Annotated in this window: 219 protein-coding genes, 10 pseudogenes, 1 riboswitch and 1 other annotated feature (2 of these 231 cut by a window edge); of the genes and pseudogenes, 213 read left to right on the forward strand and 16 right to left on the reverse strand. The window is 46.8% G+C overall.

Annotated elements, in window-relative coordinates; genetic code table 11:
* On the forward strand, positions 1-41 hold the 3' end of the coding sequence (gene ftsZ, locus M1D67_RS08815; RefSeq protein ID WP_103749021.1) for a cell division protein FtsZ. 1,093 nt of this gene lie to the left of the window's left edge; 41 of the gene's 1,134 nt are visible here — the last part of the coding sequence; the start codon falls outside the window, past its left edge; it ends in the stop codon at positions 39-41.
* 342 nt (positions 42-383) lie between these two features.
* Positions 384-1,898 (forward strand): S8 family serine peptidase, encoded by a 1,515-nt coding sequence (locus tag M1D67_RS08820; RefSeq protein ID WP_051967065.1) that lies wholly within the window; start codon positions 384-386, stop codon positions 1,896-1,898.
* 880 nt (positions 1,899-2,778) lie between these two features.
* Here the strand turns inward: M1D67_RS08820 and M1D67_RS08825 are convergent.
* Entirely contained in the window at positions 2,779-3,231 is a 453-nt protein-coding gene (locus tag M1D67_RS08825) for a hypothetical protein (RefSeq protein ID WP_035338823.1), read from the reverse strand.
* Positions 3,232-4,389: 1,158 nt separating this feature from the next.
* Between M1D67_RS08825 and M1D67_RS08830 the strand changes: the two genes are divergently transcribed.
* The 35 genes from M1D67_RS08830 to M1D67_RS09000 all read left to right on the forward strand — a co-directional run bounded on the left by M1D67_RS08830 (position 4,390) and on the right by M1D67_RS09000 (position 41,275).
* A complete protein-coding gene (locus M1D67_RS08830; protein ID WP_479831779.1) occupies positions 4,390-8,697 on the forward strand; it encodes a S8 family serine peptidase in 4,308 nt (1,435 codons plus the stop codon).
* A 184-nt stretch (positions 8,698-8,881) separates the two neighbouring features.
* Complete coding sequence (gene spoIIGA / locus M1D67_RS08835; protein ID WP_026579754.1) at positions 8,882-9,811, forward strand: sigma-E processing peptidase SpoIIGA; 930 nt, start codon at positions 8,882-8,884, stop codon at positions 9,809-9,811.
* A 59-nt stretch (positions 9,812-9,870) separates the two neighbouring features.
* Positions 9,871-10,590, forward strand: coding sequence for an RNA polymerase sporulation sigma factor SigE (gene sigE / locus M1D67_RS08840; RefSeq protein ID WP_003181573.1), 720 nt, complete (start codon positions 9,871-9,873; stop codon positions 10,588-10,590).
* Between the two features lie 139 nt (positions 10,591-10,729).
* On the forward strand, positions 10,730-11,509 hold the full coding sequence (sigG, locus tag M1D67_RS08845) for an RNA polymerase sporulation sigma factor SigG (protein ID WP_003181576.1): 780 nt from the start codon (positions 10,730-10,732) through the stop codon (positions 11,507-11,509).
* A gap of 133 nt (positions 11,510-11,642) precedes the next feature.
* The gene (locus M1D67_RS08850; protein ID WP_020451313.1) at positions 11,643-12,440 is read left to right on the forward strand and encodes an ABC transporter ATP-binding protein; all 798 of its coding nucleotides are present in this window, start codon (positions 11,643-11,645) and stop codon (positions 12,438-12,440) included.
* A 264-nt stretch (positions 12,441-12,704) separates the two neighbouring features.
* Positions 12,705-13,592 carry a putative RNA methyltransferase gene (locus tag M1D67_RS08855; RefSeq protein WP_106070708.1) on the forward strand — a complete coding sequence of 296 codons (888 nt, stop codon included), beginning with the start codon at positions 12,705-12,707 and terminating at the stop codon, positions 13,590-13,592.
* Between the two features lie 84 nt (positions 13,593-13,676).
* Positions 13,677-13,910 (forward strand): YlmC/YmxH family sporulation protein, encoded by a 234-nt coding sequence (locus M1D67_RS08860; protein WP_011197962.1) that lies wholly within the window; start codon positions 13,677-13,679, stop codon positions 13,908-13,910.
* A gap of 222 nt (positions 13,911-14,132) precedes the next feature.
* Entirely contained in the window at positions 14,133-14,972 is an 840-nt protein-coding gene (gene pgeF / locus M1D67_RS08865) for a peptidoglycan editing factor PgeF (RefSeq protein ID WP_020451315.1), read from the forward strand.
* A gap of 7 nt (positions 14,973-14,979) precedes the next feature.
* Positions 14,980-15,675, forward strand: coding sequence for a YggS family pyridoxal phosphate-dependent enzyme (locus M1D67_RS08870; protein WP_020451316.1), 696 nt, complete (start codon positions 14,980-14,982; stop codon positions 15,673-15,675).
* Positions 15,672-16,124: a cell division protein SepF gene (gene sepF, locus M1D67_RS08875; RefSeq protein ID WP_003181594.1), complete on the forward strand. Its 453-nt coding sequence runs from the start codon at positions 15,672-15,674 to the stop codon at positions 16,122-16,124. The genes M1D67_RS08870 and sepF overlap by 4 nt, the downstream gene beginning before the upstream one ends.
* A gap of 10 nt (positions 16,125-16,134) precedes the next feature.
* Entirely contained in the window at positions 16,135-16,401 is a 267-nt protein-coding gene (locus M1D67_RS08880) for a YggT family protein (RefSeq protein ID WP_025811370.1), read from the forward strand.
* Positions 16,402-16,535: 134 nt separating this feature from the next.
* Positions 16,536-17,312, forward strand: coding sequence for a YlmH family RNA-binding protein (locus M1D67_RS08885; RefSeq protein WP_106070709.1), 777 nt, complete (start codon positions 16,536-16,538; stop codon positions 17,310-17,312).
* A gap of 96 nt (positions 17,313-17,408) precedes the next feature.
* Positions 17,409-17,903 (forward strand): DivIVA domain-containing protein, encoded by a 495-nt coding sequence (locus M1D67_RS08890; protein WP_020451319.1) that lies wholly within the window; start codon positions 17,409-17,411, stop codon positions 17,901-17,903.
* Between the two features lie 62 nt (positions 17,904-17,965).
* Positions 17,966-18,195, forward strand: a binding site (T-box leader).
* Between the two features lie 51 nt (positions 18,196-18,246).
* Complete coding sequence (gene ileS, locus M1D67_RS08895) at positions 18,247-21,015, forward strand: isoleucine--tRNA ligase (RefSeq protein ID WP_105978927.1); 2,769 nt, start codon at positions 18,247-18,249, stop codon at positions 21,013-21,015.
* Between the two features lie 223 nt (positions 21,016-21,238).
* Complete coding sequence (locus M1D67_RS08900) at positions 21,239-21,604, forward strand: TraR/DksA family transcriptional regulator (protein ID WP_023857244.1); 366 nt, start codon at positions 21,239-21,241, stop codon at positions 21,602-21,604.
* 122 nt (positions 21,605-21,726) lie between these two features.
* Positions 21,727-22,188: a signal peptidase II gene (lspA, locus tag M1D67_RS08905; RefSeq protein ID WP_479831780.1), complete on the forward strand. Its 462-nt coding sequence runs from the start codon at positions 21,727-21,729 to the stop codon at positions 22,186-22,188.
* A 1-nt stretch (position 22,189) separates the two neighbouring features.
* The gene (locus M1D67_RS08910) at positions 22,190-23,104 is read left to right on the forward strand and encodes an RluA family pseudouridine synthase (RefSeq protein ID WP_479831781.1); all 915 of its coding nucleotides are present in this window, start codon (positions 22,190-22,192) and stop codon (positions 23,102-23,104) included.
* Between the two features lie 176 nt (positions 23,105-23,280).
* Positions 23,281-23,829: a bifunctional pyr operon transcriptional regulator/uracil phosphoribosyltransferase PyrR gene (gene pyrR / locus M1D67_RS08915; RefSeq protein WP_020451324.1), complete on the forward strand. Its 549-nt coding sequence runs from the start codon at positions 23,281-23,283 to the stop codon at positions 23,827-23,829.
* Between the two features lie 194 nt (positions 23,830-24,023).
* A complete protein-coding gene (gene pyrP, locus M1D67_RS08920) occupies positions 24,024-25,328 on the forward strand; it encodes a uracil permease PyrP (RefSeq protein WP_035338811.1) in 1,305 nt (434 codons plus the stop codon).
* A gap of 144 nt (positions 25,329-25,472) precedes the next feature.
* On the forward strand, positions 25,473-26,393 hold the full coding sequence (locus M1D67_RS08925) for an aspartate carbamoyltransferase catalytic subunit (protein WP_023857239.1): 921 nt from the start codon (positions 25,473-25,475) through the stop codon (positions 26,391-26,393).
* Positions 26,377-27,663 (forward strand): dihydroorotase, encoded by a 1,287-nt coding sequence (locus M1D67_RS08930; RefSeq protein ID WP_020451327.1) that lies wholly within the window; start codon positions 26,377-26,379, stop codon positions 27,661-27,663. The genes M1D67_RS08925 and M1D67_RS08930 overlap by 17 nt, the downstream gene beginning before the upstream one ends.
* Positions 27,660-28,754 (forward strand): carbamoyl phosphate synthase small subunit, encoded by a 1,095-nt coding sequence (locus tag M1D67_RS08935; protein ID WP_023857237.1) that lies wholly within the window; start codon positions 27,660-27,662, stop codon positions 28,752-28,754. The genes M1D67_RS08930 and M1D67_RS08935 overlap by 4 nt, the downstream gene beginning before the upstream one ends.
* The gene (gene carB / locus M1D67_RS08940; RefSeq protein WP_020451329.1) at positions 28,739-31,951 is read left to right on the forward strand and encodes a carbamoyl-phosphate synthase large subunit; all 3,213 of its coding nucleotides are present in this window, start codon (positions 28,739-28,741) and stop codon (positions 31,949-31,951) included. The genes M1D67_RS08935 and carB overlap by 16 nt, the downstream gene beginning before the upstream one ends.
* Positions 31,948-32,718 (forward strand): dihydroorotate dehydrogenase electron transfer subunit, encoded by a 771-nt coding sequence (locus M1D67_RS08945; RefSeq protein WP_023857236.1) that lies wholly within the window; start codon positions 31,948-31,950, stop codon positions 32,716-32,718. Before carB ends, M1D67_RS08945 begins: the two co-directional genes overlap by 4 nt.
* On the forward strand, positions 32,718-33,653 hold the full coding sequence (locus M1D67_RS08950; RefSeq protein WP_023857235.1) for a dihydroorotate dehydrogenase: 936 nt from the start codon (positions 32,718-32,720) through the stop codon (positions 33,651-33,653). The genes M1D67_RS08945 and M1D67_RS08950 overlap by 1 nt, the downstream gene beginning before the upstream one ends.
* Positions 33,622-34,341 (forward strand): orotidine-5'-phosphate decarboxylase, encoded by a 720-nt coding sequence (gene pyrF, locus M1D67_RS08955; RefSeq protein WP_229129072.1) that lies wholly within the window; start codon positions 33,622-33,624, stop codon positions 34,339-34,341. Before M1D67_RS08950 ends, pyrF begins: the two co-directional genes overlap by 32 nt.
* The gene (gene pyrE / locus M1D67_RS08960) at positions 34,338-34,967 is read left to right on the forward strand and encodes an orotate phosphoribosyltransferase (protein ID WP_020451333.1); all 630 of its coding nucleotides are present in this window, start codon (positions 34,338-34,340) and stop codon (positions 34,965-34,967) included. Before pyrF ends, pyrE begins: the two co-directional genes overlap by 4 nt.
* Before the next feature lie 163 nt (positions 34,968-35,130).
* A riboswitch (SAM riboswitch) is annotated at positions 35,131-35,237 on the forward strand.
* A 102-nt stretch (positions 35,238-35,339) separates the two neighbouring features.
* Positions 35,340-35,456 (forward strand): YezD family protein, encoded by a 117-nt coding sequence (locus tag M1D67_RS08965; protein ID WP_369878884.1) that lies wholly within the window; start codon positions 35,340-35,342, stop codon positions 35,454-35,456.
* Between the two features lie 85 nt (positions 35,457-35,541).
* Positions 35,542-36,243 (forward strand): phosphoadenylyl-sulfate reductase, encoded by a 702-nt coding sequence (locus M1D67_RS08970; protein WP_023857233.1) that lies wholly within the window; start codon positions 35,542-35,544, stop codon positions 36,241-36,243.
* An 11-nt stretch (positions 36,244-36,254) separates the two neighbouring features.
* The gene (locus tag M1D67_RS08975; RefSeq protein WP_020451335.1) at positions 36,255-37,319 is read left to right on the forward strand and encodes an inorganic phosphate transporter; all 1,065 of its coding nucleotides are present in this window, start codon (positions 36,255-36,257) and stop codon (positions 37,317-37,319) included.
* A 25-nt stretch (positions 37,320-37,344) separates the two neighbouring features.
* Positions 37,345-38,481, forward strand: a complete 1,137-nt coding sequence (gene sat, locus M1D67_RS08980; protein WP_479831782.1) for a sulfate adenylyltransferase — start codon at positions 37,345-37,347, stop codon at positions 38,479-38,481.
* Between the two features lie 13 nt (positions 38,482-38,494).
* On the forward strand, positions 38,495-39,088 hold the full coding sequence (gene cysC, locus M1D67_RS08985) for an adenylyl-sulfate kinase (protein ID WP_020451337.1): 594 nt from the start codon (positions 38,495-38,497) through the stop codon (positions 39,086-39,088).
* Between the two features lie 151 nt (positions 39,089-39,239).
* Positions 39,240-40,013 (forward strand): uroporphyrinogen-III C-methyltransferase, encoded by a 774-nt coding sequence (gene cobA / locus M1D67_RS08990; RefSeq protein ID WP_095290449.1) that lies wholly within the window; start codon positions 39,240-39,242, stop codon positions 40,011-40,013.
* Between the two features lies 1 nt (position 40,014).
* Positions 40,015-40,800 (forward strand): sirohydrochlorin chelatase, encoded by a 786-nt coding sequence (locus M1D67_RS08995; protein ID WP_145654234.1) that lies wholly within the window; start codon positions 40,015-40,017, stop codon positions 40,798-40,800.
* The gene (locus M1D67_RS09000; protein WP_479831783.1) at positions 40,781-41,275 is read left to right on the forward strand and encodes a precorrin-2 dehydrogenase/sirohydrochlorin ferrochelatase family protein; all 495 of its coding nucleotides are present in this window, start codon (positions 40,781-40,783) and stop codon (positions 41,273-41,275) included. Before M1D67_RS08995 ends, M1D67_RS09000 begins: the two co-directional genes overlap by 20 nt.
* Before the next feature lie 18 nt (positions 41,276-41,293).
* On the opposite strand, the gene M1D67_RS09005 is transcribed toward M1D67_RS09000, so the two are convergent.
* Entirely contained in the window at positions 41,294-43,006 is a 1,713-nt protein-coding gene (locus tag M1D67_RS09005) for an Rqc2 family fibronectin-binding protein (protein ID WP_020451341.1), read from the reverse strand.
* Between the two features lie 146 nt (positions 43,007-43,152).
* On the opposite strand from M1D67_RS09005, the gene M1D67_RS09010 reads away from it, so the two are divergent.
* The 17 genes from M1D67_RS09010 (at position 43,153) to spoVM (ending at position 60,764) form a co-directional block, all read left to right on the forward strand.
* Positions 43,153-45,825 (forward strand): calcium-translocating P-type ATPase, SERCA-type, encoded by a 2,673-nt coding sequence (locus M1D67_RS09010; protein ID WP_020451342.1) that lies wholly within the window; start codon positions 43,153-43,155, stop codon positions 45,823-45,825.
* A 109-nt stretch (positions 45,826-45,934) separates the two neighbouring features.
* On the forward strand, positions 45,935-46,810 hold the full coding sequence (locus M1D67_RS09015) for a YicC/YloC family endoribonuclease (RefSeq protein ID WP_020451343.1): 876 nt from the start codon (positions 45,935-45,937) through the stop codon (positions 46,808-46,810).
* Between the two features lie 75 nt (positions 46,811-46,885).
* Positions 46,886-47,155, forward strand: a complete 270-nt coding sequence (gene remA / locus M1D67_RS09020) for an extracellular matrix/biofilm regulator RemA (protein WP_003181657.1) — start codon at positions 46,886-46,888, stop codon at positions 47,153-47,155.
* A gap of 7 nt (positions 47,156-47,162) precedes the next feature.
* Positions 47,163-47,777 (forward strand): guanylate kinase, encoded by a 615-nt coding sequence (gmk, locus tag M1D67_RS09025; protein WP_003181659.1) that lies wholly within the window; start codon positions 47,163-47,165, stop codon positions 47,775-47,777.
* A gap of 2 nt (positions 47,778-47,779) precedes the next feature.
* Complete coding sequence (gene rpoZ, locus M1D67_RS09030; protein WP_020451344.1) at positions 47,780-47,980, forward strand: DNA-directed RNA polymerase subunit omega; 201 nt, start codon at positions 47,780-47,782, stop codon at positions 47,978-47,980.
* A gap of 82 nt (positions 47,981-48,062) precedes the next feature.
* The gene (gene coaBC / locus M1D67_RS09035) at positions 48,063-49,280 is read left to right on the forward strand and encodes a bifunctional phosphopantothenoylcysteine decarboxylase/phosphopantothenate--cysteine ligase CoaBC (RefSeq protein ID WP_101560829.1); all 1,218 of its coding nucleotides are present in this window, start codon (positions 48,063-48,065) and stop codon (positions 49,278-49,280) included.
* Positions 49,277-51,694: a primosomal protein N' gene (gene priA, locus M1D67_RS09040; RefSeq protein WP_479831784.1), complete on the forward strand. Its 2,418-nt coding sequence runs from the start codon at positions 49,277-49,279 to the stop codon at positions 51,692-51,694. The genes coaBC and priA overlap by 4 nt, the downstream gene beginning before the upstream one ends.
* Positions 51,695-51,723: 29 nt before the next feature.
* Entirely contained in the window at positions 51,724-52,206 is a 483-nt protein-coding gene (def, locus tag M1D67_RS09045; protein ID WP_020451347.1) for a peptide deformylase, read from the forward strand.
* A 4-nt stretch (positions 52,207-52,210) separates the two neighbouring features.
* Positions 52,211-53,161, forward strand: a complete 951-nt coding sequence (fmt, locus tag M1D67_RS09050; protein WP_020451348.1) for a methionyl-tRNA formyltransferase — start codon at positions 52,211-52,213, stop codon at positions 53,159-53,161.
* Positions 53,151-54,497, forward strand: coding sequence for a 16S rRNA (cytosine(967)-C(5))-methyltransferase RsmB (gene rsmB, locus M1D67_RS09055; protein WP_020451349.1), 1,347 nt, complete (start codon positions 53,151-53,153; stop codon positions 54,495-54,497). The genes fmt and rsmB overlap by 11 nt, the downstream gene beginning before the upstream one ends.
* Positions 54,497-55,582, forward strand: a complete 1,086-nt coding sequence (rlmN, locus tag M1D67_RS09060) for a dual-specificity RNA methyltransferase RlmN (protein ID WP_020451350.1) — start codon at positions 54,497-54,499, stop codon at positions 55,580-55,582. The genes rsmB and rlmN overlap by 1 nt, the downstream gene beginning before the upstream one ends.
* A gap of 7 nt (positions 55,583-55,589) precedes the next feature.
* Complete coding sequence (locus M1D67_RS09065; RefSeq protein ID WP_026579742.1) at positions 55,590-56,354, forward strand: Stp1/IreP family PP2C-type Ser/Thr phosphatase; 765 nt, start codon at positions 55,590-55,592, stop codon at positions 56,352-56,354.
* On the forward strand, positions 56,348-58,321 hold the full coding sequence (gene pknB, locus M1D67_RS09070) for a Stk1 family PASTA domain-containing Ser/Thr kinase (RefSeq protein ID WP_096748088.1): 1,974 nt from the start codon (positions 56,348-56,350) through the stop codon (positions 58,319-58,321). The genes M1D67_RS09065 and pknB overlap by 7 nt, the downstream gene beginning before the upstream one ends.
* 12 nt (positions 58,322-58,333) lie before the next feature.
* Positions 58,334-59,218: a ribosome small subunit-dependent GTPase A gene (rsgA, locus tag M1D67_RS09075; RefSeq protein WP_023857223.1), complete on the forward strand. Its 885-nt coding sequence runs from the start codon at positions 58,334-58,336 to the stop codon at positions 59,216-59,218.
* 3 nt (positions 59,219-59,221) lie between these two features.
* Positions 59,222-59,878 carry a ribulose-phosphate 3-epimerase gene (gene rpe / locus M1D67_RS09080; RefSeq protein WP_039072720.1) on the forward strand — a complete coding sequence of 219 codons (657 nt, stop codon included), beginning with the start codon at positions 59,222-59,224 and terminating at the stop codon, positions 59,876-59,878.
* Between the two features lie 75 nt (positions 59,879-59,953).
* A complete protein-coding gene (locus tag M1D67_RS09085; protein ID WP_025811376.1) occupies positions 59,954-60,598 on the forward strand; it encodes a thiamine diphosphokinase in 645 nt (214 codons plus the stop codon).
* Between the two features lie 85 nt (positions 60,599-60,683).
* Positions 60,684-60,764 (forward strand): stage V sporulation protein SpoVM, encoded by an 81-nt coding sequence (gene spoVM / locus M1D67_RS09090; RefSeq protein WP_003221545.1) that lies wholly within the window; start codon positions 60,684-60,686, stop codon positions 60,762-60,764.
* Between the two features lie 123 nt (positions 60,765-60,887).
* Here the strand turns inward: spoVM and rpmB are convergent, their stop codons facing one another.
* A complete protein-coding gene (gene rpmB / locus M1D67_RS09095) occupies positions 60,888-61,076 on the reverse strand; it encodes a 50S ribosomal protein L28 (protein ID WP_003181685.1) in 189 nt (62 codons plus the stop codon).
* 286 nt (positions 61,077-61,362) lie between these two features.
* On the opposite strand from rpmB, the gene M1D67_RS09100 reads away from it, so the two are divergent.
* The 127 genes and pseudogenes from M1D67_RS09100 to M1D67_RS09730 all read left to right on the forward strand — a co-directional run bounded on the left by M1D67_RS09100 (position 61,363) and on the right by M1D67_RS09730 (position 193,824).
* Positions 61,363-61,725, forward strand: a complete 363-nt coding sequence (locus M1D67_RS09100; RefSeq protein ID WP_003181687.1) for an Asp23/Gls24 family envelope stress response protein — start codon at positions 61,363-61,365, stop codon at positions 61,723-61,725.
* Between the two features lie 17 nt (positions 61,726-61,742).
* The gene (locus M1D67_RS09105) at positions 61,743-63,416 is read left to right on the forward strand and encodes a DAK2 domain-containing protein (RefSeq protein WP_080131363.1); all 1,674 of its coding nucleotides are present in this window, start codon (positions 61,743-61,745) and stop codon (positions 63,414-63,416) included.
* Between the two features lie 179 nt (positions 63,417-63,595).
* Positions 63,596-64,258, forward strand: coding sequence for an L-serine ammonia-lyase, iron-sulfur-dependent subunit beta (sdaAB, locus tag M1D67_RS09110; RefSeq protein ID WP_020451357.1), 663 nt, complete (start codon positions 63,596-63,598; stop codon positions 64,256-64,258).
* A gap of 17 nt (positions 64,259-64,275) precedes the next feature.
* Positions 64,276-65,178: an L-serine ammonia-lyase, iron-sulfur-dependent, subunit alpha gene (gene sdaAA, locus M1D67_RS09115; RefSeq protein WP_020451358.1), complete on the forward strand. Its 903-nt coding sequence runs from the start codon at positions 64,276-64,278 to the stop codon at positions 65,176-65,178.
* A complete protein-coding gene (recG, locus tag M1D67_RS09120) occupies positions 65,156-67,204 on the forward strand; it encodes an ATP-dependent DNA helicase RecG (RefSeq protein ID WP_020451359.1) in 2,049 nt (682 codons plus the stop codon). Before sdaAA ends, recG begins: the two co-directional genes overlap by 23 nt.
* A gap of 117 nt (positions 67,205-67,321) precedes the next feature.
* Positions 67,322-67,888 carry a transcription factor FapR gene (gene fapR, locus M1D67_RS09125; RefSeq protein WP_020451360.1) on the forward strand — a complete coding sequence of 189 codons (567 nt, stop codon included), beginning with the start codon at positions 67,322-67,324 and terminating at the stop codon, positions 67,886-67,888.
* A gap of 17 nt (positions 67,889-67,905) precedes the next feature.
* The gene (gene plsX / locus M1D67_RS09130) at positions 67,906-68,898 is read left to right on the forward strand and encodes a phosphate acyltransferase PlsX (protein ID WP_020451361.1); all 993 of its coding nucleotides are present in this window, start codon (positions 67,906-67,908) and stop codon (positions 68,896-68,898) included.
* A gap of 17 nt (positions 68,899-68,915) precedes the next feature.
* On the forward strand, positions 68,916-69,872 hold the full coding sequence (gene fabD, locus M1D67_RS09135) for an ACP S-malonyltransferase (protein ID WP_020451362.1): 957 nt from the start codon (positions 68,916-68,918) through the stop codon (positions 69,870-69,872).
* Positions 69,862-70,605 carry a 3-oxoacyl-[acyl-carrier-protein] reductase gene (fabG, locus tag M1D67_RS09140; protein WP_020451363.1) on the forward strand — a complete coding sequence of 248 codons (744 nt, stop codon included), beginning with the start codon at positions 69,862-69,864 and terminating at the stop codon, positions 70,603-70,605. Before fabD ends, fabG begins: the two co-directional genes overlap by 11 nt.
* Positions 70,606-70,681: 76 nt before the next feature.
* Complete coding sequence (gene acpP, locus M1D67_RS09145) at positions 70,682-70,915, forward strand: acyl carrier protein (RefSeq protein ID WP_003181706.1); 234 nt, start codon at positions 70,682-70,684, stop codon at positions 70,913-70,915.
* Between the two features lie 144 nt (positions 70,916-71,059).
* A complete protein-coding gene (gene rnc, locus M1D67_RS09150) occupies positions 71,060-71,809 on the forward strand; it encodes a ribonuclease III (protein ID WP_023857216.1) in 750 nt (249 codons plus the stop codon).
* A 99-nt stretch (positions 71,810-71,908) separates the two neighbouring features.
* The gene (gene smc, locus M1D67_RS09155; RefSeq protein WP_023857215.1) at positions 71,909-75,469 is read left to right on the forward strand and encodes a chromosome segregation protein SMC; all 3,561 of its coding nucleotides are present in this window, start codon (positions 71,909-71,911) and stop codon (positions 75,467-75,469) included.
* Positions 75,470-75,485: 16 nt separating this feature from the next.
* Complete coding sequence (ftsY, locus tag M1D67_RS09160; protein WP_020451366.1) at positions 75,486-76,472, forward strand: signal recognition particle-docking protein FtsY; 987 nt, start codon at positions 75,486-75,488, stop codon at positions 76,470-76,472.
* Between the two features lie 133 nt (positions 76,473-76,605).
* Positions 76,606-76,929, forward strand: coding sequence for a putative DNA-binding protein (locus M1D67_RS09165; RefSeq protein ID WP_020451367.1), 324 nt, complete (start codon positions 76,606-76,608; stop codon positions 76,927-76,929).
* 15 nt (positions 76,930-76,944) lie between these two features.
* The gene (ffh, locus tag M1D67_RS09170) at positions 76,945-78,285 is read left to right on the forward strand and encodes a signal recognition particle protein (protein ID WP_144497627.1); all 1,341 of its coding nucleotides are present in this window, start codon (positions 76,945-76,947) and stop codon (positions 78,283-78,285) included.
* Positions 78,286-78,392: 107 nt separating this feature from the next.
* Positions 78,393-78,665 (forward strand): 30S ribosomal protein S16, encoded by a 273-nt coding sequence (rpsP, locus tag M1D67_RS09175; protein ID WP_006638197.1) that lies wholly within the window; start codon positions 78,393-78,395, stop codon positions 78,663-78,665.
* Positions 78,665-78,910 (forward strand): KH domain-containing protein, encoded by a 246-nt coding sequence (locus tag M1D67_RS09180; protein WP_023857213.1) that lies wholly within the window; start codon positions 78,665-78,667, stop codon positions 78,908-78,910. Before rpsP ends, M1D67_RS09180 begins: the two co-directional genes overlap by 1 nt.
* A gap of 137 nt (positions 78,911-79,047) precedes the next feature.
* On the forward strand, positions 79,048-79,434 hold the full coding sequence (locus M1D67_RS09185) for a YlqD family protein (protein ID WP_020451370.1): 387 nt from the start codon (positions 79,048-79,050) through the stop codon (positions 79,432-79,434).
* A 4-nt stretch (positions 79,435-79,438) separates the two neighbouring features.
* Entirely contained in the window at positions 79,439-79,963 is a 525-nt protein-coding gene (gene rimM, locus M1D67_RS09190; RefSeq protein ID WP_020451371.1) for a ribosome maturation factor RimM, read from the forward strand.
* A complete protein-coding gene (gene trmD, locus M1D67_RS09195) occupies positions 79,960-80,691 on the forward strand; it encodes a tRNA (guanosine(37)-N1)-methyltransferase TrmD (protein WP_020451372.1) in 732 nt (243 codons plus the stop codon). Before rimM ends, trmD begins: the two co-directional genes overlap by 4 nt.
* A 138-nt stretch (positions 80,692-80,829) precedes the next feature.
* Positions 80,830-81,177 carry a 50S ribosomal protein L19 gene (gene rplS / locus M1D67_RS09200; protein ID WP_020451373.1) on the forward strand — a complete coding sequence of 116 codons (348 nt, stop codon included), beginning with the start codon at positions 80,830-80,832 and terminating at the stop codon, positions 81,175-81,177.
* Between the two features lie 114 nt (positions 81,178-81,291).
* Positions 81,292-82,144 (forward strand): annotated as a pseudogene (gene ylqF, locus M1D67_RS09205) (ribosome biogenesis GTPase YlqF).
* Between the two features lie 77 nt (positions 82,145-82,221).
* Positions 82,222-82,989, forward strand: a complete 768-nt coding sequence (locus tag M1D67_RS09210) for a ribonuclease HII (RefSeq protein WP_048350339.1) — start codon at positions 82,222-82,224, stop codon at positions 82,987-82,989.
* A 24-nt stretch (positions 82,990-83,013) separates the two neighbouring features.
* Positions 83,014-84,711 carry a hypothetical protein gene (locus M1D67_RS09215; RefSeq protein ID WP_048350338.1) on the forward strand — a complete coding sequence of 566 codons (1,698 nt, stop codon included), beginning with the start codon at positions 83,014-83,016 and terminating at the stop codon, positions 84,709-84,711.
* Positions 84,708-84,992 carry a FlhB-like flagellar biosynthesis protein gene (locus M1D67_RS09220; protein WP_025811381.1) on the forward strand — a complete coding sequence of 95 codons (285 nt, stop codon included), beginning with the start codon at positions 84,708-84,710 and terminating at the stop codon, positions 84,990-84,992. Before M1D67_RS09215 ends, M1D67_RS09220 begins: the two co-directional genes overlap by 4 nt.
* A 175-nt stretch (positions 84,993-85,167) precedes the next feature.
* A complete protein-coding gene (gene sucC, locus M1D67_RS09225) occupies positions 85,168-86,328 on the forward strand; it encodes an ADP-forming succinate--CoA ligase subunit beta (RefSeq protein WP_026579739.1) in 1,161 nt (386 codons plus the stop codon).
* Positions 86,329-86,346: 18 nt separating this feature from the next.
* Positions 86,347-87,249, forward strand: coding sequence for a succinate--CoA ligase subunit alpha (gene sucD / locus M1D67_RS09230; RefSeq protein WP_020451379.1), 903 nt, complete (start codon positions 86,347-86,349; stop codon positions 87,247-87,249).
* Positions 87,250-87,361: 112 nt separating this feature from the next.
* Positions 87,362-88,264, forward strand: a complete 903-nt coding sequence (gene dprA / locus M1D67_RS09235) for a DNA-processing protein DprA (RefSeq protein ID WP_057957852.1) — start codon at positions 87,362-87,364, stop codon at positions 88,262-88,264.
* 204 nt (positions 88,265-88,468) lie between these two features.
* Positions 88,469-90,544, forward strand: a complete 2,076-nt coding sequence (gene topA / locus M1D67_RS09240; protein ID WP_020451381.1) for a type I DNA topoisomerase — start codon at positions 88,469-88,471, stop codon at positions 90,542-90,544.
* Between the two features lie 75 nt (positions 90,545-90,619).
* Positions 90,620-91,924 (forward strand): FADH(2)-oxidizing methylenetetrahydrofolate--tRNA-(uracil(54)-C(5))-methyltransferase TrmFO, encoded by a 1,305-nt coding sequence (trmFO, locus tag M1D67_RS09245; RefSeq protein ID WP_020451382.1) that lies wholly within the window; start codon positions 90,620-90,622, stop codon positions 91,922-91,924.
* 66 nt (positions 91,925-91,990) lie between these two features.
* Complete coding sequence (xerC, locus tag M1D67_RS09250; RefSeq protein ID WP_020451383.1) at positions 91,991-92,905, forward strand: tyrosine recombinase XerC; 915 nt, start codon at positions 91,991-91,993, stop codon at positions 92,903-92,905.
* Between the two features lie 13 nt (positions 92,906-92,918).
* On the forward strand, positions 92,919-93,464 hold the full coding sequence (gene hslV / locus M1D67_RS09255) for an ATP-dependent protease subunit HslV (protein WP_020451384.1): 546 nt from the start codon (positions 92,919-92,921) through the stop codon (positions 93,462-93,464).
* A 16-nt stretch (positions 93,465-93,480) separates the two neighbouring features.
* Positions 93,481-94,885: pseudogene (gene hslU / locus M1D67_RS09260) on the forward strand (HslU--HslV peptidase ATPase subunit).
* A gap of 38 nt (positions 94,886-94,923) precedes the next feature.
* Complete coding sequence (codY, locus tag M1D67_RS09265) at positions 94,924-95,703, forward strand: GTP-sensing pleiotropic transcriptional regulator CodY (RefSeq protein WP_003181756.1); 780 nt, start codon at positions 94,924-94,926, stop codon at positions 95,701-95,703.
* A gap of 351 nt (positions 95,704-96,054) precedes the next feature.
* Entirely contained in the window at positions 96,055-96,444 is a 390-nt protein-coding gene (flgB, locus tag M1D67_RS09270; protein WP_145652788.1) for a flagellar basal body rod protein FlgB, read from the forward strand.
* Entirely contained in the window at positions 96,444-96,896 is a 453-nt protein-coding gene (gene flgC / locus M1D67_RS09275) for a flagellar basal body rod protein FlgC (protein WP_020451388.1), read from the forward strand. Before flgB ends, flgC begins: the two co-directional genes overlap by 1 nt.
* Before the next feature lie 13 nt (positions 96,897-96,909).
* Entirely contained in the window at positions 96,910-97,227 is a 318-nt protein-coding gene (gene fliE / locus M1D67_RS09280; RefSeq protein ID WP_020451389.1) for a flagellar hook-basal body complex protein FliE, read from the forward strand.
* 50 nt (positions 97,228-97,277) lie between these two features.
* Positions 97,278-98,879, forward strand: coding sequence for a flagellar basal-body MS-ring/collar protein FliF (gene fliF, locus M1D67_RS09285; protein WP_020451390.1), 1,602 nt, complete (start codon positions 97,278-97,280; stop codon positions 98,877-98,879).
* Positions 98,880-98,892: 13 nt separating this feature from the next.
* Positions 98,893-99,909: a flagellar motor switch protein FliG gene (gene fliG / locus M1D67_RS09290; protein ID WP_020451391.1), complete on the forward strand. Its 1,017-nt coding sequence runs from the start codon at positions 98,893-98,895 to the stop codon at positions 99,907-99,909.
* Positions 99,893-100,660: a flagellar assembly protein FliH gene (fliH, locus tag M1D67_RS09295; RefSeq protein WP_020451392.1), complete on the forward strand. Its 768-nt coding sequence runs from the start codon at positions 99,893-99,895 to the stop codon at positions 100,658-100,660. Before fliG ends, fliH begins: the two co-directional genes overlap by 17 nt.
* A complete protein-coding gene (gene fliI / locus M1D67_RS09300) occupies positions 100,660-101,973 on the forward strand; it encodes a flagellar protein export ATPase FliI (protein WP_391509279.1) in 1,314 nt (437 codons plus the stop codon). The genes fliH and fliI overlap by 1 nt, the downstream gene beginning before the upstream one ends.
* Before the next feature lie 2 nt (positions 101,974-101,975).
* Positions 101,976-102,419: a flagellar export protein FliJ gene (gene fliJ, locus M1D67_RS09305; protein WP_020451394.1), complete on the forward strand. Its 444-nt coding sequence runs from the start codon at positions 101,976-101,978 to the stop codon at positions 102,417-102,419.
* Between the two features lie 13 nt (positions 102,420-102,432).
* Positions 102,433-103,047 (forward strand): MotE family protein, encoded by a 615-nt coding sequence (locus M1D67_RS09310; RefSeq protein ID WP_105978906.1) that lies wholly within the window; start codon positions 102,433-102,435, stop codon positions 103,045-103,047.
* Between the two features lies 1 nt (position 103,048).
* Positions 103,049-104,431, forward strand: coding sequence for a flagellar hook-length control protein FliK (locus M1D67_RS09315; protein WP_145654241.1), 1,383 nt, complete (start codon positions 103,049-103,051; stop codon positions 104,429-104,431).
* A complete protein-coding gene (gene flgD, locus M1D67_RS09320; RefSeq protein ID WP_146873486.1) occupies positions 104,431-104,898 on the forward strand; it encodes a flagellar hook assembly protein FlgD in 468 nt (155 codons plus the stop codon). Before M1D67_RS09315 ends, flgD begins: the two co-directional genes overlap by 1 nt.
* 27 nt (positions 104,899-104,925) lie before the next feature.
* Entirely contained in the window at positions 104,926-105,717 is a 792-nt protein-coding gene (flgG, locus tag M1D67_RS09325) for a flagellar basal body rod protein FlgG (RefSeq protein WP_035338767.1), read from the forward strand.
* A gap of 42 nt (positions 105,718-105,759) precedes the next feature.
* Positions 105,760-105,975 (forward strand): swarming motility protein SwrD, encoded by a 216-nt coding sequence (gene swrD, locus M1D67_RS09330; protein WP_003181786.1) that lies wholly within the window; start codon positions 105,760-105,762, stop codon positions 105,973-105,975.
* Entirely contained in the window at positions 105,972-106,403 is a 432-nt protein-coding gene (gene fliL / locus M1D67_RS09335; protein ID WP_020451399.1) for a flagellar basal body-associated protein FliL, read from the forward strand. Before swrD ends, fliL begins: the two co-directional genes overlap by 4 nt.
* Positions 106,404-106,438: 35 nt before the next feature.
* Positions 106,439-107,437, forward strand: coding sequence for a flagellar motor switch protein FliM (gene fliM, locus M1D67_RS09340; protein ID WP_020451400.1), 999 nt, complete (start codon positions 106,439-106,441; stop codon positions 107,435-107,437).
* Complete coding sequence (gene fliY / locus M1D67_RS09345) at positions 107,427-108,563, forward strand: flagellar motor switch phosphatase FliY (protein ID WP_020451401.1); 1,137 nt, start codon at positions 107,427-107,429, stop codon at positions 108,561-108,563. Before fliM ends, fliY begins: the two co-directional genes overlap by 11 nt.
* 26 nt (positions 108,564-108,589) lie before the next feature.
* The gene (locus tag M1D67_RS09350; RefSeq protein ID WP_003181796.1) at positions 108,590-108,952 is read left to right on the forward strand and encodes a response regulator; all 363 of its coding nucleotides are present in this window, start codon (positions 108,590-108,592) and stop codon (positions 108,950-108,952) included.
* 12 nt (positions 108,953-108,964) lie between these two features.
* Entirely contained in the window at positions 108,965-109,639 is a 675-nt protein-coding gene (fliZ, locus tag M1D67_RS09355) for a flagella biosynthesis regulatory protein FliZ (RefSeq protein WP_079289134.1), read from the forward strand.
* Positions 109,632-110,297 (forward strand): flagellar type III secretion system pore protein FliP, encoded by a 666-nt coding sequence (fliP, locus tag M1D67_RS09360; protein WP_020451403.1) that lies wholly within the window; start codon positions 109,632-109,634, stop codon positions 110,295-110,297. The genes fliZ and fliP overlap by 8 nt, the downstream gene beginning before the upstream one ends.
* 15 nt (positions 110,298-110,312) lie before the next feature.
* The gene (fliQ, locus tag M1D67_RS09365) at positions 110,313-110,582 is read left to right on the forward strand and encodes a flagellar biosynthesis protein FliQ (protein ID WP_020451404.1); all 270 of its coding nucleotides are present in this window, start codon (positions 110,313-110,315) and stop codon (positions 110,580-110,582) included.
* 7 nt (positions 110,583-110,589) lie between these two features.
* Complete coding sequence (gene fliR, locus M1D67_RS09370) at positions 110,590-111,366, forward strand: flagellar biosynthetic protein FliR (RefSeq protein ID WP_020451405.1); 777 nt, start codon at positions 110,590-110,592, stop codon at positions 111,364-111,366.
* Positions 111,366-112,445: a flagellar biosynthesis protein FlhB gene (gene flhB / locus M1D67_RS09375; RefSeq protein ID WP_161517518.1), complete on the forward strand. Its 1,080-nt coding sequence runs from the start codon at positions 111,366-111,368 to the stop codon at positions 112,443-112,445. Before fliR ends, flhB begins: the two co-directional genes overlap by 1 nt.
* A 33-nt stretch (positions 112,446-112,478) precedes the next feature.
* Positions 112,479-114,515, forward strand: coding sequence for a flagellar biosynthesis protein FlhA (gene flhA, locus M1D67_RS09380; protein WP_020451407.1), 2,037 nt, complete (start codon positions 112,479-112,481; stop codon positions 114,513-114,515).
* The gene (gene flhF, locus M1D67_RS09385) at positions 114,512-115,624 is read left to right on the forward strand and encodes a flagellar biosynthesis GTPase FlhF (protein ID WP_020451408.1); all 1,113 of its coding nucleotides are present in this window, start codon (positions 114,512-114,514) and stop codon (positions 115,622-115,624) included. The genes flhA and flhF overlap by 4 nt, the downstream gene beginning before the upstream one ends.
* Before the next feature lie 2 nt (positions 115,625-115,626).
* The gene (locus tag M1D67_RS09390; protein WP_026579734.1) at positions 115,627-116,514 is read left to right on the forward strand and encodes a MinD/ParA family protein; all 888 of its coding nucleotides are present in this window, start codon (positions 115,627-115,629) and stop codon (positions 116,512-116,514) included.
* Positions 116,511-117,584 carry a protein-glutamate methylesterase/protein-glutamine glutaminase gene (locus M1D67_RS09395; protein ID WP_020451410.1) on the forward strand — a complete coding sequence of 358 codons (1,074 nt, stop codon included), beginning with the start codon at positions 116,511-116,513 and terminating at the stop codon, positions 117,582-117,584. Before M1D67_RS09390 ends, M1D67_RS09395 begins: the two co-directional genes overlap by 4 nt.
* A gap of 5 nt (positions 117,585-117,589) precedes the next feature.
* Positions 117,590-119,611: a chemotaxis protein CheA gene (locus M1D67_RS09400; RefSeq protein ID WP_103749009.1), complete on the forward strand. Its 2,022-nt coding sequence runs from the start codon at positions 117,590-117,592 to the stop codon at positions 119,609-119,611.
* A 23-nt stretch (positions 119,612-119,634) separates the two neighbouring features.
* Positions 119,635-120,111, forward strand: coding sequence for a chemotaxis protein CheW (locus M1D67_RS09405; protein ID WP_003181816.1), 477 nt, complete (start codon positions 119,635-119,637; stop codon positions 120,109-120,111).
* A 10-nt stretch (positions 120,112-120,121) separates the two neighbouring features.
* Complete coding sequence (locus M1D67_RS09410; RefSeq protein WP_003181818.1) at positions 120,122-120,751, forward strand: chemotaxis protein CheC; 630 nt, start codon at positions 120,122-120,124, stop codon at positions 120,749-120,751.
* On the forward strand, positions 120,748-121,254 hold the full coding sequence (locus tag M1D67_RS09415) for a chemotaxis protein CheD (protein ID WP_026579732.1): 507 nt from the start codon (positions 120,748-120,750) through the stop codon (positions 121,252-121,254). The genes M1D67_RS09410 and M1D67_RS09415 overlap by 4 nt, the downstream gene beginning before the upstream one ends.
* Before the next feature lie 22 nt (positions 121,255-121,276).
* The gene (locus M1D67_RS09420; protein ID WP_003181822.1) at positions 121,277-122,041 is read left to right on the forward strand and encodes a FliA/WhiG family RNA polymerase sigma factor; all 765 of its coding nucleotides are present in this window, start codon (positions 121,277-121,279) and stop codon (positions 122,039-122,041) included.
* A gap of 95 nt (positions 122,042-122,136) precedes the next feature.
* The gene (locus M1D67_RS09425; protein WP_023857198.1) at positions 122,137-122,646 is read left to right on the forward strand and encodes a DUF6115 domain-containing protein; all 510 of its coding nucleotides are present in this window, start codon (positions 122,137-122,139) and stop codon (positions 122,644-122,646) included.
* A gap of 153 nt (positions 122,647-122,799) precedes the next feature.
* The gene (gene rpsB, locus M1D67_RS09430; protein WP_025811393.1) at positions 122,800-123,540 is read left to right on the forward strand and encodes a 30S ribosomal protein S2; all 741 of its coding nucleotides are present in this window, start codon (positions 122,800-122,802) and stop codon (positions 123,538-123,540) included.
* Positions 123,541-123,640: 100 nt separating this feature from the next.
* Complete coding sequence (gene tsf / locus M1D67_RS09435) at positions 123,641-124,522, forward strand: translation elongation factor Ts (protein ID WP_020451415.1); 882 nt, start codon at positions 123,641-123,643, stop codon at positions 124,520-124,522.
* Positions 124,523-124,671: 149 nt separating this feature from the next.
* Complete coding sequence (pyrH, locus tag M1D67_RS09440; protein ID WP_020451416.1) at positions 124,672-125,394, forward strand: UMP kinase; 723 nt, start codon at positions 124,672-124,674, stop codon at positions 125,392-125,394.
* A gap of 16 nt (positions 125,395-125,410) precedes the next feature.
* Complete coding sequence (frr, locus tag M1D67_RS09445; protein ID WP_154495759.1) at positions 125,411-125,953, forward strand: ribosome recycling factor; 543 nt, start codon at positions 125,411-125,413, stop codon at positions 125,951-125,953.
* A gap of 129 nt (positions 125,954-126,082) precedes the next feature.
* The gene (locus tag M1D67_RS09450) at positions 126,083-126,865 is read left to right on the forward strand and encodes an isoprenyl transferase (RefSeq protein WP_020451418.1); all 783 of its coding nucleotides are present in this window, start codon (positions 126,083-126,085) and stop codon (positions 126,863-126,865) included.
* A 12-nt stretch (positions 126,866-126,877) separates the two neighbouring features.
* Positions 126,878-127,681 carry a phosphatidate cytidylyltransferase gene (locus M1D67_RS09455; RefSeq protein ID WP_020451419.1) on the forward strand — a complete coding sequence of 268 codons (804 nt, stop codon included), beginning with the start codon at positions 126,878-126,880 and terminating at the stop codon, positions 127,679-127,681.
* 46 nt (positions 127,682-127,727) lie between these two features.
* Complete coding sequence (dxr, locus tag M1D67_RS09460; RefSeq protein WP_026579731.1) at positions 127,728-128,879, forward strand: 1-deoxy-D-xylulose-5-phosphate reductoisomerase; 1,152 nt, start codon at positions 127,728-127,730, stop codon at positions 128,877-128,879.
* 6 nt (positions 128,880-128,885) lie between these two features.
* Positions 128,886-130,151 carry an RIP metalloprotease RseP gene (gene rseP / locus M1D67_RS09465; RefSeq protein ID WP_095323561.1) on the forward strand — a complete coding sequence of 422 codons (1,266 nt, stop codon included), beginning with the start codon at positions 128,886-128,888 and terminating at the stop codon, positions 130,149-130,151.
* Between the two features lie 108 nt (positions 130,152-130,259).
* Positions 130,260-131,978 (forward strand): proline--tRNA ligase, encoded by a 1,719-nt coding sequence (locus tag M1D67_RS09470; protein ID WP_479831785.1) that lies wholly within the window; start codon positions 130,260-130,262, stop codon positions 131,976-131,978.
* An 87-nt stretch (positions 131,979-132,065) separates the two neighbouring features.
* Positions 132,066-136,382 (forward strand): PolC-type DNA polymerase III, encoded by a 4,317-nt coding sequence (locus tag M1D67_RS09475; RefSeq protein ID WP_020451423.1) that lies wholly within the window; start codon positions 132,066-132,068, stop codon positions 136,380-136,382.
* Positions 136,383-136,773: 391 nt separating this feature from the next.
* Positions 136,774-138,735 carry a glycoside hydrolase family 9 protein gene (locus M1D67_RS09480; protein ID WP_479831786.1) on the forward strand — a complete coding sequence of 654 codons (1,962 nt, stop codon included), beginning with the start codon at positions 136,774-136,776 and terminating at the stop codon, positions 138,733-138,735.
* Between the two features lie 75 nt (positions 138,736-138,810).
* A complete protein-coding gene (locus tag M1D67_RS09485) occupies positions 138,811-140,925 on the forward strand; it encodes a glycoside hydrolase family 48 protein (protein ID WP_231006070.1) in 2,115 nt (704 codons plus the stop codon).
* A gap of 134 nt (positions 140,926-141,059) precedes the next feature.
* Positions 141,060-142,742, forward strand: a complete 1,683-nt coding sequence (locus tag M1D67_RS09490; protein WP_479831787.1) for a cellulase family glycosylhydrolase — start codon at positions 141,060-141,062, stop codon at positions 142,740-142,742.
* 63 nt (positions 142,743-142,805) lie between these two features.
* Complete coding sequence (locus tag M1D67_RS09495) at positions 142,806-143,993, forward strand: glycoside hydrolase 5 family protein (RefSeq protein ID WP_026579726.1); 1,188 nt, start codon at positions 142,806-142,808, stop codon at positions 143,991-143,993.
* A 193-nt stretch (positions 143,994-144,186) separates the two neighbouring features.
* Positions 144,187-144,660: a ribosome maturation factor RimP gene (gene rimP, locus M1D67_RS09500; RefSeq protein WP_023857195.1), complete on the forward strand. Its 474-nt coding sequence runs from the start codon at positions 144,187-144,189 to the stop codon at positions 144,658-144,660.
* A 31-nt stretch (positions 144,661-144,691) separates the two neighbouring features.
* The gene (nusA, locus tag M1D67_RS09505; protein ID WP_020451429.1) at positions 144,692-145,810 is read left to right on the forward strand and encodes a transcription termination factor NusA; all 1,119 of its coding nucleotides are present in this window, start codon (positions 144,692-144,694) and stop codon (positions 145,808-145,810) included.
* Between the two features lie 13 nt (positions 145,811-145,823).
* Positions 145,824-146,096 (forward strand): RNase P modulator RnpM, encoded by a 273-nt coding sequence (rnpM, locus tag M1D67_RS09510; RefSeq protein ID WP_020451430.1) that lies wholly within the window; start codon positions 145,824-145,826, stop codon positions 146,094-146,096.
* 4 nt (positions 146,097-146,100) lie between these two features.
* Positions 146,101-146,403, forward strand: a complete 303-nt coding sequence (locus M1D67_RS09515; RefSeq protein ID WP_020451431.1) for a YlxQ family RNA-binding protein — start codon at positions 146,101-146,103, stop codon at positions 146,401-146,403.
* Between the two features lie 19 nt (positions 146,404-146,422).
* Positions 146,423-148,579 (forward strand): translation initiation factor IF-2, encoded by a 2,157-nt coding sequence (gene infB / locus M1D67_RS09520; protein WP_020451432.1) that lies wholly within the window; start codon positions 146,423-146,425, stop codon positions 148,577-148,579.
* Positions 148,576-148,854, forward strand: a complete 279-nt coding sequence (locus M1D67_RS09525; RefSeq protein WP_020451433.1) for a DUF503 domain-containing protein — start codon at positions 148,576-148,578, stop codon at positions 148,852-148,854. The genes infB and M1D67_RS09525 overlap by 4 nt, the downstream gene beginning before the upstream one ends.
* 18 nt (positions 148,855-148,872) lie before the next feature.
* The gene (gene rbfA / locus M1D67_RS09530; protein WP_003181873.1) at positions 148,873-149,226 is read left to right on the forward strand and encodes a 30S ribosome-binding factor RbfA; all 354 of its coding nucleotides are present in this window, start codon (positions 148,873-148,875) and stop codon (positions 149,224-149,226) included.
* Between the two features lie 71 nt (positions 149,227-149,297).
* Complete coding sequence (gene truB / locus M1D67_RS09535) at positions 149,298-150,227, forward strand: tRNA pseudouridine(55) synthase TruB (RefSeq protein WP_020451434.1); 930 nt, start codon at positions 149,298-149,300, stop codon at positions 150,225-150,227.
* A gap of 15 nt (positions 150,228-150,242) precedes the next feature.
* The gene (ribF, locus tag M1D67_RS09540; protein ID WP_020451435.1) at positions 150,243-151,202 is read left to right on the forward strand and encodes a bifunctional riboflavin kinase/FAD synthetase; all 960 of its coding nucleotides are present in this window, start codon (positions 150,243-150,245) and stop codon (positions 151,200-151,202) included.
* A gap of 184 nt (positions 151,203-151,386) precedes the next feature.
* Positions 151,387-151,656: a 30S ribosomal protein S15 gene (gene rpsO, locus M1D67_RS09545; RefSeq protein WP_003181879.1), complete on the forward strand. Its 270-nt coding sequence runs from the start codon at positions 151,387-151,389 to the stop codon at positions 151,654-151,656.
* A gap of 201 nt (positions 151,657-151,857) precedes the next feature.
* Positions 151,858-153,975, forward strand: a complete 2,118-nt coding sequence (pnp, locus tag M1D67_RS09550) for a polyribonucleotide nucleotidyltransferase (RefSeq protein WP_020451436.1) — start codon at positions 151,858-151,860, stop codon at positions 153,973-153,975.
* A gap of 146 nt (positions 153,976-154,121) precedes the next feature.
* Positions 154,122-155,084, forward strand: a complete 963-nt coding sequence (locus M1D67_RS09555; RefSeq protein ID WP_075213248.1) for a polysaccharide deacetylase family protein — start codon at positions 154,122-154,124, stop codon at positions 155,082-155,084.
* 36 nt (positions 155,085-155,120) lie between these two features.
* Positions 155,121-156,350 (forward strand): M16 family metallopeptidase, encoded by a 1,230-nt coding sequence (locus M1D67_RS09560; protein WP_020451438.1) that lies wholly within the window; start codon positions 155,121-155,123, stop codon positions 156,348-156,350.
* Between the two features lie 84 nt (positions 156,351-156,434).
* The gene (locus M1D67_RS09565) at positions 156,435-156,695 is read left to right on the forward strand and encodes a YlmC/YmxH family sporulation protein (protein WP_003181887.1); all 261 of its coding nucleotides are present in this window, start codon (positions 156,435-156,437) and stop codon (positions 156,693-156,695) included.
* 143 nt (positions 156,696-156,838) lie between these two features.
* Entirely contained in the window at positions 156,839-157,738 is a 900-nt protein-coding gene (gene dpaA, locus M1D67_RS09570; RefSeq protein WP_020451439.1) for a dipicolinic acid synthetase subunit A, read from the forward strand.
* A complete protein-coding gene (gene dpaB / locus M1D67_RS09575) occupies positions 157,735-158,328 on the forward strand; it encodes a dipicolinate synthase subunit B (RefSeq protein ID WP_025811418.1) in 594 nt (197 codons plus the stop codon). The genes dpaA and dpaB overlap by 4 nt, the downstream gene beginning before the upstream one ends.
* A gap of 126 nt (positions 158,329-158,454) precedes the next feature.
* A complete protein-coding gene (gene asd, locus M1D67_RS09580) occupies positions 158,455-159,495 on the forward strand; it encodes an aspartate-semialdehyde dehydrogenase (protein WP_020451441.1) in 1,041 nt (346 codons plus the stop codon).
* Between the two features lie 90 nt (positions 159,496-159,585).
* Positions 159,586-160,800, forward strand: coding sequence for an aspartate kinase (dapG, locus tag M1D67_RS09585; protein ID WP_020451442.1), 1,215 nt, complete (start codon positions 159,586-159,588; stop codon positions 160,798-160,800).
* 30 nt (positions 160,801-160,830) lie between these two features.
* Positions 160,831-161,700, forward strand: a complete 870-nt coding sequence (gene dapA, locus M1D67_RS09590) for a 4-hydroxy-tetrahydrodipicolinate synthase (protein ID WP_020451443.1) — start codon at positions 160,831-160,833, stop codon at positions 161,698-161,700.
* Between the two features lie 147 nt (positions 161,701-161,847).
* The gene (gene rnjB, locus M1D67_RS09595; protein ID WP_020451444.1) at positions 161,848-163,512 is read left to right on the forward strand and encodes a ribonuclease J2; all 1,665 of its coding nucleotides are present in this window, start codon (positions 161,848-161,850) and stop codon (positions 163,510-163,512) included.
* A 102-nt stretch (positions 163,513-163,614) separates the two neighbouring features.
* Complete coding sequence (locus tag M1D67_RS09600) at positions 163,615-164,361, forward strand: ClpP family protease (protein ID WP_020451445.1); 747 nt, start codon at positions 163,615-163,617, stop codon at positions 164,359-164,361.
* Entirely contained in the window at positions 164,358-164,573 is a 216-nt protein-coding gene (locus tag M1D67_RS09605) for a YlzJ-like family protein (protein ID WP_003181904.1), read from the forward strand. Before M1D67_RS09600 ends, M1D67_RS09605 begins: the two co-directional genes overlap by 4 nt.
* Before the next feature lie 119 nt (positions 164,574-164,692).
* A complete protein-coding gene (locus tag M1D67_RS09610) occupies positions 164,693-167,041 on the forward strand; it encodes a DNA translocase FtsK (RefSeq protein WP_023857194.1) in 2,349 nt (782 codons plus the stop codon).
* A gap of 132 nt (positions 167,042-167,173) precedes the next feature.
* A complete protein-coding gene (locus M1D67_RS09615) occupies positions 167,174-167,899 on the forward strand; it encodes a GntR family transcriptional regulator (protein WP_020451447.1) in 726 nt (241 codons plus the stop codon).
* A gap of 137 nt (positions 167,900-168,036) precedes the next feature.
* Positions 168,037-169,242 (forward strand): bacillibactin exporter BcbE, encoded by a 1,206-nt coding sequence (bcbE, locus tag M1D67_RS09620; protein ID WP_031305147.1) that lies wholly within the window; start codon positions 168,037-168,039, stop codon positions 169,240-169,242.
* A 139-nt stretch (positions 169,243-169,381) separates the two neighbouring features.
* Positions 169,382-170,662, forward strand: a complete 1,281-nt coding sequence (yfmF, locus tag M1D67_RS09625) for an EF-P 5-aminopentanol modification-associated protein YfmF (protein ID WP_020451449.1) — start codon at positions 169,382-169,384, stop codon at positions 170,660-170,662.
* On the forward strand, positions 170,659-171,945 hold the full coding sequence (gene yfmH / locus M1D67_RS09630) for an EF-P 5-aminopentanol modification-associated protein YfmH (protein WP_101560847.1): 1,287 nt from the start codon (positions 170,659-170,661) through the stop codon (positions 171,943-171,945). The genes yfmF and yfmH overlap by 4 nt, the downstream gene beginning before the upstream one ends.
* Before the next feature lie 87 nt (positions 171,946-172,032).
* Complete coding sequence (ymfI, locus tag M1D67_RS09635) at positions 172,033-172,764, forward strand: elongation factor P 5-aminopentanone reductase (RefSeq protein WP_020451451.1); 732 nt, start codon at positions 172,033-172,035, stop codon at positions 172,762-172,764.
* 70 nt (positions 172,765-172,834) lie between these two features.
* Positions 172,835-173,092, forward strand: coding sequence for a DUF3243 domain-containing protein (locus M1D67_RS09640; protein ID WP_020451452.1), 258 nt, complete (start codon positions 172,835-172,837; stop codon positions 173,090-173,092).
* A 247-nt stretch (positions 173,093-173,339) separates the two neighbouring features.
* Positions 173,340-174,131, forward strand: coding sequence for a YmfK family protein (locus tag M1D67_RS09645; protein ID WP_003181917.1), 792 nt, complete (start codon positions 173,340-173,342; stop codon positions 174,129-174,131).
* A gap of 17 nt (positions 174,132-174,148) precedes the next feature.
* The gene (locus M1D67_RS09650; protein WP_199792124.1) at positions 174,149-175,051 is read left to right on the forward strand and encodes a helix-turn-helix domain-containing protein; all 903 of its coding nucleotides are present in this window, start codon (positions 174,149-174,151) and stop codon (positions 175,049-175,051) included.
* Between the two features lie 66 nt (positions 175,052-175,117).
* Positions 175,118-175,699 carry a CDP-diacylglycerol--glycerol-3-phosphate 3-phosphatidyltransferase gene (gene pgsA / locus M1D67_RS09655; protein ID WP_003181921.1) on the forward strand — a complete coding sequence of 194 codons (582 nt, stop codon included), beginning with the start codon at positions 175,118-175,120 and terminating at the stop codon, positions 175,697-175,699.
* A 19-nt stretch (positions 175,700-175,718) separates the two neighbouring features.
* On the forward strand, positions 175,719-176,969 hold the full coding sequence (locus M1D67_RS09660; protein ID WP_020451455.1) for a competence/damage-inducible protein A: 1,251 nt from the start codon (positions 175,719-175,721) through the stop codon (positions 176,967-176,969).
* 168 nt (positions 176,970-177,137) lie between these two features.
* Positions 177,138-178,184, forward strand: a complete 1,047-nt coding sequence (gene recA / locus M1D67_RS09665) for a recombinase RecA (RefSeq protein WP_479831788.1) — start codon at positions 177,138-177,140, stop codon at positions 178,182-178,184.
* A 341-nt stretch (positions 178,185-178,525) separates the two neighbouring features.
* The gene (rny, locus tag M1D67_RS09670) at positions 178,526-180,085 is read left to right on the forward strand and encodes a ribonuclease Y (RefSeq protein ID WP_020451457.1); all 1,560 of its coding nucleotides are present in this window, start codon (positions 178,526-178,528) and stop codon (positions 180,083-180,085) included.
* An 86-nt stretch (positions 180,086-180,171) separates the two neighbouring features.
* Positions 180,172-180,969 (forward strand): TIGR00282 family metallophosphoesterase, encoded by a 798-nt coding sequence (locus M1D67_RS09675; RefSeq protein WP_003181930.1) that lies wholly within the window; start codon positions 180,172-180,174, stop codon positions 180,967-180,969.
* A gap of 201 nt (positions 180,970-181,170) precedes the next feature.
* The gene (spoVS, locus tag M1D67_RS09680; RefSeq protein WP_003181955.1) at positions 181,171-181,431 is read left to right on the forward strand and encodes a stage V sporulation protein SpoVS; all 261 of its coding nucleotides are present in this window, start codon (positions 181,171-181,173) and stop codon (positions 181,429-181,431) included.
* Between the two features lie 105 nt (positions 181,432-181,536).
* Positions 181,537-182,457, forward strand: a complete 921-nt coding sequence (locus tag M1D67_RS09685) for a dipeptidase (protein WP_025811438.1) — start codon at positions 181,537-181,539, stop codon at positions 182,455-182,457.
* Between the two features lie 124 nt (positions 182,458-182,581).
* Entirely contained in the window at positions 182,582-183,625 is a 1,044-nt protein-coding gene (gene tdh / locus M1D67_RS09690) for an L-threonine 3-dehydrogenase (RefSeq protein WP_103749103.1), read from the forward strand.
* A gap of 14 nt (positions 183,626-183,639) precedes the next feature.
* A complete protein-coding gene (locus tag M1D67_RS09695) occupies positions 183,640-184,815 on the forward strand; it encodes a glycine C-acetyltransferase (RefSeq protein ID WP_025811442.1) in 1,176 nt (391 codons plus the stop codon).
* A gap of 143 nt (positions 184,816-184,958) precedes the next feature.
* Positions 184,959-186,488: a tRNA (N6-isopentenyl adenosine(37)-C2)-methylthiotransferase MiaB gene (gene miaB / locus M1D67_RS09700; RefSeq protein WP_020451462.1), complete on the forward strand. Its 1,530-nt coding sequence runs from the start codon at positions 184,959-184,961 to the stop codon at positions 186,486-186,488.
* 1 nt (position 186,489) lies between these two features.
* Positions 186,490-186,921 carry a regulatory iron-sulfur-containing complex subunit RicA gene (gene ricA, locus M1D67_RS09705; RefSeq protein ID WP_020451463.1) on the forward strand — a complete coding sequence of 144 codons (432 nt, stop codon included), beginning with the start codon at positions 186,490-186,492 and terminating at the stop codon, positions 186,919-186,921.
* Positions 186,922-187,164: 243 nt separating this feature from the next.
* Complete coding sequence (gene cotE, locus M1D67_RS09710) at positions 187,165-187,713, forward strand: outer spore coat protein CotE (RefSeq protein ID WP_020451464.1); 549 nt, start codon at positions 187,165-187,167, stop codon at positions 187,711-187,713.
* Between the two features lie 110 nt (positions 187,714-187,823).
* Positions 187,824-190,433 (forward strand): DNA mismatch repair protein MutS, encoded by a 2,610-nt coding sequence (mutS, locus tag M1D67_RS09715; protein ID WP_025811445.1) that lies wholly within the window; start codon positions 187,824-187,826, stop codon positions 190,431-190,433.
* 17 nt (positions 190,434-190,450) lie between these two features.
* Positions 190,451-192,361, forward strand: coding sequence for a DNA mismatch repair endonuclease MutL (gene mutL, locus M1D67_RS09720; protein WP_479831789.1), 1,911 nt, complete (start codon positions 190,451-190,453; stop codon positions 192,359-192,361).
* A gap of 312 nt (positions 192,362-192,673) precedes the next feature.
* Entirely contained in the window at positions 192,674-192,955 is a 282-nt protein-coding gene (locus M1D67_RS09725) for a putative quinol monooxygenase (protein ID WP_020451467.1), read from the forward strand.
* Between the two features lie 407 nt (positions 192,956-193,362).
* Positions 193,363-193,824, forward strand: a complete 462-nt coding sequence (locus tag M1D67_RS09730) for an SMI1/KNR4 family protein (RefSeq protein WP_479831790.1) — start codon at positions 193,363-193,365, stop codon at positions 193,822-193,824.
* A gap of 250 nt (positions 193,825-194,074) precedes the next feature.
* On the opposite strand, the gene M1D67_RS09735 is transcribed toward M1D67_RS09730, so the two are convergent.
* The gene (locus tag M1D67_RS09735) at positions 194,075-194,464 is read right to left on the reverse strand and encodes a hypothetical protein (protein WP_479831791.1); all 390 of its coding nucleotides are present in this window, start codon (positions 194,462-194,464) and stop codon (positions 194,075-194,077) included.
* 192 nt (positions 194,465-194,656) lie between these two features.
* Here M1D67_RS09735 and M1D67_RS09740 point away from each other — a divergent pair.
* From M1D67_RS09740 to M1D67_RS09805, 14 genes and pseudogenes are all read left to right on the forward strand, one after another.
* Positions 194,657-194,770 (forward strand): annotated as a pseudogene (locus M1D67_RS09740) (ArpU family transcriptional regulator); the annotation flags it as partial.
* 204 nt (positions 194,771-194,974) lie between these two features.
* Positions 194,975-196,102 (forward strand): response regulator aspartate phosphatase, encoded by a 1,128-nt coding sequence (locus M1D67_RS09745; protein WP_023857670.1) that lies wholly within the window; start codon positions 194,975-194,977, stop codon positions 196,100-196,102.
* 329 nt (positions 196,103-196,431) lie between these two features.
* Positions 196,432-198,231 carry a T7SS effector LXG polymorphic toxin gene (locus M1D67_RS09750; RefSeq protein ID WP_081303578.1) on the forward strand — a complete coding sequence of 600 codons (1,800 nt, stop codon included), beginning with the start codon at positions 196,432-196,434 and terminating at the stop codon, positions 198,229-198,231.
* Positions 198,232-198,251: 20 nt separating this feature from the next.
* Complete coding sequence (locus tag M1D67_RS09755) at positions 198,252-198,584, forward strand: hypothetical protein (protein ID WP_059230555.1); 333 nt, start codon at positions 198,252-198,254, stop codon at positions 198,582-198,584.
* Between the two features lie 435 nt (positions 198,585-199,019).
* Positions 199,020-199,286: pseudogene (locus M1D67_RS09760) on the forward strand (sigma-70 family RNA polymerase sigma factor); the annotation flags it as partial.
* Positions 199,282-200,397: pseudogene (locus M1D67_RS09765) on the forward strand (phage portal protein); the annotation flags it as partial. The pseudogenes M1D67_RS09760 and M1D67_RS09765, both read left to right, overlap by 5 nt.
* A pseudogene (locus M1D67_RS09770) lies at positions 200,390-201,309 on the forward strand (phage head morphogenesis protein). The pseudogenes M1D67_RS09765 and M1D67_RS09770, both read left to right, overlap by 8 nt.
* A 41-nt stretch (positions 201,310-201,350) precedes the next feature.
* The gene (locus tag M1D67_RS09775; RefSeq protein WP_146873761.1) at positions 201,351-202,244 is read left to right on the forward strand and encodes a hypothetical protein; all 894 of its coding nucleotides are present in this window, start codon (positions 201,351-201,353) and stop codon (positions 202,242-202,244) included.
* Between the two features lie 20 nt (positions 202,245-202,264).
* Positions 202,265-203,191, forward strand: a pseudogene (locus M1D67_RS09780) (XkdF-like putative serine protease domain-containing protein); the annotation flags it as partial.
* A 72-nt stretch (positions 203,192-203,263) separates the two neighbouring features.
* A pseudogene (locus M1D67_RS09785) lies at positions 203,264-203,784 on the forward strand (ParB N-terminal domain-containing protein).
* An 8-nt stretch (positions 203,785-203,792) separates the two neighbouring features.
* Positions 203,793-204,277 (forward strand): annotated as a pseudogene (locus tag M1D67_RS09790) (DNA cytosine methyltransferase); the annotation flags it as partial.
* Positions 204,252-204,482 carry a hypothetical protein gene (locus M1D67_RS09795; protein WP_146873763.1) on the forward strand — a complete coding sequence of 77 codons (231 nt, stop codon included), beginning with the start codon at positions 204,252-204,254 and terminating at the stop codon, positions 204,480-204,482. The pseudogene M1D67_RS09790 and the gene M1D67_RS09795, both read left to right, overlap by 26 nt.
* A gap of 15 nt (positions 204,483-204,497) precedes the next feature.
* Positions 204,498-204,905, forward strand: coding sequence for a CDI toxin immunity protein (locus tag M1D67_RS09800; RefSeq protein WP_145624317.1), 408 nt, complete (start codon positions 204,498-204,500; stop codon positions 204,903-204,905).
* A 381-nt stretch (positions 204,906-205,286) separates the two neighbouring features.
* Complete coding sequence (locus tag M1D67_RS09805; RefSeq protein WP_145624319.1) at positions 205,287-205,916, forward strand: hypothetical protein; 630 nt, start codon at positions 205,287-205,289, stop codon at positions 205,914-205,916.
* Positions 205,917-206,388: 472 nt separating this feature from the next.
* Here M1D67_RS09805 and M1D67_RS09810 read toward each other — a convergent pair whose 3' ends face one another.
* Positions 206,389-207,381, reverse strand: a complete 993-nt coding sequence (locus tag M1D67_RS09810) for a CobW family GTP-binding protein (protein ID WP_479831792.1) — start codon at positions 207,379-207,381, stop codon at positions 206,389-206,391.
* A gap of 10 nt (positions 207,382-207,391) precedes the next feature.
* Complete coding sequence (locus tag M1D67_RS09815; RefSeq protein WP_020451475.1) at positions 207,392-207,784, reverse strand: (2Fe-2S) ferredoxin domain-containing protein; 393 nt, start codon at positions 207,782-207,784, stop codon at positions 207,392-207,394.
* Positions 207,785-208,293: 509 nt separating this feature from the next.
* Between M1D67_RS09815 and M1D67_RS09820 the strand changes: the two are divergent.
* Positions 208,294-208,780 (forward strand): annotated as a pseudogene (locus tag M1D67_RS09820) (YjdF family protein).
* Positions 208,781-208,962: 182 nt separating this feature from the next.
* On the opposite strand, the gene M1D67_RS09825 reads toward M1D67_RS09820, so the two are convergent.
* Positions 208,963-209,073 (reverse strand): YjcZ family sporulation protein, encoded by a 111-nt coding sequence (locus M1D67_RS09825; protein WP_020451477.1) that lies wholly within the window; start codon positions 209,071-209,073, stop codon positions 208,963-208,965.
* 235 nt (positions 209,074-209,308) lie between these two features.
* Here M1D67_RS09825 and M1D67_RS09830 point away from each other — a divergent pair, with 235 nt between their 5' ends.
* The 6 genes from M1D67_RS09830 to M1D67_RS09855 all read left to right on the forward strand — a co-directional run bounded on the left by M1D67_RS09830 (position 209,309) and on the right by M1D67_RS09855 (position 216,579).
* The gene (locus M1D67_RS09830; protein WP_033155136.1) at positions 209,309-210,727 is read left to right on the forward strand and encodes a flavin monoamine oxidase family protein; all 1,419 of its coding nucleotides are present in this window, start codon (positions 209,309-209,311) and stop codon (positions 210,725-210,727) included.
* A 410-nt stretch (positions 210,728-211,137) separates the two neighbouring features.
* On the forward strand, positions 211,138-211,815 hold the full coding sequence (locus tag M1D67_RS09835; protein ID WP_020451479.1) for a YoaK family protein: 678 nt from the start codon (positions 211,138-211,140) through the stop codon (positions 211,813-211,815).
* A 126-nt stretch (positions 211,816-211,941) separates the two neighbouring features.
* Complete coding sequence (locus M1D67_RS09840; protein WP_020451480.1) at positions 211,942-213,411, forward strand: potassium/proton antiporter; 1,470 nt, start codon at positions 211,942-211,944, stop codon at positions 213,409-213,411.
* A gap of 292 nt (positions 213,412-213,703) precedes the next feature.
* Positions 213,704-215,074: an MFS transporter gene (locus M1D67_RS09845; protein WP_025811463.1), complete on the forward strand. Its 1,371-nt coding sequence runs from the start codon at positions 213,704-213,706 to the stop codon at positions 215,072-215,074.
* Positions 215,075-215,475: 401 nt separating this feature from the next.
* Entirely contained in the window at positions 215,476-215,988 is a 513-nt protein-coding gene (locus M1D67_RS09850; protein WP_026579708.1) for a ClbS/DfsB family four-helix bundle protein, read from the forward strand.
* Positions 215,989-216,267: 279 nt separating this feature from the next.
* The gene (locus tag M1D67_RS09855; RefSeq protein WP_003182008.1) at positions 216,268-216,579 is read left to right on the forward strand and encodes a YbjQ family protein; all 312 of its coding nucleotides are present in this window, start codon (positions 216,268-216,270) and stop codon (positions 216,577-216,579) included.
* Positions 216,580-216,628: 49 nt separating this feature from the next.
* On the opposite strand, the gene M1D67_RS09860 is transcribed toward M1D67_RS09855, so the two are convergent.
* Together M1D67_RS09860 and M1D67_RS09865 are read right to left on the reverse strand one after the other, a co-directional pair.
* Positions 216,629-217,279, reverse strand: coding sequence for a TVP38/TMEM64 family protein (locus tag M1D67_RS09860; RefSeq protein ID WP_020451483.1), 651 nt, complete (start codon positions 217,277-217,279; stop codon positions 216,629-216,631).
* Between the two features lie 33 nt (positions 217,280-217,312).
* Positions 217,313-218,329, reverse strand: a complete 1,017-nt coding sequence (locus tag M1D67_RS09865; protein WP_035338705.1) for a serine hydrolase domain-containing protein — start codon at positions 218,327-218,329, stop codon at positions 217,313-217,315.
* A 454-nt stretch (positions 218,330-218,783) separates the two neighbouring features.
* Here M1D67_RS09865 and yjiC point away from each other — a divergent pair, with 454 nt between their 5' ends.
* Entirely contained in the window at positions 218,784-219,974 is a 1,191-nt protein-coding gene (yjiC, locus tag M1D67_RS09870; protein WP_020451485.1) for a UDP-glycosyltransferase YjiC, read from the forward strand.
* A gap of 126 nt (positions 219,975-220,100) precedes the next feature.
* Positions 220,101-221,678 carry an APC family permease gene (locus M1D67_RS09875; RefSeq protein ID WP_075213253.1) on the forward strand — a complete coding sequence of 526 codons (1,578 nt, stop codon included), beginning with the start codon at positions 220,101-220,103 and terminating at the stop codon, positions 221,676-221,678.
* A 46-nt stretch (positions 221,679-221,724) separates the two neighbouring features.
* Here M1D67_RS09875 and M1D67_RS09880 read toward each other — a convergent pair whose 3' ends face one another.
* The 3 genes from M1D67_RS09880 to M1D67_RS09890 all read right to left on the reverse strand — a co-directional run bounded on the left by M1D67_RS09880 (position 221,725) and on the right by M1D67_RS09890 (position 223,592).
* The gene (locus M1D67_RS09880; protein ID WP_020451487.1) at positions 221,725-222,024 is read right to left on the reverse strand and encodes a spore coat protein; all 300 of its coding nucleotides are present in this window, start codon (positions 222,022-222,024) and stop codon (positions 221,725-221,727) included.
* Entirely contained in the window at positions 222,021-222,221 is a 201-nt protein-coding gene (locus M1D67_RS09885; RefSeq protein WP_023857660.1) for a spore coat protein, read from the reverse strand. The genes M1D67_RS09880 and M1D67_RS09885 overlap by 4 nt, the downstream gene beginning before the upstream one ends.
* Positions 222,222-222,332: 111 nt before the next feature.
* Positions 222,333-223,592, reverse strand: coding sequence for a glycosyl hydrolase family 18 protein (locus tag M1D67_RS09890; RefSeq protein WP_026579704.1), 1,260 nt, complete (start codon positions 223,590-223,592; stop codon positions 222,333-222,335).
* Positions 223,593-223,773: 181 nt separating this feature from the next.
* On the opposite strand from M1D67_RS09890, the gene M1D67_RS09895 reads away from it, so the two are divergent.
* From M1D67_RS09895 to M1D67_RS09905, 3 genes are all read left to right on the forward strand, one after another.
* Positions 223,774-224,358, forward strand: coding sequence for a TetR/AcrR family transcriptional regulator (locus M1D67_RS09895; RefSeq protein ID WP_080131388.1), 585 nt, complete (start codon positions 223,774-223,776; stop codon positions 224,356-224,358).
* 89 nt (positions 224,359-224,447) lie between these two features.
* Positions 224,448-224,864, forward strand: a complete 417-nt coding sequence (locus tag M1D67_RS09900) for a nuclear transport factor 2 family protein (RefSeq protein ID WP_080131389.1) — start codon at positions 224,448-224,450, stop codon at positions 224,862-224,864.
* 17 nt (positions 224,865-224,881) lie between these two features.
* Positions 224,882-225,733 carry an NmrA family NAD(P)-binding protein gene (locus M1D67_RS09905; RefSeq protein ID WP_179289494.1) on the forward strand — a complete coding sequence of 284 codons (852 nt, stop codon included), beginning with the start codon at positions 224,882-224,884 and terminating at the stop codon, positions 225,731-225,733.
* 54 nt (positions 225,734-225,787) lie between these two features.
* Here the strand turns inward: M1D67_RS09905 and M1D67_RS09910 are convergent, their stop codons facing one another.
* Entirely contained in the window at positions 225,788-226,093 is a 306-nt protein-coding gene (locus M1D67_RS09910) for a hypothetical protein (protein WP_479831793.1), read from the reverse strand.
* Between the two features lie 165 nt (positions 226,094-226,258).
* Here M1D67_RS09910 and M1D67_RS09915 point away from each other — a divergent pair, with 165 nt between their 5' ends.
* Complete coding sequence (locus M1D67_RS09915) at positions 226,259-226,714, forward strand: OsmC family protein (protein WP_023857657.1); 456 nt, start codon at positions 226,259-226,261, stop codon at positions 226,712-226,714.
* On the opposite strand, the gene erbB is transcribed toward M1D67_RS09915, so the two are convergent.
* The 3 genes from erbB to M1D67_RS09930 form a co-directional block, all read right to left on the reverse strand.
* The gene (gene erbB, locus M1D67_RS09920; RefSeq protein WP_023857656.1) at positions 226,711-227,070 is read right to left on the reverse strand and encodes an SMR family multidrug efflux transporter EbrB; all 360 of its coding nucleotides are present in this window, start codon (positions 227,068-227,070) and stop codon (positions 226,711-226,713) included. The two genes, M1D67_RS09915 and erbB, sit on opposite strands and share 4 nt — an antisense overlap.
* 13 nt (positions 227,071-227,083) lie before the next feature.
* Positions 227,084-227,401, reverse strand: coding sequence for an SMR family multidrug efflux transporter EbrA (gene erbA, locus M1D67_RS09925; RefSeq protein WP_023857655.1), 318 nt, complete (start codon positions 227,399-227,401; stop codon positions 227,084-227,086).
* Between the two features lie 394 nt (positions 227,402-227,795).
* A complete protein-coding gene (locus tag M1D67_RS09930; protein WP_020451497.1) occupies positions 227,796-228,017 on the reverse strand; it encodes a hypothetical protein in 222 nt (73 codons plus the stop codon).
* 124 nt (positions 228,018-228,141) lie between these two features.
* On the opposite strand from M1D67_RS09930, the gene M1D67_RS09935 reads away from it, so the two are divergent.
* From M1D67_RS09935 to nrdI, 5 genes are all read left to right on the forward strand, one after another.
* Positions 228,142-228,540, forward strand: a complete 399-nt coding sequence (locus tag M1D67_RS09935) for a YmaF family protein (protein ID WP_026579702.1) — start codon at positions 228,142-228,144, stop codon at positions 228,538-228,540.
* Between the two features lie 101 nt (positions 228,541-228,641).
* Positions 228,642-229,586, forward strand: a complete 945-nt coding sequence (miaA, locus tag M1D67_RS09940; protein ID WP_145645658.1) for a tRNA (adenosine(37)-N6)-dimethylallyltransferase MiaA — start codon at positions 228,642-228,644, stop codon at positions 229,584-229,586.
* 41 nt (positions 229,587-229,627) lie between these two features.
* A complete protein-coding gene (gene hfq / locus M1D67_RS09945; protein ID WP_020451500.1) occupies positions 229,628-229,849 on the forward strand; it encodes an RNA chaperone Hfq in 222 nt (73 codons plus the stop codon).
* Between the two features lie 313 nt (positions 229,850-230,162).
* Positions 230,163-230,375, forward strand: a complete 213-nt coding sequence (locus M1D67_RS09950; protein WP_020451502.1) for a hypothetical protein — start codon at positions 230,163-230,165, stop codon at positions 230,373-230,375.
* A 250-nt stretch (positions 230,376-230,625) separates the two neighbouring features.
* Positions 230,626-230,686, forward strand: partial view of a class Ib ribonucleoside-diphosphate reductase assembly flavoprotein NrdI gene (gene nrdI, locus M1D67_RS09955; RefSeq protein ID WP_020451503.1) — the 5' end (the start) only. Its footprint extends 335 nt past the window's final position; only the first 61 of its 396 coding nucleotides appear in the window; it begins with the start codon at positions 230,626-230,628; the stop codon falls past the right edge of the window.

Raw genomic sequence — 230,686 nt, forward strand, 5'->3', positions numbered from 1 at the left:
TTGACATCCCGACTTTCTTAAGAAACCGCAATAAACGCTAATGTATAAACAAGAGGCTGCTGATCCATCAGCAGCCTTTTCAAATTGAAACCTCTTGAAACCTCCATTAAATTCCCTTCGAAACAACCAGAACAAAGGGCTCGCTGCTCTACACTACCTTTCTGCCTAAATTGCTTAACACCTGAAAGTACGCCGGACTATACCGTAAACATTCGGATATGTAAAAAGTATGAATTTATCGATTAATTGCAGCGTGGTGACAAAAACCGACAAAATCTACGAGCTTTTTCTTTTACATTATAGATGCCTTCTTTTTTCTAGACATAGAAATGCAAGAAGCGGCAAATCGCGACGAGATTCGCAATGTAAAAGGAGGATGTCAGTTGAAGAAAAAGCCAATATATCGCACATTGACGTGCGCGGCAATCATCGGTGCACTGCTGGTCCCCGGGGCTGTCCAAGCCAACCGTGGCACGACGGGGAAAGACGCGAAGGGACACAATAAAATATCAGACTCTCTTTACAAAGACTTTGAATCACACGAAAAGGTTACATTTTTAATTAAAATGAAGAATCAGGCCAATACGCAGCAAACCGCACAAGTGGCAGAGACAAATGCCAAGGCGAGCATTATGACAAAGAAAAGGGTAAAAGAGCTCAAACGGTCGGCGGTTCTCACCTCTTTAAAGACAAAAGCCGAAAACACGCAAAAAGACTTGAAAACGTATTTGCAGGCACAAACGAAAAAAGGTGCAGTATCGCAAGTGGAATCATTTTATATTGTAAATGGAATGGCTGTGACGGCCACAAAAGAAGTAATGCAGAAAATAGCGGCGTTTCCAGAAGTGGAGAAGGTGCTCCCAAATCAAACGATCAAATTGAGCGAAACAGAAAAAGCCAAAATCGATACAACGTCGAAAGCTTCATCTTCCGAGGCAGACGCAAACATTAAGCAAGTGCACGCGCCTGACGTCTGGAAGAAACGGTATAAAGGTAAAGGAACTGTCGTCGCTTCGATTGATACTGGTGTTGAATGGGATCATCCGGCATTAAAGAAAAAATACCGCGGATATAATCCTACAAAGCCGAACAGCCCGAACAACGAATATAACTGGTTTGATGCAACAAGCAATAAAAAAACGCCGTACGACGATCTCGGGCATGGCACACACGTGACCGGAACGATGGTCGGATCTGAATCAGGCGGGAAAAATCAGATCGGTGTTGCACCGACTGCGAAATGGATTGCAGTCAAAGCTTTTTCAGCAGAGGGCGGAAGTGAAAAAGACCTTTTAGAAGCGGGTGAATGGATTTTGGCGCCGAAAGATGCAAAAGGAAAACCGCACCCCGAAAAAGCTCCGGATGTCGTCAATAACTCCTGGGCCGGCGAACGCGGGCTTAATGAATGGTATCGCGACATGGTGAAGGCTTGGCGTGCGGCGGAGATTTTCCCTGTATTCGCAGCAGGCAATGTGAGCGAAACCGAGCCGGGCGGTCCAGGATCTGTCGAAAATCCTTCCAACTATCCGGAATCTTTTGCAATCGGCGCGGTTGACAGCACGAACGCTTTAGCCGATTTCTCATTGCAGGGGCCATCTCCATACGATGAAGTCAAACCGGATCTTTCCGCTCCCGGCGTGAGCATTCGCTCAGCTTATCCGGGACACAGATACGCAATGATGGACGGCACATCAATGGCGACTCCGCATGTTTCCGGTGTCGTAGCATTAATACGGCAAGCCGATCCGAACATTACCGTTGATGAAATCGAACGAATTTTGCGGAAAACGGCGAAGCCTCTGACGGACAAAACGTTTAAAAGTTCGCCAAACAACGGATATGGTTACGGATTGGTCGATGCCTTGAAGTCATTTAATGAAGCGAAAAAGTCAAGATGATAATATCAAAAGGGGTTGTTTCAAATGGTCGCAAGAAAAAGACCTTTTGGGACAATCTTTTTCTATATTTTAAAAAATACAAAAAATCACTCTCTATTAAATTTAAGTGACCAAACAAGCATGAGCAAGGCGCTGATGGAACACCTTCTGATGGTGTGATATAGAAGAGTATAAGTGAGGAATTTATCTATAATTTTTATGAGGTGTATGAAGATATTAGTTGGGCAAGTTAAAGGAAGAGCCATTAAAACGTACATTTTTTCAATTAACTTTAATAGCAAAAGTATTTTTTTAAATTGCCACTTTAATGGATTTCTCCCATAACTTCAGCAATTAGTGCCTTTGGAAAGAGTGGTTTCACTAAACGAAAAGATTGGCATAGTTGTAGAGTGTCAATCGTGCGAAGATGCCCTTTGAAACTTGTTTACGAAAGCCTGAGAGAACGGCCAAGTGTATTACAACCCGGTGTATGAGGGCCTAAAAGCAAAACAGAAAAACTGACTGTACTAAAAAAGAAAAGCCGACATAGAGAACATATTTGTTATTTCAAAAAAGACTTCGATTTCTGAATATTACTCCTCCGCCGCGAGAAAAAAGTTAACATCGAACGTTACTTTGTTGTCCTTAACAAGGTAACGTTCGACGAATTCCCGTCGCCCGTATGAACAAATCCCGCTAAAGAAACACATAAATCTGGTGAACCATTAAAGACGATTAATCAGATTTTATGTTTTAGGTGCTTGAAACAGCTCCTAGGCTATAGAGAAAATCTCAACAGGTTTTATTTTTCCTCAATATATAAAATAAAAGAAAGATTAGATTTTTTGCTACGTTTGACATGATTTTTAGAACTTCATGTTAGGCATGTTAAATTATAAGATTAACGACCATAAATTTTAATAGTCTTTGACCATGCACTTGGTGTTTCAACATTTTCGTCGCTATTTTTCTTATGAAACAAGTAAACTTGGACTGTTGTCGACTGAGTTTTGTGCACTGATCTGAGACTAAAAGATTTCCAAGGAGATGAATGAGAAAATTCGCCTCTTTTTCCATTCCCTATCGAAAAAGTGTTTGAATTTCTATCAGCAAGATACATAGCATAGTAAAGTTTTCCACAGTTACCATTCTGCTCAATCTTAGCATCAACTGTAGTAGCTCTTTTTGTGTATGTACTTGCATCAGTTATAACTCTGACTTTACAACTCTTTTTAAAACCATAAGGATGTTGCCAGCTTGAATAACTGGCTGCTTGAGCTTTTTCATTAGATCCAAATAGTATAACTGAAGATACTAATAAAAAAGAAAACATAATTAATAATGATTTTTTCATAAAGATTCCCTCCAATAGTAAAATACAGAAAAATATTAATATATAATTTTAATTTTGTCAAATACAATCAAAAATATACTTGAAATTTCATTATTTCCATCAAGATCAATCGATTTAAAATTGTTAATATCGAGCTAAAGTTCGGTTATGGGGAAATAATTGTAATCTAAATGTACAGATCCAGAAATAATAATATAATATATAGTCCAATTTGGATTTTCTCATGCTGAAAAAGCCCCTTTTTTATCTTTAAGTTTCATTTTCTCCCTCAGGTTTTTAGCCCATTCATTAACCGGAACCTTTCAACTAAATTGGCTATTTTCATCCGTATTCAACATCTGCGCCGTTCCTTGCTATTTATTCGAATAGAAGTATAGTGTTAGTCAGCGATTTCAGAATTTGTTTTGATTTATCACCTTTTGTCATCCGGGCTTTTACTTTAAACACTAAAAGGTAATGAGGAAGATAATTTTCTTACAGTTCAATGATGTCTTTTTCTTTTTCGCTCAATGGGAGCCAGCTCTTTTTCTGTAGGTCCGTAAATGCTATCAACCACAATTCCTGCTTTTCTTTGCAGCCTCTACAGTTTCATCTCCCTAAGAGCCATTAGCGCTGTACTTCGGCAACCAGTTCAGCAGTATTCTAAACGGTTTCTCTGTGGATCTTACCTTTGTCGACGCACATTTCACGTCATATTCGCGTTCGGTTTCAGACGCCTAAGCCAGTTTTATTCACTAAACACAGTAAACACAGCTCTTCCCATTTATTTAATAGACATAGGAGAGGAGTACACGGAAAACTTTTTAAAGATAGATTAGGTCATTCAAAATGAATACAAATAATGTGAATTTATTGCATTGGGGGAACCTGCTAAAAATCAGATGCAAACTTCTACAGTTTTTGTGAGGGTAAGACAGTGTGCTGAAATTTTAAATTCACTCCAAAAATGCATTTTAACTCCTGTCTAAAATGAATTTTCCAAACTGAGAAAAAAATCCTCTTTTTTTAACCAATTTTAAACATTTGGATGACAAATAACGACAAAAAAATAAGCCGATATTTACTATATTTAAAGGAGCAACCTGGATAGACAAAACATTACAAACGAGAGGAGGATCGTCTGCTACACCCATTTTGAATTAAAAAGGGGGATTTCATTTGAAAAGAAAGCTGAAAAAGAAGGCCTTCTGCTCCATGTTAAGTGGGCTTCTGGCCTTATCTATGCTGATGCCCGCCGCTTCTGCCGCAAAATCGGCATCACCGCTCACTTCTTACAAAGAACAAGCAAAACAAAATGCTTCCATTGAGAAAAAAATTTCGAAATCTCTTGTCAAACAGTTCAAAAAAGAAGATCAAGTCACATTTTTGATCAAACTGAAAGATCAAGTCGATACTCCAAAGGTGGCCAAGCAGGCGGAGAAGAATGCAAAGAAAAAGTCGCTGAGCGCGGCTAAAACAGAATATCAAAAGCGCTCGGCTGTCGTCTCCGCTTTAAGAGTCAAAGCGGATGAGACGCAAAGCGATTTGAAACGTTATTTGAAAAAGCAGGAAAAACAAGGGAAAGTAAAAAAAATCCGCTCCTATTATATTGTCAACGGGATGGCCGTCCATGCGACGAAAGAGGTCATGGAACAAGTAGCGGCTTTTCCGGAAGTAGAGAAAGTGCTCCCGAACGAAAAAAGGCAGCTGATCAAGCCGGCTAAACAGTCTGTGAAAAAATCGGCAGCTAAGGATGAAAAAGAAATCGAATGGAATATCAATCGAGTCGACGCGCCAAAAGCCTGGAAATTGGGATATGACGGAACGGGCACGGTTGTCGCGTCAATTGATACGGGCGTGCAATGGGATCATCCGGCATTGAAAGAAAAATACCGCGGATATGACCCGCAGCATCCCGATCAGCCTGATCACGAATTCAGCTGGTATGATGCGGTTTCTGGCGCTTCTGAACCTTTTGACGACCTGGAGCACGGCACGCATGTAACCGGGACGATGGTCGGATCAGAGCCTGACGGTCAAAACCAAATCGGTGTGGCGCCGGGTGCAAAGTGGATTGCCGTGAAAGCTTTTTCGGATGACGGCGGAACGGACGAAGACCTCCTTGCAGCGGGTGAATGGATTTTGGCGCCGAAAGATAAAGATGGCAACCCGCACCCTGAAATGGCTCCGGATGTTGTCAATAACTCGTGGTCAGGGGGAGCCGGGATTGATGAGTTTTACAGGGATATCGTAAAAGCGTGGCGAGCTGCCGGCATCTTCCCTGAGTTCTCTGCGGGGAACGCTGATTTCACCAATCCGGGAGGACCTGCTTCGATTGCCAATCCGGCAAACTACCCCGAAGCGTTCGCGACCGGTGCGACAGACATCGATAATCGCTTAGCCGATTTTTCACTTCAAGGTCCTTCCCCGTATGATGAGACCAAGCCTGAAGTAACAGCACCTGGGGTCAACATTCGCTCTTCTGTCCCTGGAAGCGGCTATCAAGACGGCTGGGACGGCACTTCAATGGCAGGACCGCATGTCGCAGCCGCGGCCGCACTTATCAAGCAGGCCGATTCGTCGATCACCGTTGATGGGATCGAAAAGATTTTGATGGAAACCGCAACACCGCTCACAGACAGCAAATTTACCGAATCGCCGAACAACGGATACGGCCACGGGCTCGTGAACGTGTTTGACGCGGTGTCCGCCGTCACAGAAGGGTTGGGCAAAGCGGAAGGGCAAGTCGGAAAAGAAGGCGAAGACAAAAATCCGCCGGTCTTAAACCATCAAGAGATCAAGGAAATTTACTCAGGCTCAGAAACGCCTCTTTCAGTTGATGTGGAAGACGATGTCAGCATCATATCGGTCAAATTAAGCTATAAAACCGATGATTCCGATTGGGTGACGATCGCTGCCAAACAAACTTCCGGCGACTATAAAAAAGGAACGTACGAGGCGGCCGTATCCGTTTCTGAAGGGAAAACGCTTTCCTACAAATGGATTGTCACCGATTTCGGAGGAAACAAAACGGAATCCAAAGTGTACGAAATCCCGATTTCTCCGGCTGTGACCACAGGGTATAAACAAGATTTCGAGAATGCCGCCAACGGCTGGATCACATCAGGTGTGAAGAATTCATGGGAGCGCGGTATTCCTCAGTCAGGCCCGAATGCCGCAGCATCGGGAAAAAACGTATTCGCAACAAATCTGACAGGGCCGTATCAAAGTTCGGCCAATATGAATCTTCTTATGCCTCCTGTCAGCGTTCCAAAAAATCAAAAACTTTATCTCACATACAAATATTGGCACGATATTGAAGAGGACTTCGATTACGGTTTCGTTTACGTACAGCCTGAAGGGAAAGATGAATGGATCCCGGCTGCTGAGTACAGCGGCAGGACGTCAGAATGGAAAGACGGACAGATTGATTTGTCGGAGTACGGGGGACAGACGATTAAGATCATGTTCAACCTACAATCTGACGACAGCATTGAAGGTGACGGGCTTTATATCGATGATGTAGCGCTTGTGAAGGAAGTGAAGAGCGCAGGCACGAAAAAACGACTGGGCGTTGAAAAACAGCCGGCTAAAATGAAGGATAAGAAAACGAAGAAACAAACGATTGATCCGAAAAAAGCAAAACCGGCAGAAACCGTTCAAGAACATTCTGAGACGAAAAAAGCAGCTCCTGCAGTTCTTCCGGTGCGGGCTCAGGTCAGCGTGCTGGAGACGGGCAAATCGACATATTCCAACCAAGCAACAGGCGCATACAGTTTGGCTCATGCACCTGGAACGTATACGCTGAAAGCGGAAGCGTACGGATATGAATCAAATGCGCAAACCGTAAAAATCGAGGCCGACAAGACGACGACGGCAGACTTTGTCTTAAAGGAACTGAAGAAAGGGACGCTCACCGGAACGATAAAAAACAAAAAAACGGGCGAACCCGTCCGACATGCAAAGCTGTATATCGTTGAAGATGCATCCGTAAAACCGGTTCAGACGGACGGCGACGGAAGTTATTCATTAACGGCCTATGAAGGCTCGTATATGGTAAAGGTCTCTGCAAACGGATATTACAGCAGCGAGTTTTCCGTTGATTTAAAAGGAGATGTCTCGAAAGATATCGAGCTCGATCCTTTCATCGGCTATCCTGGGGAAATCGGCTATGATGACGGAACCGGGGAAAACGCCTGGGCTTTCTATGAATCCGGCAACGGGCTGGCCGTCAAAATGACGCTCGAAAACGGGCAGGAAAAAGCTATGCTGAAAGGCGGCTTGTTCAAATTCTGGGATACAGAATTCCCGGATCCGGGCGGCACTGATTTTGCAGTCGAGGTCTACGATGCGTCGGGTGAAAAAGGCTCTCCGGGCAAAAAACTCGCCGGCCCGTTCAAAGCTGAAGCGCTCCGCACAGGTGAATGGACGACCGTTGATTTGGGCGATGAAGGCATCCTCGTCGGAAAAGACTTTTACCTCGTGTACGTCCAGACAGAGGACCTGGCCAACTCACCTGGACTTGCTACAGATGAAGACGGGGAATATTCAGGCCGCAACTGGCAGTATACGGACGGCTCATGGTCGAAAGCGCCATCAGACCAAGGCAACTTCATGATCCGCGCTTTGGTCGACTATGAATTGGCGATGCCTGTGATTACGTCGCCTAAAGACGGATTCATTACCAACAAAAAGAATGCTGTCATCGAAGGGACATCGTCTCCGAACACGACCGTTCAGCTCTTTAACGGAGATGAAGAAGCCGGAACGGCGAAAACGGCGGGAGACGGCACTTTCTCAAAAGAGATTCCGCTGAATAAAGGTGAAAATGTGATCACCGCCAAATCGTCATCGGCTTCCGGAACGACGGATGCTTCAGACCCGGTCCGGATCGTCCTTGACCAGAAAAAGCCGAAGCTTACGATTGACACGCCGAAAAGCGGATCAAAACTCAATAAAGAGACTGTCACTGTGAAAGGAACAGTATCAGACGACCACTTAGAATCTGTTCATGTAAACGGCAAAAAAGCGGCTGTTGACAATGGCGAGTATTCTGCAAGGATTATGCTTGACAACGGCCAAAATGAAATCAAAGTAACGGCAGCGGATGCGGCAGGCAACAAAACGACCAAAAAAGTCACGGTGGATGTCAACTTTGAAGCGCCGCAAATCACCGGCTTGAAACCGGCTGAAGACCTCGAGCTCAAAACGGGAGAAACCGTGAAAATCGAGTTTGAAAGCGCCGCTGATTTGGATGCTGTCTTTGTGATCAGAATGCCACTTACCAATTTCAAAACGGCTGCCCAAAACGTAACAGAGCTGCCGATCAGAGAAGTCTCAAAAGGCAAGTATGAAGGATATTGGACCGCGACTTCAACCGCAAAAGCAAAAGGAGCGGAAATCGAGGTCATCGTCCGGGATGATTACGGCAATGAAACGAGACAAACGGCAAAAGGCAAACTGTACATCAATGAAAAGCTGAAATAAAGGTGAAAAGACGCTGTCTTTAATGGCAGCGTTTTTTTTCGTTTTATGATCGACAAATTCAGTACGAAAACTTCAAAAAATGTACGATTTGCGCAACATTAATTGACAGACTTTACCTTTGGGCTTGATTTATACTTAGGAAAACAAACAATATGGTCACCGAGCCCAAAGAAAGGGGAAGGATGTGGAAATCTATTTAGATGCGATATGGCTGTTAAACTTTTGTTTTGACTTGCTGCTTTTAATGATGACCGCATTTATTTTAAAGCGAAGGGTTAAAAAGCGGAGGCTGATCTTAGGGGCGTTTGTCGCGTCAAGCATCGTTCTGTTTATGTTTACACCTTTTTCGCCGTACGTCCTTCATCCTGCAGGCAAACTGTCGTTTTCGGTTGTGATCGTTCTTGTGACATTTGGTTTTAAGCGGTTCCGGTTTTTTTTACAAAATTTGTTTTCTTTTTATTTTGCCACTTTTTTAATGGGAGGAGGGATTATTGGAGCGCATTCTTTACTTGAAACGGATTCGATCATGGAAAACGGCGTTTTTATGACGAATTGGTCCGGTTTTGGAGACCCGGTCAGCTGGCTGTTTGTCGGTGCAGGTTTTCCGGCTGTATGGCTGTTTTCAAAAAAGCGTTTTGAAGATGCTGAAGCGAAGAAAATTCAATATGAAGAACGCGTCCGCCTAGAGACCGGCATTGATGAACATACGCTTCATTTCACCGGATTGATTGACTCCGGAAACCAACTCTACGACCCGATCACAAAAACGCCCGTCATGATCGTCAATATTGAAAAATTGAAAAGTGTATTGGGAGAAGAAGCGAGTGTGATCATCAAGGAAATGAGCCCGCTTGATGCCGTCGGCAAACTTGATGAAACACTCCCGTATATCGGGCGGATCCGCCTGATTCCCTACCGCGGGGTCGGCCATCAGCATCAGTTTCTGCTCTGCCTAAAGCCGGATCATGTGCTCATTTTTTCGGAAAGGGAGGTGATTGAAGCGCCGAAATGCCTGATTGGAATCAGCACCTCACCGCTTTCCGCGGACGGCGAATTTGACGCCATCGTCCATCCGAAAATGCTCGCCGGAAACCCGGTCAAACACGTTTCTTAAACTCGAAGTCTGTTACATTATCATACTCCTGAAGACGTTTATTTAGAAGGGGGAGGAAGATGAAAAAACTAAAATTAAGGTTAACCTATCTGTGGTACAAACTTTTAATGAAACTGGGGCTGAAAAGCGACGAAATTTATTATATCGGCGGAAGCGAAGCGCTGCCCCCGCCATTGTCAAAAGATGAAGAGCAGGTGCTTCTCCATAAGCTGCCTGACGGTGATCAGGCGGCACGGGCGATTTTGATTGAACGAAATCTCAGGCTGGTCGTCTACATCGCGAGAAAATTTGAAAATACCGGCATCAATATCGAGGATTTAATCTCCATCGGCACGATCGGCCTTATCAAAGCGGTGAATACCTTTAATCCCGAGAAAAAAATCAAACTGGCTACATATGCTTCCAGATGTATTGAAAATGAAATTTTGATGTATTTAAGAAGAAACAATAAAATTCGCTCAGAGGTATCATTCGATGAACCGTTGAACATCGATTGGGACGGAAATGAACTTCTTCTCTCAGATGTGCTCGGAACAGAAAACGATATTATTACAAAAGATATCGAAGCAAACGTTGATAAGAAGCTGCTGAAAAAAGCGCTTGAACAGCTCAATGACAGAGAAAAACAGATCATGGAGCTCCGCTTCGGGCTTGTCGGAGGAGAAGAAAAAACGCAAAAAGACGTTGCCGATATGCTCGGCATCTCCCAGTCATATATTTCCCGGCTTGAAAAAAGAATTATTAAAAGGCTGCGAAAAGAATTCAACAAAATGGTTTAATTTTTTTATGAAATTTGAAGTGTTGACAGCCAAGGGTTTTCGACTTGATCTTCTTATTTTTGGAAATTAACGATGCATATTTTTCCCACCCGAGGAGATACTGAACTTTGTACAGCAGCTCCTGTAGGGAGGGAAAAAAGTGTCGAGAAATAAAGTTGAAATCTGCGGGGTTGATACATCAAAACTGCCCGTACTGAAGAACGAAGAGATGAGAAAGTTGTTCAAGCAAATGCAGGATGAAGGAGACACGACAGCAAGAGAAAAGCTTGTTAACGGTAATTTGCGCCTTGTCTTAAGCGTCATTCAAAGGTTTAACAACAGAGGAGAGTATGTTGATGACTTATTCCAAGTCGGCTGCATCGGACTAATGAAATCAATTGATAATTTTGATCTGAGCCACAATGTTAAGTTTTCAACATATGCTGTACCAATGATCATCGGAGAAATCCGCAGATATTTGCGCGATAACAACCCGATCCGCGTCTCACGGTCACTCAGGGATATCGCGTACAAGGCGCTGCAAGTGAGAGAACGGCTGATCAGTGAGACAAGCAGGGAGCCGACGGCTCAGGAGATCGCGAAAGAGCTTGAAGTGTCCCATGAAGAAATCGTTTTTGCGCTTGACGCTATTCAAGATCCCGTATCTTTGTTTGAGCCGATTTACAATGACGGAGGAGATCCGATTTATGTCATGGATCAAATCAGCGATGAGCGCAACAAGGATTCGCAATGGATCGAAGAGCTCGCCTTAAAAGAAGGCATGAGACGGCTGAATGAACGGGAAAAAATGATCCTCAGAAAACGCTTCTTCCAAGGCAAGACGCAAATGGAAGTCGCTGATGAGATCGGAATCTCCCAAGCCCAGGTCTCAAGGCTGGAAAAAGCCGCCATTAAACAAATGAATAAGAACATTCACTAAAGCCGCAGTCAATCTGCGGCTTTTCACATGCTAAAAATGGAAAATCTCTCATTCACTTTGTTATATAAATAAGCTATAATAAAAGAATTATATTTTAATTTATCAGAATATTTACATAAAAGGAGGACTTCAAATGGTTTTGCAGCTTGAGAATGCTTCACTAAAACGAAATGGAGAGTGGATATTAAAGGATATTGATTGGACGGTGGAAAAGGGGGAGCACTGGGCGCTATACGGATTGAACGGAGCAGGCAAAACCGCTCTGTTGAACATGCTGTGCGCTTATTATTTTCCGACAACAGGAAAAGTCACCGTGTTAGGGCGCGAATTTGGAAAAACGGAGCTGAACGAAAAGCTTCGCCAAAAAATCGGCCTTGTGTCAGCGGCCCTGCAGCAGAAGCTGTATCCTGAAGACAGTGCATTTGAAATTGTCTTAAGCGGCGCTTTCGCTTCGATCGGCCTTTATGAATCGCCTTCACAGTCTGTCAGGGAGAAAGCGATCGCCCTCCTGGAGGAATTCGGCTCCATCCGTTATGCGGACAGGAGATATGAAACGCTCTCTCAGGGAGAAAAACAAAAGGTGCTGATCTCAAGGGCCTTGATGGCCGATCCAGAACTGCTCATTCTCGACGAGCCTGTAACCGGTCTTGATTTCATCGCGAGGGAGCAGGTGCTGGAGACGGTTGAACAAATTGCCAAAAAAGACAGTGCACCGTCCATGCTTTATGTTACTCACCATGCGGAAGAAATTCTCCCCGCTTTCAGCCAAACGCTGCTGTTGAAAAAAGGTGAAGTGTTTGCCTTGGGGAAGACAAGAGAGATGATGTCCGGCGAGGTTTTGTCCGAATTTTTCGATATGCCCGTCCAGGCGGTATGGACGGACGGCAGACCGTATTTGTCCAAGAAAAAGCCTCTAAACCTCAGCATTTAAAACGGCTGGTTCTTTGGCAGCCTCCTTGTTTGGAGGCTCTTTTTCAGCTTTCATCCTCTTGAAAAAGCTGGTAAGATAATAGAGAACGTCATGTTAAAGAGGGGTTCATCATTATGATCATTCAATTCATTCGCTACAGATAATGAAAGGTATAGACAAACGCTTAAACCATCCACACCTTCGTCTTTAAAAAATGCCGAAGGTGCGGGTTTATTTGTCTATGCCTTTTTCATTGATCTAAATGTGAATGAATGAGGTGTAACAATGATGAATAAAAAATTAAAAAGAGCATCGCTCATGAAAAGGCATGAAACGATGTTTCAGTGCCCGATATGCGCAACGAATATGGCGGTCACCGATTTAAAAAGCCTGATCTGTAAAAACGGACATACGTTTGATATCGCAAGAGGGGGATATGTCAATGTCACGACGCATGCTCCTTCTGTTAAATATGATAAAGAATTATTTGAAGCGAGAAGAATGTTAGCCGCCCGCGGCTTTTTTGAACCGCTTAGCGGCGCTTTGACAGACCGTCTCGAACAAGCAGGCCTCCCGTTTTGCAACTTTGTCAGCATCCTCGATGCCGGCTGCGGGGAAGGTTCGCATTTGGCGCGGATCGTTGAAAAGCTTCAAATGCGTTCCGGATCGCCTGTCCTTGGCGTCGGGCTTGATTTGGCGAAAGCCGGGATTGTGTCTGCGACTAAGCAAGAAAGAGAGGCGATCTGGTGTGTCGCCGATCTGGCTGCCGCGCCGTTTCGGAATCGTTCATTCGACGCGATCCTCAATATATTGTCGCCTTCTAATTACGCGGAATTCGAGCGGCTGTTATCTGATGACGGCATCGTTTTGAAAGTGATTCCGAAAAGCGGCTATCTGAAAGAACTGCGGGGGTTTTTGTATGACGGCTTGGACAAACAAGCCTATACGAGCGAGGATACGGCTGAGCGGTTCTCGTCTCATTTCGATCTGATCGACAGAACGGAGATCGCCTACAGCAAACGTTTAGACCAAAGCCTTCTCGCGCCGCTCATCAAGATGACGCCATTATCATGGCGCGCAGAAAAGGAGCGGATCAAAGCCTTTTTAAAGAAAGAATCCGCTGTTACGACCGTCCATCTCGACATTTTAGCCGGCAGGAAAAAAACGAAATAAACCACTGAAAAGGCAGTCTAAATAAAGGACTGCCTTTCATATAATCTTAAAAGGACATTTGATCAGAGGAGGCGTGCGGTGGACATGATGAACATTTCTGATTTCCAGATAAAAGATGTCGTTAACGTATCAAACGGGAAAAAGCTCGGCAGCATCGGCGATATCGATATTAATGTAACGACAGGCAAAATACAGGCGATTGTCATCGGAGGAACGGGGAAAGTTTTCGGATTTTTCGGAAAAGAAGAGGAAATCGTCATTCCGTGGCGAAATATTGTTAAAATTGGAGAAGATGTGATTCTTGTGCGTTTAAGCTGATCAAGCATATGAGATGATGCCTGATCAATCGGCGGGCCCTTATCCGCCTGCTTTTTCAACATTATTGTATACGGTGAGACCGTCTGCAAAAACGGCGATAAATGTTGCAAACAATACATTTCGTTTAGTTTTTTGAAACGAAACTAAACGAATGCATCAAGATGTGTTAAAATAGGAGCGATATGATGAAAGACTACGATGTTTGTCGAAAGGCTGATCACCATGAATACATATAACCCCTTTCGTCTTGATGCTCCGTCAATGCTTTTGATTGAGGAATGGAATCAGACGGCGGAAACCGGCGGAGCCGTCACAGCCGGATTTACGACAAAAAACGGCGGAGAAAGCGAACCGCCTTTTCACTCACTGAATACAGGGCTGCACGTTCAGGATCATGAACAGCATGTCATCAATAACAGAAAACAGATTGCCGACAACTTAAAAACCGATCTGCACGACTGGGTATTTGCCGATCAGACGCATGAAGACCGGATTCAAAAAGTGACGGATAGCGATCGCGCCAGCGGCGCTTTCCGATACGATACGGCGCTGAAGGCTACGGACGGACTTTATACAGACAGGCCAAACCTGTTTTTGGCGCTTTGCTTTGCCGACTGCGTTCCCGTTTATTTTTACGATCCGGTCCGCTCGCTGGCCGGAATCGCTCACGCGGGCTGGAAAGGCACCGCGCTCGGGATCGCAGCCAGCATGGTTGACACGTGGGTCAGCCGGGAAGGATCAAATCCCGCAGACATCCACGCCGTGATCGGGCCTGCGATCGGCTCGTGCTGCTACACTGTCGACGATCATGTAATAGACAAAATCAGGAATCTTCCTCTTCAGCAAGAAGACAAAGCCTTTTTGACGATAAAAGAAGGGGAGTACCGTCTCGAATTAAAAGAAGTGAACAGGCAGCTGCTTGTACACGCCGGAATTCCAAACGGCCAGATCAAGGTGAGTTCCCTTTGTACGAGCTGCGAGCATTCACTGTTTTTCTCCCATCGGAGAGACCGGGGAAAAACCGGACGGATGATGTCCTTCATCGGATTAAAGGAGGTATAGCTTACAGGTGGATGTGAAAAGCAATTTACGACATATAAATGACAGGATCAACGAAGCGTGTATCAAAGCGGGAAGAACGCCCGACGAAATATCCGTCATCGCTGTCACGAAATATGTTTCCCCGGAACGGGCGCAGGCAGCGCTTGATGCAGGAATCAGACATTTGGGAGAAAACCGCGATACCGGACTGCTTCACAAGCTCGACGCTCTGAAAGACAGCGAACCGGTATGGCATTTTATCGGAACCCTGCAGACGAGAAAGGTAAAAGCAATCATCGATCATGTCTCATATATCCATTCTTTAGACAGGCTTTCATTGGCCGACGAGATTCAGAAGAGGGCAAAAAAACCGATTGACTGTTTTGTTCAGGTCAACACATCTCTTGAATCTTCAAAACACGGCATGGCAAAAGAAGAGGTTCTTTCTTTTGTAAAAAAACTGTCTGCATATGAAAACATCCGGATTGCGGGATTAATGACGATGGCTCCTTTTACGGATGACGAGACGGCAATCAGAAGCTGTTTTCGCTTGCTGAGAGAGCTGCGCGACGAGGTTCGCGGGCTCGGTCAATGGAACGCCCCGTGCAGCGAGCTTTCGATGGGGATGTCTAACGACTATACGATCGCAGTCGAGGAAGGCGCGACATTCGTCAGAATCGGATCTTCCTTAGTCGGAAATGAAACTGGAGGTGGACAATCATGAGTTTGAAAAACAAATTTAAAAACTTTTTTTCCTTGGATGATGAGGAATACGAATACGAGTACATTGAAACAGACAGGGAGGAAATCCCTGAAGAGCATGAATCGAAAGACAGAACCGCCTACCAGTCTAAAGCGGCTGGGAAGCAGAATGTCGTAAGTTTGCAAAGCGTTCAGAAATCTTCTAAAGTAGTGTTAAGTGAGCCTCGGGTGTACGCGGAAGCCCAGGAAATCGCAGACCATATCAAAAACCGGCGCGCCGTCGTCGTGAACCTGCAGCGCATTCAGCACGATCAGGCGAAAAGAATCGTTGATTTCTTGAGCGGAACTGTATATGCTCTCGGCGGCGATATTCAGCGGATCGGAGCGGACATCTTTTTATGCACGCCTGAAAACGTCGATGTCTCCGGCACGATTTCCGAGCTCATAGAAGAAGAACATCAGAGGTGGTAAATCGCAGATGATCCTACTTTATCAAATTTTAAGCACGCTTATAACCGTCTATTCGTTTGCGCTCATTATTTACATTTTTATGTCTTGGGTGCCTAATGCAAGGGAGTCTTCATTCGGCCGGGTGCTTGCTTCACTTTGCGAGCCTTATCTCGAACCGTTCAGAAGGATTATTCCTCCGCTCGGGATGATTGATATTTCTCCGCTCGTGGCGATTTTCATCCTGCGGTTCGCAGATGCAGGGCTTCTTGCGGTTTTCAGAATGCTCGGCGCTTTTTAAAGACATTATGCCGATCTCCCGTAAGACTTACCGCAGGCAGCGGCGCCGTGGTTCAGGAGCGTGCCTTCAATCTTTGCGGGCCGAGTATCGGGCTTGGCTGTAGGCCAGGCCTCTTTACATAGAAAGGAAAGACAATGAGCGATATTTACCAGCATTTCAGAAAAGACGAAGAGCCGTTTATCGACCAGGCTCTTGAGTGGAAAAGAATCGTGGCGGAACAGTACCGGATGAAGCTGACCGATTTTTTGGACCCGCGGGAACAGGTGATCCTGCAATCTGTCATCGGTCAGTCGGACGAAGTGAGGCTTGAATTTTTCGGGGGCTTCCCTGAGGCCGAACGAAAGAGGGCTTTACTATTCCCTGAATATGCTGAGCCGTCTGCCGAAGATTTTCAGCTTCAGGGCTGGGAAGTCATCTATCCGCAAAAATTCGCCTCCATCGAGCATCGCGAGCTTCTCGGCTCATTGATGGGCATCGGATTGAGGCGCCAAAAGTTCGGCGACCTCATCTTTTCGGACGGGACATGGCAGTTTATCTGTTCGGAAGAAGTCGCTGATTTTGTTTTCACCCAGCTGACACAAATCGGCAAGGTGAAAGTTTCCCTTGAAAAAATTCCGCTTTCTAAGCTTAAAGTACCGGAGCAGGATGTCGAAATAAGGGATGATACGGTTTCATCTTTGAGGCTTGATGCGATTTGCTCGGCAATGAGCAGGCAATCCCGGCAAAAAGCACAGGTTCTCGTGAAAAATGGCCTCGTGAAAGTGAACTGGAAAGTCATTGAAGACCCTTCATATGCACTGGCGGAAGGGGATATGATTTCGATCCGGGGGTTTGGCCGGTTCAGGATGAAAAACATTGACGGCAAAACGAAGAAGGGCAAATGGAGATTGACGTTTGAAAAACAAAAATGACGCGTTTTAACAGTTTTTTCTCCGCCCGGTCGAATTTTGCTTTATAATGTTGACTAGGACAAATGTACATAAAGAAAAATAATGGAGGTGGGCAGCATGCCTTTGACGCCAAATGACATTCATAATAAAACATTTACAAAAGCGTTCCGCGGCTATGACGAAGATGAAGTGAACGAGTTCCTGGCCCAGGTGAGAAAGGATTATGAGATCATTCTGCGCAAAAAAAATGAGCTTGAATCAAAGGTGAACGAGCTTGACGAGCGTCTCGGCCATTTTTCGACGATCGAAGAGACGTTGAATAAATCGATCCTTGTCGCACAGGAAGCAGCAGAAGACGTAAAGCGCAATTCCGAGAAAGAAGCGAAGCTCATCATTCGTGAAGCTGAGAAAAACGCTGACCGGATCATTAATGAGTCTCTTTCAAAATCGAGAAAGATCGCGATGGAAATCGAAGAGCTGAAAAAGCAGTCAAAAGTGTTCAGAACCCGTTTCCAAATGCTGATCGAAGCGCAGCTTGACCTGTTGAAAAACGACGACTGGGATCATTTGCTTGAATACGAAGTAGACGCCGTCATGGATGAAAAAGAATAGAATTTCATTTGCGTTCTTGACATATCGTCATCCGTTCGCATATAATACGTTCATAAATTGAGTGAAAAACGTTTGAGAGGGACAGACATTGATTTCTGAAAACAATGAAAGCGACCCGGGGGCGGTGTAAGCCCGGGATTGTTGGAATCGTTGTGAATCAGCCCTCAAGTTTCCTTTCTGAACCGTCCAGTAGGAAAGGACGTCCCATCACGTTACGATGTTTGAGCGGATAAGCCGAATCGGCTTGTCTAAAAGGGTGGTACCGCGAGATCAAAGCCTTCTCGTCCCTTATGGGATGAAAAGGCTTTTTTTGTTTTAGAAAAGATGTTTTGGAGGAATGGTAATGGATTATAAAGATACGCTCTTAATGCCGAAAACAGATTTTCCGATGAGAGGAAACCTGCCGAACCGTGAACCTGAAATCCAGGGGAAATGGGAAGATATGGACATTTACAGCCTCGTTCAGAAACGAACCGAAGGCCGGCCGATGTTCGTGCTTCATGACGGACCTCCGTATGCGAACGGCGATATTCATATGGGCCATGCGCTCAACAAAGTACTGAAGGACTTCATCGTCCGTTCGAGATCGATGAGCGGCTATCATGCACCGTATGTTCCGGGCTGGGATACACACGGCCTGCCGATTGAAACAGCGCTCACGAAAAACAAAAAAGTGAAGCGCAAAGAAATGACGGTAGCCGAATTCCGCAAGCTTTGCGAAGAATACGCATGGCAGCAAATCGAAGGACAAAAAACGCAATTTAAGCGCCTCGGTGTCAGAGGAGATTGGGAAAACCCATACGTGACCCTTAAGCCGGAGTTTGAAGCGCAGCAAATTAAAGTATTCGGCGAAATGGCGAAAAAAGGCTATATTTACAAAGGGAAGAAGCCGGTTTACTGGTCCCCTTCAAGCGAATCCGCTCTGGCTGAAGCTGAAATCGAATACCATGATAAACGCTCGCCGTCTATCTATGTTGCATTCGATGTGAAAGATGGAAAAGGTGTATTAACAAACGGCGAAAAAATCGTCATTTGGACGACAACGCCGTGGACGATCCCGGCCAATCTCGGCATCGCCGTACACCCTGAATTGGAGTACAGCGTCGTTGCTGCCGGAGGCGCGCGCTATGTGATGGCAAGCGCATTGATTGAAAGCGTGGCAAAAGCGATCGGCTTTGAAGATCATGAAGTCGTTCAAACTGTTAAAGGAAAAGACCTGGAACATATCGTCGCGGTTCATCCTTTATACAGCAGAGATTCTCTTGTTATGCTCGGTGAACACGTAACTACAGATGCCGGTACAGGCTGTGTTCATACTGCTCCGGGACACGGTGAAGACGACTTTATCATCGGTCAGAAATACGGACTTGACGTGCTTTGCCCGGTTGATGAAAAAGGACATATGACGAGCGAAGCCCCTGGTTTTGAAGGACTGTTTTACGATCAGGCCAACAAACCGATTACAGAACAGCTCGAAGAAAAAGGCGCTTTGCTGAAGCTCGATTTCATCACCCACTCCTATCCGCACGACTGGAGAACGAAAAAACCGACCATTTTCCGCGCGACCTCCCAATGGTTCGCTTCTATCAAAGACTTTAGAGACGAGCTTCTTGACGCGGTGAAAGAAACAAAATGGGTGCCTGAATGGGGCGAAACGCGCCTCTACAATATGGTCCGCGACCGCGGCGACTGGTGTATCTCAAGACAGCGCGCATGGGGCGTGCCGATTCCGGTATTTTATGCCGAAAACGGGGAGCCGATCATCACGGATGAAACGATCGACCACGTTTCTGAACTATTCAGGGAGCACGGTTCGAACATTTGGTTTGAAAAAGAAGCGAATGAACTGCTTCCGGAAGGCTTTACGCATCCGGGAAGCCCGAACGGCAAGTTCACAAAGGAACAGGACATCATGGATGTCTGGTTTGATTCAGGTTCGTCACATCAGGCCGTACTGGAAGAGCGCGATGATCTTGTAAGACCTGCGGACTTGTATCTGGAAGGATCTGACCAATACCGCGGCTGGTTTAACTCATCGATTTCGACAGCCGTTGCCGTAACGGGTAAAGCACCATATAAAGGTGTGCTGTCACACGGTTTTGCCCTTGACGGAGAAGGCCGCAAAATGAGCAAATCGCTCGGGAATGTCGTTGTTCCGGCAAAAATCATGAATCAGTTCGGGGCCGATATTTTAAGGCTGTGGGTTGCGTCTGTCGACTATCAAGCAGATGTCCGCGTATCTGACGCGATCTTAAAGCAAGTCGCAGAAGTGTACCGGAAGATCCGCAACACGTTCCGTTTTCTTCACGGAAACATTGCTGATTTTGACCCGGCGAAAGATGCAATCGCTGTGGAAGAACTTCGCGAAGTCGATCAGTACATTTTGATCAAGCTGAACAGCCTTATTGAAAAAGTCAAAAAAGCATATGAAGAATATGATTTTGCGGTCATTTACCATGCTGTCCACAACTTCTGCGCGATCGAGCTCAGCTCATTCTATATGGATTTTGCCAAAGACGTCGTTTATATTGAACACGCCGATCATAAAGACCGCCGCAGCATGCAGACCGTTTTTTACGAAACGTTGCTCGGGCTTGTCAAGCTGATCGCGCCGATCCTGCCGCATACTGCTGACGAAATGTGGAGCCACTTCACATTCGTATCGGAAAAAAGCGTGCAGCTTACCGATATGCCGGAAACAAGAGACATTCCAAATGCAAAAGAGACGGAAGAGAAGTTCGACAGCTTCATGAAGCTTCGCGGCGATGTTCTTAAAGCGCTTGAAACAGCGCGTAATGAAAAGATCATCGGAAAATCTTCGGTTGCGAGCTTGACGCTGTATCCAAATGAAGAAGCAAAAGCGCTGCTTTCTTCGATCAAGGAAGACGTCAAACAGCTGTTCATCGTGTCAGAGCTTCTCATCGGCGGAACGGAAGCCGAAGCGCCTGAAGGTGCGCAGACGTTTGACACAGGAAAAATCGTCGTTGCTCAGGCAGAAGGCGAAACTTGTGAGCGGTGTCGCATGGTTTCCAAAGAAATCGGCCAGGATGCCGATCATCCGGAGCTTTGCCCTCGCTGTGCCGGAATTGTGAAGACGTATTATCAAAATTAACCACTAAGCGGTTCGGAGTTTTTCCGAACCGCTTTTAATATGCCGCCAAACCTTATCAGGCCTGCCCAGGCGTCCTGTCTGAACGCACATCCTGTGAAAGTCCGGAGAAAGGATGCCATTGCTGACATCGTTTTGTACGTCAGGAAAAATCTTTTGGGCTTGGATACCGGCTTTGTCGGTAACACTAAGGTCACAAACGATAAGAGCAGGAGTTGATGTAGGCGTGAACGATCAGCTGGCGGCAATTCATACCGAACTTCTTCAAATGAAGGAAGAACTGGAAGCAAGGCTTTTTGAATACTCCTTTTTTCAGCAGGATTCTCAAGGCATCAATTCGTATCAGCAGGTAACACTTATGTATCATGTCAAAGAAGAGCTGCAGGACGTGCTTTTGGCCCTTTCAAAAATCGAAAACGGAACATACGGCATTTGCGAAGAAACGAATCAGGCAATTCCGCTGGAAAAAATGGCTATTCTGCCGACGGCGCGCACCGCGAACGATTTTTTATATCATGCCCAGTTTGAAAAAAAGACGCTTCCTATTTGGGCTGAGACGGATGAGACGTTCAACCGGGCGCTCTACTCATAACATTCTGCAAGAGGGGAGGGCTTTTGCCCTCTTGCAGGATGTCAATGAATATTCCTTTACTCCTTTTCTTTTTCTTGTTAAAATGCTTAAATGAAGAGAAACAGAAACTGGAGGAACGGTTTGTGCCTTATTACATAATTGCAGTGCTCATTATCGGTATCGATCAATTTACAAAATGGCTGGTCGTCAGCAAAATGGAGTACGGTGAAAGCATTCCCGTCATCGACGGTTTCTTTCAAATTACGTCGCACAGAAATACAGGCGCAGCATGGGGCATTTTGGCCGGACAGATGTGGTTTTTTTACATCATTACCACGGCGGTTATCATCGGCATTGTTTACTACATTCAAAAACATGCCAAAGGACAAATCCTGCTCGGAACCGCTCTCGGATTGATGCTTGGCGGTGCTGTCGGCAATTTTATCGACCGCGTGTTCAGGCAAGAAGTTGTCGATTTTATACACGTGACGATTGTCAATTATCATTATCCGATTTTCAACATTGCCGATTCATCTTTATGCGTCGGTGTCCTGCTCTTATTTATACAAATGCTGTTAGACGGAAAGAAGAAGAGGGAGCTGTAACATGGAGCATTATGATATGACCGTTCATGAAGAACATAAAGGTGAACGGATTGACAAGTACTTGACCGCAGTTGAAGCGGATTGGTCGCGGACTCAGGTGCAGCAGTGGATTAAAGAAGACCGCGTGCTGGTTAACGGAAATGCGGTCAAAGCCAATTATAAAGTTCAGGATGGGGATGCGGTGTCAGTCCATGTTCCAGAACCGGAACCGCTTGATGTCACGGCTGAACCGATGGATCTTGATATTTATTATGAGGATCAGGACGTTCTTGTCGTCAACAAGCCGCGCGGAATGGTGGTTCATCCGGCTCCCGGCCATCTGACGGGGACGCTTGTCAACGGTTTGATGGCGCATTGTGACGATCTGTCAGGCATCAACGGCGTGATGAGGCCGGGCATCGTCCACCGGATTGATAAGGACACTTCAGGTCTGTTGATGGTTGCCAAAAACGACATGGCGCATGAATCGCTCGTGAATCAGCTTGTCAACAAAACGGTGACGAGAAAATACACCGCGCTTGTCCACGGCGTCATCCCGCATGACCACGGGACGATCGACGCGTCGATCGGCAGGGATAAAAAAGACAGGCAGAGTATGACGGTCACAAGGGAAAATGGAAAGCATGCCGTCACTCATTTTGAAGTGATCGAACGGTTCGACGATTTCACTGTTGTTGAATGCCAGCTTGAAACGGGGCGAACCCATCAAATTCGCGTGCATATGAAATATATCGGTTTTCCTCTGGCGGGAGATCCGAAATACGGCCCGAAAAAGACGGTCGATTTCAACGGCCAGGTGCTGCATGCGGGCGTATTGGGATTTGACCATCCGCGTACCGGAGAATATGTTGAATTTGAGGCGCCTCTGCCTGATGACATGAAAAATCTCCTCGACAAAATTCGAAATAAACGTTGACAGACGTTTTCTTTTTTGAAATAATAAATGCAGTTAAATCAGATTCTTTAACACAGTCCAGAGAGGCTGAGAAGGATACCGGACAAGCGAATCAATGAATTCGTTTCAAGACCCCTCTCTGCCTTTATGCAGAAGGGGTTTTTGTTTTATCCTTTAAAAGATGCGGGGTGCTGGCCATGCAGGAACAAGAAAAGGCTGTTGTGCTTGACGAACAGGCGATCAGAAGGGCGCTGACAAGAATCGCCCACGAAATGATTGAACGAAACAAAGGAATGAACAACTGTATCCTTGTCGGAATCAAAACGAGAGGCATCTATCTGGCCAAACGGCTTGCCGAACGGATTGAGCAAATCGAAGGAAACAAAGTCACCGTAGGAGAGCTCGACATCACCCTTTACAGGGATGATCTCTCCAAAAAAACGTCTAATGAAGAGCCGCTTGTCAAAGGAGCGGACATTCCGGCGGACATCACCGATCAAAAGGTGATCGTCGTCGATGATGTGCTTTACACGGGACGGACAGTCAGAGCGGCCATGGATGCGCTCGTCGATGTCGGGCGGCCTTCATCCATCCAGCTCGCGGTGCTTGTCGATCGCGGCCACAGAGAGCTGCCGATCAGAGCCGACTATATCGGGAAAAACATCCCGACATCGAAAACCGAAAAGGTCATGGTTCAATTGGAAGAAGTTGACGGACGCGACCTTGCGGCGATTTATAAAAAGTGAATGACAATCCTTTTTTAAATGCATTCCAGTGAGTTTGCAAAGAGGGATAGAACGAAAGATAGCCGCCTCACCATGCGGCGGATCTTTGTCTGCCTCTTTGCGCAATTTAAGCAAAGAGGCTTTTTTAATGGGCACAATCTTTTCAGGATATAAAGACATCAAAGACAGTGAGTCAACCATCAGGAGGAAAAAATATGAGTCAGAAAAAAGTGAACCTTGGTGTCAGAGAAGTACCAAAACCTTTGAATTGGATAACTTTCAGCCTGCAGCATCTGTTTGCCATGTTCGGAGCGACGATCCTCGTGCCAAAGCTTGTAGGCTTAAGCCCAGGCGTGGCCCTTATAACGAGCGGGCTAGGAACGCTTGCATATCTCTTGATTACAAAAGGACAGATCCCGGCTTACTTAGGTTCATCCTTTGCATTTATTGCCCCGATTATCGCGGCAAAAGCCGCCGGAGGCCCTGGGGCGGCCATGATCGGCGCATTTATGGCAGGCATCGCCTACGGGCTGATCGCCCTGCTCATCCAGCAGCTGGGAACGGACTGGCTGATGAGGCTCCTGCCGCCTGTTGTCGTCGGTCCGGTCATTATCGTCATCGGACTCGGGCTGGCAAGCACGGCTGTCAATATGGCCATGTATGAAGATTCGGGAGCAAAAGTGCTCGTCTACAGCGCCAAACATTTTGGCGTTGCAGGATTCACACTCGCGCTCACTATAATCTGCGCGATTTTCTTAAGAGGATTTTTCAGCCTGATTCCTGTCTTGATCGGAATTATCGGCGGATACTTGTTCGCCCTGACCCAAGGCATCGTCGACTTCCAGATGGTCCTTGACGCCAAATGGTTTGCTGTTCCAGATTTCGTCATTCCGTTTGTCGACTATACACCGAGCGCGGCGGCTGTCGGAATTGGAATCGCCATGGTGCCTGTTGCTTTCGTGACAATGTCAGAACATATCGGCCACCAAATGGTATTAAGCAAAGTCGTCGGTCAGGATTTCATTAAGAAGCCCGGGCTTCACCGCTCGATTTTCGGCGACAGTGTCGCAACGATGCTGGCATCATGCATCGGCGGACCGCCGACAACGACCTACGGAGAAAACATCGGCGTACTCGCCATCACAAGAGTATTCAGCGTATTTGTCATCGGCGGAGCGGCTGTTATTGCACTGTGCTTCGGGTTTATCGGCAAAATTTCGGCCCTGATCAGCTCTGTCCCTTCTGCAGTCATGGGAGGCGTTTCCTTCCTGCTGTTCGGTATCATCGCATCAAGCGGACTGCGCATGCTGATTGATAACAAAATTGACTTGGAAAATAAGCGAAACCTGATCATCTCATCCGTCATTCTCGTCATCGGAGTGGGCGGCGCATTTATCAAAATCTCAGGGTTCGAGCTGTCAAGCATGGCGCTTGCAGCGATCGTCGGAGTGGTTTTAAACCTTGTCCTGCCTGAATCAAAGGGAGATCAGGACGGGATTGAAATAGAAGAGCATATTTAAAAACCTTTTAAATGAAGTCCAGAGAGGCTTGAAAGGGTTACGGAGAGAGATGTGCAAAAAAGCGCATTCTCTGGTTCACTGTACCCCAAGCCGTTGTGGCTTGGGGTTTTTTCACAGGAAATTAAAGCCTGAGGGGGAGAAAAAATGAAACACTTGACCGCAATGAATGAGCTTAGTCTTGAGGATATTCACGAGCTGATTGAAGAGGCGAGAGAGCTGAAAAAAAGGAAATTCGATTCCGTCCTCTCCGGAAAGTTTGCTGCCAATCTGTTTTTTGAACCGAGCACAAGAACGCGCTTCAGCTTCGAAGTGGCTGAAAAGAAACTCGGCATGAATGTGCTGAACCTGGACGGTGTTTCAACAAGCGTACAAAAAGGAGAATCGTTGTACGATACCGTTAAGACACTCGAATCCATCGGCGCTGATGTATGTGTGATCAGACACTCTCAGGATCATTATTACGATGAACTTATCGGACATGTCGGCATTCCGGTGATCAATGCCGGAGACGGCTGCGGTCAGCATCCCACTCAATCTTTGCTCGATTTGCTGACGATTTACGAGGAATGGGGCGGATTTGCCGGACTGACGGTATCCATACACGGAGATATCAAACACAGCAGAGTGGCAAGATCGAATGCCGAAGTGCTGACAAGGCTCGGAGCAAAGGTTCTTTTCTCAGGTCCGGAAGAATGGCGGGATGACAACAATCCTTACGGGACATATGTGTCGCCTGATGAAGCGGTCGCAAATTCGGATGTCGTGATGCTTCTCCGAATTCAGCACGAACGTCATGAGAAAAAGGCGGCAGAACGCGATTATCTTGAAACTTTCGGACTGTCGCTGAAGCGGGCGGAGCTCCTGAAAAAAGACGCGGTCATCATGCATCCTGCGCCTGTTAACAGAGGCGTCGAGATTGACAGTGCGCTGGTCGAATCCACTCAGTCGAGAATTTTCAAACAAATGGAAAACGGTGTATATATCAGAATGGCGGTTTTAAAAAGAGCGCTTCTAAACGGCGAAAACAAAAAAAGGGGAGATCAGGCTTATGTCTTATTTAATTAAAAACGGCTTCATACTCGACGAAAAAGGTGAAAAAGTACAGTGCGACATCAGGGTTGAAGGCGATGCAATCAGCGAAATCGGAAGCCTTGAGGCCGCTTTGGGAGAAACGGTCATCAATGCGGATGGGCTTTTCGTCTCGCCGGGGCTTGTTGACCTTCACGTTCACTTCAGAGAGCCGGGCGGCGAGAAGAAAGAAACGATCGAAACAGGTGCAAAAGCCGCAGCGAGAGGCGGGTTTACAACTGTCGCCGCAATGCCGAATACGCGGCCTGTCCCCGATACGAAAGAGCAGATGGAGTGGCTCGTCAACCGCATTGACGAAACGGCATCTGTCAGAGTGCTGCCGTACGCTTCCATCACCATCAGACAAACAGGTCAGGAAATGACCGACTTCGAAGGGCTAAAAGACGCAGGTGCGTTTGCGTTTACTGATGACGGCGTCGGCGTTCAAACGGCGGGGATGATGTATGAAGCGATGAAAAAAGCGGCTTCGATCGATAAAGCAATTGTCGCCCACTGTGAAGACAATTCACTGATCTACGGCGGCAGTGTCCACGATGGGAAATTTGCCAAAGCCAACGGTTTAAACGGGATTCCTTCGATATGCGAAGCCGTTCACATCGCAAGGGACGTTCTTCTGGCCGAAGCGGCAGGCTGCCATTACCATGTCTGTCATATCAGCACGAAGGAATCGGTCAGGGTCGTCCGCGACGCCAAAAAAGCGGGAATCCGTGTGACAGCGGAAGTGACGCCTCACCATCTGCTCCTTTCAGACAGCGACATTCCCGGTCTTGATACAAATTATAAAATGAATCCGCCGCTCAGAAGTCCGGAAGACAGAGAAGCGCTCCTTGAGGGGCTTACAGACGGAACAATCGATTTTATCGCTACGGATCATGCCCCACATACAGAAGATGAAAAACAACAGACAATGAGCCTGGCGCCATTTGGGATTGTCGGCTTGGAGACGGCTTTTCCGCTTCTTTACACGCACTTTGTCAAAACGGGAAACTGGACGCTGAAACAGCTCCTCGATTATATGACGGTCAAACCTTGCGAGGCGTTCGGACTTCCTTACGGTAAGCTTGAAGCCGGACGGTCCGCGGATATTACGCTGATAGATCTTGAACGCGAAGAAAAAATTGATAAAAACACCTTTCTTTCTAAAGGGAAAAACACGCCGTTTGACGGCATCAGCTGCTTCGGCTGGCCGGTTATGACAATGGCAAAGGGAAAACTCGTTTACCAAGAGGGGAGACTTGTAAAATGAAAAGACGTCTTGTACTAGAAAACGGAACAATTTTTGAAGGGGAAGCTTTCGGCAGCCTGGAAAACACCATGGGAGAAGTCGTCTTCAACACGGGGATGACAGGCTATCAAGAAATCCTCTCAGACCCGTCATACTGCGGACAAATTGTCACACTGACCTACCCGCTGATCGGGAACTACGGGATCAACAGAGACGACTTTGAATCTATCACCCCTTATGTGAAAGGGTTTATCGTAAAAGAGTTATGTCAACTTCCGTCAAACTGGCGCTCTGCTTATACCCTTGATGAATATTTAAAAATGAAGAACATCCCGGGACTCTCGGGGATTGACACGAGAAAGCTGACAAGAATGATCAGAACGGCAGGTACGCTGAAAGGGGTTTTTGCCGGCCCGGAAGAAGATGCTGAGGCTTTGGTTCAAAAGCTGAAAGAAACGAACCTTCCGACCGACCAGGTCAGCCAAGTTTCAACAAAAACGGCATATCCGAGCCCTGGGAGGGGGAAGCGAATCGTGCTTGTCGATTTCGGAATGAAGCACGGCATCTTAAGAGAGCTGAACAAGCGCAAATGCGATGTGATCGTCGTTCCTCACAATGTAACAGCAGAAGAAGTGATGCAGCTGAAGCCTGACGGCGTAATGCTGTCAAACGGACCTGGAGATCCAACGGACGTACCCGAAGCAATTGCCATGATTCAAAACATTCTCGGCAAGGTTCCATTGTTCGGCATCTGTCTCGGCCATCAGCTGTTTGCCCTCGCCTGCGGAGCAAAGACGGCGAAAATGAAATTCGGACACCGCGGTTCCAACCATCCGGTTAAAGAGCTTGCAACCGGGAGAGTATCAATTACGGCTCAAAACCACGGCTATACCGTATCGACCGTTGAAAACACGCCGCTTGAAGTGACGCATGTCGCGATTAATGACGACACAATCGAAGGGCTTAAACATAAACACGAACCGGCTTTCACGGTTCAATACCATCCGGAAGCTTCACCGGGACCGGAAGACGCCAACCATTTATTTGATCAATTTTTACACATGATTGAAACCACAGAGAAAGAAGGGGAAGCGGTATGCCTAAACGCGTAGATATCAAAAAGATTTTGGTGATCGGATCAGGGCCGATTATTATCGGGCAGGCGGCGGAATTTGATTATGCGGGTACACAGGCCTGCCTCGCTTTAAAAGAAGAAGGCTATGAAGTCATTCTCGTCAACTCGAATCCGGCGACGATCATGACGGATACGGAAATGGCCGACCGCGTATATATCGAACCGCTGACGCTTGAATTCTTAACACGTATCATCCGCAAAGAGCGGCCGGACGCCATTTTGCCGACATTGGGCGGGCAGACGGGCCTCAACTTGGCGGTCGAACTGTCCGAGCACGGCATCCTGGCTGAGTGCGGTGTTGAAGTGCTCGGCACGAAATTGGCTGCGATCCAACAAGCGGAGGACCGCGACTTGTTCAGAAGCCTGATGAATGAGTTGAATGAACCGGTTCCGGAAAGCGAGATCATCCACTCGCTCGAGGAAGCGCGCGAGTTCGTCGAGCGCATCGGCTTCCCCGTCATCGTCCGGCCGGCATACACGCTCGGCGGAACAGGCGGAGGCATCTGCTCAAACGAAGACGAGCTGAAGGAAATTGTTGAAAACGGCTTAAAAATGAGCCCGGTTCACCAATGTCTGCTTGAAAAAAGCATCGCCGGCTACAAAGAAATCGAGTATGAAGTCATGAGAGACTCGAGCGATCACGCGATCGTCGTCTGCAATATGGAAAACATCGATCCGGTCGGGATTCATACCGGGGACAGCATCGTTGTAGCGCCGAGCCAGACGTTGAGCGACCGCGAATACCAAATGCTTCGCAATGTATCGCTGAAAATCATCCGCGCGCTTGAAATCGAAGGCGGCTGTAATGTTCAGCTGGCGCTTGACCCGGACAGCTTTCAGTACTACATCATCGAGGTAAACCCGCGGGTCAGCCGTTCATCAGCGCTTGCCTCAAAAGCGACGGGCTATCCGATCGCAAAGCTTGCCGCTAAAATTGCCGTCGGTTTGTCTCTTGACGAAATGATGAATCCTGTGACAGGAAAAACGTACGCGTCTTTCGAACCTGCACTCGACTATGTCGTTTCAAAAATACCGCGCTGGCCGTTTGATAAATTCGAATCGGCAAACCGCAAGCTCGGCACGCAGATGAAAGCGACAGGCGAAGTGATGGCGATCGGAAGAACGTGGGAGGAATCTCTCCTGAAAGCGGTCCGTTCTCTTGAAGCGGATGTCTATCACCTGGAGCTGAAAGATGCCGGTGAGATCTCGAATGAAGTGCTTGAAAAACGGATTAAAAAAGCGGGAGACGAACGTCTCTTTTACTTGGCCGAAGCGTTTAGAAGAGGATACACGGTCAGCGATCTCCACGAATTTTCGGCAATTGACCTGTTCTTCCTGCACAAGCTTGAGGGAATCATTCGCTTTGAAGAAAAGCTGAAAGCCGGGCGCGGTGACCTGGGTCTTTTGAAAGAAGCGAAAGAGCTCGGTTTTTCAGACCGCTTCATCAGCCTTCTCTGGGAGATGCCTGAAAGAAAGCTTTATGATCTTAGAAAAGAAACAGGCATCACGCCTGTTTATAAAATGGTTGATACATGTGCGGCCGAATTTGAATCGGAGACACCTTATTTCTACAGCACATATGAAGAGGAAAACGAATCGGTCAGAACAGACAAAAACAGCGTTATCGTTCTTGGCTCCGGCCCGATCCGGATCGGCCAGGGGGTCGAATTCGATTATGCGACTGTGCATTCGGTTTGGGCGATCAAAGAAGCCGGCTATGAAGCAATCATTATTAACAACAATCCTGAGACGGTTTCAACGGACTTCAGCATCTCCGACAAGCTCTACTTTGAGCCGCTTACTGTTGAAGATGTCATGCATATCATCGATTTGGAGCAGCCGAAAGGCGTCGTCGTTCAGTTTGGCGGACAGACTGCGATCAACCTTGCCGACGAGCTCGCAGAGCGGGGCGTCGCCATTCTTGGAACATCCCTTGAGGATTTGGACCGCGCCGAGGACCGCGACAAGTTCGAACAGACGCTTGAAACGCTGCATGTGCCTCAGCCGCTCGGAAAAACGGCGACATCTGTGGAAGGCGCTGTTGAAATCGCAGCCAACATCGGCTATCCGGTGCTTGTCCGCCCATCGTATGTACTTGGGGGGCGTGCGATGGAGATCGTCTACCATGAAACAGAGCTTCTCCATTATATGAAGAATGCAGTGAAAATCAATCCGCAGCACCCTGTCTTGATCGATAAATATTTGACCGGAAAGGAAATTGAAGTGGATGCGATTTCTGACGGTGAAACGGTCGTCATTCCGGGGATTATGGAGCACATTGAACGGGCCGGCGTCCACTCAGGGGATTCGATTGCCGTTTACCCGCCGCAATCCCTTTCAGAGGACATCAAGAAAAAGATTGAAGCATACACGATTAAGCTTGCAAAAGGCTTAAACATCGTCGGCCTGCTCAACATTCAGTTTGTCCTTTCAAAAGATGAGGTTTACGTCCTTGAAGTCAACCCGAGATCGAGCCGCACGGTGCCGTTTCTCAGCAAAATCACCGGCATTCCGATGGCCAATCTCGCAACAAAAGTGATTCTCGGCGGGAAGCTTGCCGATATGGGCTATACTGAAGGCCTTCAAAAAGAGCAGGAAGGCGTATATGTGAAAGTGCCGGTCTTCTCGTTTGCAAAGCTGAGGAGAGTGGATATCACGCTCGGACCGGAAATGAAATCGACCGGGGAAGTCATGGGCAAAGACAGCACTTTGGAAAAAGCGCTGTACAAAGGACTGATCGCTTCAGGCATCCAAATTCCGAATTACGGCTCTGTTCTCCTGACAGTTGCTGATAAAGATAAAGAGGAAGGTCTATTGATCGCCAAGCGGTTCCATGCGATCGGCTATAAAATATTGGCTACGGAAGGAACGGCCGGCTATTTAAGAGACGCATCCGTACCTGTTAAAACCGTCGGGAAAATCGGCGAAGAAGGCACAAATCTCCTTGATGTCATTCGAAACGGGGAAGCGCAGTTCGTCGTCAATACGCTGACAAAAGGGAAGCAGCCGGCAAGGGACGGCTTCAGAATCAGACGCGAATCCGTTGAAAACGGCGTTGCCTGCCTGACATCCCTTGATACGGCGGAAGCGATTTTGCGGGTGCTTGAAAGCATGAGCTTCCGCGCCGATCATATGCCGGCGATTAGAATTGAGCAAAAGGCGGCCGTCAGATGAGAAAAGGGTATATGACAGTCCGTTCAAACAAGTGTATCGCGGATCATATTTATCAAATGGTACTGGAAGGGGAGATTGCCGAAGTTTGCGGCGCTCCCGGCCAGTTTCTTCACATCAAGGTCTCAGATTCCCTCACGCCGCTTTTGAGGCGGCCGATCAGCATCGCCGACATCAACAGAGCCGCCCGGCAGGTGACCATCATCTTTCGCAAGGATGGGGAAGGCACGAGTCTCCTGTCTTTAAAACAGGAAGGAGATCAGATCGATGTCCTTGGTCCGCTCGGCAACGGTTTTCCGGCTGAATCGCTTGAACCGGGGAAAACGGCTCTTCTTGTCGGAGGGGGGATCGGTGTTCCGCCGCTTTACGAGCTGAGCAAACAGCTGACAAATAGAGGGGTGCACGCGATCCATGTGTTAGGATTTGCTTCTGCAAAAGACGTCTTTTACGAACAGGAATTCAGCCGTTTCGGGCGTGTGTATGTGGCAACCGCAGACGGCACCCGAGGTTCAAAGGGATTTGTTACAGATGTCATTGAAAACGAGGGGCTTCAGTTTGACTGCATAATGGCCTGCGGACCGACGCCGATGCTGAAAGCTTTAAAACAGCGCTATCCGGATAAAGAGGTTTATCTGTCAATGGAAGAGCGCATGGGATGCGGGATCGGCGCTTGCTTTGCCTGTGTCTGCCATACGGAAGAAAGCGAAACATCTTATGTGAAGGTATGCCTTGACGGTCCTGTTTTCAAAGCCCAGGAGGTGCTGTTATGATGCTAGAAGTCAATTTGCCGGGCCTTCAATTGAAAAATCCGATCATGCCGGCTTCAGGCTGCTTCGGATTCGGGAGAGAATTTGCGAACTTTTACGATCTTTCACGTCTCGGTGCGATCATGATTAAAGCGACGACGAGCGAACCGCGCTTCGGGAATCCGACGCCGCGCGTCGCCGAGACGCAAGCCGGCATGCTTAATGCCATCGGTCTGCAAAATCCGGGTTTAGAGGCTGTCATGGAACACGAATTGCCGTGGCTCGAACAGTTCGATACACCGATTATCGCCAATGTCGCCGGCTCGCAGATCGACGATTATGTTGAAGTGGCTGAAGAAATCAGCAAAGCGCCGAATGTTCATGCGCTCGAGCTGAATATTTCCTGTCCTAACGTGAAAACGGGAGGGATCGCCTTCGGTACGCAGCCGGAAATGGCCAGTGAGCTGACGAAAGCGGTGAAAGAGGTTGCGAGCGTTCCCGTCTATGTGAAGCTGTCGCCGAATGTCGCGAATATTACCGACATCGCTCTTGCCATAGAAGAAGCGGGAGCGGACGGTTTGACGATGATCAACACCCTGATCGGGATGCGGCTCGACTTAAAAACGGGAAAGCCGATCTTGGCGAACAAAACCGGCGGATTATCAGGCCCTGCTGTTAAACCGGTGGCCATCAGAATGGTGCATGAAGTCAGCCAAAAAGTCAGCATTCCGATCATCGGCATGGGCGGTGTCCAGTCAGCGGAAGATGTGCTTGAGTTTTTGCTGGCGGGTGCGAGCGCAGTCGCCGTCGGCACCGCAAACTTTGTTAATCCGTTTGTTTGTCCCGAAATCATCGCCGATTTGCCGCGCGTTTTAGAAAAATACGGATACCGTTCGTTGAACGAGTGTATCGGAAGGAGCTGGAAGGATGAAACATACGCCGCCCATCATCGCGCTTGATTTTGCATCAGCACAGGAAACATATGCGTTTTTGGACCGGTTTCATGGAGAAGAGCTTTTCGTGAAGGTGGGCATGGAGCTTTTTTATCAGGAAGGGCCGGCCATCCTTGAAAAGTTACAGGAGCGCGGCTGCCGCATTTTCCTTGATCTAAAATGCCACGACATTCCAACGACCGTATACAAGGCGATGAAAAGGCTGGCGGGGTTTGGCGTCAGCCTTGTCAATGTGCACGCAGCAGGCGGAAAGCAAATGATGGAGTCGGCGCTTGAAGGCCTTGAAGCGGGGACTCCGGCAGGCCGAAAACGCCCTTCATTAATTGCTGTGACCCAGCTGACAAGCACGTCTTCAGAAATGCTTCAGCAAGAGCTGCTGATTGAAACGCCGCTTCTCGATACAGTTGTTCACTACAGCAAGTTGGCTAAAGAAAGCGGACTTGACGGTGTCGTCTGCTCCGTCCATGAAGCCGAACACATTTACCGGGCCGCGTCTTTAGATTTTCTGACCGTGACACCCGGAATTCGCATGGCGGATGACAAAAACAACGACCAGGTCCGGGTGGCGACGCCTGGCTACGCAAGGGAAAAAGGCGTGTCGGTGATCGTTGTCGGCCGTTCGATTACACAGGCGGAAGATCCTGTGTCAGCCTACAGAAGAATAGGACATGAGTGGGAGGGAACCAAGGCATGAAAACAGACATTGCAAACCATTTATTAAGAATCAAAGCGGTTTTCCTGCGCCCGAACGAGCCGTTTACATGGGCGAGCGGCATCTTGTCGCCCATCTACTGCGACAATCGTTTGACGCTTTCATATCCGGAAGTAAGGGATGATATAGCTTCAGGGCTTGCCGGACTGATTCAAGACAAGTTTCCCGGAGCCGAAATGATCGCCGGTACGGCAACTGCGGGAATCCCCCATGCCGCGCTTGCCGCCGACAGGCTGAGCCTGCCGATGTGCTACGTCAGAAGCAAACCGAAGGCGCACGGCAAAGGAAACCAAATTGAAGGCGCTGTTGTAAAAGGACAAAAAGTCGTTGTAATTGAAGATTTAATTTCAACGGGAGGAAGCGTCCTTGAAGCGGCAGCCGCTCTCACAGAGGCGGGATGTGAAGTGCTCGGTGTCGCCGCCATTTTCACTTACGGGCTTCCTAAAGCTGCCGCCGCCTTCAGCGAAGCGGGCGTTGAATACCGTACGCTGACTGATTACGATACATTGACAGAGGCTGCGCTTGCCGGCGGATATATCAGCGAACAGGATGCCGCCAAACTGAAAGAATGGAAGGCGGATCCTGAAAGCAAGTCTTGGATGGATTAATGATAAAAGCCGTATTCTCCTAATGGGAGAACGGCTTTTTTTGCGTCTTTTTACAGATTTAAAAATAGTAAAATCGGATTATTTTTATTTTTTATTAATCCTATAAAAAAAGTCGGGTTGACTTTTGTTCGAATTGTGCTAAAATTTTAAAATAACAAAAGCAAACTTATCAAGAGCGGTGGAGGGACTGGTCCGATGAAACCCGGCAACCTGCGTGTGAAGCGTAAGGTGCTACTTCCAGCAAAATGCCCTCATTTTGAGAGATAAGGAATAGCGGAGTTCCTCGTCTTTCTTTCAAATTTGGAAGAAAGATTTTAATTTTTAGGGGCAGAGGAGGAGCTAGAAGTGAAGACAGATGAACAGCTTGAAAAGGTGATCATCAAAATGAAAGACATGCTGAAAGACATGAATTACGGATCGATCACATTCGTTGTTCAGGACGGCAAAGTCATTCAAATCGAAAAAAATGAAAAAATAAGATTGAAATAGCTGACTAGACAAACTAGAGGCGGTTTTCACAGTTTTTTTCTGCTGGAAGCCGTTTTTTTGTTGGCGAAAAAAGGGGGAACCGAAAATTTTTACTTACAGCACATGGGAAGAACCAAATATCTCTTTTCAGGAAGATGACTCTTATAAAGGAGCGCTGTCTGTCTTGAAATGGGCGTACGGACATTACGGAAATCAGCTTGTATATGCGTGCAGCTTCGGAATTGAGGGAATCGTCCTGATCGATTTGATTTATAAGGTGAAAAAAGATGCGGTCATCGTTTTCCTTGATACGGGATTTCATTTTAAAGAAACGTATGAAACGATCGACGCTGTCAAAGAACGATATCCAGGCCTTCAGATTATCATGAAAACACCGGAGCTTACCGTCGAAGAGCAGGCGAAAGAATATGGGGACGAACTATGGAAGACCGCTCCGAATTCCTGCTGTGAAATGAGGAAGGTCATTCCTCTCCGCGAGACGCTTTCAGGCTACCCGGCGTGGCTGTCGGGCCTGCGCCGCGAGCAATCGCCCGGGCGGAGCAAAACGAATTTTTTGAACAAAGATGAAAAATTCAAGTCTATCAAAGTTTGTCCGCTCATTCATTGGACGTGGAAGGATATTTGGAGATATGTGACAAAGCACGATCTCCCGTATAATCCGCTTCATGATCAAGGCTACCCGAGCATCGGCTGCGCTCCGTGCACCTCTCCGGCCTTTACAATGGATGATCTTCGATCAGGCCGCTGGAACGGATCGGCTAAAACAGAATGCGGATTACACGAGTAAGGAGATGAGTCATGGAACTTGCCGCCATTTTATTTAGCATGTTTTTTGCGATGAATATCGGAGCGAGCGGTGCAGCTGCTTCAATGGGAATCGCCTATGGATCTGAAGCCGTCAAAAAGAAGTTTCACGCACTAATAATCTGTGCAGCAGGCGTTCTCTCGGGCGCCGTCATCGGCGGAGGAAACGTCGTGAAAACGATCAGCTCAGGCATCATTCCCGAACGGGTGATTTCGCTTGAAATCGTCTGCATTATTATCGGCTCGGCGGCACTGTCGCTCTTTATCGCAAATGTACTCGGCATCCCGCTTTCGACAAGTGAAGTGACGGTCGGATCTGTTGTCGGAGTAGGTGTCGCTTACCAGGTTTTATATGTGAAATCTTTGCTTGTCATCGTCTCATTTTGGGTCGTTGTACCAATCGTCGCTTTTACTTTTACATTTGCGATGGCAAACATCATGAAAAAAACGATCAAACGTCCAGCCTCGGGAAAGAAAGCAAAGGTTTTGGCGGTCATTCTGTTGATCACCGGGTTTTTTGAAGCCTTCTCAGCAGGCATGAACAATGTCGCAAATGCTGTCGGACCTCTGGTGGCGGCGCATGTTTTGACAGTCGGGGAAGGAACGCTCTACGGCGGACTGTTTGTCGCGCTGGGCGCCCTTTTACTGGGCAGGCGCGTTCTTGAAACAAACGGCAAAAAAATAACGAAATTTTCAAAAGGAGAGGGGATCATCCTTTCCGGAACAGGAGCCGGGCTTGTCATCATCAGTTCGATTTTCGGTTTGCCGGTTCCGCTTGCGCAAGTCACATCATCTTCTATTATAGGGATGGGAATGGCAAAAAACGGCGGCAATGTCTTTCATAAACAAGTGGTCAAAACGATGCTGAAAGTATGGGTCGTCTCGCCGTTCCTTTCATTAAGCTTGTCTTATATGCTGGTCAGCCTTTTATTAAAAGGAGACTATTATGCTCTCATCGTCGTCACAAGCGTCCTTCTGGCATCTGTCGGGACGATCAGCCTGATGAGAGCAGTCAAAAAAGAGCACAGCTCCGTCCATGAACAAGGCGGAGGAATTTAAACACAAAGTAGGGGGAAACAAGTTTATGAGTTTAGCACCACACGGCGGTGTATTGGTTAACCGCGTCAATGAAGCATACGATTTTCAACATATCGCACAGGAAATAGAACTGGATTTAATGGCTTTTTCAGATTTGGAGCTGATCGGAATCGGTGCGTACAGCCCGATCCAAGGCTTTATGACAGAGAAAGACTATCTGTCCGTTGTCGAAAATATGAGACTGTCAAGCGGCGAAGTATGGACGCTTCCGATCGCTCTGCCTGTTGACGAGCAAAAAGCTTCAAGCTTAAAAGCGGGGGACACCGTCCGCCTCACCTATAATGGGGAAACATACGGCGTCATCGAGATCGAAGACATCTATACGCCGGACAAGAAAATGGAAGCCGTCAATATCTATAAAACCGACGAACTCGAGCATCCGGGCGTCAAAAAATTGTTTGACCGCGGCAGTGTTTATGTGGGCGGGCCGATCACTCTCATTAAACGGAGCGTAAAGCAATTCCCGGCCCACACATTCGAACCTCTGGAAACAAGAAAAAAATTCGCAGAACTCGGCTGGAAAACGATCGTCGGATTCCAGACGAGAAATCCGGTTCACAGAGCGCACGAATACATTCAAAAAACGGCGCTCGAGACGGTAGACGGTCTTTTCCTCAATCCGCTCGTCGGGGAAACAAAATCAGACGATATTCCGGCTGATGTCCGCATGGAAAGCTATCAGGTGCTGCTTGACGGCTACTATCCGAAAGACCGCGTCTTTCTCGGCGTTTTTCCGGCGGCGATGCGCTATGCGGGGCCGAAGGAAGCAATCTTCCATGCGCTTGTCAGAAAGAACTACGGATGTACGCATTTTATCGTCGGAAGAGACCATGCCGGAGTCGGCGATTACTACGGCACATATGAAGCGCAGGAACTGTTCGATCAGTTCGCGCCGGAAGAGATCGGCATTACGCCGCTGAAATTCGAACACAGCTTCTACTGCAATGTCTGCGGTTCAATGGCTACGGCGAAAACGTGCCCTCACAGCAAAGAACATCATGTCATTTTGTCCGGTACAAAGGTGAGGGGCATGCTGAGAAACGGCGAGTTCCCGCCGAGCACATTCAGCCGTCCAGAAGTCATTCAAACATTAATCAAAGGCTTAACGGCCGGGGTTTCTTAAGGGGGAGCATCTCTTGGTAAATAAAGATATTGTCTGGCATGAAGCGTCCATTACAAAACGGGAATATCATGAGAAAAATAAACATAAAAGCTCGATCGTTTGGCTGACGGGCTTGAGCGGTTCAGGAAAATCAACAATTGCCAATGCCGCAGCGCGTGAGTTGTTTGAACAAGGCTACCAGGTCACGGTGCTCGACGGCGACAACGTCAGGCACGGACTGAACAAGGACCTCGGGTTTTCCGATGAAGACCGGAAGGAAAACATCCGCCGGATCGGCGAGGTCGCGAAGCTCTTTGTCGAACAGGGGACGATCGTCATTACGGCGTTCATTTCCCCTTTTAAAGAAGACCGCGGGCTTGTCAGACAGCTCGTCGAGGAAGATGAGTTTCATGAAGTCTATGTGAAATGCGATTTGGCGACGTGCGAGGAGCGCGACCCGAAAGGCTTGTATAAAAAAGCGAGAAACGGAGAAATTCCATTTTTCACGGGGATCGATTCGCCTTATGAAGAGCCTGAAACGCCTGAGCTAGTCCTTGATACAGGCGCACATAACCGGGAAGAGTGCAAAAATCAGCTCGTCCAATACGTGAAAGATCAAACGAAATAAAACGCGGGTGAAATAGGAAAGTGCTGCACATGCACTTTCCTATTTCATAAAGAAAACGTTTGGTTTTTGTGATATTTTCAGGCACCAAACGCTTTCTTTATGATTTATAATGATTGAAGAAGACGTTGATCAGATCGGGGGGAGATCTAAGATGGGGAAAGTATATATCGTTGGGGCAGGTCCTGGAGACCCCGATTTACTGACGATCAAAGCTTTAAAAGCCATCCAGACAGCCGATGTCATTTTGTATGACAGGCTTGTGAATAAACAGATTTTACAGCACGCCAAGGAGGGAGCGGATCTCATCTACTGCGGAAAGCTTCCGGACTACCATATGATGAAGCAGGAAACGATCAATCATTTTCTCGTCAAGTATGCGAAAAAAGGGAAAACCGTTGTCAGGCTGAAAGGCGGCGATCCTTTCGTATTCGGCAGAGGCGGCGAGGAAGCGCAAACCCTCGCTGAACACGGAGTTGCTTATGAAATCGTGCCGGGAATCACCTCGGGGATTGCCGCCGCTGCTTATGCGGGCATTCCAGTGACACACCGGGAAGCGAGTTCAAACGTCGCTTTCGTGACAGGACATTATCAAAAAGATGAACATTTTGAAGAGAAGTGGAAAGCGCTAGCCACAGGGATCGATACGCTTGTCATTTATATGGGGATTAAAAACGTGAAGCAAATTGAAAGGCTTCTGATCGAAAACGGCAGAGATCCGTCTACCCCTGCCGCTTTCATTCATTGGGGAACGACGGACAAACAAAAAACGGTGCTTTGCACGGTTGAAACGCTTGCAGGTACAGTCGAAAGCGAAAAAATTGAAAACCCGAGCCTGATTGTCATCGGGGATGTCGTTCAATTCAGCTCACAGTTAAGCTGGTTTGAACCCGAGCTGAAAGATCCGGCATTAAGCGAGGCGCTTTAATATGAAACAAGCGATTTTATATATCGGCCACGGGAGCCGTCTGAAAAGAGCTCAAACAGAGGCAGCCGCTTTTTTGGAGAGCTGCAAAGAAACCATGTCCGCCCCCATTCAGGAAATTTCTTTTTTGGAACTGGTGGCACCGGATATCGAAACCGGTTTTAAAGCGTGTGTGGAAAAGGGCGCGACGCATATCGCGGCTGTGCCGCTTCTCCTCTTGACAGCCGCGCATGCCAAAAGGGACATCCCTGAGGAGCTTGCCCGCGCTTCTTCGCAGTATCCTTCCGTCAGCGTCGCTTACGGAAAGCCGATCGGCGTCGATCAGGAAGTCGTCAAAGCGGTTTTTACAAGGATCGAAGAAACGGGGACGCCATATGAACATGCAAGAGTCGTGGTGATCGGAAGGGGGAGCTCTGATCCGGATGTCAAACGGGATGTCAATGACATTTGCGAGCGGCTGAGAGACCTCGCGCCCGTTGACGAGGTCATTCCCTGCTTTATGACAGCCTGTGAACCGCACTATCTGGATGTGTTTAAACAGCTTAAAGAACGGGACGGAAAAACGACATTTATCGTACCGTATTTGCTGTTTACCGGTATGCTGATGAACGAGATTGAAAGGGAAACCGCCAAGCTGAAAGAAACCAATCCGGACGTCGTGCTGACGGATTACCTCGGCTTCCACCCTCATGTGAAAAACGCCTTTTTGCACCGCGTTGAGGAAGCGGTTATCAACAAAGCCGGCCGCTTTGATTTTACAGGAGCATCAGATGCTGCCGCTTCACATTAACATCAAAGGCAAATCCGCAGTCATTGCAGGCGGGGGGGAGATCGCGGCGCGGCGTCTGAAAACGGTGCTGGCAGAAGGTGCGTCTGCAACCGTCATCAGCCCCGAAGCATCAGAAGAGATGCTCGGATTGATCAAAGAGCACGGCATCGAATGGAAGAAGAAAAAAGCGGAACCCGGCGATTTCAAGGATGCATTTCTGATCATTCTCGCGACCGATGATCACGAGGTGAACAAGCGGATCGCCGCATCAGCTGCTCCTGAACAGCTTGTCAATGTTGCGAGTGAAGCGGAGCTTGGAAATGTATATGTTCCGAAAATAATCAACAGAGGAAACATCACCATATCCGTCTCGACAAACGGAGCCAGCCCGCGTCACACGATCAAACTGGCCGGACAGATTGATGATTTGATCGATGATGGGCTTGTCCAAGAGATCGACGAGCTTCTCCGTAAAAGAAGAGGCCTGAACCAGTGAGGTTCAGGCCTTTTAGCATTATTTTTTCAGCTTGATGATCAGGTCTTCGTCAGGTGTTACAAAAACGGTTTGCTGGCTGTCGTAGGTGACAAAACCGGGCTTTGCGCCATTCGGCTTTTTGACATGGCGTATTTTTGTATAGTCGACAGGAACCGAAGCCGAGTTTTTCGCTTTGCTGTAATAGGCAGCGATCTGCGCTGCTTCAAGGATGGTTTGCTCGTCCGGATCGCTCGATTGGATGACGACGTGCGACCCCGGAATATCTTTCGTGTGAAGCCAGATGTGGTCGCGGGCGGCAAGTTTCATCGTCAAATATTCGTTCTGCTTGTTGTTTTTGCCGACGAGAATCGTTTCTCCTGCGCTGGATTCGTATGTTTCGAGCGTCGGCGCCTGTTTCTTCTGTTTTTTCTGGCCTCCTTGCTGTTTGGCCCGCAAATACTTTCCTTCGGCGAGCTCTTCGCGGATTTCGGTTATATCTTTCGGAGAGGCAGACGAAAGCTGCTGAATCAGCTGGTCGAAATAAGCGATTTCCTCTTCTGCTAATCTGATCTGCTCCTTCACGACTTCCACCGAATTTTTCGCTTTTTGATATTTTGTAAAATAGCTTTGCGCGTTTTCGGAAGGCGTTTTATTCGGATTGAGCGGTATCGTGATTTCTCCGCCGTTTTCATCATAGTAGTTGATGACTCTCGCCGCTTTGTCTCCTTTTTTCAGCTGGTACAGGTTCGCTGTCAACAGCTCTCCGTACAGCTGAAAATCCTTCGCGTGTTCGGACTGCTCAAGCGTTTTTTTCAGCTTTTTGATTTTGTTTTCGTTCTTTTTCTTTTCGTTTGCCGCGAAACGCTCTAAATCATGAGCCTGCTGTTTGACGCGGTCTCGCTCCGCTTTTCCGAAATAGTAGCGGTCAAGAAGTTCGCTCAGCGTATGAAAGGGTTTGTTATCGCCTTTTATATGGGTCAGCTCAAGAAGGTAAAAATATTCTTTTCCATCTTCTGTCGTGATAAGCTGGGGCTGAAAACGCCGGTTTTTGATTTCGCTGAACATCTCTGTCAAGACGTTTGGCAGTGTCGCCCTGTTGGCAAGGCCCGCGCGAAAGACGGCTTCTTTCGCAAACAGAGGCGAGACGCCGGAAAAGGTATCGACGATCTGCCTGTCCAGTTTGCCTTCCTGGAAATTCAAATGGCGGAGAATATCTTCAGTTTCCGCTTCCAGCGGTGACAATTTGTTCTGGGCGGGAGGGAGAATGTAATCGTATCCCGGAAGCACGGTGCGGTAGCTGTTCACCGAAGGTGACAGGTGCTTCAAACTGTCGATGATGACATCTTTTTCTCCGTCGGTTAACACGATGTTGCTGTGCCTTCCCATGATTTCAACCATCAGCTTTCTTGTCAGCGTGTCGCCGATTTCGTTCCGGCTCCTGATATGAAAGACCATCATTCTGTCCATGCCGACTTGCTCGACTCGGTCGATAAAGCCGCCTTCCAGATGCTTCCGGAGGAGCATGCAGAACATCGGAGGGGTGCTCGGGTTGTCATAGGTTTCGTTTGTCAGGTGAACCCGCGCATAACTCGGGTGGGCGGAGAGCAGCAATTTGCGGTTCTGCCCGTTCGCTCTGATATGAAACACCAGCTCGTGCTTAAACGGCTGGTGGATTTTTGCAATTCGTCCGCCTCGAATCGTTTCATTTAATTCTTCGATCATTCCGTATGTAAAAATGCCGTCAAAAGACATATGAAAAACTCCCTTTTCTCGTTAATCCTCTTCGTAAAGCGTCTATTCAATAATTATAGCATGATTTGGGACGAGTCTGAATAAATTGACTTATAGAGATGGATATACCAAGAGCAACCTTTAGGGCAGGAGGAGTGGACGATTCAATGAAATGGCACGAGATGGGACAAACCGAATTGTTAAACATAACAAAAACGTCCATCGGCAAAGGTTTAACAGAAAAAGAGGCCGAAAAGCGGCTGGAAAGACACGGAACAAACGAACTTCAGGAAGGGGAAAAAACATCGGCGATCGCACTGTTTTTTTCTCAATTCAAGGACTTCATGGTTCTTGTTTTGCTTGCGGCCACGTTGATCTCTGGTTTCCTCGGGGAGTATATTGACGCCATCGCGATCATTGCGATCATCTTTGTAAACGGCATTCTCGGCTTCTTTCAGGAGAGACGGGCGGAAAGATCGCTCGAGGCTTTGAAGGAACTGTCGGCTCCTCAAGTGGCTGTGCTCCGGGAGGGGGAATGGGTAAAGATCCCTTCCAAAGAGCTCGTTCCGGGAGATGTTGTCCGTTTTGCAAGCGGAGACAGAATCGGCGCCGATCTCAGGCTTGTCGAGACAAAGAGCCTTGAAATAGAAGAATCGGCTCTTACGGGTGAATCGCTTCCCGTGTCTAAACAGGCAGAAGCTTTTCAGGCGTCCGACGTATCGCTGGGCGATCTGAAGAATATGGCTTTCATGGGAACGTTGGTCACAAGGGGGAGCGGCACCGGCGTCGTTATCGGCACGGGAATGAACTCTGCGATGGGAAAAATCGCCGATATGCTCGAATCTGCCGGGAATACGGCGACCCCGCTGCAAAGAAGGCTTGAAGAGCTCGGCAAAATTTTGATTGTCGCCGCTTTGTTCCTGACGCTGCTTGTCGTTGCTGCCGGAGTCATCCAGGGGCATGACCTATACAGCATGTTTTTAGCGGGCGTTTCCCTTGCCGTCGCTGCCATACCTGAAGGGCTGCCGGCCATTGTCACGGTCGCTCTGTCTCTCGGCGTACAGCGGATGATCAGGCAAAAGTCGATCGTCAGAAAGCTCCCCGCGGTTGAGACGCTCGGCTGCGCGTCCATAATTTGCTCCGATAAAACCGGGACGATGACGCAGAACAAAATGACGGTCACCCATGTCTGGTCAGGCGGGAAAACGTGGAACGTGTCAGGGATCGGCTACGAACCCGAAGGCTCCTTCACCATGAACGGGCGCGACGTGCAAGCCAGGCATCATAAACCGCTCCAACAGGTCCTTCTGTTCGGCGCATTATGCAATTCATCTTCGATTATCGAAAAAGACGGGGAGTTTCGTCTTGACGGCGATCCCACCGAAGGCGCTTTGCTGACGGCAGCACGAAAAGCGGGTTTTACGGACAGATATGTTGACGAACATTTTAAAATCATCGAGGAGTTTCCGTTTGATTCGACGCGGAAAATGATGTCTGTCATTGCGGAAGATAAGAGCGGCAAGCGCTTTGTCATCACAAAGGGCGCGCCTGATGTATTGATGAAGCGTTCGTCGCATACGCTGACGGACGAAAAGCGCGAAATCTTCACAAAGGCAAGACTCGCCGAAACAAGCGCGGCGCTGGAAACGCTTGCGTCCCAAGCGCTGAGGACGATTGCTGTCGCGTATAAACCGATCAAAGAAACAGAAAATCTCTCGCTCGAAAAAGCGGAGTCAGGCTTAACTTTCATCGGGCTGTTAGGGATGATCGATCCGCCGCGGCCCGAAGTGAAAACAGCGATTAAAGAGTGCCGGGAAGCGGGGATCAAAACAGTGATGATCACCGGCGATCATGTAATAACGGCAACAGCCATCGCAAAAGATCTCGGGTTATTGCCGCCGCGCGGAAAGGTCGTGGACGGCCAGATGCTGAACGAACTCTCGCAGGAAGAATTGGCGGAAATTGTTGACGATGTTTACGTGTTTGCAAGGGTGTCGCCCGAACATAAGCTGAAGATCGTGACCGCCTACCAGGAAAACGGCCACATCGTCGCCATGACTGGAGACGGAGTCAATGATGCCCCTGCGATTAAACAGGCGGATATCGGCATTTCGATGGGGATTACGGGAACGGATGTTGCCAAGGAGGCATCATCGCTCATTCTTGTCGATGATAATTTTGCGACGATTAAATCGGCCATCAAGGAAGGACGCAATATCTATGAAAATATTAGAAAGTTCATCAGATATTTGCTCGCATCCAATGTCGGCGAAATTTTGGTCATGCTGTTTGCGATGCTGCTCGCTCTGCCGCTGCCGCTTGTTCCGATACAGATTCTATGGGTCAACCTTGTGACGGACGGCCTGCCTGCCATGGCGCTCGGCATGGATCAGCCTGAAGACGATGTGATGCAGAGGAAGCCGCGAAGTCCGAAAGAAGGCGTGTTTGCAAGGGGGCTCGGCTGGAAGGTCGTATCGCGCGGCTTTTTAATCGGAATTGCCACACTCGGGGCGTTTATGTTCATTTACAATCGCAACCCGGAAGCGCTTGAGTATGCTCAGACGGTCGCTTTTGCAACGCTCGTCCTTGCACAGCTGATCCATGTGTTCGACTGCCGGAGCGAGCGGTCTATCTTTGACCGCAATCCGTTTGAAAACATTTATTTGCTCGGCGCAGTATTGTCTTCGATTCTTTTAATGCTTGTCGTTATTTATTATCCGCCGCTGCAGCCGATTTTCCATACGGTTCCGATTTTAATGGCAGACTGGCTCCTGATTGTCGGAATGTCGGCGATTCCAACTTTTTTATTGGCCGGGTCACTTTTGACAAGAAAAAAATAGGCTTGTATGATATAATCTTAAAGGTAATAGAGGTTTCTATTGCCTTTTCATCTTGCGTAAATTTAAATCAAAGAAGTCTTTTTCACTTATACGGAATTGGGTGTGTTTTATGATACGGAGTATGACCGGTTTCGGCAGCGCGAGCAAAACGAAGGATGGGCTGACAGCAGCTGTTGAGCTGAAATCTGTCAACTATCGGTTTAAAGAAGTAAACGCACGCATGCCAAGACCTTTGCTCTATTTAGAAGACAAAATAAAGCAAACGATTTTTAAACATATACAAAGGGGGCGGCTGGAGCTGTTCGTGTCCGTTGACGACGAGGCTCTGGTCACCCGGAAAATCCAGGTTGACTGGCCGCTGCTTGAAGAGTACCAGAAAGCCGCGCGCGAAATGAAAGAGCGCTGCCGGCTTTCAGGAGAGATCACGCTTCAAGACGCCTTTCAGTTTGACCATGTCATCCAAGTTGAAGAAGAGACGATCCAAAACGACAAGCTTGAAGAAGTCCTTCTTGAAGCGGTCGAGGCTGCCGTTCTTGAATTATGCAGCATGCGCGAAGCAGAAGGGCTGAGGCTGAAGGATGACTGCCTTCAGCATATTGAAAGGCTTGAAAAGCTGACAGACGACATTGCAGAGCTTGCTCCCAAGGTCGTCGGCCACTATCGGGAACGCCTTGAGGCGCGCCTTGAAGAATGGTCAACAGACGGTCTCGATGAAAGCCGTCTGCTGACGGAAGTCGCACTGTTTGCAGACCGATCGGATATCACGGAAGAAGTGACGAGGCTGAAAAGCCATTTCCGCCAGTTCCGCGATATTTGCGAAGCGGGTGGGGCCGCGGGGAGAAAGCTCGACTTCCTCGTCCAGGAGCTGAACCGTGAAGCGAACACGATCGGTTCAAAAGCGAATGATCACCAGATCACAAAACATGTGGTCGAAATGAAAAGCTCTATTGAAAAAATAAAAGAACAAGTGCAAAATATAGAATAGCGATTGTGCGTATTGTTTACGGATGTTCTCTGCAGGTTAAACTAGAGACGTCCAAGTACAGGGGGAACGTATAGGATGACGATTAAACTGATCAATATCGGCTTTGGTAATATCATATCCGCGAATCGGCTGATCTCGATTGTGAGTCCGGAGTCCGCGCCTATTAAGCGGATGATCCAGGATGCCAGAGACCGCGGCATGCTTATAGATGCTACATATGGAAGAAGAACCCGTGCGGTTGTCATTATGGACAGTGACCATATCATCTTATCTGCCGTCCAGCCTGAGACAGTAGCACAAAGGCTTTCCGTTAAAGAAGAAATTATGGATGAAGGGCAGGGATAAGAGCTTTATGAAAGAAAGAGGTTTATTAATCGTTCTCTCCGGCCCTTCCGGCGTCGGAAAAGGAACAGTCAGGCAGGCGCTGTTTGCTCAGGAGGACACAAAATTTGAATATTCGATTTCGGTGACGACAAGAAAACCGCGGCAAGGCGAAAGAGACGGTGTCGACTACTTTTTTAAGACGCGCGAAGAGTTCGAAGAGATGATCGAGAACAACAAGCTGCTCGAATGGGCCGAATATGTCGGCAACTATTACGGAACACCCGTTGACTACGTCGAACAGACCCTTGAAAGCGGCAGGGACGTTTTTCTCGAAATTGAAGTCCAAGGTGCGCTGCAAGTCAGAAAGGCATTTCCTGAAGGCCTGTTTATCTTTTTGGCGCCTCCGAGTCTCGCCGAATTGAAAAACCGGATTGTCACAAGAGGGACAGAAACAGAAGCCCTGATCGAAAACCGGATGAAAGCGGCGAAGGAAGAAATCGAACTGATGGACGCCTACGATTATGTTGTCGAAAATGACAGCATTGAGCTTGCGTGCGAAAGAATCAAAGCAATCGTTCTCGCCGAACATTTACGGCGCGACCGCGTTGCTCCAAGATATAAGAAAATGCTGGAGGTTGAATAATTATGCTAGATCCGTCAATTGACTCTTTAATGAATAAACTGGATTCAAAATACACGCTCGTTACCGTATCGGCCCGACGCGCGCGCGAAATGCAGATCAACAAAGACGCGCAGATCGAAAATCCGAAGTCGCATAAATTTGTAGGCAAAGCGCTGGAAGAAATTGATGCCGGACTGCTTACATTCGAAAAGGAAAATCGCTAATAGCCTTAAAAATAGCAACCTATACACTAGGTTGTTATTTTTTTCAGGGCCGGCGAACAGAACATAAGGGGGAGAAAAAACGATGCTGAAAAATCGCAACATCCTGCTGGGAGTAAGCGGAGGAATCGCAGTATACAAAGCGGCCGCCTTGACGAGCAAGCTCGTACAGGCAGGAGCCAATGTGAAAGTCATCATGACAAAATCCGCCTGTGAATTTGTGTCTCCGCTCACCTTTCAAGCGCTTTCGCGCAATGAAGTATATACCAACACGTTTGAAGAACCGAATCCCCGTGTCATCGCCCATATCGATGCCGCGGATTGGGCTGATCTTGTGATCGTTGCTCCGGCAACGGCCAATGTGATCGGAAAACTCGCTTCAGGCATTGCCGATGACATGCTGACGACGACGCTTTTAGCGACGACTGCGCCGGTTTGGATCGCTCCGGCCATGAACGTCCATATGTACGACCACCCGGCCGTTCAGCGGAACATCAGCGTTCTTTACAAAGACGGCTGCCGGTTTATCGAGCCGAGTGAAGGCTACCTTGCGTGCGGCTATATCGGCAAAGGCAGACTTGAAGAGCCCGAACGGATCGTCCAGTTGGTCGAGTCGTATTTTTCAAACGAAAACAGCGGTTTGCTTGAAGGAAAGCGTGTCTTAATTACAGCGGGCCCGACAAGAGAACAAATCGATCCCGTCCGCTTTTTCTCCAACCGTTCGACAGGGAAAATGGGCTATGCTTTCGCTGAGGAAGCGGCGAAAATGGGAGCGCGCGTAACGCTGATTGCCGGCCCGACATCGCTTGATGATCCCGCAGGAGTTGACGTTATTCATGTTCAGTCTGCAGAAGATATGTATCAAGCGGCTTTATCTGTTTTCGATGAGAGCGACATCGTCATCAAAACGGCAGCTGTCGCTGATTACAGGCCAAAGCATATTCACGATCAAAAAATGAAGAAAAAGGACGGCGGTCTCGTCATTGAGCTTGAGCGGACGAAGGATATTTTAAAAGCGCTGGGAGAACGGAAAACAAAGCAAGTCTTGGTCGGCTTTGCAGCTGAAACGCAGCACGTCGAAGACTATGCCAAACAAAAGCTGGAGAAAAAAAATCTCGATCTGATTGTCGCCAACAATATCACGGCCGAAGGGGCCGGTTTTGGAACGGAAACCAACATCGTGACGGTGTTTCACCGAGACGGTAAAAAGACGGCGCACCCTCTGATGTCAAAACGGGAGGTTGCCGCCGAAGTCTTGAAGGAAGCCGCTGAGCTTGCCGGCCGGAGCGGAACGTCCTCATGAATTTCGCTGAAGTGATCGTCGATGTTACAACCAAAAATATCGACAGACCGTTTGACTACCGCATTCCCGACAAATTCAAAGGGATGATTAAAAAAGGGATGCGCGTGATTGTTCCGTTCGGCGCCCGCAAAATCCAGGGATTTGTCACCGGCGTGAAAGAATCGTCTGAGCTCGCCGGCCGTTCGGTTAAGGATATCCAGGATATCCTTGATCTGACGCCCGTTTTGACGGAGGAGCTGCTTGAGCTGTCAGATTGGCTGACAGAAAAAACACTTTCTTTTAAAATTACGGCTCTTCAGGCGATGCTCCCCGCGGCTATGAAAGCAAAATACGGCAAAGAAATCAAGGTGATCGGTGATAAGCCGCTTCCCGAACCGCTTAAAACCCTGTTCTTGCAAAAAGAAACACTTTCTTATTCCGATATAGATGACCATGGGACATTAAAGCTGATTCAGCGCCAGGTTCAAGAGGGCAACCTTGAAGTGGCCTATAAAGTAAAGCAGAAAACAAACAAAAAAACGCGGAGAATGATCGCTCCCCTTTCTGCGAAAGAACATTTAAAAGAAGCGCTTGACAGCCTCTCCCCGCAAGCTGTCAAACAAAAAGCGGTCCTTCAGTTTTTCATCGACCGCAAAGAATCCGGTGCTGTTCCGGCAAAAGAGCTGATCGGCAAAACGGGAGGCTCTTCCGCGTCCGTAAAAGCGCTGATCGACAAGGGGCTGTTAAAGGAAAGCGAAGAGGAGGTTTACAGGGATCCTTATCAGGACAGAATGTTCAAAAAAACCGAACCGCTTCCGCTGACTGAAGAGCAGGCGCAGGCCTATGAGGCGATAGCAGAGGCGATCGAAGACAAGCGGCACGATGTGTTTCTTCTTCACGGAGTGACTGGAAGCGGAAAAACGGAAGTCTATCTGCAATCGATCGAAAAGGTGCTGGAAGCCGGCAAAGAAGCGATCGTTCTCGTTCCGGAAATTTCGCTGACGCCGCAGATGGTCAACCGCTTTAAAGGCCGCTTTGGCTCACAGGTAGCCGTCCTGCACAGCGGGCTTTCAACAGGAGAAAAATATGATGAATGGCGGAAAATCCACCGCAAAGAAGTCCGGCTTGTCGTCGGGGCGCGCTCGGCGATTTTCGCGCCGTTTGAAAATCTCGGCATGATTATTATCGATGAAGAGCACGAAACATCGTACAAGCAGGAAGAGATGCCGAGATACCATGCGAAAGAAGCGGCGATTCAAAGGGCCGAATACCACCGCTGTCCTGTCGTCCTCGGCAGTGCGACGCCGACGCTCGAATCGTTCGCAAGGGCGAAAAAAGGCGTGTACAAGCTTCTTTCCCTCAAGCACCGCGTCAATCACCAAGTCATGCCTGACGTGTCTCTCGTCGATATGAGGGAGGAACTGCGCAGCGGAAACCGCTCGATGTTTTCCAAAGACTTAATGGCCGGACTTGAGGAAACCCTTGAAAAAGGAGAGCAGGCCGTTCTGTTTTTAAACAAAAGGGGATATTCCTCATTTGTCATGTGCAGGGACTGCGGATATGTCATCCAGTGCCCTCATTGCGAAATCTCGTTGACGTACCACAGGTATGGACAGCGTCTGAAGTGCCATTACTGCGGCTATGAAACCGGCATGCCGTCAAGCTGCCCCGAATGCGGAAGCGAGCATATCCGCTACTTTGGCACAGGCACACAGCGGGTCGAAGAAGAATTGACGAAGGTACTGCCGGCTGCAAGGGTGATCCGCATGGACGTCGATACAACCTCGAGAAAAGGAGCGCATGAAAAGCTGCTCACATCCTTTGGCAAAGGTGAAGCCGATATTCTGCTCGGAACACAGATGATCGCCAAAGGGCTCGATTTTGAAAACGTCACGCTCGTCGGTGTTTTGAGCGCGGATACGATGCTGCACATCCCCGATTTCAGAGCCGCTGAAAAAACGTTCCAGCTGATGACACAGGTGAGCGGAAGAGCGGGGCGCCACGAAAAGCCGGGCAAGGTGATCATTCAGACGTACACCCCGTCCCATTACAGCATTCAGCTCACGAAAACGCACGATTATGAAACGTTCTTCCGGCAGGAGATGCTGCACAGAAGGGAACAGGCCTATCCTCCCTATTATTATTTGGCGCTCGTCAGCGTATCGCACGAAGAAGTGACGAAGGCGGCGCTCGTGACTGAAAAAATCGCCAACTATTTAAAAAAGAACATTTCAAGCGAGGCGAAGATTCTCGGCCCAGTCGCATCGCCGATCGCCAGGATCAAAGATAGATATCGCTATCAATGCGTGATAAAATACAAACAGGAAAACCAGCTTACATCGTTGCTTAAAAACATTATGGATCATTACAAACGAGATATTGAACAAAAGCAATTGATGATTTCGATCGACATGAATCCATATATGATGATGTAAAAATAACAGTGTGATGGAGGGCTTCTAGATTGGCAGTAAAACCGATCGTAACGTATCCGGCGGAGGTTCTTGAAACCCCTGCCGAACCCGTTGCGTCTTTTGATAAATCATTAAAGAAACTGCTCGACAATATGTATGATACGATGCTTGAGCTGGACGGAGTCGGGCTTGCCGCCCCGCAAATCGGCGTTTTAAAAAGAGCGGCAGTCGTCGATATCGGCGATGACACGGGCAGAATTGAACTGGTCAACCCGGAGGTCATCGAAGAGAGCGGCGAACAGACGGGCCCTGAAGGCTGTTTGAGCTTTCCCGATCTATACGGTGAAGTGAAGCGTTCGGATTATGTAAAGGTCAAGGCGTTCGACCGCCGCGGAAAACCGTTCACGATTGAAGCTGAAGGCTTTTTGGCGCGGGCGCTGCTGCATGAAATCGACCATTTGGACGGTATTTTATTCACATCAAAAGTTACGCGCTATTATGATGCGGAAGAACTTGAGGAAATGGAAGGATGATTGGATGACAAGGATCGTTTTTATGGGAACGCCGGATTTTTCCGTCCCGGTGCTCAGCACATTGATTGATGACGGCTATGAGGTGGTGGGTGTCGTCACCCAGCCTGACCGCCCGAAAGGCAGAAAAAAAGTGATGACCCCTCCGCCTGTCAAGGAGGAAGCGCTGCGCCGCGGCATTCCCGTGCTCCAGCCTGAAAAAGTGAGGGAAGATGCGGAGACGGACAGGATTTTGGCGCTTGAACCCGATCTAATTGTAACCGCGGCATTCGGGCAGATCCTGCCGAAAAAGCTCCTCGATTATCCGAAATACGGCTGTATCAATGTCCATGCCTCTCTTCTGCCCGAGCTGCGCGGAGGAGCTCCGATCCATTACGCCATTCTGGAAGGCAAAGAGAAAACGGGCGTGACGATCATGTACATGGTCGAAAAATTGGATGCAGGCGATATGCTTGCCAAAGTCGAAGTTGACATCGAAGAAACCGATAATGTCGGCACGCTCCACGACAAGCTGAGCAAGGCCGGGGCTGAGCTTCTTTCCGAAACGGTTCCGAAGGTCATTGACGGTTCGGCAACCCCTGAAAAACAGGATGAACGGGAAGCGACATATGCGCCGAACATTAAACGCGAACAGGAACTGATCGACTGGTCAAAGCCCGGCGAAGTCCTGTACAACCAAGTCAGGGGCTTGAATCCTTGGCCTGTCGCATACACGGTTTTAAGCGGCCAGACGCTGAAAGTATGGGCTGCGAAAAAATGCGAAGCCTTAAAACAGGCAGAGCCGGGAGAAATCGTCTCCGTTGAAAAAGACGGCATTGTCGTCGCTACCGGAAATGGCACCGCGTTAAAATTAACGGAAGTGCAGCCTGCGGGCAAAAAAAGAATGAAGGCCGAAGATTTTGTCAGGGGAGCGGGTCTTCAAGCCGGAATGAAATTGGGTCATAGCGATGAAAAATAATGTGAGGGAAGTCGCGCTTGATGCACTGATTAAGCTTGACCAGAATCAGGCATACAGCAATCTTTTGCTTCAGTCTGTCATGAAAGCGAACGATTTAAGCGACAAAGACAGAGGCCTTTTGACAGAACTCGTTTACGGCACCCTTCAAAACAAGCTGGCGCTCGATTATATGCTGAAGCCGTTTATTAAAAAACCGGAAAAAGTGAAAGACTGGGTCATCCATCTGTTGAGAATGTCGCTGTACCAGATGGAATACCTGGAGAAAATCCCTGACCGGGCCGCCCTTTTTGAAGCTGTTGAAATCGCTAAAAAACGCGGGCATAAAGGAATTTCTTCATTTGTTAACGGCGTTCTGCGCTCTGTTCAGAGAGAAGGCGTGCCTTCTTTTGCTGATATTGCCGACCCGGTTGAACGCCTTGCGGTTGAGACAAGCCATCCGGAATGGCTTGTCAGGGAATGGACCGATGCCTACGGGTTCGAAGCGGCAGAACAAATCTGCCGGATTCACATGATCCCGCCGAAGCAGACGATCCGCGTCAACAGGCTGAAACACGACCGGGATACGCTTCTTTCCCGCCTGAATGAAGCGGGGATTGAGGCGGAAGAAGGCGACTTGTCCGAAGACGCTGTCAAACTGCAAAAAGGAACGATTGCGTCCACTCCTTTTTTCAAAGAAGGCGAAGTCACCATACAAGATGAAAGCTCAATGCTGGTAGCGCGAGCCCTCGGTCCTGAGCGGGGAGAAACGGTGCTGGACGCCTGCGCAGCGCCGGGAGGAAAATCCACTCATATCGGCGAACTGCTCGAAGATACGGGAAAGATCATTTCCCTTGACCTTCATCAGCATAAAGTAAAGCTGATCAAAGAAGCGGCAGGCCGGATCGGGCTTTCCAACATTGAAGCAAGGGCGCTGGATGCCAGAAAAGCCGGCGAAGCCTTCGAACCGGAGCAGTTTGACCGGATTCTCGTCGACGCTCCGTGTTCGGGCTTCGGTGTCATCCGCAGAAAACCGGATCTCAAATACAGCAAAACGCCCGAAGACAGCGCGCGTCTCGCTGGGATTCAGCTGGCGATTTTAAACGAAATCGCACCTTTATTGAAAACAGACGGGACATTGGTCTACAGCACATGCACAATGGACCCGACCGAAAATGAACAAGTCATGCATGCTTTTTTGAAAGAACACGATGAATTTGAAGCAGACCCCACCCTCGCCGAGCGGCTGCCCGAAAAAGCGGCGCCGTATGTCAAGGATGGAAGCATTCAAATCCTTCCCCACTACTTCGGAACGGACGGCTTCTTTATTTGCAGCATGAGAAAGAAGGGATCACAATAATGGAATCGAAACAAAAAGTAAGAAAAGAATTGCGGACAGAAAGACCGTCCATCTATTCTTTTGAAATAGAAGAACTGAAAAGCTGGCTTTCGGAAAACGGCGAAAAACCTTTCCGCGCCGCGCAAATATTCGAATGGCTTTACGAAAAGAGAGTCACGTCATTTGAAAAGATGACAAACCTTTCAAAAGAGCTGCGGACAAAGTTGAACGAGCATTTCGTATTAACGACGCTGAAAACGGCCGTCAAGCAGACTTCACAAGATGGAACGATGAAGTTTTTATTTGAGCTTCATGACGGCTACACGATCGAAACCGTATTAATGCGGCACGAATATGGCAATTCTGTTTGTGTAACGACACAGGTGGGCTGCCGAATCGGCTGTACGTTTTGCGCGTCGACCCTCGGCGGCTTAAAGCGGAACCTGGAAGCCGGAGAGATCGTCGCCCAGGTTGTCAAAGTGCAGCAGGCGCTTGATGAAACAGATGAACGCGTCAGTTCCATCGTCATTATGGGAATCGGCGAGCCGTTCGATAATTTTCAGGAAATGCTTGCATTCCTGAAAATCGTCAACCATGATAAAGGGCTGAATATCGGGGCGCGCCATATCACCGTATCAACGAGCGGGATCATTCCGAAAATCTATGAGTTTGCAGACGAGAAGCTGCAGATCAACTTTGCGATTTCTCTGCACGCCCCGAACACTGAGATCAGAAGCCGGCTGATGCCGATCAACAGAGCCTACAAGCTGCCGGAGCTGATGAAAGCGGTCGATTACTACATTAAGAAAACCGGCAGAAGGGTTACGTTTGAATACGGGCTTTTCGGCGGTGTTAACGATCAGGTTGAACACGCGGAAGAGCTGGCTGAATTGCTAAAAGGAATCAAATGCCACGTCAACTTGATTCCGGTCAACTATGTACCTGAACGAGACTATGTCAGAACACCGAAAGAACAGATTTTCGCCTTTGAAAAAACATTAAAGTCTCATGGAGTAAATGTCACGATCAGAAGAGAGCAAGGCCATGATATTGACGCTGCCTGCGGACAGCTTCGTGCAAAGGAGCGCCAGGAAGAGACGAGGTGAATCAAGGTTGAAAACAGCCTTAAAAACGGACAGGGGAAAAATACGCCAGCACAATGAAGACGATGCCGGCATTTTCACAGAAAAAAACGGACTGGTTTTAGCTGTTGTCTGCGATGGAATGGGAGGTCATCTGGCCGGCGACGTTGCCAGCAGGATGGCCGTCTCAGCCCTTCGGGATATCTGGGAGGAAACCGAAGAAGTCCCGGCTTCGCCGGCTGAATGCGAAGCTTGGCTGAAAGAGCAGATTTCAGCCGTCAACCAAAAACTTTTCGACCATGCGAGGGCGCATGAAGAGTGCCAGGGAATGGGAACAACGGTCGTCTGCGCTTTATACACGGGAAAAACGCTGACAGTCGCCCATATCGGAGACAGCCGCTGCTATCTCCTGCAAGGCGGCCATTTCATACAGCTGACGGAAGATCACTCGCTTGTCAATGAACTCGTGCGGACAGGGGGGATTTCGAAGGAAGATGCCGAACACCATCCGCGGAAGAACGTGCTGACAAAAGCGCTTGGCACTGATCCGGAAGTGAAGGTTGAAGCCCATACTTTTGAAATCGAACCGGGCGATCAAGTTCTATTATGCTCTGACGGGCTGACGAATAAAGTAGACGATGAGTCACTGAAGGATATGCTTACAGCTCTTTCTTCTGCGGAGGAGAAAGCGGAACAGCTCGTTCAGCTGGCCAATGACAACGGCGGCGAGGACAATATCACCGTCGCGCTATTGGAACTTCCTTCTCAAATAGAAGAAGGTGAAGACAAGTGTTAATCGGCAGACGGATCAGCGGACGTTACGAAATCCTGCGCGCCATCGGCGGCGGGGGGATGGCGAACGTTTATTTAGCGCTGGACATCATCCTCGACCGTGAAGTCGCGATAAAAGTGCTGCGGTTTGACTTCGTTCACGATGCCGATTTTATCAGGCGGTTCAGAAGGGAAGCGCAGTCCGCTGCAAGCCTCGACCACCCGAATATCGTCAGCATTTATGATGTCGGAGAAGAAGATGACATCTATTATATCGTGATGGAGTATGTCGAGGGGATGACCCTGAAAGAATACATAAACCGAACAGGCCCGCTTCATCCAAAAGAAGCGGTCCAAATCATGGAGCAGATCGTATCCGCCATCGCACACGCTCATGATAACCAGATTGTTCACCGGGATATTAAGCCCCACAACATTTTGATCGACCATATGGGCCACATTAAAGTGACCGATTTCGGCATCGCCATGGCGCTCAGTTCGACGACCATCACGCACACCAACTCGGTTTTGGGCTCTGTCCATTATTTGTCGCCCGAACAGGCGAGAGGCGGATTGTCTACGAAAAAATCCGATATCTACTCGCTCGGCATCGTGCTTTTCGAGCTGCTGACGGCGCGTATGCCGTTTGAAGGAGAATCGGCGGTCAGCATCGCGCTGAAGCATCTGCAATCAGAAACGCCGTCGGTGAAAAGGTGGAACCCGGCTGTGCCGCAAAGCATAGAAAACATCGTCCTGAAAGCGATGGCAAAAGATCCATTCCACCGCTATGAAGCGGCCGAAGAGATGGAATCCGATTTAAAAACGGCTTTCGACCCGGACAGGCTCAACGAAAAGCGATTCACGATTCCAGCTGATGATGAGATGACGAAAGCTGTTCCGATCATCAAAAACCTGCCGGAAGACGAGAGCGGTGACAAGTCCGGCGACGGAGAAGCGGAAGCGGCTCCGTTATCAAAGAAAGAAAAGAAGAAGCAGTCAAAAGCAAACAAGAAGAAAAAAAGAAAGAAATGGCCGCTTATATTGCTGACGGTGTTTTTCGTTCTCGTTGTGTCAGCCGTCTTGGCTTTGACGGTGTTTCCGTCGCTCTTTATTCCAAAAGATGTAGCCGTTCCCGATGTAGCAGGCCTTGAGTATGAAGAAGCCGTCATCAAGCTTGAAGACGAAGGGTTTGAAGTGGATCCGAATGCTGAAGACATTGCCGACGATAAAATTGAAGAAGGGCTGATCGTGAAAACGGACCCTGCAGCCGGCGATATCGTAAAGGAAGGCTCAACTGTCAAGCTTTATAAAAGCTCAGGCAAAGAAAAAACAGAAGTGGAAGATGTGGTCGGCCAGAAAGTCGACGCCGCCAAAAAGCTTCTCGAGCAAAAGGGCTTTAAAAACATCAAGACAGAAGAAGTGCACCATGAAGAAGAAGCAGGCACCATCATCGAACAGGACCCCGCAGCCGGCACCGAAATCGTTGCCGCCGACGACGAGATCAAATTAACGGTCAGCCTCGGTCCGGAAGCCATTACTTTAAGGGATTTAAAAACATACAGCAAACAGGCGGCTTCGGGCTATTTGGACGACCATCAGCTTGTCCTTGTCGAAAAGGAGGCGCATTCTGAAGATGTGCCGGAAGGTCAGGTCATCAAACAAAAGCCGGGGGCGGGGGCATCCGTCAAGCCGGGAGACAAAGTCGAGGTTACGTTTTCGCTCGGACCTGAGAAAAAACCCGTCAAAACGGTGACCGAGAAAATTGATATCCCTTATGAACCGGGAGCGGAGGGCGAAGAACAAAACGTCCAAATTTCGATCGATGATGAAGAACACAGCATTTCCGACGTCTATGAAAATTTTAAAATCACGGCGCCGGCAGAGCGGACGATCAAATTCAGGATTGCGCCCGGGCAAAAAGGGTATTATCAAGTAACGATCAACGATAAAGTAGTCAGGTCAAAAACGATTGAATATCCTGAGGATGAATAAGGGAGGTGCGATATGCCTGAGGGCAAAATCATTAAAGCATTAAGCGGATTTTACTATGTTTTGGATGGTGATCAGATCATTCAGTGCAGGGGAAGAGGGGTTTTCAGAAAAAATAAAATCACCCCTCTCGTCGGCGACGATGTCGTCTACCAGGCCGATAACGATAAAGAAGGCTACATTCTCGAGATTAAAGACAGATTCAATGAATTGGTCAGACCTCCGATCAGCAACGTGGATCAGGCGGTTCTCGTGTTTTCGGCAAAAGAGCCGACATTCAGCACGTCGCTATTGGATCGTTTTTTAGTGTTGGTTGAGGCGGGTGGCATCAGGCCGATCATATGCATTACGAAAATGGACCTCGTGGATGATGACGCGCTCAAAGAGCGGATTCACCATTATGCCGAAGACTACCGGAACATCGGGTACAGCGTCTATACGACATCGATGAAAAACGGAAGCGGCATCGAAGACATCGTCTCCCATTTTCAAGACAAAATCACCGTATTCGCCGGCCAGTCCGGCGTGGGCAAATCTTCGCTTTTAAATGCGATCAGCCCCGAGCTTGAACTGAAAACCGCCGGGATTTCCGCCCACTTGGGAAGGGGAAAGCATACGACCCGCCATGTGGAGCTGATCGATATAAACGGCGGGCTCGTCGCGGACACCCCGGGCTTCAGCTCGCTTGAGTTTGCCGGTATTGAAGCTGAAGATTTAGGGTCTGCGTTTTTGGAAATCAGCGAAAAAAGCGCCGAATGCAAGTTCCGCGGGTGCCTGCATATGAAAGAGCCGAACTGCGCCGTCAAACGCGCCGTGGAAAACGGTGAAATCGCCCAGTACCGCTACGACCATTATGTTGAATTTTTAACAGAGATCAAAGACAGAAAGCCGAGGTATTAAGATATGGTATATGTTGCTCCTTCGATTCTTTCAGCCGATTTTGCCCGTCTAGGGGAGGAGATTCGGGATGTTGAACAAGGCGGCGCCGATTTCATCCACATCGATGTGATGGATGGCCATTTCGTTCCCAACCTGACCATCGGGCCGCTTGTAGTGGAAGCCGTCCGCCCGATCACAGAACTTCCGCTCGACGTTCATTTAATGATTGAAGCGCCTGACCGCTATATACCTGCTTTTGCAAAAGCGGGCGCCGATATTTTGTCCGTCCATGTTGAAGCGTGCCCGCACCTTCACAGGACGATCCAGCTCATCAAAGAGCAAGGAGTCAAAGCGGGTGTTGTCTTGAATCCGCATACCCCTGTGCAGCAGATCGAGCATGTGCTTGAAGACCTTGATCTCGTACTATTGATGACAGTGAATCCGGGCTTCGGCGGACAGTCGTTTATTTCCTCAGTCCTGCCGAAAATCAGGCAGGTCAAGGAGATGGCCGAGCAAAAAGGGCTCGCCGACCTGCTGATTGAAGTGGACGGCGGCGTCAACAAAATGACGGCAAGACAGTGTATCGAAGCAGGGGCAAATCTGCTTGTTGCGGGCTCTGCCGTTTATAACGAAAAAGACCGCAAAAAAGCCATTTCCGATATAAAAGGTGCGCTTGGGTAAGGTTTCCCGATGAAAAAGAGCCGGCTTTCTCAAGCTGAGCTCTTTTTTTACGGCGTTTACAGAAAGGACAATGCGATGAAAACGATCAATATTGTAGCGGGAGGTCCCGATCATCTCATTCCCGACTTGCTGCAGTATCAGGACGGCGATGCGCTTTGGGTCGGGGTTGACAGAGGCGCTGTAACCCTTTTGGCAGCGGGGATCGTGCCTGATGAAGCGTTCGGGGATTTTGACAGCATCACAGACGAGCAAAAAAAGGCTATTGAAAAGGCGGCTCCCCGCCTCCATATTTATCAGGCGGAAAAAGATCAGACGGATTTGGACCTTGCGTTGAGCTGGGCGGTCGGACAGCGGCCTTCATGCATTAGAATGTTCGGCATTTCGGGAGGCAGAGCAGACCATTTTCTCGGGAATCTGCATCTCCTTTACACCGCGATGAAGCAAAACGTCAAGACCGTCATGATCGACCGCCAAAATACGATTAGCATGCACCCCCAAGGCTCTTACACCGTCATGCGTGATCAAACAAAACCGTACATTTCATTCCTGCCGTTTACGGAGACGGTAAAAAACCTTTCCCTCGAAGGATTTAAGTATTCTTTAAATAAGTGTCATATTGCTCTAGGTTCGACACTATGTATTAGTAACGAACTCATCCATTCACAAGGTGCTTTTTCGTTTTCTGAAGGCATATTAATAATGATAAGAAGCACTGATTAAATATCCTGGCGCTTCCGCTCGCTTTGTGTTTGGGATCCGATGTTGAAGGTGGATGCGGTTGCGGACTCTTTGAGGAGGGAAGGGAATGAAATTTTACACCATTAAATTACCGAAGTTTTTAGGGGGAATCGTCCGGGCGATGCTTGGCTCGTTTCGCAAAGACTAAGAAGCGCCGGGTGCGCTTTTTTTGCGGAGCGGGTCAAAGGGCTCTCCCCGGATGGCAAGCAAAAGAACGAAAAAAACGCCTGCCTAAAGCGTACAGTCGCTCTTGGCAGGCGTTTATTTTTTCTTATACACGCTCAACTTTTCCAGATTTCAAAGCTCGAGCAGATACATATACTTTTTTAGGCTTGCCGTTCACAAGGATGCGCACTTTTTGAACGTTAGCGCCCCATGTGCGTTTAGAAGCGTTCATCGCGTGAGAACGAGAGTTGCCAGAACGTGATTTTCTGCCTGTAATAACGCATTTACGTGCCATTTGTTTCCCTCCTAACTATCAAAAAAAACATCATCATTCATTATCAGTTGATCACCTGTGATGCTTCAGATACTTTAATAATTTACCACAGCTGAAAACCGTTTGCAACTATTGATTGCTCTGCTTTCAAGAAAAATCCCTTGACATCTTGAAAAAATGAACGCGCTGTAGTATAAGTAGGGTTAGGTTTGGAGAGAAGCCTGCCTGTTCTTTTAAAAAGAAGGTCCTTATAGTAGAATGATGTTAACCAGAGGTCAGAAGCGAGACTCGAAAAGGAGGAACCAACGTGTCCATTGAATTCCGAACAAAATACGGACAGATTGATATATCAAACGAAGTGGTCGCCATGGTTGCGGGAGGCGCAGCGATCGACTGCTACGGGATCGTAGGTATGGCATCCAAGAACCAAATTAAAGACGGACTGACTGAAATCCTCAGAAAAGAAAACTTTGCAAGAGGCGTCATCGTCCGCCAAGAAGAAGATCGTATTCATATTGACATGTACATCATTGTCAGCTACGGAACAAAAATTTCAGAAGTGGCACATAATGTTCAAACAAAAGTCAAATATACGCTCGACCATACAGTGGGTCTTGCAGTGGATTCCGTAAATATTTACGTTCAAGGAGTACGAGTGACGAACCCGTAGTTAGGAGGAAAACAAGAGTGTCTATACGAAATCTGGATGGAAAAGCTTTTGCAGAAATGGTTCTGTACGGCGCACGCCATCTGTCTCAAAACGCAAATGTAGTTGATGCGTTAAATGTATTTCCGGTTCCGGACGGAGATACAGGAACGAACATGAATCTGTCGATGACATCCGGTGCAAAAGAAGTGGAGCAGATCGATGCCGCCAATATCGGCAAAGTGGCACAAAGCCTGTCAAGAGGGCTTCTGATGGGAGCGCGGGGAAACTCGGGCGTCATTTTATCCCAGCTGTTCAGAGGCTTTGGCAAATCGATTGAACAGAAATCGGAAATTAACGCCAAAGAATTTGCCGCCGCGTTCCAGGCCGGAGTGGACACTGCCTACAAGGCCGTCATGAAGCCTGTCGAAGGCACGATCTTGACGGTTGCCAAAGATGCGGCAAAAAAAGCAGTGCTCACCGCTCAAACTGAAACCGATATCATCAAGGTGATGGAAGCCGTCGTGAATGAAGCGGAGGCTTCATTGGAGCGGACGCCTGAGCTGCTTCCGGTTTTAAAGGAAGTCGGTGTCGTCGACAGCGGCGGAAAAGGGCTGCTTTACGTGTATGAAGGGTTTCTCGCTTCTTTAAAGGGAGAAAAGCTTTCTGAAAAAGCGGCCGCTCTTCCGTCATTGGATGATCTTGTCAGCGCGGAGCACCATAAAAACGCTCAAAGCCACATGAATACAGAAGACATCGAATTCGGCTATTGCACGGAATTTATGGTAAAGCTCGACAGCGGTAAAAGAAACTTTAATGAAGATGCGTTCCGCCAGGATTTAAGCGGCTTCGGTGATTCACTGCTCGTCGTCTCAGACGAAAATATCGCCAAGGTGCACATCCACGCCGAATATCCGGGGGAAGTCATGACTTATGCGCAAAAATACGGCAGCTTAATCAACATGAAAATCGAAAACATGAGAGAGCAGCACAGCGCGATTCTCAATCAGAACAAACAGGAGGCAGCTGCCCCGGCAGAAAAAGCGCCGGCTGAAAAGCAGCCGTACGGCGTCGTCACTGTGGCCATGGGAGAAGGAATCGCCGAACTTTTCGAAAGCATCGGCGCCACAAAGGTCATCGAAGGCGGTCAGACGATGAATCCGAGCACGGAAGACATCGTTCAGGCGATAAAAGACGCCAACGCGGACACGGTCTTGATTCTGCCGAATAATTCAAACATTGTCATGGCGGCGAACCAGGCCGCGGATGTTGCCGGACAACATGTGATTGTCATCCCGACGAAGACTGTTCCTCAAGGAATGGCCGCGCTCCTCGCATTCAACCCGGCCCTTGGAGCGGACGAGAATCAAGCCGCTATGCTCGGTGCGATCGGCGAGGTGAAAAGCGGACAAATCACCTATGCGGTCAGAGACACTAACATTGACGGCATCGATATTAAAAAAGGCGATTTTATGGGCATCTTAAACGGTAAAATCGTTGAGACGGCATCTGACCAGTTAGCAGCAGCGAAAAAGCTGCTCGCAGGCATGATCGATGAAGACAGTGAAATCGTCACTGTGATCAAAGGGGAAGACGCGCCGGAAGAAGAGGCCGAAGAACTCGCAGCCTTTATCAGCGAGACGTACGAAGACGTTGAAGTGGAAGTGCACGACGGAAAACAGCCGCTGTATTCCTACATTCTGGCTGTTGAATAATCGATCAAAGGCAGAAGGGCATGATGATAAAAGCCCTTCTCTTCTTTTGGCTTTTTTTAAAGCATCAGCCCGCTCGGACGTTGTCTGCTTGCCAATTGGGGAATGATCGATTAGTCTAAAAAAAACGGCTTTTTTTCCTCCGTACAGCGGGGGAATCTGTGTGTAAAAGGGGGATAAGGATGAAGTACAGAAGTGTGTTTGATATTATCGGGCCCGTCATGATCGGTCCGTCAAGTTCTCATACGGCCGGCGCGGCCAGAATCGGCAGAGTCGCCAGAAGCGTGTTTGGGAGGGAGCCGAAACAAATCGTTGTGTCATTGTACGGTTCTTTTGCCGAGACGTATAAAGGACATGGAACAGATGTTGCGATCATCGGCGGCCTTTTGGATTTTGATACATTTGATGAAAGAATCAAAGATTCGATCCGCCTAGCTGAAGAAAAGGGAATCGCCATCGAGTTCCGGGAAGAAGAAGCGGTTCCAACGCATCCCAATACAGCCCGCATCCTCATCTCTGATGATGAAGGCTCCCTTGAACTCGCAGGCATCTCAATCGGCGGGGGGAAAATCGAAATCATTGAGCTGAACGGCTTTGAGCTCAGATTGTCGGGAAATCACCCTGCTATTTTAGTCGTCCATAACGACCGCTATGGAACGATTGCAGGCGTAGCCAATGTGCTTGCAAAGTTCGCAATCAACATCGGCCATATGGAAGTGGCCCGCAAAGACGTCGGCCAGGAAGCGCTCATGACGATTGAGGTCGATCAAACGATCGATCCGGCTGTTTTTGAAGAATTGAGAGCGCTGCCGAACATCATTGAGGTGACCCAGATCGCTGACTAAAAGGAGGGTGAGACGATATGTTTCGAAATGTAAAAGAATTAATTCAGCTGACAAAAGAAAAGAACGTGTCCATCTCTGAAATCATGATCGCGCAGGAGATCGAGGTGTCAGGCCGGACGCGGGAAGAAATATTCGAGCAGATGGAAGCCAACTTGACCGTGATGGAAGATGCTGTGCAAAAAGGTGTTGAAGGCGTCGTGTCGCACTCCGGATTGACGGGGGGAGACGCCGTTAAGCTTCAAGCTTACCTCAAATCGGGCAAAGGGCTGTCAGGGGATGTCATCCTTGACGCTGTCAGCAAAGCGGTTGCGACAAATGAAGTCAACGCTGCGATGGGAACGATTTGCGCAACGCCGACGGCCGGTTCGGCCGGCGTTGTCCCGGGGACGCTTTTTGCGGTAAAAGAGAAACTTCAGCCGACGAAAGAGCAGATGGTCCGCTTTTTATTTACATCGGGAGCGTTCGGATTCGTCGTTGCCAACAATGCGAGCATTTCGGGAGCCGCGGGAGGCTGTCAGGCTGAAGTCGGCTCGGCCTCGGGCATGGCGGCTGCCGCCATCGTCGAAATGGCGGGCGGAACCCCTGAACAGTGCGCCGAAGCGATGGCCATCGCTTTAAAAAACGTACTCGGTCTAGTCTGCGATCCTGTCGCAGGGCTTGTTGAGGTGCCGTGTGTGAAGCGGAACGCAATGGGCGCAGCCAACGCGATGGTCGCGGCTGATATGGCGCTTGCCGGCATTACAAGCCGCATTCCATGCGATGAAGTGATCGATGCGATGTATAAAATCGGGCAGACGATGCCGACGGCACTGAGGGAAACAGGCCGGGGCGGTCTTGCTGCAACACCGACGGGCAAAGAATTGGAGAAAAAAATATTCGGAGGAGCGTCAGCTGCACGTGGAACACAATCTGCAACTTAGTATATCTGTTATAAAAGGCGTCGGGACGGAAACGGAAAAAACGTTAAATGAGCTCGGAATCTATACGGTTCTTGATCTTTTAAACTACTTCCCGTACCGATATGACGATTATGAATTGCGCGATTTGGAAGAAGTGGCACACGACGAACGAGTGACGGTAGAAGGGAAGGTTCACAGCGAGCCTTCTCTTGCCTATTACGGGAAAAAGCGGAGCCGCCTCACGTTCCGGCTATTGGTCGGAAACTATTTGATCACAGCAGTTTGTTTTAACAGGCCTTATTTGAAAAAAAAGCTTGCGATCGGTTCGATCGTTACCGTAACCGGAAAATGGGACAAGCACAGACAATCCGTGATGGTACAGGAGCTGAAAAACGGGCCGCACCAAGGTGACCAGTCGATTGAGCCCGTTTACTCCGTCAAAGAAAATATCACCGTAAAGACAATGAGGAAATTGATTCAGGAAGCCGTCCGCAGCCATTTGCCGTCTGCCGAAGACCCCCTTCCGGAAAAGCTTAGGACCGCCTATAAACTTCTGTCTTACCAGGAGGCGGTGAAGGCGATGCACAAGCCCGAGTCGAGGGAAGCTTTAAAACATGCGCGGCGCCGCTTTGTATATGAAGAATTTTTACTGTTTCAGCTGAAAATGCAGGCTTTACGGAAGTTCGAGCGGGAGGCGTCCGACGGAATCAGCCACACCTTTAAAACGGAAGACGTCAATTCGTTTGTCAAAAGCCTCCCGTTTCCTTTGACAAACGCGCAGGCGAAAGCGCTCGACGACATATTAAGGGACATGGCTTCAGGGTATAAAATGAATCGGCTTTTACAAGGAGACGTCGGATCAGGCAAAACGGCCGTCGCCGCGATTGCGTTATACGCCTCGCTGCTTTCGGGATTCCAGGGAGCGATGATGGTGCCGACCGAAATACTGGCGGAACAGCACGCCGATTCATTGGTATCCCTCTTTGAGCAGTACGATGTCAATGTTGCGCTTTTAACAAGCTCTGTGAAAGGGAAAAGGAGAAGAGAGCTTTTAGAAAGATTAAAAGAAGGAGAAATTGATATTTTGGTGGGGACGCACGCCCTTATTCAGGACGATGTCCATTTTAAACAGCTCGGTCTCGTGATCACCGATGAACAGCACCGCTTCGGTGTCGAGCAAAGAAAAAAACTGAGAAGCAAAGGGAAAGATCCCGATGTCTTGTTTATGACGGCTACGCCGATTCCAAGGACACTGGCAATTACGGTTTTCGGGGAAATGGATGTGTCCGTCATCGATGAAATGCCGGCTGGGCGAAAGCGGATCGAGACTTATTGGGTGAAGCACGACATGCTCGAACGAATTCTCGCGTTTATCGAAAAAGAACTGAAAAAAGGCAGACAGGCATATGTGATTTGTCCCTTGATCGAAGAATCGGACAAGCTCGACGTTCAAAACGCCATCGATGTGCACAGCATGCTGACCCATGCTTTCAGAGGAAGGTGGCAGATCGGTCTCATGCACGGAAAGCTCTCAAATGACGAGAAAGAACAGGTGATGAGGCAGTTCAGCAAAAACGAATGCCAGATTCTCGTTTCCACAACCGTCGTTGAAGTCGGCGTAAACGTTCCGAATGCGACGGTCATGCTGATCTATGATGCTGACCGGTTCGGTCTTTCCCAGCTGCACCAGCTTCGCGGCCGGGTCGGGCGGGGCGACCACCAGTCGTATTGCATCCTGATGGCAGACCCGAAATCTGAAACGGGCAAAGAGCGCATGAGCATCATGTCTGAGACGACCGACGGCTTTGAGCTTTCTGAAAAGGACCTTGAACTCAGAGGACCCGGGGACTTCTTCGGCAAAAAACAGAGCGGGATGCCGGAGTTTAAAGTCGCTGACATGGTTCACGACTACCGCGCGCTGGAAACGGCAAGAAGAGACGCTGCAGAACTTGTCTCTTCAAAGGCGTTCTGGACGGATGCCGAATATGAAAGCCTGCGGGAACACTTGCAAAACAGCGGGGTGATGGAAGGAGAAAAGCTGAGCTGACCTGGAAGTCCTGTGAAAATTTATTGTCGGCGGGTAAAGAAAGATTGCATTCCAATCTATGAAATTATATACTACTATTAGTACCTAGTCATAATTGCGCGGATGGTGTTTAAAAACATGAGAAAAAGTAAGAGAGAACGCCAAGAATTGCTGCAGCAGACGATTCGTACGACCCCGTTTATTACGGACGAGGAGTTAGCGGAGAAATTTAACGTCAGCATTCAGACGATTCGCTTGGACCGTTTGGAACTTTCCATACCTGAACTGAGAGAAAGAATCAAAAGTGTTGCCGAGAAATCTCTTGAAGATGAAGTCAAGTCTCTCCCGCTCGACGAGGTCATTGGCGAGATCATTGATTTGGAGCTGGATGAGCACGCGATTTCCATTCTGGAGATCAGAACGGAGCACGTTTTCAGCCGAAATCAAATCGCCAGGGGACACCATTTGTTTGCCCAGGCCAACTCGCTCGCCGTTGCCCTCATCGACGATGAGCTCGCATTGACGGCCAAAGCGGACATCCGCTTTACCAGGCAGGTCAAGCAAGGCGAACGGGTCGTTGCAAAAGCGAAAGTCGTAAAGCTTGATAAAGATAAAGGCAGAACGGTTGTTGAAGTGAACAGCTATGTTGCCGAAGAGCCTGTGTTTTCAGGCGAATTTGTCATGTATCGTTCAAAACAATCATAGAAGGTGGCGCGTAAGTCATGAAAATTGCTGTAGATGCCATGGGAGGAGACAATGCTCCCAAAGCGGTTATTGAAGGCGTGATGAAAGCGGTCGAAGATTTTGAAGACCTCGAGATTACGCTGATCGGCGACCGGGAAAAAATTGCCGCCCATTTAACGGAGCACGGGCGGATCACTGTCAAGCACGCGGAAGAAGTCATCGAGGCGACAGACGAACCTGTCAGAGCCGTCAGAAGAAAGAAGAATTCATCGATGGTTCTGATGGCCGGAGAAGTCGCCGAAGGCAGGGCGGATGCCTGCATTTCCGCCGGAAACACCGGAGCGCTTATGACGGCCGGGCTCTTTATCGTCGGCCGGATTGAAGGGATTGAAAGGCCTGCGTTGGCGCCGACATTGCCGACTGTCTCCGGAGACGGCTTTCTCCTTCTTGATGTCGGAGCGAATGTGGACGCCAAGCCCGAACATCTCGTTCAATACGCCATTATGGGATCTGTTTACGGAGAACAGGTGCTGGGCGTCAAAAATCCGCGCATCGGACTTTTAAACGTCGGAACCGAAGACAAAAAAGGAAATGAGCTTGCCAAGCAGACCTTTCAAAAATTAAAGGAAACCGATTTGAATTTCATCGGCAATGTGGAAGCGCGCGACATGCTGGACGGAGTCGCTGATGTCATCGTGACAGACGGCTTTACCGGTAACGTTGCCTTGAAAACGGTCGAGGGCGCGGCGCTGTCCATTTTTAAAATGCTGAGAACGACGCTGACTTCGAGCTTCACGGCGAAGCTCGCCGCCTCTGCGCTGAAGCCGAAGCTGAAAGAAATGAAAACGAAGATGGATTACTCTGAATACGGCGGAGCCGGATTGTTCGGCTTAAAGGCGCCCGTCATCAAAGCGCACGGATCATCTGACGGACGGGCCGTTTATCACGCGATCCGCCAGGCCAGAGAGATGGTCAGCCAAAATGTCGCTGAATTTATCGAAGAAAAAATTCAACAAAAAGCAGATGAATAGTCTGGAGGTTTTAACATATGGGCAAGATTGCTTTTCTATTCCCGGGCCAAGGTTCGCAGCATATCGGCATGGGACACGAATTGTATGAAAAAGAACCGAATGCAAAGAAGATTTTTGAAGAAGCGGATCAAACGCTTGAAACAAAACTGAGCACCCTCATGTTTGAAGGGGATGCAAAAGAACTGACACTTACATACAACGCGCAGCCAAGCCTTTTAACAGCGAGTACCGCAGCGCTTCAAAAACTGAAGGAATACGGCATTAAAGCCGACTATGCGGCAGGGCACAGCCTCGGCGAGTACAGCGCATTGGTAGCTGCCGGCGCCTTGTCGTTTAAAGACGCGGTTTATGCCGTCAGAAAGCGCGGCGAATTCATGAATGAAGCCGTGCCCGCAGGTGAAGGCGCGATGGCGGCCATTCTCGGCATGGATAGCCAGGCGCTGAAAGAAGTGACGGACAAAGTTTCCGAAGAAGGAAACCTTGTTCAGCTCGCCAATTTGAACTGCCCCGGGCAGATCGTCATCTCGGGAACAGCTAAAGGCGTCGAGCTCGCTTCAGAGCTTGCCAAAGAAAAGGGCGCAAAACGCGCGATTCCTCTCGAAGTCAGCGGGCCGTTCCATTCCGACCTGATGAAGCCGGCAGCTGATAAGCTTCGTGAAGTTCTTGATGCGTGCAAGATCAGCGATGCAGCCATTCCGGTCGTCTCCAACGTAACAGCCGACTTTGTAACAGATAAAGACGACATTAAGAATAAACTGATTGAACAGCTGTATTCTCCTGTGCGATTTGAAGAAACAATCAGCCGCCTGATTGACGAAGGCGTGACGACGTTCATCGAAATCGGCCCCGGAAAGGTTTTGTCAGGGCTTGTGAAGAAAGTGAACCGCAGAGTCAAAACGATTGCTGTGTCAGACCCGAACACAATTGAACTTGCCGTTCAAACGTTGAAGGAGGAAAACGAAAATGCTGGATAATAAAACAGCCGTTGTTACAGGAGCCTCAAGAGGGATCGGCCGCGCGATCGCCCTGGACCTGGCGAAAAACGGAGCAAATGTCGTCGTCAACTACGCGGGCAATGAAGCGAAAGCGAACGAAGTTGTAGACGAAATCAAAGCGCTCGGCCGCGATGCGTTTGCTTTTAAAGCGGACGTTTCAAATGTGGATGAGGTTCAGGCGATGATGAAGGAAGCGGTCGGCCGCTTCGGCACGCTTGACATCCTTGTCAATAATGCGGGCATTACAAAAGATAATCTGTTCATGAGAATGAAAGAAGATGAATGGGACGACGTCATTAACATAAACTTAAAAGGTGTGTTCAATTGTTCAAAAGCCGTAACAAGACAGATGATGAAACAAAGAAGCGGCCGGATCATCAACATCACCTCGGTTGTAGGCGTCGTCGGTAACGCCGGACAGGCCAACTATGTCGCGGCTAAATCAGGCGTGATCGGCTTGACGAAAACGCTGGCGAAAGAGCTTGCGTCAAGAAATATCACCGTTAATGCAATCGCTCCGGGGTTTATTTCGACGGAAATGACGGACAAGCTGACAAAAGATATTCAAGACGAAATGCTGAAGCAGATTCCGCTTGCACGGTTCGGCGATCCGTCTGACATCAGCAGCGCCGTTGTTTTCCTCGCATCTGACCATGCGAGCTACATGACCGGCCAGACGCTGAACATCAACGGCGGAATGGCTATGGTTTAAACGAAATCAAAAATTGAATTATCTCTGGTTTTTTAAAAACGAATCAACTATAATACTTGAGGGGAGGTGAATAGCTATGGCAGACGCATTAGAGCGTGTAACAAAAATCATCGTAGACCGCCTCGGCGTGGATGAAGCCGACGTCACTCTTGAAGCTTCTTTTAAAGAGGATTTAGGCGCTGATTCCCTTGATGTTGTTGAGCTTGTCATGGAACTTGAAGACGAGTTTGATATGGAGATTTCTGACGAAGATGCTGAAAAGATTGCAACAGTCGGTGACGCTGTGAACTACATAAATAGTAAGCAGTAAGCTCATTTAAAGTCCCGTTTAAAGACGGGGCTTTATCCCTTTATAAATGCGGCTTTAATTTTAATGTTTTGCTGCCCAATGATACACGAACCTGCCTTTTCATAGGAGGTGAGGTGAACTTGATGTGCCCATATGGAGGTTGCTATGTCAAAACATTCACATTTCAGAGACAAAAAAATGTTTCAAAAGAAAGCGGAGCAGTTTAAAAAGTTTCAGGAACGGATTTCGGTTCAATTTCAAAACGAGAAGCTTTTATATCAAGCATTTACACATTCATCTTATGTGAATGAGCATCGAAAGAAGCCATATGAAGATAATGAGAGGCTTGAATTTTTAGGAGACGCCGTTTTGGAACTGACGATTTCTCAATTTTTATACGCCAAATACCCGGCGATGAGCGAGGGTGATTTGACGAAATTGAGAGCGGCGATCGTATGTGAGCCTTCTTTGGTTTCCCTGGCCCATGAGCTTTCTTTCGGAGAGCTTGTTCTATTGGGAAAAGGAGAGGAAATGACTGGAGGAAGAAAGCGTCCGGCGCTTTTAGCCGATGTGTTTGAAGCTTTTATCGGTGCGCTCTATCTGGATCAGGGGCTCGAAGCTGTCGTGGCCTTTCTGAAAGCGTACGTTTTCCCTAAAATCGACGATGGTGCTTTTTCTCATGTGATGGATTTTAAAAGCCAGCTGCAGGAATTTGTACAGCGCGACGGACGAGGTATTCTGGAGTATAAAATCCTTCAGGAAAAAGGACCGGCGCACAACCGCGAATTTGAAGCAAACGTATCGCTAAAAGGAGAAGTACTTGGGGTGGGAAGCGGCCGTTCCAAAAAAGAAGCAGAACAGCATGCCGCTCAAGAAGCGCTCGCGAGGCTGCAAAAACACCATATGAAACAATAAATCCCCCTTGCAAAACTCAGGGGGATTTCAATGTATTTTAAGCCTTTTCGATGGGGTTATGATAGAATTGTAATACTTTAATACATAAGGAGGATCACCATGTTCCTCAAACGTTTAGACGTGATAGGATTTAAATCGTTTGCAGAACGAATTTCTGTAGATTTTGTAAAAGGCGTGACAGCTGTCGTCGGTCCGAACGGCAGCGGAAAAAGCAACATTACCGACGCGATCCGCTGGGTGCTCGGTGAACAGTCCGCCAAATCGCTCAGAGGCGGTAAAATGGAAGACATCATTTTTGCAGGCAGCGATTCGCGGAAAAAGCTGAATCTTGCCGAAGTGACGCTGACGCTTGACAATGACGACCGCTTTTTGCCGATCGATTTTCACGAAGTCAGTGTGACGAGAAGAGTCTACAGATCTGGGGAAAGCGAATTTCTCATCAACAACCAGCCGTGCCGTCTGAAAGATATCATTGATCTTTTTATGGATTCGGGGCTTGGAAAAGAAGCGTTTTCCATCATCAGCCAAGGCAAAGTCGAAGAGATTTTAAGCAGCAAGGCTGAAGAGCGGAGAAGCATCTTTGAAGAAGCGGCCGGCGTATTAAAATACAAAACGAGAAAGAAAAAAGCCGAAAACAAGCTGTTTGAGACACAGGACAATTTGAACCGTGTCGAAGACATCCTCCACGAGCTCGAGGGGCAGGTGGAGCCGCTGAAAGTGCAGGCTTCGATCGCCAAAGACTACCTTGAAAAAAAGGATGAGCTTGAAAAAATCGAAATCGCGTTAACGGCGTATGATATCGAAGAGCTTCACGGAAAATGGGAAGCCCTTCAGCAGAAAGTCGAAAAGGCGAAAGACGAAGAGATGTCTTCGTCTGCGGCCATCCAGGCAAAGGAAGCCAAAATCGAAGAGGCAAGAGACAAAATTCAAGCGCTCGACGAATCGGTCGATGAGCTTCAGCAAGTGCTGCTTTTGACAAGCGAGGAACTGGAGAAGCTTGAAGGCCGGAAAGAAGTGCTGAAGGAACGCAAAAAAAACGCGACGCAAAACAGAGCTCAGCTTGAAGAAGCGCTCGTCCAGCGCAGTGAAAAAGAGCGAAGCCTGAAAGAAAAAATCGCCGCGCAGAAGCTTGTGTTTGAAAAGCTCGAGGCCGAAGCAAAAGAGCTTGCCCGAAAGGTGAAAGAAAAGAATCAGGCTCTATCCGGATACAGCGAAAATGTAGAAGAAGAAATCGAACAGCTGAAAAGCGATTATTTCGAGCTCTTGAACGAACAGGCATCCGTCCGAAACGAGCTTCAATTTCTTGAAGACCAAATGTCCCAATCCGCGGCGCAGCAAAAACGACTCGCGCAAAACAATGAAAAATATTTAAGCGAGCGGAAGGAAATCGCCGACCGAAAGATGAAAACCGAACACGAATTCAGCCTCGTCGACGAGCGCCTTCACAGCCAGATTCAAGCATTCAGGGACGCGCAAAAAAGCTATGAACAGAAAAAAAGCCAGTACGAGAAAAAGGAATCCGCCCTTTACCAAGCTTATCAATACGTTCAGCAGGCGCGCTCCAAAAAGGAAATGCTTGAAGCGATGCAGGAGGACTTCTCAGGGTTTTATCAAGGCGTCAAAGAAGTATTAAAGGCCAAGAGCGAGCTTCCGGGCATTCGCGGTGCGATTGCCGAGCTGTTAAAGACGGACGAGCGGTATGAAACAGCGATTGAAATCGCGCTCGGCGCAACGGCCCAACATGTTGTCACTGACGATGAAGACGCCGCCAGACGGGCGATTCAATATTTGAAAAAGCATTCGTTCGGAAGGGCGACCTTTCTCCCGCTTTCCGTCATCAAAGAGCGCCGCATTCAGTCGCGAGATATCGAAGCGGCGAAAGAAAATCCGTCGTTCATCGGCATCGCCAGCGAGCTTGTTTCGTTTGATCCGGCCTACCGGACCGTCGTGCAAAACCTGCTTGGCACCGTGCTGATCACCGAGCATTTAAAAGGCGCCAACGATCTTGCCAAACGGCTCGGCCACAGATACCGGATCGTCACCCTTGAAGGGGATGTCGTCAATCCGGGCGGTTCAATGACGGGAGGAGCCGTTAAGAAAAAAAGCAGCTCGCTTCTGGGACGCAACAGGGAGCTGGAAGCCCAGACAAAACGTCTCGCCGAGATGGAAGAGAAAACCGAATTGCTCGAAAAAGAAGTGAAAGCCCTGAAGCAGACGATGCAAGAGCTTGATGCCAAACTTCAGTCACTCCGCGAGGACGGGGAAGGCTTAAGAACCGAACAGCAGGAAATCAAAGGGCGTCTGTACGAACTCGAAATCGCCGAGAAAAACGTCAACAGCCATTTGGAGCTCTACGACCAGGAAAAATCGGCTCTGCTCGAAGGGGACGAAGACAAGAAACGGCGTAAAAAAGAGCTTGAAGAAAAGCTCACATCGATCGCCGGCGGGCTGAAGCGCCTCGATTCCGAAATCGAAGCGATGACGGAGCGGAAACAGACACAGACCTCGACGAAAGAAGCGCTGCAAAGCGAGCTGACCGATTTGAAAGTGGTGCTGGCGAAAACCGAACAGTCGTGTGCGAATGAACGGGAAAAGCTCGCAAGGCTTGAAGAAGAGTATGCCGAGAATGCGGAAGCGCTCAAAATTGCCGAAGAGGATCTCTCTTTCTTGACGACAGAAATGTCCTCCAATACTTCCGGGGAGGAAAAACTTGAAGAAGCTGCGAAAAAGAAGCTGAACGACAAAAATAAAACCGCAGAGCTTATCGCATCAAGAAGAGAGCAGCGGATGAAACTGCAAAAAGGCCTTGAAACCGAAGAGCTGGAACTGAAAGAAATGAAGCGCCAGTATAAGCAGATGGCAGGCCTCTTAAAAGACGAAGAAGTCAAGCTCGGCCGCATGGAAGTCGAACTCGACAACCTGCTCTCTTTCCTGCGGGAAGAGTATGGACTTTCATTTGAAGGGGCGAGGGAAAAATATCCTTTGGAGCTTTCCCCTGAAGAGGCGAGGAAGCGCGTCAAGCTGATCAAGCTTGCAATCGAAGAGCTGGGAACGGTGAACCTCGGCAGCATTGAGGAATTCGAAAGGGTCAATGAACGCTACCTCTTCCTCTCGGAGCAGAAAGACGACCTGCTCGAAGCGAAAAATACGCTCTTTAAGGTTATCGAGGAAATGGATGAGGAAATGACGAAGCGTTTTGCGGAAACATTTGCACAGATCAGTTCTCATTTCGAAGACGTCTTCCGGGCGCTGTTCGGCGGCGGAAGAGCCGAACTCAAGCTGACAGATCCGAATGACCTGCTCCAATCGGGCGTCGATATTATCGCTCAGCCTCCGGGCAAAAAGCTGCAGAACCTGAGCCTGCTTTCCGGCGGGGAACGGGCCTTGACGGCGATCGCGCTCCTGTTTTCGATCCTCAAAGTCAGACCGGTTCCGTTCTGCGTGCTGGATGAAGTCGAGGCGGCGCTTGACGAAGCGAACGTGTTCCGCTTTGCCCAATACTTGAAAAAATACAGCCATGAAACCCAGTTTATCGTCATCACCCACCGGAAAGGAACGATGGAAGAAGCCGATGTTCTTTACGGCGTGACGATGCAGGAATCAGGCGTTTCCAAGCTGGTTTCAGTCAAGCTTGAAGAAACAAAAGAACTAGTTCAATAAAGCGAGGTTACAGGACATGAGCTTTTTTAAAAAACTGAAAGAAAAAATCACACAGCAGACCGATTCGGTTTCAGGCAAATTTAAAGAAGGCCTGGCGAAAACGAGAAATACGTTTCAGGAGCGGGTCAATGAGCTTGTCTCCCGCTACCGGAAAGTGGACGAGGATTTTTTTGAAGAGCTTGAAGAGGTTCTGATCAGCGCTGATGTCGGCGTTTCAACGGTGATGGAGCTGATTGACGAACTGAAAAGCGAGGTCAAACGAAGAAATATTCAGGACCCGAAAGAGGTTCAGTCCGTCATTTCTGAAAAGCTCGTCGAAATCTATGAAGGCGGGGAGCAGGAAGCTGCAGAGCTCCGCGTCGAAGACGGCCGCTTAAACATCATTTTATTCGTCGGCGTCAACGGCGTCGGCAAAACGACGACGATCGGCAAGCTTGCCCATCAATTCATCAAAGAAGGCAAAAATGTCGTCCTTGCTGCCGGAGATACATTCAGAGCCGGCGCGATCGATCAGCTTGAAGTGTGGGGAGAACGCGTCGGCGCGCATGTCGTCAAACAGGCGGAAGGCTCGGACCCTGCGGCCGTTATCTATGACGCCGTTCAAGCCGCGAAAGCGCGCGGCGCCGATGTTCTGCTTTGCGACACGGCAGGACGTCTCCAAAATAAAGTGAACTTAATGAAAGAACTCGAAAAGGTAAAGCGCGTGATTCAGCGCGAAGTGCCTGATGCACCTCATGAAGTGCTGCTCGTACTCGATGCGACGACAGGACAGAACGCGATGACACAGGCGCGCGAATTTTCCAAAGCGACTGATGTCTCCGGCATCGTGCTGACGAAGCTCGACGGAACGGCAAAAGGCGGCATCGTCCTCGCCATCCGCCACGAGCTCCAGATTCCGGTCAAGTTTGTCGGACTGGGAGAAAAAATGGATGACCTTCAGCCGTTTGAAGCAGAGTCATATGTATACGGCCTGTTTTCCGATCTGATCGAGAAAGAAGAGTAGGCGCGGAAAACCCCTTCGCCGGGGTTTTCTTTTTCGCCGTCATGTATGACAAGATAAAAACTTGACAGATCAAATATTTCAGCGTAAACTAATGTATCGTAAAGGGATTTGACTTAACAAAGGGGAGAGTCTCATGACGCTTGAAAAAACAACGAGAATGAATTACCTATTCGATTTCTATCAGTCGTTGTTGACATCAAAACAAAAAAGCTACATGTCGCTTTACTACTTAGACGATTTCTCCCTTGGCGAAATAGCTGAAGAATATCATGTCTCAAGGCAAGCGGTCTATGACAATATCAAGCGGACCGAAGCCATGCTTGAGCAATATGAAGAAAAGCTACTTTTGTTTAAAAAATTTCAAGAGCGCAATAAGATTTTTGAAGAGCTGAGAAAGCTGACTGACGGTCAGCCCGAAGCGGAATCCCTGATCGACGCGCTTGAGAAATTAGATTAGGAGGCGGCACTTAATATGGCATTCGAAGGATTAGCCGACCGACTGCAGCAAACGATCTCAAAAATCCGCGGAAAAGGAAAAGTAACGGAGCAAGACGTCAAAGACATGATGCGCGAAGTCCGTTTAGCGCTCCTTGAAGCGGACGTCAATTTTAAAGTCGTGAAAGATTTTGTGAAAAAGGTAAGCGAACGAGCTGTCGGACAAGACGTCATGAAAAGCCTGACGCCCGGACAGCAGGTCATTAAAGTGGTAAAAGAAGAACTGACGGAGCTGATGGGCGGCGAGGAAAGCAAGATTGCCGCTGCAAAGCGTCCGCCGACCGTCATCATGATGGTCGGTCTGCAAGGGGCCGGTAAAACGACGTCGACCGGAAAGCTCGCCAACCTGCTTCGCAAAAAACATAACCGCAATCCGCTGCTCGTGGCAGCAGACATCTATCGCCCGGCGGCGATCAAACAGCTGGAAACGCTCGGCAAACAGCTCGATATGCCGGTATTTTCACTGGGTGACAAGGTCAGTCCGGTTGAGATTGCCAAGCAGGCCATCGAAAAGGCGAAAGAAAATCATCATGACTACGTTCTCATCGATACGGCGGGACGCCTTCACATTGATGAAGACCTGATGGATGAGCTTGAGCAGGTAAAAGAAACAGCTCAGCCGGAAGAGATTTTCCTTGTCGTTGATTCCATGACGGGTCAAGATGCGGTAAATGTTGCCAAAAGCTTCAACGAACAGCTCGGTGTGACGGGTGTCATTCTGACGAAGCTTGACGGTGATACAAGAGGCGGGGCGGCCTTGTCGATCCGCGCCGTGACCAACACGCCGATCAAATTTGCCGGAATGGGCGAAAAGCTTGATGCGCTGGAGCCGTTTCATCCCGAACGGATGGCCTCGCGAATTCTCGGAATGGGCGATGTGCTCACCCTTATCGAGAAAGCCCAGGCCAACGTAGACGAAGAAAAGGCGAAAGAACTCGAGCAAAAAATGAAAAATATGAGCTTTACGCTCGACGACTTTTTGGAACAGCTCGGACAGGTCCGCAATATGGGGCCGCTTGAAGATCTGATTCAAATGATGCCCGGCGCAGGCAAAATGAAAGGCTTAAAAAACGTTAAAGTTGATGAAAAACAGCTCAGCCATATCGAAGCCATCATCAAGTCGATGACCGGGAAGGAAAAAGAGCAGCCTGAGATCATCAATGCAAGCAGGCGCAAACGGATTGCGAAAGGAAGCGGGACATCCGTACAGGAAGTCAACCGTCTTTTAAAGCAATTTGAAGAAATGAAAAAAATGATGAAACAGATGACAAACATGACAAAAGGCAAGAAAAAAGGGTTTAAACTGCCCTTCATGTAAACCTGTTTTCAGATGATAAAAACGTTGTTAAGAAAAAACACTTTACAAACACTTTTATCATTGTTAATATACTATCTTGTTGAAATATTTTCGGAGGTGCTAGTAAAATGGCAGTAAAAATTCGTTTAAAACGTATGGGAGCAAAAAAATCTCCTTTCTATCGTATTGTTGTAGCAGATTCTCGTTCACCGCGTGACGGCCGTTTCATCGAAACAGTCGGAACTTACAACCCGGTTGCAAAACCAGCGGAAGTCAAAATCGACGAAGAGCTTGCGCTTAAATGGCTTCAAACAGGAGCTAAACCGTCTGACACGGTTCGCAACCTGTTCTCTAAAGAAGGCATTATGGAAAAATTCCACAACGCTAAACAAAGCAAATAATGAGTGATCTGCACTTGGAAGAGCTGATTGTATCACTGGTCAAACCGCTTGTGGATCATCCGGATGACGTTCAGGTTTTCAGAGAGGAAAATCCAGAGCGGACGATGTTCCGCTTGTCTGTCAACAGAGAGGATACCGGCAAGATCATCGGCAAAAAAGGGCGCACTGCAAGGGCGATACGCTCTGTCGTATTTGCGGCAGGCGCACAGTCTTCTAAGAAAGTTCAACTTGAGATCGCAGACTAAGGGGAGAGGGTGAAAACCTCCCCCTTTTTTAACATGTAAGAAAAATAGAAACAGATGAACGATTCCGATTGTCAGCTTATGCCAGGCTGCCGGATTTCAGGGAAAGGAAAAATCACGGGACAGTAGGTGATGATGCCATGCAAATTATCCAACGTGTTACCGTTATGCAGGTTTTGACTGAAAACAGCAAAAAAAAGCTGCTGGCTTCTTTTGAAGAACGAAAGGAAATCCTTGAGCGCGAATGCAACCAGCTCTATTTTCAGCTCAGGAAGCACGAAAAGGAACACCACAATCCGGCAGCGACTGAATCATTTAAAAAAGAAATTGAAAAACGTCAGGACAAGATTAAAATGATCGTTTTTCAAATCAATCAAATCCATACACTGCCGCTTGGCAGCGAAGTAAAGGAAAAAGAAATCGACGCTTTAATGGACATTGAAGTCGGGGATAATTGGCATGATATGACGACGGGAAAAACAATCGTGATTAAAGACGGGATCGTCATTGAAATTCGTCCGAGGTGAAGAAATGCTGAAACAATGGTTTAATGTAGGGAAAATTGTTAATACTCATGGGGTAAAAGGCGAAGTCCGCGTCATTTCAAGAACCGATTTTCCTGAGGAACGGTACAAGCCCGGAAACGCTCTCTACTTGTTCCGTGAAGGAACAGACGAGCCTGTCAAGGTGACCGTCAGCGCCCACAGGCTTCATAAACAGTTCCACCTTTTGCAGTTTAAAGAGGTTGAAACGCTCACCGAAGCCGAAAAATTAAAGAATGCCTTGATTAAAGTTCCCGAAGACCAATTAAGCCAGTTGGCGGAAGACGAGTACTACTTTCACGAAATCATCGGCTGCGATGTTTTTTCGGAAGACGGGGATTTAATCGGCAAGGTCAAAGAAATTTTAACGCCGGGCGCCAACGATGTCTGGGTCGTGGCCAGACCGGGAAAGAAAGACGCGCTTATCCCTTATATCGACGCCGTTGTCAAAGAGATTAATGTGGCGGATCAAACGATCAAGATTCATATCATGGAAGGGTTACTTGACGAATGAAAATCGATTTTTTAACGCTTTTTCCGGAAATGTTTGAAGGTGTGCTCGGCTCGTCGATCCTGCAAAAAGCTCAGGATAAGGACGCTGTCCACTTTCGCGTGGTGAACTTTCGGGCCTTTTCCGACAACAAGCATCAAACCGTTGATGATTATCCATACGGCGGGGGAGCAGGAATGGTGCTGAAACCGCAGCCTGTCTTTGATGCGGTCGAAAAGCTGACAGCTGAAGCCGAAGGGTCTCCGAGAATCATCCTCGTCTGCCCCCAAGGGGAACGCTATACCCAACAGAAGGCTGAAGAACTGGCGCAGGAAGAGCATTTAATGTTCATTTGCGGGCATTATGAAGGGTATGATGAGCGGATCAGAGAGCACCTGTCTACAGACGAAATTTCGATCGGAGATTTCGTTTTGACAGGGGGAGAGCTGCCGGCGATGATGATCGCAGACAGTGTTGTGCGGCTTTTGCCGGGCGTGCTCGGCAAGGAAGAATCGCACCTTGAAGACTCTTTCAGCACGGGGCTTCTTGAACACCCTCATTATACGCGGCCGGCAGATTATAAAGGCCTGAAGGTGCCGGACGTTCTGACATCCGGGAACCATGCGAAAATCAAAGAATGGCGGCGGAAGGAGTCTCTCAGGCGCACTTTTTTAAGGCGGCCCGACCTTCTGGAAAACTATCCTTTATCTGAAGAAGAGCGAAAATGGATTTCTGAATGGAAAAACCGGTAGATTCTATTGCACCCGGAAAAAAGGTGTGGTATGATACTACTTGTGACTTGAACGGGAACGCTCGTTTAAGTTTGAAAACGATGTTCCGCTGTGCCGGTTAACTCGCGCAAGAGCATCTGTTGGAAGGAGTTGAAGACGATGCAAAAATTGATTGAAGATATCACAAAAGAACAATTGCGCACTGATTTGCCTGCGTTCCGTCCTGGTGATACTTTACGTGTACACGTTAAAGTTGTCGAGGGTAACCGTGAGCGTATCCAGGTTTTTGAAGGTGTCGTGATTAAGCGTCGTGGTGGCGGAATCAGCGAAACTTTCACAGTTCGTAAGATTTCTTACGGTGTCGGAGTTGAGCGTACATTCCCATTGCACACACCGAAAATCGCGAAAATCGAAGTTGTCCGTCATGGTAAAGTACGCCGTGCGAAACTTTATTACCTGCGCGAACTTCGTGGAAAAGCGGCTCGTATTAAAGAAATCAGACGATAAAGATAACGAACGAAAAGAGCTTGTTAACCATAACAAGCTCTTTTTTTGTCAAACAAGTATAAATGCACCGCACCATTAAAAGAATAGCAATAACAGAAAGTAGGTGTCAGACAAATGGTGATCCAATGGTTCCCAGGGCATATGGCCAAAGCGAGGCGGGAAGTAACGGAGAAACTCAAGCTGATCGACATTGTATACGAACTGGTCGACGCCAGAATTCCGATGTCTTCAAGAAACCCGATGATTGAAGAGATTTTAAAAAACAAACCGAGGATCATGCTGCTCAACAAGGCGGATAAAGCGGACTCCTCCGTGACGAAGGCTTGGAAGCAGCACTTTGAAAAAGACGGGATTCCTTCTCTCGCCATCAACTCGGTCAACGGACAGGGGCTCAATCAAATTCTTCCCGCTTCAAAAGAGCTGCTGAAAGAAAAGTTTGATAAAATGAAAGCAAAAGGTGTAAAGCCGCGCGCGATCAGAGCGTTGATCGTCGGCATTCCGAACGTCGGCAAATCGACTTTAATCAACCGGCTGGCGAAAAAAAACATCGCCAAAACGGGCGACAGACCCGGGATCACAACGGCGCAGCAGTGGGTGAAGGTCGGAAAAGAGCTCGAGCTTCTCGATACCCCGGGGATTTTATGGCCGAAGTTTGAGGACGAGCTTGTCGGGCTGAGGCTTGCGGCAACAGGTGCAATTAAAGATTCGATTATCAACTTGCAGGATGTCGCCGTCTACGGTTTGCGCTTTTTGGAAGAGAATTACCCTGAGCGCTTAAAAAAGCGCTACGATCTGGAAGAGATTCCAGAAGAGATTGCAGCGCTTTTTGATGAGATCGGAAAAAAAACGCGGCTGTCTCATGGCCGGAGGCGAGATCAATTACGACAAGACGACAGAAGTCATCATCCGCGATATCCGCACCGAAAAGTTCGGTCCGCTTTCTTTTGAAAAGCCGGAGGATATGTAAAAAGGCGCGCTTTTAAAAGAGCGGGCCTTTATTTTTGCAGGAGATGCGCCGATAAGAACATTAGGGGAGAAGAGAAAGTGAAAACATTAACCGTCAAAGAAATTAAAGAACATCTTCAATCGGTGAGTGATGAAAAAGACCCTTTTATAGAGCAGTGCAAAAATGATGGGCGAAAAAGCGTCCAAGCGCTTGTCGACGCCTGGCTGAAGAAAAATGAAAGGCTTTCGGCCATGCAGGAAGAGTGGCAGGTGATGACGTCTTTCGAACGGTCGCTGAGAGCGCGGGGCTATCAATATATCGCCGGAATCGACGAGGCGGGCAGAGGGCCTCTCGCAGGGCCTGTTGTTGCCGCCGCTGTCATCCTCAAAGAAGACTGTGAAATATTAGGGCTGACAGATTCGAAAAAACTGTCAAAGCAAAAAAGAGAAGACTATTATTCATACATTATGGAAGAAGCCGCAGCAGTCGGCGTCGGGATCGCTGACGCTGATGAGATCGATGAGCTGAATATTTATGAAGCCTCGAAAGCGGCGATGCTGAAAGCGGTCCAAGCGCTGGACGTCGCTCCGGATTATCTTCTAATCGACGCCATGTCGCTTGCAGTCGAAACAGAGCAGTCATCGATCATTAAAGGGGATGCAAAAAGCGCATCGATAGCGGCAGGCGCATGCATCGCAAAAGTGACGAGAGACAGGCTGATGGATGAATACGCCGCAAAGTATCCTCTCTACGGGTTTGAAAAGCATAAAGGCTACGGAACAAAAGAGCATCTGCATGCCCTTGCCAAATACGGCCCGTCGCCGATACACCGAAGATCGTTCGCCCCTGTTAAAGCACATGAATAACGTTCCGGAGGAAGAATGACTTTGATGATGCTGAACGATGTACATAACAGCTTAAGAAAACAATTTGAACAAGCTGATCCTCTCCAGCGGATCAGCGGAACGGAGACGGATCAGAAAAGGCTGATGCTCGGCAAAGTGCTCCGCTTTATCAGCGAGCAGTTCGCCGAAATACAAATCGGCAATACGAAATGGCAGGGGAAGCTTGAGGCACCCCTGAAAGCGGGCGCTCATTACTGGTTTTCGTATGAAAAGAAGCCTGATGAAGCGACAGGCCGCCTTCAGGTCGTTGAAGCGTTTGACAAAAACCCGAAGACAGTGCAGGATGCCGCTTTTAAGCTGTTGAACGGGCTTTCTCTGAAGCGGACGAAGGAAGCTGTCTTTCTGGTCGGAGCGTTGCTGAAGGAGCAGCAGCCGATCAGGGAAAACGATTTAAGAGCCGCCATCAAGTGGCTTGAAAATCTGCCGAAGTCTGACGCCCAAAAAGGCGCCGATGCCGTCATGTTCGCTCTTAAACGCGAACTTCCCGTCCATCCCGGCGTGCTCGATTCGATTTTGGCCGTCAAAAACCCCGTACCGCTGAACGAGCAGATTGCCAAAACATTTGATATGATCACGAACGCCACTCAGCAATCCGCAGGCATGGAAAAGCTGAAGCAGGCGCTTTTGCCTGTTTTACAAACGGAGACCGAGGTGCATGCCGAAAGGCTGATTCAAAAGCTTGCAGAACACGTCAGGTCGCTCGAAAAAGGAGAACTGCAGGGCGTTCAGCCATTAAAGCCGCAGGTTCATTCAGAAGTTGGGAATCCTTTGCAAAAAGCTGACGCCGGCGGCACCCAAGGACAAGAAGCAAAAGCTGTTCAGCAGCAGCCGCAAAAAGCAGAAATCGCGGCAGCTAAAGACCTGCTCGCTAAATTGGCGGCACAAGCCGAAACGAACGGGACGCATATTGTAAAAGAAGCGGCAGGCGTCATCAGAGCGCTTGAATCGAGCGGATCTCTAGGACAAGCTCCGGCCGTTCCGGGCGGATTTACGCCAAAAGAGACGGAATTATTGCAGCATATCATGAAAGAAACAGCACCTGCATTAACGAATAAAGCCGATGTATTTTCCGTTCTCCTCAAGATCAAGGACCTTTTAGGCGTCAGAGATGAACTCTCATTGTTGAGAGCGATGGAAAACGGCGCTGTTCTCAAAGATCAGGGCCTTCAATCTTTAAAGCTCGTGCTGAATGAAATGAGGCATGCTTCCGATCTTCCCGCTCCTGTAAAACAGGAAGCTGATCAAATCTTTCACCGTTTAAACGGACAGCTGTTTTTGCAAAATGATCAGCCTGCCCAGAGCCAGCTTTTTCTGTCGTACCCTTTGTTTTCAAAGAACGGCGTTCAGGATTTGACCGTTTTCTTAAAAGGGCAGAAAAAGGACGACGGAAAGATCGACCCTTCCCAGTGCCGCCTTATGTTTTACCTTCAGTTGGAGGCCTTGGAAGAGACGGTGATCGATTGTTTAATCCAGCAAAACGTCATGACGGTTACAATTGAAACAGGATTCGACTTGGAGCCTTTGCTTGAACCGCTGGTCCCCGCTTTAAAGGAAAATCTGAAAGAACTGGGCTACAGCTTGTCAGGCGTCACAGCAAAAAAACGGGAAAACATGAAGCTTGCTCCTTTTCTGGACGCCCGCTTTGAACAAATTACAGAGAGCGCAGTGGATGTGAAAATATGAAGGAAGAATCTGTTCCATTAAGAAGAGCTGTTGCGCTTCACTACGATGAAATGAAGGATAAGGCGCCGAAGGTGGTTGCCAAAGGATCGGGATACACGGCGGAGAAGATCATTGAAGAGGCGCAGAAAGCCGGCGTTCCGATTCAGGAAGATGCGACGCTTGTCGAATTAATGCGCCACTTGGAGCTTGACGATCACATTCCTGAAGCGCTTTACGAAATCGTCGCCGAGATCTTTTCATTCGTCTATACGCTTGATGAAAAAATGAAAAAGAGGGAATGACTTTTGAAAAAAAGCCGTTTCCTCTATTAATTTTATATTTTTAATAAAATAAAAGTGTGAATGTTTAGAAGGATTTTACGATTTCTCATCGAAACCTAGACAATCGATCTATGATTATATAAAATGAAAGCGCAGTCTATTTTTATTTTTGCTACATAAGTTAGGAGGATGGGAAATGAATATCCATGAGTACCAAGGGAAAGAAGTACTCAGACAATACGGAGTGGCTGTTCCGGAAGGTAAAGTGGCATTTACAGCAGATGAAGCGGTCAAAGCAGCGGAAGCGCTGTCCAGCTCGGTTTATGTCGTGAAAGCTCAAATTCACGCCGGCGGACGCGGTAAAGCTGGCGGGGTTAAAATTGCAAAATCAAAAGAAGAAGTCAAAGCCTATGCGGATGAATTGTTGGGGAAGACGCTTGTCACTCACCAGACGGGTCCTGACGGCCAGCAAATAAAACGCTTACTTATTGAAGAAGGCTGCGATATCAAAAAAGAATACTATGTCGGTCTGGTTCTTGACAGGGCGACTTCACGCATCGTGCTGATGGCATCCGAAGAAGGCGGCACGGAAATTGAAGAAGTCGCTGAAAAAACGCCGGAAAAAATCGTCAAAGAAGTGATCGATCCGGCTGTCGGACTGCAGGGTTACCAGGCGAGAAAAATCGCCTTCGCCATCAATATCCCGAAAGAGCTTGTCGGCCAGGCTGTTAAGTTTATGATGGGATTGTACAAGGCGTTTACTGAAAAAGACTGTTCCATTGCTGAAATCAATCCGCTCGTCGTCACAGGTGACGGAAAAGTCATGGCCCTTGACGCCAAGCTGAACTTTGACAGCAATGCGCTATACAGACAAAAAGACATCTTGGAGTACAGAGATCTCGATGAAGAAGATCCGAAGGAAATCGAAGCATCCAAGTATGATTTAAGCTATATTTCGCTCGATGGAAACATCGGCTGCATGGTCAACGGAGCGGGGCTTGCGATGTCGACCATGGACATTATCAAGCACTACGGAGGGGAACCGGCCAACTTCCTTGACGTTGGAGGCGGCGCGACAGCTGAAAAGGTAACGGAAGCGTTCAAGATCATTTTGTCTGATCAAAACGTCAAAGGGATCTTTGTCAATATTTTCGGCGGTATCATGAAATGCGACGTCATTGCAGAAGGTGTTGTTGAAGCGACGAAACAAGTCGGTCTGACATTGCCGCTTGTCGTTCGCCTTGAAGGCACCAATGTCGATCTCGGCAAGAAGATCCTCGATGATTCAGGACTCAATATTACGTCTGCGGAATCAATGGCTGACGGCGCGCAGAAAATCGTATCCTTAGTGAAGTAAGAAAGGCAGGGGACCAAAATGAGTGTATTTATTAATAAAGACACAAAAGTCATTGTTCAGGGGATAACGGGTTCAACCGCTTTGTTTCACACAAAGCAGATGCTTGAATACGGAACGAAAATTGTCGGCGGAGTCACACCGGGCAAAGGCGGAACAGAGGTTGAAGGGGTGCCTGTGTTCAACACGGTCGAAGAGGCTGTAAAGCAGACCGGGGCAAATGCGTCTGTCATTTACGTTCCTGCGGCTTTTGCAGCCGATGCGATTATGGAAGCGACAGATGCTGAGCTTGATCTTGTCATCTGTATTACTGAGCACATTCCGGTGCTGGATATGGTAAAAGTTAAAAGGTATATGGAAGACAAGAAAACAAGGCTCATCGGTCCGAACTGTCCAGGAGTCATTACGCCTGAGGAGTGTAAAATCGGGATCATGCCCGGATATATCCATAAAAAAGGCCATGTCGGCGTTGTGTCGCGTTCAGGAACCCTTACATATGAAGCGGTTCATCAGCTTTCAGAAGCAGGAGTCGGCCAGTCAACGGCAGTGGGCATCGGCGGAGACCCTGTCAACGGGACGAACTTCATCGATGTGCTGAAGGCGTTTAATGAAGATCCTGATACACATGCGGTAATCATGATCGGCGAAATCGGCGGAACAGCTGAAGAGGAAGCGGCCGAATGGGTGAAAGCCAACATGACCAAACCTGTCGTCGGTTTCATCGGAGGAAAAACAGCGCCTCCTGGCAAGCGTATGGGGCATGCCGGCGCCATCATTTCCGGAGGAAAAGGAACGGCGGACGAAAAGGTCAAAACGATGAACGCCTGCGGAATCGAAGTGGCTGAAACGCCTTCTGTTATGGGAGAAACATTGATTAAAGTGCTGAAGGAAAAAGGCCTTTACGAAACGTGTAAAACACACTGATCTTAACATGAGCAGGAATAGTCCGATTGGTCTATTCCTGCTTTTTCATAACTGGTTAAATCGTTTAGTACTTTCAGATTGTTTTGTTTTAAAAATGTTTGGAGGTTTTTGAATGAACGACAGCAGCGAGCTTTTGATATTGCTCCGCCTTCGCGGCACACTCTCCCCTTCTCTGCTGACCAAGTGGTGGAAGCAGGATCCTTCCTTGTCTCTTACGGGCGAAAAAAACCATCTTTTAACGAAGCTTTCATTAAAAAGATCAGACTTGTGCTCCATACGAAAACTGGCGGAACAAGAACTGTCTAATGTTAAACGGCTCATCCGTTCTTACGAAGCGGCTGGAGTCCGCATGGCCGCCATATGTTCCCCCGATTATCCAGCCAGCTTGAAAACCATTCATGACCCGCCTCCCGTCCTTTTTTTAAAAGGAGATGTTAAACTTCTCAATGAACAAAGACTGATCGGAATCGTCGGAACCCGCAGCCCGTCATTATACGGAAAAAGAGCAGCGGTTCACCTTGTCAGGGAGCTTTGCAAAAAAAGCTGGACGATCGTCAGCGGCCTTGCAAAAGGAATTGACGGTCTTGCACATCAGGAGAGCATCTGTTCAAAGGGAAGGACAATCGGCGTCATCGCGGGCGGATTCAATAGCATTTATCCCCGTGAACACCGCCAGCTCGCCGGTCAAATGGCCGAAAACCACCTGCTGGTATCAGAGCACCCTCCCCACGTTAAACCTCAAAAATGGCACTTTCCGATGCGAAATCGGCTGATCAGCGGATTAACGGAAGGAATCGTTGTCGTCCAGGGAAAGGAAAAGAGCGGGTCGCTCATCACAGCATATCAAGCCCTTGAGCAGGGGCGGGAGGTGTTCGCCGTGCCTGGTCCGATCTTTGACGCCAACTCTTTCGGTCCTTCAAGGCTGATCCAGGAAGGGGCGAAACTCGTATTGAATATTGAAGATATTTTGAGCGAACTGCCGCCTTCACGCACTCAATATCCGGAACCTGTTTAGAATTATCGTTTGACAAACTGTATTGTAATATTTAATAATAGTGAGGATTTCAAGTTTAAACGCTTTAATCGGCGTTCAACATATAGAAGGATTAAATCAGACACTTTTCGTAAAAATAATGATTATATAAACGACGATTATGCTGAATACAATAAAAAGGCTAAATTGAAAAGAGAGAGAACACCTCTTGAGGGGGATAATGTTATGTCCGAATACTTAGTCATCGTGGAATCGCCTGCAAAGGCAAAAACGATTGAGCGATACTTAGGAAAAAAATATAAAGTGAAAGCTTCGATGGGACACGTCAGAGACTTGCCGAAAAGCCAGATGGGCGTTGACATCGAGCAGAACTTTGAACCAAAATACATCACGATCCGCGGGAAAGGCCCCGTGTTAAAAGAATTAAAAACGGCCGCCAAAAAGGCAAAAAAAGTCTATCTCGCAGCCGACCCCGACAGGGAAGGGGAAGCGATCGCGTGGCATTTGGCACACAGCCTTGATCTGGATCTGAATTCCGACTGCCGCGTCGTATTTAATGAGATTACAAAAGATGCGATCAAAGATTCATTTAAGCATCCGCGCATGATCAATATGGATCTTGTCGACGCCCAGCAGGCGAGAAGAATTCTGGACCGCCTTGTAGGGTACAAAATCAGCCCGATTTTATGGAAAAAAGTAAAAAAAGGCTTGAGTGCGGGACGTGTCCAATCTGTTGCACTCCGCCTTATCATTGACAGAGAAAAAGAAATCAACGATTTTAAACCTGAAGAATATTGGACCATTGAAGGGTCTTTTCTCAAAGGCAAAGAAACATTTGAAGCGAGTTTCTTCGGAATAAACGGCGAAAAGCACCAGCTGAAAAGCGAAGAAGATGTAAAACAAATCCTCTCCCAGATCAAAGGGAACAAATTTGAGGTTAAAAAGGTTACGAAAAAAGAACGGAAGCGGAACCCTGCGCTCCCGTTTACAACATCGACGCTTCAGCAGGAAGCGGCGCGTAAATTAAATTTCCGGGCAAAGAAAACGATGATGATCGCCCAGCAGCTTTATGAAGGAATCGATCTCGGCAAAGAAGGAACTGTCGGGTTAATCACTTATATGAGAACGGATTCAACCCGCATCTCGAATACAGCTCAAGAAGAAGCGGCATCATTCATCGGCGAACAGTACGGAAAAGAATTTTTGGGGAGCAAGCGAAAACCTGCCAAAAAGAATGAAAACGCCCAGGATGCCCACGAAGCGATCAGGCCGACCTCGGTGCTCAGAAAGCCTTCCGATCTGAAGGCGGTATTGGGAAGAGACCAGCTTCGACTATACAAGCTGATCTGGGAGCGCTTTGTCGCAAGCCAGATGGCTCCGGCGACACTCGATACGATGAGCGTCGATCTTGAAAACAACGGGTTGACATTTCGGGCGAACGGCAGTAAAGTCAAGTTTTCAGGTTTCATGAAGGTGTACGTTGAAGGAAAAGACGATCAGATGGAAGAGAAGAATAAGATGCTTCCGGATCTCGCTGAAGGCGACACCGTTCTTTCAAAAGATATCGAACCCGAACAGCACTTCACACAGCCGCCTCCGCGCTATACGGAAGCAAGGCTGGTCAAAACGCTTGAAGAGCTGGGAATCGGCCGTCCGTCGACTTACGCGCCGACGCTTGACACAATTCAAAAGCGCGGGTATGTCGCCCTTGATAACAAACGCTTTATCCCGACTGAACTCGGTCAAATCGTGCTTGACTTGATCATGGAGTTTTTCCCTGAGATCATTAATGTTGAGTTCACCGCCAAAATGGAAAAAGAGCTTGATGACGTTGAAGACGGAAACATTCAATGGGTGCAGATCATCGATTCCTTTTACAAGGACTTTGAAAAACGCGTTGAAAAGGCGGAAGCCGAGATGCAGGAAGTGGAAATCGAACCGGAGTATGCGGGTGTGGACTGTGAAGAGTGCGGCCACCCGATGGTCTATAAAATGGGCCGCTACGGCAAATTTATGGCCTGCTCCAATTTTCCGGACTGCCGCAACACCAAGCCGATTGTAAAAGAGATCGGGGTCAAATGCCCTTCATGCAAAACCGGCAACATCGTCGAGCGCAAATCGAAAAAACGCCGTATTTTTTACGGCTGTGACCGCTATCCTGAATGCGAATTCGTATCATGGGATAAACCGCTTGAACGGAAATGTCCGAAATGTGAGGACATGCTTGTCGAGAAAAAGCTCAAAAAAGGCGTTCAAGTGCAGTGCGTGAATTGCGATTATAAGGAAGAACAACAAAAGTAGCGGTGAGCAGGGCTTTGCTCACCTTCTTTGTTGTGTTAAAAGATGAAGTCAACTCATAAATTAGGAGATGTGAATATGAATCAAACAGTAAATGTCATCGGTGCAGGACTTGCCGGAAGCGAAGCTGCATGGCAGCTTGCCAAGCGAGGTATCAATGTCCGTTTATACGAAATGAGGCCTGTTAAACAAACGCCGGCACACCATACAGATAAATTCGCAGAACTTGTCTGCAGCAACTCGCTTCGGGCGAATTCATTAACGAACGCTGTCGGTGTATTAAAGGAAGAAATGCGGGTTCTTGACTCGGCCATCATCGCTGCTGCTGACGAATGTTCTGTTCCTGCCGGCGGTGCGCTTGCCGTAGACAGGCATGAATTTGCCGCAAACGTTACCGAAAAAGTAAAGAATCATCCGAATGTGACTGTGCTCAATGAAGAAGTCACGGAAATACCGGAAGGACCGACTATTATTGCAACAGGACCGCTGACGTCAGAATCGCTTTCCGCAAAGCTCCGGGAGCTGACAGGAGAGGACTATCTGTACTTTTATGACGCCGCTGCGCCGATAGTTGAGAAAGACAGCCTTGACATGGATAAAGTCTATTTGAAATCCCGCTATGACAAAGGGGAGGCAGCGTATTTGAACTGTCCGATGACTGAAGAAGAGTTTGACAGATTTTATGACGCCCTTGTGTCTGCAGAAACTGTTCCATTGAAAGAATTTGAAAAGGAAATCTTCTTTGAAGGCTGCATGCCGATTGAAGTCATGGCGAAGCGCGGCAAAAAAACGATGCTGTTCGGCCCGATGAAGCCTGTCGGTCTTGAAGATCCCAAAACAGGAAAGCGTCCATACGCCGTTGTGCAGCTGCGCCAAGATGATGCAGCCGGCACGCTTTACAATATCGTCGGTTTTCAGACCCACCTCAAATGGGGCGACCAAAAGGAAGTGCTCCGCCTCATTCCGGGACTGGAACAAGCTGAAATCGTCCGCTACGGCGTAATGCACAGAAATACGTTCATCAACTCGCCGAGTCTTTTAAAAGCGACCTACCAGTTTAAAAAACGGGACGATCTGTTTTTCGCCGGCCAAATGACAGGTGTTGAAGGGTATGTTGAATCAGCGGCTTCAGGTCTTGTTGCAGGAATAAATGCGGCTCGGCTCATCCAGGGAAAAGAACCGGTCACTTTTTCAAATGAAACAGCGATCGGCAGCATGGCCCATTACATCACGGAAACAAACAAGAAAAACTTCCAGCCGATGAATGCGAACTTCGGTCTGTTCAAGGAATTGGGGGTTAAAATTAAAAACAAGCAGGAACGAAATGAACAGTATGCTTCGCGCGCATTGGAGACAATTCAAAATATTTCGAAAACGCTATAGTTATTCATTGCCAGATGAACTTGTTATGTGATAACATTTAAAAGCCCTTTTCGAAGAGGTGTAATGATGGCAAATGTTAAGAATTTTTTAACTTTATTCATTGAATATTTACAAATAGAAAAGAATTATTCAAAATATACAATTGTGGGTTACATTTCTTCTATTGAAGACTTTGAACGCTTTTTACAAGTTCAGGGCATAAAAGGTTTTGAAGACGTGACTTATCCGGATGTGAGAATTTTCTTGACGGAAGCGCATGAAAAAGGGCTTACTCGCAGGACGATCAGCAAGAAAATTTCGGCTCTGCGAAGCTTCTATAAATTTTTATTAAGGGAAAAGATGGTAAAAGAAAACCCGTTTCTGCTTGTCAGTCTTCCGAAACAGGATAAACGGATTCCAAAATTTTTATATGAAAAAGAACTTGAAGAACTGTTTGAGGTTTCGGACTTGAGTACACCGCTCGGCCAAAGGAATCAGGCGCTCTTGGAACTTCTTTACGCAACAGGCATGCGGGTAAGCGAACTTTGCAGCCTGAAGGAATCCGATTTGGATCTGTTTTTAGATACGGTTTTGGTTCACGGGAAAGGCAGGAAGCAAAGGTATATTCCATTTGGTTCATTCGCCCGGGAGGCTTTGGATCTGTATTTGCAAAATGGAAGACGCATCCTGCTGTTAAAAGCGAAAGAGCCTTGCCCTTTTATTTTTTTGAATCAAAGGGGCGGGCCCTTAACCCCGAGGGGGGTTCGTTACATTTTGGGAGAACTGGTCAAAAAGACTTCGGGTACATTACATATACATCCGCATATGCTCCGCCATACTTTTGCCACCCATTTGTTAAATGAGGGTGCGGATCTCAGGAGCGTTCAGGAACTGCTTGGGCATTCAAACCTTTCTTCAACCCAGGTGTATACGCATGTATCTAAAGATATGCTCAGAAAGACATATATGTCTCATCACCCTCGGGCACATAAAGGGAAATAAAGGAGGTTCTTTTATGTCATCTTTTCACGCAACGACGATATTCGCCGTCCAGCACAACGGAAAAAGCGCGATGGCGGGAGACGGCCAGGTTACGTTCGGTCAGGCTGTCGTCATGAAGCATACCGCTAGAAAGGTAAGAAAGCTCTTCAACGGGAAAGTCATTGCCGGCTTTGCCGGTTCTGTTGCGGACGCTTTCACGCTCTTTGAAATGTTTGAAGCGAAGCTTGAAGAGTACAACGGCAATTTACAGCGTGCGGCAGTCGAGCTTGCAAAAGAGTGGCGAAGCGATAAAGTCCTCAGAAAGCTTGAGGCGATGCTGATCGTCATGAACGCTGACAGCATGCTGCTCGTTTCCGGAACAGGCGAGGTGATTGAACCTGACGACGGCATTTTGGCGATCGGCTCAGGCGGAAACTATGCCCTGGCAGCCGGAAGGGCGTTGAAACGTCATGCAGGCGGCCAGCTTGACGCAAGAGCGATTGCGAGGGCCTCACTTGAAACCGCGGGCGAAATCTGTGTGTATACGAACGATCAGATCATTGTAGAAGAACTTGAATAGAAAGGATATGAGGCATATGGAAAAAAAGCCGCTGACTCCTAGGCAGATCGTCGAAAGGCTTGATCAATACATCGTCGGCCAGCTCGATGCGAAAAAAGCGGTCGCCGTGGCATTGAGGAACCGCTACAGAAGAAGTCTTCTTGATGAAAAACTGCGCGAAGAAATCGTTCCGAAAAACATATTGATGATGGGTCCGACAGGTGTGGGAAAAACCGAGATTGCAAGACGAATCGCGAAGCTCGTCGGCGCTCCGTTCGTCAAAATCGAAGCGACGAAGTTCACGGAAGTCGGTTATGTGGGCAGAGATGTTGAATCGATGGTCAGGGATCTTGTGGAAACGTCAATCCGCCTCGTCAAAGAGGAAAAAATGAACGAAGTGAAAGGCATCGCCGAAGAAAACGCAAATAAACGCCTCGTCCGCCTGCTTGTACCGGGAAGGAAAAAAACAGTCAGGTGCGAAAAATCCTTTTGAAATGCTGTTTGGCGGTAATCAGGATCAAGAGACGAATGAAGCGGAAAAGCATGAAGACACGGATATCGAAAACAACCGGAAGCGGATTGCACATCAGCTTGCTCTCGGCGAGCTTGAAGACCATTATGTCACCGTGGAGGTGGAGGAGCAGCAGCCATCCATGTTTGATATGCTCCAAGGCTCGGGTATGGAACAGATGGGCATGAACATGCAGGATGCGCTCAGCAGCCTGATGCCGAAAAAGAAAAAGCGCCGCAAGCTGACGGTTAGGGAAGCACGAAAAGTGCTGACGAATGAAGAAGCGGCAAAGCTCATCGATATGGACGAAGCTGCCCAGGAGGCCGTCCTGAGAGCCGAACAGTCGGGAATCATCTTTATCGATGAGATCGATAAAATCGCCAAAAAGAGCGGTGCTTCTTCATCGGCCGACGTCTCAAGAGAGGGCGTGCAGCGCGATATTCTTCCGATTGTAGAAGGCTCTACCGTCATGACAAAGTACGGTGCGGTCAAAACGGATCACGTGCTGTTCATCGCTGCAGGTGCATTCCATATGGCGAAGCCTTCAGATCTAATTCCAGAGCTGCAGGGACGCTTTCCGATCCGCGTTGAGCTTCAAAAGCTGAGCATCGATGATTTTGTGAAAATCTTAACTGAGCCTGACAACGCTCTTCTAAAGCAGTATAAGGCTTTATTGAAGACGGAAGGTATATCTCTTGAATTTTCTGACGATGCTATTCGTAAGATTGCAGAAGTGGCTTATCATGTGAACCAGGACACAGACAATATCGGGGCGAGAAGGCTTCACACCATTTTGGAACGGCTTTTGGAAGAACTGTCATTCGAGGCTCCGGATGTAACGATGGAGGAAGTTGTCATCACGCCTCAATATGTTGAAGAAAAGCTCGGTTCGATCGCTAAGAATAAGGATTTAAGCCAGTTTATTTTATAAACAATTAAATAAGAGTAATTTAGGAGGATCAATTTATTATGGCTTTATTACAAAAAACAAGAAAGATTAATGCAATGCTGCAAAATGCGGCAGGGAAGCCGGTTAATTTTAAAGAAATGGCCGAAACGCTTCGCGATGTGATTGATTCGAACATTTTCGTCGTCAGCCGCAGAGGAAAGCTTCTCGGTTTCTCGATCAACCAGCAGATCGAAAATGACCGGATGAAAAAAATGCTTGAAGAGCGCCAGTTTCCTGAAGACTATACAAAAAGTCTGTTCAACATTCCGGAAACTTCATCCAACCTTGACATTAACAGCGAATATACGGCTTTCCCTGTGGAAAACCGCGATTTGTTCCAAGCGGGTCTGACCACAGTCGTTCCGATCATCGGAGGAGGCGAAAGACTCGGCACCTTGATTCTGTCCCGCCTTCAGGAGAAATTCGAGGATGACGATCTGATCCTTGCCGAATATGGCGCAACGGTCGTAGGAATGGAAATTCTCAGAGAGAAAGCTGAAGAGATCGAAGAGGAAGCACGCAGCAAAGCGGTCGTTCAAATGGCGATCAGTTCATTATCTTACAGCGAGCTTGAAGCAATTGAACATATTTTTGAAGAGCTTGACGGAAATGAAGGTCTGCTTGTCGCAAGTAAAATTGCAGACCGCGTCGGCATCACCCGCTCGGTCATTGTCAATGCGCTGCGCAAACTTGAAAGCGCCGGTGTCATTGAATCAAGGTCATTAGGGATGAAAGGCACATACATTAAAGTCCTGAACAACAAATTTTTAATGGAATTAGAAAAACTAAAGTCTCATTAAAAGATGAAAGCCGCAGAACATGCCGTTCTGCGGCTTTTTTTATTTCACGTTTTAAACTATATTATCGTAATTTTTTCATATCAAAAACAACTAAAATGCGGTGCTGAATCAATGCGTTGCTTGAATAAAAAATATACTAACATAATGTTTTGAAACTTTAACAAACGTAACATTACATAGTTCTTATAATCTAGGTCGAAATACCTATTCATAAAATAGATATTTATTACGATTTTTTTTTGCGTCCAGATCATAGACTTTAAGCCTATTATTCCTTACAATAGGCTTATGGTTTTTACAATTCTCGACAAGATTTTGAGACAGATGGAAAAAGATTGGAGGTATTTGGCGATGGATATATTTTCAGGAACAATACATAGACTAGAGGGAGCCTTGAATCAAGCGAACATTAAGCAAAAAGTCATAACGAACAATCTGGCCAATGTAGACACACCGAACTACAAGGCGAAAAAAGTATCCTTCAAAAATGTGCTGAATGAGGAGTCCTCCCGAATTAACGCTATAAAAACAGACTATAGACACATTGACTTCAAAGGGGATGAGTCAAATTATTCAGTTGTGTCGAGAAAGAATACAAGTTATCAGGAAAACGGGAACAACGTGGACGTTGATCAGGAAATGAGTGAAATGGCGAAAAATCAAATCCAGTATCAAGCGCTGGTTGAAAGAATAAGCGGCAAATTCAACTCACTGCGGACCGCGATTACAGGAGGTAAATAATGGGGGTATTCAATAGCATCAACATCTCAGCTTCGGCGTTGACTGCACAGAGAGTCAGAATGGATACCGTTTCTTCCAACCTGGCAAACATGGACACAACAAGAGCGAAGCTGGTCGACGGACAGTGGCAGCCGTATAGAAGAAAGCTTGTATCGACGGCTCCGAAAGGCGAATCTTTTTCATCCGTGCTCCAATCATCGATGAATGCATCGGCGAGAGTCGGTGAAGGGGTAAAGGTGACCAAGATCAGCGAAGACAAAACACCATTTAAACTCGTTTATGATCCGACGCATCCCGACGCAAACGAAGACGGATACGTGCAGATGCCGAATGTCGATCCGCTAAAAGAGATGGTTGATTTAATGGGCAGCACAAGGTCATATGAAGCGAATGTCACAGCGATGAACGCGACAAAAGGAATGCTGATGAAAGCACTAGAAATCGGAAAGTAGGGTGATGACACGAATGGTTAATGGAATCTCTCCATTTGGAATTCAACCCGTGCAGGCGGGAACGAATGCAACAAATCAGATCACGAACAAGCAGGACGGTTCAGAGAACCAAGTCAGCTTTTCCAACGTGCTGAAAGATTCTATCAATGCTTTGAATCAATCTCAAAATGAATCTGATAAACTGACAAACGCGCTTGCTCTCGGTCAGGATGTCAACCTTGATGAAGTGATGGTTGCAGCCCAGAAGGCAAATATTACATTGACGGCTGCGACGGAATTCCGCAACAAAGCGGTTGAAGCTTATCAGGAAATCATGAGAATGCAAATGTAAGAAAGGAGTCTGAAAGCGAAGAGAATTAGTGTAACTACCGGGGGAGTAAGATGAATCGTACTTTATTGCAAATCAAAACGAAAATAACAGATTTTTGGAAAAACAGATCAAAGCTGCAGAAGTTTTTGATGATCGGCATCGTCGCTCTGGCAGTGATCCTGTCAATCATCATTGGAATTGTTGCTTCGTCGAATAAAATGGTGCCGCTCTATAAAGACTTGTCAGCTGAAGAAACCGGCCAAATCAAAAAAGTGCTCGATGAAAAAGGTGTTCCATCTGAGGTTGCAGCTGACGGTTCAGTCATTAAAGTTCCGGAAGAAAAAGTCGACGGGCTGAAAGTCGATCTTGCGGCAGAGGGTCTTCCGAAAAGCGGAAGCATCGATTATTCGTTCTTTGGTCAAAATGCCGGTTTCGGTATGACGGACAACGAATTTGACGTATTGAAAGTGAAAGCAACGCAAACCGAGCTTTCCAACCTCATCAAAGGAATAGACGGGATTAAAGATTCAAAGGTCATGATTAACCTGCCGAAGGAATCCGTCTTTGTCGGAGAGGAAAAGCCGGAAGCATCCGCTTCGATTGTTCTTCAGGTGAAGCCCGGCCACACGCTTGATCAAAATGAAATCAACGGCCTTTATCATCTCGTATCGAAAAGCGTGCCGAACCTTGATCCGGAAAATATCGTGATCATGGATCAAAACTCCACGTATTACGATCAAACCGGCAAAGATTCAGGTTCATACGCTGACAGCTACTCTTCACAAAGGCAAGTCAAAGCTCAGATCGAAAAGGACCTGCAGAGACAAATTCAAACCATGCTCGGCACGATGATGGGACAGGATAAAGTAGTTGTATCCGTCACATCCGACATCGACTTCACAAAAGAAAACAGGACGGAAGATCTGGTTGAACCTGTCGACAAAGAAAATATGGAAGGGATCACGGTCAGCGCAGAGCGCGTCAGTGAAACGTATTCCGGACAGGGAGCGCAAGCTGGAGGCGTCAACGGAACAGGTGAAAACGATGTAACAAACTATGCGGAGACAGAAGGCGGAACAGGCAACGGAGACTACGAAAAAAGCGAAGAACGAATCAACAATGAAGTCAACAAAATTCATAAAGAAATCGCCGAAAGTCCGTACAAAATCAGAGATCTGGGCGTCCAGGTCATGGTTGAACCGCCTGATGCGAAGAACCCGCAGTCACTGCCTGCTGAAAGAGAAGATGATATTAAAAAAATCCTCTCAACCATTGTGAAAACATCGATCGACAAGAAGTATGAAGAAGAGCCGCTGACAGATGAGGATATTGAAAATAAAATCGTTGTTTCTGTCCAATCGTTCGACGGCAAGCAGACAATCGATGAAGGAACGGAAACAGGCGGTATACCGATGTGGATTTACATCGCAGGCGGAGCAGCGCTTGTTGCTGTAATCGGCCTCATCATCTGGCTTGTCAGAAGACGTAAAAATAGAGATGACGAATACGAGGAAGAATGGTATGAAACGCCTCAGGAACCGATTCGTGTTGCTGATGTGAACAATGAAAAAGAGACGGAAGAAACTGTCAGACGAAAACAGCTTGAAAAAATGGCGAAAGATAAGCCTGAAGAATTCGCCAAATTGTTGCGCAGCTGGCTGACCGAGGATTAGGAGGAGTATTGAAATGGCAAAAATGAAACAAGATAGGCTTACAGGCAAACAAAAAGCGGCCATTCTCATGATATCCTTAGGGCTTGATGTGTCAGCTTCCGTTTACAAGCATTTAACAGATGAAGAAATCGAAAGGCTGACGCTTGAAATATCAAATGTCAGAGCTGTATCACCAGAGAAAAAAGATGAAATTATTCAGGAATTTCATGAAACGGCTATTGCTCAAGAATATATATCACAAGGCGGCATTCACTACGCCAAGCAGGTGCTTGACAAAGCGCTCGGCGAAGACAAAGCCGCCAGCATTATCAACAGGTTGACATCGTCTCTTCAAGTCAGACCGTTCGATTTTGCCAGAAAAGCGGATCCCGAGCAGATTCTGAACTTTATCCAGCATGAACATCCGCAGACGATCGCATTGATTCTGTCTTATCTCGATCCCGTGCAATCCGGTCAGATATTATCAGAACTAAATCAGGATGTGCAGGCAGAGGTTGCAAGACGGATCGCTGTCATGGACAGGACGTCGCCGGAAATCATCAATGAAGTCGAACAGATTCTGGAGCAAAAGCTATCCTCCACATTCACTCAGGACTACACGCAGACCGGCGGCATTGAAGCCGTTGTCGAAGTGTTGAACGGAGTTGACAGAGGTACAGAGAAAACGATCCTTGACTCCCTTGAAATCCAGGATCCTGAGCTTGCCGACGAGATTAAAAAGCGGATGTTCGTCTTTGAAGATATCGTTACGCTTGATAACCGCGCCATTCAAAGGGTTATCCGCGATGTGGAAAACGACGATCTGCTTCTCTCCCTCAAAGTGGCCAGCGAAGAGGTCAAAGACATCGTCTTCAGCAATATGTCGCAGCGTATGGCTGAAACATTTAAAGAAGAAATGGAATTCATGGGCCCTGTGCGTCTGCGTGACGTAGAAGAAGCTCAATCCAGAATCGTAAGCGTCATCCGAAGACTTGAAGAAGCAGGTGAGATCGTAATCGCCAGAGGCGGAGGAGATGATATCATTGTCTAACATTATTAAACAGCGATTATCATCAATACCGCCAAAAGAAAGGCGGACGATTTCATTAAAGGAAGTCAAACTTCCTGAAACAGAAACTGAACTTGATACCGGACAGGATCCGGAATTCCTCCTCGATCATGCCAGACAGGAAGCAGGGAAAATATACGAAAAAGCGAACGCTGAACTCGAACAGGTCAGACGGCAAATCGAAGAGGAAAGGATAAGCTGGGAAACAGAACGCGAAGCGCTGATAGACCAGGCGAAACAAGAAGGCTTTCAAGCGGGGTTTGAACAGGGAAAGGCCGAGGCCCAAAGCACTTATCAATCCTATTTGGATGAAGCCAACGCCATCGTCGGAGCGGCGAGGCGTGACTATGAAGAAAAAATCGAACAATCTTCCGAAGAAATTGTCGAACTTGCCGTGTCGCTGGCTAAAAAAGTTTGGAATCAAAAGGCTGACGACAAAGAAGCTTTTTCAGCCCTCGTCAAACAGGTGCTGTCCGAAATGAAGGAGTTCGATGACATTGCCGTCTATGTGGATCCGGAGTATTACACAGAGGTTCAAAGCCACAAAAACGAACTTGAGCAGCTCCTCCAATATGGCGCCCATCTCGCGATATACGCCGATGAAAAAGCGCCAAAGGGAACGTGCTATGTTGAAACGGCTTTCGGAAGAATTGATGCAGGAATCGACACTCAATTACAGCAGCTGAAACAAAAACTGCTCAGCCTGCTTGAAACGGCAGGTGTTGTCCAGTGATGCTTGAGCAGCTGCTTGAATGTATAGAAACCGCAGACTCCTACAAACGTTACGGAAAAGTCAAACAAGCGGTCGGCCTGATGATTGAATCCAAAGGACCTGAATGCTCAATCGGCGATGTCTGCAAAATCTATACAAAAGGTGACGGGCCAAAGGCCATCAAAGCTGAGGTCGTCGGCTTCAAAGACCAAAATATTCTTCTCATGCCATATTTGGAAGCGGCCAATATTGCACCCGGCAGCATTGTCGAAGCGACGGGAGAATCGCTCAGAGTCAAAGTCGGCTCCGGCTTGATCGGGCAAGTTGTCGATGCATTCGGCAATCCGCTCAACGGCAGCGCGCTTCCGAAAGGTTTGGCTCAAGTTTCGACAGAACAGGCGCCGCCTAATCCGATGAAAAGGCCGCCAATCAGAGAAAAAATGGCGGTCGGCGTCAGATCAATCGACAGTCTGCTGACCGTCGGAAAAGGACAACGTGTTGGGATATTCGCCGGAAGCGGCGTCGGAAAAAGCACGCTCATGGGCATGATAGCAAGAGAGACGGCCGCAGACTTGAATGTCATCGCTCTTGTCGGAGAGCGGGGCCGCGAAGTCAGAGAGTTCATTGAGAAAGATCTCGGCGAAGAAGGGCTGAAGCGCACGATCGTTGTAGTGGCTACTTCGGACCAGCCGGCATTGATGCGGCTGAAAGCGGCCTATACAGCAACAGCGATTGCCGAGTACTTCCGCGACAAAGGACAAAACGTGATGTTCATGATGGACTCGGTGACAAGGGTTGCCATGGCTCAGAGGGAAATCGGCCTGGCGACGGGCGAACCGCCGACGACGAAAGGTTATACACCCTCAGTGTTCGCTATTTTACCTAAGCTCTTAGAACGAACAGGAACGACGGAAAACGGGTCAATAACTGCTTTCTATACGGTTCTTGTCGACGGTGATGATATGAATGAACCGATCGCCGATACTGTCAGGGGAATCTTGGACGGTCATATCGTTCTTGACCGGAGCCTTGCGAATAAAGGCCAGTTTCCGGCAGTCAACATTTTAAAAAGCATCAGCAGGGTGATGTCAAACATCGCCGGGAAAGATCATATAAGAGCAGCGAACCGGTTCAGGGAAATGCTGTCAACCTATCAAAACTCAGAGGACCTGATTAACATAGGAGCCTATAAAAAAGGGTCTTCCAGAGAAATTGATGAGGCCATACAATTCCACCCTAAGCTGATCAGCTTCCTCAAGCAGGAAGTGGATGAAGCGGCGTCGCTGGAAGAGAGCATTTCTTTATTAAAGAGTCTTACAGGAAGAGAGGATTAAGAATGGCTTATTCATTTAAATTTCAAAAGCTCCTCGAGCTTAAAGAAAATGAAAAAGACCAATCGTTCGCTGAATATCAGCACTCAGTTTCCGAATTCGAAAAGGTCGCGGAAAAGCTGTATGAAAGCATGAACCAAAAAGAAACGCTAGAAAAAAACAAGGAAATCAAGATGCAGACAGGAATGAGCGTTCAGGAAATGCGGCATTATCAGCAATTTGTCACAAATCTTGAAACGACTATCTACCATTATCAAAAGCTCGTCATGATGAAGAGAAATGAAATGAATGAAAAACAGCACGATCTGACGGAAAAAAATATCGAGCTGAAAAAATTTGAAAAAATGAAAGAAAAGCAGTTTGAAATGTATTCGCTGCAAAACAAAGCAAATGAGTTAAAGGAAATGGACGATATCTCCATTGCCCAGTACATAACTCAAGGAAGCTAGGGGTAGAAAAACGATGACCGAAGAAAAAAAAGCCGGTAAATTTCAGACATTTTTGTTTGTCATCGTCATTCCGCTGATCTTTTTAATCGTTGCAGCGTTTGTCGGCATGTGGCTTTTGGGCGTCAATTTCCAGGATGCAGCCTCCAAAATCCCCGTTGTTAAAGAGCTTGTGAAAAACGGCGAGGATCAGGACAAAGATCACGCAGCAAAGCAGCAGGAGAACAAAGCAGAAAAGCTCCAAAAGACGATCGATGAACAAAAAAGCGAAATCGAAACGCTGACGAGTGACTTGAAAACGAGTGATCAAGAGATTAAAAGGCTGAAACAAAAAATCAGCTCGTTCGAAAAAACGGAAAAAGATGAAAAAGAGCAGAAAGAAAAGAACACCGAAGGTCAAGGAGACGGAAAAAAAGTCGTCAAAATTTATGAAAGCATGCAAAGCAATAAAGCTGCAAAAATTTTAAGCGAATTAAAAGAAGAAGAGGCAATCAACATTTTAGATTCTTTAAGCAAAAAGAAAGTGACTGAGATCCTCTCCAAAATGTCTCCTGATAAAGCGGCTGTATTCACAGAAAAGCTTGTGAAAAACGAAGCGAAAAATGACAAGAAAAAAGAAGGGGGGGAATAGCTTGAGGCTTTTTGACGCAATCTCTTTTGATGCCAAGCCTGCGGCGGATACCGCAACTGCAAAAACGAGCAGGACGCCTCTGGGCGGACTCTTTCAAAATGTGCTCCAAAAGGAAAACAGCTCACTTTCCCCTTTTCAAAAGGGAGAAGAACCTTCTCAGGACACGTCATTGGAAGGGCTTTTGCATGAACTGAAGCAATGGCTTTTAAATAATGAAGGCGGCTCCTTCAATGAAGACTGGTTGAATTCCCTCCAGCATGTTGAAGAGCTGAATCCATCTCCGGATGAACTCGCATTGGCAGAACAGCTGTTACAGCAAATAAAAGAGCTGCTTGAAAATGCCGCTCTGCCTGGACAATCAGGCAAAACAGCTGATGCTATTGAAGCTGTGCCTGCTGACGAAAGCGGGACAGAAGAGCCGAAACTGACTGACCTGCAAATTCTTGGTCAGATTCAGCAGCTGCTCGCTGTGATCGTAAATGAAAATCAACCGGCACTCAAAACTTCACAAATCGCAGAAATATTGAAACAAGCGCCGGAATTTCTCGCCGCTCTTCAGACAAAGGCGGGAACAGAAGGGCTGATTGATGAACTTAAACGCCAATTTTTCACAAAAGATCCGGGTGAGTCGCAGCTTTTGTCCATGTCAAACGCCGAGCTGAAAAGCTTGAAAAGTGTAATGGAGCAGATGATGAACGCAAACGCTGAACCGGATCAAAAAGAGTGGAAAATGGCGGAAAGCGAACTAAAGGCAATGCTCATGAGCAAAAAAACCGATGTCTCTCTTTCTGAGAAGCCGTTGTCCTTTGTTTTGAACGGAAGGGAAATTCAAACTGAAGGAAAGCAAGGCCAAAAGGAACAGCCGATTCAATCCTCTGTACTGGCCAATCATCGGACAGGCGCAGTGCTGATCCAGGGTCTCCAAACTTCGGCGGCAGAGGAATCTTCCGCTCAGCCGAAAAGCTTTTCAGAACAAATTCTCAGCTCATGGAAACAGATGAAGTATACACCGTTCGGCAGATCGACAGGCAGTTTCACGATCCGCCTGAATCCTGAAAATCTTGGCTTTATCACGATCAAGCTCGTCAAACAGCACGGGATGTTTTCGAGCAAAATCATCGCATCGACCCAGTCGGCTAAAGAGCTGCTCGAACACAATCTCGCGCATCTTAAACAGGCGCTGCCCAACATGTCTGTACAAATTGACCGCTTCGGTGTACCGCTTCAAAACGGCGATCAGACCTTCGGACAGCTGGCGGACGAACAGAAAAACCAGCAGCAGCCGAAGCAAGATCAGCAAAAAGAGCAGGAAAATGAGGGTTTTCAGGAGTTTTTGGATGATCTTATCGAGACTCGATCACAGGACAGCGAGGAGGAGATCTAATGTCTGACACTTCAATTGATGCAAGAACTGTTTTAGGAACAACAAACACGAAATCGACGACACCCGATTTTTTATCCGAGGCAAAAAAAGCCGAGAAAGCAGGGAGCGGCTCCAACCTTGGCAAGGATGAATTTTTGAAACTGCTCATGAAACAACTGCAGTACCAAGACCCCTTAAACCCGATGGAAGACCGTGAATTCATTGCGCAAATGGCGACCTTTTCAAGCCTTGAGCAACTAACGAATCTAAACTCAACGATGTCGACGTTCGTCGGACTTCAGGACCCGATGACGATGTATGTCAGCTGGATCGGAAAAGAAGTCACCTATGAAGGCGAAGACAGCGAAGAGAAAACGGCGCTCGTCAAATCAGTTAAAAGCTCAGACGGACAGTATCTGCTTGTCCTTGACGATGGAACCGAAGTCAATCCGTGGAATGTGACGGCGGTAAGCCATTCTGATAAATAAAAACAGACAATTCAGGGAGGAATAATTATGTTACGTTCACTATACTCAGGAATCAGCGGCATGAAAAACTTTCAGACAAAGCTTGATGTCGTGGCAAACAACATTTCGAATGTCAATACGGCAGGCTATAAGAAAAGCCGGGTTACGTTTAAAGATATTGTCAGCCAGCAGCTTTCCGGTGCGACGTCGTCTACTGCAAACCGCGGCTCTGTCAACGGCCAGCAGGTCGGGCTCGGTGCAACGATCGGATCGATCGATATCATTCACACAAACGCAGCGCCTTCAACAACAGGCCGCCAGCTTGACATGACCATTACAGGAGACGGCTACTTCCGCGTCGGATCGGGAGATGAAGTGTACTACACAAGATCCGGGAACTTCTACCGTTCTGATGAAGGTGACCTCGTCACTGTTGATGGGCTGTTCGTCTTAACGGCCAACAACGGAAGGATCAATATCCCGCAAGACGCGCAAAGCTTCAGCATCGCGCCTGACGGAACCGTGTCTTATGTCGATCAAAACAACGAGAACCAGACCGCCGGCCAAATCTCGCTTGCGACATTCAACAATACATCCGGTTTAACAAAAACGGGGGACAACCTTTACCGCGAAACATTGAGTTCTGGAGCTCCGCAAGTCGTTGTGCCTGGAGAAGACGGCTCAGGAAAGATTCAAACGAGTGCGCTTGAAATGTCGAACGTCGACCTTTCAGAAGAGTTTTCCGAAATGATTATCGCGCAGCGCGGCTTCCAGTCCAATGCGAAAATCATTACAACCTCTGATGAAATTCTTCAGGAACTCGTCAATCTGAAGCGATAGGAGGGAAGGAGGCGCCCTCGTAAAGGCGCCTCTTGAAAACACATGATCAAAGTTACGCGATTAAACGGACAGCCTTTTATTCTGAACGCGCTATTCATTGAGCAAATTGAATGTTTTCCGGATACGACAATTACGCTGTCAAACGGAAAAAAGTTTGTTGTCAAAGAAGATGAAGATACAGTTGTGGATACAATCGTGTCATTCTATCAAAAAATCCAAATACTTTCTTGTGACCAAAGAATTGAGGAATCTGAATGAATAAAAAACTTCTAGGAATTATGCTGACGATTATTCTGGCAATTGCTGTGTTAGGAACCGCTGCGTTCTTTGTCATTAAGGGAAGCGCAAGTGAAAAAGATCAAACGAAAGAACCTTCGATCGATGAAGTGGTCGAATCATCAGTTGAAGTCGCCGAAATCACGACAAACTTGAAATCGGACAATGTGGTCCGTTTGTCAATCAAGCTTGAAACCGATTCGAAAGAGGCGAAAGAAGAGCTTGAAAAGCGGGATTTCCAAATTAAAGATTCAGTCATCTCCCTTTTGGCAAACACGAACGCAGATGATCTTGAAGGACAAAAAGGAAAAGAAAAGTTTAAAGAGCAGCTGAAAGAAAAGCTGAACACGAACTACATGAAAGAGGGAAAAGTGAAAACTGTATACATTACCTCCTTTAATCTGCAGTAGGAACATAGATGACAGAACCATGGAGGTGAAAACAGATGGCAGGAGAAGTACTCTCCCAAAATGAAATCGATGCACTGCTTTCAGCGATATCGACAGGTGAAATGGACGCCGACGAGCTGAAAAAAGAAGAGTCCGTTAAAAAAGTAAAAGTCTATGACTTTAAACGGGCGCTCCGCTTTTCAAAGGATCAGATCCGCAGCTTGACAAGGATTCACGATAACTTTGCAAGGCTGCTAACGACTTATTTCTCGGCTCAGCTGAGAACCTATATCCAGATCTCGGTCAGCTCGGTTGATCAGGTTCCTTATGAGGAATTCATCAGATCCATTCCGAATATGACGATCCTCAATCTGTTTGAGGTTCGCCCTCTTGAAGGAAGAATCATGATGGAGATCAACCCGACCATCGCCTATACGATGATGGACCGGGTGATGGGCGGGATCGGTTCGAGCCACAACAAAATTGACAGCATGACGGAAATTGAGACGAAAATCATGTCCAATTTATTTGAAAGCTGCCTCTCGAATTATAAAGATGCGTGGGAATCCATCACGGAAATCGAGCCGGAAATGTCCGATTTTGAAGTGAATCCGCAGTTTGTGCAAATGGTATCGCCGAATGAGACGGTCGTTGTCATTTCGCTGAACACGCAAATAGGAGACATCAGCGGGGTTATCAACCTGTGCATCCCGCACGTCGTCCTGGAACCGATCATTCCTAAGCTTTCCGTTCACTACTGGATGCAATCAGACAGAATAGAACCAAAACCGGAGGAAACAAAGTCGATAGAAAAGCGGATTATGACGGCGCGAATTCCAATTGTCGCAGAACTCGGATCATCGGAATTAACCATTGAAGAGTTTTTAAATTTAGAAATTGGAGATTGTATCACTTTGGACAAATCAGTAGCAGAACCTCTTACTGTTTTGGTCGGAGATAAACCGAAATTTCTAGCACAAGCCGGCCGAATGAATCGAAAGACTGCGATTCAAATTCTAGATCACGACATAAGAGGTGAAGAATATGGAGAATAACAATAGGTTATCACAGGATGAAATTGATGCGCTGCTTAAAGGCGGCGATGATACGGCTCAAGAGCAGCCGGAATCAGGGTTGTCCCTGATGGAACAGGATACGATCGGGGAAATCGGAAACATTTCCTTTGGGAGCTCTGCAACAGCTTTGTCCACTTTATTGAATCAAAAAGTCGAAATTACAACACCGACTGTTTCGGTGATTGAAAAAAGCCATTTAAATGATGAGTTCCCGCACCCGTATGTTTCAATCGGTGTGAGCTATACGGAAGGTTTTTCAGGAAACAATCTTCTCGTCATCAAGCAGGAAGATGCCGCGATCATCGCTGATTTGATGATGGGTGGAGACGGGACGAACGCAGATCCGTCGCTTGGCGAAATTCATCTAAGCGCCGTTCAGGAAGCGATGAACCAAATGATGGGTTCCGCAGCGACGTCGATGTCCACCGTCTTCAGCAAGAAGATTGATATTTCTCCGCCGGAAGTTGACCTCCTTGATGTGAATGAAGGGGAAGGAACAGAGCAAATTCCGAAAGAGGACCCGCTCGTCAAAGTATCTTTCAGACTGAAAGTCGGAGAACTGATCGATTCGCATATTATGCAGCTTTATCCGCTGACCTTTGCAAAAGACCTGATCGATGAATTAACGAATCAGGACGGCGGAGAAGAGCCTGTGCAGACTGAAGAGGTAAAGCAGCCGCCCGTACAGGAAAACCCGGCGCCTAGTCCGAGTCCGGCACCTGCTCAGACACAAAGACAGGAGCCTGCGCCTAAACGGCAAGGGACGGCAAAAGTTTCAGAGCCTGTGCAGGTGGCACCGGCAGAGTTTCAATCCTTTGCCCCTCAGACTGACGCGCAGCCGCACCTTCAAAACCTTGACATGCTCATGGATATTCCTTTGTCCGTCACAGTCGAGCTGGGGAGGACAAACCGCAGCGTCAAAGAGGTGCTTGAACTGTCAACCGGCAGTATCATTGAGCTTGACAAACTCGCAGGCGAGCCTGTCGACATCCTGGTCAACCAGCGCGTCGTTGCCAAAGGCGAAGTCGTCGTCATCGATGAAAACTTTGGCGTCAGGGTGACAGACATTTTAAGTCAGGCGGAACGAATCAGCAAATTACGATAATAACAGATTGATTGGAGAGATTAATAATGGCTTACAAGATTTTAGTAGTTGATGATGCAGCATTTATGAGAATGATGATTAAAGACATTTTAGTGAAAAACGGCTTTGAAGTCGTCGCAGAAGCGCAAGACGGAGCGCAGGCTGTTGAAAAATATAAAGAGCATTCACCTGATCTTGTCACAATGGATATCACGATGCCGGAAAAAGACGGAATCACGGCTCTTAAAGAAATCAAGGAAATCGATCCGCAGGCAAAAATCATCATGTGTTCGGCAATGGGCCAGCAATCGATGGTTATCGACGCTATTCAGGCGGGAGCGAAAGACTTTATCGTCAAACCGTTCCAGGCTGACCGCGTCATGGAAGCGATCAATAAAACGCTAAGCTAAAGGGTGTACAACTTGTTTAAGAAACCTCTTATTTTCATAGCCGGCCTTTGTCTATTTGCCTTTCTCGTGCTGCCGTACGCTCCGGCTCTCGCAGAGGAATCGGGGGATCAGACCGTTGACCATCTGTTTGAGCAAAAAGGTGCGGGCAAAGAGAAAGAAAAAGCAAAAGACAAAGACAAAACCGAGGAAAAAAGTTCTCTTAAGGAAGAGGCGGAGGCCGAACCCCCGTCTCCTTCCGTTTCCATATTTGATTTTGTGAAAATGATCGGCGCGTTACTGTTCGTCATTTTTCTGATCTACGCTTTGGTCAAATTCATGAATAAACGCAACCGCCTGTTAAAACCCTTCCAGTATGTCGAAAACATCGGCGGAACTTCGCTCGGGCAAAACAAGTCCGTACAGCTGATTAAAGTAGGGAACAGGGTGCTGGTCGTCGGTGTCGGCGATAATATCCAGCTGCTGAAAGAGATCGATGATGAAAAGGAATATAAAGAAATTCTCACGCAGCATGAAGCTGCGATGAACAGCAAGATTGAGTGGCAGAAATGGATGGATCAAGTCAAAGTTCCAGGCGTGCAAAAGCAAAGCGGCACAGCATCTTTTTCCGAGTCGTTAAAAGCACAGCTCGCGGAACTGAAACAAAATCGCGCAGAAGGCAGAAAGAAAGGCCAAAATCAACATGAATGAGTTTATGGATTTATTTAATTCAAGCGATGCGGCAAACGTCAGCGCCAGCGTCCGGCTCTTGCTGCTTTTGACAGTATTTTCGATCGCTCCGGGGATCTTGATCCTGATGACGTGTTTCACAAGGGTTGTCATCGTATTGTCCTTTGTCCGGACATCGCTGGCAACACAGTCAATGCCCCCAAACCAGGTGCTGATCGGACTTGCACTGTTTCTGACATTTTTCATTATGGGGCCGACTTTTTCCGAGATTAATAAAGAAGCGCTGACGCCGTTAATGAACAATAAAATCACCTTGGATGAAGCTTACACAAAAGCGGAAACCCCGATCAAAACCTTTATGAGCAAGCATACAAGACAGAAAGATCTGGCTTTATTTATGAATTACGCAAAGATGGAGACGCCTGAATCCATTAAAGATATTCCGCTTTCAACGATGGTTCCCGCGTTTGTCATCTCGGAATTGAAAACCGCGTTTCAAATGGGATTTATGATATTTATACCGTTTCTGATTATCGATATGGTTGTGGCAAGTGTTTTGATGTCGATGGGGATGATGATGCTTCCGCCGGTCATGATTTCACTGCCGTTTAAGATTTTGCTGTTTGTGCTTGTAGATGGCTGGTATTTAATCGTTAAATCTTTGCTGCAAAGCTTTTAGAGTAGGTGCTAATACATGAATTCAGAATTTGTTATATCGATGGCTGAAAGGGCTGTATACGTTACATTGCTTATCAGCGGGCCGCTTTTGGCGCTCGCTCTTCTCGTCGGGCTGATCGTCAGCGTTTTTCAGGCAACCACCCAAATACAGGAACAGACTCTTGCATTCATTCCGAAAATCGTCGCCGTTTTGGTCGGGCTCGTCATTTTCGGCCCGTGGATGCTGTCGACGATTTTATCATTCGCGACTGAGCTGTTCTCTAATTTAAACCGTTTTGCAGGGTAGTTTTAACATGTCAATAATTGAATCATTTCCAGCCTTTTTACTTGTATTTGTCAGAATCACAGCATTCTATGTAACGGTGCCTCTATTTTCTTATCGGTCAATTCCTGCCGTTCATAAAATAGGTTTTGCATTTTTTCTTGCGCTCGTCAGTTTTCAGGCGATTGAAAAGCCTCCTCAGCTTGATGTTGACGGAGTTTACATGATGTTGGCCATGAAGGAAGCGCTGATCGGGCTTCTGCTTGGGCTGATCGCCTACATGATGATCTCGGCCGTTCAAATCGCCGGATCATTCATCGATTTTCAAATGGGATTTGCGGTGGCGAATGTGATCGATCCCCAGACAGGAGCGCAAAGCCCGCTTGTCGGCCAGTTTTTATATACGTTGGCGCTGCTCCTCATGCTGAGCCTGAATGCGCATCATCTCCTGCTTGACGGGATTTATTACAGCTATCAATACATCCCGGTCGATAAGATGGCGCTGTCGTTTGGAAGCGAAGGATTTGCCGAGTTTATTGCAAAGAGCTTCAACACGATGTTTATAACAGCATTTCAATTGTCTGCGCCTGTTGTGGCTTGTTTGTTTTTAGTCGATCTGGCATTGGGGATTGTGGCGAGAACGGTGCCGCAGCTCAACGTGTTTGTCGTCGGGCTTCCTTTGAAAATCGCAATCACCTTTATCATGCTCATCATCTGCATGGCCGTTATGTTCAGCATGATGCAGCACGTCTTCGAATTTGCCATTCGGACAATGAGAGATCTATTAACTTTGCTTGGGGTGGCATGATGAAGCTGACGTTGGATTTGCAATTTTTCGCAGGTGAAAAAACGGAAAAAGCGACGCCGAAAAAACGGCGGGAAAGCAGAAAAAAAGGACAGGTTGCCAAAAGCGCAGATGTCAATACAGCGATCACGCTTCTTATCGTGTTTTTATCATTTTTATTCATCGGCCCTTTTATGAGAGATCGCCTGCTCGCCCTGATCGAAAAATATTACAAAGAGTTGATCACGATGAAGGTGTCAGTCGCCAATATTCCCGGCCTGTTTCAAAGTCTTGTGCTTGAATCGGGCTTCATTATGGCACCGCTTTTGCTGACAGCCGTCGTCTCCGGGGTCTTGAGCAACTATATGCAAGTCGGGTTTTTATTTTCCCCTGAAGCGATCAAGCCTGATTTGAAAAAGCTTGACCCGCTTAAAGGATTCAAGCGGATTTACAGCATCAGAGCGATCGTTGAACTGCTTAAATCGATTTTAAAAATCGTGATTGTCGGCGGCGTGACATTCGCCGTTCTATGGCTGAACTTTGACAAAATTCTCAGAATCCCGGCGCTGTCCGCGGGCGAGGCTTTGTCATATGTCGGCTGGCTCACCTTTTTAATGGGGGTTTCCGCTGCAGTCGCCCTGATTTTTCTCGCGGTGCTCGATTACCTCTATCAAAAATTTGATTATGAAAAAAATATTCGCATGTCAAAACAGGACATTAAAGACGAATACAAAAAAACCGAAGGCGATCCTCTGATTAAGTCGAAGATCAAGCAGAAGCAAAAGGAAATGGCGATGCGCCGCATGATGCAGGATGTGCCAAAAGCGGATGTCATCATCACAAACCCGACCCATTACGCTGTCGCGCTGAAATATGACGAAAACAAAATGGATGCGCCGTTTATCATCGCAAAAGGGGTCGATCTGATGGCTCTGAAAATCAGGCAGATCGCCAAAGAACACGATGTCATGACAGTCGAAAACAGACCTTTGGCGAGGGCGCTCTATGACCAGGTTGAGATCGACCAGGCCGTTCCGGAAGAATTCTTTAAGGCCGTAGCCGAAATCCTGGCGTATGTTTACAAAACAAAGCAAAAAATCTAGTGAATTTTTCAGTTTTAAAAGGAGAGAAACAGCATGTCAGCAAGAGATTTATCAGTTTTATCAGGCGTTGTCCTCATTGTGGCAATGCTTATCATACCCTTTCCACCATGGTTGTTGAGCGTTTTAATTATCGTGAATATTTCTCTTGCGTTAATCGTGCTTCTCACCACAATGAACATGCAAGAACCGCTGCAATTTTCGATATTTCCTTCTTTGCTGCTCCTCTTGACGCTGTTCCGCCTCGGGCTGAATGTATCGACGACACGTTCGATTCTGTCCAACGGAGATGCGGGAAAAGTAGTCGAGACGTTCGGGTCTTTCGTTGTCGGCGGAAACGTTTTGGTCGGTCTCGTTGTCTTTATCATTTTGATCATTATCCAATTTATCGTCATAACGAAAGGGGCGGAACGGGTTTCTGAAGTTGCTGCCAGATTCACGCTCGACGCCATGCCGGGGAAACAGATGAGCATTGATGCCGATTTGAACGCCGGAATGGTGACCGAACAGGAAGCGAAAGTGCGCCGTGAGAAAGTGGCCCGTGAAGCCGACTTCTACGGCGCGATGGACGGTGCGAGCAAATTCGTGAAAGGGGATGCGATCGCAGGGATCATCATCGTCCTCATTAACGTCCTTTTCGGAATTGTCATCGGCATGCTGCAAAAACAAATGAGCATTCAGGAAGCCGCTTCACACTTTACGCTCTTGTCTGTAGGCGACGGGATCGTATCTCAGCTGCCTGCGCTCTTGATCTCAACGGCGACGGGTATCGTCGTCACAAGAGCAGCGTCGGACGGGAACCTCGGACACGATATTACAGGCCAGCTGTTTGCTTATCCAAAGCTTTTGTATGTGACGGCGGGAACGATTTTGCTGCTCGGGATTTTCACACCGATCGGCATTCTCCTGACAGGTCCTCTGGCTCTTCTTCTCGCCATCGGCGGCTATACGCTCTCCAAAGCCGGTGAAGAGAAGGAAAAAGTGGAGGATATCCTTGAGGAAGAAGCTGAAGTGGACGAATTAAAAAGTCCCGAAAGCGTCGTTCATCTGCTCGATATTGATCCGATCGAATTTGAATTCGGCTACGGATTGATTCCGCTTGCAGATGCAAATCAAGGCGGCGACCTATTAGACAGAATCGTCATGATCAGGCGTCAGCTTGCGCTTGAACTCGGTCTCGTCATTCCGGTCGTCAGAATCAGGGATAACATCGCTCTTCAGCCGAACGAGTACAGGCTCAAAATTAAAGGAAACGAAGTCGCAAAAGGCGAGCTTCTCCTCGATCACTTTTTGGCGATGTCTCCGACAGGCGAAGACGATCAGATCGAAGGAATTGACACGATCGAACCGTCCTTCGGCCTCCCGGCAAAATGGATACCGGAATCTCAGAAAGATCAGGCCGAAATGCTCGGATATACGGTTGTCGATCCGGCTTCAGTCGTGTCGACCCACATTACAGAGCAGGTGAAAAAGCACGCTCATGAACTGATCGGAAGACAGGAAACAAAACAGCTGATCGACCACTTGAAAGAATCTTATCCTGTACTGGTCGAAGAGGTCTCGCCGAATCCGCTGTCTGTCGGTGATATTCAGAAAGTGCTGGCCAAACTTCTGAAAGAAAAAGTATCGATCAGGAACTTGGTGACAATCTTTGAAACACTGGCCGACTACGGAAAGCTGACGACGGATTCAGATATGCTGACCGAGTATGTAAGACAGGCGCTTGCCAAGCAGATCACCGCCCAATATGCGAAGGAAAATGAGACGCTGAAAGTGGTGACGTGTTCGGGCCGCGTCGAAAAGGCCGTGGCGGAAGGAATTCAGCAGACTGAACACGGCAACTTTTTATCTCTTGAACCTGCATTATCCGAAAATATCATTCAATCTGTAGCAAGAGAAATCGAACAGCTCTCATTAAGGCAGGAAGTGCCGATCCTTCTATGTTCACCGCCTGTCAGAATGTATGTCAAACAGCTGTTAGAGCGCTATTTCCCTGATCTGCCGGTTCTTTCTTATAACGAACTGGAAGCCAATGTAGAAGTTCAAAGCATCGGAGTGGTGGATATTCAATGAAAATTAAAAAATTTGTAGCTGGTTCTATGCAGGAAGCCACAAAGCAAATTATACAAGAGCTCGGGAATGACGCCGTAATCTTGAATTCTAAAAAAATTCATACGAGAAAATTTCTCGGCTTTGTGAAAAAAGCCGGGGTTGAAGTGATTGCGGTTGTCGACCAGGACTTTTCCGACGCGAGGAAACCGGAGCGGCAAAAGCCAGTTTTACGTGAACAAAGCCCTTCGCCTGTCCCGCAGCCGGACCACCTCGATTTGGCAAGCCAAGTGAAAGAGCTGAAAGAACTGCTGGAAATGCGGCATCATGAGCAGCCGGTTGATGTGCTGCCTGAGCCGCTGAAAAAGGCGGACCAGCTTCTGGCAAAGCAAGGGGTATCGCCGGCCATCCGTACGAAAGCGCTCGGCCGGTTGATCAGCACTTCTTTAAAAAACGGCGAAGAATGGACGGATGAAAAGGCGCTGGCCCACTTAACAGATGCTTTGGCCGATCTTCTTCCCGATAATCGGGAACAGGACGTGGCGATTCATTCCCAATATGTCGTGCTCTTCGGATCGACCGGAGTCGGCAAAACGACGACATTGGCAAAGCTTGCCGCTTCTTCCGTGCTGGAAAAGCAGAAAAAAATCGCTTTTATCACGACGGATACGTACCGGATTGCAGCGGTTGAACAGCTCAGGACATATGCCGAGCTTCTGAATGCGCCGCTCGAGGTGTGCTACACGAAAGAAGAATTTAAAGCGGCCCAGCAAAAGTTCGCCGATTTTGACCACGTCTTCATCGATACGGCGGGCCGGAATTTCAAAGACGGGCAATATGTCAGGGAGCTGAAGGAAATCATTCCGTTTGAGCGTAAGATACAGGCGTTTCTCGTCATGTCCGCGACGAGCAAGTACGAGGATATGAAGGAGCTCATTAAGCAGTTCTCAAGCATTCCGATCGATCAGTTGATATTCACGAAAGTGGATGAAACCGATTCATTGGGAAGCGTCATGAATCTGCTCGCCGAATCGAGAATCGGTCTCGGCTATATGACAAACGGACAAAATGTTCCGGAAGATATCCGCTACTTGTCAAATGCATCATTTGTCAGACTGCTTACGGGGTGTTGAACATGGATCAGGCAGAAAGCTTACGAAGGCGGATGGGGCAGCGCTTCGCCGAACCGCCCGCCCCTGTCGCTCATCCAAAAGCGAAAACGCTCGCTGTTATGAGTGGAAAAGGAGGCGTCGGGAAGTCGAATATATCGCTGAATACGGCTCTCGCCTTCTTGGAAAAAGGAAAGAGCGTGCTGTTGATCGATCTAGATGTCGGAATGGGGAACATCGATATTTTGATCGGCCGGCAATCGCTCTGCACCGTGATGGATCTCCTTCAGCAAAAAATACCGTTTGAGCGCGCCTTGTCAGCCGGTCCGCGTGGCCTTCAATACATTTCGGGCGGAACGGGACTGGATGCGATGTTCGAATTGAACGGGGAAAACTGGGCGTTCTTTCTGAAAGAATTAACGCGGGCTTTGACAAGCTTCGATTATGTCATATTTGATATGGGAGCAGGGCTGTCGAAAGATCAGCTGCCATTCGTCCTGTCAGCGGATGAAATTCTGGTCGTCACCACGCCGGAGCCGACATCGATCATGGACGCTTACAGCGCGATCAAGCATTTGGCATTAACGGGACGCGATCTTCAGCTGAAAGTCGCTGTCAATCGCTGTACAACCCAAAAAGACGGAATTTCCGCCTTTCTCCGCCTTTCCAACACGGTAAACGCTTTTTTACAGCAAAAGCTTGCATATGCAGGGCCGATTCCTGAGGATCCCCTGGTACCAAGAGCCGTTGTGGAGCAGCAGCCGTTTCTGATGAAGAACCCGCGTTCCAAGCCGAGCAGGGCGGTTTACCTGCTGGCAGAATCGCTGCTTGATAACGGCAGAACGGAAATAGGCGAAAACCGGTCCTTTATCGATAAATTATCTTCATTCCTGAGGAGGGGCAATACATTATGATTCGTGTTCTTGTCGTTGACGACTCTGCTTTTATGAGAAACATGATCACCAAGTTTTTAACATCCAATCACGAGATTGCTGTAGCAGGAACGGCAAGAAACGGCGAGGAAGCGCTCCAAAAAATCAAGGAGCTCCGCCCGGATGTGATCACATTGGATATTGAAATGCCTGTGATGAACGGAAAAGAAACATTGAAAAGGATCATGGCGAGCGATCCGCTTCCGGTTGTCATGGTATCGAGTCTGACGCAGCAGGGGGCTGATATCACGATCGAATGTCTTGAGCTGGGGGCGATCGATTTCGTCGCAAAGCCGTCGGGTTCAATTTCAATTGATTTATATAAAGTAAGAGACATGCTGATTGAGAAAGTGTTGACAGCAGGGCGGGTGAAACTGAAAGGCCGGCCTGTTCCGATTTCAAAACCCGCCATCGAGACGGCAAAGCGGCCGCCGGTGAGCGGCAGCGATTCAGTCCGTGTTCGGGCTGGAAAACAGCTCATCTGCATCGGTACATCGACAGGGGGACCGAGAGCGCTGCAAAGAGTGCTTCCCAAGCTTCCCAAAACGTTGAAGGCGCCTGTTTTTGTCGTTCAGCACATGCCAAAGGGGTTTACAGCCTCATTAGCGAACAGGCTGAACCACCTCTCAGAAGTAACCGTGAAGGAGGCTGAAAACGGTGAGAGAGCGAAAGACGGCTGGGTTTACATTGCCCCCGGAGGGAAAAACATGGCAGTCGGCCTTGAAAAGGGCGAATTGGTGATCACGCTCGATGACCGCGACACAGAGAGCCGTCACAAGCCTTCTGTTGACTATTTGTTCCATTCCCTGGCCTCACTTCGGGAGTTTGAAAAAATCGCCGTCATTATGACGGGGATGGGAAGCGACGGAACAGAAGGCGTAAAAGGCCTTTTGAAACATGGAAGCGGAACGGTGATCGCCGAAGCAGCCGAGTCGTCCGTCGTTTTCGGAATGCCGAAATCGGTCATTAACAACGGACTTGCAAACGACATCAAGCATGTTGATGAGATTGCCGCAGCCATTATGACGTATATGAAAAAAGAGAGGGCGTGACTCATATGGATATGAATCAATATTTAGACGTCTTTATTGAAGAAAGCAGAGAACATTTGCAAACCTGTAACGAAAAATTGCTCGAACTCGAAAAAAATCCGACAGACCTGCAGCTTGTCCATGATATTTTCAGAGCGGCTCATACCTTGAAAGGGATGAGCGCTACGATGGGCTATGAAGATATGGCTCATTTAACGCACAGTCTGGAAAACGTGCTGGACGCGATACGAAATGAAGAAATGACCATTACGTCAGAGTGGATGGACATCATGTTTGAAGCGCTCGATGACCTTGAAGCGATTGTCCTTTCGATCATTGAAGGGGGCGACGGCAAAAGAGACGTTTCAGAAGTCTGCGCCAAGCTTGATGTGACAGGCGCAAACAAGGAGGCGGCCGCATCGGCAGAAGCGCCTGAAGCTGCGTCGTCTGAAACGAAATGGGCCTATGACGAATTTCAGCGGACGGTCATCGCCGAAGCTGAGGAACAAGGCTTTAAATGTTACGAAATCAATGTTGCGTTGAAAGAGGACTGCCTGTTGAAGGGCGTTCGGGTGTACATGGTATTTGAACAGCTGAACGAAATCGGCGAAGTCGTCAAAACGATTCCGGAAACGGAAGTTCTCGAGTCGGAAGATTTTGATTCCGAATTCGTCGTGTGCTTTTTAAGCAAACACGGGGAAGAAGAGATTTTCAACAAAATCAACGGCGTATCTGAAATCGAAAAAATTGAAGTAACCGAGCTGAAAAACGATTTTTCGGCACAGGAAGAAGCCGCGCCTGCAGCGCCTGAAAAAGAAACCGCACCGAAAGACGCGGAGAAAACCCCGGCTAAGCAGCCGGACGGCAAAAAAGAAGCGGCGAAACCTGCAGCAGGCGGCGGAACGAAGACGATCCGCGTCAACATCGACCGCCTCGATTCATTAATGAACCTGTTTGAGGAGCTGGTCATTGACAGAGGGCGCTTAGAGCAGATCGCCAAAGAGCTTGAACACGGCGAATTAACAGATACCGTCGAACGGATGACAAGAATTTCAGGCGACCTGCAATCGATCATCCTCAACATGAGAATGGTTCCGGTAGAAACGGTGTTCAACCGCTTCCCGCGCATGGTCCGCCAGCTGACAAAAGAATTAAATAAAAAGATCGAGCTGTCGATTTTCGGGGCGGAAACCGAGCTTGACAGAACGGTAATAGACGAGATCGGCGACCCGCTTGTCCACCTCTTGAGAAACAGCCTTGATCACGGGATCGAGGCGCCTGAAGTCAGGGTGAAAAACGGTAAGCCTGAAACGGGTCAAGTCCGTCTGAAAGCATATCACAGCGGGAACCACGTCTTTATCGAGGTCGAGGATGACGGAGCCGGCATCAACCGCAAAAAGGTGCTTGAAAAAGCGCTTGAACGCAACGTCATTACCGAACGTGACGCCGAAACGATCGAAGATCATGAAATCGACGCACTCATTTTTGCACCGGGATTCTCAACCGCAGATCAAATCTCGGATATTTCAGGACGCGGGGTCGGCTTGGACGTTGTCAAAAGCAAGCTGGAATCTTTGGGCGGTTCTGTCAGCATCAAATCGAGCGAAGGCGAAGGTTCGCTTTTCTCCATTCAGCTTCCGCTTACACTGTCGATCATATCCGTGCTCCTAGTCAAACTTGAAAACGAAACGTTTGCGATACCGATTTCTTCTATTATAGAAACGGCTGTCATCGATAAGAAAGATATTCTTCAGACGCACGACCGCGAAGTGATCGATTTCAGGGGCCATATCGTACCGGTGGTTTACCTGAAAGAACAGTTTAATGTTGAGGATTCTTCGGATGATCTTGATCAGCTTCACGCCATCGTCGTGAAAAAAGGAGACAAGCTGACGGCATTTGTTGTCGACTCCTTTATCGGCCAGCAGGAAGTCGTACTAAAATCACTCGGCGATTATTTAACAAACGTCTTTGCCATTTCCGGCGCGACGATTTTGGGAGACGGACAAGTAGCCCTGATCATCGACTGCAACGCCCTTATCAAATAGAAAGCGAAAGGAGAGCGATCCTCTTGACCACACAGACTACCACCGGTGAAAAAATGATTGTGTTCAAAGTAAATCATAAAGAGTATGCCATCTCTGTATCCGAAGTGATGTCCATTGAAAAATGGCAGCAGCCAACAAGGGTGCCGGGAGTGGAACCGTATATTTGCGGCGTCATTAATTTGAGAGGTGTTGTCACGCCTGTCATCGATTTAAGAAAGCGGATTGAAGCGCCTGGAGATACGATTACAGATGAAACGAGAATCATCATCATCACCCATCAGGACATTGAAGTCGGCTGGGTGGTGGACGAGGCGAACGATGTCATCACTGTCGAGGAAGAGGAAATTGAATCGGCTCCCGAAACGGTAGGAAAAGACGGCAGGCAATGGATTAAAGGCATCGTCAAGCAAGGGTCCAGACTTCTCAATCTGATTGACTCTGAAGCTGTTTTAAACCGGAAGTCGAGCCTTGCCGCCGCTTCTGAAAATGTGAAGAAATAAGGAGCCTATGATGAGCGTATTTAACGGAATTAGAGAAGAGCATCTTGATATATTGCGGGAAGTCGGGAATATCGGAGCGGGTCATTCCGCTTCTGCCCTGGCTCTATTGCTGAACAGGAAAATCGAAATGGAAGTGCCGTTTGTCAAGCTGATGTCGTTTGATGAGCTTGTCAACCTATTCGGCGGTGCAGACCTTCCTGTCGCAAGCATCTTTTTGCGCATGGAAGGGGATTTTCCCGGTTCTATGTTCGTGATCATGCCTTTTTCAGAGGCCGAGCAGCTGATCAGGGAGCTTGTCGGCAATCCGGAATTCGAGATTGACAGCATGACGCCCAATGATATCGGAGCCTCCGCCCTGCACGAACTCGGGAATATTATGGCGGGATCTTATTTGACCGCTCTCGCTGATTTGACAAACCGGCAAATGTACCCGAGCGTCCCTGAACTGACGCTTGATATGTTCGGAGCCGTCATCAGCGAAGGGCTGATCGAGCTCAGCCAAGTTGGAGACCAGGTTATCGTGATCGACAACTCCATTTTTGACGAGGAGCACAACCGGAAAGTAAAAGCGCATTTGTTCCTTCTGCCGGACTATGATTCTTTTGAAAAGCTCTTTCATGCATTGGGTGCAGCTCTATGAAAATCTTAGAAAAAGAAACATCGATTATCAGAGTGGGAATTGCCGATGTGAAAATAGTCCGCACTCCCGACAAGATCAGGACATCGGGTCTCGGTTCGTGCGTCGGACTCGTGCTCTATGATTTGGAAGCGAAGACGGCCGGTCTCGTCCACGTCATGCTTCCCGACTCTTCCTTATCCAAGACACCGGACATCAATGTGGCAAAGTACGCGGACACAGCTGTCGAAGCGACGGTCAAGATGCTGCTTGAAGCCGGGTGCCGAAAATACGCTTTGAAAGCGAAAATGGCCGGAGGAGCCGAAATGTTTAAATTTAAGATGACAAATGATTTGATGAAAGTCGGGCCAAGAAATGTGCTTGCGATTAAAAAACATCTATCTCTCTTAAACATTCCGATTGTAAGCGAGGATACAGGCGGAAACAGCGGAAGAACGATCGAGTTCGATCCGCAGTCAGCCGAACTTGTCATCCGGACAGTTAAACAAGGTGTAACGATGATTTAATATGCAATATAGGGGGATAAAGATGCAATCCTTGAACTATGAAGATCAGATGCTTTGGTCGCGGTGGAAAGAATGGAAAGATCCTCAGGCAGGCGATGATTTAATCCGCCGCTATATGCCGCTTGTGACATATCATGTCGGCCGGATAGCCGTCGGCTTGCCCAAGTCCGTTCATAAAGACGATTTGGTCAGCCTTGGCATGCTGGGTTTGTATGACGCCCTTGAAAAATTTGATCCGGGAAGGGATTTGAAGTTTGATACATACGCTTCCTTCAGAATCAGAGGCGCTATTATCGATGGCCTTCGCAAAGAAGACTGGCTTCCGAGAACATCCCGTGAAAAAACGAAGAAAGTGGAAGCTGCGATCGAAAAGCTCGAACAGCGCTACTTAAGAAATGTTTCGCCGAGCGAAATCGCCGCTGAGCTGGGAATGAGCGAGCAAGACGTCGTGACCACAATCAATGAAGGTTTCTTTGCGAATCTCCTTTCAATTGATGAGAAGCTTCACGACCATGAAGACGGGGAGAACGTCCAGGTGATGATCAGGGACGACAAAACGAGCACGCCGGAAGAAAAAATGCTCAAAGACGAACTGATCTCCCAGCTTGCGGAAAAAATAAACGAGCTTTCAGAAAAAGAACAGCTCGTGATCAGCTTATTCTATAAAGAAGAGCTGACCCTGACGGAAATCGGACAGGTTTTGAATTTGTCGACTTCCCGCATTTCACAGATTCACTCCAAGGCGCTTTTGAAACTGAAGCATCTGCTGGATAAAGTGGTACAATAACATGTAAGCTGCCGGCATGAAACCGGCAGCATTTTTTAAGCGTCCGACAGGGAAGTCTTTTTTTGATTAAATTTCATGGTTAGCGAGTGAAAAATATGTCAACAATATTATGGCTTGTGAGCTTTACGCTCCACGGTATATTGATTTATTTCGTCATCATTCTGAATGCGAGGCTCAGCGCTTTTAAGGCGGCGGAGAAAGAGCAAAAACAGCTTTTGGAAGAAACCGAGAATACATTGACCGCTTTTTTGATGGAGCTAAAAGACGAAAATGAAAAACTCGTTCGCGAGATTCGGGCGAATGCCGAAGAAGAGCCGCAAAGAGTGCAAACACAGCCTGACATTCCTGCTCAAACCCCCGCCCTTCCGGAAGCGGACGAATCGCGCGATCTGCCGCTTCACATCGAAGCGATGATCAATGAGGTGGAGCAGGAAGAGGATGAGCTCAATCAAAAAGAGCAGGAATCCGTATCCTATGAAGAAGAAGCTCTCGCATTATATGAAAAGGGGCTCTCTCCGGAGGAAATCGCAAGACAGCTGAAAAGCGGGAAAACAGAAATCGAGCTTTTCTTAAAATTTCGCGGAAAGCTGAAAAACGATTCTTGATTGTCGAGAAAGCTTATGTTATATTATTTCTTGGTGTTAATTACACACGCTTAACGATTTATGCAAGCGGTGCTGTGCGGTTCTCGCGTGCAGTCCTGCATAAAAATGACCTAAGCGGAGGAAAAAAACCATTATATTAGGAGGAAATAACACATGTCAGTCATTTCTATGAAGCAATTGCTTGAAGCTGGTGTTCACTTCGGCCACCAAACGCGCCGCTGGAACCCAAAAATGAAGCGTTACATCTTCACGGAGCGTAACGGAATCTACATCATCGATCTTCAAAAAACAGTCAAAAAAGTTGAAGAAGCATACAACTTCACGAAAAACCTTGCAGCTGACGGAGGAAAAATCCTTTTCGTCGGTACGAAAAAGCAAGCTCAAGACTCTGTTAAAGAAGAAGCGGAACGTTCTGGAATGTACTATGTCAACCAACGTTGGCTTGGCGGTACGTTAACAAACTTTGAAACGATCCAAAAGCGTATCAAACGCCTTAAAGATATCGAAAAAATGCAGGAAAACGGCACATTTGACGTACTTCCTAAAAAAGAAGTCGTTCAATTGAAAAAAGAATTAGAGCGTCTTGAAAAATTCCTCGGCGGAATCAAAGAAATGAAAGAGCTTCCTGACGCACTGTTCATCATCGATCCTCGCAAAGAGCGCATCGCGGTTGCAGAAGCGCGCAAGCTGAACATTCCGATCATCGGAATCGTTGACACAAACTGTGATCCTGATGAAATCGATGTTGTCATCCCTGCGAACGATGACGCCATCCGCGCTGTTAAATTGCTGACTTCTAAAATGGCAGATGCCATCCTTGAAGCAAAACAAGGTGAAGAAGCAGCTGAAACAGAAGCGAAAGAAGCAGAAACAACTGAAACAACAACTGCTTAACCTGGTCAAAAGGTGATAAGGGGGTCTGCCTTTTATCACCTTTTTTTTCACCAGATCAACACTTACATATTTTGTTTGATATATAAGGAGGAAATCAAAAATGGCAATTACTGCACAAATGGTAAAAGAGCTTCGTGAAAAAACTGGCGCAGGCATGATGGACTGCAAGAAAGCGTTAACTGAAACTGACGGCAACATGGATAAAGCGATCGATCTTCTAAGAGAAAAAGGAATCGCAAAGGCTGCCAAAAAAGCTGACCGCATCGCGGCTGAAGGTTTGACTTTGATCAAAACCGACGGCAACACAGGCGTTATTCTTGAAGTGAACTCCGAAACGGACTTCGTTGCGAAAAACGAAGGCTTCAAAGAGCTTTTGAACGACCTTGCTGACCACATTCTTGCTGAAAAGCCTGAAAGCGTTGAAGCTGCTATGGCTCAAAAAATGGCTAACGGTTCAACTGTAGAAGAATACATCACAAGCGCGGTTGCTAAAATCGGAGAAAAAATCACGCTTCGCCGCTTCACTGTCCTGACAAAAGGCGATGACGCTGCATTCGGCGCATACCTGCACATGGGCGGGAAAATCGGCGTATTGACTGTCCTTAACGGCACAACTGACGAAGAAACAGCAAGAGACATCGCGATGCACGTTGCAGCTGTAAACCCTCGCTTCATTTCCCGTGACCAAGTGTCAGAAGAAGAAGCGAACCGCGAGCGCGAAATCTTGACTCAGCAGGCGCTTCAAGAAGGAAAGCCTGAAAACATCGTCGCAAAAATGGTTGAAGGCCGCCTGAACAAATACTTCGAAGAAATCTGCCTGCTTGATCAAGCATTCGTTAAAAACCCGGATGAAAAAGTGAAACAGGTCGTTGCTGCGAAAAATGCAACAGTTGAAACATTCGTCCGCTACGAAGTTGGAGAAGGTATCGAAAAACGCCAAGAAAACTTTGCTGAAGAAGTTATGAACCAAGTGAAAAAATAAGATTGAAAAGCCGCTTGCCTTAAAACACACGGCAGGATCTTTTCAAAGAAAATAGGGGACACAATTTGTGTCCCTATTTTTAAAACAGTTTACAAACCTTTTTTTCTCTTGCATAATAAATAACGGCAAGCATGCACTTGGAGGTTAATATGGAAAAACCAAAGTATAATCGTATCGTATTAAAGCTTAGCGGAGAAGCCCTTGCGGGTGAACAGGGAAACGGCATCAACCCGACCGTGATCCAGTCCATCGCCAAACAGGTGAAAGAAATCGCCGAGCTTGATGTTGAAGTGGCGGTCGTCGTCGGCGGCGGCAACCTGTGGCGCGGAAAAACGGGCAGCGATCTCGGAATGGACCGCGCAACAGCGGACTACATGGGAATGCTTGCAACGGTCATGAATTCCCTTGCGCTGCAAGACAGCCTTGAAACGCTCGGCATTCAATCAAGAGTTCAGACATCCATCGAAATGCGGCAGGTCGCTGAGCCATACATAAGAAGAAAAGCGATTCGCCATCTTGAAAAGAAGCGCGTCGTCATCTTCGCTGCCGGTACAGGCAATCCATACTTCTCAACGGATACGACAGCAGCGCTCAGAGCGGCTGAAATCGAAGCCGACGTCATCTTAATGGCTAAAAATAATGTCGACGGTGTATACAATGCCGATCCTCGAACTGACGAAACAGCCGTAAAATATGAAAAATTGTCTTATCTCGATGTGTTAAAAGACGGTTTGGCCGTCATGGATTCAACCGCCTCTTCACTTTGCATGGATAACGACATTCCGCTGATCGTCTTTTCTATTATGGAAGAAGGAAATATTAAAAAAGCCGTTTTAGGCGAACAAATCGGTACAATCGTAAGGGGGAAATAACGTGTCAACTCAAGTGATGAATGAAACAAAAGAACGGATGGAAAAAGCGATAGGCGCTTATCAGCGCGAATTGGCGACTGTACGTGCAGGACGTGCAAATCCGTCTTTGCTGGACAAAGTGACAGTTGAATACTACGGAGCGCAGACGCCTTTAAACCAGATCGCGTCCATTACGGTTCCGGAAGCGCGCATGCTTCTCATCACACCGTATGACAAAACAGCGCTCGGCGATATTGAAAAAGCGATTCAAAAAGCCGACCTCGGCATAACTCCATCAAACGACGGCAACATCATCCGGATCACGATCCCTCCTCTAACTGAGGAGCGCAGAAAAGAGCTTGCCAAGCTCGTGAAAAAATATTCGGAAGATGCTAAAGTCGCGGTTCGCAACATCCGCCGCGATGCCAATGACGATCTGAAAAAACTAGAGAAAAATGGTGAAATGACTGAGGATGAATTGCGCTCTTCAACGGAAGACGTACAAAAGCTGACAGATGAATATGTGTCAAAAATTGATGAGATCACAAAAGATAAAGAGAAAGAAATCATGGAAGTTTAATGAAAAACTCTGTACAATAGATAATAGTGAAAAGACCCTCTCATGTTTACAGGGGGTTTTTTTGTTAATACTGTTGTTATCAAGAACGATATAACAGGAAAGCAACCTTTTGGGTGATGGAGGACTCTCATGCTCAATATACTCAAAAATTGGAAGAATCAGCATTCAGCTGCTTCCAACATGGAATGTTACACAAAAGAAAATATTTTAAAAGGAGAAATTCCTGAACATATCGCCATTATTATGGACGGAAACGGCCGTTGGGCAAAGAAACGGGCGATGCCCCGCATCGCGGGTCATCACGAAGGCATGAAGGTAGTCAGACAGACGACAAAGCTTGCCAATGAGCTCGGTGTCAAAGCGTTGACGCTGTATGCCTTTTCGACGGAAAATTGGAAGCGTCCTAAGTTTGAGGTTGACTTTCTGATGAAGCTGCCTGAAGAGTTCCTGGGAACGTATCTCCCGGAGCTGGTCGAAGAAAATGTCCGGGTCCGCTTGACAGGCGATAGGGAAGGACTGCCGCCCCACACGATCCGCGCGGTTGAAAAAGCAATCCGTGATACGGAGAACAATGACGGACTTATTCTTAATTTTGCATTGAATTACGGGGGACGTGCAGAAATCGTCAGAGCCGCAAAGAGAATTGCCGAAGAAGCGAAAAAAGGCACATTGAATACCGAGGAAATCGACGAAAAGCTATTTTCCGATTATTTAATGACAGAAGCTTTGCAGGACCCTGATTTGCTGATTCGCACAAGCGGCGAGATCAGGCTGAGCAACTTCATGCTTTGGCAGCTTGCCTACAGCGAATTTTTATTTACCGATGTATTGTGGCCTGATTTTAAAGACGTTCACTTGCTTCAGGCTATCGGAGAATATCAGCGTCGCGGGAGAAGGTTTGGCGGAATTTAGAGGATGGTGCAGATGAAACAGAGAATATTGACGGGTGTGATCGCGGCAGCGGTTTTTCTGCCGCTCGTGATTTTCGGCAAGCTGCCGTTCACCCTGCTAGTTTATGCAATAGGTATACTCGCTCTATTTGAACTTTTAAGAATGAAAGGCCTGAAGCTTATCAGCGCTCCGGGTATCATCAGCCTGCTGCTTTTGGCGGTTTTGCTGTATCCAAGCCAATATGCGGAAGACGCGGGGCTGGGCATAACCAAAGGGGAGGTCGTCTTTTTGGCCGTCCTTTTGCTTTTGGCATACACGGTGCTCAGCAAAAACTCGTTTACTTTTGACGAAGCGGCATTCGTGGCGCTGGCAGCAGTTTATATCGGATTCGGGTTTTATTACTTTATTGAAATCAGAAACATCGGACTCAGCTATGTCTTTTTTGCAATCGGTGTCGTCTGGTCAACGGATTCCGGCGCTTATTTTATCGGAAAGGCGTTTGGAAAGCGGAAGCTCTGGCCTGAAATCAGCCCTAACAAAACGGTTGAAGGCTTTTGGGGCGGGATTTTGACAGCGGTCGTTTTTTCCGCGATTTATCAGGCTGCCACAGGTTTTCCGCACGCTTATCTGTTTGTGCTGATCATTACCGTGCTTTTATCAATCGTCGGTCAGATCGGCGATTTGGCCGAGTCTGCGTTCAAAAGACACTACAAAGTGAAAGACTCGGGCCGGATCCTTCCGGGACACGGCGGAATGCTGGACCGCTTTGACAGCTTTTTATTTGTCATGCCGGTTCTATACTTCCTGCTTGTTCTTTTTCAGCCGTTCGGGCTATGATAGAAAAGGGTACTGATAGCTAGAAAGAAACAGAGGTGCGGCAATTTTGAAGAACATATGTCTATTGGGGGCGACAGGCTCCATAGGAGAACAGACGCTTGATGTGATCAAAGCGCATGACGATAAGTTTCAGCTGACCGCCATGTCTTTCGGAAAAAACGCCGAAAAAGCGGCAGAAATCATTGAAACATTTAAACCGAAGTATGTATCTGTAGGGGATGAGCATACATATGAAGCATTAAAACAGCATTCTTTTTCTTACACCTTTAAAACAGGGATCGGGGAGGAATCTTTAATCGAAGCGGCCGTTAGTCCGGAAGCGGATGTCGTCGTCAATGCTCTCGTCGGCAGCGTCGGTCTTCTGCCGACTTTAAAGGCGATGGAGCATAAAAAAACAGTCGCGCTTGCAAATAAGGAAACTCTCGTGACAGCCGGTCATATAGTGAAAGAACACGCCCAAACATACGATGTCCCGCTCTTGCCAGTCGACAGCGAGCATTCTGCGATTTTCCAGGCGCTCCAGGGGGAAAATCCGAAGCATATTAAACGGCTGATCGTCACGGCTTCAGGCGGCAGCTTCAGGGACAGAACAAGGCAGGAACTTGAAGGGGTCACAGTGGAAGAAGCCCTCAATCATCCAAATTGGTCGATGGGTGCAAAAATCACGATCGATTCGGCTACAATGATGAATAAAGGGCTCGAGGTCATTGAAGCGCACTGGCTGTTTGATCTGCCTTATGACCGGATCGACGTCCTCCTTCACAAAGAAAGCATCATTCATTCAATGGTGGAATTCCACGACCGAAGCGTCATCGCCCAGCTTGGCACACCAGATATGAGAGTGCCGATTCAATACGCGCTCAGCTATCCGGAACGCCTGCCGTTTGATGAAGCCAAATCACTCGAACTCTGGGAAGTCGGACAGCTGAATTTTGCCCAAGCTGATTTTGAAAGGTTCCGCTGCTTACAATTCGCTTATGAATCAGGTAAAATAGGCGGTACAATGCCGACTGTTTTAAACGCGGCCAACGAGGAAGCCGTTGCGGCATTTCTTTCAGGCAGGATTTCCTTTCTCGGGATTGAAGACATTATTGAAAAAGCTTTGGAACGCCATCAGGTGATCGCAAAGCCGAGCCTTCAAGAGATCCGTGAAGTGGACAAAGACGCCAGAAAGTTTGTCCAAACATTACTCACATAAGGTGGTATGTTCGTGAATACTGTGATCGCGTTTATTCTTATTTTTGGAACGCTCGTATTTTTCCATGAGCTTGGTCATCTCATCCTTGCTCAAAGAGCCGGAATACTGTGCCGGGAGTTTGCTATCGGCTTCGGTCCGAAAATCTTTTCTTTTAAGAAAAATGAGACCGTTTATACGATCAGGCTTCTTCCGATCGGCGGCTTTGTCAGAATGGCCGGCGAAGATCCTGAGATGATTGAAGTGAAGCCCGGTTATACGGTCGGGCTGTTGTTCGACAGCGAAAACAAAGTCGAAAAGATCATTATCAACCAAAAAGAAAAGTATCCTGACGCATTGGTCATCGAAGTGGAGCAGGCTGACCTGGAGCATCAGATGAGGATTACGGGCTATGAGCACGGCAATGAAGATCATCTCTCATCCTTTTCTGTCAGTGAAACGTCCTTTTTCATCGTAGACGGGGAAGAAGTCCAGATCGCTCCTTACAACCGCCAATTCCATTCAAAAACGGTTTGGCAGCGTATAAAGGCGATTGCGGCCGGCCCGATCATGAACTTTATTTTGGCTTATGTCATTCTCGTAATGCTCGGCCTGATGCAGGGAGTGCCGTCTGACGAGCCGGTGCTCGGCAAGTTGATAGACAACGGACGGGCGGCGGAAGCGGGACTCCAGGAAGGAGACCGCATTCAAACGATCAACGGGGAGAACATGAGATCGTGGACGGATATTGTCAACACGGTCAGGGAACACCCTGAAAAAGAACTGAAAATCGTTGTGATGCGCGACAACGTCAAGGTGACGAAATACGTAACACCTGAAGCAGTCAAGGCAGGGGACGAAACCGTCGGCAGATTCGGCGCTTACAACCCGGTGAAAACAGGAATCCTGACATCAATTTCCTACGGTGCGACCGAAACGGCGACAGTAGCGCAGAGCATCGTGACCAATCTCGGAAAGCTCGTCACGGGACAATTCTCAATCGACATGCTGGCCGGTCCTGTCGGCATTTATGACATGACAGACCAAGTGGCCAAGACAGGCGTTATCAATCTGCTGAAGCTGGCCGCATTTTTAAGCATTAACCTCGGGATCGTCAACCTTCTGCCAATCCCTGCGCTGGACGGCGGCAGACTGTTGTTCCTGTTTATTGAAGCGATCCGCGGAAAGCCGATCAACCGAGAAAAAGAAGCGTTTGTCGTCTTTGTCGGCGTCGCATTTTTGATGCTCTTAATGCTTGTCGTCACATGGAACGATATCCAGCGCTTATTTCTGTAAAACCAATTGCCTTTTTTAAGTGCAGCCAAGCCTTTTAAAAGGCTCTTTTTTAGGGACGCCGTTCCCGACTCAAAAAGTAACCAACTGAAACAAATGAGGTGCGAACGAATGAGACAGAGCAGGACTTTAATTCCTACGCTCCGCGAAGTGCCGGCTGATGCTGAAGCAAAAAGCCATCAGCTTCTTCTCAGAGCGGGGTTTATCAGACAAAACACAAGCGGTGTATACAGCTATATGCCTCTTGCCAATAAAGTCATTCATAAAATCCAGAGCATTGTCCGCCAAGAAATGGAGAAAATCAATGCCGTCGAAATGCTGATGCCTGCTCTCCAGCAGGCGGAAACTTGGCAGGAATCGGGAAGATGGTACACGTACGGTCCTGAGCTCATGAGGCTGAAAGACCGCCACGGCCGCGAATTTGCCCTTGGCGCGACACACGAAGAGGTCATCACAAGCATCGTCAGAGATGAAGTGAAATCGTACAAGCGCCTTCCGCTGACCCTTTACCAGATCCAATCGAAATTCCGCGATGAAAAGCGCCCGCGCTTCGGTCTGTTGAGAGGCCGGGAATTCATCATGAAGGATGCGTATTCCTTCCATTCTTCCGCCGAAAGCCTTGATGAAACGTACAATGATATGTACCAGGCGTATACGAATGTGTTTACGCGCTGCGGCTTGAATTTCAGACCGGTCATTGCAGATTCAGGCGCGATGGGCGGAAAGGATACCCATGAATTTATGGCATTGTCCGATGTCGGTGAAGATACAATTGCGTATTCTGATCAGTCTTCATACGCTGCCAACATCGAAATGGCTGAAGTGAAGGAAGCCGGTGCTGGCGAGCAGGCTGAAATGAAAGAGCTCCAGGAAGTCCACACACCTTCGGTCAAAACGATCGAAGAAGTTGCCGCATTTCTTGGCATATCCCCGTCAGACTGCGTGAAATCAATGCTCATGAAAGCAGACGGACGTTTTGTCCTCGTGTTGACGAGAGGGGATCATGAAGTCAACGATATTAAGGTGAAGAATCTGCTCCAAGCAGAAACGATCGAATTCGCGAGCGCCGAAGAGGTTGCTGAGATAACAGGTACTGAGCCTGGCTTTGTCGGACCGGTGGGGCTTGACAGCGAAATCGAAATCTTTGCAGACTTTGCTGTGAAGGCGATGGCAAACGCAGCAGCAGGAGCGAATAAAACAGATTACCATTATCAAAACGTGAATATCAGCAGGGATGTGCACAATGTGACATTCGCCGATCTCCGCTTGATCCAGGAAGGAGACCCTTCACCGGATGGAAACGGAACGATCCGTTTTGCAAAAGGAATCGAAGTCGGACAAGTTTTTAAACTCGGCACCCGCTATTCTGAAGCGATGGACGCAACATACCTTGACGAAAACGGACGCTCTCAGCCGATGCTGATGGGCTGCTATGGAATCGGGATTTCCCGGACACTTTCGGCCATCGTTGAGCAGCATCATGACGATAAAGGCTTGATCTGGCCGCTGGAAGTGACGCCGTATGACCTGCACATCCTCGCGCTTAACATGAAAAATGACGCGCAGGTTCAGCTTGCCGAAAAGCTGTATGAAGATTTTAAAGCGAACGGCTATGATGTATTGTTTGATGACCGTGCTGAACGAGCCGGCGTTAAATTTGCAGATTCCGATTTGATCGGTCTGCCGATCCGCATCACGGTCGGAAAAAGAGCTGATGAAGGCGTTGTCGAAGTGAAGATCCGCAAAACCGGAGAATCATTTGAAGTCGCCGCTGAAGAGCTTTTGGACTTTATCGAAAAACAAGTCAAGAGCTTATCTTCTCACTCTTAAAGATGTTAAACTAGAGTAAAGGAAGGTACCTCGGGAATCGTCCCAAGGTACCTTCAATTATGATTTTCTTTTAGGGAGGAATCTGTCTTGGAAGACCAGCTTTCTGTCAACAGAAGACAGTTTCAAATTCTTCTGCAGCAGCTGAATGTAACGGAAGATACGATGATCCGTCACCTTGAAGGCGGACAAATCATAAAGCTGACCGTTCATAAAAACAAGAAGACATGGCACTTTCACTTTAAATTGAAAAATGTCCTGCCTTATCAAATCTTCGAACGGTTTCACACCCAGCTGACCCGCACCTTTTCCCATATCGCTCAGGTCACCTGTTCCATCGAGGCGGAAAACCCTTCGATTGACGAGCAGCTTGTTCAGGATTACTGGACGCGCTGCATCCAGGAACTCGATGGTATTTCCCCGCCGATTTTGACGCTTTTGAACGACCAAAAGCCCAAGCTTACGGGGAACAAAATCCTGCTTAAAACGAAAACAGATACAGAAGCATCCGCTTTAAAAAAGAAATACAGCTCACTCATCCAGTCAAGCTACTGCACATTCGGTTTTCCTGAGCTCCAGCTCGACACAGAAATCTTTGTGTCAGATCAAGAGATTCAGAAATTCAGAGAGCAAAAAATGGCCGAAGATCAAGAGAGAGCCCTTCAGGCTTTAATCGAAATGGAAAAGCAGGATAAGGAAGCCCAAGACGATGAAGCGCCGTCAGGCCCTCTTCAGATCGGCTACCAGATTAAAGACTCTGAAGAGATCAGAACGCTTGACAGCATCATGGATGAAGAGCGGAGAATTACGGTGCAAGGCTATGTATTCGACGCTGAAACAAGAGAGCTGAAAAGCGGCAGAACGCTTTGTATCTTTAAGATAACCGACTATACAAACAGCATTCTCGTCAAAATGTTCGCACGTGAAAAAGAGGACGCTGTTTTGATGAAGTCCCTGAAAAAAGGGATGTGGGTAAAGGCGAGAGGAAGCATACAAAACGATACATTCGTCCGCGATTTGGTGATGATCGCCAACGATGTCAATGAAATCAAAGGGAAAACCCGTGAGGATACAGCACCGGAGGACGAAAAACGTGTCGAGCTCCACCTCCATTCACCGATGAGCCAGATGGATGCCGTATCAAGTATCGGCAAGCTTGTCGAACAGGCGAAAAAATGGGGGCATCCGGCTATCGCGCTCACTGATCACGCTGTTGTCCAATCGTTTCCTGATGCATTCGCGGCGAGCAAAAAGCATGGCGTGAAAATGATCTACGGACTTGAAGCCAACCTCGTCGACGACGGCGTGCCGATTGCCTACAATCCGGTGCACCGCCTGCTTGAAGAGGAGACATATGTCGTGTTCGACGTCGAGACGACGGGGCTGTCGGCCGTCTATGATACGATCATCGAGCTGGCCGCCGTAAAAGTAAAAGGCGGGGAGATCATCGAACGCTTTGAAAGGTTTGCAAACCCGCATCGCCCTTTATCGGCTACGATCATCGAGCTGACTGGGATTACCGATGATATGCTGAAAGATGCGCCTGAAGCCGAAGAGGTCATCCGAGATTTTAAAGAATGGGTCGGAGATCACACGCTTGTCGCTCACAATGCAAGCTTTGACATCGGCTTCATCAATGTCGCCTACAAGCGTCTGCTGAATTCGGAGAAAGTGCAGAACCCGGTCATTGACACACTTGAGCTGGGCCGTTTTCTTTATCCGGAATTCAAAAACCACAGGCTGAATACGCTTTGTAAAAAGTTTGACATCGAGCTCACCCAGCACCACAGGGCGATTTATGATACCGAAGCGACGGGCTATCTCCTTGTGAAAATGCTGAAAGACGCGGCCGAAAAAAATATCATGTACCACGATCAGCTGAATGAAAATATGGGGCAGTCCAATGCCTATCAGCGTTCAAGGCCATATCACGCGACCCTTTTGGCAGTCAATGAGACAGGTTTGAAAAACCTTTTCAAACTCGTGTCGCTTTCACATATCCATTATTTTTACAGGGTGCCGAGGATCCCGAGGTCACAGCTTGAAAAGTACAGAGAAGGCCTTTTAATCGGTTCGGCATGCGACAAAGGCGAAGTATTCGAAGGCATGATGCAGAAATCGCCGGAAGAGGTCGAAGACATCGCTTCATTTTATGACTATCTTGAAGTCATGCCGCCTGAAGTCTACCGGCACCTGCTCCAGCTTGAACTCGTCAGGGATGAAAAAGCGTTAAAAGAAATCATCGCCAACATCACAAAGCTCGGCGAGAAACTGAATATTCCGGTAGTAGCAACAGGGAATGTTCATTACCTGAACCCTGAGGATAAAATTTACCGCAAGATTCTGGTTTCCTCACAAGGCGGCGCAAATCCGCTCAACAGGCACGAACTGCCGAACGTTCATTTCCGTTCGACGGATGAAATGCTTGAGGCCTTTTCATTTTTGGGTGAGGAAAAAGCGAAAGAAATCGTCGTCAAGAACACCCGTTTGATCAGCGAGCGAATCGAAGAAATCAAGCCGATCAAAGACGATCTTTACACACCGAAGATCGAAGGCGCAGATGACGAAATCCGCCGCATGAGCTATGAGAAAGCAAAAAGCATTTACGGCGACGACCTTCCGGAAATCGTCGAAAAGCGGATCGAAAAAGAGCTGAAAAGCATTATCGGCCATGGATTCGCCGTCATCTATCTGATCTCTCATAAGCTTGTAAAACGCTCCCTTGATGACGGCTATCTTGTCGGTTCAAGGGGATCGGTCGGTTCTTCCCTTGTCGCAACATTGACGGAAATTACCGAGGTCAACCCGCTGCCGCCGCATTACGTCTGTCCGGATTGCCGCCATTCCGAGTTTTTCAACGATGGATCGGTCGGTTCGGGATTTGATTTGCCTGACAAAGACTGTCCGAAGTGTGGAGCGGCCTACAGAAAAGACGGCCACGACATTCCGTTCGAGACGTTTCTGGGGTTTAAAGGGGACAAGGTTCCTGATATCGACTTGAACTTCTCGGGCGAATATCAGCCGCACGCCCACAACTACACGAAAGTCCTGTTCGGAGAGGATAACGTCTACCGTGCGGGAACGATCGGCACAGTCGCCGAAAAAACGGCTTACGGGTATGTCAAAGGGTATGCTAACGACAACAATTTGCATATGCGCGGGGCGGAAATCGACCGTCTTGTCCAAGGCTGTACAGGCGTCAAGCGGACGACAGGGCAGCACCCGGGCGGAATCATCGTTGTGCCTGATTACATGGATATTTACGACTTTTCACCAATCCAGTTTCCGGCGGATGCCACCGATTCCGAATGGAAGACGACGCACTTTGACTTCCATTCCATCCATGACAACCTGCTGAAGCTGGATATTCTCGGACACGATGATCCGACGGTCATCCGTATGCTCCAGGATCTGAGCGGGATTGATCCGAAGACGATTCCGACCGATGATCCCGAAGTGATGAAAATTTTCCAAGGGACAGAATCTTTAGGGGTAACCGAAGAGCAGATCGGCTGTAAAACCGGAACGCTTGGCATCCCTGAATTCGGAACCCGCTTTGTCAGACAGATGCTCGAAGACACCAAGCCGACGACATTTTCCGAGCTCGTTCAGATTTCCGGCCTGTCACACGGTACGGACGTATGGCTCGGCAACGCGCAGGAGCTGATTCACAATAATATTTGTGAACTGAGCGAAGTGATCGGCTGTCGTGATGATATTATGGTGTACTTAATCTACCAGGGGCTTGAGCCATCCCTCGCCTTTAAGATTATGGAATTTGTCCGTAAAGGTAAGGGACTGACACCTGAATGGGAAGAAGAAATGAAGAATAATAATGTTCCGGACTGGTATATCGACTCGTGTAAAAAAATCAAATACATGTTCCCGAAAGCCCACGCTGCGGCATATGTTTTGATGGCGGTCAGAATCGCTTATTTTAAAGTCCATCATCCGCTGCTCTACTACGCAGCATACTTTACGGTGCGGGCCGATGACTTTGATATCGAAACGATGATCAAAGGGTCGACAGCGATTAAAGCCGTCATGGATGACATCAACTCTAAAGGCCTTGACGCTTCTCCGAAAGAGAAAAGTTTGCTCACGGTGCTTGAGCTGGCGCTTGAAATGTGCGAAAGGGGCTTCTCTTTCCAAAAAGTCGACTTATACAGATCGAGCGCTTCCGAATTCATCATTGACGGAAACAGCTTGATTCCGCCGTTTAATTCAATACCGGGGCTTGGAACAAACGCCGCTTTGAATATTGTCAAAGCAAGGGAAGAAGGCGAATTTCTTTCCAAAGAAGATTTGCAAAAAAGAGGCAAGGTGTCAAAAACGATCATGGAATACTTGGAGCGCCACGGCTGTCTCGAGTCGCTCCCAGATCAGAACCAGCTGTCTTTATTTTAAAGGCTGCCGACTTATTCGGCAGTCTCTTTTTTGTTTTCTAACCCAGCGCGTTCTTCGAAGATTCAGAGGCGCGTATAGTGCGGAAAGTTTGTCAGATTGATTGACAATAAAAATACATTAATGTTAATATTTTCAAAATGATATTATTCTATAAAGAAGTTCACTTTTTCAGTGAACAGAAGTTAGTTTCTTGATTAAACAAACAAAGTTCTTCGTTCCTCCGGCAAACATTGAACCTGTGTGAATCTGCAGCACATCTTCAAATTTCAAAAATTCAATCAGTCTCTTCTCCGCTTACCGAAAGACACCATTTGTCCGTCACTAAAGGAGGTGAGTGTCATGTAAACATCGGCTGTTTTGAAGGAAAACAAAATGAGGAGGAAGGAGTCCGTTGAAAGAGAAAGCTTTTTTGAAAATGAAAGCGTTTTTCTTTGTTTTACTGCTTACGTTTGCGATGTTGTTCATGCCGGCTTTCGGCAAGGCGGACATTGCATTTGCGAAAGAGAACCAAAATTATGCGGAGTTGCTGCAAAAATCAATTCTTTTCTATGAGGCGCAGCGCTCCGGAAAGCTTCCGGAAGGCAGCCGTCTGAATTGGAGAGGGGACTCTGCGCTTGAGGATGGAAAAGATGTCGGCCATGATTTGACAGGCGGATGGTATGATGCAGGAGATCACGTGAAGTTCGGCCTTCCAATGGCTTATTCTGCGGCCGTTCTGTCATGGTCCGTCTATGAGTACCGCGATGCCTATGAAGCGGCCGGACAGCTTGATGCGATATTAGACAATATCAGATGGGCGACAGACTATTTTATTAAAGCGCATACAGGCCCTTATGAGTTTTGGGGCCAAGTCGGCCATGGGGCCCAAGATCATGCCTGGTGGGGCCCGGCCGAAGTAATGCCTATGAAGCGGCCGGCTTATAAGATAGATGCAGCCTGTCCCGGGTCAGACCTTGCCGGCGGTACAGCAGCAGCCCTAGCTTCTGCATCAATCATTTTCAAGCCGACAGACGCTTCTTATTCAAATAAACTATTGGCCCATGCCAAGGAATTATACGATTTTGCCGACCGCTACCGCGGCAAATATTCAGACTGCATTACAGACGCGCAGCAATATTATAATTCGTGGAGCGGATATAAAGATGAACTGACATGGGGAGCTGTCTGGCTCTACTTGGCAACCGGCGATCAAAAATATTTGGATAAAGCGCTTGCTTCGGTCTCAGATTGGGGCGATCCCGCAAACTGGCCTTACCGCTGGACGCTTTCCTGGGATGACGTCACTTACGGAGCACAGCTGCTGCTCGCTCGTCTGACGAACGAATCCCGATTCACCGCATCTGTCGAACGCAATCTTGATTATTGGTCGACAGGCTACAATCATAATGGAAGCACAGAGCGTATCACTTATACACCAGGCGGGCTGGCATGGCTTGAGCAGTGGGGATCGCTGCGCTACGCTTCAAACGCCGCTTTTCTCGCTTTTGTTTATTCAGATTGGGTAAAAGATGCCGGCAAAGCAAAAAGGTATCGGGATTTTGCGGTTCAGCAATTGAACTATATGCTTGGGGATAATCCGCAACAGCGCAGCTTTATCGTCGGGTACGGAACAAATCCGCCGAAGCACCCGCATCACCGCACCGCACACGGTTCATGGGCCGATCATATGAATGTGCCTGAAAACCACCGCCATACCCTTTACGGCGCGTTAGTAGGCGGACCGGGAAGAGACGATTCGTACCGGGACGAAACAAATGATTATGTGTCAAACGAAGTTGCGATCGATTACAATGCGGCTTTCACGGGCAATGCAGCCAAAATGTTTCAACTGTATGGTGCCGGGCAATCACCGCTGCCTCATTTTCCCGAAAAGGAAACACCAGAAGATGAATTTTTTGCGGAGGCATCCATAAACAGCTCGGGAAACAACTACTCAGAAATCAGAGTGCAGCTTAATAACCGATCAGGATGGCCGGCAAAGAAAACCGATAAGCTGTCTTTCCGCTATTACGTGGACCTGACTGAAGCGGTGAATGCCGGATTTTCTTCGGAAGATATAAAGATCTCAACCGGATACAACGAAGGGGCGTCGGTGTCCCAGCTGAAGCCATATCACATCGGCGAACACATTTACTATACGGAAGTCAGCTTCAGCGGGGTTATGATATACCCCGGGGGTCAATCCGCCCATAAGAAAGAAGTTCAGTTCCGCCTAGCGGCTCCGGCGGGGACGTCTTTTTGGAATCCGAAAAATGACCACTCTTACCGGGGGCTGTCACACACGCTGGCAAAAACCCGGTATATACCAGTATATGATGAAGGCCGGCTTGTTTTTGGAAATGAGCCCGACTAAAAAACACCCGGATTCAATCCCCGGCAGTCCCATCATATGAAACGAAAGCTTGAAGCTTCAAAAGGAGGACGCATCATGGACAATAAAACACGCTTTATGCAATTGTATGAGCAAATTAAAAATCCGCAAAACGGCTATTTTTCGCCTGAAGGCATTCCTTATCATTCAGTTGAAACGCTCATATGCGAAGCGCCTGATTACGGCCATATGACAACATCTGAAGCATACAGTTATTGGCTGTGGCTTGAAGCGATGTACGGCCGATACACACAGGACTGGTCAAAGCTAGAAGCCGCCTGGGACAATATGGAGAAATATATCATCCCGGTCAATGAAGGCGATGGAAACGAAGAACAGCCGACGATGAACTATTATAACCCCTCAAGCCCTGCCACATATGCCGCCGAACACCGCTACCCAGATCTTTATCCTTCGGCTTTGACCGGACAATATCCGGCCGGAAACGATCCGCTTGACAGTGAGCTTAGATCCACATACGGAAGCAATGAAACGTATTTAATGCACTGGCTGCTTGATGTCGATAACTGGTATGGATTCGGGAACCTGTTGAACCCATCACACACCGCCGTTTATGTGAACACTTACCAGCGCGGTGAACAGGAGTCTGTTTGGGAAACGGTTCCGCACCCCTCTCAAGATAATCAGACGTTTGGAAAACCGAATGAAGGGTTTATGAGTCTGTTTACAAAAGAAAATCAGGCTCCTGCCCCGCAGTGGCGCTACACTAATGCGACCGACGCCGATGCGCGCGCTGTTCAGGCGATGTACTGGGCAAGGCAATGGGGCTACAGCAATACTAAGTATTTAGAAAAAGCTAAAAAAATGGGGGACTTTCTCCGTTACGGCATGTATGACAAATACTTTCAAGAGATTGGAAGCGCTGCTGACGGCTCGCCTTCCCGCGGAACTGGAAAAAATGCCTGTCATTATTTAATGGCATGGTACACTGCTTGGGGAGGCGGATTGGGACAGTATGCCAACTGGGCGTGGCGGATCGGTGCGAGTCATGTGCACCAAGGTTATCAAAACCCTGTCGCTTCTTATGCACTGTCAACAGCTGAAGGCGGATTGGTTCCAAATTCATCCACGGCGCGCAGCGATTGGGAACAGGCGCTGAAAAGGCAGCTTGAACTTTACACATGGCTGCTTTCTTCAGAAGGAGCTGTTGCAGGCGGCGCCACGAATAGCTGGAACGGCAGCTACAGCGCATATCCGCAGAATGTCAGCACATTTTACGGAATGGCATACACAGAAGCGCCTGTATATCACGATCCGCCTTCTAACAATTGGTTCGGGATGCAAGTCTGGCCGCTGGAAAGGGTGGCGGAACTGTATTACATTTTCGCAGAGAAAGGTGACAAATCGTCTGAAAACTTCCAAATGGCAAAGCATGTGATTGAAAAATGGATCGCGTATTCGCTTGATTATGTGTTTGTGGGCGAACGGCCTGTTACGGATGAAGAAGGCTATTATTTAAATGAAGCGGGAGAACGCGTCCTTGGCGGCCAAAACCCGCAGATCGCCGTACAATCCGATCCAGGCGAGTTTTGGATTCCGGCAAACCTTGAATGGAGCGGCCAGCCTGATCCGTGGAAGGGATTTGATTCATTTACCGGAAATCCGGGACTGCATGTCACGACGAAGAATCCTTCTCAAGATGTCGGTGTTCTCGGCAGCTATATTAAAACGCTTGTCTTCTTTGCAGCCGGAACAAAAGCCGAAACCGGCGGCTTTACCACTCTTGGAAACAAGGCCAAAAACGTGGCAAAAGAACTGCTTGATGCAGCATGGAATAAAAATGACGGAATCGGTATCGCAGCAGAGGAAGAACATGAAGATTATATCCGCTACTTTACGAAGGAAGTCTATTTTCCGAATGGCTGGAGCGGCAAAAACGGGCAGGGCAACACCATTCCTGGTTCCAACACTGTGCCGTCTGATCCGGCAAAGGGCGGTAACGGCGTCTATATCAGTCATGCCGACCTCCGTCCGAAAATTAAAAACGATCCGATGTGGCCTTATTTGGAAAATAAATATCAGACCTCGTGGAATCCGAATACAGGCAAATGGGAAAACGGTCTGCCGACTTTTGTGTATCACCGCTTCTGGTCTCAGGTCGATATGGCGACAGCTTACGCTGAGTATGACCGTTTAATCGGAAATGCATAACAATCTGTAAGAGAATGTCAGATTGATATGCGCTTGAACGTTTGGGAAAAGGCGGCGTTCAGCCGCCTTTTTTAAATTGAGGGATTTTAGCCAGTGTTTTGCACGATCATCTAATAAAAAAGGAGTTCAAAAGTTTGAGAGAAAAATGGTTAGCCTTGTGTTTAAAGTCGATCATTCTGTTCGTTTTGATCATGGGAACCGTTCTTTTATCCGCAGTTCCGAAAGCTTCGGGAACAAGCGGGCCAGCAAAGCAAGAAAAGCAGAGCATCATCACCCCGGCAGACCTTTTGGAAAACATGAGTCCCGGATGGAACCTTGGCAACACGCTGGATGCTGTTCCGACAGAAGGCTCTTGGAACAATCCGCCGGTTCGCGAGCATACTTTTGATGATATTCGCGACGCGGGGTTTAAAAGCGTCCGGATTCCGGTGACATGGGACTCCCACATCGGCAGCGCTCCCGGGTATCTGATCGACACCGCTTGGATGAACCGGGTGGAAGAAGTGGCGGATTGGGCGTTGGAAAGAGAATTTTATGTCGTGTTAAATATTCACCACGATTCTTGGCTATGGATCAGCCGCATGGGAAACAGCCAGCAGGAGACATTAGATAAGCTGGGGAAAGTCTGGAAGCAAATTGCCGAGCGTTTTAAAAACAAAAGTGAACGCCTCCTGTTTGAAATCGTCAATGAACCGACTGGAATGAACGCATATCAAATGAATCTGCTTAACCGCGAGATGCTGAACATCATCCGTTCGACCGGCGGAAACAACAGCCAGCGGCTCGTGATCGTCGGGGGGCTTGAAGATAACAAAGATGAATTGCTTCATTCATTTGAACCGCCTGATGATGACCGGATTGTCCTCACATATCACTACTATTCTCCGTGGGATTACGTATCAAACTGGTGGGGCCGGACGACTTGGGGATCGGCAGCCGAAATCTCCGAGATGGAGGAGGATATCAAACCGGTTTATGAAAAATTTGTAAGGGAAGGATACCCGGTTATCATCGGCGAATACGGTACCCTCGGCGCCAATGAAAATCATTCAAAGCGGCTCTATCATGATACGTTTGTCCGCCTTGCCCACAAATATCAAATGGTCCCGATGTGGTGGGACAACGGGAATGACCAGTTTGACCGGACTGAGAGACAGTGGCGCGATCCTGTTGTTAAAGAGATTGTCATTCAGGCGGGACGCGGCGTTCCCAATGCGATCATCAAACCGGCAGATCTTTTTATAAAAAAAGGTCAAAACCTCAGCGATCAGACGGTGGACATTCAGCTGACCGGCAATGTGCTGACCGGCATTTATCAGAAATCCGAACCATTAAAGGAAGGCAGTGATTATACAGTTGATAATGCCGGAAAAACGGTCTCTATTAAGGAATCCTGCTTGGCAAAGCTGCTGAACGGGTCCGGGCAGCCTGGGGTAAAAGCGCAGCTCACTTTTACGTTTCATAAAGGAGCCAGCCAGGTTATGGATATCATTCTTTATGATGACCCGAAGCTTGAAAAAAGCGAATTCACCGTCAGTCAATCGGCAATCAGCGGTGATCTCAAAATCCCGGCTTCACTGAACGGAACGAAGCTGGCTACGGTTAAAGGAGTCGTCGATTCTACAGGAAGGCCGGTTCTTGAAGAAGTATGGTCATGGACGCCCTACTTGAACTATGACGAGGATTTTTACGAAAAAGACGGGGATTTGTATTTGAGAGAGCGGGTTTTAAAGTATTTGAAAAGCGATTCCACCTTTACATTTGAACTGTGGCCGAAAGGCGTCGAGACGGTCGTGAAGATGAAAGTCACGCCTTGAACGGCCTGCTAATCTCTGAATGGCGCCGTCCATGGATCTTCTTTATGAAAGCAGGGAAAAATAATGATGACGAAAAAGTTTTTTTTGACACTGCTGATACCGTTTTTGCTTGCGCTTTCCGCCATTCAGTTTGGCAATCCCCGGCCGGCACTAGCCGCGTCTCCTTTTGTTGAGACATCCGGAACATCGTTCATTTTAAATGGAAAAGACTTTTATTTTGCCGGGACGAATAACTATTATTTCCATTATAAATCTAAAAAAATGGTCGATGATGTGTTCGAAGATATGAAAGCGATGAATTTGAAAGTGATCCGCATCTGGGGATTTCTTGACGGCCAGCCGCAGGAAAATACCGTCATGCAGCCAAGGCCGGGCATATATGATGAATCAGGTTTTTCAAAGCTTGACTATGCCATTTATAAAGCGGGACAGACAGGGATAAAACTAGTCATCCCTTTTGTGAACAACTGGGATGATTTCGGCGGGATGAATCAATATGTCAGGTGGTTTCAGGCGGATGGACATGACGCCTTTTATACTCATCCGGACATTAAAGAGGCGTATAAAAATTATGTATCCTATATGCTGAACCGAGTCAACACATATAATGGCGTCAAATATAAAGATGATCCCGCGATTATGGCGTGGGAGCTTGCCAATGAACCGAGGGTCCAGTCTGACAGAACCGGAAATACACTTGTCGAATGGGCGGATGAGATGAGCGAATTTATTAAATCTATTGATCAGAACCATCTTGTAGCGGTTGGAGATGAAGGATTTTATCATATAGAAGGGCACCCTGATTGGCATTACAGCGGCGGAGAAGGTGTGGATTGGAAAAGGCTGACTGCTCTTAAGCATATTGATTACGGCACATATCACCTCTATCCGGATCATTGGGGCAAAACGGCCGAATGGGGAAATCAGTGGATCACAGACCATATTTGCGATGGAAAAGAAATCGGCAAGCCGGTCGTTTTAGAAGAGTACGGCTATCAGGATAAGTCCAGAAGGGACGACGTCTACAGAACATGGCTTGAACTCATAGAAAAGCAGGGCGGAGCGGGCAGCCAATTTTGGATTTTGACCGGTATTCAGGATGACGGGACCCTTTATCCGGATTATGACGGTTTTCGGATCGTTTATCCGAGCTCTGCCGCTTCTGTCATTTCAGAACATGCGAAGCGGATGAATGAAAAATCATCCGCTTCCGAAATGCGTCAGACTAAACGCTGTCATGATTTGCAATAAAAATATGGTTATGGTATAGTTTTATTGGAAATGCTAACGATAGCCGAGGCGAAGAGTGGGGAAACCCGCTCTTTTGTATTGAACAGGCAATTTTGTCTCGACATGTTCATCGTTTTTTCTAAAATCCCCTGCTTTTGAAGCAGGGTTTTTACGAGGGAGCTGATGAATGGGAGCCTGCACAAGGAGGAAAAGTATGAGTAACAAAGTGATCGATACCGTCAGCGAAATGGTCCAGCCTATACTAGACAATCTTCAGCTTGAACTCGTTGACATCGAATTTGTCAAGGAAGGTCCGAGCTGGTTTCTTCGCGTGTTTATTGATTCAGATGACGGCGTGGACATCGAGGAATGTGCCAAGGTTAGCGAAGCTCTTAGTGAAAAGCTCGACGAGGCTGATCCGATCAAGCAAAACTATTTTCTTGAAGTATCGTCACCTGGAGCTGAGAGGCCTTTAAAGAAAGAAGCCGATTTCATGAAAGCGCTCGGAAAAAACGTATATATTAAAACGTACGAACCTATTGAAGGCAATAAAGAGTTTGAAGGCGAGCTTTCCGCATTTGACGGTGAAAACGTGGAAGTCGCGGTGATGATCAAAACGCGCCGGAAAACGATCAATATTCCATATGATAAAGTAGCCAAAGCAAGGCTGGCTGTTTCGTTCAATTAATTTTTGACTGTTTAAGGGGGAAACCATAAACATGAGTAGTGAGTTGTTAGATGCCCTGACTGTTCTTGAAAAAGAAAAGGGAATCAGTAAGGACATTATTATTGAAGCAATTGAAGCTGCGCTCATTTCCGCTTATAAGCGGAACTTCAACCAGGCGCAGAACGTCAGGGTAGATTTAAATCGCGACACCGGTTCAATCCGCGTTTTCGCCCGCAAAGATGTCGTGGATGAAGTATATGATCCGCGCCTTGAAATCTCGATTGAAGATGCCGTAAACATCAATCCGAACTACATTGTCGGAGATGTCGTGGAAATCGAAGTGACGCCGAAGGATTTCGGCCGCATCGCTGCCCAGACGGCAAAGCAGGTCGTGACTCAGCGCGTCCGCGAAGCGGAGCGCGGCGTCATCTATTCTGAATTCATCGATCGCGAAGAAGATATCATGACAGGCATCGTTCAGCGGATCGACAATAAGTTCATCTATGTCTCTTTAGGAAAAATCGAGGCCCTTCTGCCGGTTTCAGAACAGATGCCGAATGAAGTCTACAAGCCCCATGACCGGATCAAAGTGTTCATTACAAAAGTCGAAAAAACGACGAAGGGTCCGCAGATTTACGTTTCAAGAACTCATCCAGGTTTATTAAAACGTCTCTTTGAAATCGAAGTCCCGGAAATTTACGATGGAACGGTCGAGCTCAAATCCGTGGCGAGAGAAGCGGGAGACCGCTCGAAGATTTCCGTGCGCACGGATAATCCCGACATCGATCCCGTCGGCGCCTGCGTCGGACCGAAGGGTCAGCGCGTTCAGGCGATCGTCAATGAATTGAAAGGCGAGAAAATTGATATTGTTCATTGGTCAAACGATCCGGTTGAATTCGTCGCCAATGCGCTGAGCCCTTCAAAAGTGCTCGACGTCATCGTCAATGAAGAGGATAAGGCGACAACGGTTGTCGTTCCTGACTACCAGCTGTCGCTCGCCATCGGAAAAAGAGGTCAAAACGCCCGCCTGGCAGCCAAGCTGACAAGCTGGAAGATCGATATTAAAAGCGAAACAGATGCAAGAGAGCTTGGAATTTATCCAAGGGAGCTTGAAGAAGAGGAGCCGGAAGAGCTTTTCTTTGAAAGCGAAACTCCAGAATCGGATGAATAAGAGGTGACCTTTGGTGAAAAGCCGAAAGAAGATCCCGCTTAGAAAATGCGTCGTAACAGGGGAAATGAAGCCTAAAAAGGAGCTCATCCGCGTCGTCCGTTCGAAAGAAGGGGAAGTTTCCGTAGACCCGACCGGCAAGAAAAACGGCCGGGGAGCCTACCTTACTCTTGATAAAGACGTCATTTTAACTGCAAAAAAGAAAAACAGCTTAGCAAATCAGCTTCAAGCACAGATTGATGATCAGATTTTTGATGAACTGCTGGAACTGGCGGAAAAGGAGAATTAGATAAATGTCGGAATCAGAATGGTTTTCCTTGCTGGGTCTGGCGAATCGAGCTCGAAAGGTCGTGTCCGGAGAAGACCTGGTTGTGAAAGAAATCAGGCATTCGCGCGCAAAGCTTGTTTTGCTTGCAGACGACGCATCGGCTAACACGGAGAAAAAAGTAACCGACAAATGCAGGCACTACGATGTACCGGTGAAAAAAGTCGGAGATCGTATGCTTTTGGGCCGTTCAATCGGCAAAGAATCCCGTGTGGTTGTTGCTGTCACTGATCAAGGTTTTGCGAATACGTTGCTCCGAAAGCTCGATTAATTTTTTTGGGGGTGAACGAATGGCTAAAATGAGAGTTTATGAATATGCAAAAGCCATAAATGTTTCAAGTAAGGATATTATCGCGGCATTGAAAGATATGAATATCGAAGTCAATAACCATATGGCGATGATCGAAGAAAATGCGATCAAACAGCTCGATCAAAAATTCAAGAAGAGCGCTAAACCTGCGGGAAATAAAAAGGATGCCGGTACAGGCGGACAAAAGCCGCAGCAAGAAGCCGCAAAACAGAATGCCGGAAGTAAGCCAAACAAAAATCGAGACGGAAAGAAGAATAACGTGCAGAATACTCAATTTAACAATAAAAACAAAAAGAAAAACAACAACAACAATAACAAAAAGAACAAGCGCGGTAAAAATCATCAATCTCCGCAGGAGAAGCAGTTCAAGCCGAAAAAAGAACTGCCTGAAAAAATCGAATTTACCAACTCAATGTCGGTCGGGCAGCTTGCCGAAGAGCTCGGAAAAGAACCGTCAGAAATCATTAAAAAATTAATGCTTCTCGGCACTATGGCAACGATCAACCAAGATCTTGACAAAGATACCGTTGAGCTGATCGCTTCAGAATACGGCGTCGACGTCGAAGAAGTGATCGTCCTTGAAGAAACCGAGCTCGAAAAATACGAAGAGCCGGATCAAGAAGAAGACCTTGAAATCCGTCCTCCTGTCGTAACAATAATGGGCCACGTCGACCACGGAAAAACAACGCTTCTTGACAGCATCAGAAAAACGAAGGTCGTCGAAGGCGAAGCCGGAGGCATCACACAGCATATTGGCGCTTATCAGATCGAGGAAAACGGCAAAAAGATCACCTTCCTTGACACTCCGGGCCACGCCGCATTCACAACGATGCGCGCACGCGGTGCGGAAGTTACGGATATTACGATTCTCGTCGTAGCTGCAGATGACGGGGTCATGCCGCAGACGGTCGAAGCGATCAACCATGCGAAAGCGGCTGAAGTGCCGATCATCGTCGCTGTCAACAAAATCGACAAACCGACGGCAAACCCTGACCGGGTGATGCAGGAGCTGACAGAGCACGGTCTTGTTCCTGAAGCATGGGGAGGCGAGACGATTTTCGTTCCTCTTTCAGCACTGTCAGGAGAGGGAATCGATGAGCTGATCGAAATGATCCTGCTCGTCAGCGAGGTCGAGGAGCTCAAAGCGAATCCGAACCGCAGAGCAAAAGGAACGGTCATCGAAGCCGAGCTTGATAAAGGAAAAGGTTCTGTCGCAACACTGCTCGTTCAAAACGGAACGCTTCACGTCGGAGATCCGATTGTCGTCGGGAACACATTTGGACGCGTTCGCGCGATGGTCAATGATGTCGGCAGACGCGTTAAATCGGCGGGGCCGTCAACACCTGTTGAAATCACCGGATTGAACGAAGTTCCGAATGCAGGGGATCAGTTCCTTGTGTTCAAAGACGAAAAAACAGCCCGTTCAGTCGGCGAAGCCCGCGCTACCAAGCAGCTTGAAGAACAGCGCAGCGATAAAGCGAAGCTCAGCCTTGATGACTTGTTTGAACAGATTAAACAAGGCGATGTCAAAGACATTAATCTCGTTGTCAAAGCTGATGTTCAAGGCTCTGCTGAAGCTCTCGTTGCAGCACTGCAAAAAATAGAAGTCGAAGGCGTCAGAGTCAAAATCATCCACACAGGCGTAGGTGCGATTACCGAATCAGACATTATTTTAGCTTCTGCTTCAAATGCAATCGTGATCGGGTTTAATGTCAGACCTGACGGAAATGCTAAGAGTACCGCCGAAGCCGAAAATGTGGATATCCGCCTTCACCGCATCATTTATAAAGTCATCGATGAGATCGAAGCAGCCATGAAAGGCATGCTTGATCCTGAGTATGAAGAAAAAGTGATCGGCATGGTTGAAGTCCGTCAAACATTCAAAGTCTCTAAAATCGGAACGATTGCCGGAGGCTATGTAACGGAAGGTACGATCACACGTGACAGCGGAATCCGCTTGATCCGCGACGGCGTCGTCATCTATGAAGGGGAAGTCGATGTGCTGAAACGCTTTAAAGATGATGTGAAAGAAGTTTCACAAGGATATGAATGTGGTATCACCATTAAGAAATACAACGACATTCGCGAAGGCGATATGATCGAAGCGTATGTCATGCAAGAAATTGAAAGAAAGTGATCGGTTTCGTTGAATGCGAATGCATCATTTACGATGCATCATCACTCAAGGAAAAACGAGCGGTGCTGAAGCGGGTGATCACAAGAATCCGCGCAAAGTTCAACGTTTCTGTTTCAGAAATTGACTACCAGGACACTTGGCAGCGCACAAGCTTTGGTATCGCCGCCGTTTCTTCCTCTCGCGTGCAAACGGAAAAAGAGCTGCAACGGGTTCTAAGCTTTATCGACTCTTTTCCGGAAATTGAACGGACGATCACGAGAACAGAGTGGTTTTAACGTAGAGGTGGTATGGTCATGACGATGAGAGCTACCCGTGTGGGTGAGCAGATGAAAAAAGAACTTGGTGACATTATCGGCAGAAAGCTGAAAGATCCGCGGATCGGATTTTTAACAGTCACTGATGTCAGGGTCTCAGGTGATTTGCAAATTGCCAAAGTGTATATTTCCGTTTTAGGCGATGAAAAGAAACGGGAAGAAACGCTCAAAGGCCTGGCAAAAGCAAAGGGCTTTATTCGTTCCGAACTTGGAAACCGAATCAGGCTTCGCAAAACACCTGAAATCCATTTTGAGTTCGATGAATCGATCGATTACGGAAACCGTATCGAAACATTGATTCACGAGCTGAACGCAAACAAAGAAGAATCATAAGCTGAAAAAGGATAGGCGGGCGACTGCCTGTCCTTTTTAGCTCCAAATGAGAAAGGGGCGAAGAAACACGAATGTATAACGGAGTCCTTCTGTTACATAAACCGGTCGGCATGACTTCGCACGACTGCGTCATGAAGATCCGCAAACTGTTGAAAACAAAAAAGGTCGGCCATACCGGCACATTGGATCCCGAGGTGTCGGGCGTTCTCCCGATCTGCATCGGGAGAGCAACCAAAGTCGTCGAGTATTTGACGGAAAAGTCCAAAACATATGATGCAGAGGTCACGCTTGGCTGTTCCACGGAGACAGAAGACCAGACGGGGCAAGTCACGGAAAAGAAGCCCGTTTTAGCGCCGCCTGATGAACAGGCCGTGCAGAGCGTCCTGAGATCTCTTGAAGGAACGATTGAGCAAGTCCCGCCGATGTATTCCGCTGTCAAGGTAGGCGGCAAAAAGCTGTATGAATACGCGCGGGCCGGTATCGAGGTTGAACGGCCGAAGCGGGCCATCACCATCCATCATATCGAACTGACATCCGAGATTCGCCATGAGCAGGATAAAGCCCGCTTTCGGTTTGTTGTGACATGTTCAAAAGGCACATATGTCAGGACCTTGGCGGTAACAATCGGGGAGAAGCTCGGATATCCCGCGCATATGTCCAACCTGGTCAGGACCGCATCAGGCCCTTTTACCCTTGATGAATGCTTGACCTTTGAAGACGTCGAAGGCTTGATTGCTGGTGGAACATTGTCCGAAAAGCTCGTCCCCATCGAACGTGCGCTTGATCATTTGCCGAAATGGATAATTAGTGATACATTAGCTAAGAAAGTGGAAAATGGAGCGGTGCTTGAAACGCCCGGCAGCTTTTCTCATTTGACGAGCGAAGACCGCATTGCGGTCTTTACGGAAGCAGGCCGGTGCACAGCCGTCTATTATCCGCATCCGACCAAAACCGGCCTGTTGAAGCCGGCAAAAGTACTCGTGCAAAAAAGCGAACAATAGAAAAGGTGACCGTTCTTGAAGACGATACATATTTCCCACCCACACGACTTGAAGCGTGAGGATTTTCCGACATCAGTTATGGCATTAGGCTATTTTGACGGTGTTCACCTGGGACATCAGCAAGTGATTCTTACAGCAAAAAACACCGCGGCAAGAGAAGGGGTCAAAACGGCGGTGATGACCTTTCATCCCCACCCTTCTGCCGTGCTCAAAAAAGGCCGGGAGCCAAAAGATTTAATCACGCCATTGCAGGACAAAATCAGCATCATTGAAGATTTAGGGGTCGATTTTTTATACGTTGTCACATTTACCCCTGAATTCGCTTCTCTATCGCCTGAAGAATTTATCGATCAATATATACTCGGCTTTCACGTTACTCATGTTGTAGCCGGATTTGACTTTACCTTCGGGAAATTCGGCAAAGGCACAATGGAAAACTTCCAGGAGTATGCGAAAGGCCGTGTCAAAAGCACGTCTGTCGCAAAATACTCCAATCAGGACCAAAAGGTGAGCTCCACGAGAATCCGCACCGTCCTGGGAGCCGGAGACGTCGAGTACGCCGCTGAACTGCTCGGCAGGCCGTACCATGTGAAAGGCTTTGTGATCCACGGCGATAAAAGGGGCCGAACGATCGGATTTCCGACCGCCAATATCGGCCTTAAAGACACATACATCGTCCCGCCGACAGGTGTGTATGCCGTTAAAGCCGAAATCGGCGGCGCTGTCTACAACGGCGTCTGCAATGTCGGATACAAGCCGACGTTTTACGAAAAACGGCCGGGGCAGCCTTCAATCGAAGTCAACTTATTCGATTTTGATCGTGACATATACGGGTCCGAAATTAAGGTTGAATGGTATAAGCGGCTGAGGAGCGAAAAAAAATTCGGCAGCGTTGACGAGCTTGTCGAACAGATTTCTAGAGACAAAGAAGAAGCGATCCGCTTCTTCAGAGAGCGGAAGCCGGCCGAAATCTAGATGTATGGAAACGGCAATACGCGTCAACAATGGTGATAATAGCTAAACTTCATCATAAATGGTTGCATTAGGCCCGCATTTCTAGTATCATATTGTCTGTAGCTTTAAAACCGTTCACTTGGCAAATCGAATCACCGGCGTTTGCTAGGTAATCGGGGCTAATATTATATGGAGGTGAAACAGGATGGCAATTACTCAAGAGCGTAAAACACAACTCATCAATGAGTTCAAAACCCACGAATCTGACACGGGATCACCGGAAGTTCAGATCGCTATCCTAACAGATCAAATCAACAACTTGAACGAGCATTTACGCACTCACAAGAAAGACCATCACTCACGTCGCGGTCTTCTTAAAATGGTAGGTAAACGTCGTAATCTTCTTACGTATCTTCGTAACAAAGACGTAACTCGTTACCGTGAGTTGATCAACAAACTAGGATTACGTCGATAATCGTAAAAAGCGGGAGGATTCCCGCTTTTTTATCGTATAAGAACGAATATCCGGCAACTCTAAAACGCGTTGTTCATATAAATGATTTTAAATGACACCGATTCATTCTTTACATAGCACTTTGCCATTGATATGTTCAATTCATTTCGTTCATAATAGGAGTAACGTAAAAACTATCCGAAGAGAGGAGTTCATATAAGAATGGGACAAGAGAAACATGTCTTTTCCATAGATTGGGCCGGCCGCAAGCTGACGGTAGAAACCGGCCAGCTTGCAAAACAAGCAAACGGAGCTGTCATGGTGCGTTATGGAGACACCGCTGTGCTCAGCACCGCAACGGCTTCAAAAGAACCTAAAACCGTAGATTTCTTCCCGTTAACCGTGAATTATGAAGAAAGACTTTATGCCGTCGGAAAGATTCCGGGCGGGTTTATTAAAAGAGAGGGCAGACCGAGCGAAAAAGCGATTCTCGCCAGCCGGTTAATCGACCGGCCGATTCGTCCGCTGTTCGCAGACGGCTTCCGGAATGAAGTTCAAGTCGTCAGCATCGTCATGAGTGTTGACCAGGATTGTTCGTCGGAAATGGCGGCAATGTTCGGATCGTCTCTTGCGCTGTCCGTATCGGACATCCCGTTTGAAGGGCCGATTGCCGGAGTGACGGTAGGCCGGGTTGACAACGAATTCATTATTAATCCGACACTTGAACAGCTTGAAAAAAGCGACATTCACCTCGTCGTAGCGGGAACGAAAGATGCGATCAACATGGTTGAAGCAGGAGCAGACGAAGTTCCGGAAGAGATCATGCTTGAAGCGATCATGTTCGGTCACGAGGAGATCAAGCGGCTTATTGCGTTCCAGGAGGAAATCGTCGCCGCTGTCGGGAAAGAAAAATCAGAAATCACCCTGTATGAGATCGATTCCGATCTGAAAGAAAAAGTGCGGGGAATGGCCGAATCGAACCTCTTAAAAGCGATCCAGGTTCATGAAAAGCACGCGCGCGAGGACGCGATCAGCGAAGTGAAAAACGAGGTTTTGGCCAAGTTTGAAGAAGAGGAACACGATGAAGACACGCTGAAACAAGTGAAAGACATTTTGTCGCAGCTTGTTAAAAATGAAGTGCGCCGTCTGATCACGGAGGAAAAAGTTCGTCCTGACGGCCGGGCAGTCGATGAGATCCGCCCGCTTTCTTCAGAAGTCGGACTCCTTCCGAGAACACACGGTTCAGGCCTTTTCACACGGGGGCAGACGCAGGCGCTCAGCATTTGTACGCTCGGTGCGCTTGGCGATGTACAAATTTTGGACGGTCTCGGTGTCGAGGAATCAAAACGCTTTATGCACCATTACAACTTCCCGCAGTTCAGCGTCGGGGAAACAGGGCCGATGCGCGGACCGGGACGCCGCGAAATCGGGCACGGAGCCCTCGGGGAACGTGCGCTTGAGCCGATTGTTCCGTCTGAAAAAGACTTCCCGTACACCATCCGCCTCGTCTCTGAAGTGCTTGAATCAAACGGTTCAACTTCCCAGGCGAGCATTTGTGCAAGCACGCTTGCTATGATGGATGCAGGGGTGCCGATTAAAGCTCCGGTGGCCGGAATCGCAATGGGTCTTGTTAAATCAGGTGACAACTACACGGTCCTAACCGATATTCAAGGTATGGAAGACCATCTCGGAGATATGGACTTTAAAGTAGCGGGAACGTCCAAAGGCGTCACAGCTCTGCAAATGGATATTAAAATTGAAGGCCTATCAAGAGAGATTTTGGAAGAGGCTCTTCAGCAGGCGAAAAAAGGCAGAATGGAAATTCTTGAAAGCATGCTGAGCACATTGGCTGAATCAAGAAAAGAGCTTTCTCCTTATGCGCCGAAAATCTTGACGATGTCGATCAATCCGGATAAAATCCGCGACGTCATCGGACCAAGCGGAAAACAAATCAATAAGATCATTGAAGATACAGGTGTTAAAATCGATATTGAACAAGACGGCACAATCTTCATCTCTTCCACCGATGAAAGCATGAACCAAAAAGCGAAGAAAATTATCGAAGACCTTGTCAGAGAAGTTGAGGTCGGACAGCTTTACTTAGGTAAAGTAAAGCGGATTGAAAAATTCGGAGCTTTCGTTGAACTGTTCAGCGGAAAAGACGGTTTGGTCCATATTTCAGAGCTTGCGCTCGAACGGGTAGGAAAAGTCGAAGATGTCGTCAAAATCGGCGACGAGCTCCTTGTTAAGGTTACCGAAATCGATAAACAAGGACGCGTTAACTTATCAAGAAAAGCTGTACTGCGTGAACAGAAGGAAAAAGAAGAACAAAAATCGTAAAAAACGGTGTTTTATCTTGCTTCTGTCTTCGTCTTCAAAGCAAAAGGAAGCCTGGGTAACCCGGCTTCTTTGTTTTAAGCCGTGAAAACGGTCCGGTTCTATCTTGTCCTTTTCTCACATATTTTGTGGGGAAGGGAGGAATACAATTGAAAAGAACGATTGTTCGTGTTTCCGTTTTTTTCTTTCTTTTGCTGATGTCCTATCAGATGATGAACCGTCCGTATTCACAACATTACATAGATGCGATGAAAAAAGATGCGGTCACGGTTGCCGCTCAGAAGGACGAATTGTACCAGGAGCTTTTGCAAAAAGCGCCTGAATATGAAGTAAAGGCCCAGAATGCGAAAATTGATCAAATATGGAAAGCGATTCCCGGCTACAACGGCTTAAAAGTAAACATCGAAAAATCGTACAAAAAAATGAAACGGGCCGGAGCATTTGATGAGAAGCTGCTCGTTTATGATCAAGTGAAACCTGATGTTCATTTAGAATCCTTAAAGCCTGAGCCGATCTACCGCGGACACCCGGATAAACCGATGGTATCGTTTATTATCAATGTCGCTTGGGGTAATGAATATTTGCAGGAGATGCTTCCCGTTTTAGAAAAGCATCGTGTCAAAGCCACCTTTTTTTTGGAGGGCAGATGGGTGAAACATCACCCCGAGCTCGCAAAAGCCATCCAAAACGGTGGACATGAAATCGGAAACCATTCATACAATCATCCGGATATGAGCAAACTGACGAGAGAACGTATTTCAGAACAGCTGCGGATGACAAATGAACAAATAGAGGAAACGCTCGGCGTCAAGCCGAAATGGTTCGCCCCGCCGAGCGGCAGCTTCCGCAAAGAGGTTGTGGATCAGGCTCACAAGATGGGGATGGGAACGATCATGTGGACAGTTGATACGATCGATTGGCAGAAACCGCAGCCGGCCGTCTTACAGCAACGGGTATTAAGCAAAGTACATAACGGCGCCATGATATTAATGCATCCGACAGATCCAACTGCAAAAAGTCTTGCCGTTTTGATACAGAACCTTCATGAAAAAGGCTATCAAATCGGAACTGTTTCACAGCTGATGAATGAAAAAAGGCTTGTTGAAGAATAGGATGTGCGGCCCGTTCTTTGAATAGGAGGAACAAATTTGATTAAACGGTATACTTGTCAAAATGGGGTAAGAATCGTATTCGAAAACAATCCCACTGTCCGGTCTGTGGCCATCGGAGTTTGGATTGGAACCGGATCAAGACATGAAACACCTGAAATTAACGGTATTTCGCACTTTCTTGAGCACATGTTTTTCAAAGGGACTAAAACGCGCACTGCAAGGGACATCGCAGAGTCTTTCGACAGAATCGGCGGACAGGTCAACGCGTTTACCTCAAAGGAATATACGTGCTATTACGCCAAAGTTCTCGATGAGCATGCAAGCTATGCTCTGGAAGTGCTTTCTGACATGTTCTTTCATTCATCATTTGACGAGGAAGAATTGAAAAAAGAAAAAAACGTCGTCTATGAAGAGATTAAAATGTATGAGGACACGCCTGACGACATCGTCCACGATCTCTTGAGCAAAGCGTCATTCGGCAGCCATTCCCTCGGTTATCCGATCCTCGGCACAGAGGAGACGCTTGCTGAATTTGACGGAGATTCGCTCAGAAAATATATGGACGAATATTACACGCCTGACCGCGTCGTCATTTCGATAGCCGGAAATGTGCCGGAAGCTTTTATAAAAGAAGCTGAAAAGCACTTTGGCTCATATGAAGCCAAAGGCAAAAGAACCGGCATGACAAAACCGGATTTTCATCATGAGAAAATGACGCGCAAAAAAGAAACCGAACAGGCTCACCTCTGTCTCGGCTTTAACGGGCTGGAAGCAGGTCACCCGGAAATCTACGATTTGATCGTTCTCAATAATATTTTGGGAGGGAGCATGAGCAGCCGCCTCTTTCAGGATGTCCGGGAAGATAAAGGTCTTGCATATTCCGTGTTCAGCTACCACACTTCCTATGAAGACAGCGGCATGATGACGATCTACGCCGGAACCGGCGCAAATCAGCTTCAGCTTCTGTCAGAAACGATTCATGAAACACTGCGTGTGCTGAAAAGCGAAGGAATTACACCGAAAGAGCTTGAAAACAGCAAAGAGCAAATGAAAGGCAGCCTGATGCTCAGTCTCGAAAGCACAAACAGCAAAATGAGCCGCAACGGCAAAAATGAGCTTTTGCTCGGCAAACACCGGACGCTTGATGAAATCATCGAAAAGTTGAATGCCGTCAGCCTTGAGCGTGTGAACAATCTTGCCAACCGGATTTTCACCGATGATTACTCGTCTGCATTGATCAGCCCGTCGGGTGAGCTGCCGAAATAATACCTCGTTAAAACATGCTTGTCTTTTTAGGCAGGCATGTTTTTTGTTATCGGTTCATACATCATAACAAAAGGGGGTTTTTTCATGAGGCTGAGTGAGCTTTCGGGAAAAGAAATCGTCGATGTTAAGCGGGCTGAACGGCTTGGCGTACTGGGGCAGACGGATCTTGAGATCAATGAGCAGGACGGACAGATTACCGCTCTTATTATCCCTTCTGTAAAATGGTTTGGACTTGGCAGAAAACAGGGGAATGACATCAAGGTGCCCTGGTCGCAAATTCAAAAAATCGGATCGGATATGATCATTTTGGATGTGCCGGAAAGCAGCGTGACAAAAGAAGAATAAGCAAGCCTAGAACACCCGCCCGTCCCTTGGGGCGGGCTTTTTGTTTTTCTGGATTTCAATTCACCGCTATTTCCTTTTTGTCATATGATGAAATTAGCTTATGAATTAGATCCTTGTCAAAAAAGAAGGTGAATGTTAGAGCCATGTTAACCGGATTAACGATTGCAATCATCGGCGGCGATGCAAGGCAGCTCGAGATCATCCGCAAGCTGACGGAACAGGATGCAAAGGTCTTTTTAATCGGTTTTGACCAGCTTGATCACGGGTTTACCGGAGCTACAAAACTAAAGCTGAACGAACTCGACTTTGGCACAATAGACAGCATTATTCTGCCTGTATCAGGCACATCGATGGAAGGAACGGTTGCGACTGTTTTTTCCAATGAAAAAGTGGTGTTAAAACAGGAACATTTAGAAAAAACTCCGCCTCACTGTGCGATTTATTCAGGGATTTCAAACCAGTATTTAGACGGCATGGCCAAAGGGGCAAACCGCCGTCTTGTCAAGCTCTTTGAAAGAGACGATATTGCGATTTACAACTCGATACCTACAGTCGAAGGTGCCATTATGATGGCCATACAGCATACAGACTTTACGATTCACGGCTCGAATGTGATGGTTCTCGGGCTCGGGCGGACGGGAATGAGCATCAGCCGGTCGTTCTCGGCGCTCGGAGCACGCGTAAAAGTCGGAGCGCGCGACTCCGCCCACCTCGCCAGAATCTTGGAGATGGGCCTCACTCCTTTCCACACAAACGAACTTGCAGAGCATGTTGAAAATATCGACATTTGCATCAATACCATTCCAAGCCTGATTCTCGATAAACACGTCCTCTCACGAATGACACCCAGAACATTAATTCTCGATTTAGCAACCCGTCCCGGAGGCACCGATTTTGATTTTGCTGAAAAGCAAGGCATTAAAGCGCTGCTTGCTCCGGGACTCCCCGGGATCGTCGCGCCTAAAACGGCGGGACAGATTATTGCCAATGTTTTGTGCAACCTTTTGTCTGAATTAACAACCGACCGAAAGGGGCTGTCATAATGTCGATCAAAGGAAAAAGAATCGGATTTGGTCTGACGGGTTCACATTGCACGTATGATGCTGTATTTCCGCAAATCGAAGCGCTGATCAACAATGGAGCTGAAGTGAGACCGGTCGTCACACATACTGTCAAGTCGACGGACACACGCTTTGGAGAAGGAGAAGAATGGGTCAGGAGAATAGAGGAACTAACTGGATTTAAAGTCATTGATTCCATTCCGAAAGCGGAGCCTCTCGGACCGAAAACTCCGCTGGACTGCATGGTTGTTGCGCCACTGACGGGAAATTCGATGAGCAAGCTCGCAAACGCCCAGACGGACAGTCCGGTTCTCATGGCGGCCAAGGCGACGATGAGAAACTCCCGTCCCGTCGTCCTCGGTATTTCAACGAATGATGCGCTCGGCTTGAACGGCGTCAACTTGATGAGGCTGATGGCGGCAAAAAACGTTTACTTTATTCCGTTCGGCCAGGATGATCCTTATAAAAAGCCGAATTCGCTTGTCGCCAAAATGGATCTTTTAGTGCCGGCGGTCGAAGAAGCGCTCTCCCATAAACAAATGCAGCCTATCCTGGTCCACAGTGATCAATAAATCTTTTGAAAATAAAGTTGTAACAAAAAATATCAATCACCACGGCACACATCTATGTTAAAATAAAATGTAAAATGCATAGTCAACCAATCGTTTACGACGATTAAGGTGGAAGGAGTTTTACAATTGGGCAGAGGATTACATGTAGCAGTAGTTGGTGCGACAGGCGCTGTAGGACAGCAAATGTTAAAAACACTAGAAGACAGGAATTTTGAACTGGATAAACTGACTTTATTATCCTCAAAACGTTCAGCAGGTACGAAGCAGACTTTCAAAGGCAAAGAGTACACTGTAGAAGAAGCTCGTCCAGAGAGCTTTGAAGGCGTCAACATCGCGCTTTTCAGCGCTGGGGGAAGCGTTTCGCAGGCGCTTGCTCACGAGGCTGTCAAACGCGGGGCGATCGTTATTGATAATACGAGCGCGTTCCGAATGGACCAAAACACTCCGCTCGTCGTACCTGAGGTCAATGAGGCAGATTTGCACAAGCACAACGGCATTATTGCAAATCCGAACTGTTCAACAATCCAGATGGTTGTTGCGCTCGAACCGATCCGCAAGGCTTTCGGTTTAAACAAAATCATCGTGTCGACTTATCAGGCGGTGTCGGGAGCCGGAAATGAAGCGGTAAAAGAGCTCTACGGGCAAACCGAAGCCATTTTGAACGACAAACCGTTCGAGCCTGAGATCATGCCGGTGAAGAGTGATGAAAAACACTACCAAATCGCATTTAACGCTATTCCTCAAATCGATAAATTCCAGGAAAACGGCTTTACGTTTGAGGAAATGAAAATGATAAATGAAACGAAAAAAATCATGCACATGCCTGAGCTTCAAGTTTCAGCCACATGTGTCAGACTGCCGGTTGCAACAGGGCATTCAGAATCCGTCTACATCGAAACAGACCGTGATGATGTGACAGCAGAAGATATTAAAAATCTGTTAAAAGAAGCTCCAGGCGTCGTTCTGCAGGATGATCCGGCTGAACAGGTCTATCCGATGCCTGCAGATGCAGTAGGAAAAAGAGACGTGTTTGTCGGCCGGGTGAGAAAAGACCTTGACCGCCCGAACGGTTTCCATCTGTGGATCGTTTCCGACAACCTGCTGAAAGGCGCAGCATGGAATTCCGTACAAATCGCAGAAAGCCTAAAAGCTTTAAATTTAGTTTAAGATTTCTAACGGGATGTGAGAAGAGAGTGAGGCAAAAATGAAAGCCTGCTCTCTTCTGTTACGTCCGAAATCAACTTGGAGTGAAATAAAGTGAAAATCATCGTTCAAAAATTCGGCGGAACGTCTGTAAAAGATGACCGCGGCAGAAAGCTTGCCTTAAGCCATATTCAGGAAGCGGTCAATGAAGGATACAAAGCGGTTGTCGTCGTATCGGCCATGGGCCGGAAAGGCGATCCGTATGCGACTGATTCATTGCTTGATCTGCTTTACGGCGGACAGGATACGATTACCGAGCGCGAGCAGGATATGCTTTTATCATGCGGAGAAACGATTTCCTCTGTTGTGTTCGCCAGCATGCTTTTGGAAAACGGGATTAAAGCAGCTGCTTTAACCGGTGCGCAAGCGGGCTTTTTAACGGACAACAACCATACGAATGCAAAGATTCTCGAAATGAAGCCGGAGCGGCTTGTCAGCATGCTGGCCGACCATGATGCGGTTGTCGTCGCAGGCTTCCAAGGCGCGACTGCAAAAGGGGACATTACAACGATCGGCCGCGGCGGAAGCGATACATCGGCCGCTGCGCTCGGCGCGGCGCTGGACGCGGAATTTATCGATATTTATACAGATGTCGAAGGCGTCATGACCGCTGATCCGCGCATCGTTGAAAAAGCGAAGCCGCTGCCTGTGATTACCTATACGGAAATCTGTAATTTAGCCTATCAGGGGGCCAAGGTGATCCACCCGAGAGCCGTTGAAATCGCAATGCAGGCGAAAGTGCCGATCCGCGTGCGTTCAACCTATTCAAACGAGACGGGCACGCTCGTCACAAGCCATCACAACTCAAAAGCCGGAAGCGACGTTTTTGAGCGTCTTATCACTGGCATCGCCCATGTGAAAGACGTGACACAGTTTAAAGTCCCGGCAAAAGAAGGACAATATAACGTACAGACTGAAGTGTTTAAAGCGATGGCGAATGCCGGCATCAGCGTCGATTTCTTCAATATTACACCAAGTGAAATTGTCTACACGGTGGCTGGAAACATGACCGACCGCGCCTCTGGCATCCTGAAAGAATTGGGCTATGAACCGGCCGTGACAAGAAATTGCGCGAAAGTGTCAGCAGTTGGCGCGGGAATTATGGGCGTTCCGGGCGTTACCTCAAAAATCGTTACCGCTTTATCAGAAAAAGGCATTCCGATCTTGCAGTCTGCTGACAGCCATACGACGATATGGGTGCTCGTGCACGAGAAAAATATGGCGACGGCCGTGAATGCGTTGCATGAAGTGTTTGAACTGTCAAAATAAATATGATTGAATCATGATGAGGTGAAAAAAATGAATTTCGGAAATATCGCAACCGCAATGGTTACGCCCTTTGACAAAAATGAAAATATCGATTTTCAAAAACTGTCAAAGCTGATCGATTATTTAATAAACAATGGGACGGATTCCCTGGTGGTTGCCGGAACAACCGGAGAATCGCCGACGCTTTCCGAAGAAGAAAAGGTAGCGCTCATTCAATATTCCGTCAAGGAAGCGGCAGGCCGCGTCCCGATCATCGCCGGCACGGGAAGCAACAACACGAAAGCGTCGATCAAGCTGACGAAAAAAGCTGAAGAAGCCGGCGCTGACGCCGTCATGCTCGTCACTCCGTACTACAACAAGCCTTCTCAGGAAGGCATGTACCGCCATTTCAGAGCGATTGCGGAGGAAACGTCACTGCCTGTCATGCTTTATAATGTACCGGGAAGAACGGCTGCTTCGCTCGCACCGGAAACGACGATCCGCCTTGCGGAGATCCCGAATATCATTGCGATTAAAGAAGCGAGCGGCGACTTAGATGCGATTACAAAAATCGTAGCTGAAACCCCTGAGGACTTTGCCGTTTATTCAGGAGATGACAGCCTGACACTGCCGGCCTTGTCCGTAGGAGCGAGAGGAATCGTTTCCGTTGCATCACATATCATCGGACCGGAAATGCAGGAAATGATCAAACATTATACAGAGGGGAACACGGCTCAAGCTGCTTTGATCCACCAAAAGCTGCTTCCGCTGATGAAAGGGCTTTTTGCCGCACCGAATCCGTCTCCATTAAAGACGGCTCTTCAGCTGAAGGGTCTTGATGTCGGGTCCGTCCGGCTCCCTTTGATTCCGCTAAATGAAGATGAACGACTCCGTTTAAGCAGCCTGATGAACGGCCTGTAAAAAACAATACGGACGAAAACGGTCATTCTCTTTTGGAGGGGATGACCGTTTGTCATATACATAATGGTTCTTGTTTTCTAAATTTAGATTCAGGTATAATAGGGACAAGTGATGATGGACGGGTACTTAGATTAGGAGGATTACAATTTGAAAAAAAATACAGAAAATATTAGAATTATCGCCTTAGGAGGCGTCGGAGAGATCGGAAAAAACCTTTATGTCATTGAAATTGATTCTGACATATTCGTGGTTGACGCCGGTCTCATGCATCCAGAAAATGAAATGCTGGGTATCGATGTGGTCATTCCTGACATTTCATATTTAATTGAACGATCTGACCGCGTAAAGGCGATTTTTCTCACACACGGGCATGAGGAAAACATCGGCGGCGTATTTTACTGCCTGAACAAACTTTCTGTGCCTGTTTACGGAACGAAGCTGACGCTCGCCCTTTTAAAGGAAACGCTGAAGCAGTACGGTGTAAACAAAAAGCCCGATTTAAGAGAAATTCATTCAAAATCCGTTATTACATTTGAATCGACAAAGGTGTCATTCTTTAAAACAAATCACAGCATTCCGGATTCCGTCGGTGTCAGCTTTAAAACATCCCTCGGGTCCATCGTGTGCACTGGCGATTTTAAATTTGACCAGACACCTGTTTTAAACCAGACAAGCGACATCGGCGAAATTGCCAAAATCGGCAACAGCGGTGTGCTGTGCCTGCTTTCCGACAGTGCCAATGCTGAGAAACCGGGCTATACGCCTTCAGAAGCAGTCGTCGGCGGAGAGATATCCGATGTAATGTACAATGCCGAAAACCGCGTCATTATTGCCGTGTTCGCGTCTAACTTTAACCGGATTCAGCAGGTCATTGATGCCGCGCTCCAAAACGGCAGGAAGCTTGCGGTTTCAGGAAAAAATATTTCGACGATACTCCAGCTGGCGATGAAGCTCGGGTATGTCACGGCAGATGAAGATCTGTTCATCCCTGTCCAAGAAGTTAAAAAGTATCCGAAAAGAGAAGTCGCGATTTTGACAGGGGACAACCATGGAGAGCCGCTCGCCGCATTGACCAGGATCGCAAAACAAGGGCATAAGCAGCTCGACATTGAGAAAGGGGATACCGTCCTGATCGCATCCTCCCCTATTCCGGGTCAGGAGCTTGTCTACTCCAAAGCGGTCGACCTCTTAACAAGAGCGGGCGCGCAGGTCGTTTTCGCCCAAAAACGCGTCCATGTATCAGGCCATGGCTGTCAGGAAGAACTGAAGCTGATGCTCAACCTGCTGAAGCCGAAGTATTTAATCCCCGTAAACGGTGAATACAGAATGCAAAAAGCGCATTCCAAGCTTGCCGAAGAAATCGGTATGAAACGGAGCGACATTTTCCTGATTGAAAAAGGAGACGTCGTGGAATTCCGCGGACAAAACGTGAAAATCGGCGATAAAGTGCATTCAGGCAATATTTTGATCGATGGACTCGGTGTCGGCGACATCGGCAATATCGTGCTCAGAGACCGCCGTCTTCTGTCCCAGGACGGAATCTTAATCGTTGTGATTACCCTTGATAAAAAGAAAAAACATCTTGTATCAGGACCCGAAATTATCACGAGAGGTTTTGTCTATGTCAGAGAATCTGAACAGCTGATCGTTGAAGCGACGGAACTTGTCAGGGAACTCGTCAACGAAAGCACAGAAAACGCCGTCGTCGAATGGTCCGCCTTAAAACAGGCGATGCGTGACGCACTAAACCAGTTCCTATACGAAAAAACGAAACGAAAACCAATGATCATTCCAATCATCATGGAAGTATAAAACCAAGAGATTTCTCTTGGTTTTTTTTCATGCCTTTTGCGTTGAATGAAAAAAACGCCATTGTCCATAATACAAAAGAAACTCGAGAAAGAGGTGAGCCAGATGGACTCAAACCGGATACAAAACGGGGACAGCCAGGGGGAGCAGCCGGCTAAGCCGGACGCAAAAGACAGTCTCGTCAACAAAATCCAGCAGCTCGGCGAAACGACACTCCCGCAAATGGGTCAGGATACCAACATTCACTGTCTGACCATTATCGGGCAAATTGAAGGTCACGTACAGCTTCCTCCCCAAAATAAAACAACAAAATATGAACACGTGATTCCCCAGATCGTTGCAGTAGAGCAGAATCCTAAAATCGAAGGGCTGCTCATCATCTTAAACACGGTCGGAGGAGACGTTGAAGCGGGTCTTGCGATTGCGGAAATGCTGGCGTCTCTGTCAAAGCCGACGGTCTCTATCGTGCTGGGCGGCGGACATTCAATCGGAGTTCCAATTGCGGTGTCCTGCGACCACAGCTATATCGCTGAAACAGCGACGATGACGATCCATCCGGTCAGACTGACAGGGCTTGTCATCGGTGTGCCGCAGACATTTGAGTATCTCGATAAAATGCAGGAAAGGGTCATCAATTTCGTGACAAGTCATTCGAACATATCGGAAGACAAATTTAAAGAACTGATGTTTTCAAAAGGCAATTTGACCCGCGATATCGGGACGAATGTCGTAGGAAACGATGCCGTGAAATACGGATTAATCGATGAAACCGGCGGAGTCGGACAGGCGATTCAAAAGCTGAATGAATTAATCGAACAAAACAAAGGCGCCCAGGAAGGGATGATCCAATGATTCTGTATACGACAATGCCGCAGGAAATCGTGTTCGCAGGGCAGGCGGAAAACTCGAACTTAAAACAGATCGATGTCAACGGCGTGCCCCTTTTAGTCGAAATGAACGGAGAGGAAGCAAGAGTCGTCCAAGTTCTCAGCACGAACCCGATGGATTTTTTAAAACAAGAAACAGCACCTGGGCAGACGCTTAAACTGACATTTTATAAATAGCTGAAGTGTCGCAAGGATAAATATGCTATAATAGGGGAATCCAGAGGAAAATCGCAGCCGAAAAAAGGCTGCTTTCTCTTTGTTTTTACATTTTTTAACACGCAGTAAGGTGATGGAACATGGCAAAAAGAAAACGAAAATCAACAAAGAAACAAAAACAAGGAAAAAAACGGATTCATCTTAAATTTGAATTGTACGGATTAATCTGTATCGCCATCTCGATTATTGCGGTTTTGCAGCTTGGCGTAGCAGGGCAAACGTTCATTTACATGTTCCGCTTTTTCGCCGGTGAATGGTTCATCCTTTGCTTTCTCGGCCTTTTTTTAACGGGTGTGTCTTTATTTTGGAAGAAGAAAACACCCAGTTTTTTAACAAGGAGAAAAGCGGGCCTTTACTGCATCATCGCAAGCATGCTGCTTCTTTCCCATGTCCAGCTGTTTCAGCATTTGACCGAAAGGGGAATCGTTCAGTCTCCGAGCGTAATCCAAAATACGTGGGAGCTGTTTCTGATGGATGTAAAAGGCGAGACAGGATCACCTGATCTTGGAGGCGGAATGATTGGAGCCGTTTTATTTGCGGCGTCATACTTTCTGTTTGCATCTGCAGGGTCTAAAATCATCGCCGTCTTCCTGATCTTGATCGGCCTTCTTTTGATTACGGACCGTTCGCTGCAGGAGACGCTGATCAAATGGATGACCCCGGTCGCGTCCTTCATTAAAAACCAGTGGCAGGCCTTTTTAGCAGACATTAAACAATTGAAAAGCAGTTCGCCCAAAAAGAAATCAGGAAAAAAACAAAAGGCGCAGAGAAAACCGAAAGTGTCTGAAGAGCCTGTACAAGAAGCGGAGCTTGATCCAGATCCGGTGATTCAGTCAGAACCGATTATTTCAAGCTTTTCCGACCGTGATGAAAAACCCGAAGTTCAAGCGTACGAAGCTCAGGCGCCTGCCCCTGCCGAGCATTCTCCTGAGCCTGAAGCCGGTGAGGACATGCAGGCTACAGGCGCGCCCGAGATCACGTTCACAGAGCTTGAAAACAAGGATTATCAGCTTCCGTCGATTCAATTGCTGGATGAGCCGAAGCACACAGGGCAGCAGGCGGATAAAAAGAATATTTACGACAATGCCAGGAAGCTGGAAAAGACGTTTCAAAGCTTTGGAGTTAAGGCGAAAGTCACCCAGGTTCATCTCGGCCCGGCCGTAACGAAATATGAAGTCTATCCTGATGTGGGCGTCAAAGTCAGCAAAATTGTCAATTTAAGTGATGACTTGGCTCTTGCGCTCGCGGCCAAAGATATCCGCATCGAAGCCCCGATTCCCGGAAAATCGGCGATTGGAATCGAAGTCCCGAATGCGGAAGTCGCGATGGTTTCCTTGAAAGAAGTGCTCGAATCGAAACTGAATGACCGGCCGGATGCAAAGCTGATGATCGGACTCGGCCGGAACATTTCCGGAGAAGCTGTATTGGCAGAGCTGAACAAAATGCCCCATCTTCTTGTTGCAGGAGCGACAGGAAGCGGGAAAAGCGTCTGTGTCAACGGGATTATTACAAGCATTTTGATGAGGGCAAAGCCCCACGAAGTGAAGATGATGATGATCGACCCGAAAATGGTCGAGCTCAACGTCTACAACGGGATTCCGCATTTGCTCGCGCCCGTCGTGACAGATCCGAAAAAAGCATCGCAGGCTTTGAAGAAAGTCGTCAACGAAATGGAGCGGCGCTACGAATTGTTTTCTCACACGGGAACGAGAAATATCGAAGGGTATAACGACTATATTAAACGGATGAATGCCGCAGAAGAAGCAAAGCAGCCGGAGCTGCCATACATCATTGTGATCGTGGACGAGCTTGCCGACCTGATGATGGTCGCTTCCTCTGATGTGGAAGACTCGATCACAAGGCTTTCGCAAATGGCAAGGGCGGCGGGAATCCATCTGATCATCGCGACGCAGCGGCCTTCGGTCGATGTCATTACAGGGGTTATTAAAGCCAATATTCCGTCAAGGATCGCTTTCAGCGTATCGTCGCAGACCGACTCCAGAACGATTCTTGATATGGGAGGCGCTGAAAAACTTCTCGGCAGAGGGGACATGCTGTTCCTGCCTGTCGGCGCCAACAAACCGCTCCGCGTCCAAGGGGCCTTCCTGTCAGATGAAGAAGTTGAAAAAGTTGTCGATCACGTCATCACCCAGCAAAAAGCCCAATACCAAGAAGAAATGATTCCAGAAGAGACGCAGGAAACGGTCAGCGAAGTGACAGACGATCTTTACGACGAAGCGGTTGCGCTTGTCGTCAGCATGCAGACGGCGTCCGTGTCCATGCTGCAAAGGAGATTCCGCATCGGCTACACAAGAGCGGCGCGGCTTATCGATGCCATGGAAGAGCGGGGAATCGTCGGCCCTTATGAAGGTTCAAAGCCCCGTGAAGTCCTCTTGTCAAAAGAGCAATATGAAGAACTCTCTTCTTAAGAAGAGAGTTCTTGTTTTACATAATTTCATTATGTAAACTGGAAAACGTCTATTTATTTATTTGACAAAACATGATATAGTTATCCTCAATTAAAGGTAATTTGAATCTGATCTGTCAGACGGAGGGAAAACATGTCGATAAAAGCTGACAATCAACGGTTATGTTTAAAAGTGATTGATCGGATAAAAGATGATATTCAAAATGGGGTCTTTTGCGAGAATGAACGGCTCCCGTCTGAGTTTGAGCTGTCAAAGATGCTTGGTGTGAGCAGAACGGCTTTGCGTGAAGCGCTTAGAATGCTGGAAGAAGAAAACGTCATCATCAGAAGGCACGGGGTCGGATGCTTTGTAAATGCCAGGCCGTTATTTCTATCTGGTATTGAGCAGCTGAACAGCGTCACAAAAATGATCGAGCAGGCAAGCATGACGCCGGGAACCATTTTTATGTCTTCACAGGTTACCGCTCCTACCGAAGAAGATATGCTCCGGTTTCAATATGCGGAAGAAACCGAGATCTTTTTGCTTGAGCGGGTGAGAACGGCAAATGGAATGCCTGTTGTCTACTGTCTTGATAAAATACCTGTGGATATCCTCCCGGAAGGCTTTTCTCACGAGCAGGAATCGATGTTTGAATGGCTTGAGGACAAATCCGGCGCCGTGATCAGCTATGCTGTTGCCGATATTGTGCCGATCGGGTATCACGACACCATTTCTCAAATTCTCGAATGCGATCCTGAAACATCTTTGCTGCTGCTCAAACAGACTCATTATGACCAAAACGATAAGCCCGTTTTATATTCTTTAAACTATTTTCGGGCCGATAAATTCAGATTTCACGTCGTCAGAAAACGTTTTTGATATACGGGCGCTCGATTAGGAGCGGCTGTTTTTTTTTGCCCATTAGCGCCCATACATAAATAAGCCCGCATCACGGAACAATAACAGATGGAAATACTGATGAATTGGGTGAAAAAAAGTTGAGCAGAAAAAAAGACATGAAAAGCATTGTTGCGCTGTCTTCGGTCCCGCTTGTGATGACGCTAGGCAATTCGATGCTGATTCCGGTTTTGCCGATGATCGAAAAAAAATTAAACATTTCTTCGTTCCAAGTGTCGCTGATCATCACGGTTTACTCTATCGTGGCGATTTTATGCATCCCGATTACCGGCTATATGTCAGACCGGTTCGGAAGAAAAAAGATCATGCTCCCATGTCTTGTAATCGCGGGAGCTGGAGGAGCTTTGGCAGGTTTGGCTTCAACTTTTTTCGAAGATCCGTTTGCGATGATTTTAGCCGGGCGCGTCCTTCAAGGTATCGGATCAGCCGGCGCAGCCCCGATCGTCATGCCGTTTATCGGCGATCTTTTTCAAAAAGATGAAGAAATCAGCGCGGGACTCGGAGATATAGAGACGGCCAATACTGCCGGTAAAGTATTAAGCCCGATATTAGGGGCTTTTTTAGCATCTTGGGTTTGGTACATGCCATTTTGGTTTATTCCGGTCGTGTCTCTTGCCAGCTTTTTTCTCGTCTTGTTCTTTGTTCCCAAACCGAAGGACAAAGATGATGAAAAGCAAACATTAAAAAATTTCGCAAAAAACGTACAGGAGATATTTAAACGGGAAGGACGATGGCTTGTTTCCATTTTTGTCATCGGCGGGATCATTATGTTTCTTTTATTCGGAGTTCTCTTCTACCTGTCGGATACATTGGAGAAGCAGCATCAAATTGACGGGATTGCAAAAGGAGCGCTTCTCAGCATTCCGCTGCTTTTCCTTTCCGTCAGCTCCTACCTTGCCGGAAAGCTGATCGGAAACGACAAAATCAGAATGAAGGCCTGCGTACTGACCGGCATGGTCCTGCTGTCTCTGTCGTTTGCCGGTTTGTGGTGGAACCACAGCTTTTACCCGCTGTTTTTATTTATGTCCATCGGCGGCATCGGGATCGGAATTGCACTCCCTTCTTTGGATGCGCTGATTACCGAGGGAATTGAAAAAGAAGAACGCGGCACGATATCTTCGTTTTACAACAGTATGCGGTTTATCGGGGTTGCGCTCGGACCGCCGGTTTTCGCCTATATGATGACAAATGCGGATTGGCTGATATTCATCGTATCGCTTTTGTGCGGTTTAGCCGCCTTAGCGCTTGTGCTGTTTAATATCGACCCGAAAGAAGACGAAAGTGAAGCGGCAAAGACGGTGTAAATCTGCACCGTCTTTTTCATAAGGTTTTTAGTTTCCTTAAATCTCCTCCAGTTGATATAATTACAACCATACAGTCCAAGCGCATATGCTGAAATGTGGTCATAATACATAATATAAACAAGGACGAAGGAGGTTCTATATGACATACCTTAACGAAATAAAAAGAAAGCACCGCGGATTGACAAGCCACATCGTCAAAACGGAAAAATTTAAAACCGTCTCGATTATTTTTAAAATGCTTGCTCCTTTAACAAAGGAAGATGTGACAGAGAGGGCGCTTTTTCCGCATGTGCTTTTGCGGGGAACGGGCACCCGCCCCAAAACTTCAGAACTCAGAATGTATCTTGATGAACTTTACGGCACTTCCGTATCATGCGATCTCTCCAAAAAAGGGGAAATGCATGTTATTACATTCAGGCTCGATATCGCAAACGAAAAATTTTTAAAGGATCAGACACCGCTTCTGGAAAAAGGGCTCGAGCTTTTGTCAGAGATCATTTTTTCGCCGGCGCTTGAAGACGGAGCTTTTCTGCCGCTGTACGTGTCTCAGGAAAAACGCACACTAAAGCAAAGAATACAGGCGGTATATAACGACAAAATGCGCTATTCAAATTTGAGGCTGATTCAGGTGATGTGCAAAGATGAGCCATACGCGCTTCACGTCAATGGAGAGCTTGATGATGTGGACGGCATCACGCCTCAAAGCCTGTATGAAGCTTATCAAAAAGCGGTCACAGAAGACCAGCTCGACATTTACGTCGTTGGGGATGTGGATGAACAGCAGGTGGATTCGTACATTTCCAAATACTTCGAAGTAAACGAGCGGGAGCTGAGACCCGTTCCCAAGCTTGAGCAAATCCGCGCAAAGGAGCCTCAGGAAGTCGTCGAGGATGCGGATGTCAAGCAAGGCAAGCTGAACATGGGATTTCGGACGGGAACGCATTTTACGGATGATGATTATCCGGCGCTTCAGCTGTTTAACGGTTTGTTTGGCGGATTTTCACATTCAAAGCTGTTTATTAATGTCAGGGAAAAGGCCAGCCTTGCCTATTATGCAGCTTCCAGAATCGAAAGCTTTAAAGGGCTGATGATGGTGATGTCGGGGATTGAAGTCGGCAATTATCAAAAAGCCGTTGACATCATCAAGGAGCAGTTCCAGGAAATGAAAAAAGGCAGCTTTACAGAAGAAGCGATCGACCAGACGAAAGCGGTCATTAAAAACCAGATTCTTGAAACGCTTGATACACCGTACGGCTTAGTCGAATTTATTTATCAGCAGGCTGCCGCCCAAACCGAATTTTCTCTTGAAGACTGGCTTGGACGAATCGACAACGTCAGAAAAGCCGAGATTATCGAAGTCGGGAAGAAAATCGATTTGGATACAACGTACTTTCTCAAAGGGACGGAGGGAGCATCTTGACGAAAACGATCGAATTTAAACAGCTGAAGGAATCATTATATTACGAAAAAATGCCTGGCGGCCTCGATGTCTATGTTCTTCCGAAAGAAGGATTTAACAAGACATATGCGGTCTTTACAACAAAATACGGATCGATTGACAATCAATTTGTCCCGCTCGGAAAAGAAGAAATGGTCCGTGTGCCTGACGGAATCGCACACTTTTTGGAGCATAAGCTCTTCGAAAAAGAAGACGGCGATGTTTTTCAGCAATTCAGCAGGCAGGGAGCTTCGGCAAATGCGTTTACCTCCTTTACCAGAACGGCCTACCTGTTTTCGAGCACGTCCAACGTGGAAGAAAACTTGGAAACGCTCGTCGATTTTGTGCAGGACCCTTACTTTACGGAAAAAACGGTTGAGAAGGAAAAAGGCATCATCGGACAGGAAATCAACATGTATGACGACAACCCAGACTGGCGTCTGTTTTTCGGCTTGATCGAAAACATGTACCAGGAGCATCCTGTCCGGATTGATATCGCAGGCACGATCGAAAGCATCTCGCATATTACAAAAGACCTTTTGTACGAATGCTATGAGACGTTCTATCACCCGAGCAATATGCTGCTGTTTGTCGTTGGTCCGGTCGATCCCGAAGCGATCATCCGCCAGGTCCGCGAAAATCAGCAGAAAAAGCCGTATACAGACCAGCCTGAAATCGTTCGCAAAGAAGTTAAAGAGCCTGGAGCCGTATTCAAAAAAGAACAGGAAATTAAAATGAATGTTCAAAGCTCAAAATGTCTCGTCGGTTTAAAAAGCGCTCATCCGATGAATACGGGAGAAGCCCTGCTGAAGCATGAGCTGACCATCAACCTCATTCTCGAGTGCCTGTTCGGCAAAAGCTCCAGCGATTATGAAAGAATTTATGAAAAAGGATATATCGATGAGACATTCAGCTATGACTATACTGAAGAACACGGATTTGGTTTCGTCTCTGTCGGCGGCGATACGCCTGAGCCCGACAAGCTTGCCGAGGAGCTGAAACAAGTGCTGTTCAAGGCGAAAGAAACGATCACAGCCGAAAAGCTGGAGCTGGCTAGAAAGAAAAAAATCGGCAATTTCTTAAAATCGATGAATTCGCCTGAGTATATCGCCAACCAGTTTACACGGTACGCTTTTCTGGAGACGAGTCTGTTTGATATCGTCACTGTACTCGAATCGATTACGCTTGAGGACGTTCACCGCGTCATTCAGGAAGAAATCGAAGAAGACAGAATCACCGTCTGCAAAGTCGTTCCTAAATCATAAAGCAAGGTCTGAAAGTTCAGCGTGTCAGGAGATTTTCCGATGCACGCTGAACCTTTCTTCTTTTGAACGGAAAGGTGGAAACATAGTATGACAAAACTCGCTCTTATCACCGGTGCAAGCGGCGGAATCGGGCAAAGCATCAGCGAAAAGCTGGCGCAAAACGGGTATGATCTTCTCCTCCATTACCATACAAATGAGCAGGCAGCCGCAGCACTTGCAGAAAGGCTGTCACATACATACGGCATTCACGCCGAAATCATTCACGGCGACCTATCCGACCCCGGCGGCGCAAAAGCCGTTTCCGCTTCCATCGGCGGGCGGGCGCTTGACGGCATCGTCTTAAACAGCGGTCAAAGCTTTCGCGGGCTTGTGACAGACATGACTGATGAGGCTGTGCAGGACATGGTGCAGCTCCATGTCTCAAGCCCGTTTCTGTTGACGAGGAATCTGCTGCCGGCGATGATCAGGAAAAAATCCGGCGCAATTGTAGCTGTCAGCTCCATTTGGGGTGAAACAGGGGCGTCGTGCGAAGTTTTATACAGCATGACAAAAGGCGCGCAAAATGTGTTTGTCAAAGCCCTCGCAAAAGAGCTTGCGCCAAGCGGCATCAGAGTCAACGCCGTTTCTCCGGGCGCTGTGAAAACAAGGATGATGGGCTCGTTTTCAAAAGAGGAAGAAGAGATGATCGCCGATGAGATTCCGATGGGAAGGCTCGCCGAAGCCGAAGAGGTTGCGGACGCCGTGCTGTTTCTGCTCTCGGCTAAGGCATCTTATATCACGGGTCAAATTTTGTCAGTTAATGGCGGCTGGCATTGTTAAAAACATGTATAGTTTGCGGTCCCCCAGAGAATAATAAGGCTGTAACTTCAAGAGAATGGAGGGGCCTGATATGTCCGTACTGGATAATTGGGATCAGTGGAAAAACTTTTTGGGCGACCGTTTGAACTATGCCCAAGAAAGAGGAATGTCAAACGAAACCATCTCAGATCTCGCATATGAGATCGGCGATTATTTGGCCGGTGAGGTTGATTCAAAAAACCATCAAGAACGAGTGCTCGCGGACCTTTGGAGCGTGGCTTCCGAAGAAGAGCAGCGCGCCATTGCGAATGTGATGGTTAAGCTTGTTGAAAACAACGGCTCGCATTAAGGAGAGAGTGTGTTCACTCTCTCTTTTTTATAGGCGCGGCTTTGTCAGCGGCACCGCTTTTGTTGTTTGCTTTCCGCCCCGATAGGGTAAACATCATCCAGGCGCCGTTACAGCGGGTTTTTCCCGATTATGGGAAACGGACGTTTTTCTTATTTAATCACAACATTCTGCTTTCTAATTGAGACAAAATGCTTTATGATAAAGGAAGGTAAATTTTTGCCACGATGATGGGTAGGGAGGTTATCATTTGGCAAAGCTCGAATGGTACTTAGAATATGAAATACAAGTCAACCGTCCCGGACTTCTGGGAGATATATCCTCTTTATTGGGGATGCTTTCAATTAATATTGTGACCATTAACGGCGTCGATACTCAAAGAAGAGGCCTCTTGTTAAAATGCCGTCATATAGATCAGATTAAGCGACTGGAATCGATTCTGAACACGATGGATACGATTAAAGTGACGAAGCTCCGCGAGCCGAAGCTTCGTGACCGTCTCGCTGTAAGGCACGGCCGCTATATCCAGCGGGATGCAGACGATAAAAAAACGTTCCGGTTTGAACGCGACGAGCTTGGCTTGCTTGTCGATTTTATGGCTGAGCTGTTTAAAAAAGACGGGCACAAGCTGATCGGGATCAGGGGAATGCCCCGCGTCGGCAAGACGGAATCAATTGTCGCTTCAAGTGTCTGTGCAAGCAAAAGGTGGCTTTTTGTTTCTTCGACACTGCTGAAGCAAACGATCAGAAGCCAGCTGATTGCCGATGAGTACAGTCCGGAGAATGTTTTCATTTTGGACGGCATTGTGTCGACGAGAAGAGGATCTGAACGCCATTTGCAGCTCGTCAGTGAGATCATGCGGCTGCCGGCGACCAAAGTTGTCGAGCATCCGGACATTTTCGTGCAAAATACGGAATATACGATGGACGATTTTGATTACATCATCGAATTGCGTAACAGCCCCGATGAGGTGATTACATATGAACATGCTGAAGAACCGCAGATGTTTGACCATTCAGGTTTTTCCGGCTTTGATTTTTAAAATGGAAGGTGTTTGTTGTGACTGAACTAGGAAATCGGCTGAAAGAAGCCAGAGAGGAAAAAGGGATGTCATTGGACGATCTTCAGGCGGCCACAAAGATCCAAAAAAGGTATTTAACGGCCCTTGAAGAAGGAAACTATGATATCATTCCGGGAAAATTTTATGTGCGGGCTTTTATCAAGCAGTACGCCGAAGCTGTCGGCCTCGACTCGGAGCTCTTGTTTGAAGAGTTTAAAAAAGATATCCCTAATTCTTACAATGATGAGGTTTCTGAGAAGCTTTCTTCAATCAAGCCGCAGAGAGAGCTGCCCAAGTCTGCCTCAAAAGCGCTTGAACTTTTGCCTACCCTGCTTGTGGCAGCCGGCGTTATCGTTGTGATCGCGATCATTTACGTCATCGTTCAGGCTGTAAACGGCGGAGGCAACCAGCAGGCTGAAGAGCCTAAGACAGAGGAATCGCAAAGCAAGTATGACGTCTCAAAAGATTCCCCGCTGACAAAGGGAAATCAACAGAACACGGATGCGCAGAAAGACAGCGCTGAAGGCGACAAAGAAAAAAAGGATCAGCAGTCTGATGAGAACGACAAGCTGACCATGAAAGCGACCGCAAGCGAAGGCTCTTCCACAACTTATGAAGTATCAGGATCCGACAAGCTGGAGCTTGAAGTAAAGGCAAACGCAAACTCATGGGTCAGGGTGCGCGACGAGAAAGGAAGCTCCCTTAAAGAAGGAATGATGGAAAAAGGAGAAACCTTTCAAAAGAATATTACCGATCAATCGCAAATTGATTTGCGGATCGGATATGCGCCGGGCGTTGAAATTAAAATCAACGGAGAAGTTCTTTCTTACAAGCTCGATCCTAAGACTGTGATGACACAAAACATAACGATTCAAAATAAAAAGGAGGAAAAGTCATCTTAATTGTACAGATGACTTTTTCTTGCGTTCATCATCATTAGGAAAACATACATATCTGGAGGAACCTTTATGTTTAATCTACCGAATAAAATCACGCTTTCTAGAATCGCATTAATTCCTGTTTTTATGGTCATCATGCTTGTGCCGTTTCAGTGGGGGGCTGTCTCCTTCGGCAGCGAGTCGATTCCGGTCACCCATTTGATCGGCGCACTGTTGTTTATTTTTGCTTCTGTCACCGATTGGGTTGACGGCTATTACGCGAGAAAGCTGAACCTTGTAACAAACTTTGGAAAATTTCTTGACCCGCTTGCAGACAAGCTGCTCGTGTCTTCCGCTTTAATTATTCTGGTGCATTACCATCTTGCTCCGGCCTGGATGGCCATTGTCATTATCAGCCGGGAATTTGCCGTAACGGGACTGCGGCTCGTCCTTGCGGGAACAGGGGAAGTCGTCGCGGCCAACATGCTTGGAAAAGTGAAAACATGGGCTCAGATCATCGCCATCTCTGCTCTTTTGCTTCACAATCTTCCATTTGAGCTTGTATCCTTCCCGTTCGGATCGCTTGCTTTATGGGTGGCTGTCTTTTTCACAGTCGTATCAGGATGGGATTATTTCGCTAAAAACTGGGATGCTTTAAAAACATCGAACTAAACGTGGGGAAGTGGAAACAATGAAGTTGGAAAGAAAAGCGGAAATTATCGCTGTCGGTTCTGAGCTTCTGCTCGGACAAATCGCTAATACAAATGCTCAGTTTATCAGCAGGCATTTGGCCGAAATCGGCATTAACGTATTTTATCACACGGCGGTGGGAGATAACCCGGAACGCCTTAAACAAGTCATTCAGACAGCTCAGAAAAGGTCTGACTTCATCATTTTTTCGGGAGGCCTCGGACCGACGAAAGACGATTTGACAAAAGAAACGATCGCTGAAGTTGTCGGGCGCCCTCTTAAGCTCGACGATGAAGCCTTCGAATCGATTCAGGATTACTTCAGAAAAACGAACCGGGAGATGTCGCCGAACAACCGCAAACAGGCGTTGATCCTCGAAGGATCCGATGTTCTGCCGAACCGCTTCGGGATGGCTCCGGGAATGCTGCTTGAGCATGAATCGCGCTTTTATATGCTCTTGCCGGGACCTCCGAAAGAGCTGGAGCCGATGTTTGAAAACGAAGCGAAGCCGCTGATTTTGGAAAAGCTCGGCTCGAAGGAAAAGATCGTGTCAAGGGTGCTGCGGTTCTTCGGCATCGGAGAATCCCAGCTTGAAACCGATTTGGAAGATCTCATCGATGCGCAGACTAATCCGACAATCGCCCCGCTTGCGGCCGACGGGGAAGTCACGCTCAGGCTCACGGCAAAGCATGCGGATCCGAAGGAGACAAACCGCTTGTTAAAAGAAACGGAAGACCTCATCCTGGAGCGGGTCGGAGAGTTCTTTTACGGGTATGATGATACATCTCTTGCAGAAGAGCTTGCGAAAGCATGCAGGAGCAAGGGAATGACCTTGGCCGCTGCGGAAAGCTTTACAGGCGGGCTTTTTTCCACCTGGCTGACGGAAATGAGCGGCGCTTCCGAATATTTCAAAGGCGGCGCCGTCTGCTACACAAACGAATTGAAAGTTTCAGCGGCCGGCGTTGCTGAAGACACGCTGCAGCGCTACGGTGCGGTCAGCGCGCAATGCGCAAAAGAGCTCGCCGCAGGCATCAGAGTCAAAACAGGAAGCGATATCGGCATCAGCTTTACTGGAGTAGCCGGGCCGAATACGCAAGAAGGCCATCCGGCAGGAAAGGTGTTTATCGGCATCTCCGTGAAGGACCAGGCTGAAGAAGCGTTCGAATTTCAGTTCGCCGGATCCAGGTCTGCGGTGCGAAAGCGTTCTGCCAAATACGGCTGCCATCTGTTGCTGAAAATGATGGAAAAATAAGCGGAAACCGAATTTTCGGTATATCTTTCTTATGAAAAAAGTCATTCCATTTTAGGGGATCGATTTTTTTCTCTTAAAAAAATCGAATATGCGTTCGCTTTTTTCTTGGCAAATCCGCGCAAACAAGGTATAGTAGATATAGCGGAAGTGATAAAGGAGGAAAATAGAATGAGTGATCGTCAGGCAGCCTTAGATATGGCGCTTAAACAAATAGAAAAGCAGTTTGGTAAAGGTTCGATTATGAAACTCGGCGAACAAACTGAAACGAGAATTTCAACAGTTCCGAGCGGTTCTTTAGCGCTCGACACGGCTCTTGGAGTGGGCGGATACCCGCGCGGCCGGATTATTGAAGTATACGGGCCTGAAAGCTCCGGTAAAACGACGGTGGCGCTTCATGCGATTGCCGAAGTTCAGCAGCAGGGCGGACAGGCGGCGTTTATCGACGCCGAGCACGCGCTCGACCCCGTCTATGCACAAAAGCTGGGCGTCAACATTGATGAGCTTTTGCTGTCACAGCCTGATACGGGCGAGCAGGCGCTTGAAATCGCCGAAGCTCTTGTCAGAAGCGGAGCGGTGGATATCGTTGTCATCGACTCTGTGGCAGCGCTTGTGCCGAAAGCTGAAATCGAAGGAGATATGGGGGATTCCCACGTCGGTTTGCAGGCCAGACTGATGTCTCAAGCGCTTCGTAAGCTTTCCGGAGCGATCAATAAATCGAAGACCATCGCGATCTTTATTAACCAGATTCGTGAAAAAGTCGGCGTCATGTTTGGAAATCCTGAGACGACGCCAGGCGGAAGAGCGCTGAAATTCTACTCTTCTGTCCGCCTTGAAGTGCGCCGCGCAGAGCAGCTGAAACAAGGCAACGATGTCATGGGGAACAAGACGAAAATCAAAGTCGTGAAAAACAAAGTGGCCCCTCCATTCCGGACTGCCGAAGTGGACATTATGTACGGGGAAGGGATTTCAAAAGAAGGGGAAATCATCGATCTCGGAACAGAGCTTGACATCGTTCAGAAGAGCGGTGCATGGTACTCTTATCAGGAGGAACGTCTTGGACAAGGCCGTGAAAATGCCAAACAGTTCCTGAAAGAAAACAAGGACATCCTTTTGATGATTCAAGAGCAGATCCGGGAGCACTACGGTTTGGACACTGGAGGCGTTGCTCCTGCTCAGGAAGACGCGGCCCAAGCTCAAGAAGAACTCGAATTTTAATCATGAAACATGTCAAAGGCTGCCGGCCCGATCGGCAGCCTTTTCCTTTCATCTGCGCATTCAGACGCAGCTCCTTTGTCCATCACCTTCATCCGCACCGTTTGAAAAGGCGTTTAATCCGGAAACGTTAAGACCGTAAGCTTGACAAGTATTTCCCACACAATTACAATGAAATTGTATCACTTGTTTTTCTTAACATGATTGATAAACATTTAAACTTGACAAGGGCTGTGAAGCCGCTTCACTCCCTGTGAAGGTTCTGTATGTTGAGAAGAAGTACAATGTACATGCCGACACTTACTTTTAGCAAGACAAGTTCATAGCAAGAGGAGGTGAAAGTTATGAATCCTTTAGCAATTCTCATCTCCATTTTGCTGAGCCTATTCTGTTTAGTTGTTGGCTACTATGTTCGTAAAATCATTGCCGAAGCAAAAATTTCAGGTGCGCGAAATGCAGCCGAACAAATTCTTGGAGACGCAAAGCGGGATGCTGAAGCGTTGAAAAAAGAAGCCCTTCTTGAAGCAAAGGACGAGATTCATACGCTTCGGATAGAAGCTGAACAAGAAGTTCGTGAAAGACGAAATGAGCTTCAAAAACAAGAAAACCGTTTACTTCAAAAGGAAGAGAACCTTGACCGAAAAGATGAATCATTAGATAAACGGGAAGCGATGTTGGAGAAGAAAGATCATTCTCTGAATGAACGACAACAACATATTGAAGAGATGGAAAGCAAAGTGGATGAAATGATTCGTATGCAGCAGTCAGAGTTGGAGCGTATTTCAAGTCTGACGCGAGATGAAGCGAAGCAAATCATTCTGGAACGGGTTGAAAACGAGCTTTCCCATGACATCGCGATCATGACGAAAGAAAGTGAAAATCGAGCGAAAGAAGAGGCTGATAAAAAAGCGAAAAATATTCTTTCATTGGCTTTACAGCGCTGTGCGGCAGATCATGTGGCCGAGACGACGGTTTCAGTTGTCAACCTTCCAAATGATGAGATGAAAGGCCGCATTATCGGACGTGAAGGACGTAATATCCGTACATTGGAAACATTGACGGGGATCGATCTGATCATCGACGATACGCCGGAAGCCGTTATCCTTTCAGGATTTGATCCGATCAGGCGTGAAACAGCCAGGATCGCTCTTGATAAACTCGTTCAGGATGGCCGCATTCATCCTGCCAGAATCGAAGAAATGGTTGAGAAATCCCGCCGTGAAGTGGATGATTACATCCGCGAAATGGGTGAACAGACGACGTTTGAAGTTGGAGTTCACGGTCTTCATCCCGATTTAATCAAAATCCTCGGCCGCTTGAAGTTCAGAACGAGCTACGGACAGAATGTACTGAAACATTCAATGGAAGTGGCGTTTCTGACAGGCCTGATGGCTTCAGAGCTCGGGGAAGACGTGACGCTCGCAAAAAGGGCAGGACTTCTTCATGATATCGGGAAAGCGATTGACCATGAGGTGGAAGGAAGCCACGTTGAAATCGGTGTGGAACTGGCCACTAAGTATAAAGAGCATCCAGTTGTCATCAACAGTATCGCATCTCACCACGGAGATCAGGAGCCGACTTCCATCATCGCCGTGCTCGTGGCCGCAGCCGATGCGCTGTCCGCCGCAAGACCAGGCGCAAGAAGCGAAACGCTCGAAAACTATATTCGCAGGCTTGAAAAGCTGGAAGAAATCTCTGAATCGTACGAAGGTGTTGAAAAATCATTCGCGATACAAGCGGGACGAGAGGTGCGGATCATGGTCAAACCTGACTCAATCAACGATCTTGAAGCCCATCGTTTGGCGCGTGATATTCGAAAACGAATCGAGGACGAGCTTGACTACCCTGGACACATCAAGGTAACCGTGATCAGGGAAACGAGAGCCGTTGAATACGCAAAATAAAGTGGTGCGCATGCGCCACTTTATTTTTTTGTTTCCTTGTGTAACACTATGATTAAAACCTATTTTAAAAAAGAAAGGGTCAAATTATGAGAATTTTATTTATTGGAGATGTTGTCGGTTCGCCCGGCAGAGACATGATCAAAACCTATTTGCCGAAGCTGAAGCTGAAATATAAACCGAACGCCGTCATCGTCAACGGAGAAAACGCCGCACACGGAAAAGGCATTACCGAAAAAATATACCACCAGCTCATTCAAGCGGGAGCCGACGTTCTCACAATGGGAAACCACACATGGGATAAAAGGGAAATATTTGATTTTATTGATGATGCGCCGCAGATCGTCAGACCCGCCAATTTTCCCGAAGGCACGCCTGGAAAAGGCATCACATACATAAAAACAAACGGTTCGAAGGAACTGGCTGTGATCAATTTGCAAGGCCGCACATTTCTGCCTGCGATCGATTGCCCTTTTCGAAAAGCTGATGAATTAATAGAAGAAGCGTCAAAAAGAACACCGTTCATCTTTATCGATTTTCATGCCGAAGCGACAAGCGAAAAGCAGGCGATCGGCTGGTATACGGACGGCCGCGTGTCAGCAGTTGTCGGAACGCATACGCATGTTCAGACAGCTGACAACCGCATTCTTCCGAAAGGCACGGCATATATAACAGACGTAGGGATGACAGGGCCTTACGACGGGATTCTCGGCGTCGACCGCGAGACGATTATCAAGCGATTTAAAACGAGCCTGCCCGTTCGTTTTGAGATTGCCGAAGGCCGCACAACACTGAGCGGAGTTGTCATTGACATTGACGAACAGAGCAAGAAAGCCGTTAAAATTGACCGGATATTAATTAATGATGACCACATGTTTTTTGAATGACTGAACAGAAAATCATTTTAGAAAAATATTAAAAGGAAAGCAGGAATATCCCGGTCCTATAGTGAATATAGTAAAAATGGAAGGTACCCTGCTATTTTTGAAAAGCAATTAAAAGGGGATGGCTTTGAAAATAGCAACATCTAATAATGATTGTTCTAATGAACACTCACTTATCCATTGTAAACTTAAGGGGGAGCAGGAATGGAAATATTAAAGGTTTCAGCAAAATCAAATCCAAACTCGGTCGCAGGTGCGCTCGCAGGAGTCTTGAGGGAACGAGGAGCTGCAGAAATTCAAGCAATCGGAGCCGGAGCATTAAATCAGGCTGTTAAAGCGGTAGCGATTGCACGGGGATTTGTAGCACCGAGCGGTGTCGATCTGATTTGCATTCCGGCGTTTACGGACATTCAAATTGACGGTGAAGAACGAACAGCGATTAAGCTAATCGTAGAGCCTCGCTGATAGAAAAATCACTCTTTTTCAAATGCTTCAACCTGCTTACTTTCACGTAAGCGGGTTGTTTTTGGTTTAGCCGTTTTTGAAAAATGCAGCCGGGAGAGGATGAACGTGAAAATTTTTGATGCCCATTCTGATTTGCTGCTGAAGCTCTGGAAAAATCCGAAGCTTAATGAGTACAGTGACCCGTCGCTTCAAACGCCGGTTCAGGCTCTGTTAAACGGAAAGGCGAAAGTGCAGTGTCTGGCGATTTTTCTGCCCGAAACCGTACCCGACACAATAAGGCTTGAAATGGCGCTCGTGCAGATCCGGCTGTTTCACGAAAAAATTGCAAAGTACAAGCGGATCAAACTGATCAAACATAAAGCCGATATCGACAAGCTCAAAAGCGATGAAACCGGCATCATTCTAACAATGGAAGGCTGTGAGCCGATCTCAAAAAACTTAAGGCTGTTTGACATCTTTTTTCAGCTCGGAGTCAGAAGTTTCGGCCTGACGTGGAACTGGGCCAATACGTTCGCAGACGGCGCTTTAGAAGAAAGAAACGCAGGTTTGACTTCTTATGGGGAAAGGCTGATTCGCAAGGCGAACAAAAACCGGGCATGGACCGATCTCTCCCATTTATCAGAGAAAAGCTTTTGGGGTGCGGTTGAAACGGCAGCGTATCCGATCGCCTCTCATTCGAATGTGCACAGCCTTTGCCCTCATCCGAGAAATTTAAAAGACGATCAAATCAAAGCGCTTATTGAAAAGAACGGCGTCATCGGCTTGACATTTGTCCCTGAATTCGTGAGAAACGGAAAAACGCCTGTGATCAAAGATATCCTCTCACATATTGACCATGTCTGCTCTTTGGGAGGCGAGCGGCATATCGGATTCGGATCTGATTTTGACGGCATCGACCGGGTCATTCCGGGTCTGGAAGCCCACAAAGATTACGGGAATCTGATCGAAGCGTTGCAGCGCTCATATACACCAAGTCAAGTCGACGGATTTCTCTTTCAAAATTTCTTCAGCCGCATCCCATTTTAAAAAAATATCATACATTTTTCAGAGGGTGTTCATCTGTTTTTATCAGGAGGACACAGATGTTTACCAATATGAATTATCGTGCTACAATCCTTTTGTAAAGCGATTTTGCAAAGGGGGTCTGTTCATCTTGGACGGAAATATGAAAGCGCTTATCAAGAAGCCGGGGGAGCCGGGCGCCAGCTTCGAGCTCGTCCCGATACCGAAGATCGACAAACACGAGGTGCTGATCAAAGTCAAAGCCGCATCGATTTGCGGAACCGATGTCCATATTTATAATTGGGATGAATGGGCGAAAAGCAGGGTGAAACCGCCTTATGTGTTTGGCCACGAATTTTCCGGCGAGGTTGTACTAGTGGGGGAAAATGTGACTGCGGTACAAGAAGGGGAGTATGTTTCGGCAGAAACGCACATCATTTGCGGAAAGTGCCTGCCGTGTTTAACCGGAAAAGAGCATGTCTGCAGAAAAACGCTGATTCTCGGTGTCGATACAGACGGCTGTTTTGCTGAATATGTCAAAGTGCCTGCCGCAAACATTTGGAAAAATCCGGACGGCATGCCTGAGGATCTCGCTTCTATTCAAGAACCGCTCGGAAACGCCGTGCATACGGTTCTGACGGGAATGACAGCTGGAGTGAAAGTCGCTGTCGTCGGCTGCGGACCGATCGGATTGATGGCCGTGGCAGTTGCAAAAGCGTCAGGCGCGTCACAAGTGATCGCCATCGATAAAAACGAATACAGGCTCGACCTTGCATTGCAAATGGGGGCAACCGATATCATCTCCGTTGAAAAAGAAGATCCGCTCAAAAATGTAAGCGCTTTAACTGGTGGTGAAGGAGCGGACTTGGTTTGCGAAATGTCAGGCCATCCGACGGCCATCCGCCAAAGTTTAAAAATGGCTGCGAACGGAGGGCGGGTGCATGTCTTAAGTCTGCCTGAGCATCCCGTATGCATCGACATGACAAATGATATCGTCTTTAAAGGATTGACGGTTCAGGGAATTACCGGCCGCAAAATGTTTGAAACGTGGAGGCAGGTCAGCGGTCTTCTCCAGTCCGGTACGATTCAAATCAAGCCTGTCATCACCCACCGTTTCCCGATGGAAGAGTTTGAAAAAGGCTTTGAACTGATGAGAAAAGGGCAATGCGGAAAAGTCGTATTGATACCGTGAAGGGAGAGATGGATATGAAAGAATTTAATTTTTTAGCTTCCGAGCTTGATACAATGAAAGAAAACGGAACTTTTCAGGAACTGCCGATCATCGAATCGCTGCAAGGATCAACGGTCAAAATGCAGGGAAAAGACATCATTCAGCTTTCATCCAATAACTATCTCGGGTTGACGTCACATCCGCGCCTCCAAAAAGCGGCCGAAGAGGCGGTAAAACGGTACGGAGCTGGAACGGGATCGGTCCGGACAATAGCCGGAACATTCACCATGCATGATGAGCTCGAAAAGAAGCTCGCTTCATTTAAAAATACTGAAGCTGCGCTCGTATTCCAGTCCGGTTTCACCGCAAATCAAGGCATTCTTTCAAGCATTCTCACCAAAGATGATATCGTCATCTCAGACGAATTAAACCATGCTTCCATCATTGACGGCATCAGACTTACCAAAGCGGGCAAAAAAGTATATCAGCATGCGGACATGGAAGATTTAGAAAAGATTTTAAAAAAATCAATGAATTACAGAATGCGGCTTATCGTTACAGACGGCGTGTTTTCGATGGACGGAGACATCGCGCCGCTTCCCGAAATCGTCCGGCTCGCTGAACAGTATGACGCATTTGTCATGGTCGACGACGCGCATGCGTCCGGCGTTCTCGGCGAGAACGGGCGCGGAACGGTTCACCATTTCGGGCTGGACGGGAAGGTTCACATTCAAGTCGGCACGCTCAGCAAGGCGATCGGTGTTTTAGGAGGCTATGCGGCCGGTTCCAAGGTGCTGATCGACTATTTAAAGCATAAAGGCAGACCGTTTCTCTTCAGTACTTCCCATCCGCCGGCCGTCACTGCGGCATGCATTGAAGCGGTCAATGTGCTGATGGAGGAACCTTCATTAATTAAAAAGCTTTGGGACAATACCTCGTACTTCAAAAAAGAGCTTGAAAAAATCGGCCTTCCGCTGATTAAGAGCGAAACGCCGATCACGCCGATTTTAATAGGTGATGAAGCCGAGGCATGCCGCTTTTCAAGCACGCTTTTCGAGCTCGGTTTATTTGCCCAGGCTATTGTATTTCCGACCGTCCCGAAAGGCAAAGCGCGGATCAGAACGATCATGACCGCCCAGCATTCGAAAGAAGAACTTGATAAAGCCCTTGAAATCATTGAAACCGGCGCCAAAAAAGCGGGTCTGCTTTAAACTCGTCGATTTCTTTTTAAACAAAGCAAATAACCATTGATAATCATTTTCAGTTAGTGTACAATGATAGGTTCTGGGTTGTGCTGACAACCGAGAACCTTTATACTGAAGAGTGGAGCTTTGTTTGAAAGGAGATCAAAAACATGAATGAGAAACAGCGCATTGAAAGCGGACAGGTCAATCCATCGGACAAAAAATCCGAGAAGGATTACAGCAAGTACTTCGAAGCTGTTTATGTTCCGCCTTCCTTAAAAGATGCGAAAAAACGCGGCAAAGAAGAGGTTAAATACCATAGCGATTTTAAAATTTCCGAGCAGTACAAAGGGATGGGTGAAGGACGGAAGTTCTACATCCGCACATACGGCTGCCAGATGAATGAACACGATACAGAAGTCATGGCCGGTATTTTCATGACCCTCGGCTATGAGCCGACGGATTCGACTGAAGACGCTAATGTGATTCTGTTAAACACATGCGCCATTCGCGAAAATGCGGAAAACAAAGTATTCGGTGAAATCGGCCATTTAAAAGCTTTGAAAAAAGACAATCCGGATTTGATCCTTGGCGTATGCGGATGTATGTCCCAGGAAGAATCAGTCGTCAACCGGATTTTAAAGAAACATCCGTTCGTCGATCTGATTTTCGGTACACACAATATCCACCGCTTGCCGGAACTTTTGTCAGAAGCTTATCTGTCAAAAGAAATGGTCATCGAAGTGTGGTCTAAAGAAGGCGATGTCATTGAAAACCTTCCGAAAGTCCGCACCGGCAAAATTAAAGGCTGGGTCAACATCATGTACGGCTGCGACAAGTTCTGTACGTACTGCATCGTGCCGTACACAAGAGGAAAAGAACGAAGCAGACGTCCCGAAGAAATCATTCAGGAAGTGAGACGACTTGCGGCTGAAGGCTATAAAGAAATCACGCTTCTCGGACAGAACGTCAACGCTTACGGCAAAGATTTCGAGGATATGGAATACGGACTCGGACACTTGATGGATGAGCTCCGCAAAATCAATATTCCGCGAATCCGCTTCACGACAAGCCATCCGCGTGATTTTGACGATCATCTGATCGAGGTGCTCGCAAAAGGCGGGAACCTTCTGGACCACATCCACCTGCCTGTTCAGTCCGGAAGCTCGGATGTCTTGAAACTGATGGCGCGCAAATACGACCGGGAACGCTATCTCGAGCTTGTCGCCAAAATTAAAAAAGCGATGCCGAACGCGTCTTTAACAACAGACATTATCGTCGGCTTCCCGAACGAAACTGATGAGCAATTTGAAGAAACGCTTTCCTTATACAGAGAAGTTGAATTTGACAGCGCCTATACGTTCATTTACTCGCCTCGCGAAGGAACGCCAGCTGCAAAAATGAAAGACAATGTTCCGATGCGCGTGAAAAAAGAACGGCTTCAGCGATTAAATGAAGTGGTCAACGAAATTTCCGCGAAGAAAATGAAGGAATATGAGGGGCAGGTTGTCGAAGTGTTAGTAGAGGGTGAAAGTAAAAACAACCCTGATATCCTTGCCGGCTATACACGGAAAAACAAGCTTGTTAACTTCAAAGGACCAAAAGAAGCGATCGGCCAGCTTGTCAACGTGAAAATCCACCAGGCGAAAACTTGGTCGCTTGACGGAGAAATGGTAGGAGAAGCAATCGAGGTGAAATAAAGTGACGCTTTATACGAAAAAAGAGATTGTTGCAAAAGCGCGGGAGCTCGCAAAAATGATTGCCGAAACGGAAGAAGTCGACTTTTTCAAAAAAGCGGAGGCACAGATTAATGAGAATGCCAAAATAACTGGCATAATCAACCAAATCAAAGCCCTGCAAAAGCAAGCCGTCAACTTTAAACATTACGAAAAGCACGAAGCGCTTAAACAAACGGAAGCAAAGATTGACGCGCTTCAGGAAGAGCTTGACGAGATCCCGATCATTCAAGAGTTCAGAGACTCCCAAATGGAAGTCAACGACCTTCTTCAGCTCGTCGCGCATACAATATCAAACCAAGTGACAAACGAGATCATCACATCAACCGGTGGAGACCTGCTGAAAGGCGAGACCGGTTCAAGAGTAAAAAATTCATCACCGAGTTGTTCTCTATAATTTGGCGGCGCCTTTTAAAGGCGTCGTTTTTTTGAATGCAATTTCCCGCCGCGACGGCTAATTGAAAAGATTCGGTTTTCGGTCTGTCTTTTTCTTTTCTGATTTAAGTCAAGTTTATCCTTTTATCTGCATACACTTAAACAGATTCATTATATGGGATGTTATTTTGATTTCTCAAGGAACGCACATTAGACGAATGCCCAGCATAGGATAATACGAGGAAAAACAAGGAGGCATGACCGAATGTCTGAATACAGGGAAATTATTACTAAAGCGGTGGTCGCGAAAGGCCGGAAATTCACCCAGTCCACTCATACAATCTCCCCTTCGCAAAAGCCAACCAGTATTTTAGGCGGTTGGATTATCAATCATAAGTATGACGCCGAAAAAATCGGAAAAACCGTGGAAATTGAAGGGACATATGATATCAACGTCTGGTATTCATATGCGGACAACACCAAAACCGAAGTTGTGACAGAACGCGTTTCCTATGTTGATGTTATTAAGCTCCGGTATCGCGACAAAAATTACTTAGATGATGAACACGAAGTGATTGCGAAGGTGCTTCAGCAGCCGAACTGCCTTGAAGTGACCATTTCTCCGAACGGAAACAAAGTGGTTGTACAGGCGGAAAGGGAATTTTTGTCAGAGGTTGTCGGCGAGACGAAGGTCGTCGTTGAGGTCAATTCTGATTGGACGGAAAGCGATGAGGAAGAAGCGTGGGAAGAAGAACTTGATGAAGAACTTGAGGATATCAATCCGGAGTTTTTGGTCGGAGATCCAGAAGAATAAAAGGAAGCTAGGGAAACACCGCCCTAGTTTCTTTTTTTTCAGCATGAATCTTTATGGTATAATGAGTGTTGGAATCAATAGAAACGTTTATACATAGTGAGGGATTAAATATGACAGGCTACACGCCTATGATACAGCAATATTTAAAGATTAAGGCAGAGTATCAGGATGCCTTTTTATTTTTTCGTCTTGGAGACTTTTATGAAATGTTTTTTGAAGATGCCAAAAAGGCGTCTCAGGAACTCGAAATCACGCTGACGAGCAGAGACGGTGGATCGAGCGAAAGAATCCCGATGTGCGGGGTTCCTTATCATTCATGCTCTTCATATATCGAACAGCTCATTAAAAAAGGCTATAAAGTCGCGATCTGTGAGCAGGTGGAGGACCCTAAATCGGCCAAAGGAGTCGTCAAAAGGGAGGTCGTGCAGCTGATCACACCCGGCACCGTGATGGACGGAAAAGGAATTCATGAAAATGAAAACAACTTTATCGCCTCTGTCAGTGAATTTCAGCATACATACGGGCTCGCTTTTTCTGATTTGACGACGGGCGAGAACTTAGTGACGATTATCGAAAGGCTTGATGATGTCGTTTCCGAGATTTACTCTGTCGGAGCAAGGGAAATCGTCGTCAGCCGCAACTTTGACGAGAAAGATGTCGCGCTACTGAAAGAGCGCTGCGGCGCCACGATTTCTTTCGAGGATGAACAAGCAGATGAAGTGCCTGACATTGTGAACGGACTGGCGTCCAAAGAGCTTGTCGATACGTTTATGAGGCTTTACGTCTACTTGAAGCGGACGCAGAAAAGAAGCCTTGACCACCTTCAAAACGTTCAGGCTTACGAGCTCGAAGAAGCGATGAAAATCGATTTGTATTCGAAACGCAATCTCGAGCTGACGGAAACGATCCGTTCGAAAAACAAAAAAGGCTCGCTTCTTTGGCTTTTGGATGAAACGAAAACGGCAATGGGAGGGCGGCTGTTAAAGCAATGGATCGACAGGCCGCTGATCAGAAAGGGACAGATTGAAGAGCGCCAGGAAATCGTCGAAACGCTGATCGCCCATTTGTTTGAGCGGGAAGATTTGCGCGAACGGCTGAAGGAAGTATACGATCTCGAGCGGCTCGCCGGAAGGGTCGCTTACGGCAACGTCAATGCCCGAGATTTGATCCAGCTAAAGGAATCGCTGAAACAAGTGCCGGCCATCAAACAGCTTGTCGGCTCCCTCGACCATCCGAAAGCAAAAGCGCGCGCCGAGAAAATCGATCCGTGCGGCGATCTTTTGAATCTTTTGGAAGATGCGCTATACGAGAATCCGCCGCTTTCATTAAAAGAGGGGAACTTGATCAAAGACGGCTATCACGAGAAGCTGGATGAATACAGGGACGCAAGCAAGAACGGAAAGGACTGGATCGCAAGGCTTGAGCAGCAGGAACGCGAGTACACGGGAATCCGCTCTTTAAAAGTCGGCTTTAACAAGGTGTTCGGCTATTATATTGAAGTGACGAAAGCCAACATCCATCTGCTTGAAGAAGGCCGCTATGAACGGAAGCAGACGCTGACCAATGCAGAACGCTATATCACGCCGGAGCTGAAAGAAAAAGAAGCGCTGATTCTCGAAGCAGAAAACAATATTTGCGAGCTGGAGTATGAGCTGTTTTCTGAGCTTCGCAGCAAGGTGAAGGAATATATTCCGCGCCTGCAGCAGCTGGCAAAAATGATGAGCGAGCTTGATGTGCTCCAATGTTTTGCGACGATCAGCGAAAACCGCCACTATGTTAAACCGGAGTTTTCCGAGGACGTCGTTCAGGTGACCGACGGACGGCATCCGGTCGTAGAAAAGGTGATGGACAGCCAGTCTTACGTTCCGAATAGCTGCGAAATGGGCAAAGGCAGACAGATGCTTTTAATCACCGGGCCGAATATGTCAGGGAAAAGCACGTATATGAGACAGATGGCGCTGATCTCCATTTTGGCGCAGATCGGCTGTTTTGTTCCTGCCAAAAAAGCGGTGCTGCCGATCTTTGATCAGATCTTTACAAGAATCGGTGCTGCGGATGATCTTATATCCGGGCAGAGCACGTTTATGGTGGAAATGCTTGAAGCCAAAAACGCGATCGTCCATGCGACGAAAAACAGCTTGATTCTATTTGACGAAATCGGCCGGGGTACGTCCACTTACGACGGAATGGCGCTTGCGCAGGCAATCATCGAGTACGTTCACGAGCACATCGGCGCGAAGACTTTATTTTCCACTCACTATCACGAGCTGACAACCCTTGAAGAAAAGCTTGCCGACTTGAAGAATGTTCACGTTCGTGCGGAAGAATACGAAGGAAAGGTCGTATTCCTTCACCAGATAAAAGAAGGCGCAGCAGATAAAAGCTACGGTATCCATGTTGCGCAGCTTGCCGAATTACCCGACGGTTTGATCAGCAGGGCGAAAACGATCCTGAAAGAGCTTGAATCCGGCGCCAAAGAAGCGGTTCCATCAACGGCTCCGAATACGGTAAAAGAGGCGGCGGAAGAAGTCGCGGCAACTGTTGCAGATCAACCGGCCCAGCTGTCATTTTTTGAAACGGACAAGCCGAAAGAAAAAGAGACGAAGCTCTCCAAAAAAGAGCAGGCTGTTTTAGCCGAATTTAAAACGATGGATCTGCTCGATATGACGCCTATACAAGTCATGAATGAACTGTACAGGCTGCAAAAAAAATTAAAGTAATAAAGAGGTGACCCAACTTGGCAAAAATTGTTCAGCTGCCAGACGATTTATCGAATAAAATCGCGGCGGGTGAAGTAGTGGAAAGGCCTGCGTCGGTCGTCAAAGAGCTTGTCGAAAATGCAATCGATGCGAACAGCTCCGTGATTGAAATCGATGTTGAAGAAGCGGGTCTCGCCTCGATTAAAGTGCTTGACGACGGCGAAGGGATGGATGCAGAAGACTGCAGAACGGCTTTTTTGCGTCATGCCACAAGCAAAATCAAAGACGAAAACGATCTGTTTCGCGTCAGAACGCTCGGATTTCGCGGAGAAGCTTTGCCAAGTATCGCGTCTGTCTCACATCTAAGCATTAAAACGAGCACCGGAGAAGGAGCAGGCACCCATTTGACGCTTCAGGGGGGAAGAATCATTTCCGAGCAAAAAGCGTCAAGCCGCAGAGGAACCGAAATTACGGTTACCAATCTGTTTTTCAATACGCCGGCAAGGCTGAAATATATGAAAACGATCCATACGGAGCTTGGCAACATTACAGATGTGGTCAACAGAATCGCCCTTGCCCACCCGGAAGTTTCGATCAGGCTGCGTCATCAAGGGAAAACGCTTCTGCAGACAAACGGAAACGGCGATGTCCGCCACGTGCTTGCGGCGATTTACGGCACGGCGGTTGCCAAAAAAATGCTCCCGCTTGAAGCGAGATCTCTTGATTTTGAAGTGAAAGGCTATATCGCCCTTCCCGAAATTACGCGTGCATCGCGAAATTACATGTCATCTGTCGTCAACGGCAGATACATTAAAAACTTTCCGCTCGTGAAAGCGATCCACGAGGGCTACCATACGCTTCTTCCGATCGGCCGCCATCCGATCACGTTTATTGAAATCAACATGGACCCGCTGCTTGTAGATGTCAACGTGCATCCGTCAAAGCTGGAGGTCAGGCTGAGCAAAGAGACGGAGCTTCACGAACTGATTCGCGACGCCATCAAAGACGTCTTTAAACAGCAGCAGCTCATTCCAAGCGTGCAAGTTCCGAAAAAAACCGCACCTCTGATCAATAAACCGGAACAGCAAAAGCTTGATTTCGACCAAGTACGAGAGCCGGCACCTCTTTCTGATCCTGATATTGAAAGAGAATATAAGCCGGAGCCATCGTTTTCGGCGATGAAATTAAGCTCGGTAGTCAAAGACCCGCCTCCTCCCGCTCCCGCAGAGCGCGAAGAAAGCATTATGCAAGACACCGAACCTGAATGGCCCGGAGTGGAAGAGTATACGCCGGAAGCCGAAGCGGCCGTACAAGCCGAACCGGAACAGGCAGGCGAAAACGCCCATGACGAAGAGACGCCAAAAGAAAGGGTGCCGATCATGTATCCGATCGGCCAAATGCACGGCACCTACATTCTCGCCCAAAATGAAAACGGGCTGTACATCATCGATCAGCACGCCGCACAGGAGCGAATTAAATACGAATATTTCCGTGAAAAAGTCGGGGAAGTCGAATCGGAAGTCCAGGACCTGCTTGTGCCGCTGACATTCCATTATTCAAAAAATGAAGCGCTGACGATCGACCAGCACTTGGACGATTTAGCCAAAGTCGGCGTCTTTCTCGAATCGTTCGGCGCCGGCAGCTATATCGTCCGATGCCACCCGACTTGGTTTCCAAAAGGGGAAGAAACGACGATCATTGAAGACATCATTCAACAGGTCCTTGATGACCGCACGATCGACATTAAAAAACTGCGCGAAGAAGCCGCAATCATGATGAGCTGCAAAGGCTCCATCAAAGCCAACCATCATCTGCGGGACGACGAAATCATCGCCCTGCTCGATGAGCTGCGCAGAACATCCGACCCATTCACATGCCCGCACGGCCGGCCGATTATCATCCACTACTCGACATATGAGATGGAGAAGATGTTTAAGCGGGTCATGTAAATATCTAATCGCTCACAGCCCTTGCTACATCAACGGCTGAGAGCGATTTTCATTTTATTGGCCACATTTTGACCACTTTTAGACGGATTGTTTCAACACCCATTAAAAAGTTTAGTGTCCAGAACATCAGGAAGCGGCACGTATATCGTCCGGTTATTCTCAAGATAGGGAAAAAGGGCTTCATCTCAAAGAGAAGCCCTTTTTTAAGTGGAAACCCATAAGGCAGCCATTAGACAAATTTCGCAGTTGTTTTCATTTTTCGAGAAAATGTTATAATGAAAGGCTATGAAATGATTTGAAGGGGGAATTTGGATGCATTACATAACGGCATGCTTAAAAATTATCAGTGATAAAGACCTCAATGAAATAATGAAGGAATTCAAAATACTTGAGGAAGAAACGAACAAAGAAGAAGGATGCATTAAATTCCATGCGTATCCTCTTGAACCATCAGAACGCAAAATCATGCTCTGGGAGATTTGGGAAAACGAAGAAGCTCTTAAGGTCCATTTCACAAAAAAACACACAAAAGACGTTCAAAAACAAGAATTAACGGAAGTAGAATGGTTAATGAAAAGCAATGTGAAGGATTAAAAGGCTCCTTGAGATTTATATGGAGATGGCCTTAAAAGGAGAAATACGATCAAATAAAACGGCGGGTCAATTTACAATCTCACGACAGCTCTCGGATAATCCCGAGGGCTGTTAAGAACAAAAAAGCAGACCCTTTAGGAGTCCGCTTCAGTCATTGAAACACTGATTTAATTTTTTAGCCGGTGATTGCTTTTTCGGCAACATGAAACCCTTGCTCTTCCCCAAAAATTGGAGCGCATTTAGCATTTTGGCTAGCCTCTCGAATTGAAGCAAAATCAGATCAAATGTTTAATAAGCTGTTTGTATCTATCAAGAAAGTAATAAGTTTGGCTGGAGTAACAGAATTAAAAAATCACGAAGAAAAAAGAATGAAACAATTTGAGAATCAAGATTAAGAGGTGATTTCTGTGAACTATTCGGAAGTTGAACAATTCATAAAAGAAAATGCTGAAGATGATGATTTTACAGGTGGCATTAGCATCGAAAAAATTAATGATATTCAAGAAAACCTAAATGTAAAACTACCCGAAAGTTATAAATGGTTTTTAAAAAACTATGGGTCCGGTGGAATTTACGGTGTAGATATTTTAGGTCATGGAAAAGTTTCAAGAGTAGTAACAGTTACTGAAGATTACAGAGATCACTATGGTTTAATTGATGGTATCGTAGTCATTGAATACGTAGATGAATTCTCTTATTGTCTTGATACAAACAGGATGGTAGATGGTGAATGCCCAGTTATACTTTGGGATAATCAAGAGGGTTATGGTCGAAAAGTAGCTACTAAATTTCTAGAGTTTTTCATAGAAAACCTTAAGGAGTCTAAAGAAAACTGGGAAGAAGACGAAGAGTGGGACGATGAAGAATAATTGCATATAGCAAGCACTCGATCTCTAATTGAGTACTTTTTAAAAGGGGATAAAATGGTGGGCTTTTGGCTATTCTACTTTGTCATACGTTAAAGACAAGAAAAACGAACGTGAAGAGCGAGTCCATGACGGAGAGCCTGCGGACACTATTTGTGCACGGGTTGTATCCGCTTTTAATGGCCCTTCTCCCCTAATAATGCATGGTTTGAATGTGATTCTGATTCTACTTTAATGAAGCAAATTCTAACAATTAAGACTCTATAGGTCGAACCATTCCCTGTAGCGCGGCGACAACCTGATCGACATGTCTTTTAGCCTCTTCATCAGTAGTACATTCAGCAAGAACGGTTTCCTCGTAACTTCTGCCCTCAAGGTGTTTATGATAAATCCAGATTTCACATAGCTCTTGGTAGGCTGTACCGGGTCTTTGGCCTGTAACTCCTAGATTATTAAATTGATCCACTCCAATTCTGACTAATACATACCCCATCCTGCCCAATAAACGAACAATATTTCTGCGAAGGTGGTCAAGATCTCTAAATGCTCGCATATTCCGAACATAGGTACTGGATTCAATTCCAAATGGCCGATGAAAAGATGGGAATGAAAACGGGTTTACAGGATATTGATCATAAAACAAGCCCTATCACTCCTTTTTATCTTACGATTTATAATAAAGAATTATATTCGACTATTTTTGGACTGGAAATTTGTCTATACATAATTGTATATTTGCCTAGAAATCGGTGATGCAATCTTCAACGTTCAAAAAAGGCCATTATATAAAGTTTATGATTAGGTAGAAGTATATGAATTCCCAGCCTGTTGCTCTCAAAAAATAAAGGACATTGAGATTTATATGGAGATGGGGTTGAAAAAGGACAAATACTATCTGGTCAAACGGCGAGCCATTTACAAATTTTCGACAGCTCTTGGGATTATATAGCGCTCCCTTTTAAAAAGCCGCAATAGCATCTAACTTTAATCACCTAAAATCACCCCCATTAAATCAATAGTTCTTAATCCTTTCTCAAATTGCTGTTGCGGGGGGAACCGAAAATTTAATTGCGGTGGCCCGAACGTCTTTTTCGAATGATGAAATATTGTTAAAATTTACATCATTAGTATAGTTAAGGGAAGGGTGAAAAGGTTGGATAGAATCTCATCTGCAGAAGTGGGGATGAAAATTACTGAGTGGCACCAGCATATTCAAAAATTCAATGTGACAGACGCCGAAATGCTTAAAGCTGAAATTGAAAGGGATATAGAGGTTATGGAAGAAGATCAGGATTTACTAATCTATTATCAGTTGATGGCTTTCCGCCACAGTATAATGATTGAATATATAGCACCTTCGGGTGAAAAACAGATGGAATTATCAGAATATTTGAAGAGAATTGAAGGGAATAAACGAAAATTAGATCATATGCTTACGTATTATTATCATTTTTTTCGAGGGATGTACGAATTCAGGAATGGAGAATATACGAAGGCAATTACTTATTATAAAAGAGCGGAACGTCAATTTCCTGCTATATCAGATTCGATTGAAAAAGCGGAATTTCACTTTAAAATGGCTGAAGTCTATTACCACATGAAAATGACCCACGTTTCGATGTACTTTGCAGAGCGTGCATATAACATTTACAAAAAATATGAACTCTATTCTGTTCGCCTTATTCAGTGTCATTTTGTCATTGCTGGGAATTATGATGATTTAGAGAATCATGAAAAGGCTCTTCCACACCTAAATCAAGCACTTAGAGGCGCAGAACTATTAAAAAAGAAAAATCCACAGATATACGCTTCTGCTTTTTACAACCTTGGCAACTGCTATCACAAAATGGACAACTTAAATAAGGCTGCAAGATATATTGAACAAGCTCTCATTCAATATAAAAAATTAAAATCAAAAAATTTGCCGCAAGCATATCACGACTTGGCACTAATCAATTTCAAACAAAATAAGCATGATAAAGCCAAGGATTATTACCGAAAAGGGCTTAGAAGTGCTGTGGAGCTTAAAGATCATCTGTTTATAAGCCTTTTTGAAGCTCTCGAGTCACTTTATATAAGACGGGGTGAAACTACATCACTTTTTAAAATTTTCAACCGACTGGAAACAAGCAAAGGATTTCCGTATTTGGAAGAGCTGGCATTGTTAGCCGGCACCTATCTAGATTATAATGGAAAAACAGAGGATAGTCTCATCTGTCTTAAAAAGATGGTCTATGCTCAAAAGCAAATATTGAAGGGGGAATGTTTGTATGAAGTCTAAAATGAAGATCGGTTTAGGGATTATGATAATTGGACTTGGCTTTCTCAGTCATTTTTCGAACAACGATGATATCAACACAGCTTCAAGAAACATCACAAGCGCACCCAATCATTATTTTGTTATTTAATCTAAAAATGAGTTTTTGGAATATCCTTTTAGCCGTTTAATTAGCGGCTTTTTTTATGTATTTCAATCCCTTAACAAATAGGTTCAATGACCTAATCTAAAAGATTCATTTTCATGGATTGACAGGTTTTATTCACCAATTCTTTTCTATAAAGTGGTAAAATATCTCGAGATATGTCACTTTAGTATTAGAGGAGAATGCTATGAAGACTCTGGATGTTCAAGCGTTGCACAAAGCCATTGATCAAACGCTGGAACAATTAAAACATCAATCAGACGAAATCGCCAAAGTTAAAAAAAGTGTTGAGGGCATTACATCACTTGATGATGCTTTAAAGGGGAAAGGGGGAGACGCGATACGTAACTTTTATGAAGAATGCCATACTCCATTCCTTCAGTTTTACGAAACTCTTATTGGGGAATATCAGTCTGCATTGAAAAAAATCAAAAATGCGCTGAATTCCTTTGAACCGAATCATAACGGATTTATATCGCAAACCTTTCTCGAACACGAGCTCGACCAAGGGGTGAATTCAGCCGACCGCACAACGAAGCGTTTGGTATCTAAAACAAACGCCACGATCGCAAAAGTCAGCCACATTGTCGATTTGCCTGATTTGAATGACAGCGGCTTTCACGAACAGAATCAGAAAGCCTTAAAGGAAATCAATCAGACAATTGAAAAGCTGTATACGTTCGACAGGGAACAGACAAGCGCTCTTAAAACCGCTGAAAACGACCTGGAAACGATGCAGAGATACATAACCAGGCTTGAAAAAATGTACACAGGGCCTAAAATTGAAATTACCGGCTATCAAAAAGGTTCCATTTTAAAGTCGGATGATAACTCTAAAATAAACGGACTAGCTGGCGGACTGCAGAGCCAACTGAAGAATACCGAACCGTCTCCGATGGAGATGATGCTTGAAAAGCTCAACAAAAATAAACGATCCAATGTGGATACGGTGATTAGGGAAGACAATGAAGAAAACATCAACCAAGACGTTCATACGAACGATTTTGATTTGAATGCATTGCAAAAAGAACTTGCGAAACATCCAAAGGTTTATGGAGATATCCGGGTTATTGATGGTAAACTATATAATCATAAAGGATGGAAAGTAGTCAAAGATATTCATATTCCAGACGAAGCTGTACGAGATCATTCAGATCCAAGTTTTATTGGCGGCAGATATCGTGTATATGAAAATGGCCAGATTGTACGCACCTATATAGCAAATGACAAAGAAGAAGTGATGGTTGTGGATCGTATTCCAGAAGCCAGAGGTGCTGCATCAGCTAAAATAAATGACTCATACTTTGAAGGAACGCCATTGGAAATTTTAGAGTATCTTAACCTCGGTAATGCAGGTAGAACTCTGACAACCAAAGCAATAAAAAAGGTTGGAAAAGGCCTTGAAAAAGAAGCTGAAAAGCTAGTAAAGAATGAAGTGAAATCAGAAGTCGCTAAAAAGGAAGCTAAGAACGTTTCTCAAACAGCCGAAAAAAATACAAGTACTAAAAAAGCAGAGACTGTTATTGCAGAAAGAGTTAAAAACTTTGATTTGGCAGAACACCCTGTGCAATTTAAACAAGTTGGTGTCAAAAAATTAAAGGAACTTAAATCCAAAATAGACAATAGGACTATTACTCGAGAAGAATACAAAGTATATACTTGGAATAAGAAGTTTGCAGCTAAGCGAGATAAAGGTGTTAAGGCTTTTTGGAAACAAGAAAAAACAAGAATACTTAATGGTGAAGCTCCAACAAGAAATTGGTCAAAAGAGCAAGCACAAGATATTTTAAAAAATAAGAGGCCAAAATATGAAGGGAAAACGATGCAAGGACATCACAGTTATAGCGCTTCTAAATTCCCTCATTTAAGTGACAAAGGAGAAGTTATCTATCCTGCAACAATAAGGGAACATTTATACGGGTGGCACGGAGGAAATTATAAAAATAGCCTCCCTGGAAAACCCATTAAGGATATTAAAGATTTTTAATCTAAAGGGGAGTTATTATGATGGACTTGATTTATGTGGAAGTACTCAATGATTCAAATATTACTAAGTACATTTCGTTATTAAGGAAAACATCATCTAAACCTATTAAGGAACTAAAGCAGGCCATTGAATTAGGAAAACCTGTTATTGAATGTGATTATTATGACACGGAAGAATTGAAATCATTAGTAATCATTATAGAACAGCTACTCTCATTGGGAGCTAGCGTTAAAATCTATGAAAATGACAGAGAAATAACACTTGAGATGTTAAAGAACCTGATCGAAACTTATGAAGGCATTGCAAAAGACCGAGAAGAAATGGATGAGTTACTATTTGGTGATGATGATTAATACTTATTGAATGATGAATTGAAAATATAAATAATATGTATCTCTTCTGCCTTGATTGGCTATTGCCTTTCAAGGTTTTTTATGTTTATATCCGAGAAAAAGAGGGACTTTTTTTATTCCATTTTCTCATGCGATAGAGGCAAGAAAAACGAACGCGAATATCGAGTCCAAGAAGGTGCGCCTACGGACCCTGATCTTATAGCATCTTCGCTGTTTGTTTGGTGTCCGTTTTTTATTTTCGCAACTTTTCAGTCACACCCCGCGATCACTAGGGTGTCAAAAGGAATCTGAAATATGAAAAAGACAAAAAAGCACACACAAAGAAAGCCGGAGAAATTCACTGAACGGGATTTAAGGAACCTGATGGATACAAACAAGCCTATCTACAAAAGAGCCAAAGGCGGGGCATTCAGACAACGATAAGGGGGATTGATCATGAATAAGAAAGAGATCGAAAAGTTGATTAGTAGCTATCATTGGATGGCAAAAGAGGTCCGGAGGTTGCAAATGGTGCTTTACGGTTCTGATATCCCTATGCGGAGCTGGGGCGTTGCTCAATACGGTTTAGAGGCAGCCATGCCACAGGGAAGCCCCGGCAAGAGTCAGGACGTGCTAAGGGATATGTATTTGAGAGAAGAACGGCTTTTTAAACGTCTTGAATATTTTGAGGTCCGCGTATATGCGATTGAAGTAGCAGGCGAGAGTTGAATATCTTGACGTTAAAAACATGAGGGTGTGCTACTATACGGAGCCGATCGAAGTAGAATTCACATTTCGGGAGCACAATGAAATCAAAACGATGAAGCGGAAGAAAAGATTCCGGAAGTACGTTCAGATGGTAGATGGAAAACAGGTCTTCTTCAAGGAATACGGGGATCCGCGAATTATGAATTTGCGGACTGGCAAATATGAAGCCAACACTCCAGAGGAGCTTCAAGCTAACGAAGTCATTCACTTCAAGCTCGGCAGCGGTGCTTATGGCGTTCCCCGTTGGATTGGGCATATCGTAAATCTATACGGGGCTAGAAAAGCGGAAGAACTGAATTACATGTACTTTAAGCAAGGCAGGCATATCCCGGCAGCCATCACGGTGGAAAATGGGATGCTTTCCGAAGCATCTTATCAACAGCTGCATGAGTACATGAATGATCTCGAAGGCACAGAAAACGCTCATAAATTCCTTCTGCTTGAAGTAGAGGGCATACCAACTGAAAAAGGCATTACCGGGGAAGAGGATGTTTCATCCGTCAAAGTTGATATTAAGTCCCTGGGCGAAATTCTACAGCAAGACGCCCTATTCCTTGAATATGACGAGAAAAGCAGAAGCAAGCTTCGTTCTGCCTTCCGCTTGCCACCGCTTTATACAGGGGAAGCACACGAGTATAACAAGGCGACCGCGGACACCGCTCGAAAAATCACAGAAGAACAAGTCTTTCAGCCAGAAAGAAAGATCATAACCGGTAAACTGAATAATTTGTTTCTGTCAGATTTGAATATTTATCATGCTCAGCTTACTTTAAAAGGTCCAGACTTCCGTGATCCGATGGAGATTGCCAAAGTGTTGGGACCTTTTATTAATGCCGGCGCTGTATCTCCCAACGATCTACGGGATCTGGCTGGCCGTGTGCTTGGGAAAACACTTGAAGAATGGCCGGAGGATGAATACAGTCGGCCGCTTGGGAAAGCACAAAACAATTCTTCTGATCCGCTGCAGGCTCTTTTTCAAAAATCAAAAGACAATCGGTCAGAGGATTTGATCATGTTGCTGAAGGATATGAGGGATGTCCTCGAGGAGCTGAAGCAAAATGAATAAGACCGATCAGCTATTAAACAGTCTGAACACCTTTATTCAAAAAGCCGAGGAAGATGATGAAAAATCACTCGTGGAGGTTATACCTGATTTCCCCGGCCTTTCTAAAATACCCGGTTATGTCCAGGAATATGAAAAAAAGGTCGCCAGATTACTCAGAAGCCAGCGTAAGAAGTTTTTAAGTGGTCTGAATGATTTTGTAAGCAAAGACTCAAAAGAGACGTTAGAAGCCATTCTGGTGTATTTTACGCAGAATCTATTTGCAGGGGATGACTTCGAGGAGCAATTTCAGGAGCTGACAGAAGGTTTCCTTCAGCAGACCATTGAGGAGCTGGCTTCTGTCATCATGGATTCATTGGATCCGGAAGTCCGGTTTAAAGCTATTTCGAGTCGTTCAACTAACTGGATCAAAGGTTGGTCTGAGGAGCTGGCCGAAATCATGAAATTAAATACCCATGAAGCGGTAGAAAATGTTCTGACAGAAGCCATCGAGAACGGTTCTTCTATTCAGGACATTGAATTGACTCTCCGGGACATGCCGCAGTTTGATAGATCGCGAGCGCGGACAACGACCATAACTGAAGTGCTTGCCGCTTCCCCTGCAGCGCAGCAGGAGGCTTATTCTCAATCACCAGCTGTCATCGGGAAAAAGTGGAGGCACAGCGGAGGAAAGAAAAACAATCCTCGGGAAAATCATATGGCTCTCGATGGAATGATTGTTGGAGTAGATGAAGAATTTACGATCCCGGGGAGCGGTGAAACCTGCATGCATCCGAGGGATTTTTAAAGCTGTCAGCAAAGGAACGAGTCAACTGTCATTGTGTTTTATCACCTGTGGTTGATAACAAAATTTTAGGGTTGTCAGCTGAGGAAAAAGAAGAGATTCGAAGAGAAGCCTTAGCAAATATGGAATAAAGTAGTATAATAGCCTCATTATATAATAGTGGGGTTTTAATATGGATTGGAATGCTTTTGTTGGGTTTATAAAGGAATACTTACCTGTTATTACTGTAGTTTTATCAGCGTTTATTGCATTTATTTCAACTATTCGACACAAAGACCTTGAAAGGTTTTATAAAAATGCTGAAAATAACTTAGAAAAAGTAATCGAACCTATGTATCTTAAGGTTAAAAACATCGAGAATATCAAGGATGGACAACATAAAATTGAGCTGATTAAAGACTTTTTCGATATTTATGATTCGAAAAAAATGAATATCTCAAAGCTTGGGAATAGACAGTTGATTAATAAATTTTTTGAGACTGAGAAGGCATTTAATCAATATATTCTTAAATTTGATGAAGAAAGTTTGAAATCATTATTCTTTAAAGTAAGGAGTCTAAAATATAATCTTGAAAAAGAGTATTGGAGGCTGTTTGAGACTATATATAAGGACTACAACTGGTATAAAAAAACTGTAGATATGAATTATTTATTCCGCTTTTTTTTAAGAATCTCTTTTTTTATTGAAAGTACCTTATATGCAGTTACTTGGATATCATTTGGTTTTGTAATGTTTGTAATTTTTGACGGAGTGTCTGTTAGTGAAGCAGTTTGGGTTGAAAACTTTAAAGAAGATTTTTTTTCTGCACTTATAATTTTCATTTCGTCTCTTGCCACCCTTTATATTTCTATGTTTATTAATTTTGCTTTTGCAGACGATACAAAACAGAAAAAAAAATTCGTCGATTATGCATCGGCAGGTTTAACTTATGTATGGAATAAGATGTCTTTAAAAATTCGAGAATGGAAAGAAGAACGAGCTAATCGCAAAGTAGAAAGAGAACGAGAAAGAGCTAATCTCAAAGAAGAAAGAGAACGTGCTGCCCGCTCAGAGGAAAATGATTAGGCTTGAAAGGAGGTGAAACAATGCCTCGAGAATTGGTAAACGCAAAAATTACACACGTTTCTTACGTTGACAAGGCTGCTAATCAAAAGCAGTTCTTTTTTATGAAATCAGAAAAACAGCCGGACTTTCAGAAAGAAATCAAGGTCCTGACAAAAGCGGATGATGAAAAAAAGCTTGTATACGGGATTGTATATGAACCAGATACGCCAGACGCTCATGGAGATTTCATGACAGCTGTCGAAATCGAGAAAGCCGCCCATGGATTCCTGAAGGATGCCAGGCAGATTGATAAGCAACATGATTTTCAAGGCGGCGTCGGTGAAGTGGTGGAATCCTATGTCGCGCCGACGGACTTTGAGATCAATGGTGAAACCATAAAAAAGGTTTCTTGGGTGCTGGTCACAAAAGCTTCAGATGAGGTCTGGGAACGGATCAAAAAAGGCGACATCACCGGTTATTCAATGGCCGGGACCGCCGAAACAATCGAAAAACAAAAAGAGAAGCCTTTTTCTCCTTATGCCAATGAAGAGAAAGGGCTTTTTAATTTGCTTAAAAATTTCTTTTTAGGCAAACATGAGGAGCCACAAACACCAGTAGGAAAAGCCGGCCGGAAGTTTTCGGCCTCCAACCTGAATGAAATCAAAAACGCTCATGCCGCTCTCGGCAATTTGCTGAGTCAGGCAGAAGCAGAAAAGGAGGAAGACGAGTTGAAAAAAGAAGATATTGAGAAATTGCTTGATGACAAATTAAACCCGATCACCAAGCGACTTGCTGAAATTGAAAAGGAAGCGGAATCTGCAGAGGGCGACGGAGAGGATGAAAAACAAGAACAGTCCGTCATCAAGCAAATGGATGAGCTGCTTGAACAAAAGCTCTCGCCTATTCAAGACCGGCTGGAAGCTGTTGAAAAGAGCCGCGGTATTTCAAAACAAGCGGGATCTGATCAAGAATCAGAAGAGTACATAAAAATACCAGACACCTTACTAAATAAGGTGTTTTTTTATTGGAGGCGATACATCATGGATATTAGAACTATACCAGTAGAAAAGATTAACCCTGCTCCATATAATCCGCGCATTGATCTGCAGCCAGATGATCCGGAATACGAAGCACTGAAACAATCTATGAAACGGTTTGGAGCAGTTGAACCGTTAGTTTGGAATGAAAAGACGGGAAACCTTGTCGGCGGTCATCAGCGGTTTAAAATTCACATGGAGGAGAAGCCGCGTACTCTCCAGGTGTCAGTTGTAAATCTGGATGAATCCGAAGAAAAAGCGTTAAACCTGGCTCTTAATAAAATTAGCGGCGATTGGGACGATTACAAACTTGAACAGGTTTTGGAAGACCTGCAGCACAATAATTTTGATCTATCCCTTACAGGCTTCTCAGAAAGTGAAATAGATGAAATCTTGGGAGAGCTGGCTGAGCATGAAGGCAACGAAGGAAAATCAATGACAGCCAGGAATTAGACCTGGATGATTATGAAGATGATCATTTCCAACATACCTGCCCCAAATGCGGATTTTCATTTAATGAATAGATGATTACATGGAAAAGAAAGAGTACCGTTGGAAGTTGGGCGATTTAAAAAACATCAAGAAAAATGGCCTTAAAGTATTCAGTACATTCTCTTGCGGCGGGGGTTCCTCTATGGGCTATAAGCTCGCCGGCTACGATCTTTTGGGGAACTGTGAGATCGATCCGCAAATGATGAAGATTTACAGGAAGAATCATAATCCGAAATATCCTTTTCTTATGGACATCAGAGACTTTAACAAAATGGAAAATCTGCCTGATGAATTGTTCGATTTAGATATTTTTGATGGTTCCCCGCCCTGCAGCGTGTTTTCTATTGCGGGTGATCGGGAAAAGGCTTGGGGAAAAGAAAAAGCCTTTCGTGAAGGACAGGCCAAACAGTCACTTTATGATCTGTTTTTTCATTACCTTGATGCTGTTGAAAGGCTGCGGCCAAAAATCTTTTGGCCGAGAATGTCAAAGGAATGGTCAGTGGAAATGCAAAAGGTTATAGGAAAGAGTGTAGGATTTGGTAAAGTAACAGGAAGAATTTCTGCTGATCATAAAGTACTTTGGAGGCTAGATTACGATCCTGAAAAGGGATCTCATATAAATGTTGAAGATTATCGAAATGGAAAGGGAGACAAAGCAAAAAAAGTTTATATTCCTTTTGAGGGTAATGAAAAAACATACAAAACTCTTTTAAGACATTTAAATAAATAAGGAAGTGTTTAATATATGACTTTGTATGAAGAATGTTTAGAAGCATTAGGGGATCATAAAAAAGTTTTATCAAACGAAACAACAGAGAAATTTCATCAAGAACTTGCATCAAAATATCCATTTACATCTTGGGGAAGAATTCAATGGGAGTTAGTGAAGAATCACAAGTCTATTGAGTATGCCGAGGATATAGATGACTGGTTGACTGAGAATAATATAGAGGATAAAGAAATCATTCTACTATGGAGTTTCGGTGATTATCCAGCGATTAAAACAGAGTTAGATAATGCATTAAAGGTTATTGATGATGTAACTGCAGTGGGCTCAGACACTTTCATGTACAGTCCATATGGATTTGTAATTGAGTTTTTTCATGATGGAGATGTAACCATTGGTATGGCTAATAATTATAGAACCGACTGATGGTATCGTTCTGCGTTTTAAAAAGCATTTAATCCCTGATTAAGTGCTTTTTTAAATCCGAGAGAAAGGGGAACTTTTTCCGGACCTTTTTGTCATGCGAAATTGATGATGAAGGTCGTCTGCTTCACAGGAGGAGCGGCTGAAGTCTCTACAGTATCGAACGCAAGCGTTGATATTTCATTACGATGTTTATTTGCTAAGAAGAGACTCTGCATGCTCAATCCAAAATTGGAAAACCAGATAGGCTGCCAGATGATAATGACGGAGGACATTTAATTGATTCTAACTTGGGCATCTTTCCTGATCATGAAGATAAGCTCGCCCTATATGAAGGAGTTGCTGTTTAAGGGTTAGTAGAATATTATCTAAGTAGGTGAAGAAATGAAATTAGCAACAACAGAATTATTAAAAGAGTTGTCAGAATACCAATTTTTCAACTGGGAAGATGATGAACAAAACGAATTTAATTTAATTATTGGTATGCCAGATGAAAAATTGAAGAAAAAAGACTTTTACAGTTCTTTTGGATTTGAATCAGTCGAGAACCCCTATTCTGAAATTTGCATTGAATCAAAAGAATGGATTGAGTTAGAAGATCAATTCTTTAAATGGGTCACCCCTTATTTAACCAATTTTGAAAATACAATAATTACTCCTTTTTTAAGTGCGTATTGGGAAGGAGAAATAGATTTAGAAGATATAGATGATCAAGATCAAGAGCTTAGCATCGCGTATAAAGAGTATAAAAATTTTCTGATTTCTAAAGGGTTATACAGTATGGAACCAACTTTGCTTGAAACATGTAGAGGATATAAGATCGAAAATATTAATGAATATTCCATTATTGGGAAGATGGCGGCAAGATCAAATCAATACCTATTCTTTTCAGATCATAATAAAGTTTTTATGTTTACTGACGCTCTTACATTGAAAATTTATTTTAAAGATCAGGATGTTATGGAAAAAGAAAAGGATTTGATTAATAAAACCTTGAATCCTAAGTTTTTATAAAGGCTAAGACAAACAACTTGCGGACACTGAACTTACGCTTGATGCGTTCGTTTGGTGTCTCTTTTTATATTAAGGAGGGGGTTATAATGTCTGCTGAACATTTGTCTTTTCTGCCATCCATAGACGAGAAAGAAACAAATACGGAGCTGAAAAAATTTGTCAGGTAGACAGGGCGCTCAAATACAGCCTTGATGATGAGTAAAGATCATAAAGGCCAAGTATCCCCTCTGAAAAATCAAGGACTTTGAAATTGATATGGGGATCGGGCTAAAAAAAGATAAATCAGATCAAGTGCCAAACCATTTATCATTTTGTAACAGCCCCTCGGAATTACTTGAGGGCTGTTGTTTTAAGAACAAAAAAGCAGGCAAATAACCTGCTTAAAACCTGATTTTGCCCTTGAAAAAGACTCGCAAAATCAAATCTCGGGTCTTTCTATTAAGCAAAGAGAGGGCCAACAAAGCGAGAAATGTTACTTTGCGATGCAATTTTTAAATTGCCGCTCCAGCTCCTCTTTGTCCAAGTTCTTTCCAATGAAAACAAGTTCGCTTTGTTTTGTCTCGTTTTCGTTCCACTTGCGATCCGGACGTCCTGAAAACAGCATATGCAACCCTTGGAATACGATTCGATATTCTTCCCCTTTAATAGAAAGGATCCCTTTATAACGTAATAAATCTTCGCCTTTTTCCCGTACGAGATAACTCATCCAATGATCCACTTTTGCCAAATCAAGAGGCTTCTCTTCCCGAAAAGCAATAGAAGACACTTTATCATTATGATGATGGTGATGATGATCCTCTAGAAAATGAGGGTCGATTTCAAGTTTTCGATTGACGTCAAACGTATTGATCCCCAGGATATCTTTTAAATTGATCTTGCAATCTCTGGCATGCAGCCTCTTAGCCGCAGGATTAATGTTGACAAGTCTTTGCTCCAAGGATTCCAAATCGTCATTTGATACTAAATCTGTTTTATTGAGGATGATGACGTCAGCAAAAGCAATTTGTTCTTGAGCTTCATCCTGATCATCCAGATGTCTGGCGATATGCTTGCTGTCTACTACCGTGACGATGCTGTCAACTTCAAATATGTCGGACAGCAGCTCATCCATAAAAAAAGTCTGGGCAACAGGTGCTGGGTCAGCCAGTCCTGTTGTTTCGATTATAACCCGGTCGAATGCAACTTTCCCTTGATCCATTGAGAATACAAGAGTTCTCAGAATGCGAATCAAATCTCCGCGGACCGTGCAACAGATACAGCCGTTGTTCATTTCCAAAATTTCTTCTTCAGAATCAACGACGAGCTGATTGTCTATCCCGACTTCTCCGTACTCATTGACAATAACCGCAATCTTTTGATTGTGTTTTTCTGTAAGTATTCGATTTAAAAGTGTGGTTTTCCCGGCGCCTAAATATCCAGTGAGAATAGTGACAGGAATTTTCTTTTTAGTTAAAGGCATGATCATTCGACCTCATTTACAATTTTTTTGATACTTTGATTACTTTTTCTTTGTCTTTTGGAATCCCGGCGATGACGCCAGATGAACGTTCGAAACGTTGGCCATCATACAAATGACTTGCTTTTTCTTGATAATCTTCATTGGTACAAAGCGAGTCAATCAGGAGGGGGACATCCTCCGGTTTTAAATCTTTATACCATGTTCCTTTCGGATAGTGGATGACCACGCACTTATCTTGGCATCTTCCATTACACCGCGTGCGCGTTGTATGAATGACATCGTCAAGCTCCCGGTCTGAAATTTCTTGCCGAATCACTTGAGTCAGTTCCTCAGCTCCGACCCGATTGCAGCTGCTGCCGTTGCAGATAAAGATATGATGTTTCATATTACTTAAATCCCATGTCGCCATATGTATCTTTCCTCCGAGTAAAACAGAATTATTACGATTTGCAAACGGTAAAATGATAAAGAACTAAGTAAGCCCGGGTCGATAACTGTCCCGAAAGGTGATACCGATAACCGGGGAGACGGTGGGGTAAGCTCCGCATTTCATCGTCACCTTGAGCTTTTCACTCCTTTCGCAAGCTCTCTATTCAGCCTTCTCTTGCCGCCTTTGGTTGTTTATTTATATGGTCTCTCTTTCAATATGGCAAACAAAACGTAATTATTACGATTTAAAAATCATTTTATCTCTTTTTCAAGTCAAACGCAAATAGAAGAGGTTAAACGGTGCCAATGAGATCTGAGCAGCTTCTTTTTCAGCCAGAGCCTATCTGGCTCAGGGGAGGGTTTGCATTATATTATTGTACTGAATATAAAAGAACTTTACCCCTTTTCCTAAGCTGGAAAAATTGATAAAATTTTTAGCGGAGAATGAAAAAACACGATTCGGTTGGTAGTCCGGATGCATGATTGATCATGCCAGTAACCTTCCCCTCCTCGGGATGTCCGTCATTCTCTGAAGTACATGTTGATGGAGGAGGGAATCGTTATGAAATTAACGGTTTACTATGATGGTCAGTTTTGGATAGGAGTCATTGAAGTTGTGATTGAAGGTAAGCTGAGAGCCGTCCGGCATTTGTTTGGCAAAGAGCCGAAGGATTCGGAAGTTTTGCATTTTGTTCATCATCAACTTTTACAGGCACTGTCACAAGCAGATCAGGAAGGAGTTAGGCTGGACGCCCGCCGCCCGCGCAAAATAAATCCGAAAAGGCTGCAGCGGCAAGTGTCTAAAGAATTGAAAAATGCTGGTGTGTCTCATAAGGCGCAAGAAGCGATAAAACAAGAGCTGGAAGCAAGAAAACGAAAGAAACAGCGGCTGACAAAAGAGCAGCGGGAAAAGGAAAAAGAACAAAAGTATTTACTCAGAAAGCAAAAAGCGAAACAAAAGCATAGTGGAAAATAGAATTTCTTTGGAGCAAAGTGAAGCTCAATAGAGGGGCGTTTTCCTGTATTGTATTAAAAAAAGGCTCTTTTTAAAAAGAGCCTTTCATAATGGAGTCAATAACGATAAGCAAGAGGGGAGAACATGTAAAATAAGGAGAAGGTCATAGGTTATTGCTTTTTAAAACAGAACCATTTTAGAACTTAATAGCCTCCATAACCACCGCCGAACCAGCTGGCACCAATGATGATTAAGAGAATGAACAGGACAACAATTAAAGCAAAACCGCTTCCGTATCCGTAACCTCCGCTCATATGTTTCACCTCCCTAAAGATACATAGTTTATCCTATGTATCTTTATCAATTCGGTATAGGATATTGATTTACATTTTTAAAAATAGTTGACCCATTTGCAACTGCGCCCTCATGCGGAGTCTTCGTGCAGAGAGGATGAAAATGGTGATTGGCGTCCTTTAAACGGAATATAATGCAATAAATCCACCGAAAAGGGCGCTGAGTAAATTGAATTTTCAATTAACTGAGGGAGACATGCTTTATATCATTAGAAACGGCCTTCAAACAACACAGTATCCCAAGCAAGTAATGATCGTTGGTGCCGGGTTGTCCGGGCTTGTCGCAGCGTCTTTATTAAAGAGTGCCGGGCACAGAGTGACGATCGTGGAAGCGAATGACAGAGCGGGAGGACGTGTTTTTACTTCCCGTGCGCCCTTTAGCGAAGGGTTGTATTTCAATGCCGGTCCGATGCGCATCCCCGATATTCATACTTTAACGATAGAATACATTAAGAAATTTAATCTGCCTGTCAATGAGTTTATCAACAGAACCCCCATGGATATTCTTTACGTCAACGGCGTGAAAACTCGTCTTCATGAGTTTGAAAGACATCCGGGTGTTTTAAGATTCCCGGCTGCTCCCCATGAGCAGGGGAAAACGGCTGAACAGCTGATGCTTTCTGCATTGCAGCCTATCCTCAATTTTATCAGCCAAGATCCGGCGAGAAATTGGCGTATTGTTGAAAAACAATACAGAAACGAATCGTTGGGCTCTTTTCTCAACACTCATTTTTCACACGGCTCCATTGATATGATTGGTGTGCTTTTGGACATGGAAGCGTACATGGGATTGTCACTTGTCGAAGTATTAAGGGAATCGATCTTTTTTACATCGCCGTCTCGTTTCTATGAGATTACAGGTGGCATGGACTTGCTGACGCAAGCTTTTCTTCCGCAATTAAAGGGCGATATTTTATTTGGTCATAAATTGATGAAAATATCTCAAACTGAAAACAATGTGACAGCCCATTGTATCCACCAACAGTCGGCAGAACATTCAGCTCTGACAAGTGATTTCACAATCGTAACAATTCCTTTTTCAACTTTGCGATTTGTGACATTTGAGCCGTTTGATTCGTTTTCCTACCATAAGCGGAGAGCGATTCGGGAGCTTAACTATATTGCCGCGACAAAAATAGGAATCGAATTTAAGAGCAGGTTTTGGGAAAGAGTCGGGCAGCGCGGCGGGAGATCCATTACCGATTTGCCGATTCGCTTTTCATATTATCCAAGCAGCGGTATAGGGACACACGGTCATGCTGTTATTTTAGCGAGCTATACGTGGGCTGATGAAGCGCTGATATGGGACAGTCAGCCGGAAGAAGAGCGGATCCGCTATACGCTGAAAAATTTAGCGAGAATATATGGAGATATCGTGTATTCCGAGTTTGTATCAGGCGCTTCTTTCAGCTGGACGCAAAATCCTTTTTCAGCGGGAGCATTTACAGCTTTCGAACCTGGTCAGGAATTGGAGCTGTATCCTTATATTCCTATGCCTGAGGGAAGGGTGTATTTTGCCGGGGAGCACGCTTCCCTCACTCACGGGTGGATGCAGGGAGCGATTGAATCGGGAATACGGGCGGCATATGAAGTGAATCAGTCCTCCCGCGTGTAACCATGAACTTTGCAAGTATTGAAGGAATGGGAAAGAGTCGCTTTTAAAAGGCGGCTCGTTCGTTTTTATTTAAGGCAAACAGACGGATCATGCAATAAACGCCGATCGGCTGCTTCCTAAACAGTAAGAAATGTGTTCCCGGTTCTTAAAAACAAGTTTTTAAGAACTTCATTTATAAAAAATTTTAATGCTTATGATACAATTGAATTGTAGATGTAACACGATGAGCGATAAGTGTTTTGCTGAGGTGCATGATCGGATCGCCCGCATTTTTTCGTTAAGAACCCCTCTTTTTCTAACAATAAAAAAGCCCCCAAATCGAGTTTTCCCTTAGGAAAGGCTCATGACATACCGGATGGAATGGTTTAACATTCCGCCGGGCAGAATAGCTTCGAAAGGATTGAATCACATTGAATGCTGCTCTTGAACGAAACATCATGCTTTTGCTTCTCTGTTTGACAGCAGGTATTGTAGATGTGATTGGGTACTTAAGTATCGGTCACGTATTTACTGCTAATATGACCGGGAATATCGTACTGTTAGGATTATCAATCGGCAATTCTCTTCATGCGACCGCCGTGTACTCGCTGATCGCATTGTTCGGATTTATCATCGGCGTGATTATTTCAGCAGCCATTGTCGGAAAACAAGAAAAATCGTTCTGGCCGTCAGGCGTCACGATTGCACTTGCTGTTGAAGCAGCCGTATTGCTTCTATTTGCTTGTCTGACTTTCTATGAAAGTTCGCCACACTTTTTGATCTTGCTGTTAAGCATGGCGATGGGGCTTCAGACTACAGCAGCCAGAAAGCTCGGCATTGCAGGGATTTCCACTACTGTCCTAACGGGGACGCTCGCAAACTTTTTCGAAGATGTGACAAAACGGTTCCTCAGCAAAAACGACCAAAAGGTCATCCATAAGGACGCATGGCTTCGCGCTTTGACGATTGTGCTCTATTGCCTGGGGGCCGTCATCGCCGCACTTGCTGAGCCTGCGCATCCGTTTGCCGTGATTTGGATTCCAATCACAATCATTATTGGGATTATTGCGATTGCAGGCACAAAGTTTCACGGACGGAGTGAAGACTGAAGGACGGTCCCATACACGAGCATACGCGAACATCGTTTGTTACATACGTTTTATGAGGGTGCCTGTTCGGGTAAAAGAACGGGGGACAGCACCAGTATCGGTTAAGATTGGGAGGAGGATAAATGGTTGGAACACATTAATATGGAGCAGTTTATTTTATTAGCGGCCTTATTGCTGATTATCGGTGTACTGACAACGAAATTTTCGACTAGGCTCGGAGTGCCCGCTCTCGTCTTGTTCTTGATTGTCGGGATGATCATGGGGAGCGACGGTCTCGGAATTATTTATTTTAATAATCCCGAGTTAGCCCAGCTGATCGGAGTTATCGCACTCGTCGTCATCCTTTTTGAAGGCGGTCTGCAAACAAAATGGTCTTCAATCAAAGCGGTCGCCGTTCCTTCATTGTCGCTCGCAACGATTGGCGTTTTGCTGACCACCTGTGTGGTTGCGGTTGCGGCCAAACTGATTTTTAATGTTTCCTGGATGGAAGGCTTTTTATTCGGAGCGATTGTCGGTTCTACAGATGCGGCCGCGATTTTCGCCGTTTTGAAAGGCCAGAATATTAGAGACAGATTGAGCTCTACACTGGAAGCAGAGTCGGGTACAAATGATCCGATGGCGATGTTTTTGACTTTATCGCTCATCCAGCTGCTGACGGCTGATCATTCATCTTATTTCATGCTTGTGATTTCATTTTTCTGGCAGATGGGAATGGGGCTTTTGCTCGGATATGTACTCGGGCGGTTCGCCAGCTTTGCCATCAATAAAATCAACTTGGATTCAAGCGGACTTTATCCGATCTTTGCTCTTGCTTTTGCGCTTCTTACCTACAGTCTTACAGATGTCATCGGGGCGAGCGGCTTGCTTGCCGTCTACATTGCTGCGCTTGTCATCGGAAATCAAGATTTGACTTACCGACATTCTATTTTCAGGTTTAATGAAGGCTTTGCCTGGATGATGCAGATTTTGATGTTTATTATTCTAGGATTATTGGTTTTTCCTGCCCAATTTTTATCTTTCGATATCATTTTCAAAGGCTTCCTGCTTTCGCTGATTTTAATTTTTATCGCCAGACCGGTTGCCGTTTTTCTGTCGACCATCAAAATGGGCTTTCATTTTAACGAAAAAATCTTCTTGTCGTGGGCCGGATTAAAAGGGGCCGTTCCGATCGTTCTCGCAACATTCCCCATGACGATGGGGCTTGAAAACAGCCAATTGGTCTTCAATGTCGTATTCTTCGTCGTTTTAACATCTGCTTTGATCCAAGGATCAACCATATCGGTCTTCGCAGAAAAATTGAAATTGAACGGACCGCAGAAAGTCGAAGCGCCGCATTCGCTCGAGCTTGTTTCCATCGGCAAGGCGAACGCCGAAATTATCGAATTTGAAGTCGATGACCAAACAGCCATCACCGGGCAGGCACTGAAAGACATCAGCTTTCCGAAAGATGCCCTGATCAATGCGATCATCCGAAACGGGGATTTGGTCACGCCGCACGGAGAAACGAAAATTAAATCAGGCGATATTTTGTATATTCTCGTATCGAAAAAACAAAAAAAGGAACTGAAAAAATTATTAAACAGGGAATTTGATTAAGCTTTCGGAAAAGCACAGGACAAGGCTGGCTTGCTCAGTATGTCACGAATAAAGGTCAATGAAGGGTACTGCACCGGTATTCTTCATTGGCCTTTTTTGCAATGTGAAAGTTCAGCTTATGTTCCTTACATTGATCCCTTTGTTGATCAATTGTATAATTTAAAAATCAAATATGAGGAGGCGCATGAATGATGAAGTGCAAAAAAATAAATGGGTTAACATTCGAGGGGAAAGCGCATCATTAACCCTATAAACTGCGTGATTCCCCTATAATTTTGGGGGTATCATTCAATTGAAAAACATTAAAATGCAGTCCTTCAAGCATCAAAAGAAGGCGTTTTGGTGGCTTAGCTTTGTCGCTTTCTTCAGTGTGATGAACGAAACCGTATTTAATGTTGCATTGCCGGACATAAAAAATCAATTTGGCGTGTCGCCTGCCGCGGCAAATTGGGTGAATACGAGTTTTATCATTTCCTTTGCTGCTGGTTCGGTCGTTTACAGCAGGCTTTCTGATATGTACGGTGTCAGAAAGCTGTTTGTGGCCGGACTAATCATCTATGGCGGAGGTTCATTAATAGGTCTTTCGGCTCAGTCTTATTTCACGGCCGTGATCTTTGCGCGCTTTGTTCAAGGAGCCGGGGCTTCCGCTGTACCCGCGCTTATCCTGGTCATCATTACACGCTATGTTCGTCCGGAGGGCCGGGGCAAAGCGTTCGGCCTTGTCGGATCACTGGTGGCAATGGGCGAGGGAATAGGTCCGGCTATCGGCGGAATGATTGTACATCATATTCATTGGTCGTTTCTGTTCCTTCTTCCGATGGCGGCGCTGATGTCGATTCCATTCTTCCTCAGAAATATGCCTGCTGAAGCCGCTGTAAAAGCAAATCTGGATATCATTGGGATCGTCCTGCTGACAATCAGCATTGTGATGTTCGCTGTATATATATCGCTGTATCATGTCTTTTATTTAGCGGCGGGCATTTTTTGCTTGATTGGAGCTGCGGTTCATACCCGATATGCGGAACATCCTTTTATTGACCGGTCTTTAATCAAGAATCGCAGATATATAGGCGTCGTTTTGGCAGGATGTATCGTATTGGGAAGCGTTGCGGGAATCGTCTCTGTCGTTCCATATATGATGACAGTCTTGTTCAGTTTAAATGCCGATATTATCGGAAGCGGCATTATGCTTCCGGGTAGTGTGGGCGTTATCTTTTTCGGCGTCGCGGGGGGAGCCCTTACCGATCGCTTCGGCAGCCGGTTTGTTTTTACTCTTGGATGGTTATTGATCTTGGCAACCATAGCGGCCGCGTCACAGTTCGGTGACCGGACACCATGGTTGATGACGATGCTGCTCGTGTTTATATTTGGCGGTCTTTCATTTGTGAAGACGTCGATTTCCAATAGTGCCGCAGAAAGCTTGGAAGAAGAGGCTGCAGGCGCTGGAATGGGGATGCTGAATTTTGCCTGTTTTTTATCTGAAGGAATAGGCGTCGCATTTGCAGGAGGCTTGATGGCAGTGCGCGGGTTCGGCTATTCTGCGCTTCCGGCAATGGACAATGCCTGGGGCGCTGTATTCAGCCGCTCGTTTGCCATATTCACAGTCTTTGTATTGGCTGGCGGATTGCTATATTTATTGACTTGCAAACGCAAAAAATCTTAACATATTCGAATGGTTGGGCGGGACCGCCCAGCCGTTTTTTATGTTGTATGGATTTTCTGAAACATGATGAAAGTAAAGGATGAAGAAATTATGAAAGAAGCATCGGCACCTTTGAAATTGACGGACTGACAATTGAATATTCGCGAATAGGTGAAGGGAAGCCGATTCTAGTGATGCATGGAGGCATTTGAATTGAATTTGGGTATCGAGAGAGGTTGACGTAGAGTCGACGGCAGGGGAGCCGATTCACATTACCTCATATTGAAGCGGGAACCGTCGAACAAATTAATATACATGCAATGTAAGGGAAGTCTCGCAAACTGCTCTTAAAAGTTCATGATTTGTTTTAAAATAAGGCGGACAATCCGTGTAGTGTACACTATAGTTGATATCAAGGAGGGATTACGGTGTACGAGTCCAAGAAACATTTGAAAGAAGAAATTCATAAGCGTTATTTGTTACTAGATGGGGAGTTTGACGATATCCCCGATCAGTATAGAGATGTTCGGGATCAAGACGTAGATCGAACGCCAGGGGAAATCCTTGCTTATCAGCTCGGATGGTTAAACCTGTTGATGAGCTGGGACAGGGATGAGCGCTTGGGAAAAACCGTTGTCACTCCCTCTCCTCATTATAAATGGAACCAACTGGGTGCTCTTTATCAATCTTTTTACGATATGTATTCTCACTTTTCGTTAACTGAGCTTCGCCAAGAATTCAAGAAAGCAGAGGCACAACTTCAGTCTTGGATTGATACGCTCACGGATGAAGAATTATTCACCCAAGGTACTTTGAATTGGACAGGTGAAAACCCGAAGTGGCCTGCTATAAGGTTCATTCACGTCAACTCTGTGGCTCCATTTAAAAACTTCAGGACTAAAATAAGGAAGTGGAAGAAGAATCAACTGGGATGAAATCGTGTTAACATGAAGAAGTGCATTCAAAAGATACTCAATTTTTCTTATGAAGCTGAAATTAACAATGCTATAAAGTTATCTATATTCACTTCTTTCGAGGCATTTTCCATTTTGTGAAAAGCCCGCGATTGAAACGATGCGGCTATGCAATGTGGTAAAACTTTGCATAAAAAACTTAACATTTTAAAAATCCAGCCGATATGATGGATAAATAACTGCACGCTTCCGGCGTATATGGTATGGTAGCTAGTAAGTATAGGAAAAGGGAGGATATGAATGATCATCGTCACAACAGATACAATCGCGAATCAAAATATCGTCGAAGTCAAAGGGCTTGTCACCAGCAGCATCGTTCAGTCGCGGAATATCGGAAAAGATATTCTGTCAGGATTGAAGTCGGTCATTGGCGGAGAATTAAAAAATTACACCCAAATGCTTGAGGATTCGAAAAAAGCTGTGAGGGAACGGCTCGTGAATCAAGCTGAAGAACTCGGAGCAAACGCGATCGTCGGTCTAAGGTTCGAACTATCTGCAGGCCAGGGTACCTCCGAACTAATCGGATATGGTACGGCTGTTGTAATCGGCTGACGTTCAACCGAAAAACGAAGGCGGCGGCTATCATTGCCGCCTCAGCGGGTCAAGAAGGCTTCCCTGTCTGTTTGGTCTCTTTATGTTTTTGAGTCAGATGGGGATACTTTCTGTAGATGACAAGCGCTATGATCGCCATGTATAAGCCGTAGACACCGATAGAGATCAGCTTGTTTTCACTGAAATTGGCACCTGCGATCGAGACGACGAGAACGTTAGGGATTTTTCCAAGTGTCGAAGCCGCGAAAAAGACAGCCCATTTCACCTTGCTTAATCCGCAGACAATATTCATGACAACGGCGGGGATAACGGGGATCAGTCTGCCCAATAGTACGGCTGTAAAAGCATTTTGGTTAAAATAGGCTTCATATTCGCTCATTTTCGGGTATTTCGTTAAGCGTTTGCGAGCCAAATCTCTGAATCCGTAACGTGAGAGGAAGAACAAGAGCATGGTGCCGAGCATCGACCCTGTCAGCGTGATCAGCACGCCGTCTGCGATTCCGAACAAAGCGCCGTTTAATCCGGCAATGAGCGCAAACGGGACGATCGGGAAAAATACACAGGCCGCCACAAGCAGCATGCTGAATAGCACCGAATAAACGCCTCCGTCCCTGATGACGCCGAGCCAGGAATCTTTGCAGACGAATCCGACCGCGATGATACTTGCCATGATGATGATAGTGAATAGTTTTTTGATCATACCGCTCCCGCTGCCTTTCTTTGTTTTTAGCTTCTATATTTGCAATAAAGCTTCTTCCACGTTTGCCAAAATCTCGTCTGTTTTTGACAGGTTGCAATTGCTGAGCATAATCAGCACTTTTTTCTCGTTTATGTATCGGTTAATCGAGCTGATAAAACCGTGGATTTCTCCATCATGCCATATTTTATACTTGTTTTGATGATTAATAAACCATCCGTATCCGATCGAATTGTTTTGAATGAGTGCCGGAGAAGGGCCTTCGGCTGTAAAAGCCGGTTTTTTGACACAGCTGTAAAGCGCTTCTTTCAAAGCGCCTTTTGTGACAAGCTTTTCAGTGTAAAGCGCCCTGTCCCATAAGTACAAGTCTTCAACGGTTGAATACAGCCCGCTTTCCCCGTAGCCGTATACGATAGGCGCTTTGATCATTTCGCGATTCAGGCATAAGTATCCGACTGTGGGCGAAATATCTTCCGGGGAAGCGAAGAAACCGGAGTTTTTCATGCCTAAAGGGTCAAAGATCAATTCTTGAATGACATCTCCATAAGCTTCATTTGTGATTGTTTCAATGATTTTTGTGAGTAATATGTATCCTGAATTGCTGTAATTAAACCTTTGTCCCGGGCGAAATTCGAGCGGTTTGTCAATAAACCGGCCGATAAATTGGTCTAACGGTGCGCGCTCCAGCTCAATATCGAGCAATTCTTCCTCTAGAAAATCAGGAATTCCGGACGTATGGCTTAATAAATGTTTGATGGTAATGCTGTCGCCGTTCGGATAGCCTTCTAAATAGTTTTGTACCGGATCATCAGTACGAAGCAGCCCCTTTTCTTGCAGCTGCATGACCGCTATGGCTGTGAATTGCTTTGTCAGCGAAGCAATTTGGTAGCGTGTAGACGGTTTATTCTTCACTTTGTCCTTGCAATTAGCATAACCGTATCCTTTCGATAGCAGAATACCGTTTGAGTCTGCCAGCAAAATGCTGCCGTGAAAATGATTGTTGGATGCTTGTTCCATTAAATAATCATCAAGATGTTCCGCTGTATATACCAATAACAACAGTCCTTTCATATCTAATTATGAGGAGAAGGAAACGATAAACGATAGTTTTGAAAGGAAATGAAGCAGGAAGCGCGACAAAATAACATTATAAAAATTTTTTTGTATTTACCATCATTTACAGAATAATTTAAACTAAATTTAAAATATGGCAATTTCATGACATCCGTTAAAACGAGTGCTGTTTTGACGGTTGTTTTTTGTTTTAAAACGATTGAAATATAAGTCGGCAGTATCGAAAAGGGGAATAAAGTCGAGTGCGGCCTTAAACTAAGGTCTAAAGTTTGGTGTTTTTTTGTGAGAAAAAGGACTATATTAGTATTTTTTAATTTTAATTTAATTTTGAAGGGTTTTTCCTTTATTATCTATAATATGTTGTTTAACATGGTGAAAGAGATTTAAAATCATCGTTACTGTTATGAAGCGAAAAATAACGGGAGGTTAAAAAATGGGCCAAAAACATATCGCGATTTTTAATATTCCCGCTCACGGGCATATTAATCCGACGCTTGCTTTAACGGCAAGCCTTGTCAAACGCGGTTATCGGGTAACATATCCGGTAACGGATGAGTTTGTGAAAGCTGTTGAGGAAACTGGGGCAGAGCCGCTCAACTACCGCTCAACTTTAAATATCGATCCGCAGCAAATTCGGGAGCTGATGAAAAATAAAAAGGATATGACACAGGCTCCGATGATGTTTATGAAAGAAATGGAGGAGGTTCTTCCTCAGCTTGAAGCGCTTTATGAGAATGACAAGCCTGACCTCATCCTTTTTGACTTTATGGCCATGGCGGGAAAAATGCTGGCTGAGAAGTTTGGAATAGAGGCGGTTCGCCTTTGTTCTACATATGCACAGAACGAACATTTTTCATTCAAATCAATGTCTGAAGAGTTTAAGATCGAGCTCACGCCTGAGCAAGAAGCCGCTTTGAAAAATGCGAATCTTCCGTCATTTAATTTTGAAGAGATGTTCGAACCGGCAAAATTGAACATTGTATTTATGCCTCGTGCTTTTCAGCCTTACGGCGAAACGTTTGATGAACGGTTCTCTTTTGTCGGTCCTTCTCTAGCCAAACGCAAGTTTCAGGAAAAAGACACGCCGGTTATTTCGGACAGCGGCCGTCCTGTCATGCTGATTTCTTTAGGGACGGCGTTCAATGCCTGGCCGGAATTTTATCATATGTGCATCGAAGCATTCAGGGACACGAAGTGGCAGGTGATCATGGCTGTCGGCACGACAATCGATCCTGAAAGCTTTGACGACATACCTGATAACTTTTCGATTCATCAGCGCGTTCCCCAGCTGGAAATCCTGAAGAAAGCAGAGCTTTTCATCACCCATGGGGGTATGAACAGTACGATGGAAGGATTGAATGCCGGTGTACCGCTTGTTGCCGTCCCGCAAATGCCTGAACAGGAAATCACTGCCCGCCGCGTCGAAGAACTCGGGCTTGGCAAGCATTTGCAGCCGGAGGACACAACAGTTGCTTCATTGCGGGAAGCCGTCTCCCAGACGGACGGTAACCTGGATGTCCTGAAACGCGTAAAGGACATGCAAGAGCACATTAAACAAGCAGGAGGAGCCGAGAAAGCCGCAGATGAAATTGAGTCATTTTTAGCACCGGCAGGAGTGAAATAACCATATGAAGGAACCCGGGAAATCCCCGGGTTTTTTGTTGCAGCCGAAAGGAAGCGGGAAAAGTATACAGAGGCGCTTTTTGAACATACTACCTTCTATTAAATGTATTAAAAAGGAGGAAGTGATTTGTCAAATCAGGGCAATTTCAAAAAAACGATCTCTCTGCTTGACCTGATTTTGATCGGCATGGGAGCGATATTCGGCTCGGCTTGGCTGTTTGCCGTCAGCAATGTCGCTTCAAAAGCCGGGCCCGCGGGAAGCTTTTCGTGGATTATCGGCGGTGTCATTATCCTTTTAATCGGCCTCGTTTATGCCGAGCTGGGAGCTGCTTTGCCGCGGACGGGCGGGATTATCCGCTATCCGGTGTATACCCACGGCCACCTTGTCGGATACTTGATTTCATTTATCACGATCGTTGCCTATACAAGCCTGATTTCAATCGAAGTGACCGCTGTCAGGCAATACGTAGCTTATTGGTTTCCCGGTTTGACGATAAAAGGTTCTGAATCGCCGACGATTATCGGCTGGCTTTTGCAGTTTGTGCTGCTTTGTTTGTTCTTTTTACTCAATTATTGGAGTGTCAAAGCGTTTGCGAAATCAAATTTAATCATTTCGGTTTTTAAGTATTTTGTTCCTTTGACGATCATTGTCGTATTGATATTCCATTTTAAGTCGGCCAACTTTGCGGGAGAATTTGCCCCGTTTGGCTTTGACGGGGTGCAGGCGTCCATTTCGACCGGCGGGGTGATGTTTGCATACCTCGGTCTTCATCCGATCGTTTCGGTCGCTGGTGAAGTGAAAAATCCGCAGCGGAACATCCCGGTCGCTCTGCTGATTTGCATCATTGTTTCGGCTTGCATTTATACGATACTGCAAGTGGTGTTTATCGGAGCCATCCCGACTGATATGCTGAATGACGGCTGGAAAGCGATCGGCAAGGAATTTTCTCTTCCATTCAAAGACATCGCGGTGCTTCTTGGGATGGGCTGGCTTGCCACTCTTGTCGTTCTGGATGCGATCTTATCACCCGGCGGAAACGGCAATATTTTTATGAATACGACGTCGCGCTTGGTTTATGCATGGGCGCGGAACGGCACGTTGTTCAAAGTGTTTGCCAAGGTGAATAAATCGACGGGAATTCCGCGTCCGTCGTTGTGGCTGTCGTTCGCGCTCGCCGTTTTTTGGACGCTTCCTTTTCCGTCTTGGGACGCGCTCGTCAATGTTTGCTCTGTAGCCTTGATTCTTTCCTATGCGATTGCTCCGGTTTCAGCGGCAGCGCTGAATGTGAATGCCAAGCAGCTCAACAAGCCTCTGCAAATCAAGGGGATGGCTGTCATTGCTCCTGTCTCCTTCGTATTTGCGTCGTATATCGTCTATTGGTCAGGCTGGAACACCGTGTCATGGCTGCTCGGATCGCAGCTCGTGATGTTTGCCGTTTATTGCGCGTGTAAAAAATATGTTCCCAAAGACGATGTTTCGTTTGCACAGCAGCTTAAATCAAGCTGGTGGATTGTCGGTTATTATGTCATGCTCTTGATTTTGTCGTATCTCGGCTCATTCGGTAACGGCGTGGGCCTATTGAGGACGCCGGTCGATTTAATCTTGATCGCAGCAGGATCGATTGCGGTATTTTACTGGGCGAAATATACGGCCCTTCCAAAGGCAGTCATTGATTATGATGAGAAAAAAGAAGAAACCGTTTAAATAAGAATCCCCCGCGTATGGACTGCGGGGGATTCACGCGTTTTCATTACAGTTGCGGAAGATCTTTAGCTGTTTCGGCAGCTTTGGTATCAACTTGAATTTGTTGAGATAAATTGGCAGGATGGTAATAACCTTTTGACATCATATAGTTTGTGATCTGTTCATGAGTATCAATCGCGTCGTTTAAATACTGCTTAAGCGTTTCACGCACTTCTGGAGAAGATGTTTCTGTGATAGCAGTGGCAATGTTTTTGACACCGGTTTTCGCTGAGATTAAAAAGTCGGTCGCTATCACTTGTTCAGTCATCGCGCCCATTCCTGTCATGTTTTGGATGAATTCGTTCATACGGTTTCACCTCTCATTGACAGCAGTCCTTGCAAATGCTCGATCTGATGCTTTGTTTGGGAAGCATCCCGTTCCAAGATGTCGCGAAGCTCTTGATCCTGCACCATTCCCGTCATTGTTGATGACTTAGTCAGGCAAAGGTTTTTAAACATTAACAGCTCATGCAGTTCCAATGTTTCATGAATCCCATTATTCAATTGCAAACATTCCTTTCAGATTTGTTATTGTGTGAAGGACACATCATTAGTATCAAGGTTCGTTAGCGGGATTATTCTGTTTGCTGTTTTACAATAAATTACATGTTGCTGTCAGGCTTTTCTGACGCGAAAGAATTTGGTCAAGAGCCAGGTTCCTTGCGGAAAACTGAGCGTGAGCTGCCAGACACCGCCGCCGCCAAGTCCGTATTCGATGATGAGTTGCAGTTTTTTTCCAATACTGCGTGCGTCTTCAAACCATATGATGTGCCTTCTGCCTTGTTCATCTGTGTATTGGAGAAAAGGGGACTCAGACTTTGTATCATATTGAATCGGTACCTGGTGCTTCATGGCGAGCTGAACGGCGCCTTGGTTGGCGATTCCCGGGTATACGGTACCAGGCTGATAGGGCAGCGTCCAGTTATAGCCGTAAAGCGGAAAGCCGAGAATGATTTTTTCTTTTGGAATATGGCGAAGGGCAAATTGAATCGTCTGCCGGACTTCATTGATCGGAGCGACGGGGCCGGGTTCGCTTGTTCCGTGGTGCCAGTCGTATGCCATGATAAAGACAAGGTCGCTCACTGCGCCGATTCCGCCATAGTCATACCCTTTCAGCCAGGCGATATTTTCATTTGTTTTCGGCGGAACGGCAACCGTCAACACATAACCGGAAGGCTTCAGCCGCTCTTTCAACAGGCGGAGAAAACCTGAAAATAAATCTCTGTCTTCCTCCACAATCTGTTCGAAATCAATATTGACGCCAGCATATCCTTTTCTGGAAATCGTTTGAACAATATTGTCGATGAGTCGGTTTCTTACGGCAGGCTGATTTAATACGCGGTGCGCAAGAGACGGACTAAAGCCTGTTTCTGTCAGATTGGTGACTGTCATGAGGGGAGGAACGCGCCGCCTCCAGGCCGTTTGTACCGCCGGTGAATCATTCAGCTCGCTTAACGATCCGTCGCTTGAAATATGGTATTCAAAAAATGCCAGATATGTGGCGTAGGGGGCAAAATTATGAATCAATTCCTGGTCTAAGCCGGGGTTTCTCAATGTGTAATATCCTAAAGCGGTGATCGGTTTTTTCGGCAATTCCGGAATCGTCACTTTCATCCCCGGCCTCATATTGGCAGGCGTTACAGACGGATTTGCTTTTTGCAATGCTTCGGCGGATACAAACGTCCAGCGGGCGATCGAATCATAATTGTCTCCCTGCTGAACCGTATATGTATAAAGCGGTATTAAAAGAGCCTGTCCGGGGACAATGTTTGTTTCGACCAACCCGTTTGCCAATCGGATCTGGTCAATCGAAATTCCGAACCTGGCACCGATGACAAATAATGAATCTCCCGGCTGAACCGTATAAATAAACAACGGGCACACTTCCTTTTATTCCTCTGTATGTGACAGGGGTTTTATGCTATGTCTATGACCGGAGCTGAAGGATCATGCGCCGATTTTCTCAATCGGAATGGTGAATAGATCCGTGAAGCGGATAATTCTTGACTGATCGATCTAAAAAGTGTATTCTTCAAATAAAGGAGGTGATAAAGGCTTGGGAAGAAGCAAAGAATTCGATACCGCCCTCGTCCTTCATAAAGCAATGGAGGTTTTCGGCCAATTCGGCTATGAAGGCGCATCGATGCAAGAGCTGCTCAGCCGCCTGGGAATTGCCAGGCAAAGTCTGTACAATACATTCGGCACGAAACGGGATCTGTTTATTGCCGCTCTTACAAGATATCTTGATGATAAAAATGCTCAAGTAATCGCCAGGCTTGAAAGCCCCGGCTCAGTGAAGCAATCGGTTCGGCAGATCTTTCAGGAAAGCTTAAACGCTCTGAAAGACCCCGAGCGCTCAAAGGCATGCTATATCATCAACAGTGCAATTGAACAAATTCCCCGTGATCAAGAGGTTGCCGAATACTTTGATAAGCAGACAAAGCAACTGGAAACCGCCTTTTACAAAGCGCTTGTCCGGGCCGAGTCACAGGGGGAACTAAAGAAGGGAGATCAAGATCTTTCAGCAGTTGCCCGTTTTTTAAATCAAACCCGGCTGTCGCTCACGTTTCAGGCGAAGTTAACGGGGGACTTTGACGCCCTTCAGGATTTGATCGATGTCAGCCTGTCTGTTCTTGATTAAAGAATTTTTTTCGTCAAGGGAAGATGGGCTGCCGCTCGTTTTTATCACTATTTTAGACCAAGTGGTCAAAAAAGAATGGGGGAAAGAAAATGGCGCATACGATAACCGATGTGATGAAACAATTTTTGCAGTCGATGCTCGAAAAGGATATGGAAAAGTGGATACAGCTTTGGGATCAAGACGCGGTGTTTGAGCATCCATATGCACCGCCAGGTTTTCCTAAAAAACTAGAAGGAAAGTCGGCGATTTACGAATATATAAAGGATTTTCCCGAAAAGATCGATATTGTCCGCTTCACAGCGCCCACTATTCATCAAATGGCAAATACGGGCTATGCAGCTGTCGAATTTGAATGTGAAGGCACGGTGTGCGAGACGGGGCTTCCTTATAACCAACAGTACATCAGCCTTGTAAACATGAAAGAGGGCAAAATTGTCCACTACAAAGATTATTGGAATCCTCTGACTGTCATCGAATCGTTCGGGGGACGGCTGCAGACTTTTTAATGACGTAACAAGGAGTGATAAAAGTGGAGAAAAAAATATTGATTACCGGCGGAACCGGCACGACTGGAAGCCGAATCGCCAAACGGCTTGTACGTTTGGGGGCCGGTGTCCGGATCGCAAGCCGGAGAATGCCTGCAATGGCCGGAACGGAACATGCGTATTTTGACTGGAATGATCAAAAAACTTACAGAGACGCATTAAAAAACACGAACTCATTGTATTTGGTTGCGCCTGTCGGTGTATTCGAACCGTCGCCGCTCGTTGTGCCGTTTTTGGAAATGGCAGCGGCATCCGGCGTCCGCCGCATTGTTCTGCTCAGCGCTGCCATTATTGATGAAGACGGACCCGTATTCGGGAAGCTTCATCACGCGGTCAGGCGATATGTTCCTGAATGGACGGTGCTAAAGCCTTCATATTTCATGCAGAATTTTGACCATCAGCATGGCGCTTCGATTCGGAAGAAAAATGAAATCGTCACGGCGTCAGGCAGCGGCAAAGTCGGGTTTATAGATGCAGACGATATTGCTGAAGTGGCTGTGCGGGCATTGCTTGATCAAAAGCCGCATAATACGAGCCATATCTTGACCGGGCCGGAAGCCTTGAGTTATGCTGAAGCCGCGGCAATCATCGGCAGAGCGGCAGGCCGCGACGTCAGGCATGTCAATGTCGAAGTGTCCGCTTTGAGGGAAAGGTATATAAAAGCAGGATTATCTCCCGATTATGCCGGATTCATGTCGGAACTAGACGAGAAAATCAAGAATGGCAAAGAAAACCGCATCACAGATACAGTAGAACGCATCACGGGAAAAAAACCGCGTTCACTGGCTGATTTCGCCAATGAACATGCCGGACGCTGGCGTCTGCTTTAACTCGTTCCTGAGACTGAACGGTCTTTTCTCTTTATTTTTGACCGTTCAGTCTAATTAGTAGAATGTTTCGTTGATTTCCCATGACTCAACTGTACAGTAGGCCAAGTGAGGGTCCATACCCATGCCCATTAAATAAGCCATTGCCGCTACTTCTTCCATGGCGTGGTGATAGGAAGTGGTTTGCGCTTCATTTAAACCGTAATGAACAAAAGGCGCAACTGTGCACAACGTCTTATGTTTCAAGTGCGGAAACAACGGGCATTTGATGTGGTGCACGGCTGCTTCGGCGTGCTGATACTGGGGGATATGCATATGCTGTTTGGGAGCCGGTGTCTGCTGTAAATGTTCTACATTCTCCATTTCTTTTCGTCCTTTCTTGCGCGGATTTTCGTTGTATTCTATGTTCCGCTCATGCCCCGTGTGTTAGACGGCTGTCACGGTTTACCGGTTTTTTAGGCAAATCAACAGACATAAAGGTCAAATACCGGTAGACTTTAAGCAGGATAAAAAAAGGAGGTATTTTTTATGGCTAGACATCATTTTTACCTTCAGGCAGACTGGCCTGGAAAACGTAACGACATCGGAAGGATTGAAAGCGGGAATTTAAAAACAGAAATTTCAATTCCAAAGGAAATGGACGGTCCGGGGGCAGGGACAAACCCTGACGAAATGCTGCTCGGCGCCGCTGCGACTTGCTATATCATCACGCTTGCAGCCATGATGGAAAGAAGCGGATTGGAAAAAGAGAGCCTGACGATGGAATCCGAGGCTGTTGTCGATGTGACAGGCGGGGTGTTTACGTACGAAAAAATCATTCACAGACCTCTGATCCGCCTTCCGAAAGAAGCGGCGGAAAAAGAGGTACAACTTGCCGAAAGACTGGCTGAAAAGGCGGAGACATCCTGTATGATATCAAGGGCGGTTCAGGGCAATGTCGCCATTGAATTAGACCCAAAGATTGTCGTCTCCAAAGCGGATTAGATTTCGATCGTGAGCTGAGCCTTTTGGTCTGCGGCGTCAGCATGCTTTGAATTGAGCAAAAAGACGCCGCAGATGATCAATACAAGCCCAATAAGAGTTTTGAGATTGAATGGCTCCTGAAATATAAAATACCCGATCGCAGCTGTCAAAGCCGTCCCGGTGCCGGCCCAAGTCGCATAAGCCGCAGATAAAGGCAGTGTTTTTAATGAAAAGCTCAGAAACGTAAAAGAAGCCGCAAAACCGATCATGACACCGGCCGCGGGCAGGGGGGCGCTAAAGCCTTCTGACAGCTTCAGCATCGTGCTTCCGAATACTTCGGACAAAATGGCAGCCGCCAAAAAGATCATGCCTTTCATGACATTCTCCTCCTTATGACAGATTGATCAGGACAACGCCTGACACGAGACAAATAATGCCGGCGATATTTCGCCGGTTCAGCTTTTCTTGAAACCACAAGACGCCGATGATTGCAGTCAGTACGGTGCCCGCTCCGCTCCAAGTCGCATAGGAGAGGCTTAGCGGGATGACCTGCAATGTGAGCGACATCATGTAAAATGCGAGACCGTAGCCGATCACTACGAGAACCGACGGCCGCCAGCGCGCGAACCCGTCAGATATTTTCAGCATGGCGGCTGCCGCCGCTTCTGACAAGATGGCGATCATTAGAAAAATGTAGCCTGCAATCATATGAAATCCTCCTCTATCAATGTTATTCCATGATTCAAAAGGAGAGCTTTCTCTTCGTCAGCCAGCAGTTCCAATTGAAACAAAAGACTTTGACCATTTGCCAGCGCTCTTTTCACACAACTCACGCTGCGGTTTAAGACATGCTGCCGCAGCAAGGGCGCTTGTACAAAGTTAGTTTTCATTCGAATATCAAAAAACGCAGCCCATAAATGATCTTAAAGTGTTAAAGGTGTATTTCGCAATCGTCATGAGGCCGCTTCAAAGATTTCTTCTTTTTTAGACATAAAAAAAACCCGTATTACTAACCGGTTGGTAAAATCCATCTTAATTGATGCAAAAGTTCTAAGTCAAGAAAAAAGTTATGTAAAAAGGCCCCTGGAAGAGCCTTTATCTGTCAGAAAAAAGGATAGTAAGGATACGGCGGATACGGATATCCCCAAGGGCCGAGAAGCGCTCCGGCAGTAAGTCCGCCCAAAAAACCTCCGAAGAAGGGGCCCGGACCGAAAAACGGACGCGGGCCGAAAAACGGGCGCCCAAAAGGTCCGCCAAAGAAAGGTCTGCCGATGATGCGCTGGTTGTCGTCGCCATATACAGGAGCGTGCTCGAAATGATTCATAAAAAAATCCCTCCAATAATAAAATGAAACCTGACTAACATCACTGTATTCTGCCCAGCCGTTTTTGCTTGGGCGCCCGTCGTATTTTTTAGTGAAGCCGCCCTTAAAAAGGAGTGAATGAAACATGCTGTATCAGTCGGATTGGTCAAAAGCGCCTCCCCATGCCCACGCTTACAGGGCGAGAACATCGACTGCCAATGGCCATTACCACCTAATTGAAGGCTTTTCCCAGCCGGCAAACGGGAGCAATACAGATGGGCACGTTCATTTTTATTCCGGCATCACTTCTTTCGATAAGGGACATTATCACAGGTATTACGCGATTACGGGGCCCGCGATTCCGCGGGCGGACGGCACGCACTATCATGAAATCGGGGGCACGACTTATCTGGCATATTCTGCGGCTCCCCCGATCAGATTTGGCGGAGTCGTGTATGTAAGCGATGGAAGAAAGGAGAGGCACCGGCATACTTTTAAAGGTTCCACTAGAGAAATTGTGGGGAATGAGCCGATAGGGTGGTGAGGGAATGTTTGGAAAGCAATGAAAACGGGTAAAATGAAATGGATGTTTTTGAACGTGAAATGGTATAATGGGAGGAGCTTGTTTAAAGAGAGTGATCAGCAGTGAATAAAACGAAACCGCCGGTCATCGTTTTGATCGGACCGACCGCTGTCGGTAAAACAAAATTAAGCGTGATGCTGGCCGAGCATTTGAATGCGGAAATTATCAGCGGAGATTCGATGCAGATTTACAAAAGAATGGATATCGGCACAGCAAAAATTAAAGAAGAAGAAATGAACGGGGTTCCGCATCACTTGATCGATATTAAAGAACCGACGGAATCTTTCTCGGTTGCTGAATATCAGGAGATCGTCAGACAAAAAATCGCAGAGATTGGCAGGCGAGGGAAGCTTCCGATGATTGTGGGGGGGACAGGGCTCTATATCCAGTCTGTCCTTTATGACTATTCATTCACAGAGGAAGCGGGCGATCCTGAGTTCCGAGCGGAGATGGAGGCGCTCTCTGACAAGAGAGGAGCCGAATATGTTCACTGTCTTTTGGAAGAGCGCGATCCCGAAGCGGCAAAAGCCATACATCCAAACAATAAACGAAGGGTCATCAGGGCGCTTGAAATTTTCCATACGACAGGAAAAACGATGTCTGAACATATAGAAGGACAGCGAAAAGAGCTGTTATACACCACGGCTCTCATCGGTTTGACGATGGAACGGGAAGTGCTGTATGACAGGATCAACAGCCGCGTAGACCAGATGATGGATGAGGGGCTGCTGAATGAAGTGAAACAGCTTTATGATGAAAACATAAGAAATTGCCAGTCTGTTCAGGCCATCGGGTACAAAGAGCTTTATGCGCACCTTGAAGGCAGAGTGTCCTTGGAAGAGGCGGTTGAGACGTTGAAGCGGAATTCGAGACGCTACGCCAAAAGACAGCTGACATGGTTCAGAAATCAAATGGATGTCGCCTGGTATGACATGACGCCCCCTGTCAATATCGAGCAGAAAAAACAGGAAATTTTCACTTACATAGCAGGAAAGCTCGAACTTTAATCGAAACAGTATGGTATAGAGAAACAAGGAGGACCAGAAACATGAAATCGATAAATATTCAAGATCAGTTTTTGAATCAGATTCGGAAAGAAAGTACATTTGTCACGGTCTTTTTACTGAATGGATTTCAGCTGCGCGGACAAGTAAAAGGATTTGACAACTTTACAGTGTTGATTGAATCGGAAGGAAAGCAGCAGCTTATATACAAACATGCCATTTCCACATTTGCACCGCAAAAAAACGTTCAACTCGAACTCGAATAGCGATTTACGGCTAAAAGACCATGCCTGGCATGGTCTTTTCAGATTGCCTGACAAAATCCTGAAACAGTTTACTGTTTTGGGATTTTGTCGTTTTCGAGGCGACTTTACAATCAACTGCGGCCGTTGCCGGTCCGAGCAGGATTCTGGGAATAAAAGGAACGGAGACCAATTGCTGGACATCCTGTCTAAAACGCCGCCGTCATCACGTCCTGTGAAAGACCGAGGCATTCAAATTTACAAAGCGGCATCTAATCGCTAAACTAAGTAGTGTTTACATCAATTCAGTTTGAAAATGAAAAGGAATGAGCGAACAATGAAACCTAAGATCGTCATCAACCATTGGGAAGAGACGTGTGAAGATGATTCCTGCTATGAATACGGCACAAGTATTCTCGTCAACGGAAAAGAACTTGTCAGGGAAGCGTCGATCATGACGGCTGTTCAGTCGGTTCTTAAGGAACTCGGCATCGAAGCCGATATTAAAGAGGTATGCGAGAACAAGTGCTGTGACACTTACAAAAAATAAGCGAAAAAGTCTAGTCTACTAACTCAATTTTTTTCGTGTTATGATAGATTTCGGTTTGTGAGTAGGATGAGCGAACGGCTCTCATTCTACTCATATTTCTTTGGCCTTAGGCCTCCTAAGCTGAAGCAAATTGTGAACTTTCATCAACCTGAGCACAATATATTGTGTTTTCTTGAATGATAGTATACTATATATTGTGTAAGGTTCGAGTTGAAAGACTCGGAAACAATTTTACTAGGTCGTGATAATGATGATTCAGATCGTATTTGATTCAAAAACGGGAAACGTTCAGCGCTTTGTGGATAAGACGC

The organism is Bacillus sp. PK6-025, from assembly GCF_056530265.1.

Excerpts from the sequence above, each read along its gene's own strand:
- fabD (WP_020451362.1), top strand. The coding sequence starts at position 68,916 with ATGGGCAAGATTGCTTTTCTATTCCCGGGCCAAGGTTCGCAGCATATC.
- M1D67_RS09910 (WP_479831793.1), bottom strand. The coding sequence starts at position 226,093 with ATGGAGAATGTAGAACATTTACAGCAGACACCGGCTCCCAAACAGCAT.
- M1D67_RS08935 (WP_023857237.1), top strand. The coding sequence starts at position 27,660 with ATGAAAAGACGTCTTGTACTAGAAAACGGAACAATTTTTGAAGGGGAA.
- M1D67_RS08910 (WP_479831781.1), top strand. The coding sequence starts at position 22,190 with ATGGAGCATTATGATATGACCGTTCATGAAGAACATAAAGGTGAACGG.
- M1D67_RS09220 (WP_025811381.1), top strand. The coding sequence starts at position 84,708 with ATGAAGGAAGAATCTGTTCCATTAAGAAGAGCTGTTGCGCTTCACTAC.
- fabG (WP_020451363.1), top strand. The coding sequence starts at position 69,862 with ATGCTGGATAATAAAACAGCCGTTGTTACAGGAGCCTCAAGAGGGATC.
- M1D67_RS09935 (WP_026579702.1), top strand. The coding sequence starts at position 228,142 with ATGCTGTATCAGTCGGATTGGTCAAAAGCGCCTCCCCATGCCCACGCT.
- recA (WP_479831788.1), top strand. The coding sequence starts at position 177,138 with ATGAGTGATCGTCAGGCAGCCTTAGATATGGCGCTTAAACAAATAGAA.
- M1D67_RS08945 (WP_023857236.1), top strand. The coding sequence starts at position 31,948 with ATGAGAAAAGGGTATATGACAGTCCGTTCAAACAAGTGTATCGCGGAT.
- M1D67_RS09800 (WP_145624317.1), top strand. The coding sequence starts at position 204,498 with ATGACTTTGTATGAAGAATGTTTAGAAGCATTAGGGGATCATAAAAAA.
- M1D67_RS09610 (WP_023857194.1), top strand. The coding sequence starts at position 164,693 with ATGGCAAAAAGAAAACGAAAATCAACAAAGAAACAAAAACAAGGAAAA.
- M1D67_RS09660 (WP_020451455.1), top strand. The coding sequence starts at position 175,719 with ATGAAGTTGGAAAGAAAAGCGGAAATTATCGCTGTCGGTTCTGAGCTT.
- yjiC (WP_020451485.1), top strand. The coding sequence starts at position 218,784 with ATGGGCCAAAAACATATCGCGATTTTTAATATTCCCGCTCACGGGCAT.
- topA (WP_020451381.1), top strand. The coding sequence starts at position 88,469 with ATGTCCGAATACTTAGTCATCGTGGAATCGCCTGCAAAGGCAAAAACG.
- sigE (WP_003181573.1), top strand. The coding sequence starts at position 9,871 with ATGAAAAAACTAAAATTAAGGTTAACCTATCTGTGGTACAAACTTTTA.
- carB (WP_020451329.1), top strand. The coding sequence starts at position 28,739 with ATGCCTAAACGCGTAGATATCAAAAAGATTTTGGTGATCGGATCAGGG.
- pgeF (WP_020451315.1), top strand. The coding sequence starts at position 14,133 with ATGAATACATATAACCCCTTTCGTCTTGATGCTCCGTCAATGCTTTTG.
- M1D67_RS09450 (WP_020451418.1), top strand. The coding sequence starts at position 126,083 with ATGCTCAATATACTCAAAAATTGGAAGAATCAGCATTCAGCTGCTTCC.
- dapA (WP_020451443.1), top strand. The coding sequence starts at position 160,831 with ATGAATTTCGGAAATATCGCAACCGCAATGGTTACGCCCTTTGACAAA.
- fliQ (WP_020451404.1), top strand. The coding sequence starts at position 110,313 with ATGAATTCAGAATTTGTTATATCGATGGCTGAAAGGGCTGTATACGTT.
- priA (WP_479831784.1), top strand. The coding sequence starts at position 49,277 with ATGAATTTCGCTGAAGTGATCGTCGATGTTACAACCAAAAATATCGAC.
- M1D67_RS09900 (WP_080131389.1), top strand. The coding sequence starts at position 224,448 with ATGGCGCATACGATAACCGATGTGATGAAACAATTTTTGCAGTCGATG.
- frr (WP_154495759.1), top strand. The coding sequence starts at position 125,411 with ATGAATGAAACAAAAGAACGGATGGAAAAAGCGATAGGCGCTTATCAG.
- flhF (WP_020451408.1), top strand. The coding sequence starts at position 114,512 with ATGAAAATTAAAAAATTTGTAGCTGGTTCTATGCAGGAAGCCACAAAG.
- M1D67_RS09420 (WP_003181822.1), top strand. The coding sequence starts at position 121,277 with ATGCAATCCTTGAACTATGAAGATCAGATGCTTTGGTCGCGGTGGAAA.
- fliY (WP_020451401.1), top strand. The coding sequence starts at position 107,427 with ATGGAGAATAACAATAGGTTATCACAGGATGAAATTGATGCGCTGCTT.
- erbA (WP_023857655.1), bottom strand. The coding sequence starts at position 227,401 with ATGATTGCAGGCTACATTTTTCTAATGATCGCCATCTTGTCAGAAGCG.
- M1D67_RS09855 (WP_003182008.1), top strand. The coding sequence starts at position 216,268 with ATGATCATCGTCACAACAGATACAATCGCGAATCAAAATATCGTCGAA.
- xerC (WP_020451383.1), top strand. The coding sequence starts at position 91,991 with ATGGCAAATGTTAAGAATTTTTTAACTTTATTCATTGAATATTTACAA.
- flhB (WP_161517518.1), top strand. The coding sequence starts at position 111,366 with ATGAAGCTGACGTTGGATTTGCAATTTTTCGCAGGTGAAAAAACGGAA.
- M1D67_RS08975 (WP_020451335.1), top strand. The coding sequence starts at position 36,255 with ATGGAACTTGCCGCCATTTTATTTAGCATGTTTTTTGCGATGAATATC.
- M1D67_RS09470 (WP_479831785.1), top strand. The coding sequence starts at position 130,260 with ATGAGACAGAGCAGGACTTTAATTCCTACGCTCCGCGAAGTGCCGGCT.
- M1D67_RS09350 (WP_003181796.1), top strand. The coding sequence starts at position 108,590 with ATGGCTTACAAGATTTTAGTAGTTGATGATGCAGCATTTATGAGAATG.
- flgC (WP_020451388.1), top strand. The coding sequence starts at position 96,444 with ATGGGGGTATTCAATAGCATCAACATCTCAGCTTCGGCGTTGACTGCA.
- rpmB (WP_003181685.1), bottom strand. The coding sequence starts at position 61,076 with ATGGCACGTAAATGCGTTATTACAGGCAGAAAATCACGTTCTGGCAAC.
- flhA (WP_020451407.1), top strand. The coding sequence starts at position 112,479 with ATGTCAGCAAGAGATTTATCAGTTTTATCAGGCGTTGTCCTCATTGTG.
- pyrR (WP_020451324.1), top strand. The coding sequence starts at position 23,281 with ATGCAGGAACAAGAAAAGGCTGTTGTGCTTGACGAACAGGCGATCAGA.
- rimM (WP_020451371.1), top strand. The coding sequence starts at position 79,439 with ATGCTGAAACAATGGTTTAATGTAGGGAAAATTGTTAATACTCATGGG.
- fliJ (WP_020451394.1), top strand. The coding sequence starts at position 101,976 with ATGGCTTATTCATTTAAATTTCAAAAGCTCCTCGAGCTTAAAGAAAAT.
- M1D67_RS09600 (WP_020451445.1), top strand. The coding sequence starts at position 163,615 with ATGGACTCAAACCGGATACAAAACGGGGACAGCCAGGGGGAGCAGCCG.
- mutS (WP_025811445.1), top strand. The coding sequence starts at position 187,824 with ATGACAGGCTACACGCCTATGATACAGCAATATTTAAAGATTAAGGCA.
- M1D67_RS08925 (WP_023857239.1), top strand. The coding sequence starts at position 25,473 with ATGAAACACTTGACCGCAATGAATGAGCTTAGTCTTGAGGATATTCAC.
- M1D67_RS09395 (WP_020451410.1), top strand. The coding sequence starts at position 116,511 with ATGATTCGTGTTCTTGTCGTTGACGACTCTGCTTTTATGAGAAACATG.
- M1D67_RS09565 (WP_003181887.1), top strand. The coding sequence starts at position 156,435 with ATGAGGCTGAGTGAGCTTTCGGGAAAAGAAATCGTCGATGTTAAGCGG.
- nusA (WP_020451429.1), top strand. The coding sequence starts at position 144,692 with ATGAGTAGTGAGTTGTTAGATGCCCTGACTGTTCTTGAAAAAGAAAAG.
- M1D67_RS09310 (WP_105978906.1), top strand. The coding sequence starts at position 102,433 with ATGACCGAAGAAAAAAAAGCCGGTAAATTTCAGACATTTTTGTTTGTC.
- rbfA (WP_003181873.1), top strand. The coding sequence starts at position 148,873 with ATGACGATGAGAGCTACCCGTGTGGGTGAGCAGATGAAAAAAGAACTT.
- fliR (WP_020451405.1), top strand. The coding sequence starts at position 110,590 with ATGTCAATAATTGAATCATTTCCAGCCTTTTTACTTGTATTTGTCAGA.
- M1D67_RS09015 (WP_020451343.1), top strand. The coding sequence starts at position 45,935 with ATGATACGGAGTATGACCGGTTTCGGCAGCGCGAGCAAAACGAAGGAT.
- M1D67_RS08995 (WP_145654234.1), top strand. The coding sequence starts at position 40,015 with ATGAAACAAGCGATTTTATATATCGGCCACGGGAGCCGTCTGAAAAGA.
- M1D67_RS09750 (WP_081303578.1), top strand. The coding sequence starts at position 196,432 with ATGAAGACTCTGGATGTTCAAGCGTTGCACAAAGCCATTGATCAAACG.
- M1D67_RS09950 (WP_020451502.1), top strand. The coding sequence starts at position 230,163 with ATGAAACCTAAGATCGTCATCAACCATTGGGAAGAGACGTGTGAAGAT.
- trmD (WP_020451372.1), top strand. The coding sequence starts at position 79,960 with ATGAAAATCGATTTTTTAACGCTTTTTCCGGAAATGTTTGAAGGTGTG.
- M1D67_RS09415 (WP_026579732.1), top strand. The coding sequence starts at position 120,748 with ATGAAAATCTTAGAAAAAGAAACATCGATTATCAGAGTGGGAATTGCC.
- M1D67_RS08890 (WP_020451319.1), top strand. The coding sequence starts at position 17,409 with ATGCCTTTGACGCCAAATGACATTCATAATAAAACATTTACAAAAGCG.
- M1D67_RS09930 (WP_020451497.1), bottom strand. The coding sequence starts at position 228,017 with ATGAATCATTTCGAGCACGCTCCTGTATATGGCGACGACAACCAGCGC.
- M1D67_RS09805 (WP_145624319.1), top strand. The coding sequence starts at position 205,287 with ATGAAATTAGCAACAACAGAATTATTAAAAGAGTTGTCAGAATACCAA.
- rsgA (WP_023857223.1), top strand. The coding sequence starts at position 58,334 with ATGCCTGAGGGCAAAATCATTAAAGCATTAAGCGGATTTTACTATGTT.
- trmFO (WP_020451382.1), top strand. The coding sequence starts at position 90,620 with ATGAATCAAACAGTAAATGTCATCGGTGCAGGACTTGCCGGAAGCGAA.
- M1D67_RS09605 (WP_003181904.1), top strand. The coding sequence starts at position 164,358 with ATGATTCTGTATACGACAATGCCGCAGGAAATCGTGTTCGCAGGGCAG.
- tsf (WP_020451415.1), top strand. The coding sequence starts at position 123,641 with ATGGCAATTACTGCACAAATGGTAAAAGAGCTTCGTGAAAAAACTGGC.
- M1D67_RS08885 (WP_106070709.1), top strand. The coding sequence starts at position 16,536 with ATGAGCGATATTTACCAGCATTTCAGAAAAGACGAAGAGCCGTTTATC.
- M1D67_RS09400 (WP_103749009.1), top strand. The coding sequence starts at position 117,590 with ATGGATATGAATCAATATTTAGACGTCTTTATTGAAGAAAGCAGAGAA.
- pyrP (WP_035338811.1), top strand. The coding sequence starts at position 24,024 with ATGAGTCAGAAAAAAGTGAACCTTGGTGTCAGAGAAGTACCAAAACCT.
- dprA (WP_057957852.1), top strand. The coding sequence starts at position 87,362 with ATGAACGACAGCAGCGAGCTTTTGATATTGCTCCGCCTTCGCGGCACA.
- M1D67_RS08850 (WP_020451313.1), top strand. The coding sequence starts at position 11,643 with ATGGTTTTGCAGCTTGAGAATGCTTCACTAAAACGAAATGGAGAGTGG.
- rpsO (WP_003181879.1), top strand. The coding sequence starts at position 151,387 with ATGGCAATTACTCAAGAGCGTAAAACACAACTCATCAATGAGTTCAAA.
- M1D67_RS09485 (WP_231006070.1), top strand. The coding sequence starts at position 138,811 with ATGGACAATAAAACACGCTTTATGCAATTGTATGAGCAAATTAAAAAT.
- M1D67_RS09725 (WP_020451467.1), top strand. The coding sequence starts at position 192,674 with ATGCATTACATAACGGCATGCTTAAAAATTATCAGTGATAAAGACCTC.
- fliM (WP_020451400.1), top strand. The coding sequence starts at position 106,439 with ATGGCAGGAGAAGTACTCTCCCAAAATGAAATCGATGCACTGCTTTCA.
- swrD (WP_003181786.1), top strand. The coding sequence starts at position 105,760 with ATGATCAAAGTTACGCGATTAAACGGACAGCCTTTTATTCTGAACGCG.
- plsX (WP_020451361.1), top strand. The coding sequence starts at position 67,906 with ATGAAAATTGCTGTAGATGCCATGGGAGGAGACAATGCTCCCAAAGCG.
- fliE (WP_020451389.1), top strand. The coding sequence starts at position 96,910 with ATGGTTAATGGAATCTCTCCATTTGGAATTCAACCCGTGCAGGCGGGA.
- sdaAA (WP_020451358.1), top strand. The coding sequence starts at position 64,276 with ATGTTTCGAAATGTAAAAGAATTAATTCAGCTGACAAAAGAAAAGAAC.
- fliI (WP_391509279.1), top strand. The coding sequence starts at position 100,660 with ATGCTTGAGCAGCTGCTTGAATGTATAGAAACCGCAGACTCCTACAAA.
- sucD (WP_020451379.1), top strand. The coding sequence starts at position 86,347 with ATGAGTGTATTTATTAATAAAGACACAAAAGTCATTGTTCAGGGGATA.
- M1D67_RS08855 (WP_106070708.1), top strand. The coding sequence starts at position 12,705 with ATGATGAATAAAAAATTAAAAAGAGCATCGCTCATGAAAAGGCATGAA.
- M1D67_RS09515 (WP_020451431.1), top strand. The coding sequence starts at position 146,101 with ATGTCGGAATCAGAATGGTTTTCCTTGCTGGGTCTGGCGAATCGAGCT.
- M1D67_RS09815 (WP_020451475.1), bottom strand. The coding sequence starts at position 207,784 with ATGGCGACATGGGATTTAAGTAATATGAAACATCATATCTTTATCTGC.
- fliF (WP_020451390.1), top strand. The coding sequence starts at position 97,278 with ATGAATCGTACTTTATTGCAAATCAAAACGAAAATAACAGATTTTTGG.
- rpe (WP_039072720.1), top strand. The coding sequence starts at position 59,222 with ATGGTATATGTTGCTCCTTCGATTCTTTCAGCCGATTTTGCCCGTCTA.
- fapR (WP_020451360.1), top strand. The coding sequence starts at position 67,322 with ATGAGAAAAAGTAAGAGAGAACGCCAAGAATTGCTGCAGCAGACGATT.
- pnp (WP_020451436.1), top strand. The coding sequence starts at position 151,858 with ATGGGACAAGAGAAACATGTCTTTTCCATAGATTGGGCCGGCCGCAAG.
- infB (WP_020451432.1), top strand. The coding sequence starts at position 146,423 with ATGGCTAAAATGAGAGTTTATGAATATGCAAAAGCCATAAATGTTTCA.
- flgG (WP_035338767.1), top strand. The coding sequence starts at position 104,926 with ATGTTACGTTCACTATACTCAGGAATCAGCGGCATGAAAAACTTTCAG.
- spoVM (WP_003221545.1), top strand. The coding sequence starts at position 60,684 with ATGAAATTTTACACCATTAAATTACCGAAGTTTTTAGGGGGAATCGTC.
- miaB (WP_020451462.1), top strand. The coding sequence starts at position 184,959 with ATGAATGAGAAACAGCGCATTGAAAGCGGACAGGTCAATCCATCGGAC.
- codY (WP_003181756.1), top strand. The coding sequence starts at position 94,924 with ATGGCTTTATTACAAAAAACAAGAAAGATTAATGCAATGCTGCAAAAT.
- M1D67_RS09615 (WP_020451447.1), top strand. The coding sequence starts at position 167,174 with ATGTCGATAAAAGCTGACAATCAACGGTTATGTTTAAAAGTGATTGAT.
- remA (WP_003181657.1), top strand. The coding sequence starts at position 46,886 with ATGACGATTAAACTGATCAATATCGGCTTTGGTAATATCATATCCGCG.
- ffh (WP_144497627.1), top strand. The coding sequence starts at position 76,945 with ATGGCATTCGAAGGATTAGCCGACCGACTGCAGCAAACGATCTCAAAA.
- bcbE (WP_031305147.1), top strand. The coding sequence starts at position 168,037 with ATGAAAAGCATTGTTGCGCTGTCTTCGGTCCCGCTTGTGATGACGCTA.
- M1D67_RS09825 (WP_020451477.1), bottom strand. The coding sequence starts at position 209,073 with ATGAGCGGAGGTTACGGATACGGAAGCGGTTTTGCTTTAATTGTTGTC.
- rimP (WP_023857195.1), top strand. The coding sequence starts at position 144,187 with ATGAGTAACAAAGTGATCGATACCGTCAGCGAAATGGTCCAGCCTATA.
- M1D67_RS09915 (WP_023857657.1), top strand. The coding sequence starts at position 226,259 with ATGGCTAGACATCATTTTTACCTTCAGGCAGACTGGCCTGGAAAACGT.
- M1D67_RS09000 (WP_479831783.1), top strand. The coding sequence starts at position 40,781 with ATGCTGCCGCTTCACATTAACATCAAAGGCAAATCCGCAGTCATTGCA.
- M1D67_RS09495 (WP_026579726.1), top strand. The coding sequence starts at position 142,806 with ATGATGACGAAAAAGTTTTTTTTGACACTGCTGATACCGTTTTTGCTT.
- cotE (WP_020451464.1), top strand. The coding sequence starts at position 187,165 with ATGTCTGAATACAGGGAAATTATTACTAAAGCGGTGGTCGCGAAAGGC.
- rseP (WP_095323561.1), top strand. The coding sequence starts at position 128,886 with ATGTTCGTGAATACTGTGATCGCGTTTATTCTTATTTTTGGAACGCTC.
- sucC (WP_026579739.1), top strand. The coding sequence starts at position 85,168 with ATGAATATCCATGAGTACCAAGGGAAAGAAGTACTCAGACAATACGGA.
- M1D67_RS08825 (WP_035338823.1), bottom strand. The coding sequence starts at position 3,231 with ATGAAAAAATCATTATTAATTATGTTTTCTTTTTTATTAGTATCTTCA.
- flgB (WP_145652788.1), top strand. The coding sequence starts at position 96,055 with ATGGATATATTTTCAGGAACAATACATAGACTAGAGGGAGCCTTGAAT.
- fliG (WP_020451391.1), top strand. The coding sequence starts at position 98,893 with ATGGCAAAAATGAAACAAGATAGGCTTACAGGCAAACAAAAAGCGGCC.
- ileS (WP_105978927.1), top strand. The coding sequence starts at position 18,247 with ATGGATTATAAAGATACGCTCTTAATGCCGAAAACAGATTTTCCGATG.
- hslV (WP_020451384.1), top strand. The coding sequence starts at position 92,919 with ATGTCATCTTTTCACGCAACGACGATATTCGCCGTCCAGCACAACGGA.
- M1D67_RS09085 (WP_025811376.1), top strand. The coding sequence starts at position 59,954 with ATGAAAACGATCAATATTGTAGCGGGAGGTCCCGATCATCTCATTCCC.
- M1D67_RS09010 (WP_020451342.1), top strand. The coding sequence starts at position 43,153 with ATGAAATGGCACGAGATGGGACAAACCGAATTGTTAAACATAACAAAA.
- rnc (WP_023857216.1), top strand. The coding sequence starts at position 71,060 with ATGTCAAAACATTCACATTTCAGAGACAAAAAAATGTTTCAAAAGAAA.
- M1D67_RS08950 (WP_023857235.1), top strand. The coding sequence starts at position 32,718 with ATGCTAGAAGTCAATTTGCCGGGCCTTCAATTGAAAAATCCGATCATG.
- ftsY (WP_020451366.1), top strand. The coding sequence starts at position 75,486 with ATGAGCTTTTTTAAAAAACTGAAAGAAAAAATCACACAGCAGACCGAT.
- M1D67_RS09410 (WP_003181818.1), top strand. The coding sequence starts at position 120,122 with ATGAGCGTATTTAACGGAATTAGAGAAGAGCATCTTGATATATTGCGG.
- pyrH (WP_020451416.1), top strand. The coding sequence starts at position 124,672 with ATGGAAAAACCAAAGTATAATCGTATCGTATTAAAGCTTAGCGGAGAA.
- pyrE (WP_020451333.1), top strand. The coding sequence starts at position 34,338 with ATGAAAACAGACATTGCAAACCATTTATTAAGAATCAAAGCGGTTTTC.
- M1D67_RS09775 (WP_146873761.1), top strand. The coding sequence starts at position 201,351 with ATGGATTGGAATGCTTTTGTTGGGTTTATAAAGGAATACTTACCTGTT.
- ymfI (WP_020451451.1), top strand. The coding sequence starts at position 172,033 with ATGACAAAACTCGCTCTTATCACCGGTGCAAGCGGCGGAATCGGGCAA.
- erbB (WP_023857656.1), bottom strand. The coding sequence starts at position 227,070 with ATGAAAGGCATGATCTTTTTGGCGGCTGCCATTTTGTCCGAAGTATTC.
- M1D67_RS09675 (WP_003181930.1), top strand. The coding sequence starts at position 180,172 with ATGAGAATTTTATTTATTGGAGATGTTGTCGGTTCGCCCGGCAGAGAC.
- rplS (WP_020451373.1), top strand. The coding sequence starts at position 80,830 with ATGCAAAAATTGATTGAAGATATCACAAAAGAACAATTGCGCACTGAT.
- sat (WP_479831782.1), top strand. The coding sequence starts at position 37,345 with ATGAGTTTAGCACCACACGGCGGTGTATTGGTTAACCGCGTCAATGAA.
- truB (WP_020451434.1), top strand. The coding sequence starts at position 149,298 with ATGTATAACGGAGTCCTTCTGTTACATAAACCGGTCGGCATGACTTCG.
- M1D67_RS09425 (WP_023857198.1), top strand. The coding sequence starts at position 122,137 with ATGTCAACAATATTATGGCTTGTGAGCTTTACGCTCCACGGTATATTG.
- M1D67_RS09005 (WP_020451341.1), bottom strand. The coding sequence starts at position 43,006 with ATGTCTTTTGACGGCATTTTTACATACGGAATGATCGAAGAATTAAAT.
- M1D67_RS09640 (WP_020451452.1), top strand. The coding sequence starts at position 172,835 with ATGTCCGTACTGGATAATTGGGATCAGTGGAAAAACTTTTTGGGCGAC.
- rpsP (WP_006638197.1), top strand. The coding sequence starts at position 78,393 with ATGGCAGTAAAAATTCGTTTAAAACGTATGGGAGCAAAAAAATCTCCT.
- rlmN (WP_020451350.1), top strand. The coding sequence starts at position 54,497 with ATGGAATCGAAACAAAAAGTAAGAAAAGAATTGCGGACAGAAAGACCG.
- M1D67_RS08930 (WP_020451327.1), top strand. The coding sequence starts at position 26,377 with ATGTCTTATTTAATTAAAAACGGCTTCATACTCGACGAAAAAGGTGAA.
- M1D67_RS09830 (WP_033155136.1), top strand. The coding sequence starts at position 209,309 with ATGCTTTATATCATTAGAAACGGCCTTCAAACAACACAGTATCCCAAG.
- M1D67_RS09810 (WP_479831792.1), bottom strand. The coding sequence starts at position 207,381 with ATGATCATGCCTTTAACTAAAAAGAAAATTCCTGTCACTATTCTCACT.
- M1D67_RS09165 (WP_020451367.1), top strand. The coding sequence starts at position 76,606 with ATGACGCTTGAAAAAACAACGAGAATGAATTACCTATTCGATTTCTAT.
- M1D67_RS09180 (WP_023857213.1), top strand. The coding sequence starts at position 78,665 with ATGAGTGATCTGCACTTGGAAGAGCTGATTGTATCACTGGTCAAACCG.
- fmt (WP_020451348.1), top strand. The coding sequence starts at position 52,211 with ATGACAAGGATCGTTTTTATGGGAACGCCGGATTTTTCCGTCCCGGTG.
- M1D67_RS09215 (WP_048350338.1), top strand. The coding sequence starts at position 83,014 with ATGATGCTGAACGATGTACATAACAGCTTAAGAAAACAATTTGAACAA.
- sepF (WP_003181594.1), top strand. The coding sequence starts at position 15,672 with ATGAGTTTGAAAAACAAATTTAAAAACTTTTTTTCCTTGGATGATGAG.
- M1D67_RS09455 (WP_020451419.1), top strand. The coding sequence starts at position 126,878 with ATGAAACAGAGAATATTGACGGGTGTGATCGCGGCAGCGGTTTTTCTG.
- yfmF (WP_020451449.1), top strand. The coding sequence starts at position 169,382 with ATGACATACCTTAACGAAATAAAAAGAAAGCACCGCGGATTGACAAGC.
- cobA (WP_095290449.1), top strand. The coding sequence starts at position 39,240 with ATGGGGAAAGTATATATCGTTGGGGCAGGTCCTGGAGACCCCGATTTA.
- dpaA (WP_020451439.1), top strand. The coding sequence starts at position 156,839 with ATGTTAACCGGATTAACGATTGCAATCATCGGCGGCGATGCAAGGCAG.
- M1D67_RS08860 (WP_011197962.1), top strand. The coding sequence starts at position 13,677 with ATGATGAACATTTCTGATTTCCAGATAAAAGATGTCGTTAACGTATCA.
- pgsA (WP_003181921.1), top strand. The coding sequence starts at position 175,118 with ATGTTTAATCTACCGAATAAAATCACGCTTTCTAGAATCGCATTAATT.
- fliL (WP_020451399.1), top strand. The coding sequence starts at position 105,972 with ATGAATAAAAAACTTCTAGGAATTATGCTGACGATTATTCTGGCAATT.
- spoVS (WP_003181955.1), top strand. The coding sequence starts at position 181,171 with ATGGAAATATTAAAGGTTTCAGCAAAATCAAATCCAAACTCGGTCGCA.
- M1D67_RS09880 (WP_020451487.1), bottom strand. The coding sequence starts at position 222,024 with ATGAACGAATTCATCCAAAACATGACAGGAATGGGCGCGATGACTGAA.
- hfq (WP_020451500.1), top strand. The coding sequence starts at position 229,628 with ATGAAATCGATAAATATTCAAGATCAGTTTTTGAATCAGATTCGGAAA.
- fliH (WP_020451392.1), top strand. The coding sequence starts at position 99,893 with ATGATATCATTGTCTAACATTATTAAACAGCGATTATCATCAATACCG.
- rsmB (WP_020451349.1), top strand. The coding sequence starts at position 53,151 with ATGAAAAATAATGTGAGGGAAGTCGCGCTTGATGCACTGATTAAGCTT.
- M1D67_RS09695 (WP_025811442.1), top strand. The coding sequence starts at position 183,640 with ATGAAAGAATTTAATTTTTTAGCTTCCGAGCTTGATACAATGAAAGAA.
- rny (WP_020451457.1), top strand. The coding sequence starts at position 178,526 with ATGAATCCTTTAGCAATTCTCATCTCCATTTTGCTGAGCCTATTCTGT.
- rpoZ (WP_020451344.1), top strand. The coding sequence starts at position 47,780 with ATGCTAGATCCGTCAATTGACTCTTTAATGAATAAACTGGATTCAAAA.
- M1D67_RS09390 (WP_026579734.1), top strand. The coding sequence starts at position 115,627 with ATGGATCAGGCAGAAAGCTTACGAAGGCGGATGGGGCAGCGCTTCGCC.
- coaBC (WP_101560829.1), top strand. The coding sequence starts at position 48,063 with ATGCTGAAAAATCGCAACATCCTGCTGGGAGTAAGCGGAGGAATCGCA.
- smc (WP_023857215.1), top strand. The coding sequence starts at position 71,909 with ATGTTCCTCAAACGTTTAGACGTGATAGGATTTAAATCGTTTGCAGAA.
- pyrF (WP_229129072.1), top strand. The coding sequence starts at position 33,622 with ATGAAACATACGCCGCCCATCATCGCGCTTGATTTTGCATCAGCACAG.
- M1D67_RS09185 (WP_020451370.1), top strand. The coding sequence starts at position 79,048 with ATGCAAATTATCCAACGTGTTACCGTTATGCAGGTTTTGACTGAAAAC.
- M1D67_RS09755 (WP_059230555.1), top strand. The coding sequence starts at position 198,252 with ATGGACTTGATTTATGTGGAAGTACTCAATGATTCAAATATTACTAAG.
- rpsB (WP_025811393.1), top strand. The coding sequence starts at position 122,800 with ATGTCAGTCATTTCTATGAAGCAATTGCTTGAAGCTGGTGTTCACTTC.
- acpP (WP_003181706.1), top strand. The coding sequence starts at position 70,682 with ATGGCAGACGCATTAGAGCGTGTAACAAAAATCATCGTAGACCGCCTC.
- fliP (WP_020451403.1), top strand. The coding sequence starts at position 109,632 with ATGAATGAGTTTATGGATTTATTTAATTCAAGCGATGCGGCAAACGTC.
- flgD (WP_146873486.1), top strand. The coding sequence starts at position 104,431 with ATGTCTGACACTTCAATTGATGCAAGAACTGTTTTAGGAACAACAAAC.
- M1D67_RS09860 (WP_020451483.1), bottom strand. The coding sequence starts at position 217,279 with ATGATCAAAAAACTATTCACTATCATCATCATGGCAAGTATCATCGCG.
- gmk (WP_003181659.1), top strand. The coding sequence starts at position 47,163 with ATGAAAGAAAGAGGTTTATTAATCGTTCTCTCCGGCCCTTCCGGCGTC.
- sdaAB (WP_020451357.1), top strand. The coding sequence starts at position 63,596 with ATGAAGTACAGAAGTGTGTTTGATATTATCGGGCCCGTCATGATCGGT.